The 227170-nt window shown below is 71.7% G+C and carries 207 protein-coding genes, 1 tRNA gene, 1 pseudogene and 2 riboswitches (2 of these 211 running past the window's edge); of the genes and pseudogenes, 99 read left to right on the top strand and 110 right to left on the bottom strand.

The genetic code is table 11. The features are described 5' to 3' along the window. Both K3N28_RS16165 and K3N28_RS16170 read left to right on the top strand, forming a co-directional pair. Positions 1–965, top strand: the 3' portion of a protein-coding gene (locus K3N28_RS16165; protein WP_228093580.1) for an ABC transporter permease subunit. It extends 574 nt beyond the left edge of the window; 965 of the gene's 1539 nt are visible here — the last part of the coding sequence; its start codon lies off the left edge, out of view; it ends in the stop codon at positions 963–965. Then, positions 962–1888 (top strand): sugar ABC transporter permease, encoded by a 927-nt coding sequence (locus K3N28_RS16170; protein WP_228093581.1) that lies wholly within the window; start codon positions 962–964, stop codon positions 1886–1888. Before K3N28_RS16165 ends, K3N28_RS16170 begins: the two co-directional genes overlap by 4 nt. Positions 1889–2072: 184 nt before the next feature. Here the strand turns inward: K3N28_RS16170 and K3N28_RS16175 are convergent, their stop codons facing one another. From K3N28_RS16175 to K3N28_RS16200, 6 genes are all read right to left on the bottom strand, one after another. Then, the gene (locus K3N28_RS16175) at positions 2073–2687 is read right to left on the bottom strand and encodes a hypothetical protein (RefSeq protein ID WP_228093582.1); all 615 of its coding nucleotides are present in this window, start codon (positions 2685–2687) and stop codon (positions 2073–2075) included. 113 nt (positions 2688–2800) lie between these two features. Then, a complete protein-coding gene (locus K3N28_RS16180) occupies positions 2801–4648 on the bottom strand; it encodes an alpha/beta hydrolase (RefSeq protein WP_228093583.1) in 1848 nt (615 codons plus the stop codon). Between the two features lie 12 nt (positions 4649–4660). Beyond that, positions 4661–5035 carry a hypothetical protein gene (locus tag K3N28_RS16185; protein ID WP_228093584.1) on the bottom strand — a complete coding sequence of 125 codons (375 nt, stop codon included), beginning with the start codon at positions 5033–5035 and terminating at the stop codon, positions 4661–4663. 330 nt (positions 5036–5365) lie between these two features. After that, on the bottom strand, positions 5366–5545 hold the full coding sequence (locus K3N28_RS16190) for a hypothetical protein (RefSeq protein ID WP_228093585.1): 180 nt from the start codon (positions 5543–5545) through the stop codon (positions 5366–5368). 86 nt (positions 5546–5631) lie between these two features. After that, positions 5632–5844 (bottom strand): heavy-metal-associated domain-containing protein, encoded by a 213-nt coding sequence (locus K3N28_RS16195; RefSeq protein ID WP_228093586.1) that lies wholly within the window; start codon positions 5842–5844, stop codon positions 5632–5634. A gap of 18 nt (positions 5845–5862) precedes the next feature. Beyond that, the gene (locus tag K3N28_RS16200) at positions 5863–6201 is read right to left on the bottom strand and encodes a metal-sensitive transcriptional regulator (RefSeq protein ID WP_228093587.1); all 339 of its coding nucleotides are present in this window, start codon (positions 6199–6201) and stop codon (positions 5863–5865) included. A 242-nt stretch (positions 6202–6443) separates the two neighbouring features. After that, a riboswitch (cyclic di-AMP (ydaO/yuaA leader) is annotated at positions 6444–6595 on the top strand. 8 nt (positions 6596–6603) lie between these two features. On the opposite strand from K3N28_RS16200, the gene K3N28_RS16205 reads away from it, so the two are divergent. Further along, positions 6604–7545: an NlpC/P60 family protein gene (locus K3N28_RS16205; RefSeq protein WP_228093588.1), complete on the top strand. Its 942-nt coding sequence runs from the start codon at positions 6604–6606 to the stop codon at positions 7543–7545. A 179-nt stretch (positions 7546–7724) separates the two neighbouring features. On the opposite strand, the gene K3N28_RS16210 is transcribed toward K3N28_RS16205, so the two are convergent. The 9 genes and pseudogenes from K3N28_RS16210 to K3N28_RS16250 form a co-directional block, all read right to left on the bottom strand. Continuing rightward, positions 7725–9356 (bottom strand): beta-N-acetylhexosaminidase, encoded by a 1632-nt coding sequence (locus K3N28_RS16210; protein WP_228093589.1) that lies wholly within the window; start codon positions 9354–9356, stop codon positions 7725–7727. Positions 9357–9566: 210 nt separating this feature from the next. After that, complete coding sequence (locus K3N28_RS16215) at positions 9567–10922, bottom strand: hypothetical protein (RefSeq protein WP_228093590.1); 1356 nt, start codon at positions 10920–10922, stop codon at positions 9567–9569. Positions 10923–11086: 164 nt separating this feature from the next. Then, the gene (locus K3N28_RS16220; protein WP_228093591.1) at positions 11087–12106 is read right to left on the bottom strand and encodes a hemolysin family protein; all 1020 of its coding nucleotides are present in this window, start codon (positions 12104–12106) and stop codon (positions 11087–11089) included. Further along, on the bottom strand, positions 12103–13473 hold the full coding sequence (locus K3N28_RS16225) for a hemolysin family protein (protein ID WP_228093592.1): 1371 nt from the start codon (positions 13471–13473) through the stop codon (positions 12103–12105). Before K3N28_RS16225 ends, K3N28_RS16220 begins: the two co-directional genes overlap by 4 nt. Positions 13474–13601: 128 nt before the next feature. After that, positions 13602–14132 (bottom strand): heat shock protein transcriptional repressor HspR, encoded by a 531-nt coding sequence (locus tag K3N28_RS23375; protein ID WP_304608731.1) that lies wholly within the window; start codon positions 14130–14132, stop codon positions 13602–13604. A 220-nt stretch (positions 14133–14352) separates the two neighbouring features. Then, positions 14353–15480: a molecular chaperone DnaJ gene (gene dnaJ, locus K3N28_RS16235; protein ID WP_228093593.1), complete on the bottom strand. Its 1128-nt coding sequence runs from the start codon at positions 15478–15480 to the stop codon at positions 14353–14355. 358 nt (positions 15481–15838) lie between these two features. Beyond that, positions 15839–16393: pseudogene (grpE, locus tag K3N28_RS16240) on the bottom strand (nucleotide exchange factor GrpE); the annotation flags it as partial. Further along, the gene (dnaK, locus tag K3N28_RS16245) at positions 16393–18228 is read right to left on the bottom strand and encodes a molecular chaperone DnaK (RefSeq protein ID WP_228093595.1); all 1836 of its coding nucleotides are present in this window, start codon (positions 18226–18228) and stop codon (positions 16393–16395) included. The pseudogene grpE and the gene dnaK, both read right to left, overlap by 1 nt. A 182-nt stretch (positions 18229–18410) precedes the next feature. Continuing rightward, entirely contained in the window at positions 18411–18854 is a 444-nt protein-coding gene (locus K3N28_RS16250; protein ID WP_228093596.1) for a hypothetical protein, read from the bottom strand. A 504-nt stretch (positions 18855–19358) separates the two neighbouring features. Here K3N28_RS16250 and K3N28_RS16255 point away from each other — a divergent pair. After that, the gene (locus K3N28_RS16255; protein WP_228093597.1) at positions 19359–19850 is read left to right on the top strand and encodes a DUF1349 domain-containing protein; all 492 of its coding nucleotides are present in this window, start codon (positions 19359–19361) and stop codon (positions 19848–19850) included. Between the two features lie 296 nt (positions 19851–20146). Here the strand turns inward: K3N28_RS16255 and K3N28_RS16260 are convergent, their stop codons facing one another. Continuing rightward, the gene (locus tag K3N28_RS16260; protein ID WP_228093598.1) at positions 20147–22753 is read right to left on the bottom strand and encodes a glycoside hydrolase family 48 protein; all 2607 of its coding nucleotides are present in this window, start codon (positions 22751–22753) and stop codon (positions 20147–20149) included. A gap of 518 nt (positions 22754–23271) precedes the next feature. Here K3N28_RS16260 and K3N28_RS16265 point away from each other — a divergent pair. The 5 genes from K3N28_RS16265 to K3N28_RS16285 all read left to right on the top strand — a co-directional run bounded on the left by K3N28_RS16265 (position 23272) and on the right by K3N28_RS16285 (position 29338). Next, a complete protein-coding gene (locus tag K3N28_RS16265) occupies positions 23272–24621 on the top strand; it encodes an ABC transporter substrate-binding protein (protein ID WP_228093599.1) in 1350 nt (449 codons plus the stop codon). Between the two features lie 323 nt (positions 24622–24944). Further along, positions 24945–25877 carry a carbohydrate ABC transporter permease gene (locus K3N28_RS16270; protein ID WP_228093600.1) on the top strand — a complete coding sequence of 311 codons (933 nt, stop codon included), beginning with the start codon at positions 24945–24947 and terminating at the stop codon, positions 25875–25877. Further along, entirely contained in the window at positions 25874–26803 is a 930-nt protein-coding gene (locus K3N28_RS16275) for a carbohydrate ABC transporter permease (RefSeq protein WP_228093601.1), read from the top strand. The genes K3N28_RS16270 and K3N28_RS16275 overlap by 4 nt, the downstream gene beginning before the upstream one ends. Further along, the gene (locus K3N28_RS16280) at positions 26803–28224 is read left to right on the top strand and encodes a GH1 family beta-glucosidase (protein ID WP_228093602.1); all 1422 of its coding nucleotides are present in this window, start codon (positions 26803–26805) and stop codon (positions 28222–28224) included. Before K3N28_RS16275 ends, K3N28_RS16280 begins: the two co-directional genes overlap by 1 nt. Before the next feature lie 31 nt (positions 28225–28255). Further along, positions 28256–29338, top strand: a complete 1083-nt coding sequence (locus K3N28_RS16285; RefSeq protein ID WP_228093603.1) for a LacI family DNA-binding transcriptional regulator — start codon at positions 28256–28258, stop codon at positions 29336–29338. A 22-nt stretch (positions 29339–29360) separates the two neighbouring features. Here K3N28_RS16285 and K3N28_RS16290 read toward each other — a convergent pair whose 3' ends face one another. The 5 genes from K3N28_RS16290 to K3N28_RS16310 form a co-directional block, all read right to left on the bottom strand. Further along, entirely contained in the window at positions 29361–30611 is a 1251-nt protein-coding gene (locus K3N28_RS16290; RefSeq protein ID WP_228093604.1) for an MFS transporter, read from the bottom strand. Then, on the bottom strand, positions 30608–31618 hold the full coding sequence (locus tag K3N28_RS16295; protein WP_228093605.1) for an ABC transporter substrate-binding protein: 1011 nt from the start codon (positions 31616–31618) through the stop codon (positions 30608–30610). The genes K3N28_RS16290 and K3N28_RS16295 overlap by 4 nt, the downstream gene beginning before the upstream one ends. Beyond that, positions 31615–32403, bottom strand: a complete 789-nt coding sequence (locus K3N28_RS16300) for an ABC transporter ATP-binding protein (RefSeq protein ID WP_228093606.1) — start codon at positions 32401–32403, stop codon at positions 31615–31617. The genes K3N28_RS16295 and K3N28_RS16300 overlap by 4 nt, the downstream gene beginning before the upstream one ends. Beyond that, positions 32400–33473 (bottom strand): iron ABC transporter permease, encoded by a 1074-nt coding sequence (locus K3N28_RS16305; RefSeq protein WP_228093607.1) that lies wholly within the window; start codon positions 33471–33473, stop codon positions 32400–32402. The genes K3N28_RS16300 and K3N28_RS16305 overlap by 4 nt, the downstream gene beginning before the upstream one ends. Positions 33474–33842: 369 nt before the next feature. After that, positions 33843–37463, bottom strand: a complete 3621-nt coding sequence (locus K3N28_RS16310; protein WP_228093608.1) for a VCBS repeat-containing protein — start codon at positions 37461–37463, stop codon at positions 33843–33845. A 224-nt stretch (positions 37464–37687) separates the two neighbouring features. Here K3N28_RS16310 and K3N28_RS16315 point away from each other — a divergent pair, with 224 nt between their 5' ends. Next, complete coding sequence (locus K3N28_RS16315) at positions 37688–39841, top strand: (Fe-S)-binding protein (RefSeq protein WP_228093609.1); 2154 nt, start codon at positions 37688–37690, stop codon at positions 39839–39841. Between the two features lie 184 nt (positions 39842–40025). Here the strand turns inward: K3N28_RS16315 and K3N28_RS16320 are convergent, their stop codons facing one another. The 6 genes from K3N28_RS16320 to K3N28_RS16345 all read right to left on the bottom strand — a co-directional run bounded on the left by K3N28_RS16320 (position 40026) and on the right by K3N28_RS16345 (position 48847). Then, on the bottom strand, positions 40026–40511 hold the full coding sequence (locus K3N28_RS16320; protein ID WP_374209808.1) for a nucleoside deaminase: 486 nt from the start codon (positions 40509–40511) through the stop codon (positions 40026–40028). Between the two features lie 176 nt (positions 40512–40687). Continuing rightward, positions 40688–41194 carry a tRNA adenosine deaminase-associated protein gene (locus tag K3N28_RS16325; RefSeq protein ID WP_228093611.1) on the bottom strand — a complete coding sequence of 169 codons (507 nt, stop codon included), beginning with the start codon at positions 41192–41194 and terminating at the stop codon, positions 40688–40690. A gap of 471 nt (positions 41195–41665) precedes the next feature. Continuing rightward, a complete protein-coding gene (locus K3N28_RS16330; RefSeq protein WP_228093612.1) occupies positions 41666–43018 on the bottom strand; it encodes a PrsW family intramembrane metalloprotease in 1353 nt (450 codons plus the stop codon). After that, positions 43015–43542: an STAS domain-containing protein gene (locus tag K3N28_RS16335; protein ID WP_228093613.1), complete on the bottom strand. Its 528-nt coding sequence runs from the start codon at positions 43540–43542 to the stop codon at positions 43015–43017. The genes K3N28_RS16330 and K3N28_RS16335 overlap by 4 nt, the downstream gene beginning before the upstream one ends. A 302-nt stretch (positions 43543–43844) precedes the next feature. Further along, positions 43845–44399 carry a PleD family two-component system response regulator gene (locus K3N28_RS16340; protein WP_228093614.1) on the bottom strand — a complete coding sequence of 185 codons (555 nt, stop codon included), beginning with the start codon at positions 44397–44399 and terminating at the stop codon, positions 43845–43847. Beyond that, complete coding sequence (locus tag K3N28_RS16345) at positions 44396–48847, bottom strand: HAMP domain-containing protein (RefSeq protein WP_228093615.1); 4452 nt, start codon at positions 48845–48847, stop codon at positions 44396–44398. The genes K3N28_RS16340 and K3N28_RS16345 overlap by 4 nt, the downstream gene beginning before the upstream one ends. A 248-nt stretch (positions 48848–49095) precedes the next feature. On the opposite strand from K3N28_RS16345, the gene K3N28_RS16350 reads away from it, so the two are divergent. Further along, the gene (locus K3N28_RS16350; RefSeq protein ID WP_228093616.1) at positions 49096–50106 is read left to right on the top strand and encodes an LPXTG cell wall anchor domain-containing protein; all 1011 of its coding nucleotides are present in this window, start codon (positions 49096–49098) and stop codon (positions 50104–50106) included. A 199-nt stretch (positions 50107–50305) separates the two neighbouring features. Then, the gene (locus K3N28_RS16355; protein WP_228093617.1) at positions 50306–52333 is read left to right on the top strand and encodes a SpoIIE family protein phosphatase; all 2028 of its coding nucleotides are present in this window, start codon (positions 50306–50308) and stop codon (positions 52331–52333) included. A gap of 81 nt (positions 52334–52414) precedes the next feature. Here the strand turns inward: K3N28_RS16355 and K3N28_RS16360 are convergent, their stop codons facing one another. Further along, on the bottom strand, positions 52415–52882 hold the full coding sequence (locus K3N28_RS16360) for a general stress protein (RefSeq protein ID WP_228093618.1): 468 nt from the start codon (positions 52880–52882) through the stop codon (positions 52415–52417). 365 nt (positions 52883–53247) lie between these two features. After that, positions 53248–54216: a C40 family peptidase gene (locus tag K3N28_RS16365; RefSeq protein ID WP_228093619.1), complete on the bottom strand. Its 969-nt coding sequence runs from the start codon at positions 54214–54216 to the stop codon at positions 53248–53250. Between the two features lie 346 nt (positions 54217–54562). Between K3N28_RS16365 and K3N28_RS16370 the strand changes: the two genes are divergently transcribed. Beyond that, positions 54563–55054 carry a cysteine dioxygenase family protein gene (locus K3N28_RS16370; RefSeq protein WP_228093620.1) on the top strand — a complete coding sequence of 164 codons (492 nt, stop codon included), beginning with the start codon at positions 54563–54565 and terminating at the stop codon, positions 55052–55054. A gap of 228 nt (positions 55055–55282) precedes the next feature. Here K3N28_RS16370 and K3N28_RS16375 read toward each other — a convergent pair whose 3' ends face one another. The 3 genes from K3N28_RS16375 to K3N28_RS16385 are packed head-to-tail and all read right to left on the bottom strand — an operon-like array spanning position 55283 to position 57872. Then, a complete protein-coding gene (locus K3N28_RS16375) occupies positions 55283–56770 on the bottom strand; it encodes an NAD(P)H-hydrate dehydratase (protein ID WP_374209802.1) in 1488 nt (495 codons plus the stop codon). A 28-nt stretch (positions 56771–56798) separates the two neighbouring features. Beyond that, entirely contained in the window at positions 56799–57170 is a 372-nt protein-coding gene (locus K3N28_RS16380; RefSeq protein ID WP_228093622.1) for a holo-ACP synthase, read from the bottom strand. Positions 57171–57209: 39 nt separating this feature from the next. Next, the gene (locus K3N28_RS16385) at positions 57210–57872 is read right to left on the bottom strand and encodes a TetR/AcrR family transcriptional regulator (protein WP_228093623.1); all 663 of its coding nucleotides are present in this window, start codon (positions 57870–57872) and stop codon (positions 57210–57212) included. A gap of 114 nt (positions 57873–57986) precedes the next feature. Between K3N28_RS16385 and K3N28_RS16390 the strand changes: the two genes are divergently transcribed. Both K3N28_RS16390 and K3N28_RS16395 read left to right on the top strand, forming a co-directional pair. After that, positions 57987–59234, top strand: a complete 1248-nt coding sequence (locus tag K3N28_RS16390; RefSeq protein WP_228093624.1) for a DUF418 domain-containing protein — start codon at positions 57987–57989, stop codon at positions 59232–59234. Between the two features lie 264 nt (positions 59235–59498). Then, positions 59499–60263, top strand: a complete 765-nt coding sequence (locus K3N28_RS16395) for an arginase family protein (protein ID WP_228093625.1) — start codon at positions 59499–59501, stop codon at positions 60261–60263. 70 nt (positions 60264–60333) lie between these two features. Here the strand turns inward: K3N28_RS16395 and dacB are convergent, their stop codons facing one another. From dacB to sepH, 6 genes are all read right to left on the bottom strand, one after another. After that, positions 60334–61899 carry a D-alanyl-D-alanine carboxypeptidase/D-alanyl-D-alanine-endopeptidase gene (gene dacB, locus K3N28_RS16400; protein WP_228093626.1) on the bottom strand — a complete coding sequence of 522 codons (1566 nt, stop codon included), beginning with the start codon at positions 61897–61899 and terminating at the stop codon, positions 60334–60336. Positions 61900–62171: 272 nt separating this feature from the next. Continuing rightward, positions 62172–64025, bottom strand: a complete 1854-nt coding sequence (gene glmS, locus K3N28_RS16405) for a glutamine--fructose-6-phosphate transaminase (isomerizing) (protein WP_228093627.1) — start codon at positions 64023–64025, stop codon at positions 62172–62174. A 137-nt stretch (positions 64026–64162) separates the two neighbouring features. After that, positions 64163–66076: a PQQ-binding-like beta-propeller repeat protein gene (locus tag K3N28_RS23380; protein WP_304608734.1), complete on the bottom strand. Its 1914-nt coding sequence runs from the start codon at positions 66074–66076 to the stop codon at positions 64163–64165. Positions 66077–66198: 122 nt separating this feature from the next. Beyond that, positions 66199–66822, bottom strand: a complete 624-nt coding sequence (gene thpR, locus K3N28_RS16415) for an RNA 2',3'-cyclic phosphodiesterase (RefSeq protein ID WP_228093629.1) — start codon at positions 66820–66822, stop codon at positions 66199–66201. Positions 66823–67227: 405 nt separating this feature from the next. Beyond that, a complete protein-coding gene (locus K3N28_RS16420; protein ID WP_228093631.1) occupies positions 67228–68490 on the bottom strand; it encodes an MFS transporter in 1263 nt (420 codons plus the stop codon). 241 nt (positions 68491–68731) lie between these two features. After that, positions 68732–69754 carry a septation protein SepH gene (gene sepH, locus K3N28_RS16425; RefSeq protein ID WP_228093633.1) on the bottom strand — a complete coding sequence of 341 codons (1023 nt, stop codon included), beginning with the start codon at positions 69752–69754 and terminating at the stop codon, positions 68732–68734. A 220-nt stretch (positions 69755–69974) separates the two neighbouring features. Between sepH and K3N28_RS16430 the strand changes: the two genes are divergently transcribed. Next, positions 69975–70304, top strand: a complete 330-nt coding sequence (locus tag K3N28_RS16430; protein ID WP_228093635.1) for a DUF2530 domain-containing protein — start codon at positions 69975–69977, stop codon at positions 70302–70304. Between the two features lie 108 nt (positions 70305–70412). Here the strand turns inward: K3N28_RS16430 and K3N28_RS16435 are convergent, their stop codons facing one another. Then, a complete protein-coding gene (locus K3N28_RS16435) occupies positions 70413–71192 on the bottom strand; it encodes a DUF3027 domain-containing protein (protein ID WP_228093636.1) in 780 nt (259 codons plus the stop codon). Positions 71193–71584: 392 nt separating this feature from the next. On the opposite strand from K3N28_RS16435, the gene mqnB reads away from it, so the two are divergent. The 8 genes from mqnB to K3N28_RS16475 all read left to right on the top strand — a co-directional run bounded on the left by mqnB (position 71585) and on the right by K3N28_RS16475 (position 83341). After that, the gene (gene mqnB, locus K3N28_RS16440) at positions 71585–72199 is read left to right on the top strand and encodes a futalosine hydrolase (RefSeq protein WP_228093638.1); all 615 of its coding nucleotides are present in this window, start codon (positions 71585–71587) and stop codon (positions 72197–72199) included. A 42-nt stretch (positions 72200–72241) separates the two neighbouring features. Then, on the top strand, positions 72242–73060 hold the full coding sequence (locus K3N28_RS16445) for a 1,4-dihydroxy-6-naphthoate synthase (protein WP_374209809.1): 819 nt from the start codon (positions 72242–72244) through the stop codon (positions 73058–73060). 222 nt (positions 73061–73282) lie between these two features. Next, positions 73283–73681 carry a cold-shock protein gene (locus tag K3N28_RS23590; RefSeq protein ID WP_374209803.1) on the top strand — a complete coding sequence of 133 codons (399 nt, stop codon included), beginning with the start codon at positions 73283–73285 and terminating at the stop codon, positions 73679–73681. A gap of 284 nt (positions 73682–73965) precedes the next feature. Next, a complete protein-coding gene (gene larE / locus K3N28_RS16455; RefSeq protein WP_228093642.1) occupies positions 73966–74997 on the top strand; it encodes an ATP-dependent sacrificial sulfur transferase LarE in 1032 nt (343 codons plus the stop codon). A 580-nt stretch (positions 74998–75577) separates the two neighbouring features. Next, positions 75578–76024 (top strand): membrane protein insertion efficiency factor YidD, encoded by a 447-nt coding sequence (gene yidD / locus K3N28_RS16460; RefSeq protein WP_228093644.1) that lies wholly within the window; start codon positions 75578–75580, stop codon positions 76022–76024. A 22-nt stretch (positions 76025–76046) separates the two neighbouring features. Next, entirely contained in the window at positions 76047–76283 is a 237-nt protein-coding gene (locus tag K3N28_RS16465) for a hypothetical protein (RefSeq protein ID WP_228093646.1), read from the top strand. 154 nt (positions 76284–76437) lie between these two features. Next, positions 76438–82077 (top strand): pullulanase-type alpha-1,6-glucosidase, encoded by a 5640-nt coding sequence (gene pulA, locus K3N28_RS16470; RefSeq protein ID WP_228093648.1) that lies wholly within the window; start codon positions 76438–76440, stop codon positions 82075–82077. Positions 82078–82315: 238 nt separating this feature from the next. Continuing rightward, complete coding sequence (locus tag K3N28_RS16475) at positions 82316–83341, top strand: hypothetical protein (RefSeq protein WP_228093650.1); 1026 nt, start codon at positions 82316–82318, stop codon at positions 83339–83341. A 7-nt stretch (positions 83342–83348) separates the two neighbouring features. On the opposite strand, the gene K3N28_RS16480 is transcribed toward K3N28_RS16475, so the two are convergent. Continuing rightward, positions 83349–83612, bottom strand: a complete 264-nt coding sequence (locus K3N28_RS16480; protein ID WP_228093652.1) for an AAA family ATPase — start codon at positions 83610–83612, stop codon at positions 83349–83351. Between the two features lie 507 nt (positions 83613–84119). On the opposite strand from K3N28_RS16480, the gene K3N28_RS16485 reads away from it, so the two are divergent. Then, positions 84120–84788 (top strand): hypothetical protein, encoded by a 669-nt coding sequence (locus K3N28_RS16485; protein WP_228093654.1) that lies wholly within the window; start codon positions 84120–84122, stop codon positions 84786–84788. Positions 84789–84792: 4 nt separating this feature from the next. Here K3N28_RS16485 and K3N28_RS16490 read toward each other — a convergent pair whose 3' ends face one another. The 7 genes from K3N28_RS16490 to K3N28_RS16520 form a co-directional block, all read right to left on the bottom strand. After that, entirely contained in the window at positions 84793–85095 is a 303-nt protein-coding gene (locus K3N28_RS16490) for a hypothetical protein (RefSeq protein WP_228093656.1), read from the bottom strand. Between the two features lie 23 nt (positions 85096–85118). Beyond that, positions 85119–85337 (bottom strand): helix-turn-helix transcriptional regulator, encoded by a 219-nt coding sequence (locus tag K3N28_RS16495; RefSeq protein ID WP_228093658.1) that lies wholly within the window; start codon positions 85335–85337, stop codon positions 85119–85121. After that, positions 85337–85834, bottom strand: a complete 498-nt coding sequence (locus K3N28_RS16500; RefSeq protein WP_228093660.1) for a DUF2975 domain-containing protein — start codon at positions 85832–85834, stop codon at positions 85337–85339. Before K3N28_RS16500 ends, K3N28_RS16495 begins: the two co-directional genes overlap by 1 nt. 96 nt (positions 85835–85930) lie before the next feature. Beyond that, positions 85931–86941, bottom strand: a complete 1011-nt coding sequence (locus tag K3N28_RS16505) for a serine hydrolase (RefSeq protein ID WP_228093662.1) — start codon at positions 86939–86941, stop codon at positions 85931–85933. Then, complete coding sequence (locus tag K3N28_RS16510) at positions 86938–87174, bottom strand: helix-turn-helix domain-containing protein (protein WP_228093664.1); 237 nt, start codon at positions 87172–87174, stop codon at positions 86938–86940. The genes K3N28_RS16505 and K3N28_RS16510 overlap by 4 nt, the downstream gene beginning before the upstream one ends. A 57-nt stretch (positions 87175–87231) precedes the next feature. After that, the gene (locus tag K3N28_RS16515; protein WP_228093667.1) at positions 87232–88398 is read right to left on the bottom strand and encodes a hypothetical protein; all 1167 of its coding nucleotides are present in this window, start codon (positions 88396–88398) and stop codon (positions 87232–87234) included. Positions 88399–88407: 9 nt separating this feature from the next. Continuing rightward, complete coding sequence (locus tag K3N28_RS16520) at positions 88408–88731, bottom strand: hypothetical protein (RefSeq protein WP_228093670.1); 324 nt, start codon at positions 88729–88731, stop codon at positions 88408–88410. 189 nt (positions 88732–88920) lie between these two features. On the opposite strand from K3N28_RS16520, the gene K3N28_RS16525 reads away from it, so the two are divergent. Then, complete coding sequence (locus tag K3N28_RS16525) at positions 88921–90468, top strand: hypothetical protein (protein ID WP_228093672.1); 1548 nt, start codon at positions 88921–88923, stop codon at positions 90466–90468. 24 nt (positions 90469–90492) lie between these two features. After that, entirely contained in the window at positions 90493–90819 is a 327-nt protein-coding gene (locus K3N28_RS16530) for a hypothetical protein (protein ID WP_228093673.1), read from the top strand. A 251-nt stretch (positions 90820–91070) separates the two neighbouring features. On the opposite strand, the gene K3N28_RS16535 is transcribed toward K3N28_RS16530, so the two are convergent. Then, a complete protein-coding gene (locus K3N28_RS16535; protein ID WP_228093674.1) occupies positions 91071–92909 on the bottom strand; it encodes an acyl-CoA dehydrogenase in 1839 nt (612 codons plus the stop codon). A 298-nt stretch (positions 92910–93207) separates the two neighbouring features. On the opposite strand from K3N28_RS16535, the gene K3N28_RS23265 reads away from it, so the two are divergent. Then, a complete protein-coding gene (locus K3N28_RS23265; protein WP_255640283.1) occupies positions 93208–93342 on the top strand; it encodes a hypothetical protein in 135 nt (44 codons plus the stop codon). Between the two features lie 227 nt (positions 93343–93569). On the opposite strand, the gene K3N28_RS16540 is transcribed toward K3N28_RS23265, so the two are convergent. Further along, positions 93570–94643: a PP2C family protein-serine/threonine phosphatase gene (locus K3N28_RS16540; RefSeq protein WP_228093675.1), complete on the bottom strand. Its 1074-nt coding sequence runs from the start codon at positions 94641–94643 to the stop codon at positions 93570–93572. Between the two features lie 739 nt (positions 94644–95382). Here K3N28_RS16540 and K3N28_RS16545 point away from each other — a divergent pair. The 6 genes from K3N28_RS16545 (at position 95383) to K3N28_RS16570 (ending at position 101430) form a co-directional block, all read left to right on the top strand. Further along, entirely contained in the window at positions 95383–95856 is a 474-nt protein-coding gene (locus K3N28_RS16545) for a GNAT family N-acetyltransferase (protein ID WP_228093676.1), read from the top strand. Between the two features lie 157 nt (positions 95857–96013). Further along, positions 96014–96087 (top strand) — tRNA-Gly (locus tag K3N28_RS16550). 232 nt (positions 96088–96319) lie between these two features. Then, on the top strand, positions 96320–97600 hold the full coding sequence (locus K3N28_RS16555; protein WP_228093677.1) for an extracellular solute-binding protein: 1281 nt from the start codon (positions 96320–96322) through the stop codon (positions 97598–97600). 101 nt (positions 97601–97701) lie between these two features. Then, positions 97702–98586 carry a carbohydrate ABC transporter permease gene (locus K3N28_RS16560; RefSeq protein ID WP_228093679.1) on the top strand — a complete coding sequence of 295 codons (885 nt, stop codon included), beginning with the start codon at positions 97702–97704 and terminating at the stop codon, positions 98584–98586. After that, positions 98583–99635 carry a carbohydrate ABC transporter permease gene (locus tag K3N28_RS16565; protein WP_228093681.1) on the top strand — a complete coding sequence of 351 codons (1053 nt, stop codon included), beginning with the start codon at positions 98583–98585 and terminating at the stop codon, positions 99633–99635. The genes K3N28_RS16560 and K3N28_RS16565 overlap by 4 nt, the downstream gene beginning before the upstream one ends. Further along, positions 99559–101430, top strand: coding sequence for a beta-propeller domain-containing protein (locus tag K3N28_RS16570; RefSeq protein ID WP_228093683.1), 1872 nt, complete (start codon positions 99559–99561; stop codon positions 101428–101430). Before K3N28_RS16565 ends, K3N28_RS16570 begins: the two co-directional genes overlap by 77 nt. 87 nt (positions 101431–101517) lie before the next feature. On the opposite strand, the gene K3N28_RS16575 is transcribed toward K3N28_RS16570, so the two are convergent. The 3 genes from K3N28_RS16575 to K3N28_RS16585 form a co-directional block, all read right to left on the bottom strand. Next, on the bottom strand, positions 101518–103233 hold the full coding sequence (locus tag K3N28_RS16575) for an ABC transporter substrate-binding protein (RefSeq protein ID WP_228093685.1): 1716 nt from the start codon (positions 103231–103233) through the stop codon (positions 101518–101520). Between the two features lie 531 nt (positions 103234–103764). Continuing rightward, on the bottom strand, positions 103765–104601 hold the full coding sequence (locus K3N28_RS16580; RefSeq protein ID WP_228093686.1) for an ABC transporter permease: 837 nt from the start codon (positions 104599–104601) through the stop codon (positions 103765–103767). Then, a complete protein-coding gene (locus K3N28_RS16585; RefSeq protein WP_228093687.1) occupies positions 104598–105575 on the bottom strand; it encodes an ATP-binding cassette domain-containing protein in 978 nt (325 codons plus the stop codon). The genes K3N28_RS16580 and K3N28_RS16585 overlap by 4 nt, the downstream gene beginning before the upstream one ends. 86 nt (positions 105576–105661) lie before the next feature. On the opposite strand from K3N28_RS16585, the gene K3N28_RS16590 reads away from it, so the two are divergent. Further along, the gene (locus K3N28_RS16590; RefSeq protein ID WP_228093691.1) at positions 105662–106429 is read left to right on the top strand and encodes a TetR/AcrR family transcriptional regulator; all 768 of its coding nucleotides are present in this window, start codon (positions 105662–105664) and stop codon (positions 106427–106429) included. 544 nt (positions 106430–106973) lie between these two features. Here the strand turns inward: K3N28_RS16590 and K3N28_RS16595 are convergent. The 4 genes from K3N28_RS16595 to K3N28_RS16610 form a co-directional block, all read right to left on the bottom strand. After that, a complete protein-coding gene (locus K3N28_RS16595) occupies positions 106974–108191 on the bottom strand; it encodes a DUF4253 domain-containing protein (RefSeq protein WP_228093693.1) in 1218 nt (405 codons plus the stop codon). Positions 108192–108547: 356 nt separating this feature from the next. Then, on the bottom strand, positions 108548–109309 hold the full coding sequence (locus K3N28_RS16600) for an SGNH/GDSL hydrolase family protein (RefSeq protein WP_228093695.1): 762 nt from the start codon (positions 109307–109309) through the stop codon (positions 108548–108550). Positions 109310–109601: 292 nt separating this feature from the next. After that, a complete protein-coding gene (locus K3N28_RS16605; RefSeq protein ID WP_228093697.1) occupies positions 109602–111569 on the bottom strand; it encodes a beta-galactosidase in 1968 nt (655 codons plus the stop codon). Between the two features lie 302 nt (positions 111570–111871). Beyond that, complete coding sequence (locus tag K3N28_RS16610; RefSeq protein ID WP_228093699.1) at positions 111872–112702, bottom strand: hypothetical protein; 831 nt, start codon at positions 112700–112702, stop codon at positions 111872–111874. Positions 112703–112828: 126 nt separating this feature from the next. Between K3N28_RS16610 and K3N28_RS16615 the strand changes: the two genes are divergently transcribed. Further along, entirely contained in the window at positions 112829–114115 is a 1287-nt protein-coding gene (locus K3N28_RS16615; protein ID WP_228093701.1) for an adenylosuccinate synthase, read from the top strand. 133 nt (positions 114116–114248) lie between these two features. On the opposite strand, the gene K3N28_RS16620 is transcribed toward K3N28_RS16615, so the two are convergent. The 3 genes from K3N28_RS16620 to K3N28_RS16630 all read right to left on the bottom strand — a co-directional run bounded on the left by K3N28_RS16620 (position 114249) and on the right by K3N28_RS16630 (position 117512). Continuing rightward, on the bottom strand, positions 114249–115406 hold the full coding sequence (locus tag K3N28_RS16620; protein ID WP_228093703.1) for a glutathione S-transferase family protein: 1158 nt from the start codon (positions 115404–115406) through the stop codon (positions 114249–114251). Between the two features lie 111 nt (positions 115407–115517). Beyond that, positions 115518–116813 carry a DUF2786 domain-containing protein gene (locus K3N28_RS16625; RefSeq protein WP_228093705.1) on the bottom strand — a complete coding sequence of 432 codons (1296 nt, stop codon included), beginning with the start codon at positions 116811–116813 and terminating at the stop codon, positions 115518–115520. A 102-nt stretch (positions 116814–116915) separates the two neighbouring features. Beyond that, the gene (locus K3N28_RS16630) at positions 116916–117512 is read right to left on the bottom strand and encodes an NADPH-dependent FMN reductase (RefSeq protein ID WP_228093707.1); all 597 of its coding nucleotides are present in this window, start codon (positions 117510–117512) and stop codon (positions 116916–116918) included. An 85-nt stretch (positions 117513–117597) separates the two neighbouring features. Here K3N28_RS16630 and K3N28_RS16635 point away from each other — a divergent pair, with 85 nt between their 5' ends. The 6 genes from K3N28_RS16635 (at position 117598) to K3N28_RS16660 (ending at position 120477) form a co-directional block, all read left to right on the top strand. After that, positions 117598–118071, top strand: coding sequence for a MarR family winged helix-turn-helix transcriptional regulator (locus K3N28_RS16635; RefSeq protein WP_228093709.1), 474 nt, complete (start codon positions 117598–117600; stop codon positions 118069–118071). Between the two features lie 86 nt (positions 118072–118157). Next, complete coding sequence (locus tag K3N28_RS16640) at positions 118158–118322, top strand: hypothetical protein (RefSeq protein ID WP_228093711.1); 165 nt, start codon at positions 118158–118160, stop codon at positions 118320–118322. 195 nt (positions 118323–118517) lie between these two features. After that, positions 118518–119006 (top strand): hypothetical protein, encoded by a 489-nt coding sequence (locus K3N28_RS16645; protein ID WP_228093713.1) that lies wholly within the window; start codon positions 118518–118520, stop codon positions 119004–119006. A 250-nt stretch (positions 119007–119256) separates the two neighbouring features. Continuing rightward, positions 119257–119691, top strand: coding sequence for a hypothetical protein (locus K3N28_RS16650; protein ID WP_228093715.1), 435 nt, complete (start codon positions 119257–119259; stop codon positions 119689–119691). Next, positions 119688–120116 carry a MerR family transcriptional regulator gene (locus K3N28_RS16655; protein WP_228093717.1) on the top strand — a complete coding sequence of 143 codons (429 nt, stop codon included), beginning with the start codon at positions 119688–119690 and terminating at the stop codon, positions 120114–120116. The genes K3N28_RS16650 and K3N28_RS16655 overlap by 4 nt, the downstream gene beginning before the upstream one ends. A 28-nt stretch (positions 120117–120144) precedes the next feature. Then, positions 120145–120477, top strand: coding sequence for a YnfA family protein (locus K3N28_RS16660; RefSeq protein ID WP_228093719.1), 333 nt, complete (start codon positions 120145–120147; stop codon positions 120475–120477). Between the two features lie 7 nt (positions 120478–120484). Here K3N28_RS16660 and K3N28_RS16665 read toward each other — a convergent pair whose 3' ends face one another. Beyond that, positions 120485–121063 carry a dihydrofolate reductase family protein gene (locus K3N28_RS16665; RefSeq protein WP_228093721.1) on the bottom strand — a complete coding sequence of 193 codons (579 nt, stop codon included), beginning with the start codon at positions 121061–121063 and terminating at the stop codon, positions 120485–120487. A 230-nt stretch (positions 121064–121293) separates the two neighbouring features. Between K3N28_RS16665 and K3N28_RS16670 the strand changes: the two genes are divergently transcribed. The 8 genes from K3N28_RS16670 (at position 121294) to disA (ending at position 131132) form a co-directional block, all read left to right on the top strand. After that, the gene (locus K3N28_RS16670) at positions 121294–122166 is read left to right on the top strand and encodes an alpha/beta fold hydrolase (RefSeq protein WP_228093722.1); all 873 of its coding nucleotides are present in this window, start codon (positions 121294–121296) and stop codon (positions 122164–122166) included. Positions 122167–122575: 409 nt separating this feature from the next. Further along, positions 122576–123949: an ABC transporter substrate-binding protein gene (locus tag K3N28_RS16675; protein ID WP_228093725.1), complete on the top strand. Its 1374-nt coding sequence runs from the start codon at positions 122576–122578 to the stop codon at positions 123947–123949. A 146-nt stretch (positions 123950–124095) separates the two neighbouring features. Continuing rightward, complete coding sequence (locus K3N28_RS16680; protein WP_228093727.1) at positions 124096–125109, top strand: carbohydrate ABC transporter permease; 1014 nt, start codon at positions 124096–124098, stop codon at positions 125107–125109. Continuing rightward, the gene (locus K3N28_RS16685) at positions 125106–125981 is read left to right on the top strand and encodes a carbohydrate ABC transporter permease (protein WP_228093729.1); all 876 of its coding nucleotides are present in this window, start codon (positions 125106–125108) and stop codon (positions 125979–125981) included. Before K3N28_RS16680 ends, K3N28_RS16685 begins: the two co-directional genes overlap by 4 nt. A 5-nt stretch (positions 125982–125986) precedes the next feature. Beyond that, on the top strand, positions 125987–127330 hold the full coding sequence (locus tag K3N28_RS16690) for a Gfo/Idh/MocA family protein (protein ID WP_228093731.1): 1344 nt from the start codon (positions 125987–125989) through the stop codon (positions 127328–127330). Positions 127331–127352: 22 nt separating this feature from the next. Further along, the gene (locus K3N28_RS16695; RefSeq protein ID WP_228093733.1) at positions 127353–128954 is read left to right on the top strand and encodes a glycoside hydrolase family 13 protein; all 1602 of its coding nucleotides are present in this window, start codon (positions 127353–127355) and stop codon (positions 128952–128954) included. A 274-nt stretch (positions 128955–129228) separates the two neighbouring features. After that, complete coding sequence (locus K3N28_RS16700) at positions 129229–129822, top strand: hypothetical protein (protein WP_228093734.1); 594 nt, start codon at positions 129229–129231, stop codon at positions 129820–129822. 230 nt (positions 129823–130052) lie between these two features. Next, positions 130053–131132: a DNA integrity scanning diadenylate cyclase DisA gene (gene disA, locus K3N28_RS16705; RefSeq protein ID WP_374209804.1), complete on the top strand. Its 1080-nt coding sequence runs from the start codon at positions 130053–130055 to the stop codon at positions 131130–131132. Positions 131133–131189: 57 nt separating this feature from the next. Here disA and K3N28_RS16710 read toward each other — a convergent pair whose 3' ends face one another. Next, positions 131190–131852, bottom strand: a complete 663-nt coding sequence (locus K3N28_RS16710) for a hypothetical protein (RefSeq protein ID WP_228093738.1) — start codon at positions 131850–131852, stop codon at positions 131190–131192. 146 nt (positions 131853–131998) lie between these two features. Here K3N28_RS16710 and K3N28_RS16715 point away from each other — a divergent pair, with 146 nt between their 5' ends. After that, positions 131999–132976 carry an A/G-specific adenine glycosylase gene (locus K3N28_RS16715; RefSeq protein ID WP_228093746.1) on the top strand — a complete coding sequence of 326 codons (978 nt, stop codon included), beginning with the start codon at positions 131999–132001 and terminating at the stop codon, positions 132974–132976. Between the two features lie 558 nt (positions 132977–133534). On the opposite strand, the gene K3N28_RS16720 is transcribed toward K3N28_RS16715, so the two are convergent. The 4 genes from K3N28_RS16720 to K3N28_RS16735 form a co-directional block, all read right to left on the bottom strand. Then, on the bottom strand, positions 133535–134401 hold the full coding sequence (locus K3N28_RS16720; protein WP_228093747.1) for a PrsW family intramembrane metalloprotease: 867 nt from the start codon (positions 134399–134401) through the stop codon (positions 133535–133537). Beyond that, positions 134401–134928: a hypothetical protein gene (locus K3N28_RS16725; RefSeq protein ID WP_228093748.1), complete on the bottom strand. Its 528-nt coding sequence runs from the start codon at positions 134926–134928 to the stop codon at positions 134401–134403. The genes K3N28_RS16720 and K3N28_RS16725 overlap by 1 nt, the downstream gene beginning before the upstream one ends. A gap of 442 nt (positions 134929–135370) precedes the next feature. Next, entirely contained in the window at positions 135371–135592 is a 222-nt protein-coding gene (locus K3N28_RS16730; RefSeq protein WP_228093749.1) for a BldC family transcriptional regulator, read from the bottom strand. Positions 135593–135797: 205 nt separating this feature from the next. Then, complete coding sequence (locus tag K3N28_RS16735) at positions 135798–136634, bottom strand: hypothetical protein (RefSeq protein ID WP_228093750.1); 837 nt, start codon at positions 136632–136634, stop codon at positions 135798–135800. Positions 136635–136844: 210 nt separating this feature from the next. Here K3N28_RS16735 and K3N28_RS16740 point away from each other — a divergent pair, with 210 nt between their 5' ends. Together K3N28_RS16740 and K3N28_RS16745 are read left to right on the top strand one after the other, a co-directional pair. Further along, entirely contained in the window at positions 136845–137915 is a 1071-nt protein-coding gene (locus K3N28_RS16740; RefSeq protein WP_228093751.1) for a Glu/Leu/Phe/Val dehydrogenase dimerization domain-containing protein, read from the top strand. A 359-nt stretch (positions 137916–138274) separates the two neighbouring features. Continuing rightward, positions 138275–138553, top strand: coding sequence for a DUF3073 domain-containing protein (locus tag K3N28_RS16745; RefSeq protein WP_228093758.1), 279 nt, complete (start codon positions 138275–138277; stop codon positions 138551–138553). Between the two features lie 257 nt (positions 138554–138810). Here the strand turns inward: K3N28_RS16745 and K3N28_RS16750 are convergent, their stop codons facing one another. After that, positions 138811–139518 carry a hypothetical protein gene (locus K3N28_RS16750; protein WP_228093759.1) on the bottom strand — a complete coding sequence of 236 codons (708 nt, stop codon included), beginning with the start codon at positions 139516–139518 and terminating at the stop codon, positions 138811–138813. A 216-nt stretch (positions 139519–139734) separates the two neighbouring features. On the opposite strand from K3N28_RS16750, the gene K3N28_RS16755 reads away from it, so the two are divergent. Together K3N28_RS16755 and K3N28_RS16760 are read left to right on the top strand one after the other, a co-directional pair. Then, positions 139735–141180, top strand: coding sequence for an aldehyde dehydrogenase family protein (locus K3N28_RS16755; protein ID WP_374209805.1), 1446 nt, complete (start codon positions 139735–139737; stop codon positions 141178–141180). Between the two features lie 190 nt (positions 141181–141370). Beyond that, positions 141371–142306, top strand: a complete 936-nt coding sequence (locus K3N28_RS16760) for a DUF3824 domain-containing protein (protein WP_228093763.1) — start codon at positions 141371–141373, stop codon at positions 142304–142306. 91 nt (positions 142307–142397) lie between these two features. Here the strand turns inward: K3N28_RS16760 and pstB are convergent, their stop codons facing one another. From pstB to pdhA, 8 genes are all read right to left on the bottom strand, one after another. Next, complete coding sequence (gene pstB, locus K3N28_RS16765; RefSeq protein WP_374209806.1) at positions 142398–143258, bottom strand: phosphate ABC transporter ATP-binding protein PstB; 861 nt, start codon at positions 143256–143258, stop codon at positions 142398–142400. Between the two features lie 246 nt (positions 143259–143504). Next, entirely contained in the window at positions 143505–144356 is an 852-nt protein-coding gene (locus tag K3N28_RS16770; protein WP_228093765.1) for a DUF6042 family protein, read from the bottom strand. Positions 144357–144636: 280 nt separating this feature from the next. Further along, entirely contained in the window at positions 144637–144831 is a 195-nt protein-coding gene (locus K3N28_RS16775) for a hypothetical protein (RefSeq protein WP_228093766.1), read from the bottom strand. Positions 144832–144972: 141 nt separating this feature from the next. Continuing rightward, positions 144973–146826: an NHL domain-containing thioredoxin family protein gene (locus K3N28_RS16780; protein ID WP_228093767.1), complete on the bottom strand. Its 1854-nt coding sequence runs from the start codon at positions 146824–146826 to the stop codon at positions 144973–144975. Positions 146827–147022: 196 nt separating this feature from the next. Continuing rightward, positions 147023–148615: a hypothetical protein gene (locus tag K3N28_RS16785; protein WP_228093768.1), complete on the bottom strand. Its 1593-nt coding sequence runs from the start codon at positions 148613–148615 to the stop codon at positions 147023–147025. A 476-nt stretch (positions 148616–149091) separates the two neighbouring features. Then, positions 149092–150429: a dihydrolipoamide acetyltransferase family protein gene (locus K3N28_RS16790; RefSeq protein WP_228093770.1), complete on the bottom strand. Its 1338-nt coding sequence runs from the start codon at positions 150427–150429 to the stop codon at positions 149092–149094. A 10-nt stretch (positions 150430–150439) separates the two neighbouring features. Further along, a complete protein-coding gene (locus tag K3N28_RS16795) occupies positions 150440–151414 on the bottom strand; it encodes an alpha-ketoacid dehydrogenase subunit beta (RefSeq protein WP_228093771.1) in 975 nt (324 codons plus the stop codon). Further along, on the bottom strand, positions 151411–152565 hold the full coding sequence (gene pdhA, locus K3N28_RS16800; protein WP_228093772.1) for a pyruvate dehydrogenase (acetyl-transferring) E1 component subunit alpha: 1155 nt from the start codon (positions 152563–152565) through the stop codon (positions 151411–151413). The genes K3N28_RS16795 and pdhA overlap by 4 nt, the downstream gene beginning before the upstream one ends. Before the next feature lie 257 nt (positions 152566–152822). Between pdhA and K3N28_RS16805 the strand changes: the two genes are divergently transcribed. Continuing rightward, complete coding sequence (locus K3N28_RS16805) at positions 152823–153491, top strand: hypothetical protein (protein WP_228093773.1); 669 nt, start codon at positions 152823–152825, stop codon at positions 153489–153491. 235 nt (positions 153492–153726) lie between these two features. After that, on the top strand, positions 153727–154551 hold the full coding sequence (locus K3N28_RS16810; RefSeq protein ID WP_228093775.1) for a hypothetical protein: 825 nt from the start codon (positions 153727–153729) through the stop codon (positions 154549–154551). A 192-nt stretch (positions 154552–154743) separates the two neighbouring features. Here K3N28_RS16810 and ddaH read toward each other — a convergent pair whose 3' ends face one another. The 10 genes from ddaH to K3N28_RS16860 all read right to left on the bottom strand — a co-directional run bounded on the left by ddaH (position 154744) and on the right by K3N28_RS16860 (position 162955). Then, positions 154744–155592, bottom strand: coding sequence for a dimethylargininase (gene ddaH / locus K3N28_RS16815; protein WP_228093782.1), 849 nt, complete (start codon positions 155590–155592; stop codon positions 154744–154746). Positions 155593–155824: 232 nt separating this feature from the next. Next, complete coding sequence (locus K3N28_RS16820) at positions 155825–156217, bottom strand: Rv3654c family TadE-like protein (protein WP_228093785.1); 393 nt, start codon at positions 156215–156217, stop codon at positions 155825–155827. After that, positions 156217–156522, bottom strand: coding sequence for a TadE family type IV pilus minor pilin (locus K3N28_RS23270; RefSeq protein WP_255640284.1), 306 nt, complete (start codon positions 156520–156522; stop codon positions 156217–156219). The genes K3N28_RS16820 and K3N28_RS23270 overlap by 1 nt, the downstream gene beginning before the upstream one ends. Positions 156523–156839: 317 nt before the next feature. After that, positions 156840–157034 carry a DUF4244 domain-containing protein gene (locus tag K3N28_RS16830; RefSeq protein WP_374209810.1) on the bottom strand — a complete coding sequence of 65 codons (195 nt, stop codon included), beginning with the start codon at positions 157032–157034 and terminating at the stop codon, positions 156840–156842. A gap of 467 nt (positions 157035–157501) precedes the next feature. Further along, positions 157502–158104, bottom strand: a complete 603-nt coding sequence (locus tag K3N28_RS16835; protein ID WP_228093789.1) for a type II secretion system F family protein — start codon at positions 158102–158104, stop codon at positions 157502–157504. Further along, entirely contained in the window at positions 158101–158772 is a 672-nt protein-coding gene (locus K3N28_RS16840; protein WP_228093790.1) for a type II secretion system F family protein, read from the bottom strand. The genes K3N28_RS16835 and K3N28_RS16840 overlap by 4 nt, the downstream gene beginning before the upstream one ends. Next, positions 158769–159014, bottom strand: coding sequence for a hypothetical protein (locus K3N28_RS16845; protein WP_228093793.1), 246 nt, complete (start codon positions 159012–159014; stop codon positions 158769–158771). The genes K3N28_RS16840 and K3N28_RS16845 overlap by 4 nt, the downstream gene beginning before the upstream one ends. Positions 159015–159441: 427 nt before the next feature. After that, on the bottom strand, positions 159442–160614 hold the full coding sequence (locus K3N28_RS16850) for a TadA family conjugal transfer-associated ATPase (RefSeq protein ID WP_228093798.1): 1173 nt from the start codon (positions 160612–160614) through the stop codon (positions 159442–159444). Beyond that, positions 160611–161789: a septum site-determining protein Ssd gene (ssd, locus tag K3N28_RS16855; RefSeq protein ID WP_228093799.1), complete on the bottom strand. Its 1179-nt coding sequence runs from the start codon at positions 161787–161789 to the stop codon at positions 160611–160613. Before ssd ends, K3N28_RS16850 begins: the two co-directional genes overlap by 4 nt. Before the next feature lie 254 nt (positions 161790–162043). Further along, positions 162044–162955 carry an aldose 1-epimerase family protein gene (locus tag K3N28_RS16860; RefSeq protein WP_228093800.1) on the bottom strand — a complete coding sequence of 304 codons (912 nt, stop codon included), beginning with the start codon at positions 162953–162955 and terminating at the stop codon, positions 162044–162046. 341 nt (positions 162956–163296) lie between these two features. Between K3N28_RS16860 and K3N28_RS16865 the strand changes: the two genes are divergently transcribed. Both K3N28_RS16865 and K3N28_RS16870 read left to right on the top strand, forming a co-directional pair. Then, the gene (locus K3N28_RS16865) at positions 163297–164385 is read left to right on the top strand and encodes a citrate synthase 2 (RefSeq protein WP_228093801.1); all 1089 of its coding nucleotides are present in this window, start codon (positions 163297–163299) and stop codon (positions 164383–164385) included. A gap of 137 nt (positions 164386–164522) precedes the next feature. Then, positions 164523–166571, top strand: a complete 2049-nt coding sequence (locus tag K3N28_RS16870; RefSeq protein ID WP_228093802.1) for a PIG-L family deacetylase — start codon at positions 164523–164525, stop codon at positions 166569–166571. Positions 166572–166856: 285 nt separating this feature from the next. On the opposite strand, the gene K3N28_RS16875 is transcribed toward K3N28_RS16870, so the two are convergent. Beyond that, positions 166857–167435, bottom strand: coding sequence for a dihydrofolate reductase family protein (locus K3N28_RS16875; protein ID WP_228093804.1), 579 nt, complete (start codon positions 167433–167435; stop codon positions 166857–166859). A 398-nt stretch (positions 167436–167833) separates the two neighbouring features. Between K3N28_RS16875 and serC the strand changes: the two genes are divergently transcribed. Beyond that, positions 167834–168949, top strand: coding sequence for a phosphoserine transaminase (gene serC, locus K3N28_RS16880; protein WP_228093806.1), 1116 nt, complete (start codon positions 167834–167836; stop codon positions 168947–168949). A gap of 158 nt (positions 168950–169107) precedes the next feature. Here the strand turns inward: serC and K3N28_RS16885 are convergent, their stop codons facing one another. Then, on the bottom strand, positions 169108–170301 hold the full coding sequence (locus tag K3N28_RS16885) for a sulfotransferase (RefSeq protein WP_228093807.1): 1194 nt from the start codon (positions 170299–170301) through the stop codon (positions 169108–169110). An 81-nt stretch (positions 170302–170382) separates the two neighbouring features. Here K3N28_RS16885 and K3N28_RS16890 point away from each other — a divergent pair, with 81 nt between their 5' ends. The 5 genes from K3N28_RS16890 to K3N28_RS16910 all read left to right on the top strand — a co-directional run bounded on the left by K3N28_RS16890 (position 170383) and on the right by K3N28_RS16910 (position 175823). Next, positions 170383–171294, top strand: a complete 912-nt coding sequence (locus K3N28_RS16890) for a fructosamine kinase family protein (RefSeq protein ID WP_228093808.1) — start codon at positions 170383–170385, stop codon at positions 171292–171294. A gap of 17 nt (positions 171295–171311) precedes the next feature. Continuing rightward, positions 171312–172352 carry a GTP 3',8-cyclase MoaA gene (gene moaA / locus K3N28_RS16895; RefSeq protein ID WP_228093809.1) on the top strand — a complete coding sequence of 347 codons (1041 nt, stop codon included), beginning with the start codon at positions 171312–171314 and terminating at the stop codon, positions 172350–172352. A 2-nt stretch (positions 172353–172354) separates the two neighbouring features. After that, the gene (locus K3N28_RS16900) at positions 172355–172603 is read left to right on the top strand and encodes a MoaD/ThiS family protein (protein ID WP_228093810.1); all 249 of its coding nucleotides are present in this window, start codon (positions 172355–172357) and stop codon (positions 172601–172603) included. 424 nt (positions 172604–173027) lie between these two features. Continuing rightward, the gene (locus K3N28_RS16905; protein WP_228093812.1) at positions 173028–174227 is read left to right on the top strand and encodes a UvrD-helicase domain-containing protein; all 1200 of its coding nucleotides are present in this window, start codon (positions 173028–173030) and stop codon (positions 174225–174227) included. A 219-nt stretch (positions 174228–174446) separates the two neighbouring features. Then, a complete protein-coding gene (locus tag K3N28_RS16910) occupies positions 174447–175823 on the top strand; it encodes a hypothetical protein (RefSeq protein WP_228093813.1) in 1377 nt (458 codons plus the stop codon). Here the strand turns inward: K3N28_RS16910 and K3N28_RS16915 are convergent. Next, positions 175751–176395 carry a TetR/AcrR family transcriptional regulator gene (locus K3N28_RS16915; protein ID WP_228093814.1) on the bottom strand — a complete coding sequence of 215 codons (645 nt, stop codon included), beginning with the start codon at positions 176393–176395 and terminating at the stop codon, positions 175751–175753. The genes K3N28_RS16910 and K3N28_RS16915 overlap by 73 nt on opposite strands. Positions 176396–176549: 154 nt before the next feature. Beyond that, a riboswitch (cobalamin riboswitch) is annotated at positions 176550–176711 on the top strand. A gap of 77 nt (positions 176712–176788) precedes the next feature. On the opposite strand from K3N28_RS16915, the gene K3N28_RS16920 reads away from it, so the two are divergent. From K3N28_RS16920 to K3N28_RS16940, 5 genes are all read left to right on the top strand, one after another. Further along, a complete protein-coding gene (locus K3N28_RS16920; protein WP_228093818.1) occupies positions 176789–178006 on the top strand; it encodes a hypothetical protein in 1218 nt (405 codons plus the stop codon). A gap of 19 nt (positions 178007–178025) precedes the next feature. Continuing rightward, entirely contained in the window at positions 178026–178718 is a 693-nt protein-coding gene (locus tag K3N28_RS16925) for a hypothetical protein (protein WP_228093820.1), read from the top strand. A gap of 14 nt (positions 178719–178732) precedes the next feature. After that, a complete protein-coding gene (locus K3N28_RS16930) occupies positions 178733–179851 on the top strand; it encodes a CbiQ family ECF transporter T component (RefSeq protein ID WP_228093821.1) in 1119 nt (372 codons plus the stop codon). Then, positions 179848–181518 carry an ABC transporter ATP-binding protein gene (locus tag K3N28_RS16935; protein ID WP_228093822.1) on the top strand — a complete coding sequence of 557 codons (1671 nt, stop codon included), beginning with the start codon at positions 179848–179850 and terminating at the stop codon, positions 181516–181518. Before K3N28_RS16930 ends, K3N28_RS16935 begins: the two co-directional genes overlap by 4 nt. A 115-nt stretch (positions 181519–181633) precedes the next feature. Next, on the top strand, positions 181634–182341 hold the full coding sequence (locus tag K3N28_RS16940; protein WP_374209811.1) for an ECF transporter S component: 708 nt from the start codon (positions 181634–181636) through the stop codon (positions 182339–182341). Positions 182342–182344: 3 nt separating this feature from the next. Here K3N28_RS16940 and K3N28_RS16945 read toward each other — a convergent pair whose 3' ends face one another. Next, complete coding sequence (locus K3N28_RS16945) at positions 182345–182596, bottom strand: hypothetical protein (protein ID WP_228093824.1); 252 nt, start codon at positions 182594–182596, stop codon at positions 182345–182347. Beyond that, positions 182593–183252, bottom strand: a complete 660-nt coding sequence (locus tag K3N28_RS16950; RefSeq protein WP_228093825.1) for a formylglycine-generating enzyme family protein — start codon at positions 183250–183252, stop codon at positions 182593–182595. The genes K3N28_RS16945 and K3N28_RS16950 overlap by 4 nt, the downstream gene beginning before the upstream one ends. Positions 183253–183391: 139 nt before the next feature. On the opposite strand from K3N28_RS16950, the gene K3N28_RS16955 reads away from it, so the two are divergent. Then, on the top strand, positions 183392–183739 hold the full coding sequence (locus tag K3N28_RS16955; protein WP_228093826.1) for a DoxX family protein: 348 nt from the start codon (positions 183392–183394) through the stop codon (positions 183737–183739). 55 nt (positions 183740–183794) lie between these two features. Here the strand turns inward: K3N28_RS16955 and K3N28_RS16960 are convergent, their stop codons facing one another. Then, positions 183795–184265, bottom strand: a complete 471-nt coding sequence (locus K3N28_RS16960; RefSeq protein ID WP_228093829.1) for a carboxymuconolactone decarboxylase family protein — start codon at positions 184263–184265, stop codon at positions 183795–183797. Positions 184266–184499: 234 nt separating this feature from the next. Between K3N28_RS16960 and K3N28_RS16965 the strand changes: the two genes are divergently transcribed. Beyond that, the gene (locus K3N28_RS16965; RefSeq protein WP_228093830.1) at positions 184500–184718 is read left to right on the top strand and encodes a hypothetical protein; all 219 of its coding nucleotides are present in this window, start codon (positions 184500–184502) and stop codon (positions 184716–184718) included. Positions 184719–184740: 22 nt separating this feature from the next. Here K3N28_RS16965 and K3N28_RS16970 read toward each other — a convergent pair whose 3' ends face one another. From K3N28_RS16970 to K3N28_RS16980, 3 genes are all read right to left on the bottom strand, one after another. Further along, positions 184741–185127, bottom strand: a complete 387-nt coding sequence (locus K3N28_RS16970) for a hypothetical protein (RefSeq protein WP_228093831.1) — start codon at positions 185125–185127, stop codon at positions 184741–184743. A gap of 166 nt (positions 185128–185293) precedes the next feature. Next, positions 185294–188836 carry a DNA polymerase III subunit alpha gene (gene dnaE / locus K3N28_RS16975; RefSeq protein WP_228093832.1) on the bottom strand — a complete coding sequence of 1181 codons (3543 nt, stop codon included), beginning with the start codon at positions 188834–188836 and terminating at the stop codon, positions 185294–185296. A gap of 98 nt (positions 188837–188934) precedes the next feature. After that, positions 188935–189807, bottom strand: coding sequence for a helix-turn-helix domain-containing protein (locus K3N28_RS16980; RefSeq protein WP_228093833.1), 873 nt, complete (start codon positions 189805–189807; stop codon positions 188935–188937). Between the two features lie 132 nt (positions 189808–189939). Here K3N28_RS16980 and K3N28_RS16985 point away from each other — a divergent pair, with 132 nt between their 5' ends. The 3 genes from K3N28_RS16985 (at position 189940) to K3N28_RS16995 (ending at position 192300) form a co-directional block, all read left to right on the top strand. Continuing rightward, positions 189940–190347 carry a hypothetical protein gene (locus K3N28_RS16985; RefSeq protein ID WP_228093834.1) on the top strand — a complete coding sequence of 136 codons (408 nt, stop codon included), beginning with the start codon at positions 189940–189942 and terminating at the stop codon, positions 190345–190347. 155 nt (positions 190348–190502) lie between these two features. Continuing rightward, on the top strand, positions 190503–191483 hold the full coding sequence (locus K3N28_RS16990; protein ID WP_228093836.1) for a DUF4192 domain-containing protein: 981 nt from the start codon (positions 190503–190505) through the stop codon (positions 191481–191483). Between the two features lie 202 nt (positions 191484–191685). Continuing rightward, the gene (locus tag K3N28_RS16995) at positions 191686–192300 is read left to right on the top strand and encodes a molybdenum cofactor guanylyltransferase (protein WP_228093838.1); all 615 of its coding nucleotides are present in this window, start codon (positions 191686–191688) and stop codon (positions 192298–192300) included. 379 nt (positions 192301–192679) lie between these two features. On the opposite strand, the gene K3N28_RS17000 is transcribed toward K3N28_RS16995, so the two are convergent. Together K3N28_RS17000 and K3N28_RS17005 are read right to left on the bottom strand one after the other, a co-directional pair. Continuing rightward, positions 192680–193606, bottom strand: coding sequence for a rhomboid family intramembrane serine protease (locus K3N28_RS17000; protein ID WP_228093841.1), 927 nt, complete (start codon positions 193604–193606; stop codon positions 192680–192682). A gap of 10 nt (positions 193607–193616) precedes the next feature. Next, a complete protein-coding gene (locus K3N28_RS17005) occupies positions 193617–194129 on the bottom strand; it encodes a peptidylprolyl isomerase (RefSeq protein ID WP_228093843.1) in 513 nt (170 codons plus the stop codon). A gap of 158 nt (positions 194130–194287) precedes the next feature. Here K3N28_RS17005 and K3N28_RS17010 point away from each other — a divergent pair, with 158 nt between their 5' ends. Then, positions 194288–194614: a hypothetical protein gene (locus K3N28_RS17010; RefSeq protein WP_228093845.1), complete on the top strand. Its 327-nt coding sequence runs from the start codon at positions 194288–194290 to the stop codon at positions 194612–194614. A gap of 487 nt (positions 194615–195101) precedes the next feature. Here K3N28_RS17010 and K3N28_RS17015 read toward each other — a convergent pair whose 3' ends face one another. Then, positions 195102–196199, bottom strand: a complete 1098-nt coding sequence (locus K3N28_RS17015) for a PLP-dependent aminotransferase family protein (RefSeq protein ID WP_228093852.1) — start codon at positions 196197–196199, stop codon at positions 195102–195104. Between the two features lie 577 nt (positions 196200–196776). Between K3N28_RS17015 and K3N28_RS17020 the strand changes: the two genes are divergently transcribed. Then, positions 196777–197295 (top strand): YbhB/YbcL family Raf kinase inhibitor-like protein, encoded by a 519-nt coding sequence (locus K3N28_RS17020; RefSeq protein ID WP_228093854.1) that lies wholly within the window; start codon positions 196777–196779, stop codon positions 197293–197295. After that, on the top strand, positions 197288–198445 hold the full coding sequence (locus K3N28_RS17025) for a thiolase family protein (protein WP_228093856.1): 1158 nt from the start codon (positions 197288–197290) through the stop codon (positions 198443–198445). Before K3N28_RS17020 ends, K3N28_RS17025 begins: the two co-directional genes overlap by 8 nt. Positions 198446–198627: 182 nt before the next feature. Here K3N28_RS17025 and K3N28_RS17030 read toward each other — a convergent pair whose 3' ends face one another. Continuing rightward, positions 198628–198888: a cell division protein CrgA gene (locus K3N28_RS17030; protein WP_228093858.1), complete on the bottom strand. Its 261-nt coding sequence runs from the start codon at positions 198886–198888 to the stop codon at positions 198628–198630. Between the two features lie 319 nt (positions 198889–199207). Here K3N28_RS17030 and K3N28_RS17035 point away from each other — a divergent pair, with 319 nt between their 5' ends. The 5 genes from K3N28_RS17035 (at position 199208) to K3N28_RS17055 (ending at position 203068) form a co-directional block, all read left to right on the top strand. Beyond that, complete coding sequence (locus K3N28_RS17035; RefSeq protein ID WP_228093860.1) at positions 199208–200395, top strand: class E sortase; 1188 nt, start codon at positions 199208–199210, stop codon at positions 200393–200395. Between the two features lies 1 nt (position 200396). After that, on the top strand, positions 200397–200684 hold the full coding sequence (locus tag K3N28_RS17040) for a hypothetical protein (protein WP_228093863.1): 288 nt from the start codon (positions 200397–200399) through the stop codon (positions 200682–200684). A gap of 51 nt (positions 200685–200735) precedes the next feature. Then, positions 200736–201332: an aminodeoxychorismate/anthranilate synthase component II gene (locus tag K3N28_RS17045; RefSeq protein WP_228093865.1), complete on the top strand. Its 597-nt coding sequence runs from the start codon at positions 200736–200738 to the stop codon at positions 201330–201332. Positions 201333–201450: 118 nt separating this feature from the next. Then, positions 201451–201888: a hypothetical protein gene (locus K3N28_RS17050; RefSeq protein ID WP_228093866.1), complete on the top strand. Its 438-nt coding sequence runs from the start codon at positions 201451–201453 to the stop codon at positions 201886–201888. 109 nt (positions 201889–201997) lie between these two features. Continuing rightward, positions 201998–203068 (top strand): YihY/virulence factor BrkB family protein, encoded by a 1071-nt coding sequence (locus K3N28_RS17055; protein ID WP_228093868.1) that lies wholly within the window; start codon positions 201998–202000, stop codon positions 203066–203068. 30 nt (positions 203069–203098) lie between these two features. On the opposite strand, the gene K3N28_RS17060 is transcribed toward K3N28_RS17055, so the two are convergent. Together K3N28_RS17060 and K3N28_RS17065 are read right to left on the bottom strand one after the other, a co-directional pair. Then, positions 203099–203761, bottom strand: a complete 663-nt coding sequence (locus K3N28_RS17060; RefSeq protein WP_228093869.1) for a response regulator transcription factor — start codon at positions 203759–203761, stop codon at positions 203099–203101. Further along, positions 203758–204921 carry a sensor histidine kinase gene (locus K3N28_RS17065; protein ID WP_228093870.1) on the bottom strand — a complete coding sequence of 388 codons (1164 nt, stop codon included), beginning with the start codon at positions 204919–204921 and terminating at the stop codon, positions 203758–203760. Before K3N28_RS17065 ends, K3N28_RS17060 begins: the two co-directional genes overlap by 4 nt. Positions 204922–205141: 220 nt before the next feature. On the opposite strand from K3N28_RS17065, the gene K3N28_RS17070 reads away from it, so the two are divergent. From K3N28_RS17070 to K3N28_RS17095, 6 genes are all read left to right on the top strand, one after another. After that, positions 205142–206146: a carboxymuconolactone decarboxylase family protein gene (locus K3N28_RS17070; protein WP_228093871.1), complete on the top strand. Its 1005-nt coding sequence runs from the start codon at positions 205142–205144 to the stop codon at positions 206144–206146. Beyond that, on the top strand, positions 206139–206549 hold the full coding sequence (locus K3N28_RS17075; protein ID WP_228093872.1) for a DUF6220 domain-containing protein: 411 nt from the start codon (positions 206139–206141) through the stop codon (positions 206547–206549). The genes K3N28_RS17070 and K3N28_RS17075 overlap by 8 nt, the downstream gene beginning before the upstream one ends. Positions 206550–206707: 158 nt before the next feature. Further along, a complete protein-coding gene (locus K3N28_RS17080) occupies positions 206708–206989 on the top strand; it encodes a hypothetical protein (protein WP_228093873.1) in 282 nt (93 codons plus the stop codon). A gap of 109 nt (positions 206990–207098) precedes the next feature. Continuing rightward, on the top strand, positions 207099–207665 hold the full coding sequence (locus tag K3N28_RS17085) for an NUDIX hydrolase (RefSeq protein WP_228093874.1): 567 nt from the start codon (positions 207099–207101) through the stop codon (positions 207663–207665). Then, positions 207662–208192, top strand: coding sequence for an NUDIX domain-containing protein (locus K3N28_RS17090; RefSeq protein ID WP_255640285.1), 531 nt, complete (start codon positions 207662–207664; stop codon positions 208190–208192). Before K3N28_RS17085 ends, K3N28_RS17090 begins: the two co-directional genes overlap by 4 nt. Then, complete coding sequence (locus tag K3N28_RS17095; protein ID WP_228093876.1) at positions 208189–208710, top strand: NUDIX hydrolase; 522 nt, start codon at positions 208189–208191, stop codon at positions 208708–208710. The genes K3N28_RS17090 and K3N28_RS17095 overlap by 4 nt, the downstream gene beginning before the upstream one ends. On the opposite strand, the gene K3N28_RS17100 is transcribed toward K3N28_RS17095, so the two are convergent. The 3 genes from K3N28_RS17100 to gndA form a co-directional block, all read right to left on the bottom strand. Further along, entirely contained in the window at positions 208686–209348 is a 663-nt protein-coding gene (locus K3N28_RS17100; RefSeq protein ID WP_228093881.1) for a TetR/AcrR family transcriptional regulator, read from the bottom strand. The genes K3N28_RS17095 and K3N28_RS17100 overlap by 25 nt on opposite strands. A gap of 92 nt (positions 209349–209440) precedes the next feature. Beyond that, positions 209441–210217, bottom strand: a complete 777-nt coding sequence (locus K3N28_RS17105; RefSeq protein WP_228093883.1) for an alpha/beta fold hydrolase — start codon at positions 210215–210217, stop codon at positions 209441–209443. Positions 210218–210401: 184 nt separating this feature from the next. Next, positions 210402–211832, bottom strand: a complete 1431-nt coding sequence (gndA, locus tag K3N28_RS17110) for an NADP-dependent phosphogluconate dehydrogenase (protein WP_228093894.1) — start codon at positions 211830–211832, stop codon at positions 210402–210404. Between the two features lie 186 nt (positions 211833–212018). Here gndA and K3N28_RS17115 point away from each other — a divergent pair, with 186 nt between their 5' ends. From K3N28_RS17115 to K3N28_RS17130, 4 genes are all read left to right on the top strand, one after another. Beyond that, entirely contained in the window at positions 212019–213383 is a 1365-nt protein-coding gene (locus K3N28_RS17115) for a cystathionine beta-synthase (RefSeq protein ID WP_228093895.1), read from the top strand. A 110-nt stretch (positions 213384–213493) separates the two neighbouring features. Next, positions 213494–214150 (top strand): SRPBCC family protein, encoded by a 657-nt coding sequence (locus K3N28_RS17120; protein ID WP_228093896.1) that lies wholly within the window; start codon positions 213494–213496, stop codon positions 214148–214150. Further along, entirely contained in the window at positions 214150–214554 is a 405-nt protein-coding gene (locus K3N28_RS17125) for a helix-turn-helix transcriptional regulator (protein WP_228093897.1), read from the top strand. The genes K3N28_RS17120 and K3N28_RS17125 overlap by 1 nt, the downstream gene beginning before the upstream one ends. Positions 214555–214716: 162 nt before the next feature. Further along, complete coding sequence (locus K3N28_RS17130) at positions 214717–215949, top strand: glycosyl hydrolase family 18 protein (RefSeq protein WP_228093899.1); 1233 nt, start codon at positions 214717–214719, stop codon at positions 215947–215949. On the opposite strand, the gene K3N28_RS17135 is transcribed toward K3N28_RS17130, so the two are convergent. Further along, on the bottom strand, positions 215898–216251 hold the full coding sequence (locus tag K3N28_RS17135) for a hypothetical protein (protein WP_228093902.1): 354 nt from the start codon (positions 216249–216251) through the stop codon (positions 215898–215900). The two genes, K3N28_RS17130 and K3N28_RS17135, sit on opposite strands and share 52 nt — an antisense overlap. After that, a complete protein-coding gene (locus K3N28_RS17140) occupies positions 216248–217462 on the bottom strand; it encodes an MFS transporter (protein ID WP_228093903.1) in 1215 nt (404 codons plus the stop codon). The genes K3N28_RS17135 and K3N28_RS17140 overlap by 4 nt, the downstream gene beginning before the upstream one ends. An 87-nt stretch (positions 217463–217549) precedes the next feature. Between K3N28_RS17140 and K3N28_RS17145 the strand changes: the two genes are divergently transcribed. Then, positions 217550–218002, top strand: coding sequence for a helix-turn-helix domain-containing protein (locus K3N28_RS17145; RefSeq protein ID WP_228093904.1), 453 nt, complete (start codon positions 217550–217552; stop codon positions 218000–218002). Positions 218003–218042: 40 nt separating this feature from the next. Here K3N28_RS17145 and K3N28_RS17150 read toward each other — a convergent pair whose 3' ends face one another. Both K3N28_RS17150 and K3N28_RS17155 read right to left on the bottom strand, forming a co-directional pair. Next, positions 218043–218444: a hypothetical protein gene (locus K3N28_RS17150; RefSeq protein WP_228093906.1), complete on the bottom strand. Its 402-nt coding sequence runs from the start codon at positions 218442–218444 to the stop codon at positions 218043–218045. 77 nt (positions 218445–218521) lie between these two features. Then, the gene (locus K3N28_RS17155; protein WP_228093919.1) at positions 218522–220183 is read right to left on the bottom strand and encodes a fumarate hydratase; all 1662 of its coding nucleotides are present in this window, start codon (positions 220181–220183) and stop codon (positions 218522–218524) included. A gap of 280 nt (positions 220184–220463) precedes the next feature. Between K3N28_RS17155 and rpsF the strand changes: the two genes are divergently transcribed. Genes rpsF through rplI form a run of 4 tightly spaced genes read left to right on the top strand, consistent with a single transcriptional unit; the run spans position 220464 to position 222065 of the window. Further along, on the top strand, positions 220464–220754 hold the full coding sequence (rpsF, locus tag K3N28_RS17160; protein WP_228093921.1) for a 30S ribosomal protein S6: 291 nt from the start codon (positions 220464–220466) through the stop codon (positions 220752–220754). 39 nt (positions 220755–220793) lie between these two features. Continuing rightward, positions 220794–221297 (top strand): single-stranded DNA-binding protein, encoded by a 504-nt coding sequence (locus tag K3N28_RS17165; RefSeq protein WP_228093923.1) that lies wholly within the window; start codon positions 220794–220796, stop codon positions 221295–221297. Positions 221298–221342: 45 nt separating this feature from the next. Beyond that, positions 221343–221588 carry a 30S ribosomal protein S18 gene (rpsR, locus tag K3N28_RS17170; RefSeq protein ID WP_030160643.1) on the top strand — a complete coding sequence of 82 codons (246 nt, stop codon included), beginning with the start codon at positions 221343–221345 and terminating at the stop codon, positions 221586–221588. A 15-nt stretch (positions 221589–221603) separates the two neighbouring features. Beyond that, positions 221604–222065, top strand: coding sequence for a 50S ribosomal protein L9 (rplI, locus tag K3N28_RS17175; RefSeq protein WP_228093925.1), 462 nt, complete (start codon positions 221604–221606; stop codon positions 222063–222065). A gap of 354 nt (positions 222066–222419) precedes the next feature. Here rplI and K3N28_RS17180 read toward each other — a convergent pair whose 3' ends face one another. Next, complete coding sequence (locus K3N28_RS17180) at positions 222420–222809, bottom strand: hypothetical protein (RefSeq protein WP_228093927.1); 390 nt, start codon at positions 222807–222809, stop codon at positions 222420–222422. Positions 222810–223133: 324 nt separating this feature from the next. Between K3N28_RS17180 and dnaB the strand changes: the two genes are divergently transcribed. Continuing rightward, positions 223134–224573, top strand: a complete 1440-nt coding sequence (gene dnaB, locus K3N28_RS17185; RefSeq protein ID WP_374209812.1) for a replicative DNA helicase — start codon at positions 223134–223136, stop codon at positions 224571–224573. Positions 224574–224623: 50 nt separating this feature from the next. On the opposite strand, the gene K3N28_RS17190 is transcribed toward dnaB, so the two are convergent. From K3N28_RS17190 to K3N28_RS17200, 3 genes are all read right to left on the bottom strand, one after another. Next, positions 224624–225952: a glycosyltransferase 87 family protein gene (locus K3N28_RS17190; protein WP_228093934.1), complete on the bottom strand. Its 1329-nt coding sequence runs from the start codon at positions 225950–225952 to the stop codon at positions 224624–224626. A 167-nt stretch (positions 225953–226119) separates the two neighbouring features. Beyond that, on the bottom strand, positions 226120–226455 hold the full coding sequence (locus K3N28_RS17195; protein WP_255640286.1) for an ATP-binding protein: 336 nt from the start codon (positions 226453–226455) through the stop codon (positions 226120–226122). A gap of 180 nt (positions 226456–226635) precedes the next feature. After that, positions 226636–227170, bottom strand: partial view of a glycerophosphodiester phosphodiesterase family protein gene (locus K3N28_RS17200; protein WP_228093937.1) — the 3' portion only. The gene runs 197 nt beyond the window's last position; only the last 535 of its 732 coding nucleotides appear in the window; the start codon falls outside the window, past its right edge; it ends in the stop codon at positions 226636–226638.

Here is a 227170-nt window from a genome sequence, read left to right on the forward strand (position 1 = left end):
GCGAACTGGCCGTGCCCACCGGGCCCGAGACCGGCATCAAACTGCAGGGCCTGTCGGCCTTCGAAGGCCGGTCGACGCGCTCCTACGACGCGGGCTGCGACTGCATCACCGACTCGGCCACCGGCACGGTCTGGTACGCCGACGACGAGGACGGGTCGTTCCGGACCGAGGACGGCCAGGCCGCCCTCGTCGGCTGGCGGGTCGACATCGGCGCCGACAACTACCTCGACATCCTCACCGACCCCGACATCCGCGGCCCGTTCCTGGGGATCTTCACCTGGAACGTCATGTTCGCCGCCGGATCGGTCCTGCTCACGTTCGCGATCGGCCTCGGCACCGCCATGGCGCTCAACAAGCCGACCATGCGCGGCACGAAGCTCTACCGGACCTTCATGATCCTGCCGTACGCCATGCCGTCCTTCGCGATGCTGCTGGTGTGGGCGCAGATGTTCAACCGCGACTTCGGCCTCGTCAACGAGCTGTTCAACCTCGACGTGAACTGGTACGGCGACACCTGGTCCGCCCGCGCGATGGTCCTCATCGCCAACACGTGGCTCGGCTGGCCGTACATGTTCCTCATCTGCCTCGGCGCGCTCCAGGCCCTGCCCTCCGACTCGCTCGAAGCGGCCAAGATCGACGGGGCCACGGGCGTGACCGCGTTCCGGAAGATCACCCTCCCGCTGCTGCTCATCGCCCTGACGCCGCTGCTGATCTCCTCGTTCGCGTTCAACTTCAACAACTTCAACGCGATCGAACTGCTCAGCGGCGGGCACCCGTTCGGAGCCGGCGACGCCGTCGGCGGCACCGACCTGCTCATCACGTACGCGTTCCGGCAGGCCTTCGGGTCCTCCAGCGCCGACTACGGGTTCGCCAGCGCGATCAGCGTGTTCATCTTCCTCATCGTCGCCACGATCTCGGCGGTCATGTTCCGCTTCACCCGCAACCAGGAGGACGTGTACTCATGACGCGGACACTCGAACCCGCCGCGCCGCGGGCGGGACGCGCGGCTCCGGCGCGCAAGGGCAGGCCGCCGTTCGCGAAGTGGATGGCCGAGTTCGGCTGGCGGCACCTGGTGGCGGTCGCGGTGCTCGTCTTCGGGCTCGTGCCGATCGTGTACGTGATCTCGGCGGCGTTCAACCCGAACGGGACGCTCTCCTCGACGAGCCTGCTGCCGACGGGCTTCAGCCTCGGCAACTTCGAGAAGCTGTTCACCGACGACAACGTGCCGTTCGCGGCGTGGTTCGCGAACTCGCTGATGATCGCGGTGCCGGCGGCGTTCATCTCGATCTTCATCTCGTCGCTGGCGGCGTACGCGTTCAGCCGGTTCCGATTCCGGGGGCGGCGGCCGATGCTGCTGTTCCTGCTGCTGATCCAGATGTTCCCGGCGTTCCTGGCCGTGGTGGCGCTGTATCTGATCTTCGGGCGGATCGGCGAGTTCTATCCGGTCGCGGGACTGAACACGAAGCTCGGGCTGATGCTGGTGTACATGGGCGGGGCGCTGGGCGTCTCGACGTGGCTGATGAAGGGGTTCTTCGACACGATCCCGAAGGAGCTCGACGAGGCGGCCACGATCGACGGGGCCTCGCACGCGCAGATCTTCTTCGGGATGATCCTGCCCCTGGCGGCGCCGATCATCGCGATCTCGGGGATCCTCGCGTTCGTGGGCACCATGAACGACTTCATCCTGGCGAGCCTCTTCCTCACCGACCGGCCGGAGATGACCCTCGCGGTGGGTTTGAAGACGTTGACGGCGGAGAACTCCCCGGCGAGCTATTTCGGCATCTTCGCGGCGGGGACGCTGCTGACGTCGGTCCTGACGGTGGCGGTGTTCATGAGCCTCCAGCGGTACATCGTCTCGGGACTGACCGGTGGAGCGGTGAAGGGGTGAGAGACGGGCGAGCACTGCCCGACGAGCGCCCGCTCCTCGGAGCGGACATCGGGCCCGGACCACGGCGAGCCTCCCTCCCGCGGTCCGGGCCTCGACCGTGCGGGGGCTCAGGGTCCGGCGACGACCACGGCCGGCCGCGGATCGCCGACGGACCGGGCGAGGGCGACGCTGATCCTCGCGCGCCTCAGATCTGGCCCTCGTACGAATCGGGCGACTCGAAGGGCACGGGGCCGGAGGCGGCCCGGGTGGCGGCGAAGGGATCGACGGCGGCGGCCTGGTCGGTGGGAATGCCGTCGGGGAAGTAGTCCCCGACGAGGTCGCCTTCACCACCGGGTTCAATGCCGCCGGTCGGAGGAATGTACTCGATGTCGCTGTGGTCGCTGACCGGGACACAGCCGGACTGAACGGTCACCGCGACGAGCCCCCATGCCGAGTACCACAAGTGGACGCCGTCTTCACGGTCGGCGCTGAGATCCCGATCGACTCGCCCGCTCGCCAGTTCCTGGCGCTGGTCCTGGGTGATCTCGTACCCGAGCGACGTCCAGTGCTCCCGGAGAGCGTCGACATACCGCTCGCGAACGAGCTCGGTGGCGGAATCCTCGACGGAGAACTCGTAGACGAGTTCGACATTGGTGTATTCGGGGTCGTCGACGCCGTTGTGGCTGCACGCCAGTTCCCGCCAGAGACGTCGTTCGAAGCCGGGGAAGTCGGGTAGGACCTCGACCATGTCGGCGACGGCCGCTTCCAGCGGTGCGTACGCCTCGGCCTGTGTGTACTGGGACTCGGGCGGGCTGTCCATGGCTTCTCCAATAGCGGCGCAGCTGGTGGCGGCGAACATTGCGGTCACGGCGACCAGCGACGCGCTCAGCCGCGACGACGGCCGCGCCCGCGGGCCTCGGTCGTTCATTGCGGCTACCCCCTCTGGCCGGTGACGATGAGCGCCATGGTGTTGCGACCGGCGTCCTTGTTCGAGTCGTCCCAATAGACGCTGTGGTTCGAGATGGGGTTCCGGCCGACGGACTCGCTTTCGAAGACGTTGGCTCCGAACGACTCCGAAGCCGGGTCGGTCCCGTGCACGGTCGTGTACTGGATCACGTCCTGGGAGTTGGTGGTGGCCCAGACGTTCTCCGCGCCTACACCGAGCGCGTCCGCGGTGGCGACGCCCGTTCCCGGTGATGCCACCAGGATGAGGTTGTCGGCGTCCACGCCGTCGGTGGCGGCGGCGATTCCGATGACGGTGGTGCCGTACGAGTGGCCGGTCAACGTCAGCTCGGCGGCGTCCCTCTCGGAAGTGGCCCTGAGGCCTTGCGTGAATGATGAAAGGTCCTCGGCGGCGTCCTCGGCGTAACGGGCATCCATCGCTTCGACGTCGAGGCCGGCGCCGTCCCGGAACGGCATGGCGTTGTCCGGTGCGTCATAACCGATCCACAGCACGGTGGCCGTCTCCTGGCCCGGATCGGGGGCTTTGCGGTAGGCGTCATACGCCATGGTCTCGGCGCGGGTCATGAGGCCGCCGTCGACATCGTCGAGCTTCGCGCCGGTGCCCGGAACATAGGCGTTGACGTTGGCGGCGGTGTCGGGATTGCCGATCGAGACGACGGCCCGGCCTTCGCCTTCCGTGTCGAAGCCGAGCAGATAGTAGGACTGGCCGGTACCGCCGTAGACGGCCGGATTCCCGTTGCCGTCGGTGACCTGATCGCTGAGGTCGCCAAGAAGCTCGCGATCTTCCTGAAGCCTGATGAGTTCGGCCTGAAGCTCGGCGTGGGACTTTCCGCCGTAGGCACCGTCGCCCGATCCATAGGCCTCCATCTGCGCCATCTGGGACTCGATCGCCGCGATCCGATCGTCGAGGCTTTCGATCCGGGTGTCCAGCACGGCGCGGTTGGCCGTGTCCCGGGCGTCGACCGGGATGCCGTCCGTCGGGCCCACCCACCCGGGGTGCTCGGCGATCAGGGCCTCCCGCTCGGCGTCGGTCAGGCTCTCCCACCACTGGTTCACCTGCTCGGGCGACATGTCGGATCCGCCGTTGGCGATCGCTTCCATCTCGGCGGCGACTGCTTCGCTCAGCGCGGTCCGGTAGTCGTCGATCAAGTCGTCATAGGTCGCTCCGAGCTGCGGGGGCAGCTCCGGCGGGCTCTCGCGCATGGCGGCGAGCGCCGCGGCCGCATCGTCGTCGGCGTCGTGGGCCCGAGACATGACCGCTCTGAGCCAGTCCTGGTACTCCCTCGCGACGCACGAGGCCTCCCAGGCGAGGTCGATGCCGTTGCCGAGGGCCCTGAGGCGGTCGGCGACGTCCAGGCCCTGCGGCTTCTCGATGCCGATCCGGTGGCAGAGCCATTCCGGCGGATCGGTCGTCCAGATCGCCTGATGGAGGGCGCCGCTGAAGTTCACGTCGTAGCGGTGCCTGTCGCCCTCGATCACGAAGTCGTGCGCTTCGATCAGCCCGACGACCTCCTCCAGCTCCCGCTGCTCGGCCTCGAGCGCGTCGGCGGCTTCGAGCAGCGTCGTGGCGACCCTGATGTCGGCGTAGTCGGACAGGTCGTCCTCGAACCGGCCGGTGGACAGGTCGATGTGCTCGCGGACCTGCGTCGCGGTGTCGGACTCGAAGTGCTCGACGCTCAGGTGGCCGCCGATCACGTCGTTGCGCAGTCGTTCGGTCTGCTCGATCATGTCGGGCACATACGACTTCCAGGACTCGCCGAGGCTTCTGACGCGGGCGCAGTCGAGGTCGCGGAGGTCCTTCCAGGACATGTCGCTCATGGGGACCGGCTCCTAGAAATCGGGTCGAGCGGAGGCGTGCTCGCCGGCCCGGCCGGGGTAGCGGTCGTGGCCGGCGAGGGAGGCGAAGTCCCCGGCGTTGTACTCGTCGACCTCGACGGCCTCTTCGGCGCAGACCGCGAGGTATTCGCCGGTCGTGCCGCACAGGCGCGAGAACCCGCCCGCGCGGGAGAGCCGCCACCACTCCGCGGCTTCGGCCAGCGCCGGGCCGAGTGCGGTGCCGGCGTCCTTCAGCTGCTGCGCGAGTTCGGCGGTGCCGTCGATGAGCGTCACCGTCTGCGCGTCGACCTCGGATTCGACGTCGAAGAGGATCGCCACGGACTGGTGGACTTCCTCGGGCTCCATGGTGAAGACGTCAGCGCCGGCCATGAGCGGCCTCCGTCGCGCTGCGCCCGTGGGCGATCGGGTGGGCGAGGCACCTGGGATCCAGTGTCATGCGGTTTCTCCGGGGGAAGTGGAGCGGGACCGTTGCTCACTGTATCGAGCCCGTGCAAGCGATGGGGCGCATGACCCGGATGTCGAGAACCGATTGTTTTGCGACGGCGTGCGGAGCGGCGCCGCCCGGTCGCGTTCGCGACGCACCGGGCGGCGCGTGGCCGGGGGGATGTCAGGGTCGGTCGCGGTGTGGGCGCCCCGGACGCCGAGGCGCGGGCACGCCGATGAGCCGCGGCCTTTCAGGCGCGGCCGGGTGGGGGCCGGTCAGGACCAGTGCGGGGGTCGGTCCGCGAGGAGGTCCAGGTCGCGCAGCGAGAGCTGGGATTTTCGGGGCTTCGCGACCGCTTCGCCCCAGCCTCGGTCGGTGTCGTCGGAGGTCTGGTCCGGGAGCACCGAGAAGTCCTCGTCGAGCTCGACGGAACGGTCGTCGTCGGAGACTGCCATGCCTCCGACTGTACTGCAGCCGAGCCCGGCGGCTTCAACAAAGCGGCCCTGAACACCCGGTGAACGGGTGTCCAGGGCCTGCGGTGTCAGCCGGCCTGGCCGACCAGTTCGTAGCCGGCCTCGTCCACGGCCTCGCGGACCTGCTCCTCCTGGAGGGCGGTCTCGCTGGTCACGGTGACCTTGCCGGTCTCCAGGGCCACGTCGACGCCCTTGACGCCCGGCAGCGCGGAGAGCTCCTGGGTGACGCTCCCGGCGCAGTGGCCGCAGGTCATGCCTTTCACGACGTACACGGTTTCCATGTCGACTCCTGTCGGTGTTCAGGTTCTGAGCAGTCGGGCCACCGCGTCCGAGGCCTCTTTGACCTTGGCTTCGGCGGCGGTCGGGTCACCGGAGGTCTGCGCCTCTGCGACGCAGTGGGCCAGGTGGCCTTCGAGGAGGTTGAGCGCCACGGCCTGGAGTCCCTTGGTGGACGCCGAGATCTGGGTCAGGATGTCGATGCAGTACTCGTCCTCGTCGACCATCCGCTGGATGCCGCGGATCTGGCCCTCGATGCGCTTGAGGCGGCGCGTGAGCGCGGCCTTGTCGCCGTGGTACCAGTAGTGCTGCGCGTCACCGTGGTCGTGGACCTCGGCGTGGTTCGCGGATTCGTGAGCCATGTCGTTTCCCTCCAGTGGTCAGTGTATACCCCTGAGGGGTATCGCGGCAACTGCTCGTCATGCCGGTGCAGCGGCCCGTAGTATTCCGTGCCATTGTGCGAGAAATTCTCCCCCCGCCCTTGTCAAGGCCCACAACGGCCTCTAACGTGAAGCCCGTCGCGCCGGTACCCCGGAGGCACCCCGCCCCCGCCGCGCGGCCCCGCCGAATCGGTGAAGCCCCAGTCATGGCGAAGCGTGCGAGCCGGAACCTGGCGCTGTGTCACCGAACCGGGGAACCAGCAGTCGGCCGCTCAAGCCCGGCCGACGGGGTGAATCGCGCCCCCAGCGCGTAGGGCGACCCTTCCTTCCGCCCGAACCCGACAGCTAACCCGGTAGGCGGCCAAAGGAAGGAGCGCATCCCTGGTGCGTACCCGTCGTATCGCCGCCGCCTTCGCGGCCGTAGCACTGCTCCCCGCGACCGCGGCGCTGCTCACCGCCTCCCAGGCGTCCGCGCAGACCAGCGAGGAGATCCAAGCCGAGATCGACGAGCGCAGCCACGAGCTCGAGAAGATCATCGAGGACTACAACGCCAAGCGCGAGGAACTCGAGGACGCCAACCAGCTCATCGACGAGATCGAGGCGCAGCTCCCCGCCCTCGAGGCGGCCGCCGCCGAGGCCCGCGAAGCCGTCGCCGACTACGCCGCGACGGCGTACACGGGCGGCGACATGGCGATGTTCAACTCCGTCCTGGACGGCGACCCCTCCGACTTCGCCGACCGGCTGATGTACCTCGACAACCTCACCGCCGCCGGGAACGAGGCCCTCGCGGCCAACCTGGCCGAAGTGGACGCGCTCAAGACCCGCCAGGCCGAGCTCGAGGCCCTGCAGGCCAGCGCCGACGAGATCCTGGCCGAGATCGACGAGCAGAAGGAGACCATCGAGGCCGAGATCGAGGACCTCGAATCGGACTACGAGGACGCCTACGCGGAGGAGAACCCCGAACCGGACTGGGGCGACTACTCCGGCGACTCCGCCGTGGTGGGCTTCGCCTACGACCAGCTCGGCGAGCCGTACGTGTACGGCTCCGCCGGCCCGGACTCCTGGGACTGCTCCGGTCTCACGCAAGGGGCGTGGGCCGCGGCCGGGGTCTCGCTCTCGCACAACGCGGCGATGCAGTGGGACGAGACGGCGCGGATCTCCCGCGACGAGCTCCAGCCCGGCGACCTGGTCTTCTACAACGACCTCGCGCACGTGGGCATCTACATCGGCAACGGGGAGATCATCCACGCCCCGAACTCGACCACCGTGGTGAAGATCGTCGACATCGACTACGGCGGCTCCATCGTCGGCTACGGCCGCCCGTAATCGCGAACGGCCCGGGCCCCTCCGGGGGCCCGGCGCAGACGCCCCGGCGACGGCGGTCGCCATTGCCGACCCGCTGCTGACCCGCAATGCGCCGGCGTCGTCGCCGGGGACCACGACATCGTAACGACACTCGTGCGGACGGCTTCGGCCGTCCGCACGAGTGTCGTTTCCGGCCAAGGTCATTCGGCGACGGGCGCCTGGGACTCCCAGTCGAAGCGCCGGCGCCGGCCCGTGCCGCCGCGCTGCCAGGGCCTGGGGCCTTCGAGGGGCCGGTAGCCGATCCCCATGGCGTGCAGGCGGTCAAGGTGCGCCTCGAGCCGGTCGAGCACCGAGTCCGCCTGCCGGACCTCCGGGTTCGTCCACGCGACCTCGGCGAAGACGGCCATGCGCGGGAACGCGGCGTACTCGACGTCGCGCGGGGTCGGCAGGTACTCCGACCACAGCTGGCACTGCGCGCCGAGGATCCTCGACTCGTCGACCCCGGGCGGGGCCGGGTCCCAGGCGGCGACCTTCTCGACCGGGGTGTGGCCGTGGATGCGCAGCGGCTCGTCCTCGCCGTCGCTCTCGTAGTAGTCGAAGTAGACGTGCGTCTGCGGGCTCACCAGCACTTCGTGCCCGGCGGCGAGCGCCTTCTTCACGTAGGCCTCGGCGCGCCAGACGGCGACGGCGGCCTCGGGGGGCGCGCCGCCGTCGAGGATCTCGTCCCATCCGATGACGCGCTTGCCCATCTTGGTGAGGTGGTCGCAGAAGGCCCGGGTGAACCAGGCCTGGACGCCGTGCACGTCCTCCAGGCCCTCCTGCTCCATGAGCGCCTTGGCCACCGGAGAGGACTCCCACTGGGTCATGGGCACCTCGTCGCCGCCGATGTGGACGAACGGGCCGTCGAAGACCTCGCCGATCGCGGTGTAGGCCTCCAAGGCGAAGTCGAGCGCGGCCTGCGTCGGCTCCAGGACCTCCTCGAAGACGCCGAACGTGGGGCAGACGGGCTCGTTCTGGCCGGCGCCGAGCTCGGGGTAGGCGGCGAGGACCGCGCGGGCGTGGCCGGGCAGGTTCACCTCGGGGACGATCATGATGTGGCGCTCGCGCGCGTAGGAGGCGATCTCGCGCAGGTCCGAGACGGAGTAGTGGCCGCCGTGCGGGGTGCCGTCGTAGCCCTGCGCGTCGCGGGCGTGGCCGACCACGGTCTCGGCGCGCCAGGAGCCGATCTCGGTGAGCTTCGGGCGCGTGGGCACCTCGAAGCGCCAGCCCTGGTCGTCGGTGAGGTGCAGCTGGACGACGTTGAGCCGGTGGAGCCAGGCCCGGTCGATCATCTTGAGGACGAAGTCCTTGGGCTGGAAGTGCCGGGCGACGTCGAGCATGACGCCCCGCCAGCGCAGGCGCGGTTCGTCGGCCACCGACACGAGGGGGACGAGGGGCGCGGCGGCGGGGGCTTCGCGGAGGGCGTCGGCGGGGAGGAGCTGGCGGAGGGTGGCGATGCCGCGGGCGATCCCGGCCGGGTGGGCGGCGACGAGGTCGACGCCTTCGTGGGTGACGTCGAGGCGGTAGGCCTCGGCGGCGGTGGTGAAGTCCTCCGGGCGCTCGCCTTCGAGGGCGAGGCGCAGGACCCGGTTGTCGGCGCCGGCGTCGCCCGCGGCGCTGCCGGTGACGGTGAGGCGCAGGCCGGTGCCCCGGGCGAGGAGGTCGGACAGGAGCCAGGCGAGGGAGCGCAGCTCGGGGTCGGCGGCGATGGCGCCGAGGGTGCTCAGGTCGAGCTCGCCGTCTGCGGCGGTGAGCTGCTGCGGCTGCGGGATCAGCGAGATACGGCGCTGCATGTGCGGGGGCTCCTGTGTTCGTCATGTGCGGCCGCACGGCCCGCACGGGGCCGTGCCGGCGGGGGACGCCTGAGGCGGCGGTGCGTCCCCGACCGAATTAGTTCAGTTTATTTATAATATAGGGCCGCGCCGCGGTCGGCCAGTGCGAGCGTGCACTTGGCTGACCGCGGCGCGCGGTGCGAGGTCGCTGCGGTGCTCCGGGCGCGGCCCTCAGCGGACCACCGGCAGCTGCTGCGTCCGGTCGATGTCCGAGCCGTCGCGCTGCTTGTTGATCGGCAGCGGCGCCGACTCGGACTCGAAGACCCCGCTGGAGGACGGCGAGTCGAACACGGCCAGCGCGGACGCGTCGAAGCCGGTCCCGGTCGAGGGCGCGTCGAAGCCGCTCGGCGAACGCGACGCCTGCGAGACCGTCGGCTCCTCCTCGCCGGAGACGAGGCCGAGCTGGCGGCGCAGGTCGGTGAGGTTCGAGCCGGCGCTGTCGCGCTGGCGCGTCAGGGCCTCGACCTCTTCGGCGAGCGGGTGGACGCGCTCGGCGGCGCGCTCCACGGCGGAACGGCGCAGGCGCTCGGCCTCCTTCACGGCCTCGGCCTTGACGATCTTGGCCTGCTCCACCGCGCGGTGGAGGGCGTCCTTCGCCTGCTGGTCGGCCTCCTCGCGGCGTTCGATGGCCCGGTTCTCGGCGCTGCGCGAGCGCTCCTCGGCGAGCGCGAGCCGGTCCTCGGCCTCGGCGACGATCCGCTGCGCGGTGGCGATGGCCTGCTGGTGGCGGTCGGCCTCCTCCTTCTGGGCGCGCTCGCGCCGGTCGGCCTCGGCGAGGAGGAGCTCCTGGGTCTTCTTCTTGCGGTGCTCGGCGGCCTCGGCCAGGAGCCGCTGGGCGGCGCCCCGCTGCTCGTCCGCCTCGCGGGAGGCCAGGGCCTTGAGCTCGGTGACCTCGCGTTCGGCCGTGGCGCGCTGGACCGCGATCTCCCGCTCGGCCTGCGAGCGGCGCTTCTCGGCCTCGGTGCGCGACTGGCTCTGGGCGGTCTGGGCCTCGCGGTGGGCGTCGGCCAGGGCCAGGTCGTGGTTGCGGCGGGCGTTCTCGCGCAGCTCGGTGGTCTCGTTGACCGCGCGGGCGCGGATCTCGGTGACGTCCTGATCGGTGGTGGCGGTGATCTCGGCGGCCTCCGCGTGGGCGGTGCGCATCATCGTGTCCGCTTCGGCGCGGGCCTCGTGCAGCATCGACGCGGCCTGGCGCTTCGCGTCGGCCTTCTGGACCCCGGCGTCCTGCTCGGCGGCGCGCAGGATCTTCTCGACGCGCGCGCCGAGTCCGGCCAGGGTCGGGGCCTCGGCCTCGGCGATCTGCGTGGCCCGGTCCGTGACGCGGCGCTCCAGGGCCTGGATCCGCTCCTCGGCCCGGCGGAGCTGTTGCTCGGCGGCCTCCAATGCCCGCGACGCCTCGTCGCGGTGCTGCTCGTGGGTCTTGATGTTCTGATACAGCCGGGAGGTGAACTCGTCGACCTGGTGGCGGTCGTAGCCGCGCATCGAGACGGCGAATTCGGGCCCGGATTCCTCGAAGAATTTCGACATGGTCTTCCAGAGTCACAGGAAACGGTTGATGAATCATGATCACGCCTGAAGGACCTGAAATCGGCGATGAACACGCCCGGCCCGCGTGTCGTGCCGAAAACGTCCAGCGCACGAATATGAAAGGGCCTCGACAACGGTCGAGGCCCTCTACTGTGTTCGATTCGTTAGCGGACGCGGTCGGTCTCGTCCTCGAAGTCGCCCATGATCTCCTCGAGGAGGTCCTCCATGGCGACCAGGCCGGTGATCTCGCGGTCCGCCCCGTGGACGAGGGCGAGCTGGGCCCGCTGGCGGCGCATGAGCGCGACCGCGGCCGCCACCGTGGTGTCCGCGCCGACCAGCAGCGGGGCCGCGGCCAGGTCGGCCACGCTCACGCCCGGCTCGGCCTGCACGGCCACGCGGACGTGGACCAGCCCGATCGGGCGCTCGTCGGCGTCGACCACGACCAGCCTCGAGCGGCCGGTCTCGCGGCTGCGCTCCTCGGCCTGGACGGCCGTGGACCGGGCCGGGATCGTGACGACCTGCGCCCACGGGATCGCGAGCTCGCCGACCGCGCGGCGCTGCACTTCGATGGCGTGCGTGAGCATCTGGTGCTCCGGCTCGCCGAGCATCCCCGCCTCCGCCGAGGACCGCAGCAGGTAGCGCAGCTCCTCGGGCGAATGCGCCTGCGCCTTCTCGTCGGCCGGCTCGACCCCGAAGGCCTTGAGGATCACGTTCGCGCCGTGGTTGAGGCCCAGCAGGATCGGCTTGGTCAGCCACACGTAGCCGGTGAACGGCCAGATGAGCGCCATCGCCGAGGCCTCCGGGTGGGTGATCGCCCAGGACTTGGGCATCATCTCCCCCACGACCATGTGCAGGAACACCACGATGAGCAGCGCGATCGTGAACGCGATCGGATGCGCCGCGGCCTCGAGCCCGAGGTGCTCCAGCGGGACCTCGATCGCGTGCGCCAGGGCCGGTTCGGCGAGCGCGCCCAGGCCGACCGTGCACGCGGTGATGCCCAGCTGCGCGCCCGCGAGCATGAGCGACAGGTTCCTGGTGCCGCGCAGGGCCGCCCGCGCGGCGCGCGAGCCGTCCTGTTCGAGCCGGTGCTGCCGGGAGGCCACGAGGGCGAACTCGGCGGCCACGAAGAACGCGTTGGCGGCCAGCAGGAGCACGGAGATCAGCAGTGCGGGGGCGGTGCTCACGAGGCCACCTCCAGGGACTGCGGCCGCAGCTCGACCGCCTGCGGCACATGGCGGGAGCAGGAGACGACGACCATGCGGACCCGCGTCACGCGGTCCCGGTCGTCGTCGTCCGAGTCGCCGATGCGCGGGACCGTGTCGACGTCGACGGTGTCGCCCGGGTGCGCGATGCGGCCGAGTTCGGCCATCACCAGCCCCGCGATGGTCTCGTAGTGCTCCCCCTCGGGCAGTTCGATGCCGGTGGCGTCGGCGACCTCGTCGATGCGCCAGCGCCCGGGGATGAGCCAGGCGCCGCCCGCGAGCGAGACCGGGACGGCCTCGAAGCGGTCCTGTTCGTCGCGGATCTCTCCGACGAGCTCCTCGGCGAGGTCCTCGAGGGTGACGATCCCGGCGAAGCCGCCGAACTCGTCCACGACGCAGGCGAGCTGCCGGTGCTGGCTGCGCATGCGCTCCAACAGGGTCGGCAGCGGCAGGGAGGCGGGCACGAGCAGGGCCGTGTCGGCGACCTCGCCGACGCGCACGCGGGCGCGCTCCTCGCGGGGCACGCCGATGATCTGGCCGATGCCGACCACGCCGCGCAGGTCGTCCACGTCGTCGCCGACCACGGGGAAGCGCGAGTGCCCCCCGGCGAGCGCTGCCACGGCGTCGGCCACGGTGGCGTCGGCCGAGAGCGTCTGGACGTTCACGCGCGGGGTCATGGCCTGGTCGGCCACGGTCTCGGAGAAGTCGAGGCCGCGGTCGAGCAGGTCGGACAGGGCCCGGTCGAGGGCGCCCTCGTCGCGGGAGACGTCGATGATGCGGTGCAGGTCCTCAGGGGTGGCGTTGTGCTCCAGCTCCTCGACGGGCTGGATGCCCAGGCGCTTGAGCAGCTTCGTGGAGGCCGCGTCGAAGAACCGGATGATCGGCCCGCAGATCGTCAGGTAGGCCTGGGTCGGCGCGGCCAGGACCAGCGCGAGCGCCTCGGTGCGGGCGATCGCGAGGTTCTTGGGGCCGAGCTCGCCGAGGATCATCTGGACGACGTTGGCGAACAGGAACGCGAAGGCGACGCCGACGGTCACCGAGACGGCGGCCGGCACCCCCGCGACGCCGAGGAGGTCGGCCAGGCCCCGGCCCAGGTAGGGCTCGGCGAAGAAGCCGACGAACAGGGCGGTGACGGTGATGCCCAGCTGCGCGCCCGAGAGGGCGAACGAGAGCGAGGAGCAGATCTTGAGGGCCCGGCGGGCCCGGGCGGCCCGGCGGGCGTCGCCGTCGTTCGCGAGGTCCTCGAGCCGGGACCGGTCGACGGCGGTGTAGGCGAATTCGAGCGCCACGAAGAAGCCCGTGGCGGCGGTGACTACCAGGATAATGGCGAGTCCGATGGCTATGAGCAACGCTCAAGCCCCCTCAGCGGCTCCGATGCCCGGAGCCGACTGCCGCTGCCGGGCCGGGGACTTCGATGTCGTCGTCGTTTTCGTCGCATGGGCCCGATCTTAACGGGACGGGGAGGCGAGGCAAGCGGTCATCTTTGTTCGCCCCGCCACAGGACGATGTCGGTCTTGCGGCCGAACGGGCCGGCCATCGCGCGCAGTTCGGCGAGCTGGGCGCGGGTGCGGTGCAGCTCCTCGACGAGCTCGTCGACGGCCGCGGCGGCCTCGGCGCGGACGGCCTGCACCTCGCGTTCGAGGTCCATGATCCGCTTGATCCCGGCGAGGTTCACGCCCTCGTCCTGGCTGAGGCGCTGGATCTCCCGCAGGCGGGCGACGTCGCGGACCGAGTAGCGGCGGCCCCCGCCGGGCGTGCGGGCGGGCTCGACCAGGCCGAGGCGGTCGTACTGGCGCAGGGTCTGCGGGTGCATCCCGGCCATCTCGGCGGCGGCCGAGATCGCGAGGATCTTCGCGTCGTAGTCGATCTCCTCGCCCGCGGGTCCCCGCTGGCGGTAGGCGATCTCGATGCGCACCTGGCGGCGGGAGCCCATGTCGACGGTGCGGTCGACCGGGCGATCGGCGGAGCCGTCGGACGGGCCGGAGCCCGTGCGGTCCGAGGCGGTCACGGTTCCCTCCCTCGCTTGGAACGGTTCGGCGCCGCGGCGGACGCCGGGTGTGCGCCGGTGCCGGTCCGGGCGCCGGCCGCCGCGTGCGGCACGACGCCGCATCGGCGGACGCCCGCGCGTCCCGCGTGCGCGCCGGACGCGGCGATCGTTTCGGCGGCGCCGCGGCGCCCCGCCGCCGGCGCGGTGCGGGCGGCGCCGGCGCGAGGCCCCCCTTGCAACGTCATTGGCCCGTCAGCTCTTCCAGCTTCGAGCGGTCGGCCGCGGGAGCGGCGGCCGCGTACTTCTCCAAGGCGTCGCGCGCCTCGGCCGAGAGCGAGCTGGGCACTTCCACGTCCACCGTGACGAGCAGATCGCCCTTGCCGGGGACGCCGCGGCCCTTGACGCGGAGCACGCGCCCGGTGGGGGTCCCCTCGGGGATCCGCAGGGTCACGGGTCCGTCGAGCGTCGGCACCTTCACCTTCGCGCCCATCGCCGCCTCGTGGAAGGCCACCGGCAGGCGCAGCGTCACGTTGTCGCCGTCGCGGGCGAACAACGGATGCGAGCGCACGGCCACCTTCACGAGCAGGTCGCCCGCGGGGCCGCCGTGCTCGCCCGGGGCGCCGCGCCCGGCCAGGCGGATCGACTGGCCGTCGCCGATGCCCGCGGGCACCCGCACGGTGATCACGCGGTCCCGCGTGGTCGCGCCGGTGCCGCCGCAGTCGGGGCACGGGTCGGTGACCACGCTGCCGGTGCCCTCGCAGTCGGGGCACGGCTGCGCGAAGCTGAACGCGCCCTGGTTCTCCGTCACCAGGCCCCGGCCGTTGCAGCGGGGGCAGGTGGACGGCGCGGTCCCGGGCTTCGCGCCCGAACCGCGGCAGGTCTCGCACTCGCCCGGGGCGCGCATCCGGAGCTCCGTGGTGGTGCCCTTCACCGCGTCGGCGAAGTCGAGCGTGATGTGGGTGCGCAGGTCGTTGCCGCGCGCGCTCCCGCTGCGGCGTCGATGCGCGCCGCCGCCGGTGCGGGAGAACAGGTCGCTGAACAGGTCCGAGAACCCGCCGCCGGCGCCGCCGCCGCCGAACAGGTCGTCGAAGTGGACCCCCTGGCCGCCGCCCATGCCGCCGAAGCCGCCGCGGCCGGACTTCATCAGCTGGATCTGGTCGTACTCGGCGCGGGCCTTGTCGTCGTGGAGCACCGAATAGGCCTCCGAGACGCCCTTGAAGCGGTCCTCGGCGGTCGGGTCCGGGTTGTGGTCGGGGTGCAGCTCGCGCGCGAGCTTGCGGTACGCCCGCTCGATGTCCTTCTTCGAGGCGTCCTGCGGCACGCCGAGTATGGCGTAGAAGTCCTTTTCAAGCCATTCCTGCGATGCCACCGGACGCCTCCTTCACTGCGCTCGTACTGGCGGGCCGGACGCCGGGCCGGGTCCACACTCGGTGGAGCCCGCCCCAGCGTCCGCGCACTGCTTACTGCTTCGGTTGTCCTTCGTCGCCGCCGTCGGTCTCGCCGGCCTCGGCGGTCCCGTCGGCGTCGACCGCTTCGGCCTCGGCCCCGTCCTCGGACGGCTCCGGTTCGGCGGCCTCGGCCCGGTCGGCCTCGGACCCCTCGGCCGCCTCGTCGTTCGACGGCTCGTCCTCGGCCTGCTCGGCCTTCGCCGGTTCGTCCGCGGCGTCGGCCGGGGCCTCCGGCTCGTCCGCCGCGACGTCCGGTTCGGGCGCGGCCGTCTCCTCGCTGGGCTCGGCGACGGCCACCAGGGCCGGGCGCAGCAGCTTGTCGCCGAGGCGGTAGCCCGAGCGCATCACGTCGATGCACGTCGGTCCGTCCACATCGGGCATCTGCATGTGCGCCACGGCCTCGTGGACCTGCGGGTCGAACGGGTCGCCCTTCGCCCCGAAGGCCTCCAGGCCGTGCTTGGCCAGCGCGCCCGCGAGCTGCTCGGCCACGGAACCGAAGGGGCCGTTGAGGTCCCCGTGGTCCCGCGCCCGGTCCAGGTCGTCGAGCACCGGCAGCAGGCTCTGGAGCACCGCCGCCGTGGCCAGCTCGCCGGCGCGGGACTTGTCCCGCTCGACGCGCTTGCGGTAGTTCTGGAACTCCGCGGTGATCCGCTGGAGGTCCCGGGTCCGTTCCTCGAGCGTCGACTGGAGGACGGCGACCGCGTCGTCCGCGGCCTGTCCGTCGTCCGAGGCGGCGGCGAGGATGTCGTCGACCGTCAGATCTTCCGAGGCGTCCTCGCCCTCGGGCGGCGGCTGGGCCTCGCCTTCGTTCGGCTTGTTGTCCTCGTCAGTCACTACTTCTGGTCCTTGTCGTCGTCGACGATTTCGGCGTCGACGACGTCGTCGGCGCCCGGAGCGCCGGTGTCGCCGGTCGGCTGCGAGCCCTGCTCGGCCTGCGCCGCCGCGTACATGGCCTGCCCCGCTTCCTGGCTGACCTTGGAGAGTTCCTCGGTGGCGGTCTTGATCGCCTCGACGTCGCTGCCGCCGAGAGCGCCCTTGAGGGCGCCCGTGGCGTCGTTGATCCGGCCCTTGAGGTCCTCGGGGATCTTGTCGCCCGACTCGGCCAGCAGCTTCTCGGTCTGGTAGACCAGCGACTCGCCCATGTTGCGGGCCTCGGCCTCTTCCTTGCGCTGCCGGTCCTCCTCGGCGTGCTCCTGGGCCTCGGCCATCATCCGCTGGATGTCGTCCTGGGCCAGGCTGGAGCCGCCGCTGATGGTCATCGACTGCGCCTTGCCGGTGGCGGAGTCCTTCGCCGAGACGTTCACGATGCCGTTCGCGTCGATGTCGAAGGTGACCTCGATCTGCGGGACGCCGCGCGGCGCCGGCGGCAGGCCGGTGAGCTCGAAGGTGCCGAGCTTCTTGTTGTAGGCCGCGATCTCGCGCTCGCCCTGGAAGACCTGGATGAGCACCGAGGGCTGGTTGTCGTCGGCGGTCGTGAAGACCTCCGAGCGCTTGGTCGGGATCGTGGTGTTGCGCTCGATGAGCTTGGTGAAGATCCCGCCCTTGGTCTCGATGCCGAGGCTCAGGGGCGTGACGTCGAGGAGCAGCACGTCCTTGACCTCGCCCTTGAGGACGCCGGCCTGGAGGGTCGCGCCGATGGCGACGACCTCGTCCGGGTTGACGCCCTTGTGCGCGTCGCGGCCGATGAGGCGCTTGACGAGCTCGGAGACGGCCGGCATGCGGGTCGAGCCGCCGACGAGGATGACGTGGTCGATCTCGGAGACGTTGATCCCCGCGTCCTTGACGGCCTGCTCGAACGGCTTCTTGCAGCGGTCGAGGAGGTCGGAGGTCATCTGCTCGAACTCGGCGCGCGAGAGCGAGACGTCCAGGTGCAGCGGCCCGTCGGGGCCGGCGGTGATGTACGGCAGGTTGATCGAGGTCTGCGTGGCGCTGGAGAGCTCGATCTTGGCCTTCTCGGCGGCCTCCTTGAGGCGCTGCATGGCCATCTTGTCCTTCGACAGGTCCACGCCGTACTGGCCGTTGAAGGTCTTGACCAGGTGCTGGATGACCCGGTCGTCCCAGTCGTCGCCGCCGAGGTGGTTGTCACCGGAGGTGGCCTTGACCTGGATGACGCCGTCGGCGATCTCCAGCAGGGACACGTCGAAGGTGCCGCCGCCGAGGTCGAAGACGAGGATGGTCTGCTCCTCCTCGCCCTTGTCGAGGCCGTAGGCCAGGGCCGCGGAGGTCGGCTCGTTGATGATGCGCAGGACGTTGAGGCCCGCGATCTCGCCCGCCTCCTTGGTGGCGGTGCGCTGCGCGTCCGAGAAGTAGGCCGGGACGGTGACGACCGCGTCGGTCACGTTCTCGCCCAGGTAGGCCTCGGCGTCGCGCTTGAGCTTCATGAGGATGCGCGCGCTGATCTCCTGCGCGGTGTACGACTTGCCGTCGATGTCGACGGTCCAGTCGGTGCCCATGTAGCGCTTGACGGAGCGGATGGTGCGGTCAGGGTTGGTGACCGCCTGGCGCTTGGCCACCTCGCCCACCAGCACTTCGCCGTTCTTGGCGAAGGCCACGATGGACGGCGTGGTCCTCGCCCCCTCGGCATTCGTGATGACCGTGGCCTCCCCGCCTTCGAGGACGCTGACCACGGAGTTCGTCGTGCCGAGGTCGATACCGACCGCACGTGCCATGTTGATCTCCTGACGTAGTCGAACAGATATCTCACTGTCTCAAGCGGCCGGGCGGGAACCCCGAACCAAGTTGAGCCGGATAGACTCAATGTTCGACCTGTGGATATCGACTGTCAAGCTGATCGCAGCGTTTGTGATGAAATACACTAAAGTTGAGTCGGGTCGACTCAACTTCGTCGAATTCACCGGCGGGCGCCGGCCGGGACCGCTCCTGCCGCCTCGCAGCATTCGGTGAGGAGGTCGTCCGCGATCCTCCAGGTGTCGCACGGCCACGCCTGCTTGCAGGAGGCGCAGTCGATGCCGAGCAGCTGCTCGGGGAGATGGTCGCGCCACATCGCCGAGGCCAGGGCCCAGCCGGTGATCTCGGGGATCCCCGCAGGGGCCTCCAGCGGCGGCGGCGCTTCGACCGAGAAGAGCTTCGAGGGCTGCTCGCGGCGGGAGCGGCGCGAACGCGCGGGGATCGGCACCATCATCGACGCCTGCTCGGCGGCGTCGGGGGCGTGGGGATCGGCGGTATGACGCGAACGGCGGGGCAGTGCGGCGCGCTCCTGACGCGGCAGCCCGCGACCGCCGTCCGGCGCGTCGGAGTCGTGGGACGCCGGCCTCGCTGAATGCTGCATACTCACGCTATCTCCTCATTCGCCTTCGCTTCCGTACCCTGCGCACACCTTGTCCGGATTAACGGTCGAGCAGGCCGTAAGGACACGGGTCCGAGCATTCGGCACTCTAATGCGCCTGCGCCCGACGCGAACGGCGACGAACTCGCGGCCATTCGCGGATCACACGCAACATGAGATCGACTTCGATTCACGGCGTGCATTCGGCCGAGGCGAGGGGTAGCCTGGTCCGCATCGGCCCAAACTCGCGTCCCACTGTGACGCGTTGGGAGCCAGGCGCTTCGGCGGACCGCCGGAGGGGTCGGCCGTACGTTCTCCAAGAAAGGTAACGGAAGCCGCACTCTTCGCGGCATACCGGGAGCGAGCTGGGGTTTCACGCTCGTGTCGGAACCGAAGCTTGCGTTAACTTTGGGTTACCGCGTCCGTTTTGTCGGAGAACACCCTTTTCGCGTGTGGCATCATGGAAGTATGCAATCACCTTCAGAAGAAGTACAATGGACAGTTGACGGTGGATTGATCACTCCCTACTTCGAGACCAAGACCACCTTTCGGCGCAGCATCGGCGCCGAGCATCTGCGCGAGCACGTCTACATCTACGGCCTCGAGCTGAACGGCGACGGCGAGATCGCCATGCGGTTCCGCCCCGAGCACCGCCACCAGCACGCCGAAGCCTCCCTCACCATCCGCGTCGACGAGTCCAACTGGGTCAAGACCGGCGCCGAGTACCTCGGCGGCCAGCACCTCGTCTCCACGGTGACCACGCGCGAGCTCACCAACTGGTCGCTCTCGCCCGTCGACACCGAATCCGACGAGATCTGGCTCCGGCTCATCCGCGCCGGCGGCACCATCACCGTGGCCCACGCCGACGACGGCGTCGACTACACCACCATCGCCTCCACCTACCTCCCCGGCGGCGTCCCGGCCCTGGCCGGCATCGCCAGCTCCAGGCCCGTCTCCGAGAGCTTCTGGGACGCGGCGCAGGACCTCGACATCGACCTCGGCTGAAGCCGAGCACCCAAGAGCCACAACTTGACGCAGCGCACCGACGGTGGGGCCGGCGAGCGCTGAGCATAGAGGTCGGGCCCGGTGGGAACTCACCGCCGAGCGACCGGTCCGGCGGACCCGACCTGTGTGCTCAGCTCGATCCCCGCGAGCAGGCGGTACGGACGCGAACGGCGCGATCGGAGGCGAATGCAACCGATCGCGCCGTTCACTGCGTATCTGAGAGTGCGGCGCCCGGCTTGGTCACCGGGCGCCGCCCGTTCACGGCTCCGCCGGCATGCGCCGCGGGGCCTTCGCGCTCACTCGAAGAGCAGGGCGTACGTCTGGAACGCCGTCGCCACCTCCACCTGGTGCCAGTAGCGGTGGTAGTCGAACTCCGGAGCGGGGCCCGTGCAACCGCCGTCGATGTACGCCTGGACCTGGTCCCAGCCCTCGAAGTCGCGCATGAACGAACGCGTCTCGATGAACGTGACGCCGTTCTCCAGTACGTCGCCGTTCGGCATGGTGCCCGTCCAGCCCTCGGGGATGTAGACCTCGTCGCCGAAGCGGCAGTAGTCGGCCCGCGCCTCGGTCTGGGTCACGCCGATGCCGTCGTTGACGGCCCACAGCGCGTCCAGCAGGTTCGACGCGGCCGTCTGCGAGGCCGTGTCACCGGTGGCGGCGGCGTGGTACGACAGGATCTTCGCGAACGCGCCGGCCACACCCGGGTCCTTGGACATGCTGGTCACCGAAGCGGACAGGCCCGCACCGGGCTCGCCGTTCCATTCCAGGTCGCCGGGGATGCTGTAGTCCGTCGCGCTGATCTCGCTCTCGGACAGGGCCCAAGCGACCCAGTCGTCGAGGATCTCGCAGGCGCGGGCGTCACCGGTGACCTGGCAGTACTGCGCCACGCGGTCCATGCCCCACGCCTGGAAGCCGAACCAGCGGTTCGACGGCGGGTCGTGCCAGACCGGCTGCTCGTCGTAGTACAGGCCCGCGTGCTCGGCCGAGGTCGTGGGGTTGCCGTAGTGGCCGCCCCAGTTGTTCGTCGCCCCGCCCGCGATCGCGCCGGCGCCCGGCGACCCGGCCGGAACCTGGAGCCACTCCAGGAAGTCCAGCTGAGCGTCGAGGCTCTTGGCCCAGTCGCTCGCCGCGGTCGGCGAGTCGGGCTCGAGGCCGCCCTCGGAGAGGGCGTACGCGGCCATGGGGTTCTGGTAGCCCTGGTGGACGCCGGAACCGCCGATGCGGAACGACCAGTCGCCGTTCATGCCCGCGCCCCAGGAGTAGTACCAGGAGAGCAGGTAGTGGAACGAGTTCTTGCCGTTGCCGTCAGGGCAGTTGTCGATGCCGATGCAGTCGCCCGCGATCTGCTTGAAGTACTTGTCCGCGAACGCGTACCGCAGGAAGTCGCCCATCTTGGACGCCCGGTCCACCGATTCGCTGACCGCCGACTCCTGGCCCTGCTCGGCCGCCCACTGCTGGGCGGTCCAGGCGAGCTGGATGGCGCGCGCGTCGGCGTCGGGAGCCGCGGTGTAGCGCTCCTGCCGCGAGTACTGCGAGTCGCCCACGAACAGGTCGAGGAAGCCGTTCGGACCGCCGAAGTCGAAGGTCTCGCACGACGGGTGCCCGATCGTCTCCCACGTCGACTCCTGCGAGCCGCGCTGGAAGGTGTTCATGTACGCCGGCTCGGTCGTCCCGTCGCCGCACTCGCCGAAGCCGTAGGCGTTGTCGACGTCCAGGAGCCAGTGCATGCCGTAGATCTGGTTGGAGCCGTAAGTGTTGCGCAGCTCCGCCCCGATCGGGTCCGAACCGACCGACGCGTCGAAGTCCAGCTGCGTCGGATAGTCCGTCACGTCGCCCGACTCGGGCGCGTAGGAGGCCGGGGAGTTCGGGTCGTACGAGGTCGGGTTCAGGTCCGGGATCGCGTACTGCTCGGTGATGTCCCAGGACTCGTTGTACCCCGACCAGTCGCCGGTGACCTGCCCGTAGGCGGCCTCGAGCCACATCAGGTAGCTCAGGGCCTCCGAGGTGGTCTGGTGACCGTAGTCCGGCGCCTCGACGATGAGCTCCTCCACCGAGTGGTAGGGGACGCCCGTCTCGTGCAGGTACGGCGAGTCCGGCCCGGTGAGCTGGTCGTACATCTCGAGGAAGCGCTCCTCGTTCTGCGTGACCTCGCCGAGGTCGGCGATGGTGACGACCACCTGGAGCGACTCGTACCCGGGCGAGGAGACCGTGAAGGTCGCCGAGTCGCCGGGGGCCGCGTCGGCACTCGCGCTGAAGGTGACCGGCTTGGGCGCGCTGTCGCCCGCCGCGAAGCTGAGCGAACCGCCGGCGGACACCGAGATGGCGCTCGAACCGGAGGTCCGGGCGGTGGTGACCGTGGCGGCCGAGTCGGTGGCGGCCGAGAAGCCGACGTCGACCGAGGCCGTGGCCCCGGCCTCGACGACGACGTTCGAACGCGAGACCGTCAGCTCGGGGTCGGTGGTGGAGCCGTCGCAGGACTCGCCGTTGACCTTGACGCCGGTGGGCGCCGTGGCGGAGCCCGAGCCGATGAAGCCGAAGACCTCGCGGGACTGGCCGCTGGCGATCGACCCGTTCCAGCCCACGTCGGAGCCGGTGAAGTGGCTCCCGCTCTGGCTCCAGTCGACGTTCCACGCGTTGGTGACCTGGGTGCCGGACGGGAAGTCCCATTCCAGGTCCCAGCCGTTGAGGCCGGCGTCGCCCGCCGTGATGACGACGTTGGCCTGGAAGCCCCCGCCCCACGTGGAGATGACGTTGTATTGGACCCCGCCGCAGTACTGGGCGGCGAATGCCTGGGGTGCGGCCACCGCGGCGAGGGTCCCCACGAGGGCGACCGGCAGCGTCACCGCCGCGGCACGGCGCCATCGGCGCCGGGGCCGCGGCGGGGCCAGATTGTCGAGTTCCATTATGGCTACTCCTGTGGGTGGTGTGTCCGTTTCCGTGGGAGCGCTCATGCCGGGTCGAGCCGCTTCGAACCGCACGAGTGGAACGAAACGGACCGCGTTGCGGAAGCGCTCCCAGGCCATGCTCCCAAGCGTCATCCCTGTATGTCAATACATCGACATCTCTAAATTTCTACGCAGACGGCCGGGCCGGCTCTGATTTGGCAAACATTTTTCCAGCTCAATGCCCTGGTCATCCGCTTTCATAGTTATGAATCTGCGACCTTCGATTTATCAGCGATGGACAGCGGCGTAACAAGCGAGTAACGACCCTCACACCCGGGCTTGCGCTGTAGAACACGCTCCCGTACGATCCTGGTATCGCTCCCAAGGGCGTACGCCTCGGCGGTTTCAGTCGCGGGGCGCTGTGGATCCACGGCGCCCCGCCTCGCTACCGCGAGTCGTGGCAACGCAATCGATTCCCTCATAGCCCCTCTGTGAAAACGCGGCGCCGCCGAGGCGCCTGGAAGGAACCACTGAAGATGCATCTCCTCAAACGACAGCACGGCAGGGTGGCCCTCGCGGCCGTCGCCGCGGGGGCGCTCGCGGTCACCGCCGCCTGCTCCGGCAGCGACGACGGCGACGGCGGCGACGGCGGCACCACCGAAGACGGCAAGATCCAGCTCACCGTCTCCGTGTTCGGCACCTTCGGCTACACCGAAGCGGGCCTGGAGGCCGAGTACGAGGCCCTCCACGACAACATCGACGTCGTCATCGAAGGCGACGGCGTCAACTTCGACCAGGAGTTCCGTCCCACCCTGGAGACCAACCTCGAGACCGGCTCCGGCGCCGGCGACGTGGTCGGCATCGACGAGCAGGGCGTCGTCCAGCTCTTCAGCAACCCCGACCACTGGTACGACCTGGGCGCCGACTACTCGGACCGCTCCGCCGACTACGTCGAGTGGAAGTGGGACCTCGGCCACACGCCCGACGGCAAGCTCGTCGGCTTCGGCACCGACGTCGGCGGCATGGGCATGTGCTACCGCAGCGACATCTTCGCCGAGGCCGGCCTGCCGACCGACCGCGAAGAGGTCGCCGCCGCCTGGGCCGACTGGGACGGCTTCAAGGCCGTCGCCCAGCAGTTCGTCGACTCCGGTGTGGACGCCGCGTTCCTCGACGGCCCGACCCAGCTGCAGAACATGCTCCTGGGACAGCTAGCCGGCACCGGCGACGGCCAGATGTACGTCGACGCCGACGGCAACCTGACCCTCGACTCCGCCGCGGCGCAGACCTCGGTCAACACCATCCTCCAGCTCGAGGAGATGGGCGCCATCGGCAACTTCGTCTCCTGGAGCGAAGAGTGGATGGCGGGCATGGCCGAGGGCGGTTACGCCGTCATGCCGTGCCCCGGCTGGATGGCCGGCGGCGTCATCGCCCAGAACTCGGGTGAAGAGAACGCCGGCAAGTGGGACATGGCCGCCGCGCCCGGCGTGGCCGGCAACTGGGGCGGTTCGTGGCTGGCGGTCCCCGCCCAGTCCGAGCACCCCGAGGAGGCCGCCGAACTGGCCGCGTGGCTGACCGCCCCGGAGCAGCAGATCAAGGTCTTCGAGGCCGTCGGCAACTTCCCGTCCTCGCCTGAGGCGCAGGCGGACCCGAAGGTCGCCGATTCCACCAACGAGTACTTCAGCGGCGCCCCGGTCGGCCAGATCATCGGCGCCTCGGTGCAGAGCTTCCCGCCCCTCGAGTACTCGTACTACCACCCGCCGGTGAAGAACGCGGTCGAAGGCGTGCTCAACGGCGTCGTCGACGGCACCTTCCAGCCTGACGAGGCCTGGCCGCAGATCGAGTCGGCCGCGGAAGAGGCGATCCAACTCGCGGGCTCCGGCCTGTAGGCCTCCCGCGGGTCGGCCCGGCGGCACCTGCCGCCGCCGGGACCGGCCCCGGGTCCGGTGCCGCTGAGGCCGAACCCCTTCGGACTCAGCGCCGCTCGACCCAGTGCCGCCGAGCAGCGGGACCGCCGCCCGACCGTTCCCCGCATCGGTCCGGCGGACCGCCCCAGGACCCGGTCCCCCTCGGCGGCACCGTGTCGGCCCGCCGCGCCCCAACCCGCGGCGGGCCGGCTCCCCCCGAAGCTCCGCCCCGGCGGAACCGGCACCGCAGGGCGGCCGACCCGCGGCCCACCGCAAGCGTTCGCCGTGACGACAAGGAAGCATCCATGACCACCCGCACCGCACCGGGCCTGAGCTGGCGTCAGCGGCTCACCCGCGCCGACGTCAAAGCCACGCCGTACGCGCTGGTCGCCCCCTACTTCATCCTGTTCGCCGTCTTCGGCCTGTTCCCGATGGTGTACACGCTGTACGCCTCGATGCACGCCTGGAAGCTCGGGAACCCCACCCGCGAGTTCGTCGGCCTCGACAACTACACGTTCCTCCTCACCCAGTACGACCGCTTCAACTGGTCGGTCCTCAACACGCTCGGCATGTTCGTCATGGCGACGATCCCGCAGCTGGTCTGCGCGCTCATGGTCGCCAACGCCCTCAACAAGCGCCTGCGCCGCCCCATGATGTGGCGCATGCTCGTACTGGCCCCGATCGTGACCTCCGTGGTCGCCGTGGGCGTCATCTTCGCCCGCATCTGGGGCGAGCAGTACGGCATGGTCAACGGCTTCCTCGAATTCATCGGCCTCGAGGGGGTCAACTGGCAGGTCGGCCGCCTCTCCTCCTGGTTCGCCATCTCATCCATGGTGGACTGGCGCTGGATGGGCTACAACGCCCTGATCTACCTGGCCGCCATGCAGACCATCCCCAGGAACCTGTACGAGGCCGCGACGGTCGACGGGGCCACGGCCCGCCAGCAGTTCTGGAAGATCACCGTCCCGCAGCTCAAGCCCGTCATCATCTTCACCGTCTTCGTCTCCTCCGTCGGCGGCATGACCCTGTTCGTCGAGCCCATGATGTTCGGCAGCGGACGACTCGACGGCGGCGCGAACGGCCAGTTCCAGACCACCGCGATGGTCCTGGTCGACATCCTGCGCAGCCACGGCAACTACGGCATCTCCGCCGCGGCCGGCTGGCTCCTGTTCCTGGTGATCGCCGTGGTCGCCATCATCAACTTCCTCGTCGTCAACCGCATCCAGGGGAACAAATGAGCACCGCCACCGCCCCCAGCCCGCTTCCCCCGGTTCCCGAGGCCCCGGAGGAGCAGCCCGCGCGCAAGCGCCGCAAGCGCGAGGTCGAGTCCGGCGAAGGGCTCTTCGCCCCCTCGATGCTGACGCGCCTGGGCCTCATCGGCGTCGCGCTGCTCTCGATCTTCCCGCTCTACTGGATGATCGTCATCGCCTCGCGGATCTCCTCGGACGCCTCGGGCTTCCCCCCCGCCCTGATCCCCGGCGGCAACCTCGGCCAGAACATCCAGGACGCCCTCACCAACCCCGAGGCCAACCTCCTGCTGGGCCTGCGGAACTCGCTCATCATCACCGGCACCGTCACCTTCTCGGTGGTGCTCATCTCGACCCTCGGCGGCTTCGCGTTCGCCAAGCTCAGGTTCCGCGGCTCCAAGATCCTCATGGCCACGGTCCTGTTCTCCATGATGGTGCCGCTCCAGCAGCTGGGCATCGTGCCGCTGTACATGGTGATGGTCGAACTCGAATGGCTCGACACGCTGCAGGCGGTGATCCTGCCGTTCCTGGTCAACGGGTTCGGGATCTTCATGATGCGCCAGTACGTCGAGCAGGCCGTCCCCGACGAGATCATCGAGGCCGCCCGCATCGACGGCGCCTCCACGATCGGCATCTGGTGGCGGATCGTGCTCCCCGCCCTGCGCCCGGCGATGGTGGTGCTCGGACTGCTCACCTTCATGCTCAACTGGAACGAGTTCCTGTGGCCGTTCATGGTGCTGAGCAACGAGAACCCCACGATTCAGATCGCCATCCGGCAGATCTCCACCGCCACGTGGTCAGCGGACCTGTCGATGATCTTCACCGGCACGCTGATCTCGATCATTCCCATAGCGATCCTGTTCGTCGTGTTCGGACGGCAGATCGTCAGCGGCATCATGGAAGGTTCCACGAAGTAATGAGCACACCGATCGACGAGGACGCGCTCGCGTCCAGATTTCCAACCGCGTTCGCATGGGGCGCGGCGACCTCCTCCTACCAAGTCGAGGGCTCGACCGACGCCGACGGGCGCGGGAAGTCCATCTGGGACCGGTTCGTCAACGAACCGGGCCGGGTGGTCGACGGGTCCAACGGCGACACGGCGATCGACTCCTACCGCAACATCGCCGGCGACGTCGCCACCATCAAGGCCCTCGGGCTCGGCAGCTACCGGTTCTCCCTGTCGTGGCCCCGGATCTGCCCCGACGGGGACGGCCGGGTCAACCAGGCCGGCCTGACCTACTACTCCAAGCTGGTGGACGCCCTCCTCGCGGAGGACATCACCCCGTGGATCACCCTCTACCACTGGGACCTCCCGCAGACCCTCGAAGACGCCGGCGGGTGGCCCGAGAGGGCCACCGCCGAGCGCTTCGGCGAGTTCGCGCGGATCGCCCACGAGGCCCTGGGCGACCGCGTCAAGCACTGGATCACCGTGAACGAGCCCTGGTGCGCCGCGTTCCTCGGGTACGCCTCGGGCGAGCACGCCCCCGGGCGGCGCGAACCGGCCGCCTCGATCGCCGCGGCCCACCACCTCATGCTCGGCCACGGCCTCGCCGCCCGCGCCATCAAGGCCGCGGACCCGGACGCGGTCGTGAGCATCGGGCTGAACTTCTACCCCGTGCACGCCGCGAGCGACGCCCCCGTCGACCTCGACGCCGCGCGCCGGGTCGACGGCGTCCAGAACCGCTGGTTCACCGACGCGGCCCTGCGCGGGGTCTACCCCGAGGACATCGTCGAGGACTTCAAGGCCGTCACCGACTTCTCGTTCGTCGAGGACGGGGACATGGCCCTCATCCACGCGCCGATCGACGTGCTGTCGGTGAACTACTACAGCCGTTTCACCGTTACCGGTAACGGCGGTGCGACCTCCGCTTCCGCGGCCCCCACCGGCGCGGGATCGGCATGGCCGGCCAACGAGCACATCGGCTTCGTCTCCTCCGGGCTCCCCGTCACCGACATGGGCTGGGAGATCGAGCCGGCCGGGCTCACCCAGATGCTGGTGCGCCTCCACACCGGCTACCCGGAGGTGGCCCTCGCGGTCACCGAGAACGGCGCGGCCTTCCCCGACAAGATCGAGGACGGCGCGATCCACGACCCCGAACGGCTCGAGTACGTGCAGGCCCACCTGGCCGCGTGCGCCGACGCCGTCGAGGCCGGGGTCCCGCTCGTGGGCTATTTCGCCTGGTCACTGGCCGATAACTTCGAGTGGGCCTGGGGCTACACCAAGCGGTTCGGACTCGTCTACGTCGATTTCGAGACCGGCGAGCGCACGATCAAGGACTCCGGCCACTGGTACGGCGACCTGGTGCGACGCGCGCGTACGAACCGTGAGGCAGAATAGTTCCACGCAACCGAGCCCGAGGTGATGCACGATGACCGAGACCCAACAGGTGCGCGGCGAGCCGATGCCGGTGAAGGTCGAGCGATCCGGCCGCAGGCGCAGCGGCGGCCGGCCGACGCTCGACACGGTCGCCCGGCATGCGGGCGTCGGGCGCGGGACCGTCTCGCGCGTCATCAACGGCTCCCCCAAAGTCGCCGAAGACACCCGGGCGGCGGTCCTGGCCGCGATCAAGGAGTTGGGGTACGTCCCCAACCAGGCGGCCAGGACCCTCGTCACCCAGCGGACGGACACGGTGGCGCTCGTCGTCACCGAGTCGCAGGAGTGGCTGTGGAGCGAGCCGTTCTTCGCGGGGGTGCTGCGCGGGATCACCGAGCAGCTCGCCGAGGAGAACATGCGGCTGATGCTCACGTTCGCGCCGCGTGACGGCAACCGGGACGACCTCGAGTCCTACCTCATGGGCCAGCACGTCGACGGCGTCATGATGGTCTCCAGCCACTCGGGCGACCCGCTGCCCGAGCGGCTGGAGGACGCCGGGATCCCGATCGTGCTCTGCGGCACGCCCGTCGGGTTCCGGCCGATCGCGTACGTCGACTGCGACAACCGGTCCGGGGCGCGCCAGGCCGTGGAGTACCTGGCCGAGAAGGGCCACAAGCGGATCGGCCTCGTCGCGGGCCCGCAGGACATGGCCGTGGGCGTCGACCGCCTCAGCGGCTACCGGGACGGCCTGCGCGGCCACCGGCTGCCCGTCGAGGAGTCGCTGGTCTCGGTGGCCGAGGGCTTCGACGAGGCGAGCGGCATCAAGGCCGCCCGCGCCCTGTTCGACGGCGCCGGGCACCTCGACGCGGTGTTCGCGCACTCCGACCCCCTCGCGATCGCGACGCTCCGCGTGGCCCGGGAGCGGGGCATCCGCGTCCCCGAGGACCTGGCGCTGGTCGGGTTCGACGACTCGCCGCTCGCGGAGGTGGCCGAGCCGCCGCTGACGACGGTGCACCAGCCGACCGAGACGATGGGCCGCGAGATGGCGCGGCTGCTGTGCGGCCGCATCCGCGGCGAGGAGGCGGGACCGCTGGTCACCATCCTCGGCACGAGGATCGTGGTCCGCCAGTCGGCCTGAGGGCCCGGCGCGGTGGCGCCGCTCAGGACTGCGACGGCGCGGCTTCGGTCGCGATCGTCCGGAGCCGCGTGACTGGCGAGGCCAGCAGCACCGCGGTCCCGGCGGCGACGGGGAGCGCGAGGAGCAGATAGGCCGACTGGACCCCGACCCGGTCGGCGAGGACTCCGGCCGCGAGCGCCCCGAAGGGCGCGCCGCCCCAGGCGATCATGCGTCCGGTCGTGTTGACCCGGCCCTGCAGGTCGTCCGGGGTGAGCAGTTGGCGGACGGTGATGCCGTTGACGACGGCCGCGGTGTGCGCGAAGTCCCAGGCGACCCAGAGCAGCAGGGCGAGCCCGAGTCCGCCGGGTCCGGCCGTCGCCAGGGCGAGGATCATGGCGAGTTCGAGCGCGTAGACGGCGATCGAGGTGCGCCCGTAGCCGAGCCGGGAGGTCAGGCGGCGCAGCAGCAGCGCGCCGAGGAGCGATCCGGCGGCGGTGGCGCTGTAGAGGAGTCCGAGCCGCCAGTCGTCCACGTCGAGGAGTTCGTCGGCGTGGACGACGATGAGGCCGAGCGCGCCGCCGCCGGAGCACGCGATCCCGAAGCCCGCGAAGGTGAGCGCCCGGATCCGGTGCTCGGACCAGATGAAGCGCAGGCCCTCCGCGATGTCGGCGCGGACGCTCGCCGAGCGGGACGCGGCCCGTCCGGGCAGGGCGAGCCGCCGCAGCAGGAACGCCGAGACGGCGAACGTCAGCGCGTCGATCCCGATGACGGCCGCCGGCGAGGTGAGGGCGGCGAGGACCGCCGCGAGGGCGGGCGCGGCGATGCCGACGACCGTCGAGGTGGCGAAGATCAGCGAGTTCGCCTGCTGCAGGCGCGCCTTGCCGACGATCTGGGGCAGGGCTCCGAAGGCGGCGGCGTCGAACCACACGAACGCCGACCCGGCGGCGGCCACCACCGCGAGCACGTGAGCGGTCGAGCCGGCGCCGAGCAGGAACGCGACCGGCACCGTGGCGAGCAGCGCCGCGGCGAGGGCCTCGGCGCCGACCATGAGCCGCCGCCGGTCCACGCGGTCGGCGTGCGCCCCCGCCGGCAGCCCGAACACCAGGTACGGGGCGACGGCGAGGCCGGAGACGGCCGCGGTGGCCGTGGCGGATCCCGTCCGCTCCCAGACCAGCATCGGCACGGCCACCCCGGAGGCGGCCGTGCCGGCGAGGCTGGTCATGCGCGCGGCGTACCAGCGGCGGAATCCGGGGAGGGCGAGCAGCTCGCGGCCCGCCCGCCGGGTCCGGGTCATGCCCCGAACGCCTCGGGGTACAGGCCGGCCGCGACCGCGGCCACGGCGTCGATGTTGCCGAGCGAGCCGGGGTAGACGTCGGAGCTGGAGATGACGACGAGGCGGTCGTTCGCCACGGCGCTCACCTCGGGCAGCGTCCGCTGCAGGTAGTCGCGGGTGGCGGCCTCGTGCTCGGGGCCGTTGACGGCGAAGACGATCACCTCCGGGTCGGCGGCGGCGAGGGCCTCGGGGTTGATCTGGGCGGCGAAGAAGGAGGCGAACTCGGGGTCGTCGGGTCCGAAGACGTTCTCGCCGCCGGCCTGGCGGATGATGTCGTATTCGATGCCGGCGCCGATCGCGGTGAGCGCCTCGCCTTCGACGTAGACCTGGGCGACCGTGGGCGGTTCGAGCCCTTCGGTGCGGGCGTGGACGTCCTGGAGCGTCGCCTCGGCGTCGGCGGCGAGCGCTTCGGCCGCCTCCTCGACTTCGAAGACGGCGCCGAGGTTGGACAGGTCGGTGAACAGGTCGCTCACGGTGCCCTCCATGCGGCGGTCGGGGCAGCCGCCGGTGGCCGTGTAGGCGGCGACGTCGGCCTCGGCGAGCTGCTCGTGGCTGGCGAAGCCCTGCTCGGCGGTGAACTCGTAGTCGGTGGGGGCGTAGACGAAGTCGGGCTCGGCGTCCAGGAGCACTTCGCGGGTCGGCGGGGCGTCCTCGCTGAGGACGGGGATGTCGGCGGCCTGGTCGGCGATGTCCTCGCTGAGGGGTGCGGTGGCGGTCTGCGCCTGGCCGACGATGCGGTCGGCGAGGCCGAGCCGGATGAGCAGCTCGGTCTGGGTGGGGCTGAGGCCCACGATCGCCTGCGGCGGGCCGTCGACGGTGATCTCGCGGCCGCAGTTCTCGATGGTGAGCGCGGCGGCGGCGCTGTCGGCGCCGGCGTCGGCGACGTCGGAGCCGCAGGCGCTCAGGGCGACGAGCGCGCCGAGGGCGGTGAAGGCGGCGGCGGTGCGCCGCGCGGGTCGGGTGGTCATGGGGCGGTGTTCCTCTCGGGTTCGAGTGGGCTGAGGGCGAAGTGGGGCCTGCCGGTGGCGGGGTGGGCGAGCCGGTCGGCGCGCACCGCGAAGGCCTCGGCGATGAGGTCGGCGGTGAGCACGTCGTCGGGATCGCCGGAGGCGATGAGGCGGCCGTCTTGGAGCACGGCGACGCGGTCGCAGTATTCGACGGCGAGGTTGAGGTCGTGGAGTGCGGCGATGGTGGTGAGTCCGAGGTCGGCGACGAGTTGCATGAGTTCGAGTTGGAAGGTCACGTCGAGGTGGTTGGTGGGTTCGTCGAGCACGAGCACCGGGCAGTCCTGGGTGATGGCGCGCGCCAGGAGGATCCGCTGCTTCTCGCCGCCGGAGAGCACCGCGAACGGCCGGTCGGCGAGGTCGAGGGCCCCGACCCGCCCGAGGGCGGCCTCGGCGGCGGCGAGGTCGGCGGGGCCGTCGGCGCCGAAGCCGCGCTGGTGGGGGACGCGGCCGAGCATGACGACCTGGAAGGCGGTGAGGTCGTGCTCGGCGGCGCTCTCCTGGGCGACGACGGCGACGCGCTGCGCCGAGGCGCGGGCGCTCAAGCGCCACAGGTCGTCCCCGCCGACGAGGACGGTCCCCGAGGCGGGCCGGTGCAGCCGGTAGAGGCTGCGCAGCAGCGTGGACTTGCCGGACCCGTTCGGTCCCAGCAGCGCGAGTCTGCCGCCGCTGGCGACTTCGAGCGACACGCGGTCGACGACGCGGCGGCCGCCGAGGTCGATGGACACGTCCTTGATCGCGATCTTCATCGGTGCATCCCCGCGCCCGCGGCGCGCCCCCTTCGCATGAGCCACAGGAAGAACGGGGCGCCGACCACGGCCGTGACGATGCCGATGGGGATCTCGGTGGGGGACGCGGCGGTGCGGGCGGCGAGGTCGGCGGCCATGAGGAAGACGGCGCCGCCGAGCACGGCGACGGGCAGCATCCGCCGGTGGTCGCCGCCGACGGCGATGCGGCTGATGTGCGGGATGACGAGCCCGACGAAGCCGATGCCGCCGCTGACCGCGACGACGGCGCCGGTCAGCAGGGCGCAGGCGACGAGCAGCTGGCTGCGGAAGCGGTTGACGTCGACCCCGAGCGCGGTGGCGGTCTCGTCGCCGACCTGGAGGGCGTTGAGCGATCGGCTGCGCAGGAGGGCGAACGCCCACACCGCGCCGAGCACCGCCGCGGGCACGGCCAGCTGGCTCCACGTGGCGGCGGCGACGCTGCCCAGGAGGAAGAACAGGATGCTGAAGACGTTCTGCGCTTCAGTGGTGATGGTCAGGTAGCTGGTGACGGCGCTGAGCAGCGAGCCGAGCGCGACACCGGCGAGGATCAGCCGGGTCGGTGCGATGAGCCCGCCCTGCCGGGCCAGGAGGGAGACGGCCACGGCGGCGCCCAGCGCGCCCGCGAAGGCCGCTCCGCTGAGCGTCAATCCGACTGCCGCGGCCCCCGAGGTGATGACGAGCACCGCGCCGAGGCCGGCCCCGGCGGAGACGCCGAGCAGGTAGGGCTCGGCGAGCGGGTTGCGGACGAGCGCCTGCATGAGCGCCCCGGCGAGCGCGAGCCCGGCGCCGGCGATCCCGGCGAGCAGCGTGCGGGGCAGGCGGAACCGCCAGACGGCCTGGTCCTGCAGCGGCGTGAGGCTCCCGTCGGCCATCCAGGGCATGCCGGGCAGCAGGTGCCCGGTGATGAGCTGGAACGACTCGGCGAAGGTGACGTCGACGGTTCCCGTCGCGCCGGAGACGACCAGCACGCCGACGAGGGCGGCGAGCAGCGCAGCGGTCGCGAAGGGCGCGGCCCGGCTTGCGGTGCGGGAGGCGGGGCGGGTGGCGGTCACGGATCCTGCTCGGGGTCGAAGGGACGACCGCGGGCGGGGACCCGCGGCCGTCCCGACCTTACTAAGAATGAAAACGGATCTCATTACTCATATACGCGTGAGCGTGCTGCGCCACAGCCCCCGCGGCGCTCCCCTGCCAGCCGCACGTCACCGCGCTGCCGGAGCCGGGTGGGAGCGAGGGGAACGGGTGGCCACCGAGCACCGCGTACGCAGGAGGAGGTCGGGGCCGGTCATGCGGTGCGGCGCGTCGGCCGAGGGCATCGATCGCGACGGCCTTCGGCACGCCGCCTTCCGCGTGTCCAGTTATGACACAGGTGAGAGGGCCCGGCTTCGATCGAAGCCGGGCCCTCTCACTGCTGCCGCTGCGGATCAGGCGATGGCGTTGGCCCAGCTCCAGCCGGTCTGGATCTGAGTGCGTGCACCGAAATCGCCGGCGCCGTTGCCCTTGTAGAGGTACAGGGACCCGTCGGACTGCCGCCGGGCGAGCCAGTCGGCGTGCCCGTCGCCGTTGAAGTCCCCGACGGCGGCCACCGAGTCGTACCCGACCCAGTGACAGCTGATCTGGACGGCGGGCGTCAGCGTGCCGTTCCCTCTCCCGGCATAGAAGTACATGCAGTTGTCCGAACTGCGGATCGCGATCACGTCGGCGTGGCCGTCGTGGTTCAGGTCCCCGGCGGCCGTGATCTCCCGCATCGAGTTCCAACCGGTCCCGATCCTCACGCGCGAGCCGATGGCGCCGTTGCCCCTGCCCGCGTACAGCCACAGGTACCCGGTCGACTTCTCGCGGGCGAGCACGTCGACCGTGCCGTCGCCGTTGAAGTCGTGCCCGGACACGATGGCGCTCATCGCGTTCCAGCCGGTACCGATCCGGATCGGCGCACTGTGGCCCCCCTGCCCGTTGCCGGGGTAGAGGTAGAGCTCGCCGTTCGAGGCGACCCGCCCGATCAGATCGGCGAAGCCGTCGCCGTTCAGATCGCCGGCGGTCTCGATCACGCTCATGGTCTTGAGGCCCGTGCCCCAGGTGCCGATGGGCCCGAAACCGCCCGAGCCGTTCCCCGAGTAGAAGTAGAGCTTCCCGTCAGAGCCGCGCCGCGCGAACACGTCGGTCTTGCCGTCGCCGTTGTAGTCGTAGGTGCGGTCCGAGTCGGACGTCGGCAGATGGATCGCACCCCAGCCGGTGCTGACCGCCGCTTCGTCGGCGGCTGGGTTGCGGACCCCTGTGAGGGGGTTCAGGACCAGCTCACCCGTGCGCGAATCGACCGCCACGAGGTCGATGTACCCGTCGCCGTCCTGGTCTCCGGCCGCTGCGATCTCGGTGTAGACGCGGTCGGTGATCGGAATGCCGTCGCTGGTCTTCGGCAGCGCGGTCCGGTGCTCGAACGTGCGGTCGCCGTAATCCGTGTAGACGTAGTAAGTGCCGGTCCGGCTGTCCCTGGCGAGGAGCTGGTTCTGGGAATCGAAGCCCAGGTCGCCCACGGACGTCAGGGAGTCCATGGAGTTCCAGCCGGTGCCGATGGCGGTGGCCGCACCGAAGGTGCCGTCGCCGAGGCCGGGGTAGTAGAAGAGCTTGCCGTCCGATTTGCGGACGGCGAGCAGGTCCGGGCTGCCGCCGGCGGCGCCGACGCTGTCGTAGTCGTCGCCTGAGGTGAAGAGGCTCATCCCATTCCAGCCGCCGCCGACCCTGATGCGGGAACCGAAGGCGCCGTCGCCGTTGCCGGGGTAGGTGTACATGGTCCCTGTCGCCGTGTCGCGGGCGAGGAGGTCGGGGTCGCCGTCGCTGGTGAGGTCGCCGGCCATGACGACGTCCATCTTGTTCCAGCCGGTGGCGAGCGGGACCGGAGTGCCGAACGTGCCGTCGCCGTTGCCGGGGTAGAGGAGGAGCCTCCCGTCGGATTCGCGCGCTGCGACCAGGTCCTGGTAGCCGTCGCCGTCGAAGTCGTTGCGGTCGTGACTTGCCCTGAGGTCGAGCTGGAGGTGGTCCTCGTTGCCCGCCCGGTCGCTCAGTGTGAGATCCACGAGGTTGCCGCCCTCGGTGAGGGGGATTTCGAAGGAGAAGGCCGTGTCCGCTTCGAGCGTGCGCGGCCATCCCCCTCCGCAGGTGTCTTGGTAGTGGCAGTCGATCCTCAGCTCGTTGACGCCGTCGGGGAATCCGGCGTCGGCGACGGTGATCTCGATGGTGGCCTTGTCACCGACGTAGAGCGGGCCCGCGTCACCGGTGACGTCGACGAACTCGGGGCTCACGGTGTCGACGACGAAGTAGCAGGGGCGGGCCGTGTGCGTGAAGCCGTTCACGCCGGAGACCAACTGGTACTCCACGGCGTAGCGGCCATCGGGGAGTCCCTCCGGGATCGCTCCGACCCTGCCGCCTTCCACCGGCACCGGAGCGGGGTCGGTCGTGAGCGCCGTCTCGCCGGTCTCGTAGTCACGGACCACGGCGGTCCAACTGAGGTCGAGGTCGATCACATCGGCACCCCAGCCTCGGGCATAGATCGCGCGGTCGGCGGTGAAGGGGGTGGCGGCGGGATCGGCCGGGAAGGTGGAGCACAAGGTGTTCGCGATGAGGCCCACGATGTCGAAGTAGACGTCGAGCCGGGCCGAACCGCCGTGGAAGCGCGCGGTGTCGGCGCTTTCGAGCATGCCGAAGGCGACCTCCGAGGAGACCGTGGCGTCGGCCCATGCGGTGTTCACCGGCTCGGTGACGTCGTAGGTGACGACCTCGTCCTCGCACCGCGCCGCCACAGGATCCCCGGTGGCGGCGGGCTGCTCGCTCCAAGTGACCGTGGTGCCGTAGTCGGCGACCGGCACCAGGTCGGGCGTGCGGCAGGTGAACATCCCGTTCTCGTCGGGAGCGAGGTCGATGGAGAAGGTCGCTTGGTCGATCGGGAAGGACCACTGGTAATTGGTGTCCGGTTTGCGGAGATGGTTCGTCTTCAGCGAGGAGTAGAAGTTCCAGTACGAGGCCGCGTTCGCGGGTGTCGCGCAGTCGGTGCCGGCGGCGAATGCATCGCAGTAGGGGCCGACCCCGGCGTCGCCGTTCCCGCCGGAGTGTTCGAGGAGGCTCGTGCCCGCGCCGATGCCGCGGTAGGCGGCGAGGTCGGGGGCGGCGGAGGAGACGACGCCCCACTCGCCGATGCCGTAGCCGCTGTAGGCCCATTGCGTCGTGACCGTCAGCGGGAATGCGGCGGTGTCGAGCACGCTTTCGGACAGGCTCAGCGTGAGCGCGTCGCCGTCGAGTTGGAGTCCGACCGCGTTGAAGGCGCCTGCCGCGTCGAGCGCGGCGAACGGGGTCGTCCGGACTTCCTCATTGTCCGGAGCGGGGCCGGAGTACATGCGCAGCGTGTCGTTTTCGACAACTGCTTCGTAGCTCTCTTCAAGGATCAGCCCCGTCGCGAGGGCATGCCAGGCCTCGGCGCTGTCGACCGAGAATCGCAGTTCAGCGGAGGCGGCGTCCACTTCGACACTGAGATCGAGGCCCTCCGCCAGCTCGTCGTAAACGGCGGTGGTGTCCGCGTAAGCGGCGGCCGGCTTCTCGCCGGTCCACTCCAGGGCGCCGCCCGAGGCGTAGAAGAGCGGCTGCGTCGTATCGGTGTGATAGAGCCAGAACGGCCAAGGAGATTCGGTCTGGGCGAGCGACCCTTGGAAGTCCATCAGGGTCGGATCGACGACCGTGCCGTCGTCGCCGATCGAACCGGTCGGGTCGGCCGTGGCCTCCAAGTGCAGCTGGCCCGTGGGCGTGACGAAGAGCGTCGAATACGGCTCCGAGCGGTTGCCGATACGGACTTCGAAACCGCAGGCGGCGGCCGATGCGAAGGCAGTGGCCAGGGTGGACGCCAACGGGTCTTCGCCGAGTGCGTCGCAGTCGATGTCGGTCTGGGCCGTGGCGGTGCCGCCGGGGCAGGCCACCAGGGTCGCGCCGAGGACGGCCGCGGTGGCGGTCGCCGCTCGGCCGCGTCCGCGGCGGCGGAGCCTCTCGGGGGGAGCTTGCTTCATTCAGATGTCCTGAGGGAGTTCGCGAGGGGCAATGGACTTATGGCCGAATACCGGCTTCAATGACACGCGATTCGGGTAGAACCGGTTGCACGTGGTTCGGGGCCCGAAGTGAGGAACGTACTCGACCGGCCCGGACGGGCCGCGCGCCGGTCCGGTTCGACAGACTGGCTACTGCTGAGTAACATGTATCGTGATCGGCAACACCGCACCGTCGAGAGGTCGCCATGGGAGTCGTCCAAATCGTCACGGCCACGGTCGCGTTCGCGTACACCGCGGTCGCCATCTGGCTGTTCGTCCGAGGCGGGCTCAGTCTGCTCGAGCTCATCAGGCTCGGCACGCCCGACAAGACCCGGAAGGGCGACCGCGGCACACGGGTGAAGACCATGCTGCGGGAGTCCCTCGGCCACACCAGGATGCTGAAGTGGACCTGGATCGGGCTCGCGCACTGGCTCGTGTTCTTCGGGTTCTTCCTGCTGTTCCCGGTCCTGGCCCAGGCCTACCTGGAGACGCTCAACCCGACCTGGACGATCCCGTGGGTCGGGCACTGGTCGGTCTGGCTCTTCGTCTCCGAGATCATGGCGACGCTCACCGGGCTCGGCATCCTCGCGCTGTTCGCCGTCCGCATCGCCAGGCAGCCGAAGCTCCACGAGGTCCCGCCGCAGGGCCGGATCTCCGAAGCCGGGCAGCGGTCGTCCTCGTCGCGGTTCGAGAACTCCCGCCAGTGGCAGGCCTTCTACATCGAGGCCACGATCCTCGCGATCGTGCTGTGCTTCTTCACGATCCGATCGGCCGAGTGGGCGATGGGGGCCATCGACCAGACCTGGGCCTCGCCGATCTCCTCGCAGCTGGCGGCGCTGTGGTCGGGGCTGTCCGAGGAGTCGCTCCACACCCTCGTCACGGTGACGGCCGGCGTGAAGATCATCGTCTCCTGGACGTTCTTCCTCATCCTCGCGCTGGTCCCGTCGATGGGCATCGGCTGGCACCGCGTCACCGCGTTCTTCAACCTCTACTTCAAGCGGCACGCCGACGGCGCCGTCTCCCTGGGCGCGGCCAAGCCGATGCTCATCGACGGCGAACCGGCCGACTTCGAGACCGCCGACCCCGAGACGCAGCCGTTCGGCGTCGCGACCATCGGCGACTTCTCGTGGAAGGGCCTGCTCGACTTCTCGACCTGCACCGAGTGCGGCCGCTGCCAGTCGCAGTGCCCCGCTTGGAACACCGGCAAGCCCCTGTCGCCGAAGAAGCTCGTCACCGACCTGCGCGACCACCTGTACGAGCAGGCGCCGTACCTGAAGGCGGCCAAGATCGCGGCCGAGCGCGGCGGCGAGGACCCGCACGAGAAGATCAACATCATCGGCTCGGTGATCCACCCCGACGTGCTGTGGGCGTGCACGACCTGCGGGGCGTGCGTGGAGCAGTGCCCGGTCGACATCGAGCACGTCGACCACATCCTCGACCTGCGCCGCAACATGGTGATGATGGAGTCGGACTTCCCCGAGGAGGGGCAGACGATGCTGCGCAACCTGGAGAACAAGGGCAACCCGTGGGGCGAGAACCCGGCCCACCGCCTCAAGTGGGCCGAGCCGCTCGACTTCGAGGTGCCGATCGCCGAATCCGGCGGCGACTGGGAGTACCTGTACTGGGTCGGCTGCGCCGGGGCCTACGACCCCAAGGCGCAGAAGACCTCTCGCGCGGTGGCGACGCTCCTGCACGACGCGGGCGTGAAGTTCGCCGTCCTCGGCGAGGCCGAGACCTGCACGGGCGACTCGGCGCGGCGCATCGGGCACGAGTTCATGTACCAGATGCTCGCCGAGCAGAACGTCGAGACGCTGAACGAGGTCGGCGCGGTCAAGATCGTCGCCACCTGCCCGCACTGCCTGAACACCATCGGCAACGAGTACGAGGAGCTCGGCGGCAAGTACGAGGTCGTGCACCACACCGAGCTGTTGAACGACCTGGTGAACGCCGGCAAGATCACGCCGGTGGAGCAGCACGAGGGCAAGCTGACGTACCACGACCCGTGCTACCTGGGCCGGCACAACCGGATCTTCACGCCGCCGAGGGAGCTGATCGGTTCGTTCGCGGAGGTCACCGAGATGCCGCGCAACGCCGAGCAGTCGTTCTGCTGCGGCGCGGGCGGCGCCCGCATGTGGCTGGAGGAGCCGCTGGGCAAGCGCGTGAACCGCGAGCGGGCCGACGAGGCCGTGGCGACCGGGGCGAACACGGTGGCCGTGGGCTGCCCGTTCTGCTCGACGATGCTCCGCGACGGCGTGGCCGACGCGGGCCGCGAGGACGTCGAGGTCGTCGACATCGCGCAACTGCTGGCGAGGACCCAGGAGAAGCGAGCCGAAGCGGCCGCCGCGACGACGAACGAGTAACGACGGATTCACCCCGGACCCCCGTGCCGCTCACGGCATCGGGGGTCCTTCGTCTGTCCGTTTCGAAGAGTGGGGCCGAGAAACGCCCGAATCCCGGGAACGGCTGCCGGACTCCCGCGGCATCGCCGCAGGGGCGCTCCTGCGCATGCCCGTTTCACAGGCCGGCGCCGGAAACGCCCGCCGGCTACGCGATCGGCTCCCGGCCGAAGTAGGCGCGCAGCATTGCCGCCGATTCCGCCTCCAGGACGCCGCCGTAGACCTCGGGGTTGTGGTTGAGCCTCGGATCGCGCGCGACGTCCCACAGCGAGCCCACCGCGCCCGTCTTCGGTTCCCAAGCGCCGAACACGATTTCACCCACTCGTGCGAGGACCGCCGCCCCTGCGCACATCGTGCACGGCTCCAGCGTGACCACGAGCGTGCACCGTTCGAGCCGCCAGCCGTCCCCATGGGCGGCCGCCGCCTCGCGCAAGGCGAGCACCTCGGCGTGCGCGGTCGGGTCGCCCAGGGCCTCGCGGGCGTTGGCCGCCGCGGCCAGTTCGCGACCGTCGGGGCCGATGACGAGCGCGCCCACCGGCAGGTCGCGGCGGGGTCCGGCGGCCGGGTCACGGCGGTGGAGTGCGGCGGGTGCCGCTGCGGCGTCCGCTGGAGGCGGGGTCGTTGCGGGGTCCACCGCGTCGGGCCTCGCAGCGGGAGCCGGGGCGGCTTCGGCCGGGTGTGCCGGGTCGCCCGGCCGGTGCGGGGCCGCCGCTCCCGCCGGGAGGCCGCCGGCGGTGCGCGCGACCTCCAGGGCGCGCCGCATCCACCGTTCGTGGCGCTCGCGGCGGGACTGCATCGGGGGCTGAGGGGCTACGCGCCGACCGCGTCTTCCAGGGCCTCGGTGAAACCGAGCGTCTTGGCGACCTCGGCGACCACGTCCGAGGGCATCATGCCCTCCTTGGCGCACAACGCGAGCAGCGTCGAACCGGGCACGCCCAGGTCGCCCAGCACGTCCGCCTCGCCCACCGGCTCGGCGTCGAGCTCGGTCGGGCGAGCCGAGATCGACTCCTCGTCCTCGGTGTCGATCTCCTCGGTGTCCTCGGGTTCGAGGTCGCCGAGGAGGGCCTCGCCCAGGCGCGACTGCGATGCGTACTCGGCGTCGGAGCCGAAGGTGCGCAGGTCGTCGCCGTTGTCGAGGCGCATCACCGTCAAGTACTCGTCGTCGGCGTCGACGAAGAGCAGCGTCAGGTCGGCGTCAGGGAAAGCCTCACGCATGACCTCGGCCGCGTCCTCGACATCGGCAACAGCGTCGAGGTCGACCTCAGCGGCCTCCCACTCGTCGCCCTCGCGGCCCACAGCCACAGCGAAATACGACACGATCCGTCCCCGTCTTCTCACTCATTGGAACCAGCGGCCCGACCGGGCAGCCGTTCGATACGACCTACTGAAGGATGTGGCGGCCTGCGTTGATGTAACCACAGGATCCAATCGCCGGTCAGCAAAAGATACAGCTCGCATGAGAGGCCTGTGACCCCAGCGGCCGTCCCTGCGACCGCCGCTACGCCGACCGCGGCCCCGCGGTCACCGTAGCGCGCCAGGAGTGCTGCGACGACAGCCCCGATCGTACTCGCGGCCAAAGTCACCCAGGCGAAGCCCGCCGCGGTCGGGGCCGCTTCACCGGTCGACCTCGCGTACGCCAAGAGCCACAACAGCACCCACAGTCCGCTCAGCGCCGCCCCGGCGGCGACGGGGCCGACGCGGACAGGATGGGGCTCCCTCCAGCGGGGCCTTCCGGTGCGCGGTGGAGGCACTCCGGGGGCGGCCCAGGAGGTGGGCCCGATGGGTCCCTCATGCATAGGTCACAGGGTACGCAGAGGGCGGTGCCATCGGCAGCGGCATCACCGGCTGCGCGGGGGCCTCGACGGGCCGCATCTGGCCGTCGGGGAACGTGATGTGGTACCTGCGACCGTCCCAGAGGGCCGGGGGCGTGTACGGGTCCACGCCGGTGTAGACGGCCCTGGCGGCGCTGATGCGGTGCACGGCATGCTCGACGGCCCGCTCGTCCCACGGCCGGCCGATGCCGGCGAGGTCGTACTCCTCGGCGATGTCGGAGGCGGCGCGCTGGAAGTCCTTCATCGCGCGCTCGCCGTGGGGGCCCGCGTAGCGGCGGGCCCAGGCGCGCGCGGAGGCGCGGCGCGAGAACGTCGCGAGGGACGCGAGCTCGGGCGGCGAGACCTGCCCGGCGGCGCACAGCGGCGCGAGCATCCGCTCGGTGCGGCGGGCGTCGGCCGCGCGCAGCCACAGGGCCGCGCCGACCATGGTGAAGAACAGCGGCGCCAGGAACGCCGGGTAGAGCGCGAACCACAGCGCGGGCATGTCGAGGTTGACGCCGAGGACGGACGAGCCGTTCCACAGGGCGTGGAGGGCCATGCCGCACAGCAGCATCCCGATGATCCACACGGTCTGGACGCCCTTGCGTCCGGGACGGCGGGCGGCCTTGCCGAGGCCGATCGCGGACAGGCCGGTCATGAGCGGGTGGGCGAACATGGTCGCGAGGCCGCGGACGACGACCAGCAGCGTGACCTGCGCGATCCCGGCGGCGGCGTCGAGGGACTCGGCTCCGTACAGGTAGGCGCCGGAGGCGTAGAGGACGTTCTCGGACACCGCGAATCCGGCCCCGGCGAGCCCGCAGTAGACGAGGGCGTCGAGGGTGCCGGTGAGGTGGCGGCGGGCGAACCAGTAGACGAGGAGCGGCCCCAGGAGCTTCGCGATCTCCTCGATGACGGGGGCGGAGACGACGGCGGCGAGGTTCTGGTCGTAGCCGTTCTTCTCGAGCAGGTAGGCCGCGCCGGTGTTCACGGCGAGCGAGATCGCGGTCGAGACGCACGCGCCCCAGCCGAAGCAGAACGCGAGGACGAGCCACGGGCGGCGGCGGTACCGGCCGAGCCACAGGAACGCGCCCACGAGGATCGGTGCGGGCAGCAGCGCCGCCGTGAGGCCCACCGCGGCGGCGCGGGCGCCCGCGCCTTCGACGATGGCCCAGGCGAGGACGGTGCCGCCGCCGGCGAACAGGAGCAGCGTGCCGGTGACGACGAGCGCCCGGTTCTTGCGGGCCAGGCCGATCCAGGCGAGGGCCACGCCGCCGAGCGTGAGGATCCCGGCGGTCCAGAGGATCGCCTGCGCGGTGCTGCTGAGGTTCATCGGGTGCGCTCCTGGTCGGCGCCGCCCTCCGCGTCGCCGGTGGGGTCGGATTCGACGGTGCCCCCGAAGCCGCCCGTGCCGGCCGTGCGGCGGGGGTCGCCGGTCGCGGCCGTGTCGCCGTCGCGGTCCGCACCGCTGAAGCCGGCGGTGCGGTCGGCGGGATCGTCCTCGGCGGCGCCGGCGGGTTCGAGCGGCTCCTCGGCGGCCTCGCGGATGACGAAGTGCTCGCCGATGCCGGAGACGGACAGGAGTCGCTTGAGGAAGTCGCCGAGGTTGGCGAGGACGAGGACGGCCCGGGAGCGGGCCGCTGCACGGGCGAGGATGACGAGGGTGCCGAGGCCGCGCGAGTCGCAGAACGTCACGCCGCGCATGTCGAGAACCACCCGTACGGGGTCCTCGGTGAGGGCGTCGTCCACGGCTGCGGAGAGCCGCGGTGCGGTGTGCAAGTCGATTTCGCCGCTCAGCAGCACGATCGTCTCGTTCGCCTCGCGGTATACCGAGATGTCGAGCTTCTGGTGCGCCACGGGACCAACCCTAACCGGTTTCACGGCGAGGCAGCAGCCCCGGCGGCCCATTGAACGCGAAACCTTGCCGCGCTTGCCGTCGGCACCCGGCGCGAGCAGCGATGCCGAACCTCGCTGTCACCGTGGGGACCGCGTCGGTCGACGGCCCGCACGCGCCGCCCGGACCGAGTCGGGGTCGAGGTCGCGACCGGACCCGTCCAGGGCGCACAGGAGCCGTGCTGACATCGCCCTACCGGTCGTGCCGCACCCCGATGTCAGGGTTAAGACCCGAGCCGGGGCCGCGCCGCTTCAGCAGGCGCCGCCTACACCGGGCCGGGCTCCAGCAGGGCCAGGATGCGTTCGATCTCCGGGTCGGCCTCGCGGCCCTCCTGCCACTCGGCGAGGGCGTCGCGCACCTGGTCGAGCCGCTTCGTCAACAGGCCTTCGCGTTCGCGGAGGTCCTTCGTGCGCTCCGACGTCTGCCGCAGCGCCTGCCCCTGCGCCCACAGGTCGATGAAGACCTTCACCTTGGTGCGGAGCATCCACGGGTCGAACGGCTTCGTGATGTAGTCCACCGCGCCCACCGAGTAGCCGCGCATCGCCAGGTGCGCGTCCCGGTCGGCGGCGGTGAGGAAGATGATCGGCGTGTGCCGGGTCTTCTCGCGCTGCTTGATGTGCCGCGCGGTCTCGAACCCGTCCATGCCCGGCATCTGCGCGTCCAGCAGGATCGCCGCGTAGTCCTCCGCCAGCAGCCGCTTCAGCGCCTCCTCGCCGGAGGTCACCGCGATCGTGTTCACCGGCAGCCCTTGGAGAATCGCCTCGAGTGCGAGGAGATTCTCGGATCTGTCGTCAACGAGCAGGACGCGAGCGGTGCTCATTCGGTGCCTCCAACGGTCGGTCCGCCATTGTCGCCTTCGGAGTCTCCGCCGCGGCGCTCGGGGGCGTCCGCATGTGCGCCGCCTCGCGGTGCCGACCCGCCCGCGAAGCCGTTGCCCGAATCGTTCCCGATCCACTGCGACATGGTGTCGAGCAGCAGGTCCAGGTCGACCGGCTTCGTCAGGTACGCGCTCGCGCCGGCCTCGACGGACTTCTCCCGCTGCTCGGCGAGCGCCTGCGCGGTGAGGAACACGATCGGCAGGTCCGCGTACTGCGGCATCCGCCGGATGACGCGCGTGGTCTCGTTCCCGTCCATGCCCGGCATCATCGAGTCCATGAGGACGATGTCGATGTCCGGGTGCTGCTGAAGCGCGTCGATGCCGTCCGCGCCGTTCTCGGCGTAGTGGACCTCGATCCCGTGCAGCTCGAGCGCCGCGGTCAGCGCGAAGACGTTGCGGATGTCGTCGTCGACGATGAGGACCGTGGCGCCTTCGAGCTGCTGCGCGGCCGCCGACGACGAGGGCGTCTCGGGCGCGCCGGTGAGGATCCCCGGCGAGGGCTCGCGCACGGGCGGCAGTTCGCTCGGCAGGGGCGAGAAGTCGCCGTCGGCGTCGATCTCCACGGGCACCACGAACGTGAACTTCGAGCCGGCGTCGCCGGTGTGCTCGATGAACACGTCGCCGCCGAGCATCTGCGAGAGCGACTTCGAGATCGACAGTCCGAGGCCGGTGCCGCCGAAGTTGCGGCGGGTCGTGCCGTCGGCCTGCTGGAACGGCTCGAAGATGATGCCCTTCTTGGACTCGGCGACGCCGATGCCGGTGTCGATGACGCTGAAGGCGAGCCGCTCGGCGGCCGCGTTCAGGTGCGGGGCGTCGAAGCGCAGGTCCGCGGGGACGCGCCGCACCGCGAGCGTGACCGACCCGACGCGCGTGAACTTCACGGCGTTCGAGAGGAGGTTCCGCAGGACCTGCTGGAACTTCTGGCCGTCGGTCTGCATCAGCTGCGGGACGCCGTTGCCGACGTCCACGGCGAACTGGAGGCCCTTGTCCTCGGCCTGCGGCCGGAACGCGGCCTCGATGTCCCCCAGGGTCTCCGCGAGGTCGACCGGATGCACGGCCACGTCCATCCGCCCGGCCTCGATCTTCGACAGGTCGAGGATGTCGTCGATGAGCGTGAGCAGGTCGGTGCCGGCGTTGTAGATCGTCCGGGCGAACTCGATCTGCCGGTCGGTGAGGTTGCCGTCGGCGTTCTCCGAGAGCAGCCGCGCGAGCAGCAGCAGCGAGTTCAGCGGGGTGCGCAGCTCGTGCGAGACGTTCGCGAGGAACTCGGACTTGTACTTCGAGGCCTGCGCGAGCTGCTCGGCCTTCTCCTCGATGTCCTTGCGGGCGGTCTCGACCTCTTCGTTCTTGAGCTCGATCGCCTTGTTCTGCGCGGAGAGCAGCTGCGCCTTCTCCTCCAGCTCGACGTTGGTCTCCTGGAGCCGGTTCGACTGGGCGCGCAGCTCCTGGGCCATGCGCTGCGACTCGCGCAGGAGGACCTCGGTGCGGGCGTTGCCCTCGATCGTGGCGAGCGTGACGCCGACGTTCGGCGCGAGCGCGTCCAGGAACCGCTTGTGCAGCCCGGAGTAGGTGTTGAACGAGGCGAACTCGATGACGCCGCGCACCTTGTCGCCGAACTGGACCGGCAGGATGATGAGGTCGGTCGGGGTGGCCTGGCCGAGCCCGGAGGAGATCTCCAGGTACCCCTCGGGGATGTCGTGCAGGTGGATGGTGCGCTTGGACGCGGCGGCCTGGCCGACCATGCCCTCGTTGTCCTCGATGACCTTCTTCTCGCCGGGGCTGGGGTGCCCGTACACGGCGTTGAGCCGGTAGGTGACGTGCCCGGAGACGTCCTCGTGGCGGACGTAGAACGTGGAGGTCTGCGCGTCGATGAGCGGCGTGACCTCGTCGAGGACCATGCGGGTGACCTCTTCGACGCCCCTGCGGCCCTGGAGGAGCGAGGAGATCCGGGCGAGGTTGGAGTTGAGCCAGTCCGCGTCGGTGTTCTGGCGGGTCTTGTCGCGCAGGGCGGTGATCATCTGGTTGATCGACTCGGTGAGGTCGGCGATCTCGCCGGCGGCCTCGAAGTCGACCGACTGGGTGAGGTCGCCGCGGGCGACGGCGTGCGCGACGTTGGCGATGGCCCGCAGCTGCAGCGTCAGGGTCGCGGCGAGCGAGTTCACGTTGCGGGTCAGGGCGAGCCAGGTGCCGGAGACCCCGGCGACTTCGGCCTGGCCGCCGAGGTTGCCCTCGACGCCGACCTCGCGGGCGACGCGGGTGACCTCCGTGGCGAAGCTGGAGAGCTGGTCGACCATGGTGTTGACGGTGGTCTTCAGCTCCAGGATCTCGCCCTGCGCGTCGACGGTGATCTTCTGGTTCAGGTCGCCCTTGGCGACTGCGGTGGTGACCTTGGCGATGTCGCGGACCTGGCTGGTCAGGTTCGAGGCCATCGAGTTCACGTTGTCGGTGAGGTCCTTCCAGGTTCCGGAGACGCCCTGGACGTTCGCCTGGCCGCCGAGGCGGCCCTCGGTGCCCACTTCGCGGGCCACGCGCGTGACTTCGCCCGCGAAGCTGGAGAGCCGGTCCACCATGGCGTTCATGGTCGATTTGAGTTCGAGGATCTCGCCCTGGGCGTCGACGGTGATCTGCCGGTTGAGGTCGCCTCGGGCGACCGCGCTCGCGACGGAGGAGATGTTCCGCACCTGGCTGGTCAGGTTGGAGGCCATCGAGTTCACGTTGTTGGTGAGGGCCTCCCAGATGCCGGAGACGCCTTGGACGTTGGCCTGGCCGCCGAGCTTGCCGTCGGTGCCGACCTCGCGGGCCACGCGCGTGACCTCGTCGGCGAACTGGGACAGCTGCGCCACCATCGAGTTCATCGTCGACTTGAGTTCGAGGATCTCGCCCTGGGCGTCGACGGTGATCTGCCGGTTGAGGTCGCCGGCGGCGACCGCGCTGGCCACCGACGAGATGTTCCGCACCTGCGAGGTGAGGTTCGCGGCCATGAGGTTGACGTTGTCGGTGAGGTCCTTCCAGGTGCCCGACACGCCCGGCACGTCCGCCTGGCCGCCGAGGCGGCCCTGCGAACCCACTTCACGGGCCACCCGGGTCACTTCGTCCGCGAAGCGGGACAACTGGTCGACCATCGTGTTCACGGTGCTCTTGACCTCGGCGACCTCGCCGGCGGCCTTGACGGTGATCTTCTGGCTGAGGTCGCCCGCGGCGACCGCGCTGGTGACCTTCGCGATGTTGCGGACCTGCTCGGTGAGGTTCGCGGCCAGCTGGTTCACGTTCTGGGTGAGGTCGCGCCAGGTCCCGGAGACGCCGAACACCTGGGCCTGGCCGCCCAGCCGCCCGTCGGTGCCGACCTCGCGGGCCACGCGCGTGACCTCGTCCGCGAAGTTGGAGAGCTGGTCGACCATGGTGTTGACGGTGGTCTTCAGCTCCAGGATCTCGCCCTGCGCGGGCACGGCGATCTTCTGGTTCAGGTCGCCGCGGGCGACGGCGCTGGTGACCTTGGCGATGTCGCGCACCTGGTCGGTGAGGCTGGAGGCCATGTCGTTCACCGAGTCGGTGAGGTCCTTCCAGGTGCCCGACACGCCCGGCACGTCCGCCTGGCCGCCGAGGCGGCCCTCGGTGCCGACCTCGCGGGCCACGCGCGTGACCTCGCCGGCGAAGACCTGAAGGGTCGCGGTGAGGGAGTTGATGGTGTCGGCGAGCTGCGCGACCTCGCCGGAGGCCTTGACGGTGATCTTCTGGTTGAGGTCACCGGAGGCGATGGCCTGCGTCACCGTGGAGATCGAGCGGACCTGCTCGGTCAGGTTGGAGGCCATGGTGTTCACCGCGTCGGTGAGCGACCGCCAGGTGCCGGAGACGCCCTGGACGTCGGCCTGCCCGCCGAGCTGGCCTTCCGTGCCCACTTCGCGGGCCACGCGCGTGACCTCCCCGGCGAAGGAGCGCAGGAGCCCGACCATCTGGTTGACGGTCTCGCCGAGGCGGCGGAACTCGCCGCGCAGCTGCTTGCCCTCGATCTCCAGGGCGGCCTCCTGCGAGAGGTCCCCGGCGGCGACGGCTTCGAGCACGCGCCCGAGTTCGGTGGTGGGCCGCACGAGCTCTTCGACGAGCCGGTTGACGCTGGCCGCGCCCTCGGACCAGCCGCCGTCGAGGTGCTCGATGACGAGCCGGTGGTTCCAGGAGCCCTCCTGGCCGACGACGCGGGCGATGAGCGCGAGGTCGCGGGTCTGCCGGTCGGCCTGCTCGACCACGGCGTTGAACCGGTCGACGACCTCCCCGGCGAGTCCCTCGCCCCGCGGCAGCCGCACCGAGAAGTCGCCGCGCTCCACCGCGCCCAGCGCGTCGGCCAGGCTTCGGAGCAGGTCGGACTCATCGGTCGTACGGGAAACGGTGTCCGTCATGGCGTGGTTCCTCAGCTGCGGAGACAGGCTTGCCTAACAGGTTGTCACATCAACCGGGCAAACGTGAAGGCAGGTTACTGAGGGCGACGCGTTCCGTCACGAGCAGTCACCGAAAGAAAACTGACAGAAGTTCGCAACCGGGGCTGAGGGAGACGCGTGTGGATGAGTGCAGCGCTCCCGCGGCCGAGCCGATGTCAGTGGAGGACCGCAGGAGCGCCGCACCCCCCATCCGATCCCAGAGGAGATGCATGTCCACCCTCAACAAGACCGGTCTGCGGCTCGCCGCGGCCGGAGCCGCGGCGGCCCTCACGCTCGCGGCCGGCGCACCGGCGTTCGCGCAGGAGACCCCCGCCGCCGACGACACCAATACGACGCCCGCCGCGGACGAGACCACCACCCCGGCCGCTGACGAGACCTCGGCCGACGACGCGACCACGGCCCCCGCCGACGACGCGACCTCGGAAGCCGGCGACGACACCGCCGGGGACGACGCCGACAACGAGGTCATCGACGACATCGAGTCGGAAGTCGAGCAGAACGCCGAAGACGAGGAGGAGGACTACTACGAGTTCCTCTACCTCGACCAGATCCTCCAGGGCGCCGACGCCGGCTCCACGGTCAGCGCCGACGTGCAGGTCCAGGTCACCGGAACCCCCGCCGAGGACCGCGCCTCCACGCTCTTCTTCTTCACCGACGCCGTCGACTTCGACAAGTGGACCGACCCGGACAACGCCTACACCGATGAAGAGCTCACCGACGAGAGCGCCAAGTCGATCGACGCCTGGGACAACTGCGCCAAGGACGGCATCTGGCTCGTCTGCATCGTTGACGACTGGAGCCCCGAAGAGGGCAAGACCTACGCGCCGACCGCGCCGGTCCAGTACCTGATCGAGAACGAGGTCAGCGAATTCGGCATGTCCGTATACGCCGGCTGGGACCTCGACCAGCACCTGACCGAGCTGTATGCCACCGAGTTGGGTCTCGACCTCGAGAACGGCAACCAGTTCTCGCTCGCTGAGCTCGACGAGTCCGAGATCGGTCCCGAAGAGGACTTCGCCTACGTCGAGGGCTGGATCTTCTTCGAAGCCAGCCTCGGCCAGCTGCCGAACGTCCCGACCGCCGAAGAGCCGGTTGAAGCCCTGCCGTCCACCGGCAACTCGCAGACCATCATGATCTCCTCGGCCGCCGCCGCACTGCTCGCCGGCGCCGTGGTGTTCTACCTCCTGCGCCGCCGCAAGGCCGCGGCCACCTGGGAGTAGCGCGAACCGAGGTCGGTGACGTACGAGAGCGCACGGACCCGCCCCTTCGAGCGGCGGCCGCCCACCCGGGCGGCCGCCGCTTCGCGTTCCCCATGCGGCCCAAGGCCGCCGCTCGCCGCGCGACGGCCCGCGCCGAAAGCGTCCGCGCACGTCGACACGGTGCCGCGAGCTGGGAGCGGACGGGCATAGACTGGTCCTCGTGACGTACCCCGAGAGGTTCGCCCGGCGCCTCCGGCTCCCGGCCGACGACCGCTCCCCCGCCGCCGCGCGCGCCGCCGTGCGCGCCGTGCTGGCCGAAGCCGGGCTCACCGAGCTGCTCGACGAGACGCTCCTGCTCACCACCGAACTGGCGACCAACGGCGTCGTCCACGCCGGGACGGACATCAACCTCACCGTCGCCGCCGACCCGATCGGCGTGCGCGTCACCGTCACCGACTACCGCTCCGGCGGCATCGACCCGCTCGACACGGCCATGCCCGAGGTCACCGCCGAGGGCGGGCGCGGCCTGCTCCTGGTCGACCGCTTCGCGTCCTCGTGGGGCACCACCCACGACGCCACCGGCAAGTCGATCTGGTTCCGCATCGACCGCGACCCCGACGCCCGGCCCGCCCCCCGCCCCGACCCGGACGCGGACGTCGACGCGTCCCGGCCCGACCTCAACCAGCTCGCGGCGCTCCTGACCGTCGCGCCCTCGCTCCAGTCGCGGCTGCCGGTGGAGCAGATCGTCACCGAGCTGCTCGCCCGCTGCCACGACGCGACGGCCGCCGACGGCGGCGCGATCGAGTACGATGCCGGGGACGGCGCCGGCGCGCAGATCCTCGCCAAGTTCGGCGACGTCGGCAGCGTGACCGTCGCGGTGCCGCTGCCGCTCACCGCCCCGGCCTGCGGCCGGCTCCTGCTCGCCGGCGAGCCCGCGAGCGACTGGCGCCCGCTGGCCGAACTGGTCGCCGAGCGCATCGCCCTCGCCGTCCAGATCGACCGGATGCGCACCGACGAGCAGCGCCGCTCCGGCTGGCTCACCTACCTCGCCGAGGCCGGGGAACTGCTCGCCCACTCGCTCGAAGAGCACCTCACCGTCGCGCTCATCCCGCAGCTCATCGTCCCCCAGCTCGGCCGCTGGGCCGCCGTGCACCTCACCGGCGACGGCGGCGACCTGGTCTTCGCGTCCCTCTCGCACGCCGAGGAGTCCGAGCTGGAGCCGCTGCGGGTCAAGCTCGAACACGCCGCCCCCGCGCTGTCGGCCTCGCTCGCGAGCGACGGCTGGACGGGCATGGAACTGCCCGTGCCGCGGGGCCTCGACGGCATCGCCGTGCCCCTGTCCGCCCGCGGCGCCACCATCGGGGTGCTCACCGTCGGGAAGCACGTCGAGCGGCAGCACTCGTCAGAGGAGCGCGCCGTCGTCGCCGACCTGGCCAAGCGATCGGCGCTCGCGCTCGACAACGCCCGCATCCACGCCGAGCGCCAGGCCGTGGCCCACGAACTCCAGGCGGCGCTCATGCCGGGTTCGCTCCCGGACGTGGCCGGGGTGTCCTTCGCCGCCGAATACCTGCCCGCCACCGCGCGGCGCCTGCCAGGGTCCGGCCCGGGCCCGGTGATCGGCACCGAGGTCGGCGGCGACTTCTACGACGCGACCGAGCTGGCCGACCACCGCCTGTGGGTCGCCATCGGGGACGTCTGCGGCAAGGGCGCGCAGGCCGCGGCCGTCACCGGCGTGGTGCGCGACGTCCTGCGGGTCATGGCCCGCGACGGCCGCCCGCTGCCGCGCGCCCTCGAACTGCTCAACGCCACGCTGCTCGACCAGCCCGGCGACATGCGCTACGCGACCATCGCCTCGGCCCTGCTCGAACGCGACGACACGGGGGCGCTGAACGCGACCCTGTGCCTGTCGGGCCATGAGCGTCCGCTGCTGCTGCGCGGCGACGGCGCGACCTCCTGGGTCGGCCGGGAGGGCACCGCGGTGGGGCTCTTCCCCGAGGTCAAGGTGAACCCGGAGGAAGTGCGGCTCGAAGCGGGGGACGCGCTCGTGTTCTTCACCGACGGCGTGACCGAGCGCCGCGACGGCGAGGCCATGTTCGGCCACGACCGCATCGAGCGTGCCGTGCGGGACGCCGCGGGCAAGGGCGCCAGGCAGATCGCCACGTCCCTCTTGGAGGCGGTCGAGGCGTTCTCACCGGAGTCGCCGCGCGACGACATCGCGATCCTCGTGGTCCGCTGCGACCCGAGCTAGTCGGCGGGACGCGGACGGCGCCCTCGCCGGCGTGGCCGGCAAGAGCGCCTTCGGGATTTCCTCGATCCGGTGCCCGCGGGCTCAGCGGCGCCGTTCCTCGCCGGCACGGTGCTCCGGCCCGCCCCCCGTGCCGAGCATCCGAGTGGCCTCCGCCGCGAACGACGCCTCGACAAGGAGGTCGTAGCGGTCCGCCTGCATCTGCGTCACCGAGGTGAAGTCCCGCCGACCGCGGGTCATGGCGTGGGCGATCCATCCCATCAGCGCGCCGACGAGCGCGCCGAAGACGGCCCCGTACAACGCCAGCAGCAGGCCGGTGATGAGGGGGTCGACCCAGTTGAACAACCCGAAGATCCAGCCCAGGAGCGCACCCAGCAGGGCACCGGAGAGCGCCGACTGCCCCACCGACCTCCATGTGGTCATCCGGCCGGTGACGTGCTCGACGCTCCGCAGGCCCCGGCCCACGATCACGGCGTGCTCGACGGGGAACCGCTGATCGGAGAGGTGGTCCACGGCTCGTTCCGCCTCGGCGTAGCCGCCATAGGAAGCCACCACCACTTCCCCGGCGGCCGCCTGGTCCTGTCCGGCCGCTCGGTCATACTGATGTCGTGCCATCATGCATCGCCTCCGTCTGGTGTAGGCATGGGATGCATGGGCTTCCCGCCGCAACGTCTGTGGAAACGTCGGCCCGGGCCTGTCCCCCGCCTCGTCGCGCCGGTTGGCGGTCGCGGCCACCAGGAGCTTCGCTCGGCCGAGGCCGCTCGTTCCGCTGAGGAGCGGCCGCTTGAGCCGGTTGCGGCACCGCTCGACGACGTCGGGGAGAGCGGGCGTGGGCGGAGACGCACGGTCGGCCGCCGCGCCGTGTCGACTCACCGCGAGCGCGCACGCCGCGGTCGGCACCGTGCGCGGCACTCCCGCTAGTGCAGGAGGGTGCCCACGCCGTAGTAGACGTTGCCGTGGTCGAGTTCGACGATCTTCACGACGGTGGTCGAGTTCGGGGCGTGCACGATCAGGCCGTTGCCGATGTACATGCCCACGTGCGCGAGGCCGTTGTAGAACACGAAGTCGCCCGGCTGGAGCTCATCCCGGCTGATGGTCGCGACCGTGTTGTACTGCGCGGCGGCGTTGTGCGGCAGCGAGATGCCGATCTGGGCGTACGCGCCCTTCATCAGGCCCGAGCAGTCCCAGGAGTCGGGCCCGGCCGAGCCCCACACATAGGGCTCGCCGACCTGGTCGAGGGCGAACTTGACGACGGCGTACTGGTCGTCGGTCATACGCGGCAGGTCGTACTCGCTGAACGCGGCGACCTCTTCGCCCGCGGCGGTCTGCCACTCCTCTTCGAGGTCCTCCATGCGCGCGCTGAGGTCTTCGGCGGTCTTCTCGAGCGCGGCCTCCTCGGTCTCGAGGTCGGCCTGGAGGTCGGTGAGGAGGTCGAGCTGCGCGGTGTACTCGTCGGAGGCGGTCCGGAGGTCGTCCATGAGGGCGAAGTTGTAGAGGTTGGCCGAGTTGAGCCGGTCGAGGCGCTCGACGAACGCGTCCGGGGAGCCCGACTCGAGCAGCATCGCCGTGTCGCCGATGCCCTGTTCCACATAGGTCGAGTTGATGTAGTCGGCGAGCTGGTCGCGCAGCGCTTCGAGGTCCTCCTCGGCGGCGGCCAGGGCGATCTCGGTCTCGGCGATCATCTCGCGGTTGTCGCTGACCTGCTGCGCCATCTGGTTGTACTCCTCGACGGCGGCGGCCAGGTCCTCGTCGGCGGCCTCGATCTCGTCGTTGATGTCCTCGGGCGAGTTCTGGGCCCAGGCGGATCCGGAGCCGGCGGAGGCGACCAAGAGGCCGCCGATGACGGCGACGGACGTCCACTTGCGTCGAACAGACGACTGCTTCACGAGGAGACTGCTCCTTCGGGATCGGGGAGGACGGGGTGCTCTCACGTCACACACGCGCGAGGCCGCCAGTCGGATGCGCGGATGGGGGCGCCGCCTGGAGGCCGAAGATGAGCCTAGCGCGCGAGCTTTCGCGCCGGAAGCCCTCGGGAGTGTCAAATTCGCAGCGTAACGAGCATTCAACCGTTGGTGTGTCGCGCATGTGAGATGACCGGCGGTTCCGGTACCATGGGCCACATGACGTTCTCGACGTGTCGCTGTCGCCGCTGTCACCAGCGCTGAGCCGCTCTGTGCCGCTCGGCGCGCCCAAGCCGACAACCGTTCCGACACTTCGAAAGTCGTTCATTCCATGAGTTCTGACCTGCTGCCGCAGTCCCCTCCGCTCGCCGTCGACCGGCTCGAGTCGCTCGCCGCGTTCTACGCCGCCAATCTCACACTGAGCCCGCGCTTCACGAAGGGCAGCCGGTGGGCCCGCAGAGTGCTCTCGGGACCGGGACACGAGGCGTGGCTCCTCGCGTGGCTGCCCGGGCAGGGCACCGACCTGCACGACCACGGCGGGGTCGCGCGACCCGCGGCGGCGGCCGTCGCGGTGGTGTCGGGTCGCCTCACCGAGTACACGGTGCAACCGGGCGACTTCCCGGGCCTGCGCCGCCGGCATCTGACCGCCGGGGAGGTCGCGGTGGTCGACGACAGGACGGTGCACGGCATGCGCAACGTCTCGGACGGGCCCGCGGTGAGCCTCCACGTCTACGCGCCCGGCCTGGAGGCCATGCGCACCTATCTCTTGGACGAGACCGGCCTGGCGCCGTCGCGGATCCTGCGCGCGGGCGAGGACTGGTAAGGCCGCGACGGCGAGCGGAGGGCCGCCGCATATCGGCCACCCGGGACCCGCGGCCGCCACGCTCCGCAGCGGGTAGGACAGGAGAGAGCCGCCGCGGGGACGCCTGCCCTGCGAACGCGAGCGGAGCGCCTACCGCAAATCGGACATCGGCGGGCCCCCGCTTCCCACCCTGACCGCGGGGTCGGACGTCGATGCCGGTCGGCGAGGCCGCTCGGGCGTGTGGGGCGGTCAGCGAGGCCGCTCGCGCTGGTAGCCCTTGCTCAGGACCGCGCCGACCGCGGCCGGGAGGGCCTTCGCCACGTCCGTGGCCGTCACCGTCCGGTGCCCTTTGGCGGCGATGCCGCCTGCTCGGCCGTGGAGGAACGCCGCCGCCACCGCCGCCTTCACACTGTCCATGCCGGACGACAGGAGTGAGGCCATGAATCCGGCCAGCACGTCCCCCGACCCGGCCGTCGCCAGCTGCGGGCGCCCGGTCGGGTTCGACCACACCTCGCCGTCGCACGAGGCGACCACCGTGTGGTGGCCCTTGAGCAGCACCGTGCAGTTCAGCCGCTGTGCCAGCGCCGCCGCGGCCGCGCCGCGGTCCTCGGCGGGCGGCGAGCCGTACAGCCGCTCGTATTCGCGGTCGTGCGGCGTGAGCACCACCGGCGCCTCCCGGGCCGACAGCACCGACGGGTACTCGCCGATGAGCGTCAGCGCGTCGGCGTCGAGCACGACGGGCGCGGGCGAGACGAGCACGTGCCGCAGTTCGGCGAGCGCGGCCTCGTCGGTTCCGAAGCCCGGCCCGGCGATCCAGGCCTGGACGCGTCCGGCCTCCTTCACCGCCTGCGTGCACACCACTTCGGGGTGGCGGCGGCGCACGTACTCGGCCGCGGTCCCGGCGTAGCGCACGTACCCCGAGGGCCCGGCGAGCGCGCCGCCGGTGGCGAGCACGGCCGCGCCCGGGTAGCGCTCCGAGCCGGCCGCGACGCCGACGACGCCGCGCGTGTACTTGTCGTCGTCGGGACCGGGCAGGTGCCACCACTCGGCGATGTCGTCCTCATCGGCGACGCGCACGGCCGGGTGCGGGTCGAGGTACGGCGCGAGTCCGATGTCGACGAATGCGAGCCGTCCGGTCAGCAGCGCGGCGCGGCCGACCACATGGCAGGGCTTGCGCGCTCCGAAGGCCACGGTCACGTCGGCGTGGACGGCGTTGGCCGGGACGGCTCCGGTGTCGACGTCCACTCCGGAGGGCACGTCGACGGCCACGACGGTCTCGGCGTCGATGCGGGAGAGCTCGTCGATGGCGCGGCCGGGCAGGCCGGGCCTGCCGCCGATGCCGAGGACGCCGTCGAGAAGCAGGTCGCAGTGATCGGGCGGCTCGGCGACGAGGCGCCCTCCGGCGCGGGTCAATGCCGCTGCGGCGATGGGGTGGACGCGCTCGCCCATGACGGGGACGGCGTAGACGCTTGCGCCGCGCCGGGCGAGCCGGGCCCCCGCGAAGAGGGCGTCGCCGCCGTTGTCGCCGGGCCCGGCGAGCACGATCACGGTGGCGCCGTAGACCCCCGCGCCGCGACCGGCGCCCTGGCGCCGCTTGCGCCGCCGGTCCTTCAGCAGCCGCGCGCACTCGGCGGCGAGGCCGGCTGCGGCGCGCTGCATGAGCACGCCCGGCGGGAGCTCGGCCATCAGTCGGGCTTCTGCGCGGCGGACCGCCGCTGCTGACCATGCACCTTCCATGGCTGTCCCTCTCCGGCCCGGGGGGCCGTCATGCCGTTTCGGCGATCACCACCGCTGTCGCGATACCGCCATCATGCGACAGCGACACATGCCAGCGCGAGACGCCACGCTGTGCGGCGACCGCCGCCACCGATCCGGTGATGGTCAGGGAGGGGCGCCCGTCGGGCAGGGAGAGCACTTGGCAGTCCGCCCAATGCATGCCGCCGGGGGCGCCGAGGGCCTTGGCCACGGCCTCCTTGGCGGCGAAACGGGCCGCGAGGGATTCGGTGCGGCGAGCGCGCCCGTCGGGGGCGCGGCGTTCGGCTTCGGTGAAGAGCTTTTCCGCGACGTGGGGGGTCCGTTCGAGCACCCGCTCGAACCGGTCCACTGCCACTACGTCTATGCCCACGGCGACGATCACCCGTCAAGAGTGCCACGGGATCGGGCGTACCGCCCCTTTTCAGGCGGGTTCACCGCCGCGAGTGACGGTTCGCCCGCCGCGCCTTGGGGTCCGGGGGTGACGAGGGGGCTCGGCGGGCAGGCCGACGGCGGGGAGGACGGCCTGGTCGACGACGGCGGCGAGGTAGTCGTCGTCGGGCGCCTCCCCGGTGTCCATGATCCGTTTGGCGACGAGGGCTTCGCCGATGTCGAGCACGACGGGGGTGAGCCGGGCGGGGTCGATGCGGCCTTCGTGGGCGTAGTGGCGCAGGACGGTCTGGGTGAAGGTGCCGCCGCGCCTTGCGAAGACGCGTTCGAAGAGGGCGTCGACGACGGCGGGGTCGCGGGCGGGGTCGGCGAGGATCGCCAAGACGGCGCGTCCGGCGGGGCTGAATCCCCAGTCGACCATGAGGCGCAGGGAGGCGATGAGGTCGCCGCGGAGGTCGTCGGCGCCGGGGGCGGGCTGCTCGACGGGGTGGAGTTCGGCGAGGGCGTCGAGGAGGAGGTCGAGCGGGTCCGACCAGCGGCGGTAGAGGGTGGTGCGGGCGGTGGCGGCGCGTTTGGCGATGGCGTCCATGGTGAGTCGACCGGGGCCGCCGGCGGCGGCTTCCTCGACGGCGGCGGCGTAGATGGCGTCGAGCAGGTCCTTGCCGCGTCGGCGCGTGCGGCCTCCGGTGTCGGCCACGGGCCACCTCTCATTTTTAGGTACAGTCATGTATCTTATTGCTTTAGATACAGCTGTGTACCTAAAACGTCTGCCAGATCCGGAGCCGAGATGTCCCTCTCCCCGTCCGCCATTATGAGCACCCCCCTCCGGGAGCGAGCGCTCGCACCCGACCTGGCCAGGGGCCTCATGCTCCTGCTCATCGCACTCGCCCACGCGCACATGTTCCTCGCCCACGAGACCACCGGCTTCCGCGGCTACGCCGTCGACGGCACGGTCCCCGACCGGGTCGTCGCCGGACTGCAGGTCCTCTTCGTGGACGGCCGCGCCCTCCCGATGTTCGCCGCCCTCTTCGGCTACGGCCTCGCCCGCCTCGCCGGCCGGCGCATGAGCGCCGGGGCCGACCGGACCGAGACGCGCGACCTCAAGGCGGGGACGGGCTGGCCCGACGCGCGCCGCCTGGTGCGCCGCCGCAGCGCCTGGCTCCTCGCCTTCGGCTTCGCGCACGCGCTCCTGCTGTTCTTCGGCGACATCCTCGCCGCCTACGGTTTCATCGGCCTCGTGTTCACCGGACTCATCGCCGCCCGCGACCGCACCCTCATCCGGACGGCCGCGACAGTCGCGGTCCTCCACATCGCGGTGCTCGCGGCCACGGGCGCCGCGGCCGAGGCCGCCGGGCACGCGAACGCGTCCCCGACACTCATCGCCGATCCGCTCGAGGCGGCGGCGATGCGGCTCACCGTGTGGTCGGCGCTCACTCCGACGTACTATCTCGTCGAGATCCTGCCCGCCTTCGCGATCGGCATCTGGGCCGCCCGGCGGCGCCTCCTCGAGGAACCGTCCCGCCACCTGCCGCTCCTGCGACGCACCGCCTTGGGCGGCATCGCGATCGGTGTCATCGGCGGCTTCCCGCTCATGCTCGTGGACACGCAGCTGTGGCACCCGGAGGCGCCGCTCGCGGTGGGGATGTACGCGCTTCACAGCGTCACCGGCCTGGCCGCCGGACTCGGCTTCGCGGCCCTCATCGCCGCGGTCGGCGCGAAGCGGCCTGCGGCGTCCGGGCACTCGGAGGCCACCGGCGGCGACACCGCCGCTGCCGCCGCGGACGCTCACCGGCGAGCAGGCCACGGGCCGATCGCGAACGCCCTCGCGGCCTGCGGCCAACGCTCACTGACCTGCTACCTCCTCCAGTCGGTCGCCTTCACCGCGCTCTTCACACCGACGGCCGGGGGCCTCGGGGCGCACCTGGGCGACGCGGCGGCCTCCGGCGTCGCCGTCCTCGTCTGGGCCGCCACGGTGGTCCTGGCGGCGTGGATGGCGAAGGCGGGCATGCGCGGACCCCTCGAGGCCCTGCTGCGCCGACTCACTTACGGCCGCAGGTGAAAACGATTGCGAAGGCCGTCGCTCGCCCCTGACGCGAGCCCTGCCGCGCACGCCGAGTCGCCTCCGCCGGGGCCGCCGCCGCCGACATCGGTGTCTGATGTGGATGTCCGGCTGCGGCAGGAGCCATCGGCTTCGCAGCAGCGGGAACGCGGCCGGCCTGGGACGATGCCGTTCCATCACGTCGGGGACCGCCCCGCCTCGGCCGGGACCGGCGGCCGATGCGTTGCGCACCGACCGATCCTCTCTGCGGGCTATGCTCCGGTGATGGCGCTCATCCACGTTCCCTACCACCTCGACGAGCATCTGCCCGACCTCGGCATCCCGGTCCCGGACGGCGTCGCGATCGACGAGGTGACCGTGGCGCTACCGCCGGGCGAGGTGTGGCCTCGGCTGGTTCGGCTGTACGACGGGGTCGCCGAGGCGGTTGCGGCGCAGGCGCGCTCGGGAAGCACGGCGACGGTGCTGTCGGGCGATTGCACCGTCTCGGCAGGCGTCGCCGCGGGACTGCAGCGCGCGGGCGTCGACCCCTCGGTCGTGTGGTTCGACGCGCACGGCGACGTCCACACGCTGGCGACCAGCGAGTCGGGCTACTTGGGCGGCATGGCGTTGCGCTTCCTGCTGGGCCACCACTCCGAGGCCCTCGCCGAGCCCCTGGGGCTGCGGCCGCTCCCCGAGGAGCGCGCGGTGCTCGTCGACGCCAGGGACCTCGACCCCGCCGAAGTCGATTTCCTCGCCGCCTCGGCCCTGCGGCGGCTCGGGATCGCCGACCTGTCCGCCGCGGACCTCCCCGACGGCCCGCTGCTCGTCAATCTCGACATGGACACCCTCGACTCGGCCCTCCTGCCCGGCCTGCGGTACCCGGCGGCAGGAGGCCCGGACGCCGATGCGCTGCTGCGGGCCGTCCAGACCGTCGCCGCCACCGGCCGAGTCGCCGCGGTCAACCTCGCCTGCACGTGGAACCCGGGCGGCGACCCCGAGGGCCGCCGCGGGCACCTCGTCTCCGCGGTCCTGGCCGCCGTCGACGGCTGAGAACGAGCTCTTGGCGCGAGCAGGGCCCGGCCGCTCGGCGGCCGGGCCCGTTCCGTTCGGGATCGACGCGTCAGCACACGGCCGGTTCGATCCAGGTGCATTCGAGGCGGTGGTTCGGGTCCTCCTCGGGCATCTCGATCTCGTCGACGTTCGCCGAGCGCATCGTCTCGGCCTCCGTCGAGGAGGCGCTGTGCCCGGCGATCGCGGCGGCGATCTTGTCCTCGATGTCCTTCACCGTCGAGTACAGGAAGTCGTTGGCGACGACGCTGAAGACGAGTTCGCGTCCGTCGGCGTCGGTGACGTAGCCGGACAGGGCCGAGACGCTCGTCATCGAACCGGTCTTGGCGCGCACGTTGTCGGCCGCGGGGGTGCCGCACATGCGGCCGCCGAGGGTGCCGTCCTTGCACGCGATCGGCAGGGAGTCGTACCAGGTGTCGAACCAGGCCGCGTCCTTGACGCCGACGAGCAGGTCGGTGAGCATCCCGGTGGTGAACAGGTTGTGGCGCGAGATGCCGGAGCCGTCGACCTGGCGGATCGGGCCGGTGTCGACGCCGTAGGACTCGATCGCCGCGTACACGGCGGCCTTCCCGCTCGCGAAGGTGCCCTTGCCGGTCGCCTGGTAGCCGAGGGTCTTGAACAGGGCCTCGGCGACGGAGGCGTTGGAGGGCTTGAGGACCACGCCGATGAGCTCGCTCAGCGGCATCGACTCGTGCGAGGCGAGGAGCTCGCCGCCCTGCGGTGCGGCCTCGCCGAAGCGGAGGTCGCCGGTGACGGTGATGCCCGCCTCCTCAAGGGAGTCGGCGAAGACGTCGGCGGCCAGCCGGGTCGGCTCGATCACCGATCGCGTGGCGTAGGTGCCGCCGCCGCCCGCCGCGACGGTGCCGCTGACGCGGATGACGTTGTCGTGCGGGTCGCGGTCGACGGTCACGTTGGTGCTCGTGCCCGTGGTGGCGGTGTTGACGATCTCCACGTAGTCGGTCGCCGGGCTCAGGCTGATCCGCGCGGGGTCGCCCTGAGCCGCGCCCGGCTTGATGAACACGCGGACGGACCCGGCGTGGTAGTCGTCGCCGGAGGCCACGGTGAGCGCCGAAACCTCTGCGGCGTAGGTGTACTGGAGGTCGGACCAGCCCCATTCGGTGCCCGAGCGCACGGTGTCGAACGCGGTGTCGTCGGCCACGAGGTCGCCGTCGATCATGGACACGCCGAGGGCGGCGAGGTCTTCGGCCATCCGGTCGTAGTCGGATTCGAGGACCGTCGGGTCGCCGGCGCCGCGCAGGTAGAGGTCGCCGGAGACGACCCCGTCGGTCGGCCTGTCGCCGAGGACCTCGGTGCTGTAGGTGAAGTCGCCGCCGAGGGCTTCCAGGGCCGCGGCGGTGGTGGTGAGCTTGTCGTTGGAGGCGGGGACGGCGCGCTTGGCGCCGTTGCGGTCGTAGAGGACTTCGCCGGTGTCCGCGTCGGCGACGGTGACGCCGATCTGGGAGTCGGTGAGGCGCTTGTCGGTCAGGATCGCGTCGATGGCCGAGACGAGCGCGGCGTCGCCGGTCTCCTGCGCCTGGGCGACCACCGTGCCCGCGATGGTGATGGCGCCCGCCGCGGTGACCGCGACGGCGCCGGAGATAAGGGTGCGTTTTCTCACTTCGCGAGTGTAGGCGCGGCGTATCAGAGAATTCCACTCATAGCGCGTGAAGAACCGAAATCGCTGCGACCCAGTGCAACCGGATGCGCGTCGCACGCCCGGTACGAGTCGGCGGCCGTGCCGCGCGGTGCGTCCACGGCCCGATTCGCCCACCGGGACACGGGATTCGGGCGTCGGCGGCCGATTCCTTTGCGCGGGAAAGGAATCGGCCGCCGCGATGCTCGATCGCGGCGGCCGGAGTCCACAGTGCCCTTACAGGGGCGCGCCCGGGGCTACTCCACCGTCACCGACTTGGCGAGATTGCGCGGCTGGTCGATATCGCGGCCCAGGGCCGTCGCGAGCTCGGCCGCGAACTCCTGGAGCGGGACGGCGGTCAGCAGCGGCGCCAGCAGCGTCGGCGACGCGGGCGTCTCGATCACCATGTCGGCGTGGACGGCGGTGATGCGGTCGCCCTCCTCGCACACGGCGATCACCTTCGCGCCGCGCGCCTTGACCTCCTGGATGTTGGAGACGATCTTGTCGTGCAGCAGCGAGCGCCCGCGCGGGCTCGGCACGATCGCGATCACGGGCGTGCCGTCCTCGATGAGCGAGATCGGGCCGTGCTTGAGCTCCCCGGCCGCGAAGCCCTCGGCGTGCAGGTACGCGAGCTCCTTGAGCTTCAGCGCGCCTTCGAGGGCGACCGGGTAGCCGACGTGGCGGCCGATGAAGAGGACGCGGTCGGCGCCGCTCGCGGCGCAGTCGCGGGCCATCTGCCGGACCGGGTCGAGGCCCTCGATGACCTTGGCGATCTTGCCGGGCGCGGCGACGAGCTCGTCGAGCACGGCCGACACCTCGTCGGCGTACTTGATGCCGCGCACCTGCGCGAGGTGCAGGCCCACGAGGTAGCAGGCGGCGAGCTGGGTGAGGAACGCCTTCGTGGAGGCGACGGCGACCTCGATGCCGGCGCGCGTGTACAGCACGGCGTCGGACTCGCGCGGGATCGTCGACCCGACCGTGTTCGAGATGGACAGCACGCGGGCCTTCTGGTCCTTGGCGTGGCGCACCGCCATGAGCGTGTCCATGGTCTCGCCGGACTGCGAGATGGCGACGACCAGCGTGGAGCGGTCGAGCACCGGGTCGCGGTAGCGGAACTCGCTGGCGAGCTCGACCTCGCAGGGGATGCGCGTCCAGTGCTCGATGGCGTACTTGGTGACGAGCCCGGCGTGGTAGGACGTGCCGCAGGCGATGATGAAGACCTTGTCGATGTCGCGGAAGTCCTGGTCGGACATGCGGACCTCGTCGAGGACGATCTGCCCGGACTCGTCGATGCGCCCGCGGAGGGTGTCGGCGACCGCGGCGGGCTGCTCGTGGATCTCCTTGCGCATGAAGGTCTCGAAGCCGCCCTTCTCGGCGGCGGCGATGTCCCAGTCCACGCTGAACGGCTTGCCTTCGGAAAGCGCACCGTCGAAGCCGCGGACGGTGAGGCCCTCGCGGTCGATGGTGACGATCTGGTCCTGGCCCAGCTCGATCGCGTCGGTCGTATAGGCGATGAAGGCGGCCACGTCGGAGGCGAGGAAGTACTCGCCCTCGCCGATGCCGACCACGAGGGGGGAGTTGCGGCGGGCGCCGACCACGGTGTCGGGGTCGTCGGCGGCGACGGCCAGGAGCGTGAACGCGCCTTCGAGGCGCGCGCAGACGCGGGTCATGGCCTCGGTGAGGTCCCCGTCGACGGCGTACTCGCGGCCGAGGAGGTGCGCGGCCACCTCGGTGTCGGTGTCGGACCCGAACTCGATGCCGGCGTTCTCGAGCTCGGTGCGCAGCTGCGCGAAGTTCTCGATGATGCCGTTGTGGATCAGCGCGACGCGGCCGTCGGCGGACAGGTGCGGGTGGGCGTTGCGGTCGGAGGGGACGCCGTGCGTGGCCCAGCGGGTGTGCCCGATGCCGCAGGTGGACGCCGCGAGCGGGTGGTCGGCCAGGGCCGCCTCCAGGTTCGCGAGCTTCCCGGCGCGCTTGTCGACCTCGACGCCGTCCGGGGACACGAGCGCGACGCCTGCCGAGTCGTAGCCGCGGTATTCGAGACGGCGAAGGCCGTCGAGCACGACGTCGACGGCGCTGCGGCGGCCGACGTATCCAACGATTCCACACATGCGAAGAACCTTACAGCAGTTTCGCGCATCACCCTTGCGCGGATCACCAGGAATCGATCACACCGTTTGATCATTCGGAGTGCTCCGATGTCGTTCGCCGGTGCGGCGCCCCGCGTTCGCCCACCGCGCCGCACGGCTCACGACACGACGGCGATGCCGCGCGTGCCGTCCTCCTTCACGTAGCTGATCGCGGCTCCGGACCCGACGGCGCTGAGCTGCGCGTCGTGGCACCAGTTCGCGGGGATCCCGGCGCCGTCGTGCCGGTCGGCCGGGAACTCGATCGGCGCGGTCTTCCCCCCGGCGACCTCGTAGAGGCGGCAGTCCGGGCGCGTCGGGTCGAGCGACAGGTCCGCGGCGAGCATGGCCCGGTTGTCGGGGAGGACGGTGCCCCAGCCGCGCGCGACCTCGGGTTCCAGGGGCGTGAAGCCCAGCTGCACCGCCTGGTGGTGGAGCCGCTCGCCGGAGTCGGCGTCGAAGGCCATGACGCCGAGCCAGGAGCCCTCGCGGTCCGTCGCGGCGTAGCACTCGATGATCTGGACGGTGCGGCGCGTGGCCGACGGGGCCTGCGCCTTCGATTCGCCCCCGGCGACCACGCCGTCGGCGGGGGCGGTCGGCTGCGACAGGTGGAGCGTCCCGCCGCACGCGGAGGAGTTGGTCGATCCGAACGTCTGCTCCTCCGTGCGCCAGCGCTCGGACCCGTCGGCGATGGCGTAGGCGATGAGGTGGTGCTCGAAGCGGCGGGCCGAGAAGGGCCCGTCGGAGACGCGGTGCTCGATGCGGCTGTCGAGGACGATGGTGTCCTCGGTGACCAGGAAGGACTCGGGGACGACCTGCGCCTCCTGATGGATCTCCCGCTTCCAGGCGCGCGTGCCGTCGTCGAGGTCGAAGGCGAGCACGTGGTCGCGGGCGTCGCGCCGGTCGGGGGCGGGCACGCAGTCGGCGAGCATGAGGACGCGGGAGTCGGCGACCTGGGCGGCGGTGCCCTCGCATCCGGCCGGCATCTCGCCCTTCCACAGCAGGTCGCCGTCGAAGTCGTAGACGGTGAAGACCGCGGACTTGTCCTCGGCGTAGAGGAGGCGGTCCTCGATGAGGGCGAGGAGGACGCCCGGGGAGCCGTCGAAGGAGGCGGTGGCCACCTCGGCGCCGTCGCGGGCGCGCAGGACGCGGGTCTGGAAGTCGCCGTTGTTGTCGGCGCGGGGGCCGGTGAGGGCGACGAGGGTCTCGTCCTGGGAGAGGGTCGGCGGCTGCGCGGAGCGCCAGTTCCAGCGGCGGTGGTACCAGAGGGCGGCGCCGGTGGCCGGGTCGAGCATGGTGACCGCCTGCGGGACGGGTTCGGCGGGGTGGTCGGTGCGCAGGAGGCCGTAGGGGGTGTCGGTGAAGCGCTCGACCCCGGCGAGGTCGGCGAGGCCGTCGGGCCCGGCGTCGGCGGGGACGGCGTCGCCGACCCGGACGTCCTGGTTGGCGAGTTCGGCCCAGAGCTGCATGGCGGGGGCGAGGACGGCGGCGAGGAAGGCGGTGACGGCGACGGCGAGGATGGCGACCTTGCGGCGCAGGTCCCTCGCGACGGGGATGCGGCCGCCCGCGTAGCCTTCGACGACGAATTCGGAGAGGGCGAGGAGGCCGCCGCCGACGACGCCGAAGCCGTAGGCGAGGGTGGCGACGCCGGCGCGGTGGGTGATGAACTGGCCGGGGCCGGCCTCGGGCATGGAGGAGTAGACGGCCCATCCCGAGACGGCGGCGAAGACGGCCGCGAGGAGGGCCCCGACGATGGTCCGCAGGCCCGCGTGGGCGCCGGCCGTGGCGACGAGGGCGGCGACGATGAGGACCGAGGCGACGGTGCCGATGATCATGAGGGCGCCGGAGGAGCCGGAGCTGGCGCCGGTGCCGAAGGAGGCCCAGACGAGGAGCACCGCCCAGCAGACGAGGGCGGTGATGCCTGAGGCGCGGAGGAAGACCCGGGCGAGCGGGCGCGCGGAGGACCAGTGCTCGCGCGAGTGCGCCGCGACCGGGGCGGTGCTTGGGCGGCCGGTGCCGGAGGCGTTGTGGGACATGCCCTCTTTCTACCGGTCACCGGCACCCGGAGCAGGGCTTTCGCCCAGATCGGAGTCCGGTTTCCCCCTTGAGGGCGAGCGGTCGATCCTTTGAGGCCGGTCGCCGGAGCCCCGGGCGCGCCTCAGGCGTCGCCGAGGGGCGCGAACGCGACCGGGGTGTAGGTCGGCTGGGTGCCGACCGGGCCCTTGCCGAAGTCGGAGCGGTAGAGCACGACTTCGTCGGCGGTCCAGCTGGGGCCGTAGTAGCGGCGCAGGGTCAGCAGGTCCTCGGCGGCCTGCTGGTTGGTCACGCGGTCGCCGGGGCGGGCGAGGGTGACGTGGGGCCGGTACTGCTTCTGGTCGACGGGGAGGCCGCTGGCGATGAGTCCGGCGCGGATGCGGTGGACGAGGTCGACCAGGGGCGCGACGTCGCCGTCGAGTCCCGCGTAGACCACCGAGTAGCGGCCGCGGCCGAAGCGGCCGCCGCCGGAGACGCACAGGCGCATCGGTTCGGATTCGCGGGCCGCGGCGGCGATGACCTCGGCGGTCTCGGCGCAGCGGTCGACGGGGACCTCGCCGAGGAAGGTGAGCGTCAGGTGCCAGTTCTCGGAGCGGACGAGCCGCGTGGCGGAGGGGCGTCGACCGATCGCGCCGGGGCGGCTCGGGACACCGCGCCGTGCGATGTTGAGGTCGGAGACGACTTCGGTGAGGTCGGCGACGGCGTTGTCCGGCAGCGGGAGCGCGGCGAACAGTCGCTCGGTTCGCACCTGTGTCGCGGACTGTGGGACCGCTGTGGCGGAGGCACTCACTGGATTCCCTCCAGGGGCTCTACTCGGGGGTCAGTGACACGGGCCGCGATGAGTGGTGTGTCGCCGCGGCACGGTCGGGGCTGTCACGATGTGACCTATCCTCGCAGCAATCTCGGCTGTTAATTCAGTGAAATCCCACGGGACGAGACAGTAATTTCGCGCCGGTAACACTCGAGTGCACTGCCGTGTCAATGGAGGCACAGGAGGTTCCCGGCACTTCAGGAGCTCTCGGACAACTGGAGTGAAGGCTGCGATGAGCCGTCGTTCAGCCAGTGGAATTCCGCTGACAAAAGTGAATCGAAATTCTGAACGGACCATTGCCTTCGAATGAATCGATCCGGGCGCCGTTGGCCACGACGCCGCTTAGGGCATGGCCTTGCCGCGAAGGCCCACCGAGCGGCGCTTGATCTGGGCGCGCTTGGCGAGGGCCACCGCGGCGGGCGTGGCGATCGCGACGAGGCCGCCGAGCCACAGGCCCGCGCGGGCCCCGAATCCCTCCATGAACCAGCCGACCAGCGGCGCGAAGACCGCCGTGGAGCCGAGGAACACGAGCATGTACAGGCTCAGCACGCGGCCGCGGTAGTCGCCGCGGACGCCCATCTGGATGCGCTGGTTGGCCGCCTGCGAGTAGTAGATCATCGCGAAGCCGGTGGGCGCGGCGAGCGCCATCGCCGACCAGAGGCCGGGGGCGAGGCCGATGAGGAGGGTGCCGACGCCGAGCAGGGCCGAGGAGGTGAGCATCGTGGCCAGGCTGGGACGTCCCGAGCGGCGGCCCGAGGCGAGCGCGCCGGCGAGCGCGCCGACCGCGAGGGCGGTCAGGAGCAGGCCGTAGCTGTCGGCGCCGGTGTCGAACTCGGTGCGGGCGAGCATCGAGAGCGTCAGCGCGAAGTTGAAGGTGAAGCCGGAGACGAGGAGGGCGACGACGAGGACGGCGATGAGGTCGGGCCGGGCGGCGGTGTAGCGCAGGGCCTCGCGGATGCCGCCGGCGTCGGCGTGGCGGCGCACCGGGTTGGAGAGGCTGCGGCGCAGGAGGATCGCGCAGGACAGGGCGGGGCCGAGGAAGACCACGGCGCACATGGCGATGACGGCGCCGGTGGAGGTGACGGCGATGAGGACGCCCGCGATGGCGGGGCCGGCGATGCGGCTGGTGTTGAAGATGGCGCTGCCGAGGCTGACGGCGTTGGGAAGCGCCTCGCGGTCGACGAGCTCGGAGTAGAAGGCCTGGCGGGCGGGGCCTTCGACGACCGCGACGGAGCCGAAGGCGAACATGCCGACGTAGACCATCCAGAGCTCGATGTGCCCGGTGAGGACGACGGCGGCGAGGCAGGCGGTCACGGTGGCCGAGCCGAGGGAGCAGAGGAGGAGGATGCGGCGCTTGTCGAAGCTGTCGGCGATCTGGCCGCCCTGGAGTCCGAAGAGGAGGTAGGGACCGAACTGGAGCGCGAGGGTCCAGCCGAGGGCGGTGCCGGAGTTCCCGGAGAGCTCGAGGACGAGCCAGCTGATGGCGGTCGTCTGGAGCCAGAACGCGAGGGTGCCCACGAGCTGCCCGGCGGCGTACACGCGGAAGCCGGGGTAGGTGAGCGCACGGAACGTGCGGCGCAGCTGACTGATGATGACCGGAGACATGACCCCCAATGATATTTACTTACCGGTCGGCTAGCCAGTAATTATGACGGACTTCTCGCCCCGCGTCGACGCACGGCACCACGGCGTCGTCGGACCCGCGCGCCATCGTTGAAACGGGGACTCCGAAACCCGACGCGCTTGCGCCCGACCCGTTCTCGGCGCTCCCCCGACGCATCCGCCGCGGACGACGAAGCGGGGCGGGTCCGAAGACCCGCCCCGCCGCTGCGGCCTTGCCGGCGCGCTAGTCCTTCCCCGCAGTGCCGAACAGGACGTCGTCCCAGCCCGGCAGCTGGTTGCGCGGCTTCGAGCCGGCCGCGGCGAGCGGCTGGCTGTTCATGTCGTCTTCGGCGGCCGAGCGCTTGCCCGGGCGCAGTACCGCGAGCGAGGGCACCTCCGGCGTCTCGCGCTGCTCCTGCGAGGACGTGCCCGGCAGGCCCAGCTGCGACGTCCGCTTCCCGCGGCCCTGCATGTCGTCGAGCGGACGCTCCAAGACCTCGCGCAGGCGGTCGCGCCGAAGCGGGTCCGGCCGAGACGAATCGTCCTCCCGGTCGCGCAGCCCGTGCATCGGGTCACGCGAGGGCCGCACCGGATCGCCCGGGCGCATCCCCAGTTCGGACACCGAGTCCTGGGCGCCGGGGACCTGCTGCGGCAGCGGCGTCGAGAGGAACTGCGCCATCTCGTCGTCCGGCGTCACCGTCTGGCGGACCCGGTCGAGCTTCCAACGCGCCCTGGCGGTCGTCTTGCCCGAGGACCACGAGGCCTGCACGAGCCACGAGCCGTCCTCGGTGCGCCAGGCGTCCCACGAGACCGCCTCGGGATCCACGCCGTGCGACCCGAGCTTGACGTCCACCACATTGGACATGCGTTCGCCGCGTTCCGAGGTCGCCAGGCGCGAGCGGCGAGCCGCCTGGGCGAGCATCGCGCGCTCCTGGAGGACCGGCCCGGCGTAGCGCAGGACCCGGTCGACCGCGACCTGCGCGGACGCGGCGATGTCCTCGGCGCTCTCGCCGGAACGGATGCGGGTCTGGATGTCGCGCGGGGACAGGTTGACGGCGGCGGGACGCTGCGGAGCCGGGCGTCGAGACGCCTCGGACTTGCTTTGCGCGGCTTCGTTCTTCGCGCGGAGGGCCTTGCCGCCCTCGGGGACGTCGACGACGGCCGCGACGCGTTCATCGATGGGAAGCGCCAGGAGCCGCCCGAGTTCGTCGGCGAGCACCAGCGCATGACCGTCCTCAGAGAGGGCTACGAACCGTACCGGCCTCATGCCTTCCACCCCTCGCGTGTCTCCGTCAGCGCCGCATCGCCAGTTCATCCGAGCGTACGCCCAACCCTACCGGCGGACCACAACCGGCGGGGTGCCGATAACGGATCGCCTTCGCACGAAGGCTCGCCGCGGCGCCATGCCCCCGTCCGCGGTGACGCGACATGCGCTCATGTCGGCGTGACCGATTGTCGCGGGGACTGACGCAGCGTACATTGGCAGCGTGTCCACCGACGGAACTTCCCAGCCTCCGGCCGCGTCCGGCTCGTCGGCGACCCCGCGCGAGGCGTACAAGCGGGTGAAGAAGACCCCCGAGCTGCCGGCCCCCCGGGCGGTGCAGATGCGGATGACGCCGATCGCCGCGGGCGGCACTCTGTTGTGGACGGTCGCGCTGATCTTGACCCAAGTGTTCCGCGACCAACTCGCGGCCTCGGACCGCGAGTGGTGGGCCGCTTGCGCGTTGACGGGCGTGCTCCTGGGACTCCTCGGCACCGCCGCGATGGCGGTGGCCGACAAGCGCCACTTCGGGCGAGTGCGGGGAACCCGGAGCTGACGGGCGGCGATCGCCCGGCGTGCAAGGCGGTCCCTGAAAAAGCGGTCCCTGAGGTCGGTGCGGCGCGGATTCGCGGCGGGAATCACATTCGCCTGCGGCGACGCGCGGTCAGAGGAGTTCGGAGCCCTCGTCGTCGTAGATGATCTCGGACTTGTCGACGCCCTGGGGGGTGGTGTCGACGAACTCGCTGATCTGGGAGTGCGCGCCGCAGCCGTGGTCGGCGGAGACGACGCGGGCGTCCTCCGAGGAGTACAGGTTCGCGCACGCGCCGAACGCCTGGCGCATCGAGCCGGCCAACGGCAGGAAGAACCCGCAGGTGCCGCAGCGCGCCGAGGCCGGAGCGGCCTCCGCGATCGGCGCGTTCGGGCCCCGGTCGCCTTCGTACCAGCGCTGCGCGACCTCGGCGCGGCCTTCGCGGTTGAGCACGCGCTCGCGCCCGAGGCCCAGCTCGTAGGCGATGTCCTCGACCGCGTCGTCGTCCGAGAGCGTGTAGGCGGGCATGAGGCGGTCGTCGTCGTCCTCGGTCGGCAGCACCTCGCCGGTCCCGACCTCGCCGCCCTGGAGCCGCTCGGCCCACGGCACCCACGGCGGCGGACGCAGGGCGTCCGGCCCGGGCAGGAGCGCGGTCTCGGAGACCGTCGCCGCGCGGGCGCGCGGAGCGCGGGTGAGCACGACGGCCCAGCGCCAGCCGCGGTAACCGGCGAGGGTGCAGTCGAAGTAGTGGGTGACGACCCGGTCGGTCTCGGCTTCGACGCTCAGGTGCTCGCCGATCCCCTCACCGGCCTCCTCGGCGGCCTCGCGGGCGAGGTCGACGGCATCGGCGAGGGCCCGGTCCAGGCGCGGTTTGCGGGTCCGGGTCTTGGCGGCAGTGGTAGAGCTGTCAGGCACGCCTTCAAGCATAGGCCAGCTCGCAGCGGCGCCCGGCGGACGGTGCACCGGGTGAGAAGCGGGCTTCACCACACTTTTCCGCTGAGGGGCCGCGAATGTCGCTCCCCGGGCAGAGCGATGCGGCCGCATGCCGATCGGCGGCCCGTGCGTTTCGCGGAGACCGGCACGGGTTCCGACGGCGCCCTGCCGAACACCGCCTTCGCTCGGCTCGGGACGCGAACGCCTGCAGTCCGCGTCGCCGCGCCGCGGGGCGTCCGGTGCGTGTGGCGCCGCCGCGACACCGTTGCGGGCCGGGCGGCCCCTCCGGACGCGCCCGGCGCGCGCCGCTGCGAGGCATTCACCACCCTGGTCGCAGCGGCCGTCGGCACTGGCCGCCCGGTAGGTTTGACGGCATGCGAATTCTCGTCGTGTGCGCGGTCGCCGAGGAGGCTCAGGCCGTCGAGGCCGGCCGCTCGCTCCGCCACGAGCTGGACATCCTCGTCTGCGGGGTCGGTCCGGCCGCCGCCGCGGCCTCCACCGCCCGGACCATCGCCGAGAACAGCCACATGGGCCGCGCCTACGACGTGGTCGTGAACGCCGGCATCTGCGGCGCGTTCCGCGGCCGGGCCCGGATCGGCGACCTGCTCATCGGCACCGACTCGGTCGCCGCCGAACTCGGCGTCGCACTCCCCTGGCGCTTCCAGCCCATCGACGAGATCGGCTTCGGCACCAACCGCATCGGCTGCAACACCGTGCTGACCGTCGCCGTCGAGGGCGTGCGCGGCGAGATCCTCACCCTCGCCTCGATCACCGGCTCCGACGGACTCGCCGCGAACCTCGCCCACCGCTACCCCGAGGCGATCGGGGAGGCCATGGAGGGCTTCGGCGTCGCCACCGCCGCGCAGCAGGCGGGCCTGCCGTTCGCCGAGATCCGCGGCGTCTCCAACTACGTCGGCGACCGCGACGTCGAGCAATGGGACTGGGGCGCGGCCCTCAAGACCTTGACCACCGGGATCCGGGAGCTGTAGGGCATGAACGCGACGAACCCCGCGACCGCACCGGCCGGCGCGCTGCACCTGGCGCACTCGCCCTGTCCGAACGACACCTTCATCTACCACGCGTGGACCTCGGGCCTCATCGAAGGCGCTCCGGACGTCCGGCTGACGTTCGCCGACATCGACGTCACCAACACCGCGTGCGCACGAGGCGAATTCGACGTCGCGAAGGTCTCGTACGCGGCCCTGCCGTATCTCGGCGAGGAGTGGCGGCTGCTGCCCGCGGGCGGCGCGCTCGGGCGCGGGTGCGGGCCGCTCGTCCTCACCGGCGGCGGAGGCCTCGCGGGCGGCCTGGCCGGGAGGCGCGTGGCCGTCCCCTCGGACCGCAGCACCGCCTTCATGCTGTTCAACCTGTGGCTGCGCGACCTCGGCGAACCCGAGGTGTCGTGGGAGGTCGTGCCGTTCGACCAGATCATGCCAGCGGTGCGGGACGGCCGCTTCGACGCCGGGCTCGTGATCCACGAGGCCCGCTTCACCTACGGCGAGTACGGCCTCGAAAGCCTGGTCGACCTCGGCGAGTGGTGGGAGGGGAGCACCGGCTGCCCGATCCCCCTCGGCGCGATCGTGGCGAAGTCGCATCTGGACACCGACGCCGTCGCCGATGCGATCCGGGCCTCGCTCGACTACGCGTGGGCGCACCCCGAGGCCAGCCGCGCCTACGTGGCCGAGCACGCACAGGAGATGTCGGAAGACGTGTGCCGCATGCACATCGAGTTGTACGTCAACGAGTTCTCGCGGGACCTGGGCGCCGAGGGCCGCATGGCGGTCGAACGGCTGCTCGGCGGCGCGGCCGAGCTCGGGCTCGTCCCCGAGCTCACGATGGCGATCCCGTAGGGGCGCCGCCCTCGGCATGGGCCCGGGGCGACGCTGGGGCGGGCCGTGACGGCGCGCGGCTCGTGACATCGGGTGACCGGCGGGTCCCACGGGTCCGGTACGCCTCTGAGCGGCAGTGCGTGGTGACGCCGTCACCCGGGCGATCCGAGTCGTTCATCCCATGTCACGCTAGGCTTGACGGACTCAGCATTTCCCAGCAGACGAGAAGTTCGAGGTTCAGCGGTGCCCAGTGGTCGAGTGAAATGGTTCGACGCCGAGAAGGGATTCGGATTCGTCTCCCGCGACGACGGCGGCAAGGACGTCTTCGTGCACCGCGACGCGCTCCCCGAGGGCGTCGAAGAACTCGCCAAGGGAACGAAGGTCGAGTACAGCATCATCGACACCCGGCGCGGGGTCCAGGCGATGGGCCTGCACGTCGTGGCCGCCCCGCAGCTGGGCGCGGCCGTCGCGGTCGAGACGCCGAAGCGCTCGCCTGAGGAGCTCAACAGCCTCCTGCAGGACATGATCGGCGTCCTGGAGCAGCAGATCATGCCGCCGCTGTCCCGCGGCCGCCGCCCTGACCGCAAGACCGGAGCGAAGATCGCCGAAATGCTCCGGGCCGTCGCCGCCGACCTCGAATAGACCGAGAGGGCGCTCGGGAGGAAGGTTCGATCCGGCGGACTCCTGGAGTTCCCGGACGGAAGCCGGGACGCGGGCACGGCAGCGCCAGGCGGGCTTCCGGTGTGAGAGCGGCCGGGCGAACCTCCGGCGCGGGGGAGTCCGGCGACTCACGTCCGGGGGAACGCTTCGATCACTCGATGTCGCCCCCCTGGGGCAGGTCGTCGACCGGGGGAGCAACGGTTGGAACACATCCGGAATGACCTAGGGAAACGGACCGACGCGCGTGGCGGGATAGGCTCTCTGAGGTGACCTCCCAGGCTCAGGCGACTCCCCGCACGACCGCATCCGCCGACCGCGTCGAAACCCGTGGCGTCGGCCCTTCGGCCGACAGTGCCGGGGCCCCCACCGACCGCGTCAGCGCACCGGCCGGCGATCGCGGCACGCCGACCGGCGGCGCCCCAGGTCCGGCCGACGGCTTCGACGCTTCGACCGAGCGCGCGCAGGGCCCCGGCGACCGGGTCGGCGCATTGCTCGACCGGCTCGCCTCGCTGCCCTCGCTCATGGTGGCCTTCTCCGGCGGCGCCGACTCGGCCTTCCTTCTCGCCGCCGCCGTCCGGGCGCTCGGCCCCGAGCGGGTCGAGGCGGCCACCGCCGTCTCGCCGTCGCTGCCGCGCGTCGAACTCGACCGCGCCCTGGACTTCGCCCGCGACCTGGGCGTCGTGCACCACGCGCCGCCCACCGACGAGCTCGCCCGCGAGGGCTACCGCGCCAACGCCGGCGATCGCTGCTTCTTCTGCAAGACCGAGCTCATGAGCGTCGTCGGTCCGCTCGCCGCCGACCGCGGCATCGCCGCGGTCGCGACCGGCACCAACGCCGATGACCTCCGCGCGGGGTTCCGACCCGGCATCCGCGCCGCCGCGAACGCGGGCGCGATCACGCCCCTGGCCGACGCCGGGCTCAGCAAGGCCGAGATCCGCGCCGCGTCCAAGACCTGGGGCCTCCCCACGTGGGACAAGCCGGCCGCCGCCTGCCTGGCGAGCCGGATCGCCTACGGCACCGAGGTCACCGCCGCGGGGCTGCAACGGGTCGCCGACGCCGAGCACGCCCTGCGCGGCGCGCTCGCCGACGCCGGGATCCCGGCGCGGAACCTCCGCGTGCGGGACATGGGCGACGACGTCGCGAAGGTCGAGATCGACGCCGAATACGTGGAAGCCGTGGCCGAGCGGCCCGAGGTGCTCGCCGCCGTAGCGGGCTTCGCCGCGGTACGGCTCGACGAGCGGGGCTTCAGGTCCGGTGCGATGAACGAGCTGCTGCCCGATCCCGAGCGCTATCGCTGAGTGCGGCGGCCACGCGCCCGGGCCTTCGCAGGACTCGGCTCAGGGGCGGCGCCCCGGGAAGGACCCGGTCCCCGAAGCGGTATCCCGGACGAGGCAGGGCCTCCGCGCAGCCGTGGCGCCCCGAAGCGTCTCGGCGCGACGCCCGGTGCCGGTTGCGAGTGCCCGGTGAGACTGGCGGTGATCGTCAGTGGAGGATGAGCCCGAAAGCCTCACCGGGTCCATAACCCCTCGGGAACCCCTCATTCCCCGAGGTCTCCACCGTGGGACACGAGTCTGAGCGCGTCCTGAAGCAACCCTGGCAATTCCCTGATACAGGGGTGTTCGTCTCATAGCGGACAGTGGGCTCGGTTCACGTCCCTCGGCACCCGAACCATCCCCAATCGACACGTCCTTTCTCCGAACTGGACGGCGCAGCGGTTTCGCCGCCGTCAGGTCCCCCGTGCCCGGGGACGGACTCGGGTCGGAACCGGGACACGCGCAGACGCACTGCCGCGTCCCGAGAGACGCGTCCGCCACCGGCTGCCGCCGAAGTGGCGTGGAGGCCGCACGGCGTTCCCAAGGAGCCGTGTAGAACAGTCCTGTGGAGGTTTCGGGGTGCGCCAGCGCCTATCAGCCCGGCTGTTCCGCCGCCTGCGGCGCGCCGCTCGCCGCCTCCTGCAATCCCGGCGGCCCCTGCAACTCCTGCTCAGCGGCCTGCGGCGGCGCGACCGATCCGGGGCCGTTTCATTCGCTCGCCTTGGCGCTCTTCGGCTTCGGGCGGCTGGGGCCGGAGCGGCTGGTGCTCGCGCGGGAGCGGCATCGGGCCGGGCCTCGCCGACTGGGTCTGCGGCTCATCGCCTGCTACCGGCGTCGGCTCTCGCCTCGCGTCCAGGTCCAGTGCCGGTTCACGCCGACCTGCTCGGGCTACGGGTATCGGGCCGTGTCGCGCTACGGCCTGTGGGTCGGCGGGCGCTTGGCGCTGGGGCGGGTCCTGCGCTGCCGCCCGGGGGTGACACCCGGCACCCATGATGCGGTGCCCACGCCGTGAGCCGCCCGTTAAAATCCAGCCCATGAGCGACTCGAACCTCGACAGCCGGCAGTCCGACCTCGCGTCGGACGGCGACCGCGAAGCGACCCGCAGCCGACCCGTGAAGCCCGGCCACCTGGAGGTCGGTGAGTTCACCTCCGGTCACATCGGCGCCTCCTCCCCGTTCGGCACCTCCGCCTTCCCGCTCCCGGTCAAGCAGCTCTACTACGAGCCGTCGAAGCCGACCGCCCGCCGCATGCTGGAGGACGAGCGCCACTAGGCCCTTCGCTCGATCGGCAACGACTTGCCGAGGCATTGTAAGAAAATTTCATCGGTGGTATGTTCTTGCGCACACGGGGTGCGCGTCTCTGCGTGTGCTCGACCACTGCGGCGTCCGCGCCCCGTCCCCCGTCAACCCCGGAGGATGAAGCGCAATGCCGCGTACCGCCCGCATCGCGGCGGGAGTGCTGGGCTCGGCCCTGGCACTCACCGCCTGCACGACCCCCGACCGGCCCCCGTCCGACGACGGCTCGTGGAGCGACGAGCCGACCGACACCGAACTGGCCGCCCTCGCCCAGAGCGGAGCCGAGGCCGACGAGGCCGAGCAGTTCTACTTCGTCATGACCGACCGCTTCGCCGACGGCGACGCGTCGAACGACACCGGCGACCTCGAAGGCGACGCCCTGACCACCGGTTACGACCCGACCCGGCGGATGTTCTACCAGGGCGGCGACCTCGCCGGGGTCGAGCAGCGGCTCGACTACATCGAGGGGCTCGGCACGACCGCGATCTGGCTGACCCCGGTCGTCGTCAACCAGCCCGTGCAGATCAGCGAGACCTGGACCGGCGCCGGCTACCACGGCTACTGGGGCACCGACTTCACCGCGGTCGACCCCCACCTGGGGGACGACGCCGAGCTCCAGAGCCTCATCGACGCCGCGCACGACCGCGGGATCGAGATCTACCTCGACGTCGTCGTGAACCACACCGCCGACGTCATCGAGTACGCCGAGGGCTCCAACGCCTACGCGGACAAGGAGGACTCGCCGTACACGGACGCCGACGGGCGTCCGTTCGAGGACGCGAACTACGCCACCGCCGAGGAGTTCCCCGAGGTCGCGGCCGACTCCTCGGCTTACACGCCGGTGCTCGAAGCGGGCGAGGAGGAGGTCAAGTCCCCCGCCTGGCTCAACGATCCGACGATGTACCACAACCGCGGCGACTCGACCTACACCGGCGAGTCCTCCACCTACGGCGACTTCTCCGGGCTGGACGACCTGTGGACCGAGCGCCCCGAGGTCGTGGACGGCTGGATCGACGTCTACGCGGACTGGATCGCCGAGTCGGGGGTCGACGGTTTCCGCCTCGACACCGTGAAGCACGTCAATCTGGAATTCTGGCCGCAATTTCTTGCAGGGATCCGCGAGGCCGCCGACGCGAAGGGCATCGACTTCTTCGCCTTCGGCGAGGTCTACTCCGGCGACCCCGCGTACACGAGCTCGTTCGTGCGCCGGGCCGAGCTGGACGCGGTGCTCGACTTCGGCTTCCACGGCGCGGCCAACGGCTTCGCCACCGGCTCGTCCGGCGCCGAAGGCCTCGCCCAGCTCTACGCTTCCGACGCCCTGTTCACCGCGCCGGGCACCGACGCCCTCGCGATGCCCACGTTCGTCTCGAACCACGACGTCGGCCGCGTCGGCCGCACCATCGTCGAGACCACCGACGAGGCGACCTGGACCGACCGGGCGGTCCTGGCCCACGAGCTGATGTTCCTCACCCGCGGCCAGCCGGTCGTCTACTACGGCGACGAGCAGGGCTTCACCGGCTCGGGCGGCGACGACCACTCGCGCCAGACCATGTTCGCCTCGCAGGTCGAGGAGTACCTCGACGACGAGCTGATCGGCACCGACGCCACCCACGCCGACGACCGCTACGACACCGGGCACCCGGTCTACCGGGCCATCGCCGATCTCGCGCAGCTGCGCGAGGAGCACCCGGCCCTCGCGAACGGCGTCCAGGTGACCCGCTCGGCCGAGAACGGCGTCTTCGCATTCTCCCGGATCGCGGACGCCGAGGGCGTCGAATACCTGGTGGCCGTCTCGAACGCCGAGAGCCCGCAGACCGTCGCCGTCGAGACGTACTCCGACACGTTCACCTCGGTCTACGGCGAGGGGTCGATCGAGGCCGCCGACGGGACCGCCTCGATCACCGTCCCGCCGCTCTCCGCGGTCGTGTTCCGCTCCGACGGCCCGGTCGCGGCCGCTGAGGCCCCGTCGGTCTCGCTCACGGTCGACCCCGAATCCGCCACCACCGCCCACGTCTCGGCGGCGGTGAGCGGCGACCCGCTCGCGCGCGTCGCGTTCGCGGCGTCCGTGGACGGCGGGCCCTGGACCTACGTCGGCACCTCGCCCGGCCCCGACCACCGCATCGCCTACGACCTCGACGGGCTCGCGGGAGACCAGACCGTCGAGTTCAAGGCCGCGGTCCTCGACCGGGAGGGCCGCACCGCCTCCGCGAAGGCCGCCACCGCCGTCGCCACCCCCGACCGGGCGGGCGGCTCGCCCGGCTGGGCCAACGTCCACTACGACGGCGACCCCGAGCGGTGGGGCCTGTACGTGTGGGGCGACGTGGCCGAGGAGGCCCAGACCACCTGGCCCGAGTCGAACGCCTTCGCGGGCCGCGACTCCTACGGCTCCTTCGCGTCCGTCAAGCTCGCCGAGGACGCCGCCTCGGTCGGCTACCTGGTGATCGATGAGGACGGCGACAAGGACTACGGCTCCGACCGGACCTTCGATCCCGCCGCCACGCCCGAGATCTGGCTCAGCGCCGGGACCGGCGACGTCGCCCATTCGCTGGCCGAGGCCAACGGGTACGTCACCGTCCACGCCCCGGATGAGGGCGCCGACTGGGGCCTGCACCTGTGGGGCGACGCCCTCGCCGAGGGCGTCGCGACCGACTGGGCCGCACCGCGAGCGCCCGACGGCACCGACGACTGGGGCCGCTACTGGCACGTGCCCGTCGACGACGTGGACGCCGAGATGGGCGTGATCGTCCACTCCGGGGACACGAAGCTCCACGAGTCCGACATCGTCGCCAAGCCCTCGGCGCTCGGCGAGGTCTGGGTGACCGCCACCGGGGCGCACGCCTCACAGGCCGCCGCCGACGGCAAGGCCGTCCTCCACTACCAGCGCCCGGACGGCGACCTCGACGGCTGGACGCTCCACACCTGGGAGGGCGCGGCGGACCCGACCGACTGGAACGCCGGGCTCCAGCCCGTGCGCACCGACGCCTACGGCCTCGTCTTCGAGGTCGAGCTCGCCGAAGGCGCCCAAGGGCTCTCGTACATCGTCCACCGCGGCGACGAGAAGGACCTCCCGACCGACCAGCGGCTCGACTTCGCCGAGTACGGCCACGAAGTGTGGATCACCGCCGCCACGCCGGGCTACGTCCGCCCGGCCGGGGCCTCCACCACCCGCGGCGCGGACCTCGATCCGGCCCGGGAGCAGGCGGTCTGGCTCGACGCCGACACGATCGCGCTCGATGCGGACGCCACCGACGGGAAGGTCTTCGAGCTGCTCGCCGGCGCGGACGGCTCGATCGCGGTCGAGGACGGGGCCCTCACGGGGGACTTCGCCACGATCGGGCTCACGGCCGCCGGCGGCCTGACCGAGGCGCAGCGCCGGGCGTGGCCGCAGTACTGGGACTACCGGGCGTTCACCGTGGACGCCGATGCCGACGCGATCCGGGAGGCCCTGCGCGGGCAGCTCGTGGCCGTCGAGCGCGACCACACCGGGACCGCCTGGTACGCCACGGGCGTGCAGACCGCCGGGGCGCTCGACGCGTACTACTCGGCGGCGCTCGACGCCGACCTGGGCGTGACCTGGAAGGGGAAGAGGCCGCATCTGGCGCTGTGGGCGCCCACGGCGCGGTCGGTGAGCCTGGAGCTGTACGACTCGCCCGCCGACACGTCGCCTTCGGTGCACGAGATGGCCTTCTCCGAGCGCACCGGCGTGTGGTCGGTGAAGGGCGAGAAGGACTGGGACCGCAAGTACTACCGGTTCGCGCTGGAGGTGTGGCATCCCGCGTCGCAGTCGGTCGAGTCGTATGCGGTGACCGACCCGTACTCGGTGTCGCTGGCGGCCGATTCGACGCATTCGCAGATCGTGGACCTGGACGCCGCGGACCTGAAGCCGGAGGGCTGGGACGGCGAGGCCGCGCCCGCCGAGGTCGATCCGGCCGCGGCCCAGGTATGGGAGGTCCACGTCAGGGACTTCTCGATCGCGGACGCGTCCATGGACGAGTCGCTGCGGGGCGCCTATGCGGCGTTCACGCAGGAGGACGCCGTGTCAGTGCGGCACCTGGCGGAGCTGGCCGAGGCCGGACTCACCCACGTGCACCTGCTGCCGACGTTCGACATCGCCTCCGTCCCCGAAGCGGATCAAGCCACTGTGGACTGCGATCTGGAGCTGATGGCGGCGAACTCGTCCGAGCAGCAGGCCTGCGTCGGGGCGGTCCGCGCCGACGACGCCTACAACTGGGGTTACGACCCGCTGCACTTCAACACCCCCGAGGGGTCCTACGCGACCGAGGCCGACGGGGCGCGGCGCATCCTCGAGTACCGCGAGATGGTGCAGGCCCTGCACGGGCTCGGCCTGCGCGTGGTGAACGACGTGGTCTACAACCACACGGCCGCCTCGGGCACCGCCGACCAGTCGGTGCTCGACCGGATCGTGCCCGGCTACTACCACCGGCTCGACGCCGACGGCGAGGTCCACACCTCGACGTGCTGCGCGAACACCGCCACCGAGCGGCCCATGTTCGACAAGTTCATCGTCGAGTCCGCGGTGCTGTGGCAGGACGCCTACCACGTGGACGGCTTCCGCTTCGACCTCATGGGCCACCACCCGAAGTCGAACCTGCTCGCGGTGCAGGCCGCCCTCGACGAGGACGCCCTCCTGTACGGCGAGGGGTGGAACTTCGGCGAGGTCGCGAACGACGCCCTGTTCGAGCAGGCCACGCAGGCGAACATGGCGGGCACCGGCATCGGGACGTTCAACGACCGGATGCGCGACGCCGTGCGCGGCGGCGGCCCGTTCGACGACGACCCGACCGTGCAGGGCTTCGGATCGGGGGCCTGGACGGCGGACAACGACGGCACCGCCACGGACGCGGAGCTCGCCGCGCTCCGGCACGCCCAGGACCTGACGAAGCTCGGCCTGGTCGGCAACCTCGCCGACTACACGTTCACGGCCGCCGACGGGACGGCGACCACCGGCGCCGAACTCGACTACAACGGGACCGGCGCCGGGTACACGGCCCTGCCGGGCGAGGCCGTGAACTACGTGGACGCGCACGACAACGAGATCCTGTTCGACGCCCTCGCCTACAAGCTGGACACCGACACGACCGGGACCGACCGGGCCCGGATGCAGGTGCTGAGCATGGCGACGGCGGTGCTCGGCCAGGGCACCGGGTTCACCACGGCCGGTTCGGAGCTGCTCCGGTCGAAGTCGCTCGACCGCGACTCGTACGACTCCGGCGACTGGTTCAACGCGATCCGCTGGGACTGCGGAGGGACCGACGGCTTCGGGACCTCCAGCAACGGCTTCGGGGCCGGGCTGCCGCCGGCGTGGACGAGCGAGGCGAAGTGGCCCTACGCCGAGGCGGCCGTCGCCGCGGTCGACCGGCCCTCGTGCACCGACATCGCGCTGGCGAACCAGCGGTACCTGGAGCTGCTGGAGATCGCGTCCTCGACCGGCGCGTTCAGTCTCGGCGACGCGGCAGCGGTGGCCGAGCGCGTCTCGTTCCCGCTGTCCGGGCCCGAGGAGACGCCGGGCGTGATCACCATGCGCATCGACCTGGGCGGTCTCGACGACGCCTTCGACACGGTGACCTTGGTGTTCAACGCGAGCCCGGAGGCCGCTGAGCAGACGGTCGGCGAGGCGGCGGGTTCGGGCGCGAGCCTGCACCCGGTGCTCGAGGACTCGGCGGACCCGGCGTTCGCGGACGCCGCCTTCGACGACGCGACGGGGACGTTCACGGTGCCGGCCCGGACGGTGGCGGTGTTCGTGAGTTGACGCGGCCGCGGTCCGCGGGGCTCGGGCGTCGGCGCCCTCGAACCCCGCGGACCGCCCGCGGACGCGAGGCCCGAAACCGTAGCGATTCGCTAACGAATCGGGCCTTGACAGGGCGGGAATACTAGGGATGAGTTTCGGATCCCTGAAACCGGGGCGGGCGCGGCACCTGTCCCGGTTTAACGATTTCTCATGATTCCGGAGGGGGACAGGCGTCGCGGCCGCCGGATACGATCGGTCCATGACGTACCCCCCGCAAGACTCCGCCTCGGCCGGCGACCCGTACGGGCAGCCCCAGCAGGGCCCGCCCCCGCCCGCGGGAGGCTACGCCCCGGGGCAGGTCGGCGGCGAGCCGTACCCGACCTCGCAGATGCCCCCTTCCGGCCACCACCCTTACGCGGGCCAGCCGGACCCGAACCAGCCCCAGGGCCACCCCGGTCAGCCCCAGCCCTACCCGCAGCCCGGATACGACCCGGCCTCCGGCTACCAGCACCCGTACGGCCAGTACGGGCCCCCGCCCGTGCAGGCCACCACCAAGGGCGGCGGCGGCACCACGGCGTTCCTGGTCATCGGCGTCGTCGTGCTCATGGCGATCGGCGCGGTCACCGGGTACTTCCTGCTCGGCGGCGACGACGAGCCCGGCGCGGGGGCCGCGGACGACGACACCACCTCCGAGAACGAGGCCCCCGAGGAAGACGAGGAAGACGGGGAGGAGCCGACCGAGGAGTCGGCGCCGGCCCCCTCGGGCACGCACCTCGAAGTGGCCTCGCTCAGCTCGATCACGCCCATTCCGGGCCCGGAGTGGGAGTACGCGGGCGGGCCCGGCGCCGCCTCCGACCCGCTCGTCGACGCCGAGATCTACACGTTCAACCACACCCCGGAGTGGATCTCCTTCTTCGGCGTCGGCGTCTTCTCCGGCGCCGCCGCCGTCTTCGACCCCGCCGACCTCAACGCCAGCGCCGCGAGCGCGGCGGACGTCTGGCTCGGCGACGGGTTCGCGTCCGTGGAGGGCTACCAGATGAGCGAGATCGCCTACACCGAGGTCGAAGTGGACGGACGTCCCGGCGTGCTCGCCGAGTGGCGCAACTCCTGGACCTCGGCCCCGGAGACCGAGGACCTGTGGGAGGACACCGCGATCCTGGTCGTGGACGTCGACGGCGTGAACGGCTTCATCGGCATCGCGAGCGTCTCCGAGTCGGGCGAGGCGATGTACGACCCGGCCGTCGAGGCGCTCCTGGCGACGGACTTCGACGCCGAGACCGCCTGAAGCTCCGTCAACCGGTCCCGGCCGGAGCGGCGTGCCTCCGGGCCGGACCTCGCGCGAGTTTCGTCCTGACGCTCGCGAGTTCGCACCGGGCGCTGTACTCGGTGTAGACGGCCTCGGCCTCCCGCCACCGGGCGAGCGCGGTCTTGCCGACGCCGCCCATGCCGGTGACGACGGCGAGTCCGGCCGCGCCCTCGGCGTCGTCGAGGAGCCGGTCGAGGGACGCGAGCTGGTCGCCGCGGCCGGTGAAGCGGGTGTTGGCGCGCGGGAGCATCGCGGGGACCGGGCTTCGTCCTCTTTCGCCTTGCAGCGCAGGGTGTCGAGCTCATCGGTGCCGATGCTGAAGCGGTAGGCGCGGCCGACCGTGGCGAGCCGGTCGCGGGCGGCGCCGAGCTTGCGGCGCAGCACGCCGACGGTGTTCTGGACCTGCGTCTCGGGGTCCTGCGGGATGTCGATCCCGTAGACGGCGCGGACGATGTCGCCCAGCGGGACCACGTTGCCGGCCTCGTCGAGCAGGATCGCGAGGACGGTGGCGGCGTTCCCGCGCGGGATCGCCACGGAGACGCCGTCGACCCGGACCTCCAGGGACCCGAGCAGGCGCACGTCGAGCGCTGGCACGTCTTCCGCCTTCAGCCGCACCGGGGCAGGGGGGACATTCAGTGTCCCACAACGGCATCAGTGACGCACGCCTCGAAGCGGCGCCGACATGACCGATCGGTGACCGATCCGTGAGCGAAGCAGCGAGGATGCGTGCCGACCAGCGCCATGAGGAGGCAAGCCGATGAACCGGATCGAGATCCCCGAGGACTACGAGGACCGCCTGGCCGCCGGGCGCCGCGCCGCCGCCCGCCTCCCCGCCGGGCCGATCCGCGACGCGGTGGACGGCGCTCTCGCCGCGGCTCCCGAGCGGGAGCGGTACGAGCGGGCGGCGGCACTCGCCGAGCGCGGCGCGGCGCTGGCGGAGGCATTGGAGGCGGAGGCGTTCGACGGCACCGACTCCGGCCGGGTCGCATGGCTGCGCCTGGACTGCTCGGGGCGGCTGCGGTCGCTGGCGTTGAGCCCGACGATCGACCGCATGAGCAGCCGGGCGGTGGCCGACGCGATCGAGGCGGCGTGGACCGCCGCGGAGGCCGCGCGCTCGGAGCACGTGCTGGGGCTCGAACGCGCGCACGCGGAACTGCTCGCCGCGCGCGTCCCCGATTGGAAGGGCGACGAGCTGCGCGACCGCGTCGCCCGGGCCTCGCACGAGCGCTTCGCGCACGTCACCGAGGACGACCTGTGCGCGGCCGAGGTGAACCTCGAGGGCCGCCTGACCGAGTTCAAGTTCATGGTCCCGAACGCGACCCTCGGCACCGAGTGCGAGGCGCTGGCGGCCCGCGCGGCCGAGACGATCCGGGCGGCCCAGGCCGACGCCGCGGTCCGCCTGGAGGCGGTGCTCGCGCAGCGGTGACCGCTCAGGCGACGCGGACGGGGAAGAGGGTGGCGCCGGCGACGACCCGGTCGCGTTCGGCCGCCATGGCCAGACGGCGCGGGTCGGCCAGGTACGCGTCGAGCGCGGCCTGGTCGGGGAAGCGGAAGACGTGGACCTCGTGCGGGGCGCCGTCCGCGCCGTCGCCGATCACGCGTGACAGCAGCTCGCCACCGTGCTCGGGGACGAGCGCGGTCACCTCGTCCTCGTAGGCGGTCAGGCCCGCCTCGGCTCCGGGACGGGCGCGGAGCAGGCAGCACAGCTCGATCGGGGCGTCGTCGGCGTTCATGCCGACCATGATCGCAGCCGGTGTCAGTCCGCGGCCTCGTCGGGCACCCAGCGCAGCACGTCGCCGGGCTGGCAGCCGAGGGTGCGGCAGATGGCGTCGAGGGTGGTGAAGCGCACCGCTTTGGCGCGGCCGTTCTTCAGGACCGCGATGTTCGCCGGCGTGATGCCCACGGCCGCGGCGAACTCGCCGACGGACATGTTGCGCTCGGCGAGCTGCACGTCGAGGTCGACGATGATCGCCATCAGACGACCTCGGCCATCTCGGTCTGGAGGTCGGTGGCCTTGCGCAGCAGGCCCCGCATGATGGCCGTGAGCATCGCGAACGAGGCGCCCGCGCCGACGCACAGGCACGCGGCCCCGATCGCGCTGACGACCTCCATGTCGCCTTGGGGCGTGGGGACCTCGGTGAAAAAGAGGTAAACCGCGACCGCGGCGGCGATCAGCGTCGCGGTGAGCGTGGACCCGATGGTGACGTCGACCCAGCGGAAGGCCCGGTCGGAGAAGATCGCATCGCGTTGGATCATGCCGAGCAGCGCCCACGCCGCGATGAACACGACCTGGATGCAGGCGATGCCCGCGATCGCCGCGGTCACCAAGGGCACCTCGTAGGGTGCGTAGTCGCCGTAGACGGCGACGAGGTCGGCCGCGGTGGTGGGTACGACCACGATCTGCCCGAAGAGGCCGATCAAGAGGCCCGTGCCGAGGGCGGCGCGGAGCACGATGATGAAGAACTCGTTCATGCATCGATTCTCGATAGGTATCGATCGAAAGTCAATAGATGTGAATCATGTGACACGGATCGGGGAGCGTCGGTCAGGTCAGGGCCGCGGTGCGGTTCAGCCGCCTCGCGCGGACTTGGGCGGGGCGTGTTCGCGCAGCAGGGCGAAACCGTGGCGGTCGACGGAGGCGGCGGTGGCCGAGAGGATCACGACGCCCACACCCGCCTCGCGGTCCAGGCCCAGCCAGGAGCGGAAGCCGCCGGTGCCCCCGTTGTGCCAGGTGATCGCGCGACCCTTGGCGCCCGAGGTGATCCATGCGGCCCCGATGCGGAAGCCCGCGCCGAAGCGCGCCACCGGATCGAGCGCCGCGATGCCGGGCGCCGTGCCGTCGAGCAGTGCCCGCACGAGGCGGGCCGTGCTGCCGATGGACGCCCGGATGCCTCCGGCGGGCGCGATCGCCTCACCGGTCCACGGTTCGCGCGGTCGGCCCCGGGAGCTGACGCCCCTGAGGGCGCCGGGACGGAGCTCGTCGGCCGTGGCCGGGACGTACCAGGGATCGAGGCCGAGCGGTTCGGCGATCCTCGTGCGGAGCAGTTCGACGTACGTCGTGTGAGCCGCGGCGGCGAGCGCGTGGCCGAGGAGTTCGAACCCGAAGTTGGCGTAGCGGGGCCGGGGCCTGCCGGGTTTGACGGTGCGGGCCTGCTCGAGGAGCTGTCCGAGGTCCTCGCCGTACGGGTTGGCGCCGTGCCGCCACACGGCGAACGAGCGCCGGTAGGGCTGCGCGGCGGCCGGGAGCGAGGGCAGGCCCGAGCGGTGGACGCTGAGGGCCCCCAAGGTCACCCGGCCGACCGGGACGTCCTTGAGCGGCAGCAGGTCGCCGAGGGCGGTCTCGGGTGTCACTTCACCGCGCTCGATCGCGTCGACGTACAGGAGCCCCGTGACGCCCTTGGAGATCGAGCCGATCTCGAAGTCGGCTTCGGCGTCGGCGCCGATGACGGCCGTGGTGGTGTCCTCGGGCGCGGTCGCTCCGGTGGAGACGACCGCCGCGGCGGCGGCGTGGCGGTGTCGGCCCAGCAGGTCGCCGAGTCGCATGGCGAGCGCTTCGTCGCCCGCGGCCGCGGGGCTCACGCCCGGCCTCCGAGCAGGCCCTTGCCGCCGTGCTTCTTGTGCACGGCCTGCTTCGACACGCCGAGCACGGCGGCGATCCGCGCCCAGCTGACGCCGTCGTTGCGGGCGCGCCGGACCAGCACCGCTTCAAGGCGCTCGATCTCGGCGCGCATCTCGGCCATGGCCTGGAGGCCCCGCAGCGGATCGGAGTCGGCGGTCGCCGCCGCCAGCGTCGTGAAATCGTCGTCGACCATACGTCAACCTTAGTTGACGATATGGTGATCGTCAACCGAAGTTGACTCCGGTCCGGCCTATTCGTAGCGGTCGTCGGCGGCTTCGGCGATGCCCCAGACGTCCTCGTCCGGGTCCTCGGTCAGCGTCGACTCGCGCGTGGTCTCGTCGTCGGGCGCGCTGCCGGCGCCGCGCCCGCCGCCCGCGCCCATCATGCCGCCGCCCGCTCCCTTGCCGCGACCGGCGGCCCCGACGCCGCCGGTCGCGGCGCCGACCATCGCGCCGCCTCCCATGCCGCCCTGCGGGGCCGTCCCGATCCCGGTGGCGAGCCCGCCGACGCCGGAACCGGCGCCGAGGCCGCCTCCCGCGCCGCCCGCACCGAGTCCGCCGCCCGACGCCAGACCGCCGGAGACGTCGTCGGTGCCGGGCAGTTCGGCGGCGCCCCAAGGGTCGTCGAAATCGGGCATCTCCGGCTGCGCGAGATCCTCCATGCCCGTCGGGGTCCCGGGCGTCGTCGGCTGCCCGCTCGGGGGCCGAGTCGGCTCCCGCGGCTCCTGCTCGGTCGACTCCTGCTCCTCTTCGGTCGTCGCCTCCTGCGGTTCTTCCTCGGCTTCCTCCTCGGCCGCCGCCTCCTCTTCCTCGGTGCCGCCGGTCGAGTGGTCCTCGGCCACGGCGTGGGACTGGAGGTCCCTGTCGGTGCCGCTCGTCTTGTCGTCCAGGGGCTTCAGCAGTTCGGCCGCTTGCGAGAGGGCCGCCCCGGCGGTCGCGTCGGCCGCGTTGACGAGGGCGGTCATGCTCTGCAGGCCGAGCGTCCCGGCCATGGCCTGCGCCTGGAGGACGGCTTCGATGAAGCCGCCGAAGGGGCCCGCCATGGCGATCGCGGTGCGCTGCGAGGGGCCCAACGTCACCAGCGGCGCGGGCTGCACGGTGAAGCCGGTCGCCTTCAAGGCCGCGTCGGCGGCCTTGAGGACCGTGCACTCGGCGAGCATCTGCGCCCCCGCCGCGGCGAGGCCGCCGGCGGCGGCCGTGACCTCCCCGATCACCTGCGCGAGATGGGCGTCGACGTTGCCGGCCTCGCCGTTGAAGGCCTCGTTCGCGGTGTCCTGCCAGTGGCGGTTGATCTCGGCGACCTCGGCCGCGTAGTCGGTCTGCTGGGTCGCGAGATCGGTGGCCGCCGCGATCATCTCCGAGGCGAAGGCGAGGAACTCCGAGGGTTCGGCGGACAGCGCGTCCTGGTACGTGGGCATCGGGGTCTCCTATCGCGTCGGACCGGTGGCGAACCGGCTCTGGATGCCGCCGAAGCGGGTGCGGGCCTCCTGGTCGACGGCCTCGACGTCGTCGGCGCTGCCGACCACCTGGTCGCCCTGCCAGGTGAGGCGGTGTTCGAGCCCCGCGGTGACGGCCGCGAGCGCGGCCTGCCACCGCCGGCCCGCCTCGCCGGTGGCGAAGCCGCGGTTGCGGTCGGCCGCGGTCGACGCCGGGCGCTCCACCCGCCTGGACGCGGCCTGGCCGTTCGGAGCCAGGCCGCGCAGGCCGATGCCGCCCGTGCGCACCGCCTCGACGTCCATGTGCACGGTCATGGTTCCTCCTTCGAAGACGCCCGCCGGGCGGACGCCCGGCGTCCCCAGTACTGTCGCGCGCCCGGTCACGGGTCGGTCCCGGCCGCAGGCGGACGGACCCGTGACGGATTCATGACGTGACGGTCTTCCATGGGCGGCACCAGCATTCGAGGGCCCGAGACCCGGGCCCCCAGGGGAGGTGCGCTGCCGATGACCGACGACCTGTTCACGACCGGCGACGAGGCCTGGTCCACCGCCGACGTCACTCCGGAACCGCCGACGTTCGAGTTCACGATCGCGTTCGGGGACGCCTCGGCGCTCGACTCGGGCGCGCGCGCCGGCTGCTCGGGCGCGTGCCCGCATCCCGTCGCGCATCCCGCGGAGGAGGACTGGGTGCACCTGGTCTCGGCGGTGCCGGTGGAGGGACAGCGGGACCGGTTCACGCCGCGGTGCGAGGGCATGGCGTATCCGACCGAGGCGGACTTCCGGGCCGCGGTGGGCGCGGTGCGGCCCGAGGACGCCGACGCGTTCTCGTCGCAGCGTCTGCGCAGCGGCTGGACCGACGAGGTGGCGTCGGTGGCCGGGACCTGGCCGGAGCGGTTGAAGTCGAAACTGGCGGCGCTGTCGGAGGGCTGGGCCGGCGAGGACTTCGACGCGTTCGCCGCCCAGGCGGACCAGGCGCGGGCGCTGGTGGAGGGCGCACTCGACGACATCGAGGCCACCGTGGCGGAACTGGAGCGCCGGGAGACGGCGATCTACACCCTGCAAGGCGGGGACTCGGGCGAGATCCCTTACCCCGCACCGATGGTCGGCATCGAGGGCGAGTGGTCGAACCTGGTGGCGCTGCACGTGCGGCCCGCTTGGTGGCACGGCGAGTGCATCACGATGACCTGCGAGGAGGCCGAGAAGGCCTTGGAGCTGGCGGGCGCGGACACCGGGCTCGCGACCGAGGTGCGGGAGTTCATCGAGGAACGCGTGGGCGCGAACCTCTTGGGGCTCGGATCGCCGGTGTCGGACGTGCGGGCGCTCGCGGGCGAGGAGGCCCGGGAGGTCTTCACCGACCGGGTCGGGGCCGAGCTGGCGGCGTACGTCGAGCGGCGGGCCGCGATCGACGAGGCGATCGCGGAGAAGCGGGCCGGGCAGAGCGAGGAGCTCGCGGCGGTGCGGACCACGAGCGAGGTGCGGCCGTACCCGAGCTCGGCCGACGTGTCCCATATGGACATGATGGCGCCGGAGGCGGAACGCCCCGCGGCACCGGTCGCGCCGCGGACCACGGAGAACCCGAGCCCGGTGCCGCCGGGCGGCGACGGCTCGGCGAGCGAGACGGGCGCGAGCACCACCGATGAATCCCCTTGGGACGACGCCGAGGACGACGACGGCGCGACGTCGGGCGGCCTCGCGAGCGGCGGTCCCGGCAGCGGCGGCCCGGGCGGGACCGGCGGGTCCTTCGGGTCCGGCGGCGGGACGGGGCGGGTGGGCGGCGTGACGACGCCCGGCGGGACCGTGCCGCAGGGGCTGTTCGGCCCGGCGGTCACCGGCGCGACGCCCGGCACCGCGGCGAGCACGTCGGGGACGAGCGGCACCAGGACCGGCACTGTTCAAGGCCCGCAGGGCGGTGCGCCCGGCAGGAGCGGCAAGGCCCCCGCGAATACCGGCGACGACGAGAAGGACGGCGAGGCGAAACCGGACGGCCCGGCCCGGCGGGAGACCGGGAACGTCTGGGGCTACGTGAAGCCGAACGAGGACCCCTACAACTGACCACCGCGGAGGAAGGACGAGGCAATGGGCGAGCGGATCTTCGACCCGGAGGCGATCGGCGAATACCGGCGCTTCCTGACGGAGCTGATCGACGAACTCGAGCACGAGGTGATCCCGGTGATGACGACCGGGACGCTGAGCCGGGCCCCGGCGTTCGGCACCGCGCCGGGCGCGGCCGAGAACGCGACGGAGCAGTACCTGGAGTTCCACGCGGCGATGTGGCGGAACCTCCAGCACCTGCGGGGGACGCTGCACGGCATGGACGCCGCGCTCGCGGAGACGACCAGCGGCGACGACGTCGCCTTCACCTTCGAGTTCGGCGCGGTGGACCCCACGAACGGCGCGACCTGAGGCGAGCCGCGGACGCCGCCCCCGACGGCGGCGCGAGCCGCCGCGGCGCCCCGGAGCGGGCCCCCGGCGTCGGCGCCCGAGCGGTACGAGAGCGGGCGCCGGCTTGCAACGGCAGAGCGCCCGCCGGCACTGTCGTGCGGGCGGGCGCTCTGCGCATGCCTTGTCGGCGGCCGCCGCCGACCGGCGGCGACCTGCGGTCCGCTCGGCGGCCTCCCTCGACGGTCGGCCGCCGCGTGCGGCTCGTCCCCCGGCTAGAAGGCCTCGTCCGGCAGGTCCATCGCGGTCAGGTCCGCCGCCTCGACGACCTTGCGGTCGGCGGTGAGGCGCGGCAGGACCTCCTTGGCGAAGAACTTCGCCGAGGCGACCTTGCCCCGGTAGAAGTCGTCGTCCGCGCCCTCGTCGAGCTTGCGCTGCGCGACCTCGGCCTGCCGCAGCAGCAGCCAGCCGACCATCAGGTCGCCCACCGCCAGCAGCAGCCGCCGCGAGTGCAGCCCGGCCTTGTACAGCTCGCGCGGCTCGTCGCCCATCGCGGCCATCAGCGCGGGCTGGAGCGCCTCGATGGTGCCCTGCACGTCGCCGAGCGCCCGCAGGACCTTCCCGCGCACCTCTTCGAGCTCCGCGTGGCCGTCCTGCGTGGACTCCATGATCTCGCCGGCGACGGCCATGAGCGCCTCGCCGTTGTCCTTGAGGATCTTGCGGAACAGGAAGTCGAGGCTCTGGATCGCGGTCGTGCCCTCGTAGAGCGTGTCGATCTTCGCGTCGCGCACGTACTGCTCCAGGGGGTAGTCCTGGAGGTAGCCCGAGCCGCCGAAGGTCTGGAGCGACTCCGAGCTCAGCAGCTCGTACGCCCGCTCCGAACCGCAGCCCTTGACCAGCGGCAGCAGCAGGTCGTTGATCCTCTTGGCCGTCTCCGCGGCCTCCGCGTCGCCCTCGATCTCGGCCAGGCGCGCCTTGTCCTGCCACGACGCGGTGTACGACACCAGCGCCCGCAGGCCCTCGGCGTAGCTCTTCTGCAGCAGCAGCGAGCGGCGCACGTCCGGGTGCTTGATGATCGGGACGCGCGGCGAGGTCTTGTCCGAGGACTTGAGCAGGTCCGGGCCCTGGAGGCGGCTCTTCGCGTAGTCGAGCGCGTTGAGGTAACCCGTGGAGAGCGTGGCGATCGCCTTGGTGCCCACCATCATCCGCGCGTACTCGATGATGAGGAACATCTGGCGGATGCCCTCGTGCTTCTCGCCGAGGAGCCAGCCCTTCGCGGGCGCCTTCTCGCCGAAGGTGAGCTCGGCGGTCGCGGAGACCTTGAGGCCCATCTTGTGCTCGATGTTGGTGACGTTCACGCCGTTGCGCTCGCCGAGCTCGCCCGTGGCCGGGTCGAACAGGTACTTGGGGACGATGAACAGGCTCAGGCCCTTGGTGCCCGGTCCGCCCACGCCCGCTTCGCCCACGGGGCGGGCGAGCACGTAGTGGATGATGTTGTCGGTCATGTCCTGGTCGCCCGAGGTGATGAACCGCTTGACGCCCTCGATGTGCCAGGAGCCGTCCGGCTGCTTGTAGGCCTTGGTCGTGCCCGCGCCGACGTCGGAGCCCGCGTCGGGCTCGGTGAGGACCATCGTGGCGCCCCAGCCCTTCTCGACGAAGAGCTTGGCCCACTCCTGCTGCTCCTCGGTGCCCTCGAGGTACGCGGTGTGCGCGAACGAGGAGCCCGCGGCGTACATCCACAGCGCGGGGTTGGCGCCGAGCACGAGCTCGGCGAGCGACCACCAGAGCATGCGCGGCGCCACGGTGCCGCCGAGGACCTCCGGCAGGTCGAGGCGCCAGTACTCGGCGTCGATGAAGGCCTTGTACGCCTTCTTGAAGGCATCGGGCAGCGTCACCGAGTGCGTGGCGGGGTCGAACACGGGCGGGTTGCGGTCGCCCTCGACGAAGCCCGCGGAGAGCTCCTCCTCGGAGAGGCGTGCCAGCTCGGTCAGGATGTCGCGGGCGGTGGCCTCGTCCAGGTCCGCGAAGGCCTCGTGTGCGAGGATCTTGTCCGCTCCGAAGACCTCGAAGAGATTGAACTCCAGGTCTCGAAGGTTGTGGCGGAAGTGCGTCATTGCGGGTCCTCCATTACTCGGTGGTAACCCTCATCATATTACCCGTCAGTAAGTACCTCAAGTATCCCGCAGTGAAGACCGTCTGCCCAGGTTTCCCCCGGCGTGGCGCGGTCGGATTCTCGACGGAACCGGCGACCCGCGACCGCCGGACCCGGGCGCCCCGCGCGACCCCCTCGACCGGCCGCCGTCCTTCGATCGAGTGAGCGTCCCCCGGAATGCCGTTCCCGCCGTAACCTGCGCACCCGTGCCTCGTTGAACCGGACAGCAGACCGCCTGTGCGAACCCACCAGGAGCACCCATGATCCGAGCCGTCGCCGACCGCATCGCCTCGCGCGCGCGACCCGCCTACATCGGCCGCCACCGCCGCGTACGACCCGTCCTCCACCGCGTCTTCCGCATCGGCGTCGCACCGGCCGAGGGGATCGCGCAGTGAACTTCCCCCGCCGCCTCCCCGTGCGCCTCACCAAACGCCGCCGCTCCCACGTCAGACTCCGCACCCTGCGGCGCTGCCGCCTGGGACCGAGCGCACGCTGACGCCGCGCGAAGCCGCCCCCGGCGCGGCTTCGACGCCCAGTCCGCCGGCAATCGCCTTCAGAACGCGCCTCGGGCCCGATCGTCTCCACCACGCGGCCGGCTCCGGAACTCCGACGTCCGCAGCGCTCAGTCCACACCCGGCCGATAATCCAAGAGCAGCAACGCGATGTCATCGGTCAGCGGACCGCCCACCCAGCGCCGCAGCGCCGACTCCAACGACGCCAGCCCGTCCCCCACGTTCCCATGGCCGATCAGGCTCCAAGCCCGCTCCCGGATCGGGAAGAACTCCCCGTCCTTCCGGGCCTCCGCCAGACCATCCGTGTACAGGAAGATCCGGTCCCCCGGCTGGAGCCGCAACGTGAGCTCCCGCGCCGACGGGCTCAGACCCAGCGGCGGCGCCATCGACTCGGGCTCCAGGTACGTCGCCACCCCGTCGCGCACCAGCATCGGCGGCGGATGCCCGCAATTGAGGATCTCCAGGGTCCCCCCGCGCTCCTGCAGCAGGACCGCGGTCACGAAGTCCTCGTCCCCCGCGTTCCGCGCCACCGCGTGGTCCAGATCCGCGATCATGCAGCGCTGGTCGGCGCGCTCGAACGCCACATGCCGGTACGACCCCAGCACGGTCGAGGAGAGCCGCACCGCGTCCAGGCCCTTGCCGCGCACGTCGCCGATGATGATCCGCACCCCGAACTCGGTGTTCAGCGCCTCGTACAGGTCCCCGCCGATCTCCGCACCCGAACGCGCCGAGACGTACCGCGCGGCGATGTCGAACGGCCCCAACCGCTCCCCGATCGGCCGCAGAATCGCCTGCTGCACCACCGAGGCCAGCTGCGTCAACCGCCGCATCCGCTCGTCGTCCCTTTCGCGCACGATCGCGACGGCCGCCGAGATGACCACCGCCACCGCCACGACCAGGAAGTCCACGCCCCGCTGGGCCACCGCGGCCAAGGCGAAGTCGTGGAGGACCCACAGATAGGCGAAGGCCGCCCCGATGCTCGCCAGCCCCACCCCGGCCACCCACCGCCACGGCAGGAACGCCGAGGCCGCCAAGGGAGGCAGCGCCAGCCACGAGACCGCGTGCGAGTCGTCGCGAACGGTCAGACGCAGCCCGACCAGGACGACCACGACGGCGAACGCGGCGGTGAACGCCGTCCGCACCGAGGGCGCCGACCAGCCCTGCCAGCGGTCAGCGCGTGCCATCGTCGGCCTCCGTCGCAACGTTGTGCGCATATGGGTGAATGCCTCCTTCCTACCGGATCGCGGCCGGGTCGCCCGCGCGTTCGCCCAAGCTCCTGCGCAGGAGGTCCGGATTCGGGCGCGGGGGTGCCGCGCCCAGGACGCGCCCGACCGGAACCGGGGGATGCGCGCGCCCGCATGCGTTCGAGGGCGAAGCCGGGATCCTACGCGCCGCGAACGCACGGTTCGCGAGCCTCGCCGAAGCCGCGAACCCTTGACGTGCAAGCTTCACCACGGCTTGCACACGTACGGTTCGCCGGCTTCGCCGAGCACTGCACGTTCATGACTCACAGGCTTCGCCACACTGTGCACCTGCATGGCTCGTCAGCTCCGCCGAGCGCTGCACATGTATGGCTCGCAAGCTTCGCCAAGACTAGACTTCGACCGTCGTCGATGGAACACCCGGAGTGCCGGACCCGATTCGACCATCGCCGATGTGAAGATCGTAATGGTCGACGCGGCGCTTCCGGGCGTGGAGGACGCCGCCGAGAGGGTGACGGTCAAGTCTGTGCGTTCGGTCGGCCGCGAACGCCGAACGGCCCCTTCGCGCCTCCACTGTTCGGCCGGTGCGAACCGCCTCGGGCTGGGCACGCGTCGCCGCGACGGGAGGGCCGGACGGGGCCGGCGCGCCCCAGCGGCGCCGGAGGGCGGCGTGATCGACGGCGCTGGCGCGACCGCCTCGCGCTATGCGAAAGTTGAACGCGTGCAGTACACGCTTTCGCGGACTCCGTTCGCCAGCCCTGTGGCGCAGATGCTCTGCGCCGAGATCCACCAGGAGTACGTCCGCCGCTACGGCGGCGGCGACGAGACGGAGCTGGGCGACGACGACTTCGACCCGCCGAACGGCGACTTCTTCGTGGCCTACGGCGAGGACGGCGATCCGCTCGGCTGCGGCGGCTGGCGGGCGCACGGCGACGACGACGCCGAGATGAAGCGCGTCTACGTCCGCGAGAGCGCCCGGCGGCGCGGCCTGGCCCGGCTGCTCGTGGCGGCCGTGGAGGACTCGGCCGCGCAGGCGGGGCGCAAGCGCGTCATCCTCGAGACCGGCCCGCGCCAGCCCGAGGCCCTCAGCATGTACGAGACGCTCGGCTACGTCCCGGTCCGGCCCTTCGGCTTCTACGCCTGCACCGAGGGCTCGATCCACCTGGGCAAGGAGCTGCGCTCCGAACACGCCTGACCGAGGCACCGGACGGGACGAGGGCGGCTGCGCCCTCGGCCGCGGCCCGCTCCGGCATCGCCGCAGCGCCCAGATCGAAAAGAACGCGGCGGCGGGGTCGCCAAGCCGCCCCGCCGCGGCCTTGTATACTTCGGTTCGGCTCTGTTCGCCAGAGTTCGCGGGTGTAGTTCACTGGTAGAATGCGACCTTCCCAAGGTTGAGAAGCGGGTTCGATTCCCGTCACCCGCTCCACGAGATTCACGGCCGTCCCGGTTCACCGGGGCGGCCGTTTCGCTGTCCCCGGCTTCCCCGCGCTCCCCTCTTCCACCTGCATTCCCATGCTTGCGCCTGGACCGCGATAGGCCCTAAGAGAGACCCTCTTCACTTTTTCCGGGGGCATCTGTAGTATGACGCAATCGAAAGTTTCCGAGATTTATTCCGGAAGTTTCGGCCAACCCTTCATCCCTCGAAAGGACGGACTCCCATGCGGAATCCCCTGCAACGACCTCGGGCGCTGCTCGCCGCCGGAGCCGCGGCGGCGCTCGCGCTGACCGCCGCCGCGTGCGGTGACAGCGGCGAGAGCGACGCCGACGTCACCTTCTGGCACATCCAGAACGAGGACCCCATGAAGTCCACCTGGGCGGCCATGGCCGACGAGTGGTCCGAAGAGGCGGGCCTCACCGTCGAGACCTCCGCCATCGCCGTGGAGGACTTCAAGACCCGCCTCTCCACCCAGACCCAGGCCGGGGACCTCCCCGACCTCTACAACACGTGGGGCGGCGGCGTCCTCGCCGAGCAGGTCGAGGCCGGACTCGTCCGCGACATCTCGGGGCTCGAATGCCTCGACAAGGTCAACCCGATCACCCTGGAGGCCTACACGATCGACGGGAAGGTCTACGCGATCCCGTTCGACCAGGGCGTCGTCGGCTTCTGGTACAACAAGGACCTCTTCGCCGAGGCCGGGATCACCGCACCCCCGACCACCTGGAGCGAGTTCACCGCGGCCGTCCAGCAGCTCAAGGACGCCGGCGTCACCCCGATCGCGCTCGGCGCCGCCGACAAGTGGCCCGTCCACTACTACTGGACCTACCTCTCGATGCGCCTGGTCGGCCTCGAAGGGCTCCAGGCCGCCGGCGAGGCGGGCGAGTTCTCCGACCCCGGCTTCACCGAGGCGGGCCGGCTGATGGCCGAACTCGCCGCCATGGAGCCGTTCCAGGAGGGCTTCGAGTCCGCCACCTACGGCGACGTCGACGGCCAGGCCGCGACGATGGGCGAGGGCATCGCGGCCATGGAGCTCATGGGCCAGTGGGCCCCGCAGGTCCAGCGCGACGCCTCCGGCACCGAGGGCCCCGGCGACGCGCTCGGGTTCTTCCCCTTCCCCGCCGTCGAAGGCGGCCCCGGCGTCACGACCGAGTTCCTCGGCGGCGGCGGCGGTTTCGCGGCCGGCGCCGGAGCGCCGGACGAGATCGAGGACTTCATGTGCTACCTGCTCGAAGAGGAGAACCAGGCCCGGGCGGTCCAGGACGGCAACTTCTCGACCGTGGCCGCGAACCCCGAGGAAGTGCTCCCCGAGCCGACGCCTGAGCAGCAGATGGTGGTCGAGGCGATGGCGACGGCCACCGGCACGCAGCTGTACCTCGACCAGGCCTACCCGCCCGCGATCGGCTCCACCATCAACGAGGCCTCCGAAGGCCTGGTGCTCGGCGAGATCACCCCGGAGGAGTTCGTCACGATGGTCAACGAGGCCTGGGCGGACGAACAGTGACCGTAGCCCCGATTCGGGATCGCACGCGGTCGGATGCCGCCCGCGCCGGCGACGGGGTGCCTCCCCGTCGCCGGCGCGGGCGGCGGCCCGACGCGGCCACGATGGCCGCGTTCATCGCTCCGGCCTTGATCCTGTTCCTGCTCTTCGTCATCGTCCCGGTCCTGTTCGCCGCGTACACGTCGTTCTTCGACTGGAACGGGCTCGGGGGCATCCCCACCGACTTCGTGGGCTTGGAGAACTTCCAGGCCCTGATCGCGGACGAGGTGTTCCTGGGCGACCTGTGGCGGATCGGCCTCATCACGATGCTGTCGGTCGCGGTGCAGCTGCCGATGGCCTTCGGCCTGGCGATGCTGCTGCACCAGCGGTTCCCGGGGCGCACGGCGTTCCGGCTGCTGTTCTTCGTGCCCTACATCCTCACCGAGGCCGTCACGGCCGTCCTGTTCGGACTGATCTTCTCACCGCGGCGCGGCTTCGCCGACGCGGTGCTCGCCGGCCTCGGCTTCGACGGCCGGGTCGGCTGGCTCTCGGACCGCGGGCTCGTCCTCTTCGTGATCTTCGGGATCCTCACGTGGAAGTTCTTCGGCTTCCACATGATCCTGTACCTGGCCGGGCGCCAGAACATCCCCGAGGAGCTGTACGAGGCCGCCCGCGTGGACGGCGCGACCAGCAAGCAGCTGTTCCGGCACATCACCCTGCCGCTCATGGGCCCGACGATCCGCATCACCGTGTTCCTCTCCGTGATCGGCACCGTGCAGCTGTTCGACCTGGTGTACGTGCTCACCAAGGGCGGGCCGTACCACGCGTCGGAGACGCTCGCGATCACCATGTACGACCAGGGGTTCGTGCGCAACCAGATCGGCTACGCCTCGGCCCTGTCGATCGCGATGTTCCTCATCAGCCTGCTCTTCGCCCTGATCTACCAGCGTTACGTGCTCAGCCGCGACCTCCAGGGCTCCCTCACCTCGACCGACGGAGGCCGTTCATGAGCGTCGACACCGGCCGCGCGAGGCTTCTGCGCAACACCGGCTTCTACATCGCCGCGTTCCTCGCGACCGGGTTCGTGGCGACCCCGATCCTGTTCGCGCTCCTGGGCGGGTTCAAGGACAACCAGCAGCTGCGCGAGAACGCGCTCGGGCTGCCGAACCCGTGGCACGTCGAGCACTACGTCGACGTGCTCGCCAACGCCACGTTCTGGCGGCAGCTGGGGAACTCGGTGTTCATCGCGCTGGCGACCACGTTCATCGTCGTGGCGGCGGCCGCGGCGGTCGCGTACGTGTTCGCGCGGTTCCAGTTCAAGGGCCGGGAAGGGCTGTTCACGCTGTTCGCGGCGGGCATGATGTTCCCGTTCGCGGTGGCGGTGCTGCCGCTGTTCATCATCCTGCGCACCTTCGAGATGCTCAACAGCCCGCTCGGGGTGATCCTGCCGCAGGCGGCCTTCGGGCTGCCGCTGACGATCATCATCCTGCGCAGCTTCTTCCGGCAGATCCCCGGCGAGGTCGAGGAGGCCGCGACGATCGACGGCGCGGGACCGTGGCGGTTCTTCATCCAGATCCTGCTGCCGATGTCGCGCCCGGTCATCGCGACGGTCTCGGTGCTGGCGCTCGTGGGCTCGTGGAACTCCTACCTGCTGCCGCTGGTGGTGCTCTCGAAGCCGACCTGGCAGACGCTCCCGCTGGGCGTCACGCAGTTCCAGGGCGAGTACTCGACGGAAACGGCGAAGGTGCTGGCGTTCGTCATGCTCGCGATGCTCCCGGCGCTGATCTTCTACGCGTTCGCTGAGCGGCATCTCATCAGCGGCTTGACCTCGGGCGGCACGAAGGGGTTAGCCGTCCGGAGACAGACGGGCCCGGAGGTCATGGGACGCCTCCGGGCCTGTCGGCCGTCCCGGCCCGGAACCGGATCGCCTGTCGGTCTGCCGCGTCGGGAACCGTCCTCGGGTCCGCGGCGTCCGAAGAGGCATGCAACCCAAACTCCTCATCGCACCCGCCGCGGCGGCGGTCCTCGCCGCGAGCGCGTGCACTTCGCAACCTGCTGACGCCGAGATCGTCGCGCTCCCCTGGGTGCCGGTCTCCGCGCAGCTCGCCGCCTACGAGTCGTGCGACGACGCGCTCGAGGGCATCCAGGAGGCGGCGGTGGCCGCGTTCACCGCTTGGAGGGACGAGTACGACCGGGGCGGCGGGATCGAGGACTTCGCCGCCGCCGAAGAGTCCGACGGCGCCGGGGCGACCGCGGAGGACGGGTCGTTCTCCGAGACGAACAACGCGGTCGCGGGCGTGGACGAGCCGGACCTGGTGAAGACCGACGGCACGTTCGTCTACAGCGTCGTCGGCCAGGTCCTGCGGGTGGTCGACACGCGCTCGTCCGCGGTGGTGGCCGAGCGGGAGCTGGACTCGTTCACGTGGGGGCACCGGCTGTTCCTCGGGGACGACGAGCTGCTGTTGATGCACACCGAGGACGTGGAGAGCGGCGAGGGGTACTTCAGTGAGTTCCGGCTCGAGCGGATCGATGCGGCCTCGCTGGAGACGCTGGACGCCTTCGCCATGGAGGGGTCCATGGTGGACGCCCGCCTGGTGGGGGGCGAGGTGCGGCTGGCGGTGGGCTCGCAGCCGCGGCTCGAGCCGGTGTGGGAGGAGATGTGGGAGGAGGACGCCGACGACGCGTCGGTCGCGGCGGCCGTGCGGGCCACCGAGATCGAGGACTGGCTGCCGGCGTTCAGCGTCAACGGCGACGGGCAGCGGGTCGACTGCGCCGCGGTCGCGCATCCCGAGCGGTTCACCGGCACGTCGGTGAGCGTCTTCGCGCTTCCGGCGGACGGCGACTGGACCGGGATCGAGCCGCAGACGGTCATGGTCGACGGCGAGACGGTCCACGGGACTGCCGACAGCCTCTACCTCGCCCACTACGACTACGCGTGGGGCGCGGCGGAGCCGGAGGCCGAGAGCGAGATCTACCGGTTCGTGTTCGAGGGCGGGCGGGCGCGTCTGGCGGGCGAGGCGGCCGTGCCGGGGTCGCTGCTGAACCAGTACTCGCTGAGCGAGTACGGCGGTCATCTGCGGGTGGCGACGACCGAGAACGAGGCGATGGGCTGGTGGGGCGGCGGCTGCGGGCCGGCGGCCGTCTGCGCGTGGGACGGGGGGAGCGCCGCGGAGGAGCCGTCGAAGTCGACGGTGACGGTGTTCGCGGTCGGCGAGGACTCGTTGACCGAGACCGGTTCGGTGACCGATCTGGGTGTGGACGAGCGGATCTACGCGGTCCGGTTCATCGGCGACACCGGTTACGTGGTGACGTTCCGCCAGACCGATCCGCTGTACACCGTGGACTTGTCGGATCCGGCGAATCCGGTGGTCACCGGGGAGTTGAAGATCACCGGTTTCTCGGCCTACCTGCATCCGGTCGGGGAGGACCGGCTGCTCGGCGTCGGCCAGGAGGCCACTACGGAGGGGTTCGCCACGGGCCTGCAGGTGAGCCTGTTCGACGTGGGCGCGGCGGAGGCGGCGGTGCTGGACCAGTACTACTGGGAGGGCGCCGACTCGTCGGTCCAGTGGGACCCGCACGCGTTCCTGTACTGGGCGGAGACGGGAGTCGCCGTGGTGCCCGCGCAGGAGTGGGACGAGGGCGACCCTCGGGCCGGCGCGGTGGTCCTCGACGTCGGGGGCGGATCCCTGACGCAGGCGGCCTGGATCGAGCACCGGGTCGGCGGGGACTCGTACGAGCGGGAGATCGTGCGTTCGCTGGTGATCGGCGACGAGCTGTGGACGGTCTCGCATGCGGGGCTCCAGGCGAACGCGCTGGGCGGGGACTACGAGCGGATCTCCTGGACGGGCTTCTAGGCCCGGGGAAGCAGGGCCCGCACCGCTTTCGGGTGGCGGTGCGGGCCCGTTGCGGCCGGCGGTTCGGGCGGTCGTCGCCCGGGGCCGTCAGTCGGCCCTGCTGATCTGGGTGAGCATTCGGACGCCGCCGAGGCCCCACATCTCGTTCCAGAAGCTCGGGTAGGCGCCGGGCGTGTCGGTGTCACCGGAGGGCCAGCCGGTCCAGACCGCGTTGGAGGCCTGGGACCAGGCGCCGTTGTACCAGATCGGGATGGCGGGGAGGTCGCGCATCGCGATGCGCTGGAGTTCGGCGATGACCTCGGGGTAGCGGGGGTCGTCGGTGGCGAGGGTGGCGAGTTCCTGCGTGAGTTCCCAGGCGAGGTCGTCCTCCCATCGTGAGAAGTTGGCGAGGCGCTGGGTGTCGCGGACGGGGAGTTCGAACAGGTAATGGAAGTGGCTCCAGGGGGAGTTCGTGACCCAGGTGCGGTTGTTGATGAGCAGGTCGAAGTCGCCGTTCTCACGGGCGGCGTCGACCTCGGCGGCGTCGAGGAAGACGGCGGTGACGTTGATGCCGACGTCGGAGAGGTCGCTGGCGATCGATCGTGCGGCCGCCTCCCAGTCGGTCCAGCCGGCGGGGACGATGATCTGCATCTCGATCGGGTCGCCCTCGAGGGTCTCGACGAAGCCGTCGCCGTCCTCGTCGCGGTACCCGGCCTCGGCGAGGAGGTCGAGGGCGGTGGAGGGCTCGAACACGAAGCCGAGTTCGCCGACGGCCTCCGCGTCGTAGTACCGCTCCCAGATCGGCAGGAGCCCGGTGGGGTGCGCCTCGCTGACCATGCCGCCGTAGACGGCGTCCACGATCTGGCCCGGGCTGATCGCGTGGGCCATCGCCCGGCGGAACGCGGGGTCGTCGAGCGGTTCGCGCGTGGTGTTCGGGATGAGCATGGCGGTGTTCACCGGGGCCATGAACGGCGGCTTGTCGAAGTAGGTGCTCAGCTCCGGTTCGCCTTGGAGGAAGTCGGAGACGCCCGGCATGAAGTTGTTGGCCAGGTCGAGGCGGCCTTCGACGAGCATGTTGAGGATGTCGGCGTTGCCGAGGGTCACGAGGTCCACGATGTATCGGGGCCGCACTTCGAGGCCGAGCGCCTCGGTGGCCCACCAGCCGTCCCGTTTGACCCAGGCGATCTGCGCCTCGTCGAAGCTGTGCACTTCGTAGGGGCCGGTGACCACCGGGTTCGCGTCGAGGGGGCCGTCTCGGAGTTCGTCCTCAGTGTACGCCTCGAAGACGTGCTTCGGGACGATCTCGTTGGTGTAGAGGAGGTTGTCCCATTCCTGCCGGCGCGCTTCGGCGAAGCGGAACCGCACCGTCCGCTCGTCGACGACTTCGGCCGTCTCGAGCCAGTCCCAGACGTTCGCGTACGGGACGCCTTCGATCTTGCCGAGTTCGAAGGTGAAGGCGACGTCGTCGGCGGTGAACGGGGTGCCGTCGCTCCACTCGACACCGCTGCGCAGCCGGAGTTCGTACTCGTTCCCGGAGGTCCATTCGCCGGATTCGGCGAGCCACGGGCTGAGGCGCTGCTCCACGGTGTCGAACACGAAGAGGTACTCGTAGCCGAGGCCGCTGAGGCCGGTGACCCCGCCCGCCGAGATCGGGTTGAAATCGCCGGGGGGACCCCAGGCGGTGCCGGTCGAGTACAGGGTCTCGCCGCGCGGGAACTCGTCGTTCCCGTCGCCGCCGTCCTCCGGGCTCTCGTCATCGGTGCACGCGGCCGTGGCGAGGGCCGCCGTGGCGAAGAGCGCGGGTAGGTGTCGCCTCTTGGTCATGTCAGTGCTGCTTTCGATTCGAGGGATGACGTGCCTCGTCGTTGCTCGGAGCAGGGATCGAATGCAGGGAGGGACGGCATTCGCGCCCGATCAACGACGCCGAGGAGGCGCGTCATTGCGAGGCGGATCCGCGACTGTCGGGTTGCGACCACGGATCAGGGGAGCCTTCCCGTGGGGGAGGGCTCTGAATGCCGGTGCGCGAGCGCGGGTGCGTGCGGGGTCGCCGCGCCGGAATGCGCGGTCTCGCGATGGTTTCACGCTATCGCAATGCGGCGACGAACGCCGACCGCCGAAATCCGGAATGCCCGGTCATTGCGCCCGTGTAAAGGCCAGATATCGTGCATGGCGGTGGAATCGCTCCAACGATGCGGCGTACTTCGATATGAAATCGAGACGGGCGAGTCCCTCGATGACGATGCGATTCGCACCAAAAGCGACTGTCGCCCTTCTCCGTCCGGATGCGCGAGCGGGGCCCGCGCCGAGCGGCGCGGGCCCCTTCCTGTTTCCCTCAGGCTCGTTCGGTCGCGGCGGCTAGCGACCGAGGTTCTGGAACTTCCGCACCGCGAGCGGCAGGAAGATCGCGGTGATGATCACCGGCCACACGATCGCGGCCAGCAGGGCGTGCTGCTCGGGCCACGAGTCCCCGATCGCCGCGGGGTTGCCGAAGAGCTCGCGGATGGCGGTCGCGGTGGCCGAGACCGGGTTCCACGCGGCGATCGCGCCGAGCCAGCCGGGCATGAGCTCGGGCGGGGTGAACACCGAGGAGACCATGCCGAACGGGAACGCGATCGCGAAGAGGTTCCCGGCCTGGGTGACGTCCTTGACCAGGAGGCCGAGCCAGACGCCGACCCAGATGAGCGCGAACCGCAGCCACAGGAGGATCGCGAACGCGCCCAGGGTCTCCCAGAAGGTGCCCTCCGAACGCCAGCCGATGACCAGGGCGATCACGAACAGCACGAACAGGTCCACGGCGGCGTGGAGGGTGTCGGCGATGTTGCGGCCCACGACGACCGCGGAGGAGGCCATCGGCATCGAGCGCACCCGGTCGATGAAGCCCTTCTCCTTCGCCTCGGCCACGGCCCACGCGGTGTTGGTGAAGCCGAAGGCCATGGTCATGGCGAACATGCCGGGCATGGCGTAGGCGACGTAGTCGACGCCGGCGCCCTGGCCGGTGACGTCCATGGCGGAGCCGAAGACGTAGACGAACAGCAGCACCATGACGATCGGGAAGCCGAGCTGCCAGGCGAAGTTCACGGGCTGTCGCCACAGGTGGGTGAACTCCTGGCCGACGATGGCCCGGTAGTCGTGGAGCGTCCATTTGATGCGGCCGCCGAGGGTCTCGTCGGGCACCGGGGCGAGGGTGGTCACAGCCGGTCCTCCTTCTTCTTGGTCGCAGTGTCGTTCGGGGAGGCGCCGATGAGTTCGAGGAAGGCCTCGTCGAGGGTGGGGCGGCGCAGGCCGATGTCGGCGACGGTGAGCCGCTTGTCCTGCACCGCGGTGGCGGCCGCGGTGAGCGCCGCGACCGGTTCCCCGACCGGTGCCGAGACGCTGGACGCGCCCTCGTCGGTGGTGGTCTCCCCCTGCGCGAGCGCGGCGACGATCTCGCGCAGGACGGGCAGGTCCCCGGGGTCGGCGGCGACGATCTCGAGCCGGTCGGCGCCCATGCGGCGCTTGAGCCCGGCGGGGGTGTCGTCGACGAGGTTGCGGCCGTGGTCGATGACGGCGATGCGGTCGCAGAGGCGGTCGGCCTCGTCGAGGTAGTGGGTGGTGAGGACGACGGTGGTGCCGTCGGCGGCCAGGCCGGAGACGGCGTCCCAGACCTCGCGGCGCCCGGCCGGGTCAAGGCCGGTGGTCGGCTCGTCCAGGAACAGCACCTGCGGGGCGAGGATCATGCTGGCGGCCAGGTCGAGGCGGCGCTTCATGCCGCCGGAGAAGCCCTTGGCCTGGCGGTCGGCGGCCTCGGCGAGGCCGAACTGGGCGAGGAGCTGGTCGGCGCGCTCGCGGGCCCGGCTCTTGGTGAGGCGGAAGAGCTTGCCGAAGAGGACGAGGTTCTGGCGGGCGGTGAGGAGGTCGTCCACGGCGGTCTGCTGGCCGGTGAGGCCGATGCGGCGGCGTACTTGGCGGGCGTCGCGGCCGACGTCGAACCCGGCGACGGCGGCGGTGCCGGTGTCGAAGCGCAGCAGGGTGGTGAGGATGCGGACGGTGGTGGTCTTGCCGGCGCCGTTCGGGCCGAGGAGGCCCAGGACGGTGCCGGCTTCGGCGGCGAGGTCGAAGCCGTCGAGGGCGGCGGTGTCCTTGAATCGTTTGCCGAGGTTGTTGGCCTCGACAGTGGTGGTCGGCATGGTCGGGTCCCTTTCAATCGGGTACGCTGTACCCAGTAATAGCATACAACGTACCCGATTATCAAGCGCGTTATCATGAGGCCCCTATGGCGACACCACAGACGGGGGCGGGCGACCCCAAACGAAGCCTGGAGCTGCTCTGGCGCGAATTCCGGCCGCAGCCGAGCAAGCCGGGGCCGAAGCCGAAGCTCACCGTCGACCGCATCGTGGAGGCCGCCATCACGGTGGCCGACCGCGAGGGCAGCTGCTTCGGGATGCGCAGCGTCTCCGCGGAGCTCGGCGTGGGCGCCATGACGATCTACCGGTACGTGCCCGGCAAGAAGGAGCTCATCGACCTCATGGTCGACCGGCTCTCGCGGATCGGCGACGACGCGCCCGACCTCGCGGCCATGGGCTGGCGCGCGGGCCTGGAGACGGTCGCCGAGAGCACCTGGGAGATCCTGGGGACGCATCCGTGGCTGCTGGAGATCAACCAGCGCCGGCCCGTGCTCGGACCCGACTCGCTACAGGGCTACGACTTCGTGCTCTCGGCCCTCGAAGGGCACGACCTGCCCGACCGCGAGGTGAACCTCATCGTCACCGCCCTCATGAACCTCGTCCAGGGCACCGCCCGGCAGTACCTCCTGCGCGACAGCGCGGACGAGGCGCCCGAGTCCGAGGAGGAGGAGTGGTGGAACGCGCAGGGCCCCTACCTGGAGCGCGCGGTCGCGTCAGGGCGCTACCGGCACATCGCCCGGTTCACGGACGAGCAGGCGTGGGACCTCACCGGGCACGACGCGATGCGCTACGCGGTCGACCGGTTCCTCGACGGGCTGGAGCCCCGCATGAAGGCCAGCCGCCGGGAGCCGGCCTGACCGGCGGGGCTCACCGTTCCGGCGCCGCGCCGCCTTGAGCTGCGCCTGCAGTTCGCCGTAGCTCGATTCGACCACGTCGGCGAGCACCACGTCGAGGTCCCAGTCGGCGTACTGGTCCCAGGCGCCCCTGAAGACGCCCCAGCCCGGGCCGCTCGTGTCGATCGCGAAGTCGGGACTGGCGGCGAGCACGACCCCCTGGGCCTGCTCGGTGTCGATGGTCGCCCATCGCCCGTCGGCGAAGCGGAAGGTGTACTCGCCGAACGTCCTCGTGTCGACCTCGTCGAGCGCCCCGAACGCGGGGTGCTCGATCGCCTCGACCGTGGCCCGGCGGAAGTCGTCCTCCGCGTCCTCCTCGCACACCAGCTCGTCCTCGAAACACAGGTCGTAACCCGGCTTGAGCGCGACCTCGGGCCCGCAGAACCGGAAGACCGACCGCTCGCCGATCTCCAGCGAGCGGTCCGTGTTGTACCACCAGATCCGCCACAGCGCACGCATCCGGCTCACGTCCGCGGCACCCGGCGGTGTGCGACCGGAGCCGCCGAGGCTACGTCCACCGGAAATACCATGCCTTCGATCTGATCATGTGCTCGGCGAGGTCCTCCAACGTGGGCACGCCTGAGTCGAGCAGGTCGGGGCAGTACGCGTAGGCCTCGCCCGCGATCGCCAGGGCCTCCTCGGCGCTGGGCGGATGCGGGACGTACAGCTCGATCACGTCGTAGGTCATGGCGACCAGCTCGGCCTCGAAGCGCCGGTGCCAGCTGCGGAGGACGGCCGCGTGCTCGGCGCCGTACAGCTCCCAGTTCGTCGAGCCCTTCCACGGGAACATGGCCGGGATCTTCCAGCCCGCGTCGGTGGCGACGAGGCCGAGGATGCCGTGCGGCTCCTGCGGAGTGGCGAAGTCGGAGTCGCCGCGGCGGGACAGGATCGGGACGCCGCGGGCGGGCTCGCCCGCCTCGGAGCCCTTGTCGTGCAGCAGCTCGGCGGGGTCGATGTCCTCCGCGCGGGCGAGCTCGTCGTCGCCTTCGTGGATGATCGCCTCGCCGTTGTCGCGCCACTCCTCGGGCGCCCCCAGGAGCACGGGCATCCAGCCGGTCTCCTCGGCGGCCTGGCGGATGTCGAGCCACCAGCGCAGGGCCTCGGAGGCGCGGACGCCGAAGGCCCACATGGCGGTGTCGCCGCGGCGCACGAGCTGGTGCATCTTGGGGACGGCGAGACCGGCGGCGCGCAGGTCGGCGCGGGGCGACCCGGCGATGTCGAGGGACTCGTCGTCCTCCATGCGCGGCATCATCTCGTCGCGGCCGGTGGTCGGCGGACGGGGCGGCTCGGGCTTGTCCAGTGTGAGCAGTTCGCGGCGGGGCCGCTCGGGCACGAAGATCGCGGACTGCGGTGCGGGTTCGCCGAGCATCGGCTCGTCGGCTTCGGGCGCGGCGAGTCCGGGCCCGTCGTCGCCGGGATCGATCTCGGCGTCGATCTCGGCCTCGGCTTCGTTCTCGGCCTCGTCCGGCCGGTCGTCGGGATCGGGCACTGCCGTGAGGACCGTGCCTGCGGGCTCGTCTTCGGGCTCCGGGCCGAGCGCGGGCACGAGTCTGAGGCCGCCGGTCACTGGCGCCTGGGTCGCGATGCTGTCCTCCTCCTCAGCGTCCGGCGAGGGGCCCGGGCTGTTCTCGGGGGCGGCATCGTCAAGGGCGCCAGAGGAGGCGACCGATTCGGGCGCGGCCTCGGGCTCGGAGGCAGGTTCGAGTTGGGCGGCGGGATCTGGCACTGAATCAGGTGTGTCCCGGCGCCCCAACAGACGCTGGAGGAGTCCCACAATGAACCATGATGCCCTGTCTCCCCCGGATGCGCCACGCCCACCCCCGGATCCGTCCACAACTTTCGCGCGCGCTCATTCGTCGACGACCAAAGCAGGAGAGGGCGCACGGCATGGCGGCGGACCGCCGAGGGAGCGGCGGCGCGCGGCCCGGTGCGCAGTGCCGCTCGGCCTACCGCCGCCGGCGGCGGCGTCCTTTGCCGAAGAGGAGGCCGAAGAAGAAGGCGCAGGTCATGATGATGACCAGGATGGCCAGGAGTTTGAACAGGATGCCCATGAGCGCTCCTATGCTCTCGTAGGGACGCGCATCATTTCACCTTGGTCAGTTCGGGACGCTTGGGGTCCACGGTGTCGCCGCTGGACTTGCCGGTGAGGCGGCGCTTGACCCAGGGGGCCAGGTGCTTGCCGGCCCACTGGACGCCGTTCACCTCGCGCCGCACCCGCGCCAGGCTCGGCAGGGGCTCGGTCCAGGCGGGGTCGGGAGCGACGCCGAGCTCGGTGCACACGTTGTAGGCGACGCGCTGGTGCCCGTACGTGTTGAGGTGCAGGCGGTCCTCCGACCACAGCCTCGGGTCGTCGAAGGCGCGGTCCTCCCACAGGTCCACGAGGATCGCCTTGTGCCGCTTGGCGACGCGTTTGTACGCCTCGTTGGTGGCGATGAAGCGCCTGCGCAGCACCGCGATGCCGGGTATGTGCGGCGTGACGTCGGCGCAGGTGAAGAGGATGACCTCGGCGCCGGAGGCCTTGAGGAGCCGGACGACTTCGTGCGCGCGGGTCGAGAGCTGCACGGGGTTGAAGCCCGGGCGCAGCGCGTCGTTGGCGCCCGCGGCGAAGGAGACGAGGTCGGGGGCCTGCTTGATCGCGGGGACGACCTGTTCGTCGACGATGCGGTCGAAGAGCCGCCCGCGGATGGCGAGGTTGGCGTAGGCGAAGGCGGGCCACTCCTCGGCGGCGCGGAGGGCGAACAGGTCGGCCCAGCCTCGGTACCAGGTGCCGCCCGGGTCCGGGTCGCCGACTCCTTCGGTGAAACTGTCGCCGATGGCCACGAAACTCGAGTACTCCGCCGCCATTGCCCCCCACCTCCGTATTCGCCGTGCCGCCGTGGTCAGCCGCGCGGTCGTGACCGCGTAGGCGCTGACCATCGTGCCTCACGTAGATAACGATCGGATTTCGATCAGGTGGCGAGCACGGCCACAGGCGTCCAGGGCGGTCGGCGACGCCCAGGGGCCGAAGGCGAAACACCTTCGGCCCCTTGGGTTTTCACACGAACGCGAACGGAGGGTCCGGGCAGATCGGACCCCCTTGGGACTCCAATTGCAACCCTGTGTCGGAGGTCCGACAGTGGTCCGCGGTCGGATCCGGCTACGCGTGCTCGGGATGCACGACGACTTCGCCGGCGGGCACGTCGAACGTCGCCGCGGCGGTCTTGACCTTGGCGTCCTCGCCCGTGTGGTTGATGCAGAACAGCCAACTGCGGCCGTCCTCGTGGGCGCGGCGCACGACCTCGACGCCGACCGGGGCCTCGGCCACCGGCGACACGCCCGCGTCCGCGGCCGCGGCGGCCACGATCCGGTCGAGCGTGGCGGCGTCGGGGAACGTGGTCAGATAGTGCGCGGTCCCCTCGCCGAAGCGGTTGACCAGCCAGGCCGGCGTCGCCGTCGCGAGTTCGGCGTTCGCTCCGGTCCGAGGGGCGGTGGACGACGGGAGGACATAGGTGTCCCGGACCTCGGCGCCGGTGGACTCGGCCGCCTCGCTCCAGACCGTCCCGGTGCCGCCCGAGGCCAGCTCCACCGTCGCGTCGATGAGCGGGTGGAACTCCTCGGTGCGCACGCCGAGCACGTCGCGGATCGCGCCGGGGTAGCCGCCGAGGTAGACCGTGTCGGTCTCGTCGGCGATCCCCGAGTACGGCGTCACCAGCACGGTGCCGCCGCCGTTCACGAACTGGCGCAGGTTCTCCGCGGCCCGGCGCGACATGAGGTAGATCGCGGGGACGACCACGAGCCGGTACTTCGAGAGGTCGCCTTCGGGCTCGGCGACGTCGGCGGTGATCCCGGCGCGCCACAGGGCCGCGTAGTAGTCGTTGAACACGGCCTGCGCTTCGACGTCGGTGGTCGGGCGCGCCTCGTGCTCCTGGGCCCACCGGTTCGGGAAGTCCCACAGGATCGCGGCGTCGGCGCTCACCGTGGAGCCTTCGAGCTCGGCGAGGTCGCCGAGGCGCGCGCCCAGTTCGCAGACCTCGCGCCAGATCTTGGAGTCGGTGCCCGCGTGCGGGACCATCCCCGAGTGCCACTTCTCGGCGCCCTGCTTCGAGGCGCGCCATTGGAAGAACATGATCGCGTCCGCGCCGCGCGCGAAGTGCGCGAGCGAGTTGCGGAGCATCTCGCGCGGCGCCTTGGCGCGGTTGCGGCCCTGCCAGTTCACCGCGGAGGTGGAGTGCTCCATGAGGATCCACGGCTTGCCGCCGCCGAGCGAGCGCGCGTAGTCGGCGGCGAAGGCGAGGTTGACGTGGGCGTCCTCGCCGACGAGGTAGTGGTCGGTCGAGACGACGTCGACGGCCTCGGCGAACTCCCACAGGTCGATGTCGGGGTGCGAGCCGGTCATGAAGTTCGTGGTCAACGGCTTGTCCGAGTGCTTGCGGATGATCTCGGCCTCGGCCCGGTAGTTCTGCAGGAGCCGCCAGGACGAGTAGCGCTTCCAGTCGAGGACCTGGCCCGGGTTCGGGATGGTCGGCGTCGGGAGCGGCGCGTACACCTGGTCCCAGGAGGAGTAGGCCTGCGACCAGAACGCGGTCCCCCAGGCGGCGTTGAGCCCGTCGAGGTCGCCGTAGCGCTCGCGCAGCCAGACGCGGAACTTCGCGGTCGCGGCCTTGGAGTGGGAGCGCGCGTTGTGGCAGCCGTACTCGTTGTGGATATGCCAGAGGGCGAGGGCGGGGTGGCCGGCGTAGCGGCGGGCGATCTGCTCGGTGATCGCGAGGGCCTTGGCGAGGTAGACGTCCGAGGAGGGGTCGAAGCCCTGCCGGGAGCCGTGCGTGAGCTGGCGGCCCTCGGCGTCGACCATGACCGCTTCGGGGTAGGTCGCGGCGAACCACGGCGGCGGGGAGGCGGTGGGCGTGGCCAGGCAGGCATCGACGCCGTTGGCGGCGAGGAGGTCGAGGACCTCGTCGAACCACGCGAACTCGTAGCGGCCCTCTTCGGGCTCCAACAGGGCCCAGGAGAAGATGCCGACGCTGACGCGGTTGACGCCCGCCTCGCGCATGAGGCGCATGTCCTCGGCCCAGGTCTCGCGGGCCCACTGCTCGGGGTTGTAGTCACCGCCATAGACGATGGCCATGGGGGAGCTCCTTCGCTCGGAGAGGATGGGGTGCGCCCCCAAGGCTACGGCAAGCGGTTGCTCGCATCAAGCCACCCGACCAGCTTTTTCACACCCTTGCATAAAGTGGCGACGGCGGCGAAACGCCACAACGCCGCCCAATGGGACCCAGAGGAACCGAGCCCGCCGTCGCGCCCGCCCACGAGCGCGGCGGGACGCCCGCCTCATGCCCGCGACACGGTCGCGTACCCCTATGCCAGGGTGGTCGGCGGGGGTCGGCGAACGTCTGTTTCGCAGGCCGACGCCCGGAGACGCCCGGATCCCTACGCCGCCGCGTACCAGCCGGCCGCGCCCGGTTCGACCCACCACGTGCGCTTGCGGCGCAGCTCGGCCACGAGGCCGTCCTGGATGAACGTCACCGAGTCGGCCGGGTGCACCGCCACGGCCCGCCCCCGGGCCCGGCGCACCTCGATGCGCACCTGCTTCCGGAAGCGGCCCACGGTCACCGGCACCGCCACCGCCACGTCGATCTTCCCGTCCGCCGGGTCGGGCTCGGCGAGCACCATGTCGTCCGCGGCCGCATAACCGTCGGCGTTCGCGACCACGCACGCGAGGAGGTGCTCGCTGCCGTCCGCGAGCACCACGTCGTCGAGGTTGACCACCCCGCGCCACGGCCGGTCCCCGCCGCCCAGGCGCACGCCGTCGATGGCGATCCCGCCGCCGTCGTGGCGCATGAGGTCGGTCCGCCGCACCGACCCCTCGGCCACGGCCGCGGCGACCTCCGCCGGCTTCTCGGGCAGGCCCAGGCGCGTGACGATCCCGGGCACGCCGCTCAGCGGCAGCACCGCCAGCGCGGGCAGGTCCGGGATCGTGCGCGAGTCCGGCAGGCCCTCGGGGCGCTTGCCCGCGGCGGGGACCGCGTGCCGCACGAAGCGGGCCACGACGGCGTTGACCTGCTCGTCCGTGTCCGCGGCGAGCACGATCCGCTCGTCCGGGTCCTCGAGGACGGTGTCGACCTCTTCGGGCTTCGAGGCCTCGGCGGTGCGCACGACCGCGCCCCGCGCCTTGAGCTCGTCCACCAGGTGCAGCGCCTGGGTGCGCGGCCCGGTGTTCGAGCAGTTCGACTCCACGAGTGTCAACACGACGACCTTCACAGTCGTCACCTTACGGTGTGACGGGGGCCCGATTCATAGTGCTCAGGCCTGGTGAGACCCGGCTTGGTCGACTGCAAGTAGGCTTACGAAGTAATCGGGTGATCAACTTCCCGGGAGGATGGGCAGATGCCAGCGATCGCGGTCGTCGGAACGCAGTGGGGCGACGAAGGCAAGGGCAAGGTCACCGACCTGCTCGGCGCCGAGATGGACTACGTCGTGCGCTATCAGGGCGGCAACAACGCCGGGCACACGGTCGTGACCCCTGACGGCACGAAGTACGCCATCCACCTGGTGCCCGTGGGCATCCTGACCCCGGGCGTGGTCCCGGTCATCGCCAACGGCGTGGTCGTGGACCCGAAGTTCCTCCTGGCGGAGCTCGACGAGCTGACCGCCGGCGGCGTGGACGTCTCGAACCTGAAGCTCTCGGCGGACGCGCACCTCATCATGCCCCACCACCGGGCCCTCGACCGCGTGGTCGAGCGCTACCTGGGCGGGGCCCGCATCGGCACGACCGGGCGGGGCATCGGCCCGGCGTACGCCGACAAGGTGGCCCGCCAGGGCATTCGCGTGCAGGACCTGCTCGACCCGAAGATCCTCTCCCAGAAGCTGGAGCAGATCCTCCGCGAGAAGAACCAGATCCTCGTGAAGGTCTACAACCGCAAGGCGATCGACCCGGCGGCCGTGGTCGAGGAGTACCTGGGGTACGCCGAGCGGCTGAAGCCGTACATCGCGGACACGCGCCTGATCCTGAACAAGGCGCTCGACGAGGGCAAGAACGTGCTCCTCGAAGGCGCGCAGGCGACGATGCTCGACGTGGACCACGGCACCTACCCGTTCGTGACCTCCTCGAACCCGACGACGGGCGGCGCGTGCGTCGGCACGGGCATCGCGCCGAACAAGATCACGACCTCGATCGGCATCATCAAGGCCTACACGACCCGCGTCGGCTCGGGCCCGTTCCCGACGGAGCTGTTCGACGAGTTCGGGGAGTTCCTGCTCAAGAAGGGCGGCGAGTACGGCGTCACGACGGGCCGCCGCCGCCGCTGCGGCTGGTTCGACGCGGTGCTGGGCCGGTACGCGGTGCGGGTCAACGGGATCACGGACCTGTTCGTGACGAAGCTCGACGTGCTCTCGGAGCTGGAGCGGGTGCCGATCTGCGTGGCGTACGAAGTGGACGGTCAGCGCGTCGAGGAGATGCCGATGACGCAGACCGACGTGCACCACGCGAAGCCGATCTACGAGTACCACGACGGCTGGTTCGAGGACATCTCCGGCTGCCGCAAGTTCGACGAGCTGCCGGTGAACGCGCAGACGTACATCGAGCGCCTGGAGGAGCTCTGCGGCGCCCAGGTGAGCGTCGTCGGCGTCGGCCCGGGCCGCGACGAGAACATCATCCGCCACGGGATGATCTAGCGACACGAGCGAAGCGAGGGGCGCCGGAAGGCGCCCCTCGCTTCGTCTCCGGACATCGACGGGTCGGCGGGGAAGCCGACTCGGGGCCGCTTCGCGAGACTTGGAGGGCCTTTCGCGAGGGGCCCGTCGTGGTTCACCGCCCGTAGAGCGGGTTCGCTCCCGGCGGGCGTTCGTCTTCCGCTACCGGGCCGGGCGGGGTGCCGTCGCCGAAGGGGCTGCCGCCCAGGCGTTCGCGGCCGTGGTCGTCGAGCCAGGGCTCCAGGGCCGGGCCGGCCGGGACGATCCGGGTCGGGTTGACGTCCTCGTGCACCACGTAGTAGTGGCGCTTGATCTGGTCGAAGTCCACCGTGTCCCCGAAGCCGGGGGTCTGGAACAGGTCGCGCGCGTAGCCCCACAGGTTCGGCATCTCGGTGAGCTTGTTGCGGTTGCACTTGAAGTGGCCGTGGTAGACCGCGTCGAACCGCAGGAGCGTGGTGAACAGCCGGATGTCGGCCTCGGTGATGTGGTCGCCCATGAGGTAGCGGCGGTCGGCCAACCGCTCCTCCAGCCAGTCGAGCGCGTCGAAGAGCCGCCGGTACGAGCGCTCGTAGGCCCGCTGCGAGCCGGCGAACCCGGCCTTGTACACGCCGTTGTTGACGTCCTTGAAGACCCGGTCGATCACCGGGAGCATCTCGTCGACCAACTCGTCCGGGATCAGGTTCGGCGCGCCTTCGCGGTGGTGCGCGGCCCACTGGGTGGAGAAGTCGAAGGTCAGCTGCGGGTAGTTGTTGGTGACCACCCCGCCGGATGGAACGTCCACGAGGGCCGGGACGGTGATGCCGCGCGGGTAGTCGGGGAAGCGCTTGAAGTAGTGCTCCTGGAGCCGTTCGGTGCCGAGCACCGGGTCGCGGCCGTCGGGATCGAGGTCGAACGTCCAGGAGCGGACGTCGTGCACGGGTCCCGGCGTGGCGAGCGAGATGACGCCTTCGAGGCCGAGCAGGCGGCGGATGATGATCGACCGGTGCGCCCAGGGGCAGGCCCGCGCGGCCACGAGCCGGTACCGGCCGGGCTCGACCGGCCAGGCCTCCGCGCCCTCGGTGAGGCCGGCCGTCCTCGGGTCGCCGATCTTGGAGGACGCCTCGACCGGCGCGGCGCGCGCGGCCTCGACGTCGGCCACGACGCGGTCCTCGATGTAGTTGGTGTCCCTGGTGAACTCGCCGCCGGTGACGTAGGCGCCCTTGGTGGAATGCTCGGTCCCCGCGGCCCGGCCCGGTTCGCCGGCCCCGCCCTGCTCCGCTCGGTTCTCTGCCATGGCCTCAGCCTACGCACTGCACGCATTGCGGCGCTACGGAAAGTGCCGTGCCCCCGATGCGGGGCCGTCACGGGCGGCGCGGACCGGTTCCGGACGTCGTTCGGCCGCCCGTCACTTCCGGTCGATCGGCGCTCCGGCGCTCAGACGGGCGGCGTCGGCCGCCGCGAGGCCCGCCATGTGGCCCTCGTAGTCGGTGATCCGGGTGGACCGCCCGGCCTTCACGCGGGGGAACAGCTCCTCGGTCTTGACGTCGACGCGCTCGTCGCGCTGCCGCATCACCGGCACCAGATCGGTGCCGGTCTCCTCGGACACCTCCCGTTCGGTGTCGGCGGCCGACGCGCGCAGCCGCTCGCCGATCCGCCACGCGAACGAGGCCAGGAACGACTGCCGGAACGAGCGGGTCTGCGAGTTCCCCGCCTTCGCGGCGATCGAGCCCGCGCGGGTCATCGCGGCGGTGGCCTGCACCAGCAGCGAGTTGTACAGCAGCTCGACCGAGCGCAGGTCGTCCCGGTCGCCGATGAGCGTGGTGAAGCCCCCGGCCGGCCAGTACACCGGCCGGCAGTGGTTGGCGTCGGCGATCTGCGCGAGCAGCTCCGCCTTCGGCTTCTCGTACGGCCGCTCGACGACTACCCGCAGGGCCTCCGGCTCGCGCTTGCCCTGCCCGGTCCGCGCCAGCAGCGCCTCGTTGAGGCTGTGCCGGGCGATCAGCTGCTGCGCCTTCGCGGTGAACGCCTCGGCCTCCGCGTCCGAGTCGGTCGACTCGGCCTTGGCCAGGAGGGCCCGGATCTTCTCGTACACGCGGGAGGACTCGGCCCCGCCGAAGCCGTGGACGATCTCCAGGCTGCCGGGCAGCGGCTCCACCCGCGGGATCCGGGGGAGGCCGTCGAGGTGCTCGAGCGCTTCGAGCAGCGCCGCCCACCAGACGATCCGGTCCCAGCGGCCGAGGTCGGCGCACGCGTCGGCGACGTTCGGGGCCTCGACGTGCTCGGCGAGTTCTTCGCGCTGGACGATCCAGCGGTCGCTCAGCTGCGTCTCGGCGTACTGCGCCAGCTGGCCGCGCATCAGGACCGCCCCGGCCCGGACCGCTTCGGCGCCGAGCGACTTGCGGAAGGCGCTCATCACTTCCCGCGGCATCCAGCCCTGCTGCCACGCGAGGTGGACCGCGTCGTCACCGAGCGCGGTGAACGCCCCGGCGAGGAGGCCCGGCCAGCCTTCGTCGCTCGACGTCTCCTCCAGGTGCGAGGCGGCGTCGACCCAGTCCAGCCGCTCGTACTGGCCCTGCTGGAGGATCGCGAGCACCGCGTACCGGGCGCGGGCGTCGGGCGGCAGGCCTTCGAGGTCGTAGTGCGGCGCGGCGATCCGGCTCGTGCCCGATCCGGACTTCCGCCGCCGGTTGCCTTTGCTCACTGATCCCCCGATCGCTCCCGCGCCCGAAGGTCGTCGGCCGCCGCGGCGTCCAACACTACGAGGCTCGCGTGCCCGCCGCTCATCGAGGAACGAACGGCCGGGCTACGGCGAGCCGAACCGTTCGCGGTAGTGGACCGCGGCCTCCACGGTCGTGAGGAAGTCCTTGAGGAGGAGTCCGAGGCGGTCGCGCTGGGCGGGGTCGGCCAGGCGGCCGTCGGCGTCGAAGGCGTCACCGGCCTCGGCCAGCGTGAACATGGTCGGGTGCAGCCGCATCCCGTTGCCCTCCAAGGGGACGCGCAGGGCGATCAGCCCGCGGTGGCCGCCGACGGCGCCGGTGGAGGCGGACATGAGCAGGCCGTCGACGCCCTTGGTCGGCCAGGGCTTGATGCGCGAGACCCAGTCGAGGAGGTTCTTCAGCGCGCCCGGCATCGAGTAGTTGTACTCCGGGGAGACGATGACCACACCGTCGTGCCGCGCCAGGTCGGCGGCGAGGCGGCGGGCGCCGTCGGGGACGCCTTCGGTCGCTTCGAGGTCGCCTCGGTAGAGCGGCACGGGGTAGTCGTCGAGGTCGGCCAGGTGCGCCTCGGCGCCCGCGGCGGCGAGTCGGTCGGCCGTCGCTTGAGCGAGACGGCGGTTGAGCGAGCCGGTCCGGGTGGAGGCGCACAGCACCAGGAGGCGCAGCGGCGGGGGCGTCGTCATGGGGGTCCCCATTCGTGGAATTGACGTGTCAACTTCAGATTAACGTCCATGAGTTGACATGTCAACTCATGGGTAGAGTGGGCCCATGACCGAACCGCGATGGCTCACCGACGACGAGATGCGCGCCTGGCTCGCGTACCGGCGCATGCGCAATCTGCTCGACCTCCAGATCAACCGGGACCTGGCGGCCGACGCCGGACTCTCCGAGCAGGACTACGACGTGCTCTCGACGCTCTCCGAGCTGCCCGAACCGCAGCTCAGGGTCGGCGAGCTCAGCGACAGGCTGGGATGGTCGCGCAGTCGGCTCTCACATCACATGGCGCGCATGGAGCGGCGCGGCCTGGTGATCCGCGAGGACTACCCGGGCGCGGGTCGCGGCGCCGTCGTCAAGCTGACCGAAACGGGCGCGCGCGCCGTCCGGGAGGCCGCCCCGGGCCATGTGGCCTCGGTGCGCCGCCACCTGATCGACCGGCTGAGCGCCGAGGAGATCCGGGTCCTGGGGGACATCGGCGAGAAGGTCTTGAAGCCCCTGGCGGACGGATCCTCGGACGACGCCTGAAACTCCTCGCGTCCCCAAAAGTGAGGGCGATTCGTTGTTTGTACTGATTCCGACACGTTGCGCCCGATCGAGCGTAGGGTCGAGGTATGTGGACCGTTCTATGGATTCTGATCATCGCCTGGGTGCTGCTGTCGATCCTCGGCTTCGTCATCGAGGGCCTGCTGTGGTTGACCGCCATCGGCGTCGTGCTCTTCATCGGCACCATCGTCTTCGGACTCATCAGGCAGAAGGCCGGCCGCAACTCGGGCTGATCGCCGTCTCCGACCGGCGCGGCTCGACCGCCGATCGGAGGCCGACCTCACCGGCGGAGCGGACGACCCGGGACCGGTGAGGCGGTCAAGCCCGCCCGGAAACCGCGACCGCCCGATCGGCTCCCCCGCGCGGGGGAGCCGATCGGCGCTGCCGGGTGAGGCGCGCGCCGGGACCTCGCGGGCAGGATCGTCGGCATGGAATCAACGACCAAGGCCGTCTGGGCCGGTGCGGCCTCGCTCGCCCCCTACGCCGCGATGAAGACCTACTGGGCCTTCGGCGGGACCGCCGGCAAACCGGCCGGTTCGCTCGCCGATCAGCTGCGCGAGAACGGAGCGCCCGCATCGGTGGTGTGGCTGGAGGAGCACGGCGTCGACTTCACCGTGCTGGCCGCGCTCGCGGGGGTCCTCTTGCTGGTGGCGCTGGCTCGGACGAGGGGCGCGTGGCTGCCGCGATGGTGCCTGCTCGTGCCGGGATGGGCGGGCGCGCTGCTGCTCACGCCGTACGGATTGGCGACCATGATCGCCGTCCCGTTCGGATTCACGGTGGGCGACGCCGAGGGCTGGTCGTGGTGGGTCGGCCTCGTCGGCGGCCTCGCGTTCGCCGGGCTGGGCCTCGCGCTTGGCGTCTGCAGCCGCGCGTATCAGCGCCGCACCCGCCGGGTACCGAGCGCGGCCATCGCGTAGCCCGTAAGCCTGCCGCAGGAGCACCGCCCGACCGCGGCTGCCGACCGGCGCCACCCGATCGGCCTTCCTTGCCGCGCGTCGGCGACCATGCGCGCCGCAGCAGGGGCGTTGCTGCTCGCGTCCCGGCCGCAGGCACGCCCAGGGCCCGTCCTTCCTGTGCCGGTGGCCACTTCGGGTTGCATCCGGTACCCGGGTACCGGTTTACGGTGGATTCCGGCCCAGCCGTCCACCCCTGCGAGGAGCCCCTGCCATGACCGCATCGCCGATCACCGAAGCGACCGAAGCCGGCGAACCGGACGGGCGCGAACGGCTCGCGCTGCCGGGCACCGCCGGTGATCCGGCGGCGGAACACGGCCTGGCGTGGGTGCCGGCCGACGCGTGCGAGCTGCCCACCGCGGAGCGGCCGCTGCGCCTCGCCGAGTTCGAGGATCTGTTCGCCACCGCCGTCACCGGCCTCGACCGTCCCGCGCCGACCCGCCTGCGCATGGCGCTGTCCCCCGACCCGGCCGCGGCCGCAAGGGCCGCCGAGCTGGCCGTGCGCGAGACCGGCTGCTGCGGGTTCTTCGCCTTCGCCCTCACGGCCGTCGAGCACACCCTCACGCTGGAGGTGTCGGTGCCCCAGGGCAGGACCGAGGTGCTCGACGGCCTGGCCGCTCAGGCCGAGACCGCCAGGGCGGCGGCATGAACGCGAACGGGGACGACCGGCTGCGCCCCGGGCAGGTCGCCGAGGCGGTCGGGATCGGCCGGGAGACGCTGCGCTATTACGAGCGGCGCGGATTGCTGTCCGCAGTGGAGCGGACTCTCGGCGGCCACCGGCTGTATTCGACCGAGACCGTGAACCGACTGCGGGTGATCAGGGCCGCCCAGCGGCTCGGGTTCACGCTGGACGAGATCGCGGACCTGACCGACCCCCACCGGCGTCGACGCGGCCCCGGCGGCGGCCTCCAAGCCGGCGCCCGCGCCAAGCTCGCGCAGATCGAGGAGCGCATCGCCGGCCTCGAAGCCGTCGCCGAGCTGCTGCGAGGAGCCGTGACCGCCGGATGCGACGACCCCGAGACCTGCGCGACCACCCCGGAATGCCCGCTGCCGTTCCCCGCAGCGCGGCCCTGACCGGGACCGGGCTGCTAGGGTCGCGCCCGTGGACACAGCCCGCTCCGTCTTCCTGTTCGTCCTGGCCGCCATCGCCGAGATCGGCGGCGCCTGGCTGGTCTGGCAGGGCGTGCGGGAACATCGCGGCATCCTCTGGATCGCCGCCGGGATCATGGCCCTGGGCGCCTACGGCTTCGTCGCCACGTTCCAGCCCGACCCGAACTTCGGGCGCATCCTCGCCGCATACGGCGGGATCTTCGTCGCCGGGTCCTTGGCCTGGGGCATGATCGTCGACGGTTTCCGCCCCGACCGATGGGATGTGATCGGGGCGGCCATCTGCCTGCTCGGGGTCGCCGTCATCATGTACGCCCCTCGCACCTGAAGTCTGCTCAGACGTGCAAGGTGGGCCGGTAGACGAGCTCTTGAGTGCGTCCGTCGAGCGTCCGGTGCTCGATCAGCTCGAGGTCGAAGTCGGCCGCGCCTTGGAAGATCGGCTCCAGTCCGGTCTGACCGGTGATCACGGGGAAGAGCGTCACCTGGACGCGGTCGACCAGACCGGCGGCCATCAGCGCCCGGTTCATCGAGAGGCTGCCGTGCGAGCGCAGCGGGACGTCGGACTCCTCCTTGAGCCGGGCGACGACTTCGACGGCGTCGCCGCTGACGAGCGTGGCGTCGGGCCAGTCGAGAGGCCCTTCGAGGGTCGTGGACACCACGGTGGTCGGCAGGTGCCGCATCCGGGTGACCCACGGATCGCGGACGTCGGACTCCTCGGTGCTGGAGGCGAGCATCTGCTCGAACGCCCGGAACGTGTTGGCGCCGAGCACCAGCCGCTGTTCCCGGCCGTACACCTCGAGACGGTGGTCGAGCAGCTCGGGACCCTGCTTGCCCCAGTAGCCGCTCCAGTTGCCGCTGACGGAGCCGAAGCCGTCGAGACTGGTGAAGACGTCGAACGTGTAGGGAACGGTCATGATGTGCTCCTCGAGTGCGGTGGATCGTCTACCAGTACCGACTGAGCAGCTCGATGGAATTCATCGACAGGAGGACATGAAAAGCGGGCCGTCGGCCCCGCCGCCTCACCACCGCTCGAAGGGCCGCATGAGTCGCCGCGGAGGACGCACTGATCCGCTCGCTCGCGATGCCCTGTCTCCTGCAAGCGAACATGGTTGTCGCTCTGCACCCTCACGGATAGGTTGCAGTCATGGCGAAGGCGATGGTCAATGGCGTCAGGATCAGTTACGAGGCGGCCGGCGACGGCCCGGCGGTCATGTTGATCCACGGCGGTCTGCTCGACAAGCGTGCGTGGGACCACCAGTTCGCGGACCTTGCGACCGGCCACCGGGTCGTCCGCCATGACTGGCGCGGCTATGGCGAGTCCGAGAGCGGCACCGGCGAGTTCGCGCACCACGAGGACCTGCTCGCGCTCATGGACGAGCTGCGGATCGAGCGGGCGACGCTGGTCGGGAACTCGATGGGCGGCGGCCATGCCGTCGAGACCGCCTTGGCGGCACCGGACCGCGTCGAGCGGCTGGTGCTGGTGTCGTCCGGGCTCGTCGGGCATGTCTGGCCGACGACGTTCATCGATCAAGCGGTCGCCCGCGTCCACAGCACCGTCCCGGCCGAGCGGCTGGAACGCTATCGCGTCGGCGCCGGGGCCGAGGTCGCCGAACTCGAAACCGACCTCGACGTGTTCGTCGAGGCCCACCTCCGCTGGATGATCGCCGGACCCGATCGAACCGAGCGGGACCTGCCGGCGGAGGTCTGGACCCGTGCGGTGGCGATGTTCCGGGGCTACCTGCGGCGCGCCTGGACCGAGCCCGCCCCCGTCGAGCGGCAACCGGAGTCGCCCGCCGATGAACGCCTCCGTGAGATCGAAGTGCCCGCCTTGGTGGTCAACGGCTTGGCCGACGTGCCCGAGATCCAGGCGGTGTCCGACCTGCTCACCGACCCCGAGCACGGCATCCCGGGCGCGCAGCGCTTCGACATGCCCGACACCGGGCACGCCCCGCACCTGGAGCGGCCCGCCGAGTTCACCACCGCACTCCGGGGGTTCCTCGGCAGCGTCGCGGCTTGAGGGAGCCTCCCTCGGCTCGCGCAGGCGGGCCTCGACCACTGGGCCTCGCGCAAAAGCGGCTTCCTGCCCGCTTGCACCGGGCAGGAAGCCTTCGCCAACGGAAGAACGGACCTTCCAGATGGCATCCACCAGGCTACTTGGGAGGCCCGACAGCGGACAAGACGTCCGCACCGGGCTCGTAGGCCTCCCGTACTCGGGGCCCAGTGGTGCTCTCCACCGCCGGGCTTTCGTCTTTCGGCGGAGCCGACCCATCGGCGGTCATCCGGTCGCGAGCGCCAGCAGCCGCCGGACCCGAAGTCGTTGCAAAAGCGTCCCGATCGCATGCACTGAGGGGTACCGTTCGGCCACCCACAGCCGTTATAGTGCGCATTGGACGCTGTTCGCGCCGATTCGCCCCTTAGGAGCGGCTATGAGGACAATGACGACCTGCATGGCGGCCTCGATGCTGCTGCTCGCCGTATCTGCTTGCAGCCCAGAGGAATCCGAGGAAGGCGACGGTTCGATCGTCTTCTGGACCCCGTACACCACGCCGGAGCGGATCGCGATCCAGCAACCGGTGATCGACGCGTTCACCGAGGCCACCGGCATCGAAGTCGAGATGGTGCCGCTCGAACCCCAGCAGGCCGGGCAGACGCTCGTCACCTCGGCCGCGTCGGGCGACGTGCCCGACGTCATCGCGCACAGCCCGTCGAGCACCGCCGCCTGGGCGGCCCAAGGACTGCTCGACGACGAAGCGCCGCAGGAGATCGTCGACAGCCTGGGCGAGGACACCTTCAGCCGGGCCGCGCTCGACATGGTGACCATCGACGGCGCCCTGCACGCCGTCCCCTCCGACGGGTGGGGCCACACGATCGCCTACCGCACCGACCTGTTCGAGGACGCCGGGCTCGAGCCGCCCCGGTCGGTGGCCGACCTCGTCGCCGCGGCCGAGACGCTGCAGGCGGACGGCATGGCGGGCATCGCCATCGGGACCACGCCCGGTGACGTCTACACGCAGGAGGGCATCGAGTCGATGCTGCTCCCCTTCGGATGCCGGCTCGCCGTGGACGGCGAGGTCGCCATCGACTCGCCCGAGTGCGTGGACGGCCTCGCCCACTACCAGCGGCTCGCCGACGCGGCCGGGTCGGCGCAGATGAACGTCGACGCCGCACGGGCCGCGTACCTCTCCGGGTCGGCCGCCATGCTGCTGTTCTCCTCGCACATCGTCGACGAGATCGCCGGACTCGACGTCGACAACCCGGTGAGCTGCCCGGAATGCGCGGACGATCCCCGGTACCTCGCCGAGAACACCGCGTTCCTGACCACGTTCACCGGCAACGGCACCGAGGAGCCCGTGGAGTACGGGCAGACGACGAACTACGGGATTCCGACCGGCGCGAACGTGGAGGACGCGAAGTCCTTCATCGAGTTCATGCTGTCAGAGGGCTATGTGGACAATCTCGCCTCGGCGACCGAGGGCCGCATCCCGGTCCGGCCGGGCCCGGAGGCGGGCTCGACCGAGTACCTGGACGCGTGGTCGGAGCTGCGGTTCGGCAACGACGACTCGCAGGACCTGTCGATCGCGGAGGTCTACGGGCCTGAGCTGGTCGACCGGCTCGCGGCCGGGGCCGAGGAGTTCACGCGCTGGGGCTGGGGGACCGACGACGCCGAGCTGGCGGGGATCGTGTTCTCGCAGACGATCCTCGCGACCGAGGCCGAGGCGCTGTTCGACGGCGCCCCGCCGGCGGAGGTCGCGGCGTCGATGGCCGAGGCCGTGGAAGCGGCGCAGCAGGACCTGGGCTGATGACCGCAGGCTCGCCGGGGAGCGGCGGCAAGGCCGACGAGGCGGACGGTCCGCCCCTTTCGGACAGCGACCGCCAAGCGATGTCGGACCCCCGTGGCACCGTTGAAACCGGGGGGCCTTCCCCGACGCACCCGAGCGCTGTCGGCGTGCCCGCCGCCAGGGCCGCCCGCGCCGCCACGGCCACCGCGGTCCGGCCCGACCCCGATTCCGGTCCCGGCCCGTCGAAGCCGCACCGCCGCAAACCGCTGACGCTCTCGCGCCGCGAGGACCTGCACGGCCGCGTCCTCGTGAGCCCCACCGTGCTCGTGGTGCTCCTGTTCGCGGTGCTGCCCTTCCTGGCGGTCGTCCTCTTCGCGTTCCTCGACGTGCGCCTGGTCGACATCCCGCGCCTCTACATCGACAACCTCGAGTTCACCGGCGACAACGTCACCGGCGTCTGGAATTCGCCGCGGTTCTGGTCCGCCGCCTGGACCACCGTCGTCTACGCCGCCGCCTCCTCGGCCGGGGCCGTCCTCGTCGGGCTCGCCGTGGCCCTGGCCCTGCGCCGGCCGTTCCCCGGGCGCGGGATCATCCGCGCGCTCGTGCTCATCCCCTACGTCCTCCCGGTCGTCGCCGCCACCACGATCTGGAAGACCCTCCTCAACCCCGGCTACGGCCTGGTCAACGCCGTCGGCGTCGAGTGGCTCGGCTGGGCCGAGCCGATCGCGTTCCTCACCACGACCAGCCGCGACGTCGGGCCGTTCGAGGTCCCGGTCGCGCTGCTCTGCGTCATCGCGTTCGAGGTGTGGAAGACCAGCCCGCTCGCGTTCCTGTTCATCACGGCCCGGCTCCAGGTGGCGCCCGACGACATCGAGGAGGCGGCCGAGATCGACGGCGCCGGGAAGGTCCGCGTCTTCTGGCACCTGCTGCTGCCCCAGCTCGCGGGCGTGATGGCGCTGCTCGCGGTCCTGCGGTTCCTGTGGTCCTTCCAGAACTTCAACGACATCTACCTGCTCACCGGCGGCTCCGGCGGCACCGAGGTGCTCGCGGTGCGCGTCTACACGGAGCTGGTGGTGCGCGCGAACATCGGCACGGCGAGCGCGACGGGCCTGCTCATGACCGGGATGCTCCTGGCCGTGGTCGCCGTCTACGCGTGGATGATCAAGCGGGAGCAGGCATGAGCGCCACCGACTCGAAACGCCGCCGCACCCGCCGCAGCGCCGAGGACCGCGTGCTCGGGGTCCTCCGCTTCGTCGTCATCACCGTCGCGGTGATCGTGACCGCCGGTCCGCTCCTCTACGGCTTCCTGCTCTCGATCCGCCCGTTCCAGTCCGTCGTCGCCGAGCCGCTGCAGCTCTTCCCCTCGCCCGGTGAGATCACCTTCGACTCCTATCCGACCGCCATGGCCGAGTACGGCCTCGGCGGGAACATGTGGAACTCGGTCCAGGTCGCCGTCGCGACGGCCGCGCTCGCGATCGCATTCAGCGTCCTCGGCGCGTACGCGGCCGTGCGGCTGCGGTTCTTCGGGCGCAACGCCGTGAACGTCGTGTTCCTCGGGGTCTACCTCCTGCCCGGGATCGTCCTCGCCGTGCCGCTGTTCGTGCTGCTCAACCGGGTCGGGCTCGCCGGGTCGCTCGTGGGCCTCGTGCTCGTGTACGTGGCGCAGACCGTGCCGGTCGCGCTCTACATGCTCCGCACCTACATGATGGCCGTGCCGTCCTCAGTGGAGGAGGCGGCGATGATCGACGGGTGCGGGCGGCTCGCGCTCATCCGCCGCGTCGTGCTGCCGCTCGCGCTGCCCGGCGTGGCGGCCACCGCCCTCTACGTGTTCATGATCGCCTGGAACGAATACCTGTTCGCGCTGCTGTTCCTCGTCGCCGACCGGGACCGGTGGACGATCTCGCTCGGGATCGCGCAGCTCACCGAGTTCTCGGTGCCGACCACCGTGCTCATGGCCGGGTCGATCGCGATCACCGTGCCGGTGGTCGCGGGGTTCTTCCTGGCGCAGCGGCTGCTCGTCACCGGGCTCACGTCCGGCGCGGAGAAAGGGTGAACCGCATGGTGGTCCGACTGGGCATCCTCGGCGCCGGGGCGCGCGGCTCCGACACGTACGCGCGCTGGGCGGCCGAGCACCCCGACCGGGCGCAGGTCGCGGCCGTGGCCGATCCGCTGCCGCACCGCCGCGAGCGGCTCGCCGAGGCCGGGGGCGTCGCGAAGGAGCACCGCTACCCCGACTGGCGCGACCTCATCGCCGACGCCGACGTGATCGGGCTGGACGCCGTCGTGATCGCCCTGCCCGACCTGATCCACGTCCCGGCCGCCTTGGCCGCCATCGACGCCGGCGTGCCGATCCTGCTGGAGAAGCCCGCCGCGACCGCGCCGGAGGACCTCGAAGGGCTCGCCGCGGCCGCCCGGGCGCACGGGGCGCGGATCTGGATCGGGCACGTGATGCGCTACCAGCCGTTCTGGCGCACGATCCGCCGCATCGTCGACTCGGGGGCGATCGGGCGGCTCGTCACCATGCGCGTCGAGGAGAACATCGGGTTCTGGCATTTCGCGCACTCCTACGTGCGCGGCAACTGGCGCAGCCTCGCCGCCTCCAGCCCGATGGTGCTCGCCAAGACCTGCCACGACCTCGACGTGATCCGCTGGTTCGCCGGGGAGGCCCCGAGTTCGATCGCGAGCAACGGCAGCCTGACGCACTTCCGTCCCGAGCACGCCCCCGAAGGCGCGCCGGAACGCTGCCTCGACGGGTGCCCGGCCGCCGAGTCGTGCCCGTTCTACGCGCCGCGCTACTACGTCGACGCCCTCGCTGACGTCGACGGCTGGCCCGTCGCGCTCCTCGGCGACGACCTCACCCCCCAGGGCCGGACGGCGGCGCTGCGGCGCGGGCCGTACGGGCGGTGCGTGTACCGCTCGGACAACGACGTCGTGGACCACCAGCAGACCGTCGTCGACTTCCCCAGCGGCCTGTCGGCGACCCTCTCGACCTCCGCGTTCACCGGCCAGAACACGCGGACCGTGCGGCTGACCTGCACCCGCGGGGAGATCGCCGGGAACCTGCGCACCGGCGTCGTGGAGGCCGACCTGTTCTCGCCGACCGCGGCGCTGCCGGAACTGCCCGAGGCGCGCGTGACGCGGCGTTTCACACGCCCGCCGATGGGGCACAGTGTCACGGAGATGCGCGCGGGACCGGTGACCGCCGAGGGCGAGCCCGACCACCGGGGGCACTCGGGCGGCGACGCGGCGCTCATCGACGCGTTCGTCACCGCGCTCGCCGAGACCCGTCCGGGCGGCGACCGCGGCGCGACCGACCTGGAGGCCTCATTGGACAGCCACCGGATGGCGTTCGCGGCCGAGCGGTCGCGGATCGAAGGGCGCACCGTCCATTGGGGCGCGTGAACCGCAAGCGTTGGGAGAGTGCATGAGCTGGTGGCGGGACGCGGCGATCTATCAGGTCTACCTGCGCAGCTTCACGGACGGCGACGGTGACGGGCTCGGCGACCTCCGCGGTCTCGAATCGCGGCTGCCCTACCTGCGGGACCTGGGCGTGGACGCCCTGTGGCTCAGCCCCTGGTACCGCTCGCCGATGGCCGACGGCGGCTACGACGTGACCGACTACCGGGCGATCGACCCGGCCTTCGGCACGCTCCAGGACGCCGAGCGGCTCATCGGCGCCGCGCATCAGCACGGCCTGAAGGTCATCGTGGACATCGTCCCGAACCACACCTCCGACCAGCACGTGTGGTTCCAGGAGGCGCTGCGGGCCGGGCCCGGATCGCCCGAGCGCGAGCGCTACCACTTCCGGGACGAGCCGAACAACTGGCTGTCGCGGTTCGGCGGCCCGGCCTGGTCGCAGGTGGCGGACGGGCAGTGGTACCTGCACCTGTTCGACGCCTCCCAGCCGGACCTGAACTGGGAGCACCCGGAGGTGCGCGCCGAGTTCGTCTCGATCCTGCGGTTCTGGCTCGACCGGGGCGTGGACGGCTTCCGCATCGACGTGGCGGCGCGCCTGGTGAAGGAGGCGGGACTGCCCGACAAGCCCGGCCAGGTCGGGCCCGTCACCTCCTTCGAGGACACCGGGCCCGGGCCGGACAAGGACCGGCCCGAGGTCCACGACATCTACCGCGACTGGCGGCGGATGCTCGACGGGTACGGCGGCGACCGGGTCTTCATCGGCGAGATCTGGCTCGACGACCCCGAGCGGTTCGCCCGCTACCTGCGGCCGGACGAGCTGCACACGGCGTTCAACTTCGCGTTCCTCAAGTGCCCGTGGGAGGCCGGGGAACTGCGGGCGGTGATCGACCGGACCCTCGCGACGCACGCGCGGGTCGGCGCGCCGCCGAGCTGGGTGCTCTCCAACCACGACGTCACGCGGCACGTGACCCGGTACGGGCGCGAGGACACCCGCTTCGTGAAGCGGATCCGCGACGTGGAGGCCCCCACGGACCTCGACCTGGGGCGGCGGCGCGCCCGGGCGGCGGTCCTGCTGGACATGGCGCTGCCGGGCGGCGTCTACGTGTACCAAGGCGAGGAGCTCGGGCTGCCGGAGGTGTTCGACCTGCCCGACGAGGCGCGGCAGGACCCGGTCTTCGCGCGGACCGGCGGGGCCGACCCGGGCCGGGACGGCTGCCGCGTGCCGCTGCCGTGGAGCGGCGACGCGCCGCCGTTCGGGTTCGGCGCGAACGGGTCGTGGCTGCCGCAGCCGCCGGAGTGGCACGAGCTGACGGCGGACCGGCAGGCCGTGGACCCGGCGTCGATGCTGTCGCTGTACCGGATGGCGCTGCGGATCAGGCGGGAGGAGCCGGCGCTCGGCGACGGCGGGATGCGCTGGCTGGAGAGCGAGGCGGGCGTGCTGGCGTTCGAGCGCGAGCCGGGGTTCGCATGCGTGGTGAACCTGTCGGACCATCCGGTGGCGCTCCCGGCGGGCGCGCCGATGCTCGCCAGCGCCGCGCTGGTCGAGACGGCGGCCGGGGAGGGCAAGCTGCCCCCGGACGCGGCGGTGTGGCTGCGCACGAGCGGCTGAACGCTCCGAGGCGCTCGCAGTGCGAGGCGCGGCGGGGGCCGGGGTGCAGCGGAGCCGAGCGGGCTCCCCCGGTGAGGCCGCTCAGGGGCGGCGCGGCGGCGAGCCGGACTGAGTCGGGCTCGCGCGGTCCGTGGCGCGCGGCGCGGGACCGAGCGGAACGCTCGCCGGCGGGCGCGAGCGGGCAGTGCGGTGGCGGGCCGTTCGGCCGCAGGCCCTCACGGTCCGTGGCGCGTGTCGCCGACCCTCGCTACAGTTGCGGATCGGGAGGTGAACCGTGCGCAGAAGCTCGGAATGGATCGTCATCGAGCGCAGTTCACCCACCCGTCGGATCTCGTCCCTGGTCCTCTACTCCCTCGCGTGCGCCGCGCTCGTCGGCGCGCTCTACGCGCTCGTCCGCACCGAGCCGGGCACCCTCGACTCCGGCGAGCCCAACCCCGTGGCCGCGCTCCCCTGGTTCTTCATGGTCATGGGCCTGCTCGGCGCGACCGCGTTCCTCGTGCCGCTCGTGCGCCCGCCGAAGCTCATGGTCAACCACTTCGGGCTGCGCGTGCGCCCCGGCTTCGGCAAGAGCCTGCTCATCCCCTGGAGCAACGTCGAGGAGCTCGCCGCGATCCACGTCGGCTCCCGCCGCCGCGGGACCTCGTACCTGCTCTTCGCCGCCGACGTGTACCTCGGGCGCGGCGGCTCCGACCGGCCCGGGTTCATCGGCCGCTCGGTGCTGCGCGAGGCCAACCGCGCCACCGAGGGCCTGGTCGCCGGGTTCGACCTCGCCGTGCGCTGCAAGGACTTCGCGACCGAGCCGCAGCAGCTCCTGGCGCGCCTGGCCTCCTACGCGCCGGGCCACGTCCAGGTCGTCGACCGGCTCTGAGGCCCCGTCCGGGGCGCGCGCCGCCGGCGGAACCTCGGTCCCGCCGTCCGCTCCACGCACATCAGGCGCCCCGCGGATCGACCTCACCTGGCGGGATGCGCGGCTCGCCCCAAATGCCGGTCCCTGCCGCGGCCCGGTGATCCGTACACTGGAGTCGACCCGACCGCTCCACCCCTGAGCGAGAGGTCGCATCAACCGCCCGGCATCGAGCGCCGGCGGTCCATCCAGCATTGGGGGTACCCGTGGGGTCGATCCCGGACGAGGGCCTGCGCGCGACGCTGGCCACCATGGCACCAGGCACCGCGCTGCGCGACGGCCTGGAGCGCATCCTGCGGGGCCGCACCGGCGCGCTCATCGTCATCGGCTGCGACAGCCAGGTCGAGGAGCTCTGCACCGGCGGCTTCGAGCTCGACATCGAGTTCTCCGCGACCCGCCTGCGCGAACTGTGCAAGATGGACGGGGCGGTGGTGCTCACCACGGACGGCTCCCGGATCGTCCGCGCGGGCGTCCACCTCATGCCCGACCCGTCGATCCACTCCAACGAGTCGGGCACCAGGCACCGCACCGCCGAGCGCGTCGCGATCCAGACCGGCCTGCCGGTCATCTCCGTGAGCCAGTCGATGCACACCATCGGCCTCTACATGGGGTACGTGCACCACCTGCTCGAACCGCCGACGCAGATCCTCTCGCGCGCCAATCAGGCCCTCGCGACGCTCGAGCGCTACAAGCAGCGCCTCGACGAGGTCGCCGGGACGCTCTCCAGCCTGGAGATCGAGGACCTCGTGACCGTGCGCGACGCGGTGACCGTCCTCCAGCGGCTCGAGATGGCGCGCCACATCGCCGACGAGGTCGAAGGCCACGTCATCGAGCTCGGCACCGACGGGCGGCTCCTCGCGCTGCAGCTCGACGAGCTCATGGCCGGGGTGGACGCCGATCGCGAGCTCATCGTGCGCGACTACCTGCCCGACGGGGCCGACTACCGCAAGGCGCTGCAGAAGGTGGACGACATGGGTTCGCCCGAACTGCTCGACCTGACCGCGGTCGCGCGGTCGCTGGGCTACCCGAACTCCCCGGACGTGCTCGACCGGCGCGTCAGCCCTCGCGGCTACCGGATGCTCGCCAAGGTGCCCCGGCTGCCCGAGGCCGTGATCGAGCGGGTCGTGGAGCGGTTCGGGGCGCTGCCGGAGCTGCTGGGGGTGACGGTGGAGGCGCTGCAGAGCGTCGACGGGATCGGGCCCGGACGGGCCCAGACCATCCGCGAGTCGCTGACCCGGCTGGCCGAGGTCTCGATCCTCGACCGATACATCTGACACCGGCCCGGCGCGCCGCCGGCCGGCCGTGGACCGGTCCGACTGACGGGCCGGACGCTAGGTCAGGCGCAGCTTCGTCGGGGACGAGAGGGCCTCGCCCAGGCGGGCCCGCAGCTCGTACTCGCCCGCGGGAAGCTCCCGCCGCGCCCCCTGGCAGGCCTCGTCCGACGCCAGGCCGTCCACGGTGAACTCGACCGTCTGGCCCGCGCCGTCGCTCAGCTCGACCTCCTCGCCCTGCGGGGTCTCGCAGTGCGCGGTCGAGTAGACGACGTCCTCCCCGGCGGCCAGCTCGACGGCGACCTGGCGCAGATCGGCGGTGCACGGCGTGTCCGCACTGCTGGCGACCAGGACGCTCACCGGCACCTCCGAGCCCGAGCGCACCTCGTCGAACGCGGCGACCACCTGCAGCATGAGGTCCTCGGCCGGGCACGCGACGACCGGCGGGGCGGTCGAGGTCGGCACTTCGCTCGGCTCGGCCGCCGTGGGCGTCTCGGGGACGTACGGCCGCTGCAAGGTCGCCGAAGGCGAGGGCGTCCGCCACTGGTTCCGGGCGGCGTCGGCCTCGACCGAGGAGCCGTCATCGCCGCCGCCGAGCGCGCTGAGGCCCAGCACCACCGCGAGGACGAGCACGAGCACGGCCCCGGCCACGATCGCCCGCCGCTTCCAGTAGACCGACTCGGGCTCCGAACCCTTCACGAACTTGCCCTTGAAACCCTGCACGCCGGGACGCTAACGCAAGGTGACGGCATGAGAGCGGAATTACACGCGTCGCCGCCGACTCAGGAGCCCGAATTGTCGTACCGCGAGCGTCGCGCCCCGCCCACCCCGCTCGGCCGGTCGTCGGACCCGCACCGACAATGGAAGGCATGCGCGCCGCCGAAACCGCCGCCGAACCCGTCACCGAGCCCGACCCCGCGCTCCCCGAGCCCGCCAGGGGCGCGGCCGAGCCCGCCGGCGCCCCTCACCCCCTCCCCGACCCCGGCGTGCTCGCCGAGCGGCTCCTCCCCTGGTTCGACGCCCACAACCGCACCGAACTCCCCTGGCGCCGGCCCGGCACCACCGCCTGGGGCGTCCTCGTCTCCGAGGTCATGAGCCAGCAGACCCAGGTCGCCCGCGTCGCCCCCGTCTGGGAGGCCTGGATGGCGCGCTGGCCCGCCCCGGCCGACCTCGCCGACGCCCCGACCGCCGACGTCCTCCGCGCATGGGGCCGCATGGGCTACCCGAGGCGCGCCCTGCGCCTCCAGGAGTGCGCGCGGATCGTGGCGACCGAGCACGGCGGCGTCGTCCCCTCCGACCCGGCCGAGCTCGAACGGCTCCCCGGCATCGGCGTCTACACGGCCGCCGCCGTCGCGGTCTTCCACTACGGCGGGCGACACGCGGTCGTGGACACGAACGTGCGCCGCGTCGTCGCCCGGCTCGGCGGCCGCAGCGACGCCGGGAACGCCACCTCGAAGGCCGACCTGGCCGCCGCCGAGTCGCTCCTGCCCGGGGACGCCCCGACGGCGGCGCGGGTCTCCGTCGCGCTCATGGAGCTCGGCGCGCTGGTGTGCACGGCGCGCAAGCCCGAGTGCGGCGCCTGCCCCGTGAGCGACGTCTGCGGGTTCTCCGGCCAGGAGGTCCCGGCCGGGCCGAGCCGCAAGCGCCAGCGGTACAAGGGCACCAACCGGCACGTGCGCGGCGAGATCATGGCGCTGCTCAGGAACGCCGACGAACCGGTCGAGCGCGCCCGGATCGACGCCGTGTGGCCGGATGCGAGGATGCTCGACGAGGCCGTTTCGCAGCTCATCGCGGAAGGGCTGATCGGGACCGACGAATCGGGGCGATTCGAACTCCCGTCCCAGTGACAAATCCGCCGACCGCTGGTAGCGTCGGATTTGAGAGAACTTCACGATGCTCGGTCGGCGCCGATTCTCAAATCGGCGGCCCTGGGTCGAACCTCACTTCGTCAACAAGTGAGGCGCCGGAAGGACCGCGAGGTCCGACTCACCGCCGGTGCCAGGGCCGAAACGCCTACCGCAGGGCCGCCCCTGAGCGGCCGGCCAGGAACACGACGACGCGGCTCGCGCCATCCACCGTCGCGTCGACCGCGGACCGGCCGCACGTCAAGCGGGCCATGCGGGAGCGGACGCCTTGAGCGACGGCCGCGACCGAGCAACGGCAATGCCGTTCGGGTACCGCGCGCTCAGATCCGGGCGGCATTGCTACGCGTCTCCCCCCGGTTTCATCCGCACACCCCGACTGCACGGCCCCGTCGCCTGCCGGCCGCCTCCGAGTGGCACGGCCGCGGCGGGGCCCGTTTTCCGCCCCGCGCGAGCAGGTGGATCGCATCTACCGCGCCCGGTCGGGCGGGGTTCGGGACGGCATCCGCGAAGGCTGCGGACGAAGCGGGCGGGGAAGTCTTCTCAAGCGGTCTCGGCGCTGCGGGCGACCGGGGCCTCTTCCCGCTTCGCCCAGCGGACCAGCCACCACACGATGAGCACCGCCGGCAGGCCCTTGATCATCACCCCGGCCAGCACGCCGAGCACCCCCAGCCCCAGGCCGTCCCGCAGCAGGGGCGAGTTCCACAGGGCGTGCAGGGCGATCACGCCCGCCAGGGATCCGGCCGCGATCCACACCGACCTGGCCGTCTTCCGCGTCGCCGCATACGCCACCCCGGCGCCGACGATCGCGGTGAAGACCGCGTGACTCCACAGTCCCGCGAGGACGCCGCGCACGATGAACACCGCGATCACCGGCTCGACCACGTCGCCGGCCCGGTTCACGACCGTGCTCGACATCGCGAAGGCGTAGCCCTCCACGATCTGGAAGCCCACCCCGCAGAACGCGCCCAGCACGATCCCGTCGAGCACGCCGTGGACGCGGCCCCACGCGATCGCGACCACCAGGACCACCCCGGCCGCCTTCACGACCTCCTCGACCACTGGGGCGGCCAGGACCGGCGACCAGCGCTCGGCCCACGCCGGCCCCCACATCGTGGCGAGCAGGCCGTGCAGGGCGCGGGAACCGAACAGGGAGGTCATCACCGCGACCGTCGCGCCCCAGAGGAGGCCGAGCGCGGGCGCGGCGGCGGGGAGCGCGAGCCGATCGGCGAGGCGGCGGCGCAGCCACCAGAACGGGAGGGCGAAGAGCGAGAACAGCACGAGCGCGGTCGTCCCGGCCCGGGGATAGGCGAGCGCGACGGGAAGCGTGTTGTACAGCAACAGGATCGCCGCGGCGCCGATGAGCAGCAGAGCCGTCCACTGCGTGGGCGACGCCGGGTCGGGGCGCATCAGGCCGCCTCGAAGGACAACTGGGCTATGAGCGCGTCGATCCTGTCCACAGTGGCAGAGTCTAGCGAGGAACCCGTGGCGGTGACCTCGGCACGGACGTCATCGTGGACGAAGGCGCACGCGAAGCCCGCCCCGGTCTCGGTGACGAAGCTGCGCCCCGCGCCTTGGACGCCGTCGGCGGCGCAGTCGCGCGGATCGGTGAGATGGACGCCCGGCTGGGCTTCGAGGAGGCGGGCCATCTCGTCGGCCAGGTACTCGGCGTCGAAGCCGTAGGGCCCGGCGACGACGATGTCCACTTCGGCGTCGCCGACGAGGAACTCGACCCGCCCCGATTCGGGCTGGTAGTAGCCCGGGCGCATCCGGACCGCGGCAGGGGCGGTGAGGGTGACGCCTTGGAGCGTGAAGGTCTCGCCGCCGACGTCGACCGTGGGGGAGACGGCCTTGTTGAGGAGGGGGATGCCGAGCGCGAAGGCGAGCACCACTGCGGCGACCGCAATGGCGACGGTGAGGCTCCTCGTACGGGACACGCTTCAAGCGTGGCACGTGATCTCCCGAGGCGCATCGGGAATGTCCGCCCATGGGACCTGCGCGGCAGTTTCGAGCATGCGGCGGCGGAGGGCGGCCGCTTCGCGGGTGCGCCGAAGGCGCTGCGGGGACGCGAAGCACCCCCGGTGCCCGTGGCGCCCGGGGGTTCGGCAAAGAACGCGGGAGAGGGGCGCTCGACCGGTGCGGACCCGGTGGCGCACTGCACCTTTGCGGGCTCGGCGGGGCGACGCCCTCGAAGGTTCGGGAGCGGGCCCCTGAGGGAGGGCCCGCTTCCGTCGTCGTCGGGCGGCCGCGGCGCCGACTTCCGCGGCTTCTTCGGGCATGAGGTCGGAAGGGTGGTCCGGCCTCGGTGGTTCTCGCGCTGAGTCACCCCAGCGATGTCGCGGTCAGCTTCGGCGGCGCCTGGTCGGTGGCGCCTCCGGGCTACTCCGCGGCTTCGCGCTGGGCCGGGATGTCGCCGTTGATCAGGGAGCGGATCTCGGACTCGCGGTAGCGGCGGTGGCCGCCGAGGGTCCTGATCGCCGAGATCTTTCCGGCCTTCGCCCAGCGGGTGACGGTCTTGGGGTCGACGCGGAACATCGCGGCGACCTCAGAAGGGGTCAGCAGGGCTTCGGATTCCACCGGAAGGTTCAGCTCTGTCGTCATCATTCTTCTCCTCCACAGACGGGCTGCGAATCACCGGCGCCGAGCCTTGATTCGTTCCTTCTCTAATCGTCCGGCCTGTCGTAGATGTCCGACATAGGCCGAACGGCCGAATTTGCTTGGACTTTCCGCTCGTGCCACTCATCCGAGTGATCACTCCACAAGCGAACCGGCTGGCAGCGGGCCCGGCTCGTCCACCCGGCGGCGATCAGTTCAGGCGTTCGGCGAGACGACGATCACGCCATCGGTCGACAAGGCGGGCATAGCGATCCTGCGCCTCCTCGGTCTCACCGGCGCGGAGGTGGTCCAGGGCCTCCCAGGTGAGGTCGACCGAGTCCTCCTCGCGGAGCTCCTCGGCGTCCATGCGGGAGGCGAGGCCGCCGTAGTCGAGCTCCACGATCGAATCGCGGTGGAAGCCTTCGAGCCACGCGGCCGTCTCGGCCAGGGCCTCGGCGAGTTCGGCGTCCTCGCTGAACTCGGCGCGCACCAGGTTCCGGGCGACCGCGAGTCCCGTGCGGGACCGGGCGATCGGGGTGCGGTAGCGCAGCTGCGCGGTTCCCGGCTGGACGAGCAGTTCGCGGTCTTCGGGCCGCACGCATGCGAACCAGCGCAACGGGACCGACCAGGACGCGACGTGCTCGTGCGCGTCGGCCGGGGCGTCGTGCCGGTCGACGCCGTCGTCGAGGGCCACCACTTCCTCGGCCGAGGACAGGAACTCGGACGGGAACAGCGCCTCGGCGACGGCCTCGGGGGTCAGGCGGCGCACTTCCAGCGCGGACGCGGCGATCCGGTAGCGCAGGTTCCAGGGGCACACGAGCGGGTCGGCCTCGGGGCCGCGGTCGATGACGTACGCGTCGCGTCCGAACGAGGGCACGCCCCGCCACGGCCAGCCGATGCGCTCGTACAGGGCCTCGCGGCGCAGCCGCGGTCCTTCGAGCGGGTCCACGGCGCGTCCCGAAGCGGCGTACGCACGCCAGTAGTCGGCGTCGGCGAACGCGCCCGCCGGCTCGTAGACGCGCAGATAGGACGCGTTCGGTGCGTACACGAGGCAGATACTTCCACAGTCCTATGCTGAAGGCGTAGGCATACCCGCGCTACGAGACGAGTCGGCCGAGACCCGGCCGCCCCCTCGGGGCATGGTGGAGCGGCGGACTGCAGTGCGGCGGACCGTGAACGCGGAGCGTTCACCCGCCCGCCGACGGACCCGCAGTCCGCAGCGCTACCGCGCCCCGCGAGAAGAACTGGAGAGCAAGCCATGAGCATCTTCGACGGCAGCGGCCACGAGCAGGTGGTGTTCTGCCACGACCCCGATTCGGGATTGCGCGCGATCATCGCGATCTACTCCACCGCGCTCGGCCCGGCCCTCGGCGGCACCCGCTTCTACCCCTACGCCTCCGAAGAGGAGGCTCTCACCGACGTGCTGCACCTGTCGGAGGGCATGGCCTACAAGAACGCGATCGCCGGGCTCGACCACGGCGGCGGCAAGGCCGTCATCTGGGGCGACCCGAACGTCGACAAGAGCGAGCCGCTGCTGCGCGCCTACGGACGCTTCGTCGACTCGCTCGGGGGGCGCTACGTGACCGCCTGCGATGTCGGCACCTACGTCGAGGACATGGACCACGTGGCCCGCGAGACCCGCCACGTGAGCGGCCGCAGCCCCGAGGCCGGCGGCGCCGGGGACTCCTCGATCCTGACCGCGTTCGGCGTGTTCCAGGCGATGCGGGCGGCGGCGCAGCACCGGTGGGGCGCGGTCGACCTCACCGGTCGGACCGTGGGCGTCGCCGGGCTCGGCAAGGTGGGTCGCCACCTCGTCCCCCACCTGCTCGAAGCCGGGGCCGAGGTCGTGGCGTGCGACGTCGACCCGGCCGCGGTCGGCTGGGCCGCCGGGAACTTCCCGCAGGTGCGCATCGTCGAGGGCACCGACGAGCTCATCGCCGCCGGCATCCACGTCTACGCGCCGTGCGCCATGGGCGGAGTCCTCAACGACCAGTCGCTCAAGGCCCTCGACGCCGAGATCATCTGCGGCGCGGCGAACAACCAGCTCGCCGAGCCGCACATCGCCGACGAGCTGGAGCGCGCGGGCATCCTGTACTGCCCGGACTACGTGGTGAACTCGGGCGGGGTCATCCAGGTCGCCGACGAGTACGACGGCGCGTTCGACTTCAAGCGGGCCGAGCGGCGCACCGCGGGCATCTTCGCGACGACCGCTCGCATCCTCGAACGGGCCAAGGGCGAGGGCATCACCCCGCTCGCGGCCGCCGACGCCATCGCCGAGGAGCGCATCGCCGCGGTCGGCCGCCTCCAACGCGTACGCCTGTTCCGCTGACGCGGGAGCACGGCTCCGCGTCCGCGGCGGCCGCTCTGAGGTGCCGATGCACGGCTCCGCAGGCGGCCGCCGCGGGTCGTTTCGCGGGGGCTCGAGCGGCGCGTCGCCGCCGCCGAGGCGTCCGTTCGTGCACCGACCGTCGTGAACCGACCTCACCGAGCGAGCGCGCCTCTCACGATTCGGTCGGCCGTTCGTCCCGGTCTGGCCCTCATCGCCGGTAATCTGTGGCATCCAACTCATGGGCCGGGATGCAGTGAGGCGCCACGAGGTTGTACCGTAGGAGCCACGAAGAGATTGCAAGCATTCCGGGGCGCCTTATCGGCTGCCCCGATGATTTCTGTGCGAGGGGGTCGAGCCATATGGGGCGCGGCCGAGCTAAGGCAAAGCAGACCAAAGTGGCCCGGAAGCTCAAGTACCATGCTCCGAACACCGACCTGCGCGCTCTCGAGCGCGAGCTCTCGGGCGGTCGTGAGGATGCGATGGACATCGAGCCCGAGCCTCCAGAAGTGGAGGAGCCGGACCCGTATGACGCTTACGCCGACGATCGGTACGACGGAGACGATGACGATCTCCGTGAAGATGACTGGATCCCGCCTAAGAAGCAGTTAGCAGGCAGGCTCTTCGGTTCGCCGCCGTGAGCCGGCCAGGCGGACCCGCCCGACCGTTACCCGCAATCTCCATATCCAGTGCGTGCAGGCGTCTTCACCGACCCCTGCACGAGCCCGTCTCCGCCACCGGCGCCCCTCCCCACGAAGGGCCTCGACCGGATCAGGCGCTGGACCAAAGACTTCGGATACCGGCGCGGACGCGAGTCTTTGGGGCACAACCGATAGACCTAACACGAAGAGGCGGCGCGACCTGGGGTCGCGCCGCCTCTTCGGCTGCTTGCGGGCGGTTACTGCTGCGGCGCCTGCGGCCACTGGTTCTGCTGGTTCGCCGGCGGCGCCTGCGGGTTCTGCGGCTGGACGGCCGGCTGCTGCCCGGTGGGGTAGCCCTGCCCGGCGGCCGGGGGCGCCTGCTGCGCGGAGGCCGAGCCGGGGACCATGAGCGCACCGGCCACGAACAGGCCGTACGCGGCTACGAGCAGGAGCGCGCCGATCCAGGCCGAGGCGTCGGAGGCGGAGTTCCCGTCGCCGAGGGCCAGCATCGTGAACAGGAGCCGCGCCAGGAAGATCGTCCCGCCGGCGATCGTCAGCACCTTCCACAGCGGCCGCAGCCGCTCACCGGTGAACAGCGTCAACGCGAACATGACGATGACGCCCACCAGGATCGAGAGGACGCCGCCGTTGAGCTCGTCGCGGACGAACCCCGAGAGCGTCGTCCCGTCGAGGCCCGCGAAGTCGGAGCCGCCGGAGCTGGTGCCGGCGATCAGGCCGGCCAGCGCCAGCGCGCCGAGGCCGGAGAGGCCGAGGATCGCGGGCATGGACGGCACACCGAGCTTGTCGAACAGCGACGGGGCCGGGGGAGCGTAGGCCGCGTACTGCTGCTGTGCCTGGTACTGCGCCTGCGGCGAGGCGTAGGGCGCCTGGGGGTACGCCTGCTGTTGGGGCTGGCCGGAGGTCGGCTGCTGCGGATACGCCGCACCTGATTGCTGTTCACTCATGCCCTCATCATGCCTTGGGCGGGCAAGTGAACGCATCCGGGTTGTGCGACCTTTCCCAGTTTGGAGCGGGAGCGGCGGGCGGCGGGGCGCGGATCCGGCGGGCGATCCGCTTCCCGCCCTTCCGGTTCCGGAACAGGGCCGGAGCGGGGGCGTCTCGTTCGGATTCGCGGGCCGCAACCGCAGCGCCGCGGGCGTCCGAGCCCGTAGTCTGGAGCCATGTCGCAACGTCTCCGTCCCGTTTCGCCTATTTGGGTGGCAGGCCGTCCGCAGCACGGCGAGGAGGAGTTCTTCGTCACCCACCCCTACGACGAGTCCCCCGTGGGCGCCACCTCGTGGGCGACCTCCGGGCAGGTGGAGGCCGCGGTGGCCGCCGCCGCGGGAGCCGCGTCCGAATGCGCGGCGCTGCCCGCGCACGTGCGGGCCGAGGCCTTGGAGCACGTGCGTCGGCGGCTGGACGAGGAGGCCGAGACCTGCGCGGAGCTCATCACCGCCGAGTCGGGCAAGCCGATCGCGTGGGCGCGCGTGGAGGTGCACCGGGCCGTCTCGACGTTCCGGTGGGCCGCCGAGGAGGCGCGCCGCTTCAGCGGCGAGGTGCAGCGCCTGGACACCGATCCGAACGCTGACGGCCGCATGGCGATCATCCGGCGCTTCCCGCGGGGTCCGGTCCTGGGGATCAGCCCGTTCAACTTCCCGCTGAACCTGGTGGCGCACAAGGTCGGTCCGGCGATCGCCGCGGGCTGCCCGATCGTCCTCAAGCCGGCCCCGGCGACGCCGCTGTCGGCGCTCCACCTCGGAGCGCTGTTCTCCGAGACGGACCTGCCCCCGGCGATGCTGTCGGTGCTGCCGGTCCCGAACCACCGGGCCGGGCAGCTCGTGGAGGACCCGCGGCTGCCGGTCGTCTCGTTCACCGGCTCGGTACCGGTCGGCAAGCAGATCCGGCGGCAGGTGCCCGAGAAGCACGTGACGCTGGAGCTCGGCGGCAACGGGTCGGTGCTGGTCGCCGCGGACTACCCGAAGCGGGACTGGGCGGCCGAGCGGATCGCGCTGTTCGGGAATTACCAGGCCGGGCAGTCGTGCATCGCGGTGCAGCGGGTGTTCATCGAGGCGCCCGCGTTCGCCGACATGGCCGGCCGGATCGTCGAGCGCGTGCAGGCGCTGCCGACGGGCGACCCGAACGACCCGTCCTGCAAGGTCGGGCCGCTCATCGACGCCGACGCGGCCGCGCGCGTCGAGGCGTGGATCGAGGAGGCCGTCGACGAGGGCGCGAAGGTCCTGTGCGGCGGCGGGCCGCGGGACGGGGCGCTCATCGAGCCCACGGTGCTCGCGAACGTGCGCCCGGACGCGAAGGTGCTGCGCGAGGAGGTCTTCGGGCCGGTGCTGGTGCTCGCGAGCGTGGACGGTTTCGAGGCCGGGCTCGCCGCGATCAACGACTCGCGGTACGGGCTCCAGGCGGGCGTGTTCACCGACAGCCTGCCGCAGGCGATGCTCGCCCACCGGGCGCTCGACGTCGGCGGCGTGGTCATCGGCGACGTGCCCTCGTTCCGGGCCGACCAGATGCCCTACGGCGGGGTCAAGGCCTCGGGCGTGGGGCGTGAGGGCGTGCGGTCGGCGATGGAGGACTATACGGTCGAGCGGGTGCTCGTCCTTCCGGACAGTCTTTGAGCCGCGGATTCGGTCGACGCGGCCGCGTCGGCCGCAAGCAGGCCTGAAGACGGCCGAGCGGTGCGTCACCGCGCATCCGTGACGTGCGGGCAGGTTCGGCCACAGTCGTCCCCGCTGACCTGCGATGCCGGCAACTGACGGCCCGCCCTGCCGCCGTCGCCGCTTGACAAGTCCCTATAGCGTGGCGGACATGACTGTCCCTCCGAATTACGGTCCTCCGCCGGAGCAGCCGCAGACCCCCGGCTACGGATACCAGTCGCCGTACAACGGCGGTCAGCCCTCCTACGGGAGCCGGCCGCCGCAGCCCTCGTACGGCGGCCAGCCGCCGTACGGACAGGAGCCGCCGGCGCCGTACGGCGGGCCGGTCCTCCCGCCGGGACCGCCCAAGCGGAACCTCGCGCTCATCGGCGGGGTCCTCGTGGGCATCACGGTGCTCGTGCTCGGCGCGGCCCTGCTCATCACGATGAACCTGCGCGACGACGGGACCGAGAGCGCCGCGGAGGACGCGACGAGCTCGGAGGAGGCCTCCGAAGAGGCCGCCTCGGCCGAGGAGCCCACGACCGAGGAGGCGCCGGCCTCCGAAGTGGGCCAGTGCCTCCCGTACGAGCCGGTCGTCGAAGGCGACGGCCTGGGGCTCGTCGACTGCGGGGACGCCGCCGCGTTCTGGGAGATCACCGGGCAGTCCTACGAGGTCACCGACGTGCCGGTGGACAGCGAGGGCAACCTGACCGACACCACCGCCGCCGTGGAACTCTGCGGAGAGGACTGGGGCGTCAACCACCTCGGCGAGACGTGGACCAACTGGCACTACGTGTACTCCTCGGGCACACTCGACTCGCTCTACTGCATCAAGGCCACCGGCGCGCCCGACCCGAACGAGCCCGAGCATCTGCCGTACACCCCGGACGTGGGCGACTGCTTCGACGAGGCCTCCGAGTGGTGGACCGTCGACTGCTCCTCCGACCTGGCGGTGTACAAGGTGGTCGACACCGTCGTCTACGACGAGCCGGTCGAGATGACCGAGGACGAGGCCCAAGAGGCCGCCACATGCGGCGGCGAGTGGTACTGGCAGATCACCGACACCCGCGGCAGGACCTCCGCGATCATCTGCGCCAACGGGGTGTAGCCGACACGGCCCGGCGGCACGCCGCCGGGTCCGCTGAGGCACGACGAGAGCGGGGGCGGCCTGAGGCCGCCCCCGCTCTCGTCGCGTATGCCTAGCCGAAGCGGCCGGTGATGTAGTCCTCGGTGCGCGGGTCCGACGGGTTGGAGAACAGGCGCTGGGTCTCGTCGAACTCGACGAGGAAGCCGTAGCGCTCGCCCGACTCGTCGACCTCCGCCGAGTAGAACGCGGTCGAGTCCGAGACGCGCGCGGCCTGCTGCATGTTGTGGGTGACGATCACGATCGTGTAGTCGCGGACCAGCTCGTTCATGAGCTCCTCGATGCGCGCGGTGGCGATCGGGTCGAGCGCCGAGCACGGCTCGTCCATGAGCAGGACCTCCGGCTGCACCGCGATGGCGCGGGCGATGCACAGGCGCTGCTGCTGGCCGCCCGAGAGGGCCAGGGCGCTCTTCTTGAGATTGTCCTTGACCTCGTCCCACAGGGCCGCGCCGCGGAGCGCCTGCTCGACGCGGTCGGCGAGGTTGTCCTTCATGCCGTTGATGCGCAGGCCGTAGGCGACGTTGTCGAAGATCGACTTGGGGAACGGGTTGGCCTTCTGGAAGACCATGCCGATGTGGCGGCGGACCGCGATCGGGTCGACGCCCGGCCCGTAGATGTCCTGGCCGTGGAAGGTGACCTCACCGGAGACCTTCGCGCCGGGGATGAGGTCGTTCATGCGGTTGATCGAGCGCAGGACCGTGGACTTGCCGCAGCCCGAGGGTCCGATCATCGCGGTGATCTGGTTGCGGGCGACCGGCAGCGAGACGTCGCGGACCGCGTGCGCCTTGCCGTAGTGGATGTTCACGCCCTTGAGTTCGATGACCGTCTCGGTCTCGACGTGCGCGCCGGCGCGGCCCTGCGGAGCGAGGCCTGCGAGGGGGGCTTTGGCACGAGTACCAATTTCGTTCACGGTCACGCGAACTCCAATCACCGAATGTCAACCGCCGTTAACGTGTCCTGTACTCATCAAACGCCATGCAGGTGCACGACGAACGACACCCAGGTGAACTGCGAGTGAATGGAGTGCGCGCAGCGTCACTCGCGGGAAGCACGTCGAGCGGGCGGCGACGATCGCGGACATGCGGCGGCCCCTTGGCGAGCCCTGCGGGCCGAATCGGCGCCCTCGGCGTCAGCGCCTACGACGATCAACGCCGCCGCGCGTTCAGGCGTGCTCGGGCGGCAGGAGCTCGTCGTTCGGGTAGCCGCCGAGCAGGTCGTCGGAGGCGGTGAGCGCGAAGTCGTCCGCGATGCCGACCTCGCCGAGGTCGACCGAACCGGCCACGTCGCCGTCCTCGGCCAGCTCCATGAGCATCCCCCGGATCACCGGGGCCGGGACGCCCGCGTCCTCGGCGAGCGCCGCCAGGTTCACCGTCACGGTGGCCGACTTCGCCCCGCCGGGCAGCACGAAATGCCCCTCGTCGTCGAACTCGTACTCGACCCCGCCGACCCGCCGGATCGCGATCGCCGTCAACTCCTCCAGGTCGCCGCGCTGGTCGGCGGCCTCCTCGATGGCCTCGAGCTTGTCGAACGCGAGCACGTCGAACGGGTTGATGTACAGCTGCGGGGCGACGAACAGCTTGCCCTCGCGCATCTCGGAGCGGTACAGCCCCAAGGCGAGCAGGAACTCCAGGAGGTCGCGGACCGTGTGCGGCACGGGCAGCCCCGCGCGCCTGCAGTGGGTGGTGAAGGTGTCGATGCGCTCGCTGCGCTCGGCGGTGGCCCGGTCGTACTCCTCGCGGGCCTCCTTCTCGATGACCTCGGGAGAGGCGCCCAGGTGGTGCTCGGAGGCCTCGGCGATCCAGTCGTCCACGTCGCCCGGGTCGCACCAGACCGGCTCGTTCCAGATGTCGTCCTCGGGGAAGGCGTCGGCCCACCAGCTCGCCGGGAACGGGTTCACGGAGGGGACGGTGCGGAACAACTCGATGCTGCACGGCATGATGCGGATCCACGCTGGGTGCATCGGGGCTTGGACGGGGCCGGACTCGTCGCCGAAGGGCCTCTCGAAAGATTCCACCCATCGACGGTATCAGCGAAGGACGACCGGTCAGCGCCGCTGTGCCGCGACTTCGCTTTCAGCGTAGCGGCGCGGAGGGAGCCGTCCCGACGTCCGCGGTACCAGGAGTTGCCCAGTGCCCGCCGAGTGCCCAATGGACGGCTCGCCTCCAAGGAGCGCTCCCGCCGGGACGGCCCCGTGCGCGTGTCGACGTGTCGGCCCCGCCGCGGGTGCGCACCCGCCGGTGGAGGGAAGCGCCTCTCGCGTCGGGGCCGACGGGCGCCCGTCCGGCCGGGCCGGGCTAGCCGTTCGAGCGGATGCCGGAGAGGTCCGGCTCGAACTCGGCCAGGCCCACGTAGTCGGGGGTGAGGTACTCGAGGGTGCGGACCTGCTGCTCCAGCAGCTTGCCCACGGTGACGATCTGATCGGCGGCGTTGAGCACCAGCCAGTGCTCGTACTCCGCGGAGCGTTCTTCGACCTGCGCCTCGGCGGTCACAGCGGCTTCCTCCCTGATAGGCCGTACTTCACGACATCGTGCGATCCGAACAACGTAATGCGCAGTGAGTCCTGCACGGATTCATGACACGCGCCCGGCGGGCGAAATACGCGCCCGCGCAGGAGATCACACCGGTCGCGTTCAGGATCGCAGCACGAGCCGGAGCGTCGACACGCCGTCCTCGGCGATCTCGACGGGGACGCCCCAGTCCTGGCGGGTGAGGTGGCACGCCGGGTGCTCGGCCTCGGCGTCGCACGTGGCCGCCTGGGCGACCACTTGGAGGACGCCCCGCTCGATGCCGTCCGCGAGCACGAGGTCGCGGCCGAGCTCCTCGCCCTTGCCCGCGCCTGCGGCGAGGAGCTGGGGCGGGTCGGCGGAGACGGTGACCTGGATCGGGGAGCCGAAACTGTAGTCGAGCTTCTGGCCCGCGGCCGGCTCGAAGAGCACTTCCAGCCGCAGCGCGCCGGGGGCGACCCTGGTGCGCTTGCGGGCGACCCGGTGGTGCTGCCCGGCGACCGCGGCCTCGCCCAGATCCGGGGCGGCCAGGCGGTGGGCGGCGGATTCGACGACGATCACGCGCTCCCCCAGGACGAGCACGTCGCTCGGCTCGGCGAGGCCGGAGGCGAGGGTGGTCATGTCGCCGGTGTCCGGGTCGAAGGCGCGCAGGGCTCCGTTGTAGGTGTCGGCCACGGCGATCCGCCCGTCGGGGAGGACGGCGAGGCCGAGCGGGTGCTGCATGAGGGCGTCGGCGGCGGGGCCGTCGACGTGCCCGAAGTCGAACAGGCCCTGGCCGACGGCCGTGCGCATCACGCCGGCCTCCACGAAGCGGAGGGCGGAGGTCTCGGAGTCGACCAGCCAGAGGCGGTCGCCGTCGGCGGCGAGGCCGGAGGGCTGGGCCATCCACACCTGGCCGAGGGGGCCGTCCTTGAGGCTCTCGACCGTGGTCCCGGCGTAGACGCCCGCGGTGCCCGCGACCGGGTCGAAGTACCAGAGCTGGTGGATCCCGGCCATGGCGATCACGAGCCGGTCCTCGAACCAGGCGAGGTCCCACGGGGAGGAGAGGTCGACCTCGAGCGCGGCGGCGGCGCCGTCGTCCATGCGCCACTGCCGGCCGGTCCCGGCGACGGTGGTGACGTGGCCGTCGGCGAGGCGGACGCCGCGGAGCAGGTGGTTCACGGTGTCGGCGACGACGACGTCGTAGCCGACCCGCTCGGCGACCTCGGCGGGGAGCAGTGCGAGGCCCTGGGGCTCGTTGAACTGCGCCTCGGCGCCGTCGGCGCGGCCGCGTTCGCCGGTGCCGACGACCGAGACGACCGTTTCGAGGTCGGGGGCGAGGCGCACGAGGCGGTGGCGGGCGGAGTCGGTGACGAGGACGTCGCCGCCGGGCAGCTCGATCGCCTTGCCGGGGAAGCGGAGCGCGGTCTCGGCGGGCGGCGCGGCCACGTACGGGCTGCCCTCGGGGTCGAGGGTGCCCTTGGCGGTGTGGGTCTCGACGAGGCCGCCGACGATCGCGTCGAGGGCTTCGAGGTGGCCTTCACCGGCCATGGTGGACACGACGTAGCCCTCGGGGTCGATGACGACGAGGGTGGGCCAGGCGCGGGCGGCGTAGGCGTCCCAGGTCTTCAGGTCGGGGTCGTCGAGGACGGGGTGCTCGACGCCGTAGCGCTCGACGGCGGCCGCGAGGGCCTCGGGGTCGCGCTCGTGCTCGAACTTCGGGGAGTGGACGCCGATGATGACGAGCGCGTCGCCGTAGCGCGCTTCGAGGGGGCGCAGCTCGTCGAGGACGTGGAGGCAGTTGATGCAGCAGAAGGTCCAGAAGTCGAGGACGACGACCTTGCCGCGGAGGCTCTCGAGGTCGAGCCGCTTGCCGCCGGTGTTGAGCCAGCCGCGGCCTTCGAGGGGGGCGGCGCGCACGCGGGACTGCGTGCGGGCGTCGGCCTCGGCCTGGGATCGAGGAGCACTCGGCGAGTCGGAGCGGTCGGAGGTCGGTGCCATCGGGCGAGCGTAGCGCGACGCCGGCCGCCGGGACCGGCGCGACGCCTGGAAATGAACCCGACTCACATCACGGGATGGGGCCGGCAGGCGCTGCCTGCCGGCCCCGGAGCCGTGTCGGACCCCCGGGATATTTTTGAACCAGGGGTCCCTTAGGGCGGGTTTATCGTGATTTATCAGCCCGTGAGATGGTTTGCCGCTACTCGGTGGCCTCTTCGGACGGGGCTTCGCCGCCGTCGCCCTCGGCGGGCGCGCCGAGCAGGCTCAGGCAGTACACGTCCTCGCCGACGGTGAGGGTCTCGCGGCCCGCGTCGGCGCATTCCTGGCCGTCGCCCACCTTCTGGACGATCTCGTAGTCCTCGCCGTCCTCGGCCTCGGCGCAGTCGATCGGCTCGGCCTGGTCGCCGCTGGTGTGGCGGACGCAGCCGCCCTCCTCGAACTTCGGGGCGGCGAACAGCAGGAAGTACACGGCGACACTCGCCCCGATGACGACCAGCGCGGCGACGGCGGCCAGGATCGGCACGAGCGCGCGCTTGCGGCCGCCGCCCGACGAGGCGGGAGCGGACTGAGGCGGGTACTGGCCGGGCGAGACCGACCCGGGCGGCATGCCCGGCTGCGAGTACTGGCCGCCCATCGGCGGCTGCGACTGCCCGGCCTGCGACGAGTCGTAGCCGGGGACCATCGACGGCGGTTCGCTGTGCGGGTTGTGCGCGCCGATGATGAGCTTCTGCGTGTCGTCGGACTGGTTCGGCTGCTGCGCGGCCGGCGGCGGCGCCTGGTAGGCCGACTGGGGCTGCGCGTACGGGTCGCCGAACTGCTGGTTCGCGGGCGGCGCCATGGGCGGCGGGACCGCTCCGGGCGACTGGGCGTTCGGCGGCGGGACGGCCCCGGGCGACTGGACCGAGCCCGGGGACGTGAGCGGGTTCGGCGGCGGGGAGGGCCAGGCCGACGGGGAGGCGGCCTGCTGGCCGGCGCCCGACTGGTCGCCGTAGGGGGCGGGGGCGTTGAAGCCCGCGTTGCCCTGCGGCGGCAGCACCTGGGTGCGCTCCTCGTTCACGTCCGGCGCGGCCGGCGGCGACGTCGGCTGCGACGGGCCGAGGCGCAGGATCTGCGTGCCGTCCTCGGCGTACTGCGGCCCCGACTGCAGCGGTTCGGGCGCTTCCGGCTCGGCGGGCGCGATCTGCTCGGGCGCGCCGTCGGCGGCCGGACCGGTCGGGACGTCGATGTAGGCGGCGGCCGAGCCCGGCGCGGTCTGGGTGGAGCCGTCGCCGACCGTGGGCGCCGGAGGCGCGGCCGGGGATTCGGGAGCGGCTTGCGGCGCTTCGGGTTCCGGAGCGGCATCGGCGGCGGGCGCGGCCGGGACGTCGGCGTCGGTGGCGGCGGCGGGCGGCGTGGCCTCGCTGACGCCCGCATCGGCCGCAGGCGCGGCCTGCGGCTCGGCGGCGGCAGGCGCCTCAGGAGCGGCCGGGGCTTCGGGAGCGGCTTGCGGCGCTTCGGGTTCCGGAGCGGCATCGGCGGCGGGCGCGGGCGGGACGTCGGCGAGGGCCGAGCTCGGCATGGCCTCGGTGACGCCCTCGTCCACCGCGGCGGCGTCGGGGCGCGCGGGCTCCGGCTCGGCGCTCGGGGTCGAGCCCGCCTCGGCGGGGGCGTCGGTCTCGGAGGCCCGCTCGGCGGCGCCCTCTCGAACAGCGCCTCCTTCGGTGCCTTCCTCGACATTGCCTTGCTCGTCGGCGGTGCGCTTGTCGTCGGGGGCCTCGCCCTTTTCAGGCGGGTTGCCTTGCTCGGAGGTCACGGCTGCTCCTCAATGCTGCTTCCGGCCTGGCGTCTTGGGGGCACGCCAGACGCGTCACACGGTACCGCAGCGACGCCAACGATCGCTCGACAGGGTTGCGGAGGCTGCGGCTCAGGACGCACTCGCGCGGCGCCTCGACGAGGAGCAACGGGCTGGTCACAGGCGCGTGAGCGGAAGGGGGCCGGTGCCTTGTGGAACGGTGCGGCGCAATCCGGGCATAAAGAGAGGCCGGGCGCCAGCGGTTGCCCACCCCTCATGGCAATCGCGGCGCCCGGCCGGTGTGAGAACCCCCTGGAGAGGGTCTCCGCGGTGCGTGGACTCGGCGCTGTCCGCCGCACCGTTGGGAGGAGATGAAGTTCGCGGTCTCGATCGCTCAAGACGGTCGGAGACTTCGAAGATATGTTTCCTCGTCGTTTCCGTGCCTCAATTACAACACCGGGGAACGAGATCCGCCAACGATTCGTCGGTGCCTTTGATCACGTCCAGGCGAGCAGTGTTTCCCCAGGGTGCTGCAGGAACGCGCCCACGTCGGCGAGGAACTGCGAGCCGAGTTCCCCGTCGATGAGACGGTGGTCGAAGGACAGCCCGAGCGTGGTCACCTGGCGGACGGCGATCTCGCCCTCATGCACCCACGGCTGCGGCCGGACCGCGCCGAACACGAGGATCGCCGACTCCCCCGGCGGGAGGATCGGCGTGCCCGTGTCCATGCCGAAGACCCCGACGTTGGTGATCGAGATCGTGCCCCCGGCCATGTCCGCCGGCGAGGTCTTCCCGTCGCGGGCCGTGCGGGCCAGCGACGTGAGGGCCTCGGCCAGCTCGACCAGGCTCAGGTCCTGAGCGGCCTTGACGTTCGGCACGACCAGGCCCCGCGGGGTGGCGGCGGCGATCCCGAGGTTGACGTCGTGCTTGACGACGATCTCCTGTGCCGCCTCGTCCCATTGGGCGTTGATCATCGGGTGGCGGCGGGCGGCCAGCAGGACCGCCTTGGCCACGAAGAGCAGCGGGGTCACCTTGACGTCGGCGAACTCCTTGCGGCCCTTGAACTCCTTGACCGTCTCCATCATGCCGGTGACGTCGCAGGTGAGGAACACCGTGGCGTGGGGCGCGGTGAACGCCGAGGCCACCATGTTCTGCGCCGTCAGCTTGCGGACGCCCTTGATCGGGATGCGCTGGTCCTCCGCCGCGGCGACCGCGCGGGTCGGTGCGGCGGCCGCGGCGGGGGCGCTGGCGACCGCCTCGACGTCGGCGCGGGAGACCGTGCCGTTCGGCCCCGTGGGGGTGACCGACGCGAGGTCGACACCGAGGTCCTTGGCGAGCTTGCGGACCGGGGGCTTGGCGAGCACCGGTCCGGTCGGCGCGGCGGGGGCCGCCGGTGCGACCGGCGCGGCGGGCGCGGGCGGCGGAGCCGGGGCGGGCGACGTCGGCGCGACCGCGGGTGCGGCCTCGGGCGCGGCGGGCGCTTCAGCGCCGCCGCGGCGCTTGCGGCGCTTCGAACCGGCCTCCCGCGCGCCGTAGCCGACGAGGTTCGGCGTGCGCTTCTCCTCCTTCGGGGCCGCGGGCGCGTCGGCGCCCTCGACCTCGAAGCTCGCCAGCGGCGAGCCCACGTCGACGGTCTCGCCCGGCTCGGCGTGGTGCTCGGCGAGCACCCCGTCGTACGGGCTGGGCACCTCGACGAGGGCCTTCGCGGTCTCGACCTCCACGAACGGCTGGTTGAGCTTGACCTCGCCGCCCGGCTCCACGAGCCATGCGGCGACCTCGCCCTCGGTGAGACCCTCACCGAGGTCGGGAAGGTTGAACGTGATCTTCTGACCCATGTCCCGCTCCTCAGTACTCAAGGGACCGGTCGACGGCGTCGAGCACCCGGTCCAGGTTCGGAAGGTAGTCGTCTTCGAGGCGGCTCGCCGGATAAGGCACGTCATAACCGGTCACCCGCAGCACCGGCGCCTCCAGGGAGTAGAAGCACTCCTCGGAGATCCGCGCGGCGACCTCGGCCCCCATGCCCACGTTCCCGGGGGCTTCGTGGACGACGACGGCGCGGCCGGTCTTGCGGACCGAGGCGAACAGCGGCGCCCAGTCGATCGGCGAGAGCGAGCGCAGGTCGATCACTTCGAGGTCCATGCCCTCCTCGGCGGCCGCCGCGGCGGCGTTCGCGGCCACGTCCACGGTGGGCCCGTAGGCGATCAGGGTCGCGGCGCGGCCTTCGCGGATCGTGCGGGCCCGGTACAGCTCCAGCTCGGGCGCGGCCGTGTCGACCTCGCCTTTCGCGTGGTAGCGGCGCTTGGGCTCGAAGAAGATCACCGGGTCGTCCCCGGCGGCGGCCTGCTGGATCATCCAGTAGGCGTCGGCCGGGTTCGCGCAGGTGACGACCTTGAGGCCGGCGGTGTGCGCGAAGTACGCCTCGGGGGACTCCGAGTGGTGCTCGATCGCGCCGATGCCGCCGCCGTAGGGGATGCGCACGACCACGGGCAGGCGCACGCGCCCGCCCGAGCGGTTCGGGATCTTCGCGAGCTGGGAGACCAGCTGGTCGAACGCGGGGTAGACGAAGCCGTCGAACTGGATCTCGCAGATCGGCCGGTAGCCGCGCAGGGCCAGGCCGATCGCGGTGCCGATGATGCCGGACTCCGCGAGGGGGGTGTCGATGATGCGTTCGGCGCCGAAGTCCTTCTGGAGGCCGTCGGTGACGCGGAAGACGCCGCCGAGCATGCCCACGTCCTCGCCCATGACCAGCGATTTCGGCTGGTCCTCCAGGACGCGGCGCAGGCCTTCGTTCAGGGCCTTGATCATGGTCATCGTCGTCATCGGACGTCGCTCCCTTCCTCGAGAGAAGCCTGGAAGTCGACCGCCTGGGCACGCTGTTCCGCGATGGTGGGCGGCATCTCGGCGTACACGTTGTCGAACATCTCGGTCAGTTCCGGGTCCGTCAGGGCCATGACCCGGGAGCGCAGCTCGCGGACGAGCTCGCCCGCCTCGGTGTCGATCGCGGCGAAGTAGGCCTCGTCGGCCAGGCCCTCGGCCGCCAGCCACTTGCGGTAGCGGACGATCGGGTCCTTCGCGCGCCAGAAGTCCAACTCGGCCTCGTCGCGGTAGCGCGTGGCGTCGTCGGAGGTGGTGTGCGGCTGCATCCGGTAGGTGTAGGCCTCGATCAGGCTCGGGCCCTCGCCGTGGCGGGCGCGGTCGAGCGCGGCCTGCGTGACCGCGTACGTCGCCAGGACGTCGTTGCCGTCGACGAGGACGCCGGGGACGCCGAAGCCCTCGGCGCGGCGGTACGGCGGCAGCCGGAACTGGCGGGCGTTGGTCTCGGAGATCGCGTACTGGTTGTTCTGGCAGAACAGCACGAGCGGGGAGTTGAAGACCCCGGCCCAGATGAGGGCCTCGTTGAAGTCGCCCTCGCTGGTCGCGCCGTCGCCGTGGTAGACCACGACGGCCTCGCCGTCGTCCGTGCCGACCGCGCCGTCCTTGGCCACGCCCATGGCGTAACCGGCGGCGTGGAGGGTCTGGGAGGCGATGACGATCGCGTACATGTTGAAGCGGTCGGCGGCCACGTCGCGCCCGCCGAGGTCGGTCCCGCGGAAGAGCGCGAACGACGAGATCAGGTCGATCCCCCGGCACCACTGGACGCCGAGCTCCCGGTAGGCGGGGAAGACCGTGTCCTGGGGTTGCAGGGCCCGGCCGGAGCCGACCTGGGCGGCCTCCTGGCCGAGGAGGCTCGGCCAGAGGCCGAGCTGGCCCTGGCGCTGCAGGGCGGTGCCCTGCGCGTCGAGCTCGCGGGTGACGACGAGGTCGCGGTAGAGGCCGCGGTACTCGTCGTCGGTGAGGGTGAGGTCGTAGTCGGGATGCTTGACGCGCTGACCCTCCGGAGTCAGCAGTTGCACGAACGCTGGTTCGTTCGTCGAGGCGGGTTTCGGACGGTTCTTGGCCGTCTTCTTGGCAGGACGCTGTTGGTCGCCCATGTATGCCTCCAAGTATTCGTGTTCCGGTGTATCCAAGCATCCCAAAGTCTTGGGCGGTGCGCGTCACACCCGGCACCCGATTACTATTCGGGGCTGAAGTCTGACACTGAGTAGCCGACTAGGCCTGGGACGGCCCGCAGGCGTCGCCGCCGCGCCGAATCTCGGCCGGCCGACGGCGCCGAAGTCCGTCGAACCATCGACATCATCGGTCCTGAACGGCCGTTTCGCCGCACGGGGGTGGCGGGAAGGAGCGCGCGGTGCGTTGCAAAGGCAGCGACCAGGGAGGACGCTGGCCGGTCGGCATCTGGTTCGCGCTGGTGGGGATGAGCGCGGGGACCGTGGGGTCCTTCTCGCTGATCGGGTGGACCTTCGCCCAGGGCCTCTACGACGGCGAGAGCGGCGCCGAGCCGCTGGAGTTCGACCCCGGGACGGTGGTCATCGAGGCCGAGGAGCCGCCCGTGGACGAACCGGAGGACGAGGGCCTCGCGGGCGGCGACGACGGCCTGGACGGCCTCACCGAGCCCGGGCGCGAACCGGACACCGCGGCGAGCCCGGCCGAGCCCCGGACCGGTCGCGTGGAAGAGACCGCCGAGGCCCCCGAGGAGGTCCCGGAAGCGCCCGTGGAGGAGTCCCGCGAGGAGCGCCACGAGGCCGAGGCGACCGAACCGCCGCACCTGGTCCCCGTGGACGAGGACGAGGACGACGGCGACTGCGGCCACGACGAAGCGGAGCACGGCCCGGACGGCCGTCACGGCGACGGATCGACCGACGAGTCGGACGGCGGCCGAGGCGACGAACCGACCGAAGACCCGGACGGCGCCCCTGCCGGGGGTCACGTCCGGCACGAGGACCCGTACCTCAGCCGGCTGTTCGGGGAGATCGAGACGGAGATCGACATCGATCTGGATCTCGACCTCCTCGACTGACCCGGCCGGGCCGTCGCCGCGCGGCTCGATCGCACCGCAGCTCAACGCCCACTCCGGGCTCGCCCGGGCCCCCGTTCGCCCCTGCGGGACAAGCCGACAGGTACTCGCCCGAAGGGGTGAGTTGTGGGGAAGAGCACGTCGTAGCCGTAACCTGCATATGCGGATTGCCGTTACCCCTATCGAGAGCGCGTCGCAGAGTGACCAGCGCACACGGATTTCTGTGGGGTACAAGCACATGGTGGACCTTTTCTCCCGCACGATGCTCGCCTGTTCGGCCGAGGCGGGCCTGACCACGACGGCCCTGTCCCGGCACGTTCCCCTGCTGCGCCGCAACATCGGCTCGGGAGACCAGGTGTCCCTGCTGAGCCGCTGCGTGGGCTCCGACGGACTCGGCAGCGGCGACCACATCCTCATGCTCACCGGGGAGCGCATGGTCGTCACGAGGCAGTCGCGTCTGCTCGGCCGCGTCCGCCTGTGCCTGGACGCCCCGGTGGCCGCGATCGAGAACCTCCGCTGGTCGGCCGACCCGGCCGGACCGGGCGTCGAACTGAACTTCACCGTCCTGGAGGGACCGGACGCGACCGAGCCGCGCCGCTGGCACTTCTGGCTCCCGGCCAGCCACGCCAAGCGGGTCTGGCGGATCGACGCGCTCCTGGCGCGGGCCTTCCGCCGCCCGCGAGCGGACTCCTGGGCGGCGGGCGAATCGGGCCGCTCGGCGGCTTCGTCCGTGATCGCGGACCCCGTTCCGACCGAGCACACCGTGAAGCTGGTGCGGCCCGCGTTGGCGGACGTGATGCTGGCGGAAGCGGCGCTCCCGGTGGGCACCGCCCACCCGGCGAGCCCGCTGCCCGCCCCGGACCCCAGGCTCCGGGCGACGGTGTCCTCAGCCGACGGCACGGACCGCTCGGCGCCTTCGCCGAGCCCGTTCCCTTCGGCGGACCAGAAGGTCGCTGCGCCCGGTGCGGACTCGGCGATCAACGCCAACCGGCCGGGCCGCGTCCCGGTCCAGCCGACCGGTTTCCAGCCGACGGGTTTCGGAACGACGCTGGCCCCCGCCTGAGGCGGACGCCGACCGAGGTCCTCCAGCTCGACCGGAGGCGGTCCGCGAAGGCGGCACAGCGCCGCCGCGGCAGGGCGCGCTCCGTATGCACCGATGGTCGACGAGAGGGGCCGGTGCGCCAGCGAAGCTGGTGCACCGGCCCCTCGTTCGCCTTGCGCACCTTGAAGGTGCGGCGGTCTTATGGGTCGGCCGTCACCGGCGCAGTTCGGCGGTGCAGCACTTGACGGAGCCGCCGCCCTTCTTGAGTTCCGAGAGGTCGACGGGGACGGGTTCGTATCCCGCGTCGCGGAGCTTGCGGGCCATGCCGGTGGCTTCGGCGTTGATGACGACGTTGCGGCCGTCGGAGACGAAGTTGAGGCCGAAACCGGCCGCGTCCTCGGCGTCGGCGATCACGGCGTCGGGGAAGAGGCGCTCGAGCAGCAGGCGGGTGCCGGGGGCGAAGGCGCCGGGGTAGTAGGCGATGCGCTCGTCGTCGAGGGGCGCGAGCGCGGTGTCGAGGTGGTAGTAGCGGGGGTCGACCAGGCGCAGTGAAACGACGGGGCGGCCGAACACGTCGGCGGCCTCGGCGTGGGCGCGGGCGTCGGTGCGGAAGCCCCAGCCGGCGAGGATGAGGCCGCGGCCGGGCAGGTAGGTGAAGTCGCCTTCGCCTTCGTTGATGTGCTCGGGCTTGGCGAAGGTCCAACCGGAGGTGCGGTACCACTTCTCGTGGGCGTCGGCCTCCGGGCGGCGTTCGGGGTGGCGGAAGCTCGCGCCGTAGGCGATGCCGTCGACGACGAAGGCGCCGTTGGCGGCGTAGACCATGTCGGGGAGGCCGGGTTCGGGCTCGATACGGATGACGTCGTGGCCGAGGGCGGTGTAGACGTCGACCAGCTCGTCCCACTGGGCGCAGGCGAGTGCGGCGTCGACGGGCGCGGTCGTGTCCATCCAAGGGTTGATGGCGTACTCGACCGCGTAGTAGGCGGGGCGGCACATGAGGTACGTGCGGCGGCCGGGCGACCGGGTCGCGGGCGCCGCGGCAGGTGAAGAACGGTGTTTCTCCATGGCGCGAGTTTAGACACTCGGAGTCCCCTCAGCCGCATCCGCGGGCCCCCGACACCCGCGAGTGTGACCAACCCGCCTCACCAGCGGAGACGAACGGGCGCCGGCCACGGACCGAAGGGCGGATCGGCGTGCTCAGCCGGGGGCGTTTCGCCCCCGGCTGAGCACAGCGAACCGAAGCGGCCCGGCGGCTCGGCGGTGGCTCCCGGGCGGATCGGACCCGCCCGGGAGGCGCTCATTCGACCGCTACCGGGCCTGCCCTGGAGGCCGCTCGGGCCGGGCCGAAGACGGCCGGGACCCCTGCGGGCGTCTCGTTCACGTGGACCGTCACCTCCAGACCGCTGACCTCGCATCCTTGGAACTCGGTCGACGAGCGCTCGGCCATCGCCTGCGCCGCCCCGCAAGCCGCCTCCTCGCCGAACAGGACCTTCGCGGCACCCGCCAGCGCGGCGGCGTCGGCCGCCCCTTGAGCCCGGTGCCGGGCGGCGCCGGCTTGACCGACGGCGGTGAAGGCCACCGCCGACACCACCAACGCCGCCGCCACACCGGCCGCCAGGACCGTCGCCGATCCCCGTTCCTTCCCGTCCTTCGCGCAGCCGGTGACGCGATCGCCCTGCTGCGGTCGCATCAGGTCAGCCCCGGTTCCATCGGGGCGGCGGCCTCCGCGGAGACGGCCATCGGCGGCGTCAACGGGCCCAGCGGCCGCACCGGAGCGGTGACCACCGCCCGCACCACCGTGCCGTCGCCCGACACCGCGACCGACGCCCCGTCGGGCAGGTAGACGGCGGCGACCGCCTGCGGGTCCTCGCCTCTGGCCGCCGCGATCGCGGCGCTGTTGGCCGCGTCGATCGCGCGGACCTTCATCCCCACCGCCGACACCGCCCACAGACCGAGCGCCAGCACCGCCACTACGGCGGGCAGTGCCGCCGCCATCTCCGCGGTGACGAACCCGCTCTCGCGTCCCCTCCTCGCGCCGGCCGTGCTTCGGGCGCTTCGAGCAGGTGGCCCCGTCTCGGCGCACTCCTCGGATTCCCCGGATGCGGAGACTCGGGTCGTTCCGCCGCGACGGTCGGTTCGGGCGCCCGGTCTCGCCGGCCTCGGTGCTCCGGGTTTTCGGCCCCGATGTTTCGGGCGGCGACCTGGTGGCACCGCTGCGTTCGGTTCGGTTCCCCGATCGCGAGCCCGCGGTCCCACGCCGGAAGGCGGCGGGTCCGGCAGGGTCGGTCGGGGCGGCGCGCAGTTCGACGCCGTCACGACAGCGCCCGTTCGATCAGGGAGGACAGCGCGCTCTGGACCGGACCCGAGGTGAGCACCTTCAGCAGCACGCCCGCGAAGGCGACGGCGGCGAGCGTGCCGACCGCATATTCCGCAGTGCTCATGCCGCTCTCGCCGCGCAGCTTCGCGGCGAACCGATCGCCCCAGCCGGGCTTGGTGACGCCCTGCATGCGGCCCGGGCTCCACTCGTCCTCGGCCCGGGAGCTCGGATTCGGGCGATGGTTCGTCGGCATCGGATCGTCGTCGACGACCGTCGGCGGGCCCGCGGTGATCGGGGTTCGGCTCCGGTTCGACCCGGGCGACCAGGGTTCGGCCGTTCGCGCTTCCCGAACGGCGTCGGTGCCTTCGGCTTCCCGCTCGGGGACCGGGCTGGTTCGGTTCGTCGACGTGCTGCGCTCGTCTTCGGGTGCGGGTGTGCGGCACCGTTTGTCTTCGCATGCGGGTCGCGGGCATGCGCCGCCGGGTTCGCCAGTGGGCTTCCATCGGCTTTCGGGCCGGCAGGCGGCCTGATGCGGGCCGGGCCGGAAAGGCGCCGGGCGGGAGTCGCCGGTTCGGCCTCGCCGGGTCGGCGGTGCCGTGGCGGTGTGGGTGTTCGCGCTCATCGCGGTGTCCTCTCTTCGGTTGTCGGGCAGTGCGGTCACATGCCGGAGGCCAGGGTGTCGGCGACGATGCCGAGCACGACCGGGCCGATGCCGGCGATCACGAACGCGGGCAGGAAGCACAGGCACAGCGGCCCGACCAGGGCCACCGCCGCGCGTCCGGCGCGTTCTTCGGTTCGAGTGCGGAGTTCGGTGCGGAGTGAGGCCGCGAGTTGTTCGAGCCCTCCGGCGATGGCGGCCCCGGAATCGCCGGAGCGATCGAGCTGGCGGGCCAGCCGCTCGGCTCCGGGAAGCCGCCCCAGTTCCGGCAGCGCCTCCGAGGCATTCGCACCCAGGTGGATCGCTCCGGCGAAGCGGTTCAGGCGTTCGCCGATCTCCGGGTCGTCTGCCGCGGCCACGGCGAACGCCGCTTGGGTGAACGGCGCTCCGGCTCGCATGCAGGCGGCGAGCAGGTCGAGCGTCCAGGGCCAGGCCGGACCCAGGCGCTCGGCGGCAGCCCGTTCGACGCGGTCCGGATCGGACCGCAGGAGTCGCGCCACCAGCCACCAGGCGCCGAAGCCGGCCACGATGCCGATCACACCGCCGATGGCGACGGTGGTCGCGACACCCGCGAGCGGGCCGATGAGTTTGCGCAGCATCATGAGCTCCCCGCTGCGACGGACTGAATCAGCGCGCCGGTCCAGGCGAGCCCCGCGGCTTGGAGGCCCATCGCGGCCGCGGCCGCGGCGATCCCGGTCGGGCTTGCGAGCAGGAACGCGACGGCGTCCACACCGAGCGCTTCGCCGAGTGCGACTCCGGCGGCGGGCAGGGCGATGAGCAGTGCCGCCGTGGCCCGGATCGACGCAGTCTGCGCTTGCGCGCGGGAGGCGCACTGGTCGTCCTCGCGAAGGTGGTCGGCGAGCTTGCGGCAGAGGTCCGCGGCGGGTGCGCCGAGTTCGGCGGCGATCTTCAACGCGGCGCGGAGCCGTCGGGCGGTGGCGGTGGCTTCGGCCGGCCAGTCCGGGTCGGCCGCGGCGACGGCGCGGGCCGGGTCGGTGCCGGCGGCGAGATCCGCCGCGAGGTAGGCGACCGTGTCGGCGGCGGCCCGCCGGGCTTCGCGCCCGCGTTTGCGGCGCAGCGCGAGATGCCAGGCGGCGACCGCGGCGGCCGTGTAGACGGCGGCGAGGGCCGCGGCGGTGATCGCGCTGAGAGGCCCGAGCCCTCGGTGATGCCCGGCGAGCCAGGCCGCGAACGACGCGGTGACGAGCGCGGCGAGGGCTCCAGCAGCTTTGGGCCGGTGCGCGATGCAGGCGAGGACTATGGCGTTCATGCGGTGCCGCCTTTCGGTGGCCGGTCGGGATGGCGATGCAGCTGCGGCGGGAAGGACGGCTCGACGGCGAAGTCGATCCGCATCCGGACCGACGGCGGGCGGTCGTGCGCATTGGCGGCGGTGCGACTCGGCGGTCGGTCGGACGCCGAGCGAGCGAGGCGGGGACGGCGGACAGTGCGGAAGGTCCGGCCACAGCGGCGGCGCTCGGGCGGCGGGGCGAAGGTCGTGGCGGCGGTGGTCATGCGCGGTGCTCCCTCGATGGCGATCAGGCGATGGGCGGAATGGCGGGCGGCCGTCGGGCTCCTGACAGGTGTGGCCCGGCCGGCGGTATTCGGGTCGATTGCGGCTCGCCGCCATGCCAGGCGGCGGTTGCCGTACGGCGGTGACGGCCTCGACGGGACTGCTCGGTTCGGCCGCCGCGGCAAGCGGGCCGCGGCGGTCGCGGCGAGGCGGGCGATCGTGTCAGTGGAGGCCGCAGCGGGTCCGTCCATGCCGCCGGCGGCTGCGGATGGAGCCGATCAGCGCGAATGCCGTCCACAGTGGGTCTCTGGGACACGGTCGCCCCTGCGGACTCGGTGTCGTGGGCTCGGGCCTTGCTGCTCGCGTCGCGGCCGGAGTGCGGGTCGGAGGAGGAATTCGTGCTCGGCGCCGGGCCGGGCCGGTTGCGGTTCATGCGGTGCGCTCCCTGAGGAGGCGTTCCAGGATTCCCGCGCTCGGGCCCGGGCCGTGGCGGGTCCAGGCGGTCGAGACGGTGAGTCCTTCGGCGCGGGTCCGGCCCGTCTCGATGAGGGCGATCTCGGCGACCTGCCGGCCGGCGCCGGTTCGTCGCAAGTGGATGATGACCCGCAGCGCCGCGACCAGTTGGGCGTGGAGCCCGTCCCTCGGCAGGCCGTGCGGCAGCGCGAGGGCCTCGAGCCTCGCCGGGGCGTCGGCTGCGGCGTTGCAGTGCAGGGTGCCCGCGCCGCCCTCGTGGCCGGTGTTCAGGGCGCCGAGCAGTTCGATCACCTCCGCGCCGCGGCATTCCCCCACGACGATCCGGTCGGGTCGCATCCGCAGGGACTGCCGCACCAGTGCGGCCAGGTCGACCGCGCCCGCGCCTTCGATGTTCGCCGGGCGTGATTCGAGGGTGAGCGTGTGCGGATGGTCCGGTGCGAGTTCGGCCGCGTCCTCGACGATGACGATGCGTTCTTCCTTGGGCGCGTGCGAGAGCAGACTCGCCAGCAGCGTGGTCTTGCCGGTGCCGGTTCCGCCTGTCACGACGAAGGCCAGACGTGCTTTGACGATGCGCAGCAGCAGGTCCGCCATGTCCGCGGTGAGCGTGTCGGCTTCGACCAGCTGCGTGAGCGTGAACGCCCGGGACCGGTGGGTCCGGAAGGACAGGTACGGTCCCGAGGCGGCGATCGGCGACAGTACGGCGTGGAACCTGGTGCCGTCGGGCAGGCGCACGTCGGCGTACGGGCTGCCCGCGTCGAGGCGCCGTCCGGCCGCGGCGGCGAGCCTGCACGCGAGGGACCGGATCGCCTCGGCGTGTCCGATGCGGACCTCGCTCGGGCGCAGGCCTGCTCCGCGGTCGACCCAGACGCCTCCGGCGCCGTTGACGACCACGTCGGTGACCCGGGGGTCGTCCAGCAGCGGCTGGAGCGGGCCGGCCCCGATGAGGTCGTCGCTCAAGGCCGCCGAGAGCTGCAGGAGCGAGGACTGGTCGGGCGGGGCGGCTCCGGCCGCGCGCAGAGCCCGGACGATGTCCGCTTTGGCGGAGCCGCGCGCCCTGCCGCGCGCCGCGCCCGGCTTGGTCTGGGCGGCGAGTTGGCGACGGACCCTGTGGAGCAGATCGAGGTTCATCGCGCGGCGCCGGTCTGCTCGCGGCCGTCGCCGGTGCCGGTCAAGGCGAGGTCGCCCCGAGACCGGGGACGGCTGAGTTCGGTGGTCAGTTCGCGGATGCCGCGCCCGACCCGGCCCCGGGGGACTCGGCCTTGGCGCAGGAGGACCGGCAGTCGGCGGTCGCTGGGCACCGTGCCCCACACGGGTGGCTCGAACCAGTCGGCTTCGCGCGGGCCGTCCCAGCCGACGCCCGCCGGACGCGGGTCGGCCTCGCCGCGCAGGACCACGCCCAGGTGGGCGTTGTGGAGGCCGTAGGCGGCGGTGACGCTGCGTGCGGCTTCCCAGGAGCGCGTGCCGGGGCCGAGTGCGACCGCGATCGAGCGGGCGGCCGCGGCGGCCCGGACGGCCGCTTTGGTGCTGGTGCGCGGCAGGTCGACGACGACGAGATCGGCCGCGAGGCGGGCGGCGCGCAGGATCCGCTCGAACGCGTCCGCGTCCACTTCGGCCGGATTGCGCGGGTCCGGGCCGAGCACGTGCAGCCCGCTTCGCTGCGGGAGCCCGGCGAGCAGCCGTTCGGGCTCGAGCGTGCCGGTGGCGTTCGCGAGCGAGGGCCAGCGCCAGCCCGCCTGCGCGGCGAGGCCGGCGGCGGTGTCGATGCCGCCGCCGGTGTGGTCGAGGTCGATGAGGACGGTTGCGCGGCCGTCGCGGGCGGCGTCCGTGGCCGCGGCGAGGGCCAGTGTGGAGGCGCCCGCGCCGCCGTGCCCGGCGACGGTGGCGAGGACCGGTGCGGGCTCGGTGTCGCGGGCGGTGCGGGTGAACAGGTCGGCGAGGAAGTCGTCCGCGTCGGGCAGGGCGATCACGCCGGTGGCCTGCATTTGAATGGCCATGGGCCACAGCAGCGACGTGTCGTCGGCGTCGGTGCCGAGCCACGACATGGTGGTGCACAGGAGCAGGTGTGCTCGGGTGGGGAAGTCGCAGGCGATGCACTCGGGTGCGAGGTCGGGTCCGACGAGGACGAGGGGCGCGGTCTGCCAGCGGCCGGCGGCGTCGAGGGGGTGGCGGACGCGGCGCAGCGGATGGTCGGCCGCGGCGGCGAGCGGGGTGATCATCTCGGCGAGGCGGTCGTCGGCGGTGACGAGGAGGGATTCGGCCGCGGCGGCGGCGGTGATCGTGGTGCGGTCGAGGGTCGCGGCCATTGCTGCTCCTACGTTCAGTCAGGTTCACGTGTCTTTCTGTAACCATGACCGGTGGCCGAGGAGGTCGGCAAGGGCTGATTTTCCGCCTGTGGATAACTTCCGGATGATCCGGTGATTTCGGACAGCGTCACGAGGCGAGGCGTCTCGCGCTCGCGTCGGCATTGTGGACGACTCGGCGCGCCGTCTGCGAGTGCCGCTCGTACACGACGAGGGACCGTCCCCTCGGGACGATCCCTCTGCCAGGTCGCTTCGCGCTATTCGGGGCGGATGCCCCAGACGCCGAACCAGGCTTCGCTGGGCGCCAGTTCGATCAGGTCCTCGCCGGTGGCGAGGGCGTTCGGCGGGCAGGTGGTCGGCTCGATCGCGACCGAACCGCGCTTGCGGTCGCCTTCGAGGCCGTCCGCGGTGTAGATGTGGACCCAGCCGAAGGACTCGTCCATCCACACGGTCACGGCCTGGCCCGAGACCGGGTCGGCCAGCCGCACTTCGGCCGTCCCGTCGGAGCCGCGCTTGAGGCCGCCGTAGCAGTCGTCGATGATCTGGTCCTTGAGCACGGTGGGCTCGTCGAAGTCGGCCGGGCCGGAGCCGACCGGGATGCTCTGCTTGTCGAGCTTGAGCTTCTTGGCGGCCGGGACGTGGAGGGTGGCCTCGTCGATCCGCTCGAGGGAACCGGGGAGGAGGTAGGAGTGGGAGCCCATCCCGAACGGGGCGGTCTTCCTGCCGAGGTTGGACACGGTGTGGGCCGCTCGCAGGCCTCCCGGCCCGATCGACCAGCGGGTGCGCAGTTGCAGCGTCCAGGGGTAGCCCAGGCGCGCGGGCAGGCGGCATTCGAGGGTGACGGAGGTGTCGGTCTGGTCGACGGCGGTCCACTCGGCCCAGGCGACGAAGCCGTGGAGCGCGGTGTTGGTCTCGATCTCGTTGACCGGGAGCTGGTACTCGACGCCGTCGTACGCGTACTTGCCGTCGCGGGTGCGGTTCGGCCAGGGTGCCAGCACGTGGCCGGACCAGCCGGGCGCGAGCTCCTCGTCCCCGTAGGACATCACGACCGGACGGCCGCGGTAGGAGTAGGAGCGCACGCCACCGCCGACAGCGACGATGGTGGCCTCGTGGTCGTTGTAGGCGATCACCCATTGCTCGCCGGACAGCGCCATAGGGGTTACCTCCATGTCGTTATCGATGGGCGGGATGTGCTTTGACGTTAGCTCATGTCTCATGACCTGCGGCACGCGTATGGATGTGGGCGAGATCGCAGGAAACCGTCGAAACCCACAAGATCCGTTATCGAAACCCTCCCATAGAAAGCGTCAAAGCGGGGCAAATACCTATGCTCACGTTGCTTGTCTCATATTTTGCGCCGCATCCGTACCGCTATTCAGGATCACCCTCGCCCCGTGGCCACTTCCGCCGGGGACCGGCGTGAGGCACCATTTCCAGATAGCTACGAACCGTCGCCTCCCGGAAGCCCCCGGTCGGCAACCACAGGGACAACACACTCAGGAGTACAACGATGTCTGAGTTCAAGCCCGGCCTCGAAGGCGTCATCGCCTTCGAAACCGAGATCGCCGAGCCTGACAAAGAGGGTGGATCGCTCCGCTACCGCGGGGTCGATATCCAGGACCTGGTCGGCCAGAGCACCTACGGCGACGTATGGGGCCTCCTCGTCGACGGGAAGTTCGGGAACGGCCTGCCGGCCGCCGAGCCCGTGCCCGTGCCCGTCTCCTCCGGCGACACCCGCGTCGACGCCCAGGCCGCGGTCGCCATGCTCGCCCCCTACTGGGGCCTACGGCCGCTGCTCGACATCGACGACGAGACCGCCCGGGACGATCTCGCCCGCGTCTCGGTCACCACGCTGTCGTTCATCGCCCAGTCCGCCCGCGGTTCCGGCCGGCCCGCCGTGCCGCAGGCGGAGATCGACAAGGCCACCACCATCACCGAGCGCTTCATGCGCCGCTGGCGGGGCGAGCCCGACCCCGCCCACGTCAAGGCCGTCGACACGTACCTCATGTCGGCCGCCGAGCACGGCATGAACGCCTCCACCTTCACCTCCCGCGTGGTCGCCTCCACCGGCGCCGACGCCGCCGCCGCGATCTCCTCCGGCATCGGCGCGCTCTCCGGCCCGCTCCACGGCGGCGCCCCCTCGCGCGTGCTCCACATGATCGAGGGCGTCGAGAAGTCCGGCGACGCCGAGGGCTACGTCAAGAACCTCCTCGACTCCGGTGAGCGCCTCATGGGCTTCGGCCACCGCGTCTACCGGGCCGAGGACCCGCGCTCGCGCGTGCTCCGCGCGGCCGCCAAGGAGCTGGGCGCCCCCCGCTACGAGGTCGCCGAGGCCCTGGAGACGGCCGCCCTGGCCGAGCTCAAGGCCCGCAAGCCCGACCGCGTGCTCGCCACCAACGTCGAGTTCTGGTCCGCGGTGCTCCTCGACTTCGCCGAGGTCCCCGCCGACCTGTTCACCCCGATCTTCACCTGCGCCCGCGTGGCCGGCTGGAGCGCCCACATCCTCGAGCAGAAGAAGCTCGGCCGGATCGTGCGCCCCTCCGCCACGTACGTGGGCCCGGGCCCTCGCAAGCCCGAAGAGGTCGAGGGCTGGCGCTAGCGCCGCCCGCCACCGAGCCGTCGCAGCGGCCCGCGCCGCCCTACGGGGTGATGCGGGCCGCTTCGCGTGTCGGCCTCGCATAGGCGCGTACGGGATAGGATCGAACGGCACCCACACCACCCGAACGGGACACCTCCATGCCTTCCCCCCGGCCTGCCCTGCGCCGCCGCGACCTCCTGGTCGGCGGCATGGCCGGGCTGGCCGTCACCGCCGGGGCCGCCGAATGCGCCTGGTCGCTGCGCGAAGCCTCCGGTGACAGCGCCTTCCCCGAGCCCGCCCGCACCGGCCCGGTCCACATGCAGATCGTCGCCCACCCCGACGACTGCCTCTACTTCATCAACCCGCGCGTCGCCCGCGTCCTCGGCGAGGGCGCCGGCGTCTGCACGGTCGTCCTCACCGCCGGGGAGGCCGACGGGCGCAACACCTGGGACAGGGCCGCGCCCACCGACTTCGCCGGGTACGCCGCCGCCCGCGACAACGGCCTGCGCCGCGCCTACGCCCAGATCGCCCTCGGCGACCCCGACGCCCCCTGGGACCGGCACCTCGCGCCGCTGGAGTCGGGCCAGGAGGTCGAACTCTGCGTCCTGCGCGACAAGCCCGAGGTGCACCTCGTGTTCTGCTCGCTGTGGACGAACCTCGGACGCCTCACCGGCCAGTTCACGCGCCTCCTGGCCCTGTGGGAAGGCCGTCTCGACGTCTCGCTGGTCCTGCCGCCGACCGGCTCGCCGCTCTCGCCGGAGTCGACCGTGGACCGCGCCACGGTCCAGGCGACGCTCCTCGAACTCCTCGACCGCTACCGCCCCGTCGTGGTCAACACCCTCGACCCCGACCCGGACCCGGTCGTCGGCGCGCGGCTGGGCGCCGAGCAGACCGGCTACTCCGACCACATCGACCACACCGCCGCCGCGCTCTTCGCGTGGGAGGCCGTCCAGGCCTGGGGCGGGGCCCGCACCGTCGAGGCCTGGCGCGGCTACTACAACCGCCGCTGGCCCGCCAATCTCGGCGAGGCCGACCTCCACGCCAAGGGCCGGGCCATGGACGTCTACTCCTGGTCCGACGGCGCCGACTGCGGCCGTTCGAGCGACTGCGGCGACCGCCTCATCTCCGGTCCCGGCGCCGGGACCACCTACGGCCGCGCCACGCACCCGCGCTACACCGAGGCCGTCGTGACCGCCGAGGTCGACGACCGGATCCGGCCGATCGCGGTGCGCAGCAGCAAGGTCCGCGTGCTCGGCGACGACGGCTGGCACGACCTCGGCGGGCCCGAAGTCCTGCCGTCCCTCGCCCGCGCGGGGACCCGGTTGTACGCGTTCAGCGCCCTGCACGCCCACGACCCGGCCGCTCATGTCCGCGACCTCCACTGCTACGACCTGGTCTCCGGCCAGTGGCAGCTGCTGGGCAACCCCGCCGGGATCGGCGAGGGCGCCCGCACGGTCGGCCAGGCCGCCGCCGCCGACGACGGCCGCCTCTCGCTGGCGTGCGTCCGCGATCCCGACGGCGGCCTCGCGGTGCGGGTCCGGCCCCACGGCGGCCGGTGGACCGACTGGACCCGCCTCGAAGGCCCGCCCGTCCACGAGGCTCCCGCCGCGCTCGCCGCGGACGGGGCCTTCACGATCGTGGCCGCCACCCCTGACAACGTGGCGGCCTGGGAAGGCGACGGCAGCGTCTGGGCCCACCGCAGCCTCGACCTGCCCGGACCCGAGGACCAGCCGTATCTGCCCGCCGGAGCGGTGACGGCGGTGCGGGCCCCGGACGGGCGGATCGTGATCGCCTCCCGCGCGGCGGGCGGCAGCGACGTGGTGATCCACTTCGGACTCGGTGAGACGTGGACGGGCACGCGCGTGCCGCTCGAGGGCGGCCTGCTCGCGCCGACGCTCGCGATCGGCCCCGCGGCCGGGACCGAGGCGGGCGGCGCGCTCGCCGTGGTCTGCGACGACGGCACCGGCGCCCCGGCGATGCTCGTGCTCGACCTGGCCGAATTGGACCACGCGGCCGAGAGCGGCGGCTTCGCGCTGCTGTCGCGGCCGTGGACGCGCGGCGACATCACCGTGGTCAAGCGCCCGGCGGCCGCGTTCGACCCCGACGGGACCCTGCGGCTGTGGGCCGTCGCGGCCGACGGTGAACTGTGGACGGCTACTGCGGAACCGGGCGGCGATCCGCCCGCGGGCTGGGAGCCCGCGGCCTAGACCGTGTTTGAGAATCGAGGAAGCCTCCGGTTGAATCTGTTGTGCTGCAACAAGGTTCACCCGGAGGCTTCAATTGTCGAGCGTAACAGCACGTAAAGACCTCACCGATGGTCAGTGGGCGCGGCTGCGACGCTGGTTTCCGTCGCCGGCCGGCTCGGCGGACCAGCCACCCGAGGCGGCGCTCGAAGCGGTCGAGCTTTTTCGCGTTTCGAATTGAACGGAACCTCCGCCCCGCCTTGTCCGGGTCCGCCCTGCGCGGCAGGCCGGACGAGACGGGGCGAAGCGTTATTTTTTCACTCGGTAGGTGAGGCAGGCGAACTGGCCGATCGCCTTGGTCTCGACCAGCTCGAGGCGGTCGGCGAGGAGGCGGCGGGGGAGCAGCGGCGCCCCCGCGCCGAGGAAGACCGGCGCCAGTGAGAGCACGATCTCGTCCAGGAGCCCGGCGTCGGCGAACTTGCCGACCAGTTCACCGCCGCCCATGATCCACCGGTTGCGTTCGCCCGCGGCGGCGGCCATCTCGGCGTGGACCGATGCGACGTCGCCCGACGCGAAGCGGATGTCGGCCCCGGGCACCGCCGGCAGGTCCCGGCTCGTGAAGACCCAGGTCGGCATCGTGTACTCCCACTTCTCGGGGTGCTCGAGCGCCTGCTCGTGTTCGAGGATCCACTCGTAGGTCGTGGATCCCATGCACAGGGCCCCCACGCCGGCGAAGAACTCGCCCATCTCGTCCAGGGGCGTCTCCTCGCCTTCACCGACCTCCTCAGGGTGTCCTCCGGGAACGGCGAACAGCCATTCCAGCGAGTTGCCGGGGTCCGCGATGAACCCGTCGATGCTGGTCGCGGTGTTGTATACGGTTTTCGCCATCCGGACAGCCAATCACGGGCCTCCGACACTCCGCGCCGCATTGCCCGCCACCGCTGTTCGAAAGCTCGCCGCACTCCGGCCGCCCGCCCGCCTCGTAGGCCGCCGGCGCCCGGGAAGTCCAGGATCGGGAACACGGCGCCGGACACCGCGACCGCGCCGCGCACCTGCCGCGCCCGGTTCGCCGAAGGCGTCAACCACCGGATCGCGGGCGTGTCCCGGCGGGTCTTCGCAAATCGGGCATTGTGAGCGCCCCCCGATTCGATCGTGCCCGAGCGGTATGACATCGCCTCGCACGACCGCGCGGCGTCCCAGTCGGCGGCCGGGCCGGACCCGCGCGGTGACCGGCCACCTGCGCGGGTTTACAGTGTCGCGCAGGACCGACGAGAACGGAGCCGACAGTGACCGACCCGATCACCATCCCCGCAGAGCTGCTGCCCGCCGACGGGCGCTTCGGCGCCGGCCCCTCCAAGGTGCCGTCCGCGGCGATGAGCGCACTGGCCGGTCTGGGCGGGTCCGTCATGGGCACCTCCCACCGCCAGAAGGCGGTCAAGTCCCAGGTCGGGCGCCTGCGGGCCGGTCTGGCCGAGTTCTTCGGCCTGCCCGACGGCTACGAGGTCGTCCTCGGCGTCGGCGGCGCCACCGCGTTCTGGGAGGTCGCCGTGTTCGGCCTCATCGAGGACCGGGCGCAGGCCGCCAGCTTCGGCGAGTTCGGCTCGAAGTTCGCCAAGGCGATCAAGATCGCTCCGCACCTGGGCGAGCCGACCATCGTCACCGCCGAACCGGGCACGGCCGCGCACCTGTCCCGCGAGGAGGGCGTGGACGCCTACGCCACCCCGCACAACGAGACCTCCACCGGCGTGGCCGTCGAGGTCAAGCGGGTCGCCCACGAGGGCGCGCTCATGCTCCACGACGCGACCTCCGCCGCCGCGGGCCTCGCGGTCGACCTCAACGAGACCGACTGCTACTACTTCGCGCCGCAGAAGGGCCTGGCCTCCGACGGCGGGCTGTGGATCGCGATCATGAGCCCCGCCGCGATCGAGCGGGCCGAGCGGATCGCCGCCTCCGGCCGCTACATCCCGGCGTTCCTGGATCTGAAGACCGCGATCGACAACTCGCGCAAGGAACAGACGTACAACACCCCCGCGGTGGCGACCGTGGTGCTCGCGGCCGAGCAGGTGGACGCGCTCAACGCCGCGGGCGGCCTGGACGCCGCGGCCAAGCGCTGCGCCGAGTCGGCCGGGGCCCTGTACTCCTGGGCCGAGTCGCGCGACTTCGCCGTCCCGTTCGTGACCGACCCGGCCCTGCGCTCGAACGTGGTCGCCACGATCGACTTCGAGGGCGTGGACGCCGCCGAGATCGCGAAGGCGCTGCGCGCCAACGGGGTCGTCGACACCGAGCCGTACCGCAAGCTGGGCCGCAACCAGCTGCGCATCGCCACGTACCCGGCGGTGGACCCCTCGGACGCGGCCAAGCTGACCGAGGCGATCGACTTCGTGGTCGAACGCCTGCGGTAGCCCGCCTCCTTCCGGGGTTCGGCCGCCGGGCGATGCGCTACCCGCATACCGCACCGCCCAGCTGGAGGAACCGTACCGGCGACCACCGACAGTTTCCGCGCTGAACGTCGAAAGGGCCGGACCCCACCGGGTCCGGCCCTTCGCCGCGTCCGCCGTCCTCAGAAGCCGAGGCGGCCGTAGTCCCCGAAGGCCTTCTCGACGTCGTCGAGCTCGACGCCGTAGCGGGACAGGTGGTATTCGTGGCTGCGGCGCATTCCCGGCCGGGCCAGGACCTGTTCGAGGTTGGCCGCCTCCTTCGCGGTCCACTCCATGCCGAGCCGTGCGAACAGCTTCGGCAGGTAGCCGGACGGATCGGCCGTCAGCGAGTGGTACGGCACGTCGACGAACCGCTCGCGCAGCGCGGTGGCCCGCACGGCGCGCGCCTTCGCGACGCCCTTCCCGAAGATGTCGAGCCACTCCGGGCCGATCTTCGACGCGTCGTAGGTGCGGTGGTGCAGGGCCCGCCCGGTCTCCACAAGGGAGCACCATGAGCCCATGACGGTGGCCGGGTCGCGATGCATCCACACGATCGTCGCGTCCGGGAACACCTTGAGCAGCACGTCGAGGTTGAACAGGTGGAAGGGCGTCTTGAGAACCCAGCGCTTCTGCGGCTGCCGCCACTGCAGCACCTGGAGGACGCGCTTGAGGTGGCCGTAGTCCTCGGTGTAGTCGCGCTCGTCGACCCAGCGGCGGTAGGCCGGCATGGTCGCGCGGGTGATGAACTGGTAGCCGTGCGGCAGCGCGAACACGCACTCCTCCGGCTGCAGGGCGTTCATCGGGTGGATGAGGTCCCACACCGGGGAGGCCTTGCTGGCGAGGCTCGCCATCTGCTGGGCGTCCTTGATGAGCTTGCCGCGCAGCTTCGGGTCGATGTCGCCGCGGTGGGTGTTCATGAGCTCCCACATCAGCGGGGCCCGGTTGCCCTCGGGCTGGATGAGGATCTTGTGGGTGAGGGTCGTGGCCGTGCGCGGGAGGCCGATGACGACGATCGGGCGGTCGATCGGCTGCTGCGCGATCTCCGGATTCTCGCGGATGAGGTTCTCGACGCGCAGGTGGTTGGTCATGCGACGGGTCAGGTCGTCGATGAACCCCTGCCAGCCGACCATCGAGAGCGTGCCCTGCTTGGCCACCTGGCGGAGCAGGAATCGGTAGGAGTCGACGAACTCGGCGGCGATGGAGGCGTCGGCTTCGGCCGCCCGTTCGGCACGGCGGACCATCTTGTCGAAGACCTGGTCGACCCGGGCGCGTTGGGCGTTGACCCGTGGAGCGCTGATGGTGTTGACGGCGGTGAGCCAACGGGCGGTGCGGCGCATGGGACCTCCAGAACGGACGGGCATCGACGTGAAGAGTTTTTCATGCCGGGGGTTTCGATCGTCTTCCGCTACATTGAATCCGTGGAACCGGCCCCCGACCCCGAGCGGCTGCGGCTGCTGCCCGAGCTCATCGAGCACCAGCGCGTGCGCACCACGCCCGTCAAGGCGAGCGACTTCGCGATGCCACTCGCCTCGCCGAGCGCGGGCTCGGCGACCGCGCAGCGCCTCACCTTCGACGACGGCACGAGCCTGTTCGCGAAGCTCGCCGAGCAGGCCCCGCCCGGGTACCTCGAAGCCGAGGCGCACGGGCTGCGCTGGCTGCGCGAGGCGAACGAGGCGGTGGTCGAGCCGCTGTACGCGGACGAGCGGCTGCTGGTCGAACCGTGGATCGAGCCCGCCGAGCCGACCCGGGGGCACGCCGCCGAGCTGGGCCGCCGGCTCGCGCGCATGCACGCCGCCGGGGCCGACCGCTTCGGCGCGCCCTGGCGCGGCTACATCGGCGAGACCTTCATGGACAACGGCCCGGCCGGGGACACGTGGGCGGAGTGGTACGCCGCCAAGCGGATCGAGCCGTACCTCAAGCCCTCCCGCGACAACGGGGCGCTCGACGCCGCCGACGTCGCCGCCGTCGAGGCCCTGGCCGCGAAGCTCCCCGACCTCGCCGGCCCCGAGGAGCCGCCCGCGCGCACCCACGGCGACCTGTGGTGGGGCAACGTGCACTGGGGCGAGGACCGGGCCTGGCTGATCGACCCGGCCGCGCACGGCGGCCACCGCGAGACCGACCTGGCGAACCTGCGCCTGTGGGGGGGCCTGCCGATGCTCGAAGCGGTCCTCGCCGGGTACGCCGAGGTGAGCGCGCTCGCCGACGGCTGGGAGGAGCGCATCGGGCTCCACCACCTGTTCCCGCTGCTGGTGCACACCACGCTCTTCGGCCGCGCCTACCGTGACCAGTTGATGGGAACCGTATCTCACTTTACGAAACTGTCATATTGACGAACTAGGCTCGATGCATGTCAGCACCGACCTCGACCCCCGGCGGGGCGGCGGACGCGCCCGGCCCCGCAGGACTGCGCGACCGCCACGGCCGTACCGCGACCGACCTGCGCGTCTCCCTCACCGACCGGTGCAACCTGCGCTGCACCTACTGCATGCCCGAGGCCGGCCTGCCATGGCTGCCGAAACCGGAGCTGCTCACCGACGACGAGGTCTCGCGCCTCGTCCGGATCGCCGTCCGCGACCTCGGCGTCCGGGAAGTGCGGTTCACCGGCGGCGAGCCGCTCCTGCGCCCCGGCCTCGTCGACATCGTCGCCGCCGCCGCGGTCCTGGCACCGCGGCCCGAGATCTCCCTGACCACGAACGCGATCGGCCTCGAACGCCTCGCCGGGCCGCTCGTCGAGGCCGGGCTCGACCGCGTCAACGTCTCCCTGGACACCCTCGACCCCGGGACGTTCAAGGACCTCGCCAAGCGCGACCGCCTCGAAGCGACCCTGCGGGGCATCGACGGCGCCGCCGCGGCCGGGCTCGCGCCCGTCAAGATCAACACCGTGCTCATGCGCGGCGTCAACGACGGCGAGGCGCCCGCGCTGCTGCGCTTCGCCCTCAGCCACGGCTACCAGCTGCGGTTCATCGAGCAGATGCCGCTCGACGCGGCGGGCGTGTGGCGGCGCGACGAGATGGTCACCGCGGCCGAGATCCTCGAGGCCCTCAAAGCCGAATTCGACCTGCAGCCCGACCCCGCGCACCGCGGCTCGGCCCCGGCCGAGACCTGGCTGGTGAACGGCGGCCCCGCGAAGGTCGGCGTCATCGGCTCGGTCACCCGCCCGTTCTGCGGCGACTGCGACCGGACCCGGCTCACCGCCGACGGGCAGGTGCGCAACTGCCTGTTCGCGCGCGGCGAGACGGACCTGCGGGGCCTCGCGCGGTCGGGCGCGTCGGACGCGGCGATCGCCGAGCGCTGGCGCGAGGCGATGTGGGGCAAGCTTCCCGGGCACGGGATCGACGACCCGTCGTTCCTGCAGCCGGCCCGGCCGATGTCGGCGATCGGGGGCTGACGGTGAGCGCGCAGGTGACGGTGCGGTACTTCGCGGGCGCGAAGGCGGCCGCGGGGCTCGGCGAGGAGCAGGTGAGCGCCGCGGACGTGGCCGAGCTGAAAGCGGTGCTGGGGCGGCGGCACGGTCCGGCGCTCGACAAGGTGCTCGCCGTCTCGACCCTGCTCGTGGACGGCCTGGCCGCGAAGGACCCGTCGACCGCGCTCCCGGCGGGCGTCACGGTCGAGGTGCTGCCGCCGTTCGCGGGCGGCTGACACGATCGCGGGGACGTGCGACGGGACAGGGAAGCCGCCGTTCGCGGACGCCCCGGCCGGCGGCTCGGCGACCCCGAGGCGGATCGCACCCGGCCCGGCGAGGCGCTCACACCCGATCGCGGACAACCGTGACGAGGCCGGGCGCGACCGCGCTCGGCGACGCGGGCGTTCGGCGGTCGCACGACGGCGGGGACGGCGGGGGCGGCGTGGTCCGGAAACGTGAAACGGGAAATTTCAGGATTCGTCCCAGCGCAGGCCCCTGTCCATGACCGTACGCTTCGGGTCCGACACGGTTCGCGGTCGACTCGTCGAGCCGCTCGGCGACCGCGCCCCGGGGCGGCGTGCGGGACCTCACATGAATGCCGGCCCCGGACAACCGGGAGCCGCTGGCTCGGGCACGGGGTCTGTCTGCGAGGATGCATAGGTGCGCCGTCCTGATGAACGCAAGCAACCGCAGGTGGCGTCCCCGCTGTTCGAGCTCTCCGCCGACATGCGGACCACCGCCGAGCGGCGTCGCCGTTCGCACCGGTCCCACCACTCCAGGTACGTCCGCGAAGCCGTGCCCATGCCCGAACCGGCGCTGACGACCCGGACCCCTGACCCGTGGCTGGAGTCCGCACCGCTCCTCACCGGCATGGACGAGGTCGGCGCGGGACTGCTCGACTCCCTGGACGCGATGCAGCGCGTCGCCGCCTCCGCCGGTCGCGGCCCCCTGCTCATCAACGCGTCCCCGGGCACCGGGAAGACGCATCTGCTCATCCGCCGGGTCGCCTACCTCGTGCAGGAACTGGGCGTGCCCGCACGCCAGTGCCTGGTCCTGGCGGCCTCCGCGCCCGGCGCGGCCCGCATCCGCCGCGAACTCGGTGCACTGATCGGCGGCGAGGCCGCCTCGATCACCGTCGCCGAATTCGACGACTTCGCCGCCGCCGCCCCGCCCGAACTGGGCCACGTCTTCGTCGACGACCTCCCGCGCATGCCGATGCGCCTGTTCCGCCAGGTCACCGAGCACCGCGGACCCGAAGCCGACATCACCGCCACCGGCGACCCCGACTCGGCGCTGTGCACGGGCGAGCCGGCGGCGTTCAGCGCGTTCAGCGAACAGTTCCCGCAGGCCCACGTCATGCGCCTCTCCCGCAACCACCGCAGCCCCGCCGCGGTCCTCGTGGCCGCCTCGCAGGTCATCGAGCCCATCAGCCGCGTCCCCGGGCGACTCGTCCAGCCCGAGCGCCCGGCCCTGGAGGGTTCGGGCATCGGGCGGTACTTCGCGGTGGACGCCGACGACGAGAAGCGCTTCGTCGAAGACCTCACCGATCGGCTCACCGACATGGGGGTCGCGTCGGAGGAGCTCGCGGTCATCGGACCCGACGGCATGTCCGTCGCCGAAGCCGCCGACGGCGAGTTCCGCGTGGTGTGCATCACCGGGATGACCGCCGAGGGCTGGCCGAACACGGCCGCCGCCCGCCGCGAGCTGTACGTGGCGCTCGGCCGCACCCGGGACCTGGTGTACGTGAGCCACACCGGCGCGGGCTCGCCCCTGCTGGCCGATGTGGACCAGGGGTTGTTCAGTCCTTTCGGGATGGTTCCGCAGGACCGTTCGGGTCCTGAGCAGCCGCGACTGCTGTAGCGGGGAAACCGGCAGCCGCGCGGAGTTCCCACGCGATCACAACGGGATGCGCCACAATAGGCGGGTAACCGCACTCTGACGCTGAGCGCACCCGCGCGCTGGGAGGCCCCGATGGAGCACACCGAAGAGGACACTGTGCCTCTGCACCGGACGGAGGCTTCAGGGTGGTCGCCGTTCGCGCCGCCAGGCGCGAACCACGAGCGCAGCGCGCCACCGGAAGTGAACGCCCAGTACAGCACCCCGGCGGACGCGGACCATGAGTCCGGCTCGCCCGAGGTGAACCGGCGGCACGGCGCCGCACCGGATGCGGACGCGCGGTTCGGCGCGCCCTCCGAGGCGAACCGGCGGCGCCACGCGCCTTCGGCAGTGCACCAGCAGCACAGCGCCCCTGAGGACGTGATGAACCAGCAGTACGGCCCCGGCGCCGATTCGATCCGCAACCCGCGCCAGGGCGACCACGTGCCGAGCACGCCGCCGCCGGTGGCGACGCCGATGCCGGGCTCCGAGCCCGCGCAGGAAGCGCCGACCTCCCGGTTCGAGACCCGCCCCGGCGGCGACGGCTGGCCCGTCCCGCCCGAGACCGCCCCGGCGGGCCGCCAGGTCGCCGTGCCCTCCCGCGTCCCGGTGCCGGTGTTCCCCGATCACGCCGGGGCGCTCGAGCGCATCGGCGTCACCGCCGACGACTTCTCCTCCCGCCGCGTCGTGCCGCCCCGCCCGCCCGTGGCCGAGACCGGCCTGCGCGGCGCGCTCCACCGCCTGAGCTTCGGCCTGGTCGCCCTGCCGCCCGGTCCACGCGAGCAGGCCCGGCAGCGCGCGGTGGAGACCGTGCGCCGCAACTTCGGCGGCCTGCGGCAGATCACCGTCGTCAACCCCAAGGGCGGCGCGGGCAAGACCGTCGCGGTGCTCATGCTCGCCATGACCTTCGGCCGCCACCGCGGCGGCTACGTCCTCGCGTGGGACAACAACGAGACGCAGGGGACCCTGGGGATGCGGGCCCAGCAGGACTTCCACGTGCGCACCGTGCGCGATCTGCTGCGGGACCTCGACCACTTCAAGGGCCCGACGGGTCGCATCGGGGACCTGTCGCAGTACGTGCGCGCGCAGGGCGGGGCGATGTTCGACGTGCTCGCCTCGGACGAGTCGGCCACGGCCGGGGAGATGCTCACCTCGCAGGCGTTCGGCGACCTGCGGGAGGCCGTGTCCCGCTTCTACAAGCTCATCGTGGTCGACACGGGCAACAACGTGCGGGCGGCGAACTGGCAGGCGGCGATCGACGCGACCGACCAGCTGGTGGTGACGATGTCGGCCCGGAACGACTCGGCCGAGACGGCCGCGAGGATGCTCGACCACCTCGAGCAGACCGGCAGGCGCGACCTGGTGCGCGGGGCGGTGTCGGTGGTGTCGATGCCCGCTCACCGCAAGGACGTGGACCTGCCCGCGGTGCAGCGGCACTTCGCGGCGCGCACGAGGGCGGTGCTGCTGGCGCCGTACGAGAAGCTGCTCGACTCGGGGGAGCCGATCCGCTACGACTCGTTGAGCAAGGCCTCGTCGGGGGCCTGGCTGCGGATCGCATCGGCGGTCGCCGAGGGCCTGTGAGCGGCGAGGAGCTCGACCAGGCCGGTCGCGGCGTCGGCCAGGCGGCGGTCGTCCTCGTCGGCGTGGCCGACGACGAGCGCGCCCTGGACGAACACGAGGGCGGTGCGGGCGAGCCGCTCGGGGTCGGCGGCGGCGTCCATCTCGCCGCGCTCGACCGCCCGTGCCAGGATCGCGGCGAGGTCGCGTTCGAGTTCGGTCCAGGCCTCCTGGACGCGGCGCATCGTGGCGGGGTCGTCGGCGAGCTCGACGGCGGCGCGCACGAGGAAGCCGCCCTCCTTCGAGTGGCGGATCACGACGTCGAGGAGGTCGCCCACCGCCCGGGGCGCGTCGAGGCGCTCGGCGGCGCCGTCGCCGCCCCGGTCGAGCGCGCGGTGCGCGATCGCACGCAGCTCGGGCTCGGTGTCCTCTCGGTAGCGGCCCAATGCCGTGATGTAGAGCTGGTGCTTGGAGCCGAATGCGGCGTAGAGCCCGGCGCGGTTCATGCCGGTGGCCGCGACGAGGTCCGACATGGAGGTCGCGGAGAACCCGCGCTCCAGGAAGACCCGTGTGGCGGCGCGCAGAACTCTGTCCAAATCGGCGTTCTTATTTCTGCTCACGTTGTGCACCGTATCGACACCCGGCGCTACGGGTCAATAACCGGAAGGCGAGAGTTCACTCGCGAGACGCGAGTGAACGGCTGCACTGCGCGAGCGACCAGCTTGACACTCGGCGAAACCACCCGCGAGAATGGGCCCAAACTGAACAGGCGCCAGGCGGGGGAAGTCCGGTGAAAGGCCGGCGCTGACCCGCAACGGTAGTCGCGGTCGTCTCCGAACGACAGCCGAGCACCCTTCACGAGCTCGGTCCCCCGCGTGAGCCCGAATGCCCGCCGGTGCCGCCCATCTGTCAACGCCTGTCGTGGTCTACAGGCGCTTGCGGCGCCGCCGCCTGCCCGAAGACCCACTCGCTCTAGGAAAGGTCAGGCAATGCGCCACCTGTCCGGTCGACTGCTGGCCGCCGCCGCGGTCGTGCCCGTCACCGTCTTCGCCTCCGCCGCCCCTGCCGAGGCGCAGGACCCCTTCGCCCAGCCCGCCCACGCCGCGGCGTCCTGGCTCGTCGCCCAGTCCGACGGCACCTCGTGGAACGACGGGGACGTCTCGACCTCGCTGGAGGCGGTCATCGCGCTGGAGGCCGCCCGTGTCGGCGGCGACCACGTCCAGGCCACCCTCGAGTGGCTCAACGACACCGCCACCCTCACCCCGTACCTGTACCCGACGACGGAGGGCGCCGAGCCGACGCTCAGCGTGGGCGCGGCCGGGAAGGTCATGTTCACCGTCGCGACCGCCGGAGGCGACCCGACGAACTTCGGCGGGATCAAGCTCGCCGACGAGGTCACGGCCGCGCAGGCCGCGAACGGCACCTACGGCGACGGGACGGCCCTGTCCACTGCGTGGGCGGTGCTGGGCCTCTCGCGCACCGACCGCCCGGCGGGCGAGGAGGCCGCGTCCGGGTTCGCCGCGATCCAGTGCCCCGACGGCGGGTTCAACTTCATGGACGTCGACGGCGGCGACGACTGCGTCTCCGACCCCGACACGACCGGGCTGGCCGCCTCGGCGCTGGCGACGCTCGACGGCGACGCCGCCGCGGCCTCGCTGACGGCGGCGGCGGACTGGCTGGAGTCGGCGCAGTCCGAGGACGGCGGCGTCGGCGGCGAGTACGGCGTCAACGCGAACTCGACGGCGATGGCCGCGCAGGCGTTCCTGGCCGCCGGCCGGGTCGACGCGGCCGAGCGCGCCGTGGCGTTCCTCCTCACGCTCCAGTTCGACTGCACCGGTGAAGTGCCGGGCGCGTTCAGGTACACCGACCCCGAGGGCGGGGACTTCGTGGAGGTCTCGCGCCTGCTGGCGACCGCGCAGGCGATGGTGCCGGTCGCGGGCCAGAACCTGGCGGAGTTGGACGCCACCGGCATCGAGGCCGGCGTGCCCGACAACGGCTGCGAGAGCGCCGTCGCCGGTGACGAGACCGCCGATGCTGTCGAGGACGACGGTTCGGCCGCGTGGCTGCCGTGGGTGATCGGCGCCGCCGTGGTGCTGCTGGCCGCGCTCATCATCGGCTTCGCGATGAAGCACCGCCGCAACGGCGGACCGTCCGCTGCGGACGGGTCCGGCGACGGCCGCGCGGACGACGGCGCCGAGAAGCCGTAGCGGCACGAGCAGCGAGCACGTGTTCCGCAGTGAACGAAGCGCAGGCGGCGCCCGCCCCACCGGCGGGCGCCGCCTGCGCGCTGCCGTGCCCGGCTCCGGGGCGCGGCGTTCGGCGCTCGCCGCGGCCCGGTCGGCCCTGCTCGGGGGCCGCGCCGCCTGGACGGCGCTCCTGGTCGCCGCGCTCGCGGCGTTCGCGCCCGTCGCGCCCGCCGCCGCGAAGGACCCCTGCACCGGCGTCACCGTCGTGGTCGACTTCGGGACGCTCGCCGCCGAGCCCGCCACCGGATGCGCCGCCGATCCCGAGAACGGCCTCGACGCGCTCGTGCAGGCCGGATTCTCCGTGACCGAGGTGGTCTCCATCCGCGGCATGGTCTGCCGGATCGACGAGCTCCCCGAGATCGAGTGCGGCACCGCGCCGCCCGCCCTGAATTACTGGTCGTACTGGCGCGCCGACGCCGACGACGCCGAATGGACCTACTCCGCGGTCGGCGGCGGCGACGCCCGCCCCGAGGCGGGCGACGTCGAGGGCTGGGCCCTCGGCGACGGCTCGAGCCCGCCCGCGCTCACGCCGGCCGAAGCCGCCGCCTCCTCCAGTGCCGCCGAACCCGAAGCGGCGCAAGAGCGCTCCTTCACCTGGCTCATCGCCGTCGCCGCGCTCCTCGTCATCGCCGTGCTCGTGGTCTGGCGGCTCCGGCGCGACCGGCGCGCGTGACCGGGCGCGCCGCGATGCGAACGACGAAGCCGCCGCCCGAGGCCCGGGCCGCCGCGAACCGGCGCGCCGCCGCCCACCCGGTGGCCTGGTGGGGCTGGGCGCTGCTCCTCGCCACCGCCGCCGGCGGCACCGGGAACCCCTGGGTCCTCCTGCTCATCGTCGCCGTCGCCGGGCTCGTGGTCACGTGGTGCCGCGGCGACGAACCCTGGTCCGGCGCCTACCGGGTCTTCCTCTACATCGGACTCGGCGCGGTCGCCGTCCGCATGGCCTTCTACATCGTCTTCGGCGGAGCCGACGGCCCCACCGTCCTCCTCACCCTGCCCTCGGTCACGCTCCCGGACTGGGCGGCGGGCTTCCGGCTCGGCGGGAACGTCACCGCCGAGGGCACGCTCGCCGCCGCCTACGACGGCCTGCGCCTGGCGACCCTCCTGGTCTGCATCGGCGCGGCCAACGCGCTCGCGAGCCCGCGCCGGCTGCTGCGCTCGGTCCCGGCCGCGCTCTACGAAGTGAGCGTCGCGGTCGTCGTCGCCCTGTCCGTCGCCCCCCAGCTGGTCGAGAGCGTCGGGCGGGTCCGCCGGGCGCGGGCGCTGCGTGGCAACACGAGCCGCAGCCCCGCGAACCTCATGCGCACGGTCGTCTCACCGGTCCTCCACGACGCGCTCGAACGCTCCCTCGCGCTCGCCGCGGCCATGGCCTCCCGCGGGTACGGCCGCGCCGCCGACGTCCCCGCCCCGGCCCGTCGCGCCACCAACGCGTTCCTCCTCACCGGACTGGTCGGGCTGTGCGCGGGCGCGTACGCGCTCCTCGGCGCCGCCACCCCCGCGCCGCTCGCGTGGACCGTGGTCGCCTGCGGGGCCGCCGCCGCCGTCTTCGGGATCACCTTCGCCTCCAAGCGGGTCCCGCACACCCGCTACCGGCCCGACCGCTTCGGCCCGCGGGACTGGGCGGTGGTCGCCGCCGGTGCGGCGGCCGTCGCCGGGACCGTCCTCAGCGGCGTCTTCGAGCCGTCCGCGCTGTGGCCGGCCACGAACCCGCTGTCCGTCCCCGACCTGCCGCTGTGGGCCGCGGCCGGCGTGGTCATCGCCGCCGCCCCGGCCCTGCTCGCGCCGTCCTCACGAGGGGGAACACCATGACCGGGATCGTCTTCGACCGCGTCGCCTTCGCCTACGAGGGCACGCCGGTCCTCGACGACGTGTCCTTCGACCTGCCCGAAGGGGAGTTCTGCCTGCTCGTGGGCCCGACGGGCGCGGGCAAGTCGACGCTCCTCAAATCGGTCAACGGCCTCGTCCCCCACTTCACCGGCGGCACGATGCGCGGGCGCATCGCCGTGGCCGGGCGCGAGGTGCGCGGGTCCACGCCCGCCGACCTGGCCGACGTCGTCGGCTACGTCGGCCAGGACCCGCTCGCGGGGTTCGTCACCGACGAGGTCGAGCGCGAACTCGCCTACACCGCCGAGCAGCTCGGCGTCGACCCCGCCGCGATGCGCAAGCGCGTCAGTGAGATCGTGGACCTCCTCGGCCTCGCCGACGTGCGCGACCGCGACCTCGCCGCGCTCTCCTCGGGCCAGCGCCAGCGGGTCGCCATCGGCGCGGCCCTCGTCGCCGGGCCCGCCGCGCTCGTCCTCGACGAGCCGACCTCCGCGCTCGACCCGACCGCCGCCGACGAGGTGCTCTCGGCGCTGCACCGCCTCGTCCACGATCTCGGCGTCACGGTCCTGCTCGCGGAGCACCGGCTCGAACGCGTCGCGCAGTACGCCGATTCGGCGCTGCTGCTCCACGGCGGCACGGTGACCGCCGGACCGGTCGGCGAGGTCCTGGCCGCGTCGCCGATCGCCCCGCCGGTGGTCGAGCTGGGCCGCCTGGCCGGATGGCCGGGCCCGCCGGTGACGATCCGCGAGGCGCGACGCCACGCGGCCGGGCTGCGCGAAGCGCTGGCCGGGCGCCGCCCGGAACCGCCGCCCGCCCACGGTGCGGCGGTCACCGCACCGGGCCGCCGCAAGCGCGCGACCGCCGACGCCGAGCCGCCGCTGCTCGACGCCCGGGACGTCCACGTCCGCTATCCCGGCGGCGTGCGGGCCGTGAACGGCGTCGACCTGGTCGCCGCCCGGTGCGAACGCATCGCCCTCATGGGCCGCAACGGGTCCGGCAAGTCGAGCCTGCTGTGGGCCTTGCAGGGCACCGGGAAGCGCTCGAGCGGGCAGGTCGCGATCGGCGGCGCCGACCCCGCGGCGCGCAAGCCGGCCGAGCGCCGCCAGCTCGCCGGCCTCGTCCCGGCCGAGCCGGCCGATCTGCTGTACGCCGAGACCGTCGCAGACGAGTGCGAGGGCGCGGACGACGACGGGCGCGCGCCGCGGGGCACCTGCGCGAAGATCCTCGCCGACCTGGTGGAGGGGGTCGACGGGTCGGCGCACCCGCGCGACCTCTCCGAGGGTCAGCGGCTGGCGTTGGCGCTGGCCGTGACCCTCACGGCCGCACCCCCGCTGCTGCTGCTCGACGAGCCGACGCGGGGCCTGGACTATCCGGCGAAGGCGGCGCTCGCGGCGCGGCTGGGCAGGCTCGCCGAGGCCGGGCACTGCGTGGTCGTGTCGACCCATGACGTGGAGTTCTGCGCCGAGTTCGCGACCCGGGTGGTGGTCCTCTCCGACGGCGAGGTGGTCGCGGACGGCCCGGCCCGGCAGATCGTCGCGGCGTCGCCGATGTTCGCCCCGCAGGTCGAGAAGGTCCTGCCGGGCTGGCTCACCGTCGGGGAAGTGGCGGCGGCCTTGAACGGGAACGGAACCGGCGATGACCCGGACGACTGAGCCGCGATCGACCGGGCCGGAGCCGGTCGAGGCGGTCGCGTCGGCGCCGCGACCGGCCGTGCGCTGGAGGGCCGCGGTGGCGCTCGCGCTGGCCGCGGGGTTCGGGCTCGTCGCGATGTCCTGGCCGCTGCTGGCGGCGCCGGGCGGGGCGCTGACCGAGACCACTTCGGGCCCTTGGCTGTTCGCGCTGCTGCTGCCGCTGGTGACGGCGACGGCGGTCATCCAGCTCACCGAGGGCGGGCTGGACGCGCGGGCGGTCGCGATGCTCGGCGTCCTGTCGGCGGTGGTGGCGGCGGTCCGCCCGTTCGGCGCGGGCGCGGCGGGCGTGGAGACGGTGTTCTTCCTGATCATCCTGGCGGGCCGGGTGTTCGGGCCGGGATTCGGGTTCATCCTGGGCTGCACGGGCCTGTTCGCCTCGGCGCTGCTGACGGGCGGAGTCGGCCCGTGGCTGCCGTACCAGATGCTCGCGTCGGCGTTCGTGGGCCTGGGCGCGGGGCTCCTGCCGGGGACCGCCGCGGGCACCCGCGCGGGCCGGGCCGGAGAGCTGGCGTTGCTCGCGGTCTACGCGGCCTGCTCGTCGATCCTGTACGGGCTGCTGATGAACCTGTCGTTCTGGCCGTTCGCGTTCACGCAGGGGAACCTCGCCTATGTGCCGGGCGGCGGGCTGGAGGAGAACCTGTCGCGGCTGCTCGCCTACTCGTTCGTGACCTCGCTGGGTTGGGACGTCGGCCGGGCGGTGACCACCGTGGTGCTGGTCCTGCTCACGGGTCCGCTGCTGCTGCGGGTGCTGCGGCGGGCCGCGAGGAAGGCGAACTGGGTCTGAGCCTCAGGCGCCGGCCTCGGCGGCGAGCTGCTCGAATTCGGCGGCGATGTCGGCGTCCGCCTGGGCGTAGGTCGCCGCGCATCGGCGCAGGCCGTCGGCGTGGCGGCCGATCGACGCACCGAGCCGGCCGGTGAGATCCGACAGTTCCGCGCAGCCCTCGGCGTACGCTTCGGCGAAGCAGAGGCCGGGCAGGCCCCAGGTCGTCTCGGCCGCGCCCGCTTCGGAGGCGACCGCGGCGATCGCCGCCGCGTTCACGCGTTGCGCGCCACCCGGAAGCCGAGGTCGTCGATCTGGAGGGTCGGCATGGTGCGCCGCCGCACGCCGGCCCGGCAGGACCAGTGCTCGTCGGCCCAGCCGCCGCCCTTGATGACCCGGTAGTCGCCGTAGACCTCGGCGTCGTAGACGTCCCAGCACCATTCCCAGACGTTGCCGAGCATGTCGTGCAGGCCCCAGGCGTTCGGCGTCTTCCCGCCGCCCCGGTGCGGGCGTGCGTCGGCGTTGCCGCGGTACCAGGCGATCTCGTCGAGTTCGCCGTACCGCGGCCCGGTGGTGCCGGCCCGGCAGGCGTACTCCCATTCGGCCTCGGTGGGCAGCCGGTACCCGTCGGCCGACCGGTCCCATGCCACGCGGTCGGCGTCGCCCTCGCCCTCGGCCATCCGGTAGGCGGGCCGCAGGCCTTCGCGTTCGGAGCGGGCGTTGCACCACTCGACGGCGTCGAACCACGACATCATGGTCGCCGGCAGCAGGTCGTCACCGCCGAACTCGAACCCGTAGGTCTCCCCGATCGCCCGGCGCGTGACCTGCAGGGGCGACATGAGGAACGGCTCGACCGCGACGGTCCATCGCCGCTCCGTGCGCCGATCGTGCAGCGTCACGGTCCCGGCCTCGATCGCCACCATTCCCGCATCCATCGCCGAATCCTAGACGGCGCCGCCCGAACACCGGCAGTTCGGTGATGCCCGACACATTGTTCCGTTCGCGGTCACGTTCGCGGCGGTTGCGGTTTCAACCCGGTGCAAGCGTCCTCGCGAACCGAAACGGAGCACTCCCATGCACACCGCCTACATCATCGTCACCGTCGCCGCCGGCCTCTGGGTGGCCTTCTCGGCCTACTCGATCGTCGCCAAGGCCGCGTTCGTGGTCGAGCCGCTGGTCGAGTACGGCGTGCCGCGATCGTGGTGGCCGTGGCTCGGCGCGGCGAAGGCCGCCGGGGCGCTCGGCCTCCTCGCCGGTCCGTTCTGGCCCGCCCTCGGGATCGCCGCCGCGATCGGCCTGGTTCTGTATTTCCTCGGCGCGGTCGTCACCGTGCTGCGGGCCCGTTCCTACGGGACGCTGTTCGCACCGCTCATGTACCTGGTCCCGGTCACCGCGGCGCTCGTGCTCGGCGTCCTCGCCTGAACCGCGCACGCGACGGGGCCCGCGCCTTCCGGCGCGGGCCCCGTCGCCGCACCGGCTACTTCGTCCACTGCTCGGCGAGGGGGACGCCCACCTTCGGGCTGCCGATCAGCGCCAGAGGGAGGAAGTAGCCGATCTGGCCGAGGACGCCGGTGAGGACCACCAGCTCCCGGTCGCTGAGGTGCTGCCTGGCCTCCTCGAACAGCTCGTCGCTGACGCGGGGCCCCGTGGGGTTCGGGGTGTGCACCGCTTCGGCGAGGGCGAGCGCGGCCCGCTCGGCGTCGGTGAAGTAGGGCGCGGTCCGCCAGGTGGCGACGGCCCCGAGGCGCTCGGGGGTGTCCTCGGCCTCCTGGATCTGGCGGGCGGTCACGTAGGAGCTCCCGACGAGCTGACCGACGCGCAGCTGCACGAGCGTGACGAGGGCCTGCGGGAGGACGCCTTCGGCGTTGACCTTGTTGACGGCGGCGGCGATCTCGCCGACGACGGGCAGGTGCTGGGCGGGGTTCTCGATGCGGGGCGTGGTGATCATGGCGGTTCCCTTCGTCGATCCGGTACACCCCCATGACGGACGCCGGGCCGCGGACGTGACCGCTCCCGATCGCCCATCATAGGAGACCTCGGTCACATGGGTTCGCGGACGACGGCGGCGAACCCGCGCCCGAGCGGGGTCTCGGCGTCGGCCCGCCGGGCCAGGACGACGCGCAGCGGTTCGACGTCGGCGAGCGGCGCCCCCACCAGGTCGGGCCAGGGGTAGGAGGCGGCCGTGCTCTGCGGCGCGAAGCAGATCGCCGCGCCCGCGGCGGACGGGAACCCGGCCAAGGCGGCCGCGGCGATCCTGGAGGCGCTGGCGGCCGATCCGGTCCCCCTGCGGCTCGCGCTCGGCGACACCGCGGTCGACGCGATCAGCGCCGACCTCAAGGCCCCGACCGAGGAACTGGCGGCGTGGGAGCACGTCTCCCGGGCGATGAACTTCGACGACTGACCGCTTCAGGGCCCGCCGACCGTCACCGGCGGGCCCTGAGGAGCCGGCGCCAGCGCGGCAGCTCCGCGACGACGCTCGCCGACGTCAAGACGCTCAACGCCGTTGCGGCCCACCACGGCCAGGCGATCCAGGCGGCGACGATCCCACCGGCCATGGTCGCGGCGAGGATCGCGAGGGTCACCCGCCCGGGAACGGGGATGAAGACGTGCGGTTTGTCGCCGGGGGTCGCGTACACGGCGGGGATCGCGATCGCGGCGAGCACCACGGCGACCGCCAACGGCAGCGAGACGTGGGCGACGGCCGTGCCGACGGCGGCCCACGCGCCCAGTTCGGTGAGGAACCGCAGCGCGGCGGCCTTCCGACGCGTCGGGGAGGCCGCGCCCATGTCGTGGACGGAAGCAGGCGTCATCCCGCCATCCTCGCAGGCGGGCAACGCGTGCCGCAGCGGCCGCAGTATCAGCCGGGGCACCGCAATCCACCCCCGAGGGAGACTTGCTGCGCACCGCCGCGGCAGCGGCATGGGCCGGGCCCGTCGCTCCGCGTGGAGCGACGGGCCCGGCCGGTGCCCGCGAGGGCTATCCGACGACGGCTCCGGCGCCCAGGAGCGCCTTGAGGTCGGCCGACAGCTCGACCGAGGGCCGCACCCGCCAGGCGTCGCCCAGCGCCAGCACGGTGGTCTTCGGGCCGTTCGCCAGCTGCACCCGCACCTGCGCTTCGCCGCGGTGGGTCTTGAACGTGTCCGAGAGCTTCTCGATGAGGTCCTGGTTCACCGCGGAGGCCCGCAGCGCCAACGTGATCGGCGCCGAGTTCGCCTCCGGGCCCGTGGAGGTGTCGAGGACGGCGAGGTCCTGGGCGATGAGCTGCGCGGTCCCGTCGCGGCGGTCCAGCTTGCCCTTGACGCAGCACACGAGGTCGTCGGCGAGCGAGTCGGACACGAGCTCGTAGGTGTTGGGGAAGAACCGGACCTCGATCGAACCGGCGAGGTCCTCGAGCGTGGCCGACGCCCACAGCTTGCCCTGCTTGGTGACGCGCTTGGCGACGTTCTGCAGGATCCCGGCGACGCGCACGTTCGCGCCGTCGGGGAGCTCCTCGCCGTGCAGCGCCGCGATCGGTCGGTCCGCATTGGACGACAGGAGCCGCTCGAAGCCGTTGAGCGGGTGGTCGGAGACGTACAGGCCGAGCATCTCCCGTTCGAACGCGAGCTTGTCGCGCCGCTCCCATTCGTCGTCGGCGATGGTCAGGTCGACGCCGAGGGTCTCGGTCGTGTCGGCCATCATGCCGCCGAACAGGTCGAACTGGCCGCGCGCCTCCTCCTTCTTGATGGAGACCATCGCGTCGATCGCCTTCTCGTGCACCTCCGCCAGGCCGCGCCGGGCGTGCCCGAGCGAGTCGAACGCGCCCGCCTTGATGAGCGACTCGACGGTGCGCTTGTTGCACACCGCCGCGGGCACCTTCTGCAGGAAGTCCTTGAAGTCGGTGTAGGCGCCCTTCTCCTCGCGGGCCTCGATGATCCCGGCGACGACGTTCGCGCCCACGTTCCGGACCGCGCCCAGGCCGTAGCGGATGTCCTTGCCGACCGGGTGGAACATGTGCCGGGACTCGTTGACGTCCGGGGGCATGACGGTGATGCCCATGCGGCGGCACTCCGAGAGGTACACCGCCGCCTTGTCCTTCGAGTCGCCCACCGAGGTCAGCAGCGCCGACATGTACTCCGCGGGGTAGTTCGCCTTCAGGTAGGCCGTCCAGTACCCGACGAGCGCGTACCCGGCCGCGTGCGACTTGTTGAACGCGTACCCGGCGAACGGGAGCATGATGTCCCACAGGGTCTTGATGGACTCCTTGGAGTAGCCGTTGGCGAGCATGCCCGCCTCGTAGTCGGCGTACATCTTCTCCAGGACGTCGACCTTCTTCTTGCCCATGGCCTTGCGGAGCATGTCCGCCTGGCCCATCGTGAAGCCCGCGAGCTTCTGGGCGATGCGCATGATCTGCTCTTGGTAGACGATGAGGCCGTACGTCTCGGACAGGATCTCGTCCAGCGCCTCCCCGAGCTCGGGGTGCAGCGGCACGACCTCCTGGCGCTTGTTCTTGCGGTCGGCGTAGTTGTTGTGCGAGTTCGCGGCCATCGGACCGGGCCGGTACAGGGCGTTCACGGCGATGATGTCGTTGAACTCGGTGGGCTGCATGCGCTTGAGCAGCTCGCGCATGGCCCCGCCGTCGAGTTGGAACACGCCGAGGCTGTCGCCGCGCGCCAGCAGCTCGTACGCCTTCGGGTCGTCCGTCGGCAGCGTGTCGAGGTCGATCTCGACGCCCCGGTTGAGCTTGATCGCCTCGATCGCGTCGCCGATGACGGTGAGGTTCCGCAGCCCCAGGAAGTCCATCTTCAGCAGGCCGATGTCCTCACAGGACGGATAGTCCCAGCCGGTGATGATCGACCCGTCCGGCCTGGCCCACATCGGGATGCAGTCGATCAGCGGCTGCGAGGAGAGGATCACCGCGCAGGCGTGGACGCCCGCGTTCCGGATCAGGCCCTCCAGGCCGAGCGCGGTGTCGAAGATCTGACGGACCTCGGAGTCGTTCTCGATCAGGCTCCGGACCTCCCCCGCCTCCTTGTAGCGCGGGTGCTCCGGGTCCATGATCCCCGCGAGCGGGATGTCCGTGGCCGCCACGGGCGGCGGCAGCGCCTTGGTGATGCGCTCGGCGATCGAGAAGCCGGGCTGGCCGTGGTGGACGCGCGCGGCGTCCTTGATCGCGGCCTTGGTCTTGATGGTGCCGAACGTGATGACCTGGGCGACGAACTCCTTGCCGTACTTCTCGGTCGCGTACGTGATCATCTCGCCGCGGCGGCGGTCGTCGAAGTCGATGTCGATGTCGGGCATCGAGACGCGCTCGGGGTTGAGGAACCGCTCGAACAGCAGGCCGTGCTCGATCGGGTCGATGTTCGTGATCTTCATGGCGTACGCGACCAGGGAGCCCGCGGCCGAACCGCGGCCCGGGCCGACGTAGATCCCGATCGACCGGGCGTGGTTGATGAGGTCGGCAACGACGAGGAAGTACGACGGGTACCCGGCGTTGATGATGACGTTCAGCTCGAGCTCGGCCCGCTCCAGGTACTCGGCCGGGACGTCCCGGCCCGGGAAGCGCTCCTTGAGCCCCGTCGCCACCTGCTCGCGCAGCCACGTGCCCTGGTCGTGACCCTCCGGGACCTCGATGATCGGCATCCGGTCCTGGACGGCGAAGATCTCGTCGTACGGCTCGACCATGTCCGCGACCAGGAGCGTGTTCGCGCAGCCCTCCTGCCACAGGTCGTCGGACTTGATCCCGTACATCTCCTGCGCCGAGCGCAGGTAGTAGCCCTCGCCGTCGAACTTGAACCGCTTCGGGTCGTCCAGCGTGGTCCCCGACTGAACGCACAGCAGCGCCGCGTGCGTGCTCTTCTGGTCCTCGGTCACGAAGTGGGAGTCGTTCGTGACCAGCGGCGGGATGCCCATCTTGCGGCCCATCTCGTACAGCTCGTCCTTGACGCGCATGTCGATCTGGTTGTCGTGGTCCATGATCTCGAGGAAGAAGTTCTCGGGCCCGAAGATGTCCCGGTAGTCCGAGGCCGCCTGGTAGGCCTCCTTCAACTGGCCCAACCGCATCCGGGTCTGGACCTCGCCGGAGGGGCAGCCGGTGGTCGCGACGATCCCCGAGCCGTACTGCGCGATGAGCTCCCGGTCCATGCGCGGCTTGTAGTAGTAGCCCTCGAACGAGGCCATGCTGGAGAGCCGGAACAGGTTCCGCAGACCCTCCGAGTTCTTCGCGACCATCGTCATGTGCGTGTACGAGCCGCCACCGGAGAGGTCGTCGCCGCGCTGGCTCGGCTCACCCCAGAAGACGGGCTTCTTGTGGAAGCGGCTCTGCGGCGCGATGTACGCCTCGATCCCGAGGATCGGCTTCACGCCGGCCTTCTTCGCCTCCTGGTAGAACGCGTAGCCGCCGTACATGTTGCCGTGGTCGGTCATCGCGAGCGCGGGCTGTCCCAGGCGCTGCGCCTCCGCGAACAGGGGTTTGAGTTTCGCGGCCCCGTCGAGCATCGAGTACTCGGTGTGCACATGCAGGTGGACGTACTGGTTCGACACGCTTCGCTCCCGCTTTGACCTCTGGTTTCACCCCCGGGAGGCCCTCGCGCGATGTCCTCGGAACACCGGCGGGGGCGGCCCGGTTCAGACCTTCAAGCCTATCCCCCCGCGCCTCGCGGCCGCGCCGACTCCGGACCCCCGATGCCCTCCGCCTCACCCTCCCGGGCCGCCGCCGCGAAGGCCGCCGCGGTGGCCTCGTCGAGGGGGAAGAACAGCTCGACGGCCAGCTCCGAGACCGTGATGTCGCGGGGCGCGCCGAAGGTGGCGATCGTGGTGAACATCGACAGCTCGCCCCGGGCCGAGCGCACCCGCAGCGGCAGCGCGAACGGGCTCGGCGCCGCGCCGTCCCACCCGCCGTCGTCCTCGGCGACCGGCTCGCGGTGGCGGACCTCCTCGATCAGCTCGGCCACCACCGGGTCGTCGTCGATCGCCGCCTGGGCCCGCAACCGGTCCAGGAAGTACTGCCGGACCTCCGCGAAGTTCCGCAGCCTCGGCGCGAGCCCCCGCGGGTGCAGCGCGACCCGCGACAGGTTCACGCGGCCGCTGAGCAGGTCCGGGTCGACCTCTTCCATGAGGACCCCGGCGCCCGCGTTGAAGTCGAGCAGGTTCCCGTACCGGTCGACGACCACCGCGGGGAGCGGGTCGTGGTGCTCCAGGATCATCCCGATCGCCTGCCGGGCCGCGGCCAGCCGCTCGTCCCAGTAGTCGGTCTCGGCCCACGCGGGCGCGTAGCCGGCCGCTACCAGCAGCGCATTGCGATCGCGCAGCGGCACGTCCAGGGCCTCGGCCAACCGGAGCACCATCTGGCGGCTGGGCTCGGCCCGGCCGGTCTCGATGCGCGAGAGATGCCGCGCGGACACTCCCGTCTGGACGGACAGGTCGAACTGGCTGACGCGGCGGCGCCCGCGCCACTGGCGCAGCAGCGCGCCGAACGCGGTGAGGTCCGCGGCGGGAGAAGTCTGGGTGGTCACCGGCGCAATGATAGCCATCGCGGGGACCGGGGACCATGACCTCTGAGGTCATTGCGGACCGGACCGGACGGGCCCAGGATTGGCCGAAAGCGGGACGCCCCGAGCCCCGCCCGACGACTGGGAGGCAACCCCATGACCACGATGACCGCCGACGCCACCGACGCTCAGACCCGACTCCGCGGCGTCCTCCGCCTGGACGCCGCCGCCTGCGCCGCGTTCGGCGTCCTCATGACCGCCGGTGCGCCCCTGGTCGACCGGCTCTTCGGACTGGCACCGGCCTGGGCCGTGCCGTTCGGCGTCTACCTACTGGGCTGCGCGGTCGCGCTGGCCCTGGTGGCCGGATATCCGGACCTGGTGCGCGGCCAGGTGATCGGCGTGGTGGCGAACAACGTCGTCGCCGCGGCGGCGATGGCGGCGCTGCCGTTCACCGGGCTGGTCGACCTGACGGCGGCCGGCTACGCGCTGATGCTCGCCGGGGCGGCGCTGGTGGCGCTGTTCGCCGTGATGGAGGAAGCGGGCGTGCGGCGGCTGGCCGCCTGATGAAGCGGAGGTCCGGGAGCGGCGGCGACGCCGCTCCCGTCCTGCTTTTACCACTCCGGACAGCCCGCACCGAACAATCCACAGGCCCCATTGAGTTATCCACAGGCCGAAAAATACTTCTTGCCGGTAGTCGTCATGTCACGGACAGTTGATCTATGAACATGACACAGGCGAGAATCCGGCTCAACGGCCCCACCGACCTCCTCAGCACCATCCCGCTGCTGCTGGGCTTTCATCCCCAGCACAGCCTGGTCGTGGTCGGTCTCATCGGCGGCGAGCTCCAGTGCACGTTCCGGGCGGACCTCCCCGGCTCGGCCGATCATCTGGAGCATCTGCCGGACCTCACCGCGCAGCTCAGCCTCAACGAATGCGACGGCTGCGTGGTCATCGCCTACGGCGAGGCCGACCTCGCGCAGGCGGCGGTCGAGCGGGCGGCCGCCCGGCTCGACGCCGCCGGGATCGAACCGCTCGACCAACTGCGCGTGTCCGACGGCCGCTGGGCCAGCCTCACCTGCGAGAAACCCTGCTGCCCGCCCGAGGGCTCGCCGGTCCCGGAGACCACGGCGGCCTCCTGCGAGGTCGCGGTGGCCGGCGGGTACGCGGCCGCGGACCGCAGCGCGATCGCCGCCCAACTCGCCCCGGCCGCGCCGGGCCCACGAGCCACGGTGGCGCAGGCGGTGACCGAGACGCTCAACGCCGAGGCGGAACTGGACTGGCCCACCCAACGGTCGGTCGACCTCCACGCGATCGACCACTGGATGAGCGCGAGCGCCCTGCCCGGCCCCGACGACATCGCCGCGGTCGGCCTCGCCCTCGGCGACCTGGACATCCGCGATTACGCGCTGCGGCGCATCAACACCGGCACATTCGAAGGCAACCGGGTGGATCTGTGGATCTGGGTGGCCCGGCACATGGAGGACGACCTGGTCGCCCCGGCGGCGACGGTGGCGGGCTTCGCCGCCTACCGCCTCGGCAACGGCGTGCTGGCGCTGGAGGCCCTCGAACTGGCCCTGCGCTCGAGCCCGCACTACCGGCTCGCGCAGATGCTCATGGCGGCGCTGCAGGCGGGCATACCGCCCGGCGCGCTGTCGCGGATCGGCTGCGGCGACCGAGAAGCAGCAGAGGTCAACGAATAGGCACGCTGCCGCCGATCCCGCAGCAATAACAGTCCGTGAATCCCTCGTGAACCGGCATCGAGATCGATACCCCGGTGAAGTCCCCGATCCAATGCAGAGGCGGCGAAAGGCAGGAGATGACCAATCGAATCAGGCGGAGACAAGGCGTCGGTGAAGGCACCACGGCACCCCGCGAGCGCGGAGTGATCGCTACGCTGGGGTCATGGCTGAGCACGCGAACCGTTTCGCAGCGATCGTTCTGGTGGGCGGCAGGGCCCGGCGGTTCGCCGGATGCGCGAAGAGCGAACTGGTCGTCGGCGGTGCGACGATCCTGGAACGGATGCTGGCGGCGACCGAGGAGGCGACGCCACGGGTGGTGGTGGGCGCGCGGCCCGCCGACGCCCGGCCCCTGCCGGAGGGGGCGCTCCAGCTCGTGGAGAACCCGCCGCGCTCCGGCCCGGCCCGGGCGGTGCAGGCCGGTCTGGCGAAGGTGCCGGACGACTGCGAGCGAGTGGCGATCCTCGGCGGTGACCTGCCGTTCCTGTGCTCCGGCGCGCTGCGGCTGCTCAACGAGCAGGCGAACGCGGCGGGTCCGAAGAGCGGTGCGGTGTTCTGCGACAACGCGGGCCGCCGGCAGTGGCTGTGCGGCCTGTGGCCGACCGCCCTGGTCCGGCAGAACGCGGCCGGCATCGAGCCGGGCGCTCCGGCGAGGCTCCTGTTCACCGGGATCGACGTCGAGACCGTCACGTGGGAGGACCCGACTCCGCCCCCGTGGTTCGACTGCGACACCCCGGACGACCTCACCCAGGCCCGAACCTGGGCGGAGACACTGAGCTAGCGCTTCGACCCGAACCGTGACGGACGGCTCCGGCCCGGACCCCAGGCCGAATCCGGTCCCAGGTCCAACTCCGGCTCCTGGATCGGTACTGGTCCCGCCCTCGGCTCCAGTCTCGGCTCCGGCTCCGGCTCCGGCTCCGGCTCCGGCTCCGGCTCCGGCTCCGGCTCCGGCTCCGGCTCCGGCAGAATCTACCAACAACGGTCCGACCTCGGCCGGACCGTGAGGACGGTCAACGACGACCGTCGGCCGATCGCCCGAGGCGTCGGCCCGACACATGCTGCACGTCAACAACATCGGGGTGGGTGGGCGAGGGGGGCGGGGGGGAGGGGCCCCCAAAGAGGCAGAGGTCGAAGCCGAGCCGCCTCGCGGCGGCCCGGCCTCAGACGACGTCGAACCGGTTGTCGAGCACGCCGGTCTGGAAGAACGTGATGACCGCCAGCACCACCAGCAGCGCCCCGAAACCGACCCAGTGCAGCTGCCGCCGCTCCCGCGGCGTGAAGGTCAGGATCGCACCGCAGATCAGCCCGCCGACGAGACCGCCGACGTGGCCGGCGAGGCTGAAGCCCCAGACGATCGTCAGCACCAGGTTCAACCCCAGGAGCACATAGATGCCCTGGTTGTCGCGCCGGAGCTTGCGGTTGATCATGATCATCAGGCCGAACAGCCCGTACACCGCGCCCGAGGCGCCCGCGGTCACCGACCCGAACGAGAACAGGTAGACCGCGACCGATCCCGCCAAGCCCGACAGCATGTAGGCCGTGAGGAACCGCGCGGGGCCGAGGTCGCGTTCGAGGACCCGCCCGAGCAGCCACAGCACCACCATGTTGAACAGCAGGTGGATGAGGCCGAAGTGCAGGAACATGCCGGTGATCATGCGGTAGTAGCCGCCAGCGGCCACGACCGGCGCGGTGAACGTGAATCCGAAGAGGTCCACCGGCACCTCGTTCGGGATCCCAGGGTGGAACCCGATCTCGGCGCCGAACAGGTGCAGCGGCGTCAGCACCGACGACATCGCGGCGGCGAGGTCGCCGGCCGAGACGATCGCCAGCACGAACACGGCCACGTTCGCGGCGATGAGCGCCTTGGTGACCGTGCCCGCCGCACCAGCCTGAGCCCTGCCGCCGAACGTGGAGCGCGCCTGGCGCACCGTCCGGCGGCCTTGGGCCACGCAGTCGGGGCACTGGAAGCCGACGGGTGCGTCGATGCGGCAGTCGGCGCAGATCGGTTTGTCGCAGCGGACGCAGCGCAGGTAAGTCTGGCGGTTCCGGTGGCGATAGCAGACCGGGGCCGACTGCTCTTCGCTCATCGAGGCGTCGTTACTTCTCGATGACGACGGACTCGATGACGATGTCGTTGACCGGGCGGTCCATCGGGCCGGTCGCGGTCTTGCCGATGCGGTCGACGACGGACTTGGAGTCCTCGTCGGCGACCTTGCCGAAGATGGTGTGGCGGAAGTTCAGGTGCGGGGTCGGGCCCAGCGTGATGAAGAACTGCGAGCCGTTGGTGCCGGGTCCGGCGTTGGCCATCGCGAGCAGGTACGGCTCGCCGAAGTGCAGGTCGGGGTGGAACTCGTCGCCGAACTTGTAGCCGGGGCCGCCGCGGCCGGTGCCGGTGGGGTCGCCGCCCTGGATCATGAATCCGTCGATGACGCGGTGGAAGATGACCCCGTCGTAGTACGGGCCCGAGCCGGTCTGGCCGGTCTCCGGGTCGGTGTACTCCTTCGTGCCCTCGGCCAGACCCACGAAGTTCGCCACCGTCTTGGGCGCGTGGTTGTCGAACAGGTCGATCGTGATGTCGCCTGCATTGGTCTTCAGCGTCGCCTTCGTCATGGCGTCAATGGTGCCAGACGGCCGAGGTTCGTCCAACTTTCTCCCCCGTTTCCCTCGACGGGTGTCGCGACCCGGTGCACGATGAGACTTACAGGCACTCAGAGGAGGCATTCACTATGGGCTTCAGCCGACATGCCACGACTCCGACCAAGGAGGCCGTGGATCATTTCACGCAGGGTGTGAACTCGCTGAGGAACGCGGGCTACGCAGCGGCCAGGGGAACGAAGGACGCCGCCGCGCCGAAGGTCAACGTCGTCCTGACGAAGGTCGGACTCAGGAAGCCGCCGGCGCGCAAGTGGCCGTGGGTCCTGGGGGCGATCGGCGCGGGACTCGCGATGGGGGGCGCCGCCGCGTACGTCTGGTACCGGCAGCGGACCGAGTCGATCGGGGAGGCGCTCCTCACGGACGAACTCCTCGACGACACCGAACCCGAGGAACGGAACCGGGCCCTCACCGAAGAGCTCGTCGACAGCGTCTCCCGTTGAGGCCCCGGGCCGCTGCGGCGGCACCGGAGTCGCACGGCGCCGGAAACGGACGCCCACGCGTCGCGGTGACGTCGGCGGTCGGGGCGCTGAAGTGAAGTGAAGTGCGGGGCACTGGCCGGCGGCACGGCCGGCCGGGGCCCGAGTGCGGCCACCGGGCAGGACCGGGAGGCGGCATGACGATCGGGGATCCGCAGCGACGCGGGTCCCCGAAATCGTGTCCGCGCCCCACGGCCGCGCGGCGGGACGGACGGCGCGGGAGATGGCGACGCCGGACCGGTGCCTCGCCCCAGGGGGGAGTGGGCGAGTCCACCGGCCCGGCGTCAACGGGGGCGGAATGCGGTCGTTTCGCGGCGAGCCGCGGTCACGCACCGATTCTCGCGCTCCGCATCCGTTCTGGGAAGAGGGCCGTGACGGCGGTTATACGCCGCGGCGCCCCATCGCCCTCCATTGTCGACGATCCGTGATCGATCGGGCACGGATGGTGCCGCTATCGGCCGCGAGAGACCTCGACGGCCTTCGCGAGACGGCGCACGCCCTCGTCGATCCGGTCGGCCTTCACGGCCGAGTAGGCCAGGCGCAGGCAGGTTTCGCCGCCTTCGATGACGAAGTCGGTGCCCTTGACGACCTGGACGCCCTCGTCGGCGGCCGCCGCCGCGACCTTCGCGCAGTCGACGCCCTCGCCGAGGTCCACCCACAGGAAGTAGCCGCCGTCGGGCACGATGAACTCGGCGTTCGGCAGGTGCGCGCGCAGCGAGGCCGAGAGCTGGTCGACCCGCTCCTCCAGCGCGGCCTTGACGGTGGCGATCGACCGGTCGAGCGCGCCGGAGGCCGCGAACTGGTGGATCGTGGCCTGCGCGAACATGTTCGGCGCGATGTAGGTGTTGGTCGCGGCGCGGGCGATCGCGGCGATGATGTCGGCGGGGCCGACCAGGTAGCCGGTGCGCAGGCCCGGGCAGACGGTCTTGGAGAACGAGCACGCGTACACGACGCGGCCGGACTCGTCCTGCTCGAGCATCGTCGGGAGCTGCTCGCCGCGGAAGCGGATGTCGTAGTACGGGTCGTCCTCGAAGATCGTGAACTCGTACTCCTCCGCGAGCTGGAGCAGCCGGGTGCGCTTCTCGCCCGAGAGCGTCACGCCCGCCGGGTTCTGGAAGTTCGGGATGATGTGGGCGAGGGTCGGCCGCACGCCGCCCTTGAGGAGGGTCTCGAGCTCGTCGACGTCGAGGCCGTCGTCCTCGAGGCGCACGGGGTGCAGCTCGCCGCGCCGGTTGCGCAGCCCGAGCAGGGTGCGGTCGTACGTGGGCCGCTCGACGATCACCGGCGAGTCGGGCTTGACCAGCTCGTCGAAGAGGAACGCGTCGGCCTGCATGGAGCCGTTGGTGACGAGCACGTTCTCGGGCTTGACGCCGTGCTTGGCGGCGATCCACTCGCGCAGCGGGCCGTAGCCCACGGACGTGCCGTAGCCGGTGACCCCGGCCGGATCGGCGTCGAGCGCGGCGACGGCGGCGGCCTTGAGCCCTTCGGTGTCGACGATGTCGAGCGACGGGGCGCCCCTGGAGAAAGAGATGACGTCGGTGTTCGGCATGCCACCAGCGTAAGGGGCTCGCCCGAGGGACGTCGACCGGTAGGTGCGCCGTCCACGGAGCGGCCACCGGCCGGTACGCAGGGTCACGGCCGCGCACCGCGCGGCACGGTCCGCAGCGGGCTCGGGCGACCGCCGTTCGGTGAAGGGCCCCGCGACCCCGGTCGTCCGCCGAGCCGTCCGCGACGACGGCTCCTACGCCGTCGCGGAAGCGCCGCTCGGCGGCGGTGCGGCCTGCGACGCGCCGTCCCCCCACTGGATCCCCGGCCTCAGCGCGGTGTCGCCTCGCCGCATCGTCCCCCCTGCCGCACGCCGTCCCGTCAGTCGTGCGTCGCGGCGGAGGGGATCGGCCACCGCGGTCCTCGTCGCGCCCCGACCCGCCCTCGGCCTCCGGGGCTTCGTCGCGCGGCCCGCGGGCGCTCCGGGCCCGGTCGCGATACGGTGCAGGGGTGGGGTCGGCAGGCCCCGCAAGGCACTTGACGGTTCCGTTGGACATCGGGCCCCGCAAGCGAAGCCGCCTCGCCGCCTCCGAACCGGAGGGCGGGCCGGTCCGCGGCCGGGCCCGGAAGTGAGGAGAACGATGACGTCGCTCGACCGCACACGGGCCCCCTGGCCCTACGATTTCCTTCCCCCGCTCCCGTCGTTCACCGTCGTCTCGGACGACGTCGCCGACGGCGCCCCGCTCGACATCGCGCAGGTCGCCGGGCAGGACGTCTCCCCCCACCTGGCCTGGTCGGGCTTTCCCGCCGAGACCGCCGCGTTCGCCGTCACCTGCTTCGACCCGGACGCGCCCACCGGTTCGGGCTGGTGGCACTGGATGATGCTCGGCCTCGACGCGTCGGTCACCGAGCTGCAGACCGGCGCCGCCGCCTCGCCGCCCGCCGGAGCGGTCCAGCTGCGCAACGACTCGGGAACCATCGGCTACGCGGGCGCCGCGCCGCCCCCCGGGGACCCCGAGCACCGCTACCTCTTCGCCGTCCACGCCCTGAAGGCCCCGGTCGAGGTCGATCCGGACTCCTCGATGGCCATGGGGGCCTTCAACCTCACGTTCAACGCGATCGCTCGCGCCGTCATCGCCCCGGTGTACCGCAATGCCTGAGGCCGTGATCCTCGCCGCCGCCCGCACGCCGCTGGGGCGGCGCGGCGGCGTGCTCGCAGGCGTCCACGCCGTCGACCTCGCCGCGTATGCGATGAGCGCCGCGCTGGAGCGGTCCGGTCTCGGGCCGGACGCCGTCGACGACGTCGTCCTCGGCTGCGTCTCCCAGGTGGGCGAGCAGTCCTGGAACATCGCCCGCAACGCCGTCCTGGCCGCGGGCTGGCCCGACGCCATCCCCGGAACCACTGTGGACCGACAGTGCGGTTCGAGCCAGCAGGCGGTGGCCTTCGCGGCCGCGTCCGTCCTGGCCGGGCACGCCGACGTGGTCGTGGCGGGCGGTGTCGAGTCGATGACGCGCGTCCCGATGGGGTCGAGCGTCGGCGCGGGCGCGGGCGAGCCGTACGGCCCGGCGGTGCGCCTGCGGTACGCCGCGAGCGTCGACCCCGAGGCCGCGCTGCCGTTCAACCAGGGCGTGGCTGCCGAGCTGGTGGCCGGGCGTTACGGGATCGGCCGCGAGGCGATGGACGCGTTCGCGCTCGCCAGCCACGAGAAGGCCGCGGCGGCGAGTGACAAGGGCGCGTTCGCCGACGAGATCACGCCCGTCACGGGCGTGACGGCGGACGAGGGCATCCGGCGCGACACGGACATGACGAAGCTCGCCGGGCTGAAGCCGGCCTTCGCCGCCGACGGTTCGGTGACCGCGGGGTCGTCGTCGCAGATCTCCGACGGGGCCGCGGCGCTGGTGATCACGACCGATGAGCACGCGCGCCGTCTCGGGGTGCGGCCGCTGGCGCGGATCGCGGCGGCGTGCGCGGTCGGATCCGATCCGGTGCTGATGTTGGACGGGCCGATTCCGGCGACCGCGAAGATCCTGCGGCGCACGGGCCTCGACCTGGACGAGATCGACGTGTTCGAGGTGAACGAGGCGTTCGCGGCGATCCCGCTGGCGTGGCTGGCGGAGACCGGCGCCGACGAGGAGCGGCTCAACCCGCGCGGCGGGGCGATCGCGCTCGGGCACCCGCTGGGCGCGTCGGGTGCGCGGCTGGCCGCGACGATGCTGCACTACATGCGGGACACCGGGTCACGGCGCGGCCTGCAGGTCATGTGCGAGGGCGGCGGCATGGCGAACGCGACGGTGTTCGAACTCCTCTGAACGGCTCGCCGTTCGCGCACTCCGCCGTTGTACGAATCGGACGGATCAGGGATCATCCGGATGTATCCGCCCTTCGGGACCCCTGGCATCAAGGGCATGTCAGGGGTCCGACAAAAAACGCCGCACCACTCATCGCGAGCGATGCTCGGAGGCGTGAGGGGCGGGTCGCCGAGGGGTTCGGGTCAGCGCCACTTCGACAGGACGAGCAGGGCGGCGACCATGCAGGAGAAGCCGACGGCCAGGTTCCAGTACCCCCACGCCGCGACCGGGTAGGCCATGCCGGAGAGGTAGAACAGCGTCAGCCAGCCGATGCCGATCACGATGAGGGCGACGGCGGTGATCGGCACCCACATCGGGCTCGGCTCGTAGCTCTCACCCGAGGTCGAGCTCTTCCCCGAAGGGCTCGAGTAGACCTTCTTCTTGCGCACACGTGACTTCGGCATCGACGACTCTCCAACTGAGGGACATGTCCGGCGTCCAGGGTACCGTCCGCCGGTGACGGGCCGTCCGCGCGGGATCGCGTAGCTCACACCCCGCGGGTGAGCTGCCGAAGCGCCCGCCGAGCGGCCCCGGCGCGCCGCGTCCCCCGACCAGGCCGGGCCTCGCGTCCCGGCCGTGCTCCGGGAACCGCGACGGCCGCCGAGACCTGCCCGTTCGGGCGATACTTGGGTTCGCGGGACAACCCTACGATTGCCTCGCGCGTTATGGTTACGAGATCCCCCTCAAACGAGAACACCGGCAAATACGGAGGCGAAGCTCCAGGTGAGCGATCAGGACTGGTCCCCCTTCGCGAACGAGCCCCCGTCTCGCCCGCGGCCCTCACCGGGCCCGGCCGTGGGCTCGGGAGCCGGGCCCGGCCGCGCCAGCGTCCCGCCCCCGAACGGCAAGGCCCCCAACGGTCAGGCCCCGAACAGCCCCGTCCCCGGCGGCCCGACTCCGGCCACCCCGGTCCCGGCCGGTCAGCGCCCCTCGCCGCCCCGCCCTGAGGGCGCCCCGAGTCCCGCCGGGGTCCTCTCGCCTCCCGCGCCGTACACCCCGCCCTCGTCGCCGTCCCCGCCGTCCGGCGGCCCCCGTCCGTCCTCCGGTTCGGACCCGGACTTCGACAAGACCACCGCGCTGCGCCCGCCCGGGCTCGCGCGCGCGCACGCGCCGCTCGTGCCCGAGCCCGACGGCACCGCGATCCTGCCGGTCATCCCCGCCGACGAGACCCCCGCGCCGCCGGGCGCCGACAGCGCCGTCCGCAAGAAGCGCTCCGTCAAACGCCACCGCGGCGAGGGCGGGCTGCGGAACACCGTGCGCGGCCTCGGCGAAGCCCTCGTCACGCTCGGCGCGGTCGTCCTGCTCTACGCCGCCTACGAGGTCTTCGGCGTCAGCCAGCAGATCAACAACGAGCAGCAGACGCTCTCGACCGACCTCGACACCATCTGGGAGGAGGCCGAGGAGGGCGAGGACGCGAGCCAGGCGGTCCCCGAGCTCGGCGACGCGTTCGCGCGCATGTGGGCCCCGGACATCCGGCCCGAGTCCTGGACCCTCGTCGAGGGCACCGAGCCGGCCGACATCGAGTACGCGCCCGGCCGCTACCTCGACGGCGCCTACCCCGGCGAGCAGGGCAACTTCACGCTCGCGGGCCACAACGTGCCCGCGATCTTCCAGAAGATCCGCGACCTCGAACCCGGCGACAAGGTCGTCATCGAGACCAAGGACTTCTTCTACGTCTACGAGGTCCAGGGCAGCGAGGTCGTCAACGAGACCCAGGTGGACATCACCGCGCCGGTGCCGCGCGATCCGGGCGCCGAACCGGGCGAGGAGGACTTCTGGCTGACCCTGTTCACCTGCCATCCGCTGTGGGACAACTACGAGCGCTACGTCGTCTACTCGCAGCTGGTGGACACGATCGACCGCGACCCCGAGGGCGACCTGCCCCCGGCCGCGGTGGACCCGGAGGCCTGACGTGTACTCGTGGATCTGGAGCAAGCTCCCCGGCGGCCTGCCGGGCAAGCTCGCCGGCTCGCTCGCCTTGAGCGCCGGCGTCCTGGCGCTGCTGTGGTTCGTGGTCTTCCCGGCGGTGCGCCCGCACATGCCGTGGAGCAACGTCGACCCGGCCGGCGGCGTGAACGTCGAGCAGCCCGAGGAGGGCGGCCCCGAGGAGACCTCGACGTGCACGACCGGCGTCGACTGCCCGGGCACCGGTTTCGACCCCGAGGACTGGGAGACGGCCGAGTCCCCGTCAGAGGAATGAGCGAAGGCACCGATCGACCGCACCGGTGGGGGGCGTTGATGGAACACACTGATGGGTAGCGTCCTGGTCGTGGACTTCCGCGACTCGTTCGTCCACACCATCGTCTCCTACCTGCGGGCGCTGGGCGCGCGGGTCGAGGTGCGCCGCTCCGATGAGACCGATGTGGACGAGGCCGTGCGGCTGCGCCCGGCCGGCGTGCTGCTCTCGCCCGGCCCGGGCCGGCCCGACGAGGCCCGGCTCGGCCACGACCTCCTCGACCGCTTCGCCGGCGAGGTCCCGATCCTCGGCGTGTGCTTGGGCCATCAGGTGATCGCCGAGCACTGGGGCGCGGCGGTGACCCGCGCGGCCGAGCTGCGGCACGGCGAGACCTCCCCCATCCGCCACGACGGCGAGGGCGTCTTCGCCGGGCTCGCGAACCCGTTCACCGCCACGCGGTACCACTCGCTCGCGGTCGAACCCGGGAGCGTGCGCGAGCCGCTCGCGGTGACCGCGACGAGCGAGGACGGGACGGTCATGGGGCTCCGCCACCGCCGCGTCGACGTCGAAGGCGTGCAGTTCCACCCGGAGTCGATCCTCACCGAGGACGGCGCCGCGCTGCTCGGCAACTGGCTGCGGCGAGTCGAAGGAGACGGGCACGCGAACGCTTAGGCGGCGAACGCGTGCGGAGCGTTCGACCAGTGTGGAAGCCGCGTACGGGACCGCTCGTCGCCTAAGCTGTGTGCGCAAGCGGCGCCGTGGGCGCCGTACGGCACCCTGGAGACCGCGTATGACTCAAGAGGACTGGGAGCCTCGCCGCGCCGAGAGCGGCTCCGCCCTCGCCGGGGTGCTGCTCCTGCTGGTGGGCGCCTGGCAGGTCTTCGTCGGTACCGCGGTCGTGTGCGGCGACGCGTTCGTCTTCACGGGCGGCGGCTACTGGTTCCGCGCCGACAACACCGGCTGGGGCTGGGTGAACCTCGGGATCGGGTTGGCGGCCATCGCGGTCGCGCTCGGGCAGCTCGGGTCGGTGCGGCGCTTGACGCGGCTGGGGACCCATGCGTCACCGGCGCTGCTGGTGGCGGTCGTCTCGGCGATGAACCAGTTCTTCCTCTCGCCGCAGTATCCGTTGTGGGCGTCGCTGGTGATCGCGGTGGACGTGTTCGCCATCTGGGCGCTGACCACGCGCGTCCGCCCCGGCGACGAGGAGCGCGACCGCATGGGGCGGTGACGCGGATCCGCGATTGCCGAGGGCGGTGACTTGCGCCCGGAGCGCGCTCGTTCGTGCCCGATCCGCGCGAACGGACCCGCTTCCGCCGTACGCCTGGCACGGTGGGGGCATGGGCGGACGATCGATGGTCAAAGCCGCTAAGCGGTTCGGCTCCGAGAGCCGTTTCGACGACGCGGCGGCACTCACCTATTACTCAGTGCTGTCACTGTTCCCGGCGATCCTGGTGGGCACCTCGCTCATCGGCCTGCTCAGCCAGAGCGCGACCGATGCGATGCTGGAGGGCGTCAGCTCCTTCGCGCCCTCGGACAGCATGGCGATCATCGAGGACGCGGTGGCGCAGCTCCAGACGAACCCGCAGGCCGCGAGCTTCACGGCGCTGCTGGGTATGATCGCGGCGCTGTGGGCGGCCTCGAACTATGTGGCGGCGTTCTCGCGGGCGCTGAACGAGGTCTACGGGACCGGTGAGACGCGCCGGTGGTGGACGGTCCTCATCGTGCGGATCGTGCTCACCGTGGTCGTCGGCGCTCTGGCGGCGACGTGCGCGATCGTCTTGGCGACGGGCGGCACGGTGGTGCGGGCCATCGGCGAGGTCCTCGGCTCCGGCGGCACGGGGGCGATCGTGTGGCAGTGGGTGAAGTGGCCGATCGCGTTGGTCCTCGTCATGGTGATCGTGGCGCTGCTGTACTGGCTGGCGCCGGCCAAGCGGACGCGCTTCTCCGAGCGCGCGCCGGGCGCGGTGCTGGCGGTGGTGCTGTGGGTGCTCGCCTCGGCGGGGTTCGGGATCTACGTGGGGAACTTCGGGAACTACGACCGGACCTACGGGGCCCTGGGTGGTGTGATCGTGTTCCTGATCTGGCTGTGGATCACCAACGGGGCCTTGCTGCTCGGCTCGGAGTACAACGCGACGGCCGACCCGCTGACGGGAACGGCCGGCACCGCCGAGGGCGAGGCTTCGGAGCCGAGCGCGAGCGAGGCGGTAACGGCACGGTCGAGCGGAAGCGATGCGGCCGAGACGCGGTCGGGCGCCGGCGATGCGGAGGCGGCACGGCCGCGGACCGGCGACGATCCGGTGCGACCGAACGCCTCCGCGCACGATGGAGCGCGGTCGAGCGGAGGGAACGAGGCCGAAGCAGCGACCGATGCGGCCGAGGAGACCGACGCGAGAACGAGGCGGCGCTAGCGCGGCCGAACCGGGCCCGCGGCGGCGGGGCTATGCGGCCCCCTTGGGCTGCACCAGTCCTGACTCGTACGCGAACACCACCAGGCCCGCGCGGTCGCGGACGGCCAGCTTCATCATCGCCCGGTGCACGTGCGTCTTCGCCGTCGCCGGGCTGATGAACAGGCGCTCGGCGATCTCGCCGTTCGTGAGGCCCCGCGCCACCAGCGCGACGATCTCGGTCTCGCGCGAGGTCAGGCCCTCGACCTGGCCGGCCAGCCGCGCGGGCGGGTGGGCCACGTACTCGGCCACGAGCTTCGCGGCGATCTGCGGCGACAGCAGCGTCTCCCCGGCCGCCGCGGCCCGCACGCACCGCAGCAGCTCCTCGGGCTCGGTGTCCTTCACGAGGTAGCCCGCGGCGCCGGCGCGCAGGGCGTCGAAGACGTAGGCGTCGAACGAGTAGTTGGTGAGCATGACGACCCGCAGGTCGGCGAGCCGTTCGTCGGCGGCGATCGCGCGGACGGCGCTGATGCCGTCGCCGCCGGGCATCTCGACGTCGAGCAGGGCCACTTCGGGCCGGAACTCGCCCGCGAGCCGCACGGCGGTGGGGCCGTCGGCGGCCTCGGCCACCACCGTCATGTCGTCCTCGGCGTCGATGAGGGCGCGGAAGCCGCCGCGCATGAGCGGCTGGTCGTCGGCGAGCAGCACCCGGATCATCGGGCACGCTCCACCGCAGGCTCGGCCGCGGCGGCCTGCTGCGGGATCGGTGCTTCGTTCGGGGGGAACGGCAGCCGAGCGCTGACGGTGAACCCGTACTCGCCCGGTCCGACGGTGAGGTCGCCGCCGAGGGCGTCCACGCGTTCGCGCATGCCGGTGAGGCCCCGCCCCGGCACGACCCGCCCGGCCCCGCCGTTGTCGGCGACCTCGACCGTGAGGGCGTCCTCGCTGCGGTGCACCCGGACCCGGACGCGGTCGCCGCCTGAGTGGCGCACCGCGTTCGTCAGGGCCTCCTGGACGATCCGGTAGGCGGCGTGGTCGATCTCCTCGTCCAGCGCCGTGGTGTCGTCGACTTCGCACGCCACCTCGATCGTGAAGCCGAGGCCCCGGTAGCGGTCGGCGAGGGAGGCGACGCGGGAGAGCCGGTGCCCGTCGTCGTCGCGCAGCATCGTCAGCGTCTCGCGCAGTTCCCGGGTGGCGTCCTTCGCGGCCTCCTCAACGGCGACGAGCGCGGGGGGCGGGTCCTCGCCCCGCTTGCGGGCGAGGTGGAGCGCGACGCCGGCCTGGACGCGGATGACCGAGATCGAGTGGGTGAGGGAGTCGTGCAGTTCGCGGGCGATGCGGACCCGTTCGTCGGCGGCCTTGCGCTTGACCGCCTCCTCGCGGGTGTGCTCGGCCTCGGCCATGTACGCGTCGCGCTGGCGGCGCGACTCACCCGAGATGAGGGCGACGTGGAGCCAGCCGATGACGAGCATGGACTGCTCCATGACCGCCCCGGTGAGCTGGTATCCGGCGGCGTGCCAGTTGCCGTACATCGTCGCGGAGGACAGCAGCAGCACCAGGCCGACGGTGAGTTTGCGGTGCCCCCGGTACATGGCGACGGCGATCGCCACGAGCGCCGGGACCGCGCTGAGCGGCCCGACCTCGAGCGGGCCCAGCAGGACCAGGACCGCGACGTTGACGAGCATGACCCCGCGCGGATAGCGCCGCCACAGCGGGAACACCGAGGGCCCCAGCGCGAGCAGCGCCCAGCCGAACCAGGGCAGTCCGTCGCCGAGGGCCTTGGCCGCACCGGAGAGGAGGGTGTCGGCCAGCATGATCGCGGCGACGACCAGATCGAGCCGACGCCCCGAGAGGCGGGTTCCGGGGGGATTCGACATGGTCACCATCCTATGGCGGCGCGGCCGCCGCGGCGTCGGCCAGCGGTGCAGCGTCGGCGTACCGCGCAGGGTGTACGCGGCGGCCCCGGGTGCGGCGCTCGGAGCGGGGCGGAATGTCGGCTCCGGGACGACGCGGCGCGGGCCGGCGGCGGGGAGTCTGGAGTCATGGGGCGGCCGGGCCGCGACGCCCGCCCGCCACGACTCGAAGCGAGGAGATCACATGCCCCCTGCGATCAGACATGTCACCCCGGTCGATCCGAGACACGCCGAGGGCCTGGTGGCCGCGGTGTACGGCGAGGCGAAGGCCGAGCTGGGCGTCGTCGACGCGCCGTTCCAGATGCTCTCGCCGGCACCGGAGCTGCTCGCGGCGACGTGGGCGCTGCTGCGGGAGTCCCTGATGGTCGGCGGCCCGCGGGAGCGGGTCGCGAAGGAGGTCGTGGCGACCGCGATCGCGGTGCGGGGCGGCTGCCGGTTCTGCACGGACGCGCACGCGGTGCTGCTGCACGCGCTGGGCGAGTCGGCGCTGGCGGAGGGCCTCCGGGCGGGGGACCCGCCGCCGGAGTGGGCGCCGCTGGCGGCCTGGGCGCTGGAGCCGGGCCCGGAGGGCCCGTTCCCGGCGGCGGCCGCGCCGCGGTTCATCGGGACGGCGCTGGTGTTCGAGTTCATCACGCGCCTGGTGCAGGTGCTGGCGCGCAACGAGTCGCCGCATCCGGCGACGGGGACGCGGCTGGGCCGGTCGGTGGCGTCGCGGACGCTGCGGGCGGCGGTGTCCGCGGACCTGGAGCCGGGGACGAGTCTGCGGCTGCTGGAGCAGCGGCCGGGTTGGGCGCGGCACTTGCCGGTGCGCGAACCCGGCTGGGCGGCCGGGTCGCCCGTCGGGGTGGCGTACGGGACGCTGCGGGCGCTGGCCTCGTCGGGTCCGGGGCTGCTGGGGGCGGACGCGGCCGAGGCGGTGGCCCGGACCGTGGGCGTGCGCGAGGGCCGGGCCGGGAGCGGCCTGCCGCAGCTGGTGGACGCCGACGGCCTGGAGGCCGGGGCGGCGCTCGGGGCCCGGTTGGCGGTCGCGGCGGCGTTGTCGCCCGGAGCCGTCGACGAATCCGATGTGGAGGCGTGGCGGGGCCGGGAGCACTCGGATCACTGCGTGGTGCACCTGCTCGCCTACGGCACGATGACGGGCGTCGACGCTCTGCAGGACGAGATCGAGACGAGGAGCGTCGATGCTTAAGTTCTACCGGCTCTGGACGATGCTGCTGCACGTGCTCATCGGGATCCAGTTCTTCCTGGCCGGGTACGGCGCGATCGGCGCCGGCTCGCCGGACGAGTCGTTCGAGCTGCACATCATGAACGGCCGCGTGATCGCGGCGGTCGCGCTGCTGGGGATCCTGTTCGCGGCCCTGGCGCGAGCGGGCGGGAAGCTGGTCGGCCTGTCGGCCGCCGTGTTCGGGCTGGTCGTGCTGCAGTCGCTGATCGCGCTGGTGAGCGTGGCGGGCACGACGCCGGGCCAGATCATCTTCGGCTTCCACGCGATCAACGCCCTGATGATCATGGGCGTCGCCGAATCGGCGGGGCGGCTCGCGAAGCGGCTCGTCGAGGAGCGCCGGCCGGCGCCCGAGGCCGCGACGGCCTGAGCCTGCGGGAAACAGGGAACCGGGCCCGCGGCGGGAGACCGCCGCGGGCCTTCCCTTTCACCCGTATGGGACCCGAAGTGTGACGGCCATTGCTTACGAGATGCGGCGACGGGTAACGACAGCGGCCGCCGTCGGTCGCGATTTCTACCGTTGCGCTCGTGACCGCTCAGGGGCAGCTCGATGAGCGCTCCCGCACGATCCTGGAGGCCTTGATGAAGCACGAGACCTACCCGTACCAGAGCAAGCTGCTGACCGATCGCGAGGCCCGCGGGGAGGCCCGCGGTGTCAGTGAAGCGCTGCTCGACGTCATCGAGGCGCGCGGGCTCCAGATCACGGAAGGCCAGCGCCGCCGGATCGAGGACTGCGGCGACCCGAAGCAGCTCAGAGTCTGGGTGAAACGCGCGGTCGTGGCGCCGACGGTCGCCGACATCATCGGCTGAGACTCAGCGGAGGCCCGGGATCGGTCGAACGGTTCCGGGTGGCGGCCGCCGAGCGTGGCGCCCGGCGAGCGCGGTGGGCGATGCCGGGGCCGATGGGGATACTCGGTCCATGAGCCCTGAACCCGAGTACGTGCGGCGGCGGTGCGCCCGTGTCCTGTTGGCGGACGAGGACGACCGGGTGCTGCTGTTCTACAGCCGCGACTACATGGGGCCGGGCGTGGAGTACTACGTCACGCCCGGCGGCGGGCTCGACACGGGCGAGACGCTCGCCGAGGGCGCGGTGCGGGAGGTGTTCGAGGAGACCGGGCTGCGGGTCGACCCGGCCGCGCTCGGGCCGGTCGTGGCCGAGGCCGCGGGCGAGTGGTCCGACGGCCCGGGCCCGGTCATCCGCTCCGAGGACGGCTACTTCTTCCTGCGGGTGCCGCATTTCGACCCGGTCCGCGACCGGCTCGAACCGGTCGAGCAGGACGAGTTCACCGAGGCGCGCTGGCTCACGCTGGGCGAAATCGCCGGCGCCGACGCGCTCGTCTTCCCCGCGCGGATCGCCGACCTGCTCAAGGGGCTCCTGGCGGGCACGACACCCCTTGCGCCCGTTCGGCTTCCGTGGGGCGCGTGGCGATGGGACCCGGATAGGGACTGGACGGCTACGGAGCGTGCCACCATACTTGAGCGGTGAGCGCGACGAACGAACCCACCCGAATCGACCGACACGGTGCACGCTGCATCGTGATCGACGAACAGGACTGCGTCCTGTTCATCGGCCGATCCGCCACCGCCGACCGCCCCGCCCGCTGGTTCCTGCCCGGCGGCGGCATCGACTCCGGCGAGACGCAGCGGGAGGCCGCCGCGCGCGAGCTGTTCGAGGAGACCGGCCTGCGGGTCGGCCCCGACGACCTGGTCGGCCCGGTGGCCCGCCAGCTCTACTGCGGCAGCCGCCGGCAGGGCCCGTTCACGCAGGAGAACCACCTGTTCATGGTCCGGGTCGAGCGGTTCGAGCCGCACGTCGCAGGCGGCGACGAGTACGAGGCCGACTTCGAGTTCAACTGGATCTCCAAGTCCGCGTTCGCGACCACGGAAGGGTTCGACCACCCGGTCGAGTCGCTCCTGCACCTGGTGAAGCGCCTCCTCGACGGCGACGTCCCGACCGTGCCGGTGCAGTTGGCGCCCGTGGGCGCCCCGGCGAGCGCGGTGCCGGGGCTGTGACGAGCATCGAGGCCGAGACCGGCGCGACCCTGCGGATCGCCGCCCGCGTCGTCCTCCTCGACCAGCACGACACCGTGCTCCACATCGGCGGCGACTCGTGCCTGGACGGCGTCGTCCGCTGGTTCATCCCCGGCGGCGGCATCGACCCCGACGAGTCCCTGCCGCAGGCCGCGGCCCGCGAGATCGCCGAGGAGACCGGGCTGCGCCTCGACCCGGAGGCGCTCGGACCGCCGGTCGGGCACGGGGTCTTCGCGGCGTTCCCCCACGGCCGCCTGCTGGTCCAGAAGAACTGGTACTTCTTCCACCGCACCGACCGCTTCGAGCCGCGCATCGGCAGCGACATCGCCTACGAGCAGCGGCTCGGGTTCGGGTGGCTGCCGATCGAGCAGTGCGGGGCCTCGGACGGCATGGTCCGCCCCGAGCTCCTCGTCGACCTCGTCAAGCGCCTGCGCGACGGCGAAGTCCCCGGCGAGCCGGTGAACGTCGGCGGCAGCTACTCCCCGCGCTTCGGCGCCTGAGCGCCGTAGAGCCGCAGGAACATGCGCACGCCTTCGCGCGCCAGGGCCGCGACCTCGCGGTCGCCGATCGGGAGCGCCCCGAAGAAGGTGCGTTCCGCGATCGGGGTGAAGCTCAGCAGCGTGAAGTGGTCGGCGGCCTTGCCGGCGTCGTCGAAGGCGAGCAGGCCCCGGTCGGCCATGCCGTGGAGCTTCGCGGCGATCTCGCGCTGCGACCGCATCGGGCCCGCGTCGAGCCAGGCGTGCAGGACCTCCGGCGGCAGGTGCGTGACCTCGGCGCGGATCGTGCGGGCGAACGCGGTGTGCTCGTCGGGGGCCTCGAAGATCGCCTTCACCCGGTCGACGGCGAAGTCGGTCAGGTCGGTCTCCAGGTCGAGGATCTTCGACAAATGCCGGTCGATGAGGACGGTGATGTGGGCCGAGACTTGCTCGACGCCTTCCATCGCGGCCTCCCGGAACAGCTCGGCCTTGTCGGCGAAGTGGTTGTAGATGGTCTTCTTGGAGACGCAGGCCTCAGCGGCGATCGCGTCGACCGTGGCGCGCGCGTAGCCCTCGCGGCCGAACACGCGGCTGGCGGCGCGGAGGATCGCCTCGCGTTTGTCGGGGCGGCCGCGCCGCACCGATATGGCCTCCGTGCCCATGTGGCCCCTTCCCCCGTGCCGATGTGGGGTCAGTCTAGTGGCCGACGGGCGGGCGCCCCGCCCGTCGGCCGCGCGCTCGGGCGGGGCGGTGTTCAGTCGAGGAAGGCGTCGACGGCGGCGAGGAACGCCTCGCGCTGCTCGGCGAAGGTGATGTGGCCGCTGTCGAATTCGCGGTACCGGCTGCCGGCGATGCCGTCGGCGAGTTCCCGGGTGAGTCCGACCGGGATGCACGCGTCGTGGGCGTTGCCGATGACGAGTGCCGGGGCGGTGATGTCCGGCAGGAGCCGTCGGATGTCGAGGCGCAGGTCGAGGTCGATCTGGCGCAGGGTGCCCTCGTCGGGGATCATCCCGGCGTTGACCGCCGCCATGGTGTCGGCGTCGAGCGGGCCGAGGAAGGTGGAGCTGAATGCGGTCAGGGTCGCGAATTTGGCGAAGCGCTCCGGGTCGTCGGCGAGGGAGCGCCACAGTTCGAAGGTCTGCTGGAGGGCCGGATGGTCGCTGCGGGCCCATCCGGCGATCGGGACGACGCGGTGGACGAGGTCGGGCCGGAGTGCCGCGAGTGCGGCGACCACGGTGCCGCCCAGCGAGAATCCGGCGACATCGACCGGCCCCGGTCCGGTGGCCTCGATGACGGCGGCGACCTGGTCGGCGAGGCCTTCGACGGTGAGCGGCGCGCCGTCGTCCTCGGCCTTGAGCGAGCCGGAGAGCTCGGGGAGGACCACGGTGCGCGTCGCCGCGAAGTGGTCGAGCAGGTCGCCCCAGGCGAGGTCGGCGCCGCCGGAGCCGGTGCCGTGGACGAGGACCAGGCGGGGGCCGGCGCCGGTGACCCGGTAGTGGATGCGGGCGGGGCCGACGGTGATGGCGGGCATGAGGAGATCCCTTCAAGTGAACTATTTGGTTTCTCAAGGAAACCAGGTGGTGTAAAATGAGATTACACCTCTTGAGCCGAAAAGGAAACCCAGGAGTGTAAACGTGTCCGGTGTCATGCCCAGGACGCCGAACGGCGCCGCCCCCGCTCGTCGAGCGGGGGCGACGCCGTTTCCCTCGGGGCCCTTAGGCCTCGCGCTCGGTGCGGTCGCCTGACCAGTCGGTGTGGAAGGTGCCCTCGCGGTCCACGCGCTTGTAGGTGTGCGCGCCGAAGAAGTCCCGCTGCCCCTGGATCAGGGCCGCCGGAAGCCGCCGCGAGCGCAGCCCGTCGTAGTACGCCAGCGCTGACGAGAAGCCCGGCGTCGGGATGCCCGCCAGCGCGGCCGTCGCGACCACGCGCCGCCACGCGTCCTGCGCGTCGGTGACGATCTTGGTGAACTCCGGCGCGGCCAGCAGGGTCGGCAGCTCGGGGTTCGAGCGCCACGCCTCGGTGATGCGGTCGAGGAAGCGCGCCCGGATGATGCAGCCCGCGCGCCACAGGGCCGAGCAGGAGCCGAGGTCGATGCCCCAGTCGTATTCGGCGCTGGCGGCGGCGATCTGGTCGAAGCCCTGCGCGTAGGCGACGATCTTGGAGGCGTAGAGGGCCTGGCGGACGTCCTCGACGAAGGTCTCGGGGAACTCGGCCTTCAGGCTGGGGCCGGTCAGGACGTCGACGGCGCCTTCGCGCTGCTTCGTGCCGCTGGAGAGGGCCCGGGCGAAGGTGGCCTCGGCGATGCCGGTGACCGGGACGCCGAGGTCGAGGGCGTTCTGGACGGTCCAGCGTCCGGTGCCCTTCTGGCCGGCCTGGTCGACGATGACGTCGACGAGCGGCTTGCCGGTGGCGGCGTCGACGTGGCCGAGGACCTCGGCGGTGACTTCGATGAGGTAGGAGTCGAGGTCGCCGGCGTTCCATTCGGAGAAGACCTTGGCGAGGTCGGCCGGTTCGATGCCGACGCCGCGGCGCAGCAGGTCGTAGGCCTCGCCGATGAGCTGCATGTCGGAGTACTCGATGCCGTTGTGCACCATCTTGACGAAGTGCCCGGCGCCGTCGGGGCCCAGGCGGGTGCAGCAGGGGGTGCCGTCGGGGGCCTTCGCGGCGATGGCCTCCAGGATCGGGCCGAGGCTCTCGTAGGACTCGGCGGAGCCGCCGGGCATGATCGCGGGGCCGAGCAGGGCGCCCTCCTCGCCGCCGGAGACGCCGGTGCCGACGAAGTGAATGCCCTTGTCGCGCAGGGCCGCTTCGCGGCGGCGGGTGTTCTCGAAGTGGGCGTTGCCGCCGTCGATGATCATGTCGCCGGGCTCCATGAGCGCGGCGAGCTGGTCGATGACGGCGTCGGTGGCGTTGCCGGCCTGGACCATGATCATGGCCTTGCGGGGGCGCTTGAGGGAGGCGACGAAGTCGCTGAGCTCCTCGGAGGGGACGAAGTCGCCTTCATCGCCGTGCGCGTCGACCAGCTCGGCGGTCTTGGCGTGCGTGCGGTTGTAGACGGCGACGGTGAAGCCGTGGCGGGCGAAGTTCCGGGCGAGGTTGGAGCCCATGACGGCCAGCCCGACCACGCCGATGTCGGCGGTGCTCATGCCTGTCTCCCTACGGTTGCGAAAGAGGGTCTGCGCCCCGATTCTCGCCGAGCGGCCCGGCGAGGGAGGCACCACCGCTGATCGTATCCACGCTGCGGGACGGGCGGCGGGTGACGGGCGCGACTCGTCGGCCGACATGAGGGCGGACCGTCCCGGTCGCACGGTCCCCGGGCCTAGGCTGTGGGCATGCAGTACTACGAATCCGTCCTCGACCTCATCGGCAACACCCCGCTGGTGCGGCTCACCTCGGTCACCGACGGCGTGGCCGCGACGGTGCTCGCGAAGCTCGAGTACCTCAACCCCGGCGGGTCCATCAAGGACCGGATCGCGCAGCGCATGATCGACGAGGCCGAGGCTTCGGGGGCGCTGCGGCCCGGCGGCACGATCGTGGAGCCGACCAGCGGGAACACCGGCGTGGGCCTGGCGATGGTGGCGCAGCGGCGCGGCTACAAGTGCGTGTTCGTGTGCCCGGACAAGGTCTCCGAGGACAAGCGGAACGTGCTGAAGGCGTACGGCGCGGAGGTCGTCGTGTGCCCCACCGCGGTCGACCCGGAGGACCCGCGCTCCTACTACAAGGTCTCCGACCGGCTCATCGACGAGATCGAGGGCGCCTGGAAGCCCGACCAGTACTCGAACCCGGCGAACCCGGCCTCGCACTACCACCAGACCGGCCCCGAGCTGTGGAAGCAGACCGACGGGCGGATCACGCACCTGGTCGCCGGGGTCGGCACGGGCGGCACGATCACCGGGATCGGCAAGTACCTCAAGGAGGTCTCGGGCGGGAAGGTGCAGATCGTGGGCGCCGACCCGGAGGGGTCGGTCTACTCGGGCGGCACGGGCCGGCCGTACCTGGTCGAGGGCGTGGGCGAGGACTTCTGGCCCGCGAACTACGACCGGGGGCTGCCCGACCGGATCGTGGAGGTCACCGACGCCGAGTCGTTCGCGATGACCCGGCGGCTCGCCCGCGAGGAGGGCCTCCTGGTGGGCGGCTCGGCCGGGATGGCCGTGGTCGGGGCGCTCGCGGTGGCCCGCGAGCTCGGCCCCGCGGACGTGGTCGTGGTGATCCTGCCCGACGGCGGCCGCGGCTACCTCTCGAAGATCTTCAACGACGCGTGGATGACCGAGTACGGCTTCATGGGCGGCTCGGGCCAGACCACCGTCGGCGAGGTGCTGGGCAGCAAGAGCGCGGACCTCCCCCAGCTCGTCCACGTGCACCCGCAGGACACCGTCCGCGAGGCGATCGACATCATGCGCCGGTACGGGGTCAGCCAGATGCCGGTGCTCAAGGCCGAGCCGCCGGTGACCAGCGGCGAGGTCGCCGGGGCGGTCGCCGAGCGCGACCTCATGGACGCCCTGTTCTCCGGCCGGGCCACGCTGCACGACCCGCTCGAGCGGCACATCGGCGAGGCGCTGCCGACCATCGGCTCGGGCGAGCAGGTCGAGCGGGCCGTCCAGGTCCTGCAGGACCGGGACGCGCTCATGGTCTTCGCCGACGGCAAGCCCATCGGCGTGCTCACCCGCCAGGACCTGCTCAGCTACGTCGAGCGCTGAGCGCCCCGTCGTGTGGACGGCGTCGCCTTCGGGCGGCGCCGTTCGCCGTTCCGGTTGACAACCGCCCGGCGGCCTCCTAATATAAGTTGCAACTTATATTAGGAGGTGCCATGACCGATCCCAAGGACCCGATCGCCTCGGCCGGGCTGGTGACACGCGAGATCCGCACCGGCGAGCGCGACGGGACCGCGACGAAAGTGCTCGTCGCCCGCCGCTCCTACCGCGCCGCCCGGACCGACGTGTGGGACGCGCTCACCAATCCCGAACGGCTCCCGCGCTGGTTCCTGCCCGTCAGCGGCGACCTCTCGGAGGGCGGCCGCTACCAGTTCGAAGGCAACGCGGGCGGGGTGGTCGAACGCTGCGACGCCCCCGAGTCCTTCGCCGCGACCTGGGAGTTCGGCGGTCAGGTCTCGTGGATCGAGGTGCGCCTCGGCGATGAGGGCGAGCGGACCGTCCTCGAACTCGTCCACGAAGCGTTCGTCGACCCCGAGCTGTGGCGCCAGTTCGGCCCCGGCGCGGTCGGCGTCGGCTGGGACGGCGGCCTGCACGGCCTCGGCGACTACCTCGAGACCGGCGAGCCGCTCGACTCGGCCGAATGGGAGGCGTGGATGACCGGCCCCGAAGGGGTCGAGTACGCCCGCATGACCGCCGAGGCCTGGGGACGGGCCGCGGTCGCGGACGGCGACGACCCGGACGAGGCGCAGGCCGCCGTCGAGGCGGTCATCGCGTTCTATACCACGCCGCCCGAGCAGGCCCCGGAGGCCTGATGTCCGAAGCCGCCTTCGACGCCCTCGGCGATCCGACGCGGCGCCGGATCATGGAGCTGCTCGCCGAGGGCGAGCGGCCCGCCGGGGCGGTGGCCGAAGCGCTCGGCGGGCGGCTCGCCTCCGGCGGCCAGGAGCACCGGGCCATCTCCCAGCCCGCCGTCTCCCAGCACTTGAAGGTTCTGCGCGAGGCCGGACTGGTCACCGTGCGCGCCGAGGGGACCAAGCGGATCTACGGCGTGGACGCCGAGGGGCTGGCCGCCGTCCGGGCCTGGCTGGATCGCTTCGCCGACGGGTTCGCCGGTCCGCTCGCCGCGCTGGAGACCGAGCTGGCGCGGGGCAAGCGCGAGCGCCGCCTCCAGTCGGGCCGGATCCGCGACGAGGGCAAGCGGCGCGGCGCGGCCTGAGCGGCGTCGAAGATCCGACTCGTCCGACGGCGGGGCCGCTTGCAGCGGGCCGCAATCCGGGCGAGTCGGATTTTTCCGCCCCCACACCTTGACAAGACCTCCCGGCGCGGCGACTATGAGGAAGTTACATTTAAGAATCCTTAAATATCACTGGGAGGTCCCTTGCGCCGCACCCGCAGAACGGCGATCATCGCCGCCACCGCCCTCGCCACGGCGGGCGCCGCCGTGGCCGTGCCGATGGCCTTCGCCCACAACGCCTCCGCCGCCGCGGCCTGCGAAGGCGCCCCCTGGGACGCCGGCGCGATCTACGTCGGCGACGACCGGGTCAGCCACCAGGACCGCGAGTACCGCGCCAAGTGGTGGACCACCGGCGAGACCCCCGGCACCACCGGCCAGTGGGGCGTCTGGGAGGACCTCGGCCCGTGCGACGGCGCCGAGCCCACCGCCCCGCCGACCGAGGAACCGACCGACGAGCCCACTGAGGACCCGACGGGCGGACCGAACCAGGGGAACGCCCACCTCACCGGCTACTGGCACAACTTCGACAACGGCTCGACCCTCCTCGAGCTGAACCAGGTCCCCGACGAGTACGACATCATCGCCGTGGCCTTCGCCGAGCAGACCGCCACCCCCGGCGCGGTGGACTTCGCGCTCGACGCCGGCCTCACCTCCGCCGGGTACACCGAGGCCGAGTTCAAGGCCGACATCGCCGCCGCCCAGGCCGAGGGCCGCAGCGTCGTCATCTCGGTCGGCGGCGAGAAGGGCAACGTCACCGTCAACGACGGGACCACCGCCGCCGCGTTCGCCGACTCCGTGCTGTCCCTCATGGACGAATACGGCTTCGACGGCGTCGACATCGACCTCGAGCACGGCATCAACGCCGGAGCCCTGGAGACGGCGCTGCGCGCGATCCACTCGGCCGCCGGCGACGACCTCGTCTACACGATGGCCCCGCAGACCATCGACTTCCAGTCCGCCTCGGCCGGGTACTACCAGCTCGCGACGAGGACCAAGGACTTCCTGACCATCGTCAACATGCAGTACTACAACTCCGGGTCGATGCTCGGATGCGACGGCCAGGTCTACGCGCAGGGCGACGTGGACTTCCTGACCGCGCAGGCCTGCATCCAACTGGAGGCCGGCCTCGACCCGAGCCAGGTGGGCCTCGGCCTGCCCGCGGTCACCCGCGCCGCCGGCTCCGGCTACGTGGACCCGTCGATGGTCAACGACGCCCTCGACTGCCTCACGAAGCTGACCAACTGCGGCGACTTCACCCCCGACCGCGCCTACCCGGGCATCGGCGGGGCCATGACCTGGTCGATCAACTGGGACGCCACGAACGGCTACCGTTTCGCGAACACCGTGGCGGGCCACTTCGGCTCGCTGCCCGCATAGAGAAGCCACACCACCGCTTCGTCCCCCGGCGAAGCGAACGGGCCCGGCCGAAGCTCCCCGCCTCGGCCGGGCCCGAGTCCTGCGGCGTCGACGAGCCGGGCGGTCACGGACGGAGCGATGACAGTCCGGACCGCGGTCGGCGCGAACGCGAAGGCCGGGGGCGGGCGCACGTCCACGACGGTGGCGTCGGGCCGGCGGGTCGCCACGGCGGCGAGGAACCCGACGGCGTCGGTGGCGACGGCGGCGAGGTCGAACCCCTCGGATCCCGGCAGGAGCTCGAGTCCGGGGCCGCCAGGGGTCAACCGGCCTTCGCCGCGACGGCATCGTCCGGCCGCCCCACCGGGGAGGGGGCCGTGGAGCGTCTCGTGGCGGCGGCGACGACCAGTCCGGTCGCGGCGTAGGCGGCTCCGAGCAGGCTGGCGGCGGGCCAGCCCGCGGCGCTGTAAGCCCAGGCGGTGGTGACCGCGCCGAGCGCGGAGCCGAGCGAGTACCACGCCATGTAGGCGCCGATGACGGTGCTGGTCCGGTCGGGATGGGCGGTCGCGAGCAGGTGCTGACTGCTGACGTGCACGGCCTGGACGGCGAAGTCCAGGACTACGACGCCGACGATCAAGAGCCACAGCGATGATCCCGCTTGGGCGATGAACAGCCACGCAGCGGTGAGCAGGGCCAGCGACCAGAGGGTGACCGGGGCGGCCAGGCCCCGGTCGGCCCAGCGGCCGGCCCGCGCCGCGCCGAGCGCCCCCGTCAGGCCGGCCAGCCCGAACAAGCCGATCTGGCCGGTGCCGAGGTGCCACGGCGCCTCGCCGAGTGGCAGCGCCAGGCCGCTCCAGAGGGTGCCGAACGAAGCGAACAGGAAGAACGCGACCAGTCCGCGGCTGCGCAGGAGCCGGTCGCCGATCGCCAGGCGGCCCGAAGCGGCCAGGAGCCGCCCGTACCGGGCTCGGGGACGGCGGCGGTCCGCATCGAGCGTGCCGCTCACCGCGAACGCGAGCGCCACGCAGAGCCCGGTGAGCACGAGGTAGACCGTGCGCCAGTCGGTCAGTTCGGCGAGCGCGCCCGCGGCGACCCGGATGCCGAGGATCCCGATGACCACGCCGGAGGTGACCGCTCCGATGTTGCGGCCCCGCTCTGCGGCAGGTGAGACGGCGGCGACATAGGCCACGGTGGTCTGGACGACCACGGCGAACAGGCCCGCCACTGCCAGACCCGCAACGGCGGCGGCGCTTCCGGGGGTGAGCGCGGTCGTGGCCGTTCCCGCTGCGATGAGCAGCAGGTGGACCGTGATCAGCCGGCGGCGGTCCAACCGGTCGCCGAGCGGGACCAGGAGCACCAGTCCTGCGAGGTAGCCGATCTGGCCCGCGGCGACCAGCCACCCCAGGGCGCCCGCGCTCATCCCCAGGTCGTCGCCGGCGGCCTCGAGGATCGGCTGGATCCCGTAGACCGTGGACACCGCCACCGCGCAGACGAGCGCCAGTACCACGCGCCGGCTCCCGCTCAATCCCGAACGCACATCGCCCTCCTTTAGGTTTCAAAATGAAACTCATCTGAGCGTAGGGCATACTGGTTGCAGATTGCAACTCACCTGAGGGAGGGGTCAGTGGACGTCACGCCCGCCGCCGGAGGCGCCTGGACCGATCCGGCCTGCCCGGTCGCCCGCACGGTCGACCTCGTCGGGGACCGGTGGAGCCTGCTCATCATCCGCGACGCCATGGACGGGGCGACGACCTTCACCGAGTTCCGGGAGCGGCTGGGGATCGCGCGGAACATCCTCACCGACCGGCTGCGCCGACTCGTCGAGCACGGCATCCTCGAGAAGGGCGCCGCCGCCGACGGCCGGAGCCGCACCTACCGGCTCACCGAGGCCGGACAGGACCTCTTCACCGCCGTAGTCGCCCTGAGGCAATGGGGCGAACGGCACGCCTTCGCCCCGGGCGAGCCGCACTCCGTCCTCGTCGACGACCAGGGCCGGGCGCTGCCCGAACTGCGCCCGCACGGTCAGGACGGCCGCCCGGTGACGGTCGAGGCGTCCCACGTCCGGAAGGCCGCTTGAACCGTCCTCGCCCGAGTCCACCGGCTCGGACGCCGCGGCGTCAGTACCGGTCGAGGGTCGGGAGCGTCTGTTCCAGCGCCGCCCAGTCGCGCCTGTTGACCATCCACTTGGGGACCCGCAGCTTCACCACGGTGCCGTCCTGCCGCTGCAGACAGAGCCCGTTCCCGGCGATGGCCCAGCGCTCGCCCTCCGCGAGCGCCCGCCGAGTCGCCCAGCCGTACTTGCCGCGGACGAGGAAGCGGTCGCCCTCGAGCGCCATCGACGGCCACCACACGACGGCGAAGCCGATGAGCATGACGACACCGCAGACGATGGCCGCCAGGTACCAGAATTCCGGTTCGGAGTAGCTCGCGTCCGGCTCGACCAGCGGTATGGGCAGCACGCCGACGATCCCGACGGGTGCGACCACCAGGGGCATCCAGAGCGAGGAGCGGATCTTCAATTCGAGGCCTTTCGCGGACAGGGGTCGTGCGAGGGCCGGACCCCCGTCGGGCGTCCGGCCCTGGCCGGGATTCGTTCCTAGCCGATGCTGATCGTCGGCTTGCGGCCGACGGTGAGGACCGGCTTGCGGGTCTCGGCGTAGAAGTCGTTGCCCTTGTCGTCGACGACGATGAACGCGGGGAAGTCCTCGACCTCGATCTTCCAGACCGCCTCCATGCCCAGCTCCGGGTACTCGAGGACCTCCATCGACTTGATGTTGTCCTGCGCGAGCTTCGCGGCCGGGCCACCGATGGAGCCGAGGTAGAAGCCGCCGTGCCGCTTGCACGCCTCGGTGACGCGGTCGGAGCGGTTCCCTTTGGCGAGCATGACGAACGACCCACCGGCCTCCTGGAACTGGTCCACATAGGTGTCCATGCGCCCGGCGGTGGTGGGACCGAACGAGCCCGAGGCGTAGCCCTCGGGGGTCTTGGCCGGTCCGGCGTAGTAGACCGCGTGGTCCTTGAGGTACTGCGGCATGGGCTCCCCGGCGTCGAGGCGCTCCTTGATCTTGGCGTGGGCGATGTCCCGGGCGACCACGAGCGTGCCGGTGAGGGACACGCGGGTCTTCACCGGATGCTTCGAGAGCTCCTCGCGGATCTCGGCCATGGGCCGGTCGAGGTCGATGCGGACGACGTCCGCTTCGAGGTCGTCCTCCTGCACGTCGGGGACGTACCGGCTCGGGTCGGTCTCCAGCTGCTCGAGGAACACGCCCTCACTGGTGATCTTGGCCATGGCCTGGCGGTCGGCCGAGCAGGAGACGGCGATGGCGACGGGCAGGGACGCGCCGTGGCGCGGGAGCCGGACGACGCGCACGTCGTGGCAGAAGTACTTGCCGCCGAACTGGGCGCCGATCCCGAACTGGCGGGTGAGTTCGAGGACCTGCCGCTCGAGTTCGACGTCGCGGAAGCCGTGGCCGAGCGGCGAGCCCTCGGTGGGCATCGTGTCGAGGTACTTCGTGGACGCGTACTTCGCGGTCTTGACCGCGAACTCGGCGCTGGTGCCGCCGATGACGATCGCCAGGTGGTACGGCGGGCAGGCGGCGGTGCCGATCTGACGGAGCTTCTCCTCCAGGAACCGCATCATCGCGTCCGGGTTGAGGATCGCCTTCGTCTCCTGGAACAGGAAGGACTTGTTGGCGCTGCCGCCGCCCTTGGCGATGAACATGAACTTGTACGCGTCGTCGCCCTCGGCGTACAGCTCGATCTGCGCGGGCAGGTTGGAGCCGGTGTTCTTCTCGTCCCACATCGTCAGCGGCGCCATCTGGCTGTAGCGCAGGTTGAGGTCGTGGTAGGCCTGCCAGATGCCTCGGGAGAGGTGCTCCTCGTCGCGGCCGTCGGTGAGGACGTGGCGGCCGCGCTTGCCCATGACGATCGCGGTGCCGGTGTCCTGGCACATCGGCAGGACCATGCCGGAGGCGATGTTCGCGTTCTTGAGCAGGTCCATCGCCACGAAGCGGTCGTTGCCGCTGGCCTCGGGGTCGTCGAGGATGGAGCGGAGCTGCGCGAGGTGGGCGGGGCGCAGGTAGTGGGAGATGTCCTTGACGGCCTCGGTCGCGAGCCGCGTCAGGACCTCGGGCTCCACGGTGAGGAACCGCCGCCCGGCGGCTTCGACCGTGTTCACCCCGTCCTTGGTGAGCAGGCGGTACTCGGTGGTGTCGGGGCCGACGGGAAGCAGGTCGGTGTAGCGGAACTCCGATGTCACGCGTTCCAACTTAGCGCGGCGGCCGTTCGCGGCCGTGGTGAGGCGGCGCTCAGGGGGCGCTCGGGCGACGCCGGCCGAGGCGGTGCCGGGGCCGGGACTGTCGTACCCGGAAGGTAGCGTCACATTCAGGCGGGACGGCGCGGCCGCACCGCCTGTAAGCAGGTACGATTGCGCGGTTGTCCGCACCGGCCCGGTTTTCGGGACGGCGCGGCACGCGCAAGTGATTCCTCCTGCTGCGGAGAGACCGCAGCCGTTCGAGACCGAAGGAGGTGGAGCGATCTTGCGGCATTACGAACTGATGGTGATCCTCGATGCGAACATCGAGGAGGCCCAGGTCACCCCGACGTTGGACCGGTTCCTGAAGGGCGTCAAGGACGCCGGCGGGTCCGTGGACAAGATCGACGTCTGGGGCCGGCGCCGTCTCGCCTACGAGATCAACAAGAGCAACGAGGGCATCTACGCCGTCGTCGACCTGCAGTCCGAGCCCGGTCCCGTCGCGGAGATGGACCGTCAGCTTCGGCTCAGCGAGTCGGTGCTGCGGGCCAAGGTGCTGCGACCGGAGCTTCGGTAACCCGACCTTGCAACTGCGAGACCTTAAGGAGAAGAGGTCATGGCAGGAGAGACAGTCATCACGGTTATCGGCAACCTCGTCGACGACCCCGAACTGCGTTACACGCCGTCCGGTGCCGCCGTCGCGAAGTTCCGTATCGCATCGACCCCGCGCACGTTCGACAAAGAGACGAACGCGTGGAAAGACGGTGAGGCCTTGTTCCTCACCTGCAGCGTCTGGCGCCAGTACGCCGAGAACGTCGCCGAGTCGCTGTCGCGCGGTACCCGCGTGATCGTGCAGGGCAGGCTCAAGCAGCGCAGCTACGAGACCCGCGAGGGCGAGAAGCGCACTGTGTACGAGCTGGACGTCGACGAAGTCGGCCCCGCGCTGCGGTTTTCCACGGCGAAGATCAACAAGTCCGGCGGCGGTTCCGGCGGTGGCGGTCGTTCCTTCGGGGGCGGCGGCAACACCGGCGGCTCGGCGCCTGACGACCCTTGGGCCTCGGCCGCCCCTGCCAGCGCTTCCGCCGGCAATGCGGGCTTCGACGAGGACCCGCCGTTCTAACCGGGCCCGACCCGGAACGATCTCGAGTAAGAGGCAAGACACCACATGGCCAACCCGAAATCGGCTCCTCTGCGGAAGCCGAAGAAGAAGCCGAACCCGCTTGAAAAAGAGGGTATCGAGTACGTCGACTACAAGGACACGGCGCTGCTTCGGAAGTTCATCTCCGACCGCGGCAAGATCCGTGCCCGCCGTGTGACCGGCGTTACCACCCAGCAGCAGCGCCAGATCGCCGCGGCCGTCAAGAACGCCCGCGAGATGGCTCTGCTCCCGTACACCAGCCAGACCCGATAAGGAAGGAGCGCGCTTATGAAGATCATCCTGACTCATGAGGTGCCCAACCTCGGCTCGGCCGGTGACGTCGTCGAGGTCAAGCCCGGCTACGGGCGCAACTACCTCCTGCCGCAGGGCCTGGCGATCGCCTGGACCAAGGGCGGTCAGAAGGAAGTCGACGCGATCCAGCGCGCCCGTGCGGCGCGTCAGATCCACGACCTGGACAAGGCCCGCTCGGTGGCGGACCAGCTGAAGCAGACCGACGCCCACATCGTCGCCCGCACGGGCGACGGGGACCGGCTCTTCGGTTCGATCAACGCCGCCGACATCGTGAAGGCCGTCGACGAGGCCGGGGGTCCGAAGATCGACCGCCGCCGCGTCGAGCTGGCCGCGCCGATCAAGGCGATCGGCACCTACGACGTGTCGGTCAAGCTGCACCCGGAGGTGACCGCGAAGTTCAAGCTTCAGGTCACGCCGGCCAAGCGCCGCAAGAAGTAGGACGCGCAAGCGAACACGAGTGGAGCCCGCGACCGTTGCCGGTCGCGGGCTCCACTCGTGTTCGCGAGTCCGTGAACCGTGGGACCCGCTCGTATGCCCCTACCGGCAAATAGCGGTGTGCTCGCGTTCGTACGCTCCTTCGGGTGAACCCGTGGAACGGCGATTGCCGCACTTTGCCCGCATTCGCCCGCCGGTGTTCGACCCCGATGGCGTCCGCCCCCCGTCCGACCCGGCTTCGGGTGTCGCCACCGCGTGGGAGGGTGGTCCTTTTCATCGGTAGTGGTGAAGGTGGGTTCGGGCGGGTACCCGGGGCCGCCCGTACGGCTTCCCGGCGGCGGCGCACCGCCCGAGCGCTCAGACCACCCAGCCCGCGGTCCGCAGGACCACCGTCACCAGGCCCGCGCCGAGGACCGCCGCGGCGGAGCCGGCCACGCCCGCGCGCCACCCGGCCCGCGGCAGGCGCAGCAGCACCGCGATCAACAGGCTCGCGGTCAGCGCCGACAAGGTCCAGGCCCAGCCGCCCGACACCGCCGACGAGACGCGGCCCGCCACCGTGCATCCGCTCTCCGCGCACTTCACGTCCACCGGCGGCTGGGTGAGCACCCACGCCAGGTACATGAGCACCGGGACCGCATACCAGGCGAGCGTCACGAGCAACGTCGGCGTGAACGCGCGCTCACCGGGGCGGTCGTCCCCGTCGGGGTCGAGCCGAGGCTCGCGCTCGGGGCGCTGCGGTGCGCTCATGAGACCGTCGCTCCTCTGATCCGTGCCGGGGGTCGCCCCTCACCTTAGCCGCAAGTTGGCACGAACGAATTTCCGTCCACAGGCGGTGGACGACGTCGACACAGCTAGCGACCCATATCCGAACCCTGTTCACCTCCTTGTCCACAGGTTGTCCACAGGCCGGGGCCCGGTTATCCACAGGTTGTCCACAGCTTTGTCCACAGGTTGTCCACAGACCCGTTTGCAACCGTGCCCGGCGCGACATAGCGTCGTCGACACCGCCGGATTGTCGGATGCGAGCGGTACATTCTCCATGAACGCACGGTGACCGAGGGGGTGGACGGCATGACCGACGTGTCGACGGAAGGCGTCTACTCGCGAGGGGCCAACGGCGCCAACGGCTCCTATTTCGACACCCCGCCCGAGGACCCCTTCGGCGGCGGAGGCGGCGGCTCGCGCACCTACGAGCGCACCCCGCCCCAGGACCTCCAGGCCGAGATGTCGGTCCTCGGCGGCATGCTCATGAGCAAGGACGCCATCGCCGACGTCATCGAGATCCTCGGCTCCGGCGACTTCTACAAGCCCTCGCACGGCATGATCTTCGACGCCATCATCGACAAGTTCGGCAACGGCGAGCCCGCCGACGCCGTCACGATCGCCGCGGCCCTGGCCGACTCCGGCGACCTCGCGAAGATCGGCGGCGGCCCCTACCTGCACGACCTCCTCAACGCCGTGCCGACGGCCGCGAACGCCGGCTACTACGCGCGCATCGTCAAGGACAAGGCGATCCTGCGCCGCCTCATCGAGGCGGGGACCAAAGTGGTCCAGTACGGCTACGGCGGCGGCAAGGGCGGCCGCGACATCGACGACCTGGTCGACCTCGCGCAGCAGGCCGTCTACGAGGTCACCGACAACCGCCAGACCGAGGACTTCGCGGTCCTGTCCGACCTGCTGCAGCCCGCGATGGACGAGATCGAGGCGATCGGCGCGAACCAGGGCGTCATGACCGGCATCCCCACCGGTTTCGCCGACCTCGACCGGCTCCTCTCGGGCCTCCAGCCGGGGCAGCTCATCATCGTCGCCGGACGCCCCGGCGCGGGCAAGTCGACCGCCGCCATGGACTTCATGCGGCACGCCTCGCTCCACCACCGGCACGCCGCCGCCCTGTTCAGCCTCGAAATGAGCAAGCTCGAGATCGTCATGCGGCTCCTGAGCGCCGAGACGCGCGTGCCCATGCACGTCCTGCGCTCGGGCGACCTCTCCGACGACGACTGGACCCGCCTGGCCAAGCGCATGGGCGACATCTCCGAGGCGCCGCTGTTCGTCGACGACACCGCGTCGATGACCATGATGGAGATCCGGGCCAAGGCCCGGCGGCTCAAGCAGCGCCACGACCTCAAGCTCATCGTGGTCGACTACCTCCAGCTCATGACCTCGCCGAAGAAGGTGGAGTCGCGCCAACAGGAGGTCTCGGAGATCAGCCGCGGGCTCAAACTGCTGGCCAAGGAAGTGCAGTGCCCGGTCATCGCGGTCGCGCAGCTCAACCGCGGACCCGAGCAGCGCACCGACAAGCGCCCGCAGCTCTCCGACCTCCGCGAGTCCGGTTCGCTGGAGCAGGACGCCGACGTCGTCATCCTCCTGCACCGCGAGGACTACTACGACAAGGAGTCCCCGCGCGCGGGCGAGGCCGACTTCATCGTCGCCAAGCACCGCAACGGCGCGACGGACACGATCACCGTCGCGGCCCAACTGCACCTCTCGCGCTTCGTCGACATGGCGGTGTAAGGGGGGCTCTCGTCGCAAGGGGAGGGTTCCTCAACGGCGGCGGAGGGGCCTCAGCGCCACCACTCGACTGCCATCGAGGGGCCCGGGCCGGTCTCGTACTCCAAGTCGTCCACGGCCGTCTCGTCTTCGGCCACGCCCGTGAACAGCGCGCCGGTGGCGGTCCCGGCGATCGCGTCGCGCAGCGGCAGCCACCACCCGAGCAGCACCACCGGGTACAGCAGGTACCCGAACCGGGTCGAGGGCATGAGCATGAACGCCGTCGAGAGTCCCCCCGCGCACCACAGCGCCGCCGACGCGGCCGAAACCGGGGGCCGGGTCCACAGCAGCGCGGCGATGACGAGCGCGGCGAGACCGAGCAGCGCCGGGGCGATGAGCTCGCCGCCCGGCAGGTGCTCGGCGATGAGGAACCCGGGCAGCGGCGACTGCGCGGGCGAGGTGACCACGCCGTGCCCGAGGCCGTAGGCGATCACGTTGTCGAAGAAGCCGCGCGCGTCGACGGCCAGGACGGGCGGCATCGTGACCGCGACCGGGACGGCGAAGCCCGCCAGGTAGCGGCGCATCGCGACGCCCCGCGGCCGTGAGGACGCGTGCGAGCCGTACAACACGAGGAAGCCGATCACGACGGCGGCGGGCCAGGCGAAGAGCTTGAGGGCGGCGGCCGCACCGATCGCCAGGCCCGCGGCGAGGGTGCGTTCGCGGTGGGCGAAGGCGAGCGCGAGGACCATGAGGGCGACGACGGGCATGTCGTCGCCGCCCGTCGCGAATGTCAAGGCGCACACCGGGAAGATGAACGTCGCCTGGACGGCGCGCAGCAGCGGCCCCTTCCCCGCGCCGCTGCCGGGCCCGCCGCTGAGGAGCCGGACGGCCGCGGCCGCGCAGGCGACGGCGGCGAGGAGGAAGTAGAGGCGGGCGTCGGTCCACCAGTGCTCGCCGAAGAGCGCGGCCGGGACGCCGAAGAGCGCCATGCCCGGTTGGTAGGGGTTGTAGCCGAGGAGCGGTTCGGGGAGCGCGGCGATGGCGTCCGCGTGCAGGTAGGGGCTGCCGGTGTCCAGCAGTCGCGCGCCCGAGGACTCGACCACGAGGACTTCCTCCTGGGCCCGGCCGCTCACGCCCGTGGCGCGTTCGATCGCCATGAACACCAGGGGGATCGCGGTGACGGCGAGCGCGGTGCCGAGGGCGACGAGGGCCCGTCGGCGCCAGACCGGGCCCGGCTGGGTCAGCAGGATCGCGATGCAGATCGCCGCCGGGAGGTACCCGCCGAAGGCGATCGCGCCCCACTGGGCGTGCGAGTCGAGCGTGGTCCACAGGGCGGTGGCGCCCGCGAAGAGCGCGGCGACGCTGTAGAAGACGAGGTCGATGATGAGCGGACGGTTCGACACCCGCACAGCGTACGGGCCCCGGTCGAGCCGGAGGGGGCGGCGGGCTCCGGCCGCGTTCCGACGGACGGCAGCCTGCAGCGCCGTGGGGACCGGTGCTTCGGGCCCCCGATGACAAGGGTGGCCCGGGGGTATGACATTCCGGCCGCGGCAGGCCGTCCTGTTCGCCGTCAGCGGACGGGGATGCGGGCCCAGACTTCCTGGGAGCCGTCGCCGAGGGTGCGCGCGCCCCAGTCGGCGGACAGTTTGGACACTATGAACATGCCTCTGCCGTGGGCGGAGTCGAGGTTGACGGCGCACACGTGCGGGTGGGTCCGCGACCCGCCGTCGAACACGCGCACCTCCACGTCGCTCGGGCCGAGCGCGTACGCCACGCACACCTCCCCGCCCGGCAGCGGCCGGGCGTGGCGGACGGCGTTGGAGACCAGTTCGGTCGCGCACACGAGGAGATCGTCGCGGACCTCCTCGGACAGATCCGGGAGCGCTTCGCGCAGCCACCGTCGCACTTGGCCGGGAGCCCCGGCTTGATGTGGGACGCGCAGCCGCTCTGGTGCCGGTACAGCAGCGGGCATCGCGGTCCCCTTCCTTCCACCGTGCCATGGGGAGGCTTTACAGCAACCTACCTTTTACAAAGGCATGACGCCAGCATTACCGGCGGACGCCGAGTCCGTCCCGAGGAACCGCGATCAGCCGGTGAGGGTCTGTCGGATCGCGGCCGGGCGGTCGGTGAAGATGACGTCGACTTCCAGTCCGGCCATGCGATGCGCCGTGTCGGCGTCGTTGACGGTCCAGGCGTACACCTGGTAACCCGCCTCGTGGCTGCGCTCGACGAAATCGGGGGTCGCATCGATGTAGTCGACTCGGGAGCTGAGCACCTGCACGCCCTCGGGCGGGCGGCGGAACGGGTACTCGAAGATCCACACCAGCGGCGTGTCGGTGTCCAGGCCGCGCCAGGTCTTCAGGGCCGCGCGGGAGAAGGACATGACGGTGGCGTCGAGCCCGGGCCAGCGCCGCAGCGTCTCCCACAGCCGCAGTTCGAGCCGGGGCCCGAACTTCGACGGGTGCTTGGCCTCGATGAACAGCTTGAGGTCCTTGCCGGAGTCGACGACGAGGCCGAAGAGGTCTTCGAGGGTGGGGATCCGCTCGGCCTCGGGGTTGCCGGCGCAGTCGGGGTAGCGGTAGGCGAAGTTCAACTCCCGCAATTGAGCGAGGGTGAGATCC

It is taken from the genome of Glycomyces sp. TRM65418 (assembly GCF_019710475.1).
Taxonomy (GTDB): Bacteria; Actinomycetota; Actinomycetes; order Mycobacteriales; family Micromonosporaceae; genus Glycomyces.

Bases quoted from the DNA above. Each gene is read 5' to 3' on its own strand.
- moaA (WP_228093809.1), top strand. From the start codon at position 171,312: ATGTCAGCACCGACCTCGACCCCCGGCGGGGCGGCGGACGCGCCCGGC.
- K3N28_RS16985 (WP_228093834.1), top strand. From the start codon at position 189,940: ATGACCACGATGACCGCCGACGCCACCGACGCTCAGACCCGACTCCGC.
- K3N28_RS16665 (WP_228093721.1), bottom strand. From the start codon at position 121,063: ATGACCGTTCCCTACACGTTCGACGTCTTCACCAGTCTCGACGGCTTC.
- K3N28_RS16970 (WP_228093831.1), bottom strand. From the start codon at position 185,127: ATGACGCCTGCTTCCGTCCACGACATGGGCGCGGCCTCCCCGACGCGT.
- K3N28_RS16635 (WP_228093709.1), top strand. From the start codon at position 117,598: ATGACCGAACCGCGATGGCTCACCGACGACGAGATGCGCGCCTGGCTC.
- K3N28_RS16590 (WP_228093691.1), top strand. From the start codon at position 105,662: ATGGCGACACCACAGACGGGGGCGGGCGACCCCAAACGAAGCCTGGAG.
- K3N28_RS16790 (WP_228093770.1), bottom strand. From the start codon at position 150,429: ATGGGTCAGAAGATCACGTTCAACCTTCCCGACCTCGGTGAGGGTCTC.
- K3N28_RS16845 (WP_228093793.1), bottom strand. From the start codon at position 159,014: ATGACCACCGCCGCCACGACCTTCGCCCCGCCGCCCGAGCGCCGCCGC.
- K3N28_RS16600 (WP_228093695.1), bottom strand. From the start codon at position 109,309: ATGGCGGCGGAGTACTCGAGTTTCGTGGCCATCGGCGACAGTTTCACC.
- K3N28_RS17055 (WP_228093868.1), top strand. From the start codon at position 201,998: ATGGGCGGACGATCGATGGTCAAAGCCGCTAAGCGGTTCGGCTCCGAG.
- mqnB (WP_228093638.1), top strand. From the start codon at position 71,585: ATGCGAATTCTCGTCGTGTGCGCGGTCGCCGAGGAGGCTCAGGCCGTC.
- K3N28_RS16950 (WP_228093825.1), bottom strand. From the start codon at position 183,252: ATGGATGCGGGAATGGTGGCGATCGAGGCCGGGACCGTGACGCTGCAC.
- K3N28_RS17005 (WP_228093843.1), bottom strand. From the start codon at position 194,129: ATGACGAAGGCGACGCTGAAGACCAATGCAGGCGACATCACGATCGAC.
- K3N28_RS16515 (WP_228093667.1), bottom strand. From the start codon at position 88,398: ATGCCCACGTACCAGGACGCGCTGTCCGCCGAACCCTCGGAGTTCCTC.
- K3N28_RS16685 (WP_228093729.1), top strand. From the start codon at position 125,106: ATGAGCGCCACCGACTCGAAACGCCGCCGCACCCGCCGCAGCGCCGAG.
- K3N28_RS16605 (WP_228093697.1), bottom strand. From the start codon at position 111,569: ATGGCCATCGTCTATGGCGGTGACTACAACCCCGAGCAGTGGGCCCGC.
- K3N28_RS16730 (WP_228093749.1), bottom strand. From the start codon at position 135,592: ATGACGACAGAGCTGAACCTTCCGGTGGAATCCGAAGCCCTGCTGACC.
- K3N28_RS16175 (WP_228093582.1), bottom strand. From the start codon at position 2,687: ATGGACAGCCCGCCCGAGTCCCAGTACACACAGGCCGAGGCGTACGCA.
- K3N28_RS17120 (WP_228093896.1), top strand. From the start codon at position 213,494: ATGACCGATCCCAAGGACCCGATCGCCTCGGCCGGGCTGGTGACACGC.
- K3N28_RS16860 (WP_228093800.1), bottom strand. From the start codon at position 162,955: ATGGAGGTAACCCCTATGGCGCTGTCCGGCGAGCAATGGGTGATCGCC.
- K3N28_RS16350 (WP_228093616.1), top strand. From the start codon at position 49,096: ATGTCCACCCTCAACAAGACCGGTCTGCGGCTCGCCGCGGCCGGAGCC.
- K3N28_RS16500 (WP_228093660.1), bottom strand. From the start codon at position 85,834: ATGAACGAGTTCTTCATCATCGTGCTCCGCGCCGCCCTCGGCACGGGC.
- K3N28_RS16310 (WP_228093608.1), bottom strand. From the start codon at position 37,463: ATGAAGCAAGCTCCCCCCGAGAGGCTCCGCCGCCGCGGACGCGGCCGA.
- K3N28_RS17125 (WP_228093897.1), top strand. From the start codon at position 214,150: ATGTCCGAAGCCGCCTTCGACGCCCTCGGCGATCCGACGCGGCGCCGG.
- K3N28_RS17045 (WP_228093865.1), top strand. From the start codon at position 200,736: ATGGGTAGCGTCCTGGTCGTGGACTTCCGCGACTCGTTCGTCCACACC.
- K3N28_RS17105 (WP_228093883.1), bottom strand. From the start codon at position 210,217: ATGCCCGCCATCACCGTCGGCCCCGCCCGCATCCACTACCGGGTCACC.
- K3N28_RS16795 (WP_228093771.1), bottom strand. From the start codon at position 151,414: ATGACGACGATGACCATGATCAAGGCCCTGAACGAAGGCCTGCGCCGC.
- K3N28_RS17180 (WP_228093927.1), bottom strand. From the start codon at position 222,809: ATGAGCGCACCGCAGCGCCCCGAGCGCGAGCCTCGGCTCGACCCCGAC.
- K3N28_RS16585 (WP_228093687.1), bottom strand. From the start codon at position 105,575: ATGCCGACCACCACTGTCGAGGCCAACAACCTCGGCAAACGATTCAAG.
- K3N28_RS17165 (WP_228093923.1), top strand. From the start codon at position 220,794: ATGGCAGGAGAGACAGTCATCACGGTTATCGGCAACCTCGTCGACGAC.
- K3N28_RS16540 (WP_228093675.1), bottom strand. From the start codon at position 94,643: ATGGCACGCGCTGACCGCTGGCAGGGCTGGTCGGCGCCCTCGGTGCGG.
- K3N28_RS16615 (WP_228093701.1), top strand. From the start codon at position 112,829: ATGCCAGCGATCGCGGTCGTCGGAACGCAGTGGGGCGACGAAGGCAAG.
- K3N28_RS16180 (WP_228093583.1), bottom strand. From the start codon at position 4,648: ATGAGCGACATGTCCTGGAAGGACCTCCGCGACCTCGACTGCGCCCGC.
- K3N28_RS16285 (WP_228093603.1), top strand. From the start codon at position 28,256: ATGACCGAGACCCAACAGGTGCGCGGCGAGCCGATGCCGGTGAAGGTC.
- K3N28_RS16520 (WP_228093670.1), bottom strand. From the start codon at position 88,731: ATGACCGTGCACATGGACGTCGAGGCGGTGCGCACGGGCGGCATCGGC.
- K3N28_RS17025 (WP_228093856.1), top strand. From the start codon at position 197,288: ATGCCTGAGGCCGTGATCCTCGCCGCCGCCCGCACGCCGCTGGGGCGG.
- K3N28_RS16280 (WP_228093602.1), top strand. From the start codon at position 26,803: ATGAGCACACCGATCGACGAGGACGCGCTCGCGTCCAGATTTCCAACC.
- K3N28_RS16575 (WP_228093685.1), bottom strand. From the start codon at position 103,233: ATGACCAAGAGGCGACACCTACCCGCGCTCTTCGCCACGGCGGCCCTC.
- K3N28_RS16510 (WP_228093664.1), bottom strand. From the start codon at position 87,174: ATGGTCGACGACGATTTCACGACGCTGGCGGCGGCGACCGCCGACTCC.
- pulA (WP_228093648.1), top strand. From the start codon at position 76,438: ATGCCGCGTACCGCCCGCATCGCGGCGGGAGTGCTGGGCTCGGCCCTG.
- K3N28_RS16645 (WP_228093713.1), top strand. From the start codon at position 118,518: ATGGAATCAACGACCAAGGCCGTCTGGGCCGGTGCGGCCTCGCTCGCC.
- K3N28_RS16695 (WP_228093733.1), top strand. From the start codon at position 127,353: ATGAGCTGGTGGCGGGACGCGGCGATCTATCAGGTCTACCTGCGCAGC.
- K3N28_RS16265 (WP_228093599.1), top strand. From the start codon at position 23,272: ATGCATCTCCTCAAACGACAGCACGGCAGGGTGGCCCTCGCGGCCGTC.
- K3N28_RS17015 (WP_228093852.1), bottom strand. From the start codon at position 196,199: ATGCCGAACACCGACGTCATCTCTTTCTCCAGGGGCGCCCCGTCGCTC.
- K3N28_RS17075 (WP_228093872.1), top strand. From the start codon at position 206,139: ATGCTTAAGTTCTACCGGCTCTGGACGATGCTGCTGCACGTGCTCATC.
- K3N28_RS16420 (WP_228093631.1), bottom strand. From the start codon at position 68,490: ATGTCTCCGGTCATCATCAGTCAGCTGCGCCGCACGTTCCGTGCGCTC.
- K3N28_RS16850 (WP_228093798.1), bottom strand. From the start codon at position 160,614: ATGAACCTCGATCTGCTCCACAGGGTCCGTCGCCAACTCGCCGCCCAG.
- sepH (WP_228093633.1), bottom strand. From the start codon at position 69,754: ATGAGGCCGGTACGGTTCGTAGCCCTCTCTGAGGACGGTCATGCGCTG.
- K3N28_RS16780 (WP_228093767.1), bottom strand. From the start codon at position 146,826: ATGGCACCGACCTCCGACCGCTCCGACTCGCCGAGTGCTCCTCGATCC.
- K3N28_RS16195 (WP_228093586.1), bottom strand. From the start codon at position 5,844: ATGGAAACCGTGTACGTCGTGAAAGGCATGACCTGCGGCCACTGCGCC.
- K3N28_RS16955 (WP_228093826.1), top strand. From the start codon at position 183,392: ATGCACACCGCCTACATCATCGTCACCGTCGCCGCCGGCCTCTGGGTG.
- K3N28_RS16745 (WP_228093758.1), top strand. From the start codon at position 138,275: ATGGGGCGCGGCCGAGCTAAGGCAAAGCAGACCAAAGTGGCCCGGAAG.
- K3N28_RS16755 (WP_374209805.1), top strand. From the start codon at position 139,735: ATGTCGCAACGTCTCCGTCCCGTTTCGCCTATTTGGGTGGCAGGCCGT.
- K3N28_RS16490 (WP_228093656.1), bottom strand. From the start codon at position 85,095: ATGAACGCCGACGACGCCCCGATCGAGCTGTGCTGCCTGCTCCGCGCC.
- K3N28_RS16390 (WP_228093624.1), top strand. From the start codon at position 57,987: ATGAGCACCCCCCTCCGGGAGCGAGCGCTCGCACCCGACCTGGCCAGG.
- ddaH (WP_228093782.1), bottom strand. From the start codon at position 155,592: ATGGAGAAACACCGTTCTTCACCTGCCGCGGCGCCCGCGACCCGGTCG.
- K3N28_RS16620 (WP_228093703.1), bottom strand. From the start codon at position 115,406: ATGGCAGAGAACCGAGCGGAGCAGGGCGGGGCCGGCGAACCGGGCCGG.
- K3N28_RS16840 (WP_228093790.1), bottom strand. From the start codon at position 158,772: ATGAACGCCATAGTCCTCGCCTGCATCGCGCACCGGCCCAAAGCTGCT.
- K3N28_RS16960 (WP_228093829.1), bottom strand. From the start codon at position 184,265: ATGATCACCACGCCCCGCATCGAGAACCCCGCCCAGCACCTGCCCGTC.
- K3N28_RS16465 (WP_228093646.1), top strand. From the start codon at position 76,047: ATGAGCGACTCGAACCTCGACAGCCGGCAGTCCGACCTCGCGTCGGAC.
- K3N28_RS17085 (WP_228093874.1), top strand. From the start codon at position 207,099: ATGAGCCCTGAACCCGAGTACGTGCGGCGGCGGTGCGCCCGTGTCCTG.
- K3N28_RS16720 (WP_228093747.1), bottom strand. From the start codon at position 134,401: ATGCGCCCCGACCCGGCGTCGCCCACGCAGTGGACGGCTCTGCTGCTC.
- K3N28_RS16760 (WP_228093763.1), top strand. From the start codon at position 141,371: ATGACTGTCCCTCCGAATTACGGTCCTCCGCCGGAGCAGCCGCAGACC.
- K3N28_RS17115 (WP_228093895.1), top strand. From the start codon at position 212,019: ATGCAGTACTACGAATCCGTCCTCGACCTCATCGGCAACACCCCGCTG.
- K3N28_RS16215 (WP_228093590.1), bottom strand. From the start codon at position 10,922: ATGTCGAAATTCTTCGAGGAATCCGGGCCCGAATTCGCCGTCTCGATG.
- K3N28_RS16670 (WP_228093722.1), top strand. From the start codon at position 121,294: ATGGCGAAGGCGATGGTCAATGGCGTCAGGATCAGTTACGAGGCGGCC.
- K3N28_RS16200 (WP_228093587.1), bottom strand. From the start codon at position 6,201: ATGGCTCACGAATCCGCGAACCACGCCGAGGTCCACGACCACGGTGAC.
- K3N28_RS16480 (WP_228093652.1), bottom strand. From the start codon at position 83,612: ATGCTCCCGCGCGCCAACACCCGCTTCACCGGCCGCGGCGACCAGCTC.
- K3N28_RS16690 (WP_228093731.1), top strand. From the start codon at position 125,987: ATGGTGGTCCGACTGGGCATCCTCGGCGCCGGGGCGCGCGGCTCCGAC.
- K3N28_RS17100 (WP_228093881.1), bottom strand. From the start codon at position 209,348: ATGGGCACGGAGGCCATATCGGTGCGGCGCGGCCGCCCCGACAAACGC.
- K3N28_RS16345 (WP_228093615.1), bottom strand. From the start codon at position 48,847: ATGACGGACACCGTTTCCCGTACGACCGATGAGTCCGACCTGCTCCGA.
- K3N28_RS16835 (WP_228093789.1), bottom strand. From the start codon at position 158,104: ATGATGCTGCGCAAACTCATCGGCCCGCTCGCGGGTGTCGCGACCACC.
- K3N28_RS16270 (WP_228093600.1), top strand. From the start codon at position 24,945: ATGACCACCCGCACCGCACCGGGCCTGAGCTGGCGTCAGCGGCTCACC.
- K3N28_RS17030 (WP_228093858.1), bottom strand. From the start codon at position 198,888: ATGCCGAAGTCACGTGTGCGCAAGAAGAAGGTCTACTCGAGCCCTTCG.
- K3N28_RS16810 (WP_228093775.1), top strand. From the start codon at position 153,727: ATGGTGGACCTTTTCTCCCGCACGATGCTCGCCTGTTCGGCCGAGGCG.
- K3N28_RS16330 (WP_228093612.1), bottom strand. From the start codon at position 43,018: ATGAACCTCAGCAGCACCGCGCAGGCGATCCTCTGGACCGCCGGGATC.
- K3N28_RS16525 (WP_228093672.1), top strand. From the start codon at position 88,921: ATGACCGACGACCTGTTCACGACCGGCGACGAGGCCTGGTCCACCGCC.
- K3N28_RS16990 (WP_228093836.1), top strand. From the start codon at position 190,503: ATGAACATGACACAGGCGAGAATCCGGCTCAACGGCCCCACCGACCTC.
- rplI (WP_228093925.1), top strand. From the start codon at position 221,604: ATGAAGATCATCCTGACTCATGAGGTGCCCAACCTCGGCTCGGCCGGT.
- K3N28_RS16535 (WP_228093674.1), bottom strand. From the start codon at position 92,909: ATGACGCACTTCCGCCACAACCTTCGAGACCTGGAGTTCAATCTCTTC.
- K3N28_RS16865 (WP_228093801.1), top strand. From the start codon at position 163,297: ATGTCTGAGTTCAAGCCCGGCCTCGAAGGCGTCATCGCCTTCGAAACC.
- K3N28_RS16930 (WP_228093821.1), top strand. From the start codon at position 178,733: ATGCGAACGACGAAGCCGCCGCCCGAGGCCCGGGCCGCCGCGAACCGG.
- K3N28_RS16300 (WP_228093606.1), bottom strand. From the start codon at position 32,403: ATGAAGATCGCGATCAAGGACGTGTCCATCGACCTCGGCGGCCGCCGC.
- K3N28_RS16295 (WP_228093605.1), bottom strand. From the start codon at position 31,618: ATGACCACCCGACCCGCGCGGCGCACCGCCGCCGCCTTCACCGCCCTC.
- K3N28_RS23265 (WP_255640283.1), top strand. From the start codon at position 93,208: ATGATCCGAGCCGTCGCCGACCGCATCGCCTCGCGCGCGCGACCCGCC.
- K3N28_RS17000 (WP_228093841.1), bottom strand. From the start codon at position 193,606: ATGAGCGAAGAGCAGTCGGCCCCGGTCTGCTATCGCCACCGGAACCGC.
- K3N28_RS16290 (WP_228093604.1), bottom strand. From the start codon at position 30,611: ATGACCCGGACCCGGCGGGCGGGCCGCGAGCTGCTCGCCCTCCCCGGA.
- K3N28_RS16565 (WP_228093681.1), top strand. From the start codon at position 98,583: ATGAGCGTCGACACCGGCCGCGCGAGGCTTCTGCGCAACACCGGCTTC.
- K3N28_RS16875 (WP_228093804.1), bottom strand. From the start codon at position 167,435: ATGGCGAAAACCGTATACAACACCGCGACCAGCATCGACGGGTTCATC.
- K3N28_RS16530 (WP_228093673.1), top strand. From the start codon at position 90,493: ATGGGCGAGCGGATCTTCGACCCGGAGGCGATCGGCGAATACCGGCGC.
- K3N28_RS17020 (WP_228093854.1), top strand. From the start codon at position 196,777: ATGACGTCGCTCGACCGCACACGGGCCCCCTGGCCCTACGATTTCCTT.
- K3N28_RS16650 (WP_228093715.1), top strand. From the start codon at position 119,257: ATGACCGCATCGCCGATCACCGAAGCGACCGAAGCCGGCGAACCGGAC.
- K3N28_RS16375 (WP_374209802.1), bottom strand. From the start codon at position 56,770: ATGGAAGGTGCATGGTCAGCAGCGGCGGTCCGCCGCGCAGAAGCCCGA.
- K3N28_RS16185 (WP_228093584.1), bottom strand. From the start codon at position 5,035: ATGGCCGGCGCTGACGTCTTCACCATGGAGCCCGAGGAAGTCCACCAG.
- K3N28_RS16315 (WP_228093609.1), top strand. From the start codon at position 37,688: ATGGGAGTCGTCCAAATCGTCACGGCCACGGTCGCGTTCGCGTACACC.
- K3N28_RS17060 (WP_228093869.1), bottom strand. From the start codon at position 203,761: ATGATCCGGGTGCTGCTCGCCGACGACCAGCCGCTCATGCGCGGCGGC.
- K3N28_RS16830 (WP_374209810.1), bottom strand. From the start codon at position 157,034: ATGCAGGGCGTCACCAAGCCCGGCTGGGGCGATCGGTTCGCCGCGAAG.
- K3N28_RS16740 (WP_228093751.1), top strand. From the start codon at position 136,845: ATGAGCATCTTCGACGGCAGCGGCCACGAGCAGGTGGTGTTCTGCCAC.
- K3N28_RS16870 (WP_228093802.1), top strand. From the start codon at position 164,523: ATGCCTTCCCCCCGGCCTGCCCTGCGCCGCCGCGACCTCCTGGTCGGC.
- K3N28_RS16260 (WP_228093598.1), bottom strand. From the start codon at position 22,753: ATGGAACTCGACAATCTGGCCCCGCCGCGGCCCCGGCGCCGATGGCGC.
- K3N28_RS16395 (WP_228093625.1), top strand. From the start codon at position 59,499: ATGGCGCTCATCCACGTTCCCTACCACCTCGACGAGCATCTGCCCGAC.
- K3N28_RS17050 (WP_228093866.1), top strand. From the start codon at position 201,451: ATGACTCAAGAGGACTGGGAGCCTCGCCGCGCCGAGAGCGGCTCCGCC.
- K3N28_RS16920 (WP_228093818.1), top strand. From the start codon at position 176,789: ATGCGCCACCTGTCCGGTCGACTGCTGGCCGCCGCCGCGGTCGTGCCC.
- K3N28_RS16495 (WP_228093658.1), bottom strand. From the start codon at position 85,337: ATGGCGATCATCGTCGACCTCGACGTGCAGCTCGCCGAGCGCAACATG.
- rpsR (WP_030160643.1), top strand. From the start codon at position 221,343: ATGGCCAACCCGAAATCGGCTCCTCTGCGGAAGCCGAAGAAGAAGCCG.
- K3N28_RS16210 (WP_228093589.1), bottom strand. From the start codon at position 9,356: ATGCAGCGCCGTATCTCGCTGATCCCGCAGCCGCAGCAGCTCACCGCC.
- K3N28_RS17070 (WP_228093871.1), top strand. From the start codon at position 205,142: ATGCCCCCTGCGATCAGACATGTCACCCCGGTCGATCCGAGACACGCC.
- K3N28_RS16570 (WP_228093683.1), top strand. From the start codon at position 99,559: ATGCAACCCAAACTCCTCATCGCACCCGCCGCGGCGGCGGTCCTCGCC.
- dnaB (WP_374209812.1), top strand. From the start codon at position 223,134: ATGACCGACGTGTCGACGGAAGGCGTCTACTCGCGAGGGGCCAACGGC.
- K3N28_RS16190 (WP_228093585.1), bottom strand. From the start codon at position 5,545: ATGGCAGTCTCCGACGACGACCGTTCCGTCGAGCTCGACGAGGACTTC.
- dnaK (WP_228093595.1), bottom strand. From the start codon at position 18,228: ATGGCACGTGCGGTCGGTATCGACCTCGGCACGACGAACTCCGTGGTC.
- K3N28_RS16935 (WP_228093822.1), top strand. From the start codon at position 179,848: ATGACCGGGATCGTCTTCGACCGCGTCGCCTTCGCCTACGAGGGCACG.
- K3N28_RS16475 (WP_228093650.1), top strand. From the start codon at position 82,316: ATGACGTACCCCCCGCAAGACTCCGCCTCGGCCGGCGACCCGTACGGG.
- K3N28_RS16370 (WP_228093620.1), top strand. From the start codon at position 54,563: ATGAGTTCTGACCTGCTGCCGCAGTCCCCTCCGCTCGCCGTCGACCGG.
- K3N28_RS16715 (WP_228093746.1), top strand. From the start codon at position 131,999: ATGCGCGCCGCCGAAACCGCCGCCGAACCCGTCACCGAGCCCGACCCC.
- glmS (WP_228093627.1), bottom strand. From the start codon at position 64,025: ATGTGTGGAATCGTTGGATACGTCGGCCGCCGCAGCGCCGTCGACGTC.
- K3N28_RS16940 (WP_374209811.1), top strand. From the start codon at position 181,634: ATGTCCTGGCCGCTGCTGGCGGCGCCGGGCGGGGCGCTGACCGAGACC.
- K3N28_RS16820 (WP_228093785.1), bottom strand. From the start codon at position 156,217: ATGCGACCGCAGCAGGGCGATCGCGTCACCGGCTGCGCGAAGGACGGG.
- K3N28_RS16485 (WP_228093654.1), top strand. From the start codon at position 84,120: ATGAACCGGATCGAGATCCCCGAGGACTACGAGGACCGCCTGGCCGCC.
- K3N28_RS17065 (WP_228093870.1), bottom strand. From the start codon at position 204,921: ATGTCGAATCCCCCCGGAACCCGCCTCTCGGGGCGTCGGCTCGATCTG.
- K3N28_RS16340 (WP_228093614.1), bottom strand. From the start codon at position 44,399: ATGAGCACCGCTCGCGTCCTGCTCGTTGACGACAGATCCGAGAATCTC.
- pdhA (WP_228093772.1), bottom strand. From the start codon at position 152,565: ATGGGCGACCAACAGCGTCCTGCCAAGAAGACGGCCAAGAACCGTCCG.
- K3N28_RS16675 (WP_228093725.1), top strand. From the start codon at position 122,576: ATGAGGACAATGACGACCTGCATGGCGGCCTCGATGCTGCTGCTCGCC.
- K3N28_RS16630 (WP_228093707.1), bottom strand. From the start codon at position 117,512: ATGACGACGCCCCCGCCGCTGCGCCTCCTGGTGCTGTGCGCCTCCACC.
- K3N28_RS16640 (WP_228093711.1), top strand. From the start codon at position 118,158: ATGTGGACCGTTCTATGGATTCTGATCATCGCCTGGGTGCTGCTGTCG.
- ssd (WP_228093799.1), bottom strand. From the start codon at position 161,789: ATGGCCGCGACCCTCGACCGCACCACGATCACCGCCGCCGCCGCGGCC.
- K3N28_RS23380 (WP_304608734.1), bottom strand. From the start codon at position 66,076: ATGTCCCACAACGCCTCCGGCACCGGCCGCCCAAGCACCGCCCCGGTC.
- K3N28_RS23270 (WP_255640284.1), bottom strand. From the start codon at position 156,522: ATGGCGGCGGCACTGCCCGCCGTAGTGGCGGTGCTGGCGCTCGGTCTG.
- K3N28_RS16885 (WP_228093807.1), bottom strand. From the start codon at position 170,301: ATGCGCCGCACCGCCCGTTGGCTCACCGCCGTCAACACCATCAGCGCT.
- gndA (WP_228093894.1), bottom strand. From the start codon at position 211,832: ATGAGCACCGCCGACATCGGCGTGGTCGGGCTGGCCGTCATGGGCTCC.
- K3N28_RS16995 (WP_228093838.1), top strand. From the start codon at position 191,686: ATGGCTGAGCACGCGAACCGTTTCGCAGCGATCGTTCTGGTGGGCGGC.
- K3N28_RS16170 (WP_228093581.1), top strand. From the start codon at position 962: ATGACGCGGACACTCGAACCCGCCGCGCCGCGGGCGGGACGCGCGGCT.
- K3N28_RS16655 (WP_228093717.1), top strand. From the start codon at position 119,688: ATGAACGCGAACGGGGACGACCGGCTGCGCCCCGGGCAGGTCGCCGAG.
- K3N28_RS16560 (WP_228093679.1), top strand. From the start codon at position 97,702: ATGGCCGCGTTCATCGCTCCGGCCTTGATCCTGTTCCTGCTCTTCGTC.
- K3N28_RS16275 (WP_228093601.1), top strand. From the start codon at position 25,874: ATGAGCACCGCCACCGCCCCCAGCCCGCTTCCCCCGGTTCCCGAGGCC.
- K3N28_RS16555 (WP_228093677.1), top strand. From the start codon at position 96,320: ATGCGGAATCCCCTGCAACGACCTCGGGCGCTGCTCGCCGCCGGAGCC.
- K3N28_RS16750 (WP_228093759.1), bottom strand. From the start codon at position 139,518: ATGAGTGAACAGCAATCAGGTGCGGCGTATCCGCAGCAGCCGACCTCC.